Origin of the sequence: Variovorax sp. R-27 (genome assembly GCF_049913215.1) — a bacterium.
Taxonomy (GTDB): domain Bacteria; phylum Pseudomonadota; class Gammaproteobacteria; order Burkholderiales; family Burkholderiaceae_C; genus Variovorax.
The window spans coordinates 982,134-1,206,929 of record NZ_CP183984.1 but is presented as its reverse complement, the minus strand read 5'-3'; the positions used below and the strand labels follow the sequence as shown (position 1 = coordinate 1,206,929).

Below are 224,796 nucleotides of genomic sequence, written 5' to 3'. Positions count from 1 at the left end.
TCTTTGTGCACTTTGGGCTGACAGCGACTATTGGATCAGCGGCTGACTCTCGGTGTTCATGGGGCCTGTAAAGAAATGTAAAGCAGGTCAACCCAAAGCCCCGCATAACTGACTGTGGCCGGCGCGAGAGAACCACACCCCCCCTCGCTAAAATCGCCGCTCCACAGCCTCTGGATAAACCCCATGAACCGCTGCAAGACAATCACGAATGCTCTCACTTTCATAGCAGTTTGCACAGCAGCCATTGCTGCTGCAGGCCTTTTCCCGCTCACCGCCAGCGCCCAGGACGAAGTGCCCCGGCCGCAGACCCAGAACGAATCGCTCGTTGGAGGTCGCACTTTCCCTATCGGCACTTTGCGCGGCAAATTCATGGTCACCAACGCGCCCGAGGTCGAACTCGACGGCAAGCCCGACCGCCTGGGCGCCGGCGCGCGCATCCGCAGCGGCCAGAACATGCTGGTGATGCCCGGTGCCATCGTCGGCCAGAAGTACCTCGTCAACTACACGCGCGACGCCGCCGGACTGCTGCGCGAGGTGTGGATCCTCACGCCAGACGAAGCCATGGCCAGCCGCGAGTCGCTGGACAAGCCGCTCCTGAACATCTGGCCGTTCACCTCGAACGACACCGTCAACACGCAATAACGCAGCGGCGCGCCGCGCGCACCTGCAGCCCTCCACCCACGGAGGGCAGAGAGAGTTCCCCATGAAAAAAGTATTCATCAAGACCTTCGGCTGCCAGATGAACGAGTACGACTCGGACAAGATGGCCGACGTGCTCAACGCAGCCCAGGGCTACGAGCCCACGCAGAACGTGGACGAGGCCGACCTCATCCTGTTCAACACCTGCTCGGTGCGCGAGAAGGCGCAGGAGAAGGTGTTCTCCGACCTCGGCCGCGTGAAGCACCTGAAGGCCAAGGGCGTGAAGATCGGCGTGGGCGGCTGCGTGGCGAGCCAGGAGGGCGAGGCCATCATCGCGCGCGCTCCCTACGTCGACATCGTGTTCGGACCGCAGACGCTGCACCGCCTGCCCGAGATGCTGAACGACCGCGAGCGCCTGAACCGCCCGCAGGTGGACATCAGCTTTCCCGAGATCGAGAAGTTCGACCACCTTCCGCCCGCGCGCGTCGAGGGTGCGACGGCCTTCGTATCGATCATGGAAGGCTGCTCCAAGTACTGCAGCTACTGCGTGGTGCCCTACACCCGCGGCGAGGAAGTGAACCGCCCGCTCGACGACGTGCTGGTCGAGATCGCCGGCCTGGCCGACCAGGGCGTGCGCGAGATCACGCTGCTGGGCCAGAACGTGAATGCCTACCGCGGCAAGATGGGCGATACCGCCGAAATTGCCGACTTCGCGCTGCTGATCGAATACGTCGCGGAGATCCCCGGCATCGAGCGCATCCGCTACACCACGAGCCACCCGAACGAGTTCACGCCGCGGCTGATCGAGGCCTACGCGAAGGTGCCGCAGCTCGTGAGCCACCTGCACCTGCCGGTACAGCACGGCAGCGACCGCATCCTGATGGCAATGAAGCGCGGCTACACCGCCATGGAATACAAGAGCACGGTGCGCAAGCTGCGCACCATCCGCCCCGAGCTCGCATTGAGCAGCGACTTCATCGTCGGCTTCCCCGGCGAGAGCGACGACGACTTCAACAAGATGATGAAGCTGATCGACGACTGCCAGTTCGACGCCAGCTTCAGCTTCATCTTCAGCCCGCGTCCCGGCACGCCCGCCGCCGCGCTGCATGACGACACGCCGCACGAGGTGAAGCTCGCGCGCCTGCACACGCTGCAGGCCGTGATCGACACCAACGTGAAGCGCTTCGGCCAGGCGCTGGTCGGCACCACGCAGCGCGTGCTGGTGGAAGGCGCCTCGCGCAAGGATGCGAACGAGCTCATGGGCCGCACCGCCTGCAACCGCGTCGTCAACTTCGAGGGCGATGCAAGGCTCGTTGGCCAGATGACCGATCTGCGCATCACCCGCTCGCTGGCCTACACGCTGCGCGGCGAGGTGGTCACGAGCGAATCGTTGATGCCGGCGCTCGCCCACTGATGGCGAAGCGACCTTCCATACGGGGCTCGTTCCAGCAGCTCCTGCTGTTTGCCTTCTTGCTGATCACCGCGCTGCTGGTTGGCGTGGCGCTGCGCTCGGTGCTGCAGTACGACGTACTGATGACGCAAAGCCGCGACGCGGCCGCGCGTGCACTGCGCCTGTCGGGCGCGTCCCAGTCGCTGGCCGAACGCAGCGCGGCCATGGAGCGCGCGGGGCGCCAGTCGCTGGTGCTCAACGACGCGGTGCTGCGCCGCCGCTTCGACGATGCGGCGCGCGAGGCGCACCAGGTGCTGGAGCGGCTGGAAAAGAACGGCCTCGCACCCGCCGGCATCGAGATGTGGCGCACCCAGCTCGGCGTGATCGAGGGCCTGATGAGCGGCAACGCCGACAGCGCCCTCGCCCGCGAAAGCACGATGGCCATGCAGTTCCGCGAGCTCGACGCGCTCAACACCAACCTCGCGCAGCAGGCGCAGTTTTTGATCGAAACGCAGAACGACGCGCTGGCCAAGCGCATCGAGAACGCGCGCCGCCGGCTGATGCGCGAAGTGGTGGCCGCCAGCGTGCTGGCCGTGTCGCTGGCGCTGGCCTTCGGCATCTGGCTGGCGCGGCCGTTCAAGCGGCTGGAGCACGCCATCGTCGGCCTCGGCCAGAACCGGCTCGACGAGCCCATCGACATCCGCGGCCCGGCCGACGTGCGGCGCGTGTCGCAGCAGCTCGAATGGCTGCGGCTGCGCCTGACCGAGCTCGACGCCGACAAGGCGCGCTTCCTGCGCCACGTATCGCACGAGCTGAAGACGCCGCTGGCCGCGCTGCGCGAGGGCGTCTCGCTGCTCGAAGACGGCGTGACCGGGCCGCTGAACCCGGCGCAGCTCGAAGTCGCGCAGATCCTGCAGCAGAACACCGTGGCGCTGCAGGGCCAGATCGAGGCGCTGCTGCGCTTCAACGCCGCCGCCTTCGAGGCGCGCGAATTGCGCCGCGAACGCACCGAGCTGCTGCCGCTGATCGAGGAACAGATCGAGGCGCAGCGCCTGCAGTGGCAGTCGCACGGACTGCGCGTGCGCGCCGAGGGCGAGCCGATCGCAATGACGGTCGACCGCACCAAGCTCGGCACCGCAATCGCCAATCTGTTGAGCAACGCCATTCGCTTTTCGGTAACGGGCGGTGTCATCACCCTGGCGGTGTCGGGGACGCCCGAGGCGGTGCACATCGACGTGAACGACGCCGGGCCCGGCATTGCCGAGGGCGACCGCGACCGGATCTTCGAACCCTTCTTCCGCGGCGAACGCCAGCCCGAGCACACGGTGAAAGGCACGGGCATCGGACTTTCCATCGTGCAGGAGTACATTGCAGCCCACGGGGGCCGCATCACTCTGCAGCCCGGCGGTCCCGGTGCTCGCTTTCGCATCGAACTGCCGCGCACGGCCTGACCACCCCGGCTTCCCCTCTCCAACACTGCCTGACCGCCTCGCGTCCTTTCTTCGACCCATGTCTTTTTCGTTCGTCCGCCGTTCCTCCTTCGCCGGGGCGATGACCGTGCCTTTCGTCCTGCTGCTGGCCGCCTGCGCCACGCAGCCCAAGCCGCCCGCGGAGGCCGACGCGCTGCCGCCGCCCCCGGTCGTGCCGCGCGTGATGCCGGTCGAGGCCGAGCCCAAGGCCCCGGCCACGCAGCCGGCCTCGTCGCTCTTCACATTGATGACGCAGGGGCCGCAGGCGGCCATGCTGTCGTATGCCGACAGGGTGCGCCCGCTGAACGGCGCCGACCTGAACACGGAAATCGCGCGCATCGGCGACCCCGGCGATGCGCCCACGGCGCAGATGCAACTGGCGCTGCTGCTCTCGCAAACCCGCGTGCCAGCCGACCTGGCGCGCGCGCTGGGCCTGCTGCAACGCGTGATCGCCAACCCCGCGCCCGAGGCGCAGGCCCTGCATCCGCTGGCACGCGCCCTGGCCGCGCGCTATGTAGAGCAGCGCCGCGTGGAAGACGACCGTGACAGGCAGGTGCAGCAGCTACGCGACAGCCAGCGCCGCATAGACCAGCTGAACGACCGCATCGAAGCCCTGCGCGCCATCGAGCGCAGCTTTGCGCGGCCCAACACCACCCCGGCCGCAGCCACCCCTGCGGCGCCGCCTACCGGAAGCAAACCGAACCAATGAGCACCTCTGGCGCCCGTCTTCTCGTGGTCGACGACGACCCGGACATGCTGCGGCTGCTCTCGATGCGGCTGAGCTCGGCGGGCTACCAGGTCACGGCCGTCACCTCTGCAGAGACGGCGCTCACGCAGCTGGAAATCGAGCATCCGCAACTCGTGCTGAGCGACGTGCGCCTGCCCGGGCGCGACGGCCTCCAGCTGTTCGACGAGATCCGCAAGCGCCACCCTTCGCTGCCGGTGATTCTGCTCACCGCGCACGGCACCATTCCCGACGCGGTCGAGGCTACGGCGCGGGGCGTGTTCACCTACCTCACCAAGCCCTACGACGGCCGCGAGTTGCTCGACAAGATCGCGCAGGCGCTGGCGCTCGGCGCCCCCGCCACCACGCCGAGCAAGGCCGGCGACGACAGCTGGCGCGCCGAGATCGTGAGCCGCAGCAACCGCATGGCCGAGTTGCTGGCCGAAGCGCGCATGGTCGCCAAGTCAGATGCTTCCGTGCTGCTGCGCGGCGACTCCGGCGCCGGCAAGGAGCTGCTGGCGCGCGCCATCCACAAGGCCAGCGCGCGCGCCGACAAGCCCTTCGTGGCCGTGAACTGCGGCGCCATTCCGGAAGCGCTGCTCGAATCGGAACTGTTCGGCCACATGAAGGGCGCCTTCACCGACGCCCACGCGAATCACAAGGGCCTGTTCCAGCAGGCCGACGGCGGCACGCTGCTGCTCGACGAAATCGGGGACATGCCGCCTGCCCTGCAGGTCAAACTGCTGCGCGTGCTGCAGGAGCGCGCGGTGCGGCCGCTGGGCGCGAGCCAGTCGATCGAGGTCGACGTGCGCATCGTCTCGGCCACCCACCGCGACCTCGACGCCGCGATGGAAGCCGGCCAGTTCCGCGAAGACCTGTATTACCGCCTGAACGTGGTGACGCTCACGCTGCCGCCGCTGTCGGCACGGCGCGAAGACATCCCGCTGCTGGCCAATCACTTCCTGCAGCGCCTGTCGACCAAGTACGGCAAGCGGCTGTCCGGCTTTGCACCCGAGGCGCTGAAGGCGCTGACCACGGCCGCCTGGCCGGGCAATGTGCGCCAGCTGTTCAACGTGGTCGAGCAGGTCTGTGCGCTGTCGAGCTCGCCGCTGATTCCGCTGGCGCTGGTGCAGCGGGCGCTGCGTGTGCCGACGGTCGAAGTCCAGACCTACGCCGAAGCCAAGCAGCGTTTCGAGCGCGATTACCTCGTCGGCCTGCTGAAACTGACGGACGGCAACGTGGCCGACGCGGCCCGCCTGGCCGACCGCAACCGCACGGAGTTCTACCGGCTTTTGCAGAAGCACGAACTCACGCCGGGCCACTTCAAGGCCGACGCTGTCGCTCCGGGCGGGGACCCTGTCGCCGAGTAGCGACGCACCTAAGTCGTTGATTTATATGGCCTATCCCCACCAGCCCAGAAGGTTTGTCGGGATTCGGCGACAAAAACAGGGGTTTTGGGGCCTTCCAGCAGCCTCTCCCCGCGAAAAACACCGTCAGATCGCTCCAAGTCATTGATCTGAAAGCGTTTTTCCAGCCTGGCACAGGGTTTGCCCCTGTACAGGCATGACAGCACTCACCAGCCCATCTTTCGCACTGCGTCAGCAGCGCGACGGCCTGCGTCAAAAGCAGTTTTCCCCCTCGCGGCCCCGTGCCGCGGGTCATTCGCTGGCCGCGCTCGCAAGCGCTGGCGGCGCTGAGCCGGATTGCGTGATCAAGCGCTTTCCTGCCATTGGCGACACCCCTTCCCTCGACAAGCAACGTTGGTAAACCACATGAAGCCGAACGACTTCTCCCAACTGAATGTGCTGGCCGATACCGATTTTTCGCACCGCAGCCCGGTTCGCGAAGAACGCCATCCCAACTCGGTCACCGCCCCCCCCGTCAACCGCGGTTCCATGGCACCCCGCCCCTGGCGCGGTTTCTGGAACAGCCTCGGCACCGCCGCGCTGGTCAAGCTCGGCGCGGGCCGTGACGCCGAAGCCGGCGTCCACGACGCCCGGCAGGCCAAGCAACCCTGGCAGCGCGCCGCCGCACAGCGCCGCTTCGCTTTCATGATGCTCACGCTGCTGAGCACCGTGATCGCGTCGTCGCTGTTCGCCAGCGTGCAACCCGACTACGACAACCTCTGGCTCGAATACGGCCAGATCGGTCTCTACGGCCTGCTTTCGGGCTGGGTCGTGACCGGCTTCGTGACCGCGCTCATGGGCTTCTACGTTTCCGTGCGCGGTGACAAGCACGCCCTCTCGGCGAAACAGGTGGTCAACCACCCGATGAATCCCGAGGCACGCACCGCGATCATCATGCCGATCTGCAACGAGGACGTGGCCACGGTGTTCGCCGGCCTGCGCGCCACCTGCGAATCGGTCGCGGCCACCGGCCACGCCAAGCAGTTCGACGTGTTCGTGCTGTCCGACAGCTACAACCCCGAGACCGCCGCCGCCGAGCGCGCCGCCTGGGAAGACCTGCGCGCCGCCCTGGCCGAGAGCCCGAACCAGCCGCAGGTCGAGGTGTACTACCGCCTGCGCACCCGCCGCACGCACCGCAAGGCCGGCAATGTGGCCGACTTCTGCCGCCGCTGGGGCAAGGACTACCGCTACATGGTCGTGCTCGACGCCGACTCGGTGATGAGCGGCGACTGCCTGACCTCGATGGTCAAGCTGATGGAAGCCAACCCCACCGCCGGCATCATCCAGACCGCGACGCAGGCCATCGGCCACGTCACGCTGCACGCCCGCGCACAGCAATTCGCTTCCCGCGTGACGGGCCGCCTGTTCACGCTGGGCATGCAGTTCTGGCAACTGGGCGAATCGCACTACTGGGGCCACAACGCCATCATCCGCGTCGAACCCTTCATGAAGCATTGCGCGCTGGCCCCGATCAAGGGCACTGGCGGCATGTCGGGCGGCATCATGTCGCATGACTTCGTCGAAGCTGCGCTGATGCGCCGTGCCGGCTACAACGTGTGGCTGGTGTCCGACCTGGTCGGCAGCTACGAACAGCAACCGCCGGACCTGCTGGCCGAACTGCAGCGTGACCGCCGCTGGTGCCAGGGCAACCTGCAGAACGCCCGCCTGATGGCCGAGCCCGGCATCCACCCGGTGCACCGCGCGATGTTCGTGACCGGCACCATGGCTTATGTCTCGGCTCCGCTGTGGCTCGCGTTCCTGACGCTGGGCACCGCCCTTTGGCTGAGCGGCTCGAGCCTCGTGTCGAGCTGGAGCGTGCTGCCCGCCGAACTGGCCGGCCTGTGGGTCTGGACCCTGTGCCTGCTGTTCCTGCCGCGCGTGCTGGGCATCGCTGCCGTGCTGATGCGCGGTGAGCAACGCCAGTACGGCGGTGCGTGGGGCCTGGTGAAGAGCTCGGTGATGGAAAGCGGCCTTGCCATCGTGCAAGCCCCGGTCCGCATGCTGGCCCATTCGCTGTTCGTGCTGGTCGCCCTCACCGGCATCAAGCTCGACTGGAAGTCGCCCCCGCGTGAAGCCGCTGCCGTGCCGTGGAAGGTCGCTGCCTCGCAGCTGGCCCCCATGACGCTGGTGATCGCCATGCTGGCCGTCGGCGTCGCGATGATCGACCCGAGCGCACTGATCTGGCTCATGCCCGTTGGCCTGCCGCTGCTGCTGGCGATCCCGCTGACCGTGCTGACCAGCCAGATCGCGCTGGGCACCACGCTGCGTGACCGCGGCTACCTGCTGATTCCCGAGGAATCGCGCTCGCCGGCCGTGCTGCGCCGCGCATGGATGCATGCAGTGCGCCTGGCGCGCCCCGCACTGGCAACCGTCTGATGCGCTGAAGACACAGCACCTCGAAAAGCCGGCCTCAGGGTCGGCTTTTTTCATGCTGCGTGGCTAGAATCGCGCCTTCCTTTTTTCAACCCACGGATCCCTCGATCCCCTGGAGCGCCAAGTGCCCCGATTCGCCGTCATCACTCTCTGACGCCGACAACGCCACTTCATTGCTGGTCAAGTCGGGCGCCTGGCTGCGCTTTCCGCTGACCGCACTCTTTTCCAGCTTCGCTCCCGCACGTTGTCGGTTCTTCCTGATTTCCATCTGGAGAACAACGTGTTCCCTCTCTCTTCTTCTCTTTCATCGATTCCGCTGCTCAAGTACCCGCGTACTGCGCATCTGGAAGGCTCGCGCCTGCAGGCCGGCGACAGCGACGACGGCCAGACGCCGCTGTCGGCGCTGCATGGCCAGCACGTGGTCATCGAGGAAAAACTCGATGGCGCCAATGCGGCCGTGTCGTTCACTTCGGCGGGCGAACTGCTGCTGCAATCGCGCGGCCACTACCTCGCAGGTGGCGCCGGCGAGCGGCAGTTCAACCTGTTCAAGCACTGGGCCGCCGCCCATGAAGCAGCGCTGCTGGAGCGCCTCGAAGACCGCTACGTGATGTACGGCGAATGGTGCTTTGCCAAGCACAGCTGCTGGTACGACCGGCTGCCGGCCTTCTTCCTGGAGTTCGACATCTACGACCGGCAGGCGCAGCGCTTTCTCTCGACACCGGCGCGGCATGCGTTGCTCGCGGGCAGCCCCGTGCTGCCGGTGCCCGTGCTCTACGAAGGCGAGATGCCGCGCCATGCCAAAGCACTGCGAGCGCTCGTGCGGCCTTCGCTGGCGCGCAGCACGGACTGGAAGACGGCCTTCGAGGACGCGGTGGCGAACGAAGGCCAGCCGCTCGATCTCGTGCGCCAGCAGACCGACCTGTCCGATCTGGCCGAGGGCCTGTACCTCAAGACCGAATCGGATGGGCAGGTGACGGGCCGCTACAAGTGGGTGCGCCCGGACTTCGTCCAGACCATCCTCGACTCGGGCTCGCACCACAGCCGCCGGCCGGTGCTGCCCAACCGGCTCGCGCCCGGCGTAGATCTCTACGCACCGACGCCGCCGGTCACCTGGCAAGACCTGGGGCTGCGCACCTTGCGCGACCCCGCCGAACTCGCAACCCAAGGGAGGCCGCGATGACATACGACGATCTGCGCGCCCTGGTGCCCGCGCCCGACAAAGGCACCGACTGGGCGCAATGCTGCGACCTGCTGCCGGCCTTGCTGCGCCTCGAAGAGACGCCGCAAGACCCGTACTACCACGCCGAAGGCAACGTCGGCATCCACACGCGCATGGTGCTCGACGCGCTGATGCAGGACGCGCACTACCAGCGCGCCGATGCCGACGGCCGCTTCGTGCTGTTCATGGCCTGCCTGCTGCACGACATCGCCAAGCCCGACACCACGGTGATCGACGAAGCCAGCGGCCGCATCGGCCAGCCCGGCCACTCGCGCCGCGGCGCGGTCGACGTGCGGGTGCTGATGTGGAAGGCCCGCGTGCCTTTCGCGCTGCGCGAGGCCGTATGCCGGATCATCGCCGTGCACCAGGTGCCGTTCCACGCCTTCGCCTCGCGCAAGGGCGTGCGGCCGGAGTGGCTGGTGCACAAGCTCTCCTGGGAGCTGAGCCTGCCCGACCTGTGTTGCGTGGCGCGCTGCGACATGCTCGGCCGCCACTACGAGAAGCGCGCGGACAGCATGGCCGACATCGCGCTCTTCGAAGAGCTGGCGCAGGAAGAAGGCTGCTGGGAAGGCCCTCGCCAGATGGTCGACGCCCACACGCGCCTGGCCTACTTCCGCGGAGCCGACACCAGCCCCGACTACCCGCTGTTCCAGACGCCGGGCTCACGGGTAACGGTGATGTGCGGCCTGCCGGCCAGCGGCAAGAACCACTGGGCGGCACAGCACCGCAAGGGCTGGCCGGTTGTGTCCTTCGACGATGCGCGCGCCGAACTGGGCCTGAAGCACGGCGAGAACGACGGGCTCGCGGCACATCACGCGGTCGATCAGGCGAAGGCGTTGCTGCGCAAGCAGGAGCGCTTCGTCTGGAACGCCACGCACCTGAGTCAGCAGATGCGCACCAAGACGCTCGACCTGCTATGGGCCTACCACGCGCAGATCGAACTGGTGTACCTGGAAGCGCCGCACGCAGAGCTGATGCGCCGCAACCGCGAGCGCGACACGACGCTGTCGAACGCGGGCATCGAGCGGATGCTGCACCGCTGGGAGTTGCCTGCGCCAACCGAGGCGCACGAAACGGTCTACGAAGTGCAGACCTGAAGACAGAAGGCCCGCCAGTGCGGACCGACGGGCCTTCTTATATATATGGAGGGGCGAAGCGTTCGCCTAGAACGGCAGCTTGGGACCGCCGGGCCCACCCATTCCGCCCATGCCCTTCATGCCGCCCATCTTCTTCATCATCTTCATGAGGCCGGCGCCCTTCATCTTCTTCATCATCCCCTGCATCTGCTCGAACTCGTTGAGCAGGCGGTTCACTTCCTGAACCTGCACGCCGGCACCGGCCGCGATGCGGCGCTTGCGCGTGGCCTTCAGCAGTTCGGGCTTGCGGCGCTCCAGCGGCGTCATGCTGTTGATGATGCCTTCCTTGCGGCGGATGTCGCGCTCGGCGCGGGTCATGTCGGCTTCGGTTGCCTTGGCGGCCATCTGCGCGGGCAGCTTGTCCATCAGGCTGGAGAGACCGCCCATCTGCTTCATCTGCTGCAGCTGGCCGAGGAAGTCGTTGAGGTCGAAGCCCGCGCCGCTCTTGACCTTGGCGGCGAGCTTCTGGGCTGCCGCCACGTCGACGCCGGCCGTGACCTGCTCGACCAGCGCGACGATGTCGCCCATGCCCAGGATGCGGCCCGCATGGCGCTCGGCGTCGAACACCTCCAGGCCGTCGATCTTCTCGCTGGTGCCCGCGAACTTGATCGGCACGCCCGTGACCTGGCGCACCGACAGCGCCGCACCGCCGCGCGAATCGCCGTCAGTCTTGGTCAGGATGATGCCGGTGAGAGGCAGCGCCTCCTTGAAGGCCTTGGCGGTGTTGATCGCGTCCTGGCCCTGCATGGCATCGACCACGAACAGGGTTTCGACCGGGTCGAGCGCCGCATGCAGCTGCTTGATTTCGGTCATCAGCACTTCGTCGATGGCAAGGCGGCCGGCCGTGTCGACCAGCAGCACGTCGAAGTAATGGCGCTTGGCGTGGTCGAGCGCGGCGCGTGCGATGTCGAGCGGCTTCTGGTCGGGCGTGCTCGGGAACCACTCGGCGCCGGCCTGCTTGGTAACGGTCTTGAGCTGCTCGATGGCGGCCGGGCGATACACGTCGCCCGACACCGTGAGCACCTTCTTCTTGCGCTTCTCGATCAGGTGCTTGGCGAGCTTGGCGGTGGTGGTGGTCTTGCCGGCACCTTGCAGGCCGGCCATCAGGATCACCGCCGGCGGCTGGGCCGCGAGGTTGATGTCGGACACGCCCTCGCCCATGGTTGCGGCGAGTTCCCGATTGACGATGCCGACCAGCGCCTGGCCCGGCTTGAGCGAGCCCAGCACTTCCTGGCCGAGCGACTTCTCTTTCACGCGGGCGACGAAGTCGCGCACCACGGGCAGCGCCACGTCGGCCTCCAGCAGCGCCATGCGCACTTCGCGCAGCATGTCCTGCACGTTGCTTTCGGTGATGCGGGCCTGGCCGCTCATCGTCTTGACGAGGCGGGAGAACTTTTCTGTGAGGGCGGTGGCCATGAAGAGGAAGCCTTGCTGCCCGCTGGGGCGGGACAAATGGAAAATCGCAGGAAACGAAAAATCTGAAGCCAGTATCGCCGCCCCGCCCTGGTGGAACACCGCGGAACCGGCTTCGCCGGGCCGCTGGTGTTGCCCCCGGTGAGGGGGTTGGCGAAGCGACACGAAGTGCGCGAAGCCTGGGGGAGGTCTTAATTCAGCCGGTACACTCCGGCCGATGATTTTAGCGATCCCCTCCCCGCTCGGCGTGGCGCTGGGCATCGCCACTGCGGTTGCCTACGGTTTCGTTGCCGGTGCCGGTGCCAAACTGAGCCGTCAATCGACCCAGTGGGCCCTCGGAATTGCGTGGATTCTGCATGCCGCCGTGCTGGCCCACGGCCTCATCGGCAGCGAGCCGCGCTTCGGTTTCGCACCCGCCCTGTCGGTCACCGCGTGGCTGGTGCTCACCGTCTACGCGGTCGAAAGCCGCATGTATCCCCAATTGAAGGTGCGGCGCGCGCTCGCCTGGCTGGGCGCGGCCGCGGTGCTGCTGGCCATCCTGTTTCCCGGCACGCCGCTGCACGTCACGGCTTCGCCGTGGCTGCCGCTGCATCTGGCGCTGGGCATCGCCTCGTACGGCCTGTTCGGCGCCGCTGTCGTGCACGCCTGGCTGATCACCCGTGCCGAAAAGCAGATCCGCCTGGCCACCGCCGAGCCGCAGGGCGGCGTGCCGCTGCTCACGCTCGAACGGCTCACCTTCCGATTCGTCACCGCCGGCTTCGTGCTGCTGTCGGCCACGCTGCTGGCCGGCCTGCTGTTCAGCGAGCAGCTGTACGGTGCCGCCGGCCGCGTCTGGAAGTGGGACCACAAGACCATCTTCTCCATGCTCGCCTGGATCACCTTCGCGATCCTTTTGATCGGCCGGGCCCGCTTCGGCTGGCGCGGCCGCACTGCGCGCCGCGTGCTGTACGCCGGCTCGGCCCTGTTGCTGCTGGCCTACGTGGGTTCACGCTTCGTGCTCGAAGTGGTGCTTGCGCGTCCTCCCGTCTGAAATGAAATACCTCCTCGTCCTCGCGGTGCTCTGGGTCGCGATCTGGCTCTGGCGCAAGAACCGCCGCGAAGAAATGCGCGATGCCATGCGCGAGCGCGCGGCCAAGGCGCAGCAGCGCCCCGCCGCACCAGCCGGCCCGCCGCAGGCCATGGTGCGCTGCGCCCATTGCGGCCTGCACCTGCCGGCGACCGATGCCATCGCCGGCCCCGGCGGCGCGGTCTATTGCAGCACCGCGCACCGCGAAGCCGCAACGCCCCAATGAGCGCCCCCCTCTGGTCGCGCGGCGAGCCGGTCACCGACTGGGACGTGCTCGACCAGGGCACGGGCGAAAGCTCGGCGCTGATCCGGCTCTGGCGTGGCTTCATGGCCGCGCGCTGCTTCATCGCACTGGTGCTGATGCTGCTGCAGGGCGTGGCCTTTGTCATCGGGCAGACGATGCAGCCGGTGGCCATCACCATCTCGGCGCTCTACCTCGCCGCGACCTGGCTGGGCATGCGCTACACGCGCGTGCAGCCGCCGATCCGCGGTTTTGCCGCGCTCTGGCTGCTGACCATCGGCATCGATCTGGCCGCCTTCACCGCCTTGCAGGTGCTGCAGGGCGGCAACGTCAACTACACGCCGCTGTTCGCGCTGCCGGTGCTCATGAGCGCGGTGCTGGGCACCATGATCGTGAGCCTGGGCACCACCGCCACGGTCACGCTGCTGCTGCTGGCCGACGCGGGCTGGCACTGGCTGCAGCAGCCGGGCGATTCTTCGCCGCGCTTCGTGCAGGCGGCGCTCACCGGCACGGGTCTCTTCGTGGTGGCGCTGCTCGCGCACGAAATGGCCCGCCGGCTGGCGCGCGAGGAAGCCGTGGCGCAGCGCAGCCGCAGCAGTGCGCAGATGCAGGCGCAGGTCAACGACCTGGTGATCGAGACGCTGAGCGAAGGCGTGCTGGTGATCGACGCCGAAGGCCTGGTACATGCGGCCAACCCGGCCGCCGACGCAATCCTCGGCCAGGGCCTCGCAAAGCTGACGCTGCCGTTCCCGCTGCATGCCCAGCCTGCCTGGCATGCGCTGGCCGCGCTGGCGCGCCAGACCTTCGCGCGGCGGGCGCCGCAGACGGAAGAAATCCCGGTGGCGCAGGTGCGCGGCGCGGCGCGCGAGGTGCGCGTGCGCACGCGGCTCACGCCCACCAGCGAGAAGCGCATCGACAGCCTGTGCGTGATGTTCCTGCAGGACCTGCGCGAGCTCGAAGCCCGCATCCGCACCGAGAAGCTGGCCGCAATGGGCCGCATGTCGGCGGCCGTGGCGCATGAAATCCGCAACCCGCTGGCCGCCATCACCCAGGCCAGCGCGCTGCTCAACGAAGACCTGACCGACCCCGCGCACCGCAAGCTCACAAGCATGGTGCAGCACAACGCGCAGCGGCTCGCGCGCATCGTGGACGACGTGCTCGACGTCTCGCGTGCCCGCCAGCAACGCGTGCTGTCGCTCGGCGAGCAGGTCGTGCTCGACCCCGCGGTGCAGGTGCTGGCCGAGGAATGGGTGCGCCAGACCCAGCGCAAGGGCGTGCTGGTGTCGCTCGATGCGCCCAGCAGCGAGGTGCGCTTCGACGCCGAGCACCTGCGCCGCCTGATCGTGAACCTGCTGGACAACGCCTCGCGCTACGCCGGCAAGCGCGAAGACTCGATCCAGGTGCTGACCGCGCTGCAGCGCAGCGGCACCAACCGCCCCAGCCTGATGGTATGGAGCGACGGCGCGCCGCTGGAGCCGGCGGTGCAGCGGCACCTGTTCGAGCCCTTCTTCTCTTCCGAAAGCCGCTCCAGCGGGCTCGGCCTGTTCCTGTGCCGCGAGCTGTGCCGGCGGCATGGCGCCACCATCGGCTACGAGCGGCGCGCGCTGGTGCCGGGCGGGCCCGAGGGCAACGAATTCTTCGTCAGCTTCGCCCCCAGCGAAAACCGGCTGACACAATAGCGCCGTGAGCACTCCCCCCCCTTCCACCCAGCGACCGGCGCAGATCCTGGTCATCGACGACGAACCCGACCTGCGCACGCTCTATGAATTGACGCTGCTGCGCGAGGGCTATCGCGTCGAGGCCGCGGGCAGCGTGTCAGAAGCCTGGCAGCACCTGGAGGCCGGCCGCTTCGACGCCGTGATCACCGACATGCGACTGCCCGACGGACAGGGCATGGAGATCATCCACCGCATCCAGAAGGCCCAGCGCAGCGAGCGCTGCGTGGTGATGACGGCATACGGTTCGGCCGAGAACGCGGTGGAAGCGCTGAAGGCCGGCGCCTTCGACTACCTCACGAAGCCGGTCGACCTGAAGCAGTTCCGCGCCGTCGTGGCTTCCGCCGTGCAGGCGCGGCTGGCGCCGCAGCCGGTGGCCAAGCCCGTGCAGGCGGTACCCGCGAGCAACAACAGCGCCGACGCAACGGTGGTCACCTCCGGCACCGGCATTGCCGCGCTCGACCGTCTCGTGGGCGAATCGGAGCCCATGCGCCTCGTCAAGTCGCGCATCGCCAAGGTGGCGCGCGGCATGGCGCCGGTGCTGGTGCGCGGTGAATCGGGCACCGGCAAGGAACTGGTTGCGCGCGCCGTGCATGCCTGCAGCCAGCGCAGCGAAGGCCCATTCGTCGCGGTGAACTGCGGCGCGATTCCCGAGAACCTGCTCGAGGCCGAATTCTTCGGCGCGCGCAAGGGCTCGTACACCGGCTCCTCGCAAGACCGTGACGGCTACTTCCAGGCCGCGCGCGGCGGCACGCTGTTTCTCGACGAGATCGGCGACCTGCCGCTGGCCATGCAGTCGAAGCTGCTGCGCGCGATCCAGGAGCGCAGCGTGCGCTCGATCGGCTCGACGCAGGAAGAAGCTGTCGACGTGCGCATCGTCAGCGCCACGCATAAAGACCTGCACGCCGAAGTGCAGGCCGGCCGCTTCCGTCAGGATCTTTTCTACCGCCTCAACGTGATCGAGATCGCGGTGCCCGCGCTGCGCGACCGCCGTGAGGACCTGCCCGCGCTGTGCGCCGCGCTGCTCTCGCGCATCGCACAGGACGGCGGCCTGCCCGTGCCGCATCTGTCGAACGAACTGCTGCGCCGCCTCGCGCAGCATCCGCTGAACGGCAACGTGCGCGAGCTCGAAAACCTGTTGCACCGCGCAGTGGCGCTGAACGACGGCGACGAACTTCATCTCGACCTGATGGGCGGCTTCACCGCTGCGGCCGAAGCCGCGGCGTCCGCGCCAGCACCGCTGTCGCCCGTCACCGACGCGCCTGTCGCGCTGGCTCCGCTTCCGAGCGTGCCGGTGGCGCCCCCCAAGGTCGCGCCGCCGCCGCTGCCCTCCGACCTGCAGGCCTATCTCGATCAGCAGGAGCGCGAGATCCTCGTGCGTGCGCTGCACGAGAGCGGCTTCAACCGCACCGCGGCCGCCGCGCGGCTCGGCATGAGCCTGCGCCAGATCCGCTACCGCATCGCGCGGCTGGGCATCACCACGCCCAACGGCGACGATGGCGCGAGCAGCCATGTCGACGACTGAAGCCAACGACAGCGGGCTCTGGCAAGCCGGCTGGTACCGCTTCGCGAAGGCGCTGCGCTCGCCGAACTTCGGACCCCGCCCCGCGGGCGTGCAGACCGACCTCATCGTGCTGCATTCAATCAGCCTGCCGCCCGGCGAATATGGCGGCGACGCGGTGCAGCAGCTGTTCACCAACCAGCTCGACTGGGACGCGCACCCCTACTTCCAGTCGATCCGCGACCTCGAGGTGTCCTCGCATTTCTTCGTGCGCCGCAACGGCGAACTCTGGCAGTTCGTGAGTTGCGACGATCGTGCCTGGCATGCCGGCGTGTCGTCGTGGCGCGGTCGCGGCAACTGCAACGACGACTCCGTCGGCATCGAGCTCGAAGGCCTCGAAGGCCAGCCCTTCGAAGAGCCGCAATACGAGACGCTCGCGAGCCTGTGCGCCGCGATCGCGCAGCACTACGCGATCGCGCACATCGCCGGCCACGAGCACATCGCGCCGGGCCGCAAACAGGATCCGGGCTCGGGCTTCGACTGGCGCCTGCTGCGCGAACAGCTCGGCTGGAATCCACAGATGTTTCCGCCGCAGGTGGTGCAGCGCTAATTTTTTCAATCGTGCGGCACCTCGTGATGCGTCGCTCTTGCAGCGCAGCAATGCGAAAATAGCAACCGCGCGATTCAGCAACCATGCGGCCTGCAGGCCCAAATCGGCTTGCAAGCCAAGCCCCATGCGGGTTGAGAGACCATAGGCCAGTATTCAAGCGGCATCGCTGGCCGTGTCCTATGGCGGAAGTAATACCGGCAATCCTTGTATCCATAGGAAAACGCTACATCTAGTGGGTTGTACACCCCCCGCACCCTAGATATAGTGTCCCCTGTCCGGTCATCCACACCGGCGCAGCGCCCGGCCCAGGCGCCGCCATCCAACAAGAATTGCCAACCGAGAGGAAGCGAATGCAAACTGCCCTGAACCCCCAATCGACCCCGCGTGCCGTTCCCTCGACGCCACCACAGCAGCAGCGAGACACTGCTGGCTCCCCCACCGGCCAGAACCTGGCCCACTACCAGATCATCCGCCGCAACGGCGCTGTCGTGCCCTTCGAGCCGAACAAGATCGCCATCGCGATGATGAAAGCCTTCCTGGCCGTGCACGGCACTCAGGGCGCGGCTTCGGCCAGCGTGCGCGAAACGGTCGACGTGCTCACGCAGGGCGTGATCCGCGCGCTGGTGCGCTCGCGTCCGGGCGGCGGCACCTTCCACATCGAAGACGTGCAAGACCAGGTCGAACTCGGCCTGATGCGCGGCGGCCATCATGAAATTGCCCGCGCCTACGTGCTGTACCGCGAACGCCGCACGCAGGAGCGCTCGAAGCAGGGCGAGCAAGACGTGCCGGCCGCGCCCGCACTGCACGTGCTGGACAACGGCGAGCTCGTCACCCTTGACCTGAACGAACTCAAGGGCCTGATCGAGTCGGCCTGCGAAAACCTGGGCGACAGCATCACGTCCGCACCGATCGTCGCCGAGACGATGCGCAACCTGTACGACGGCGTGCCGCTCGACGAGGTCTACAAGGCTTCGATCCTGGCGGCCCGTACGCTGATCGAGAAAGACCCCGACTACACCTTCGCCACCGCGCGCCTGCTGCTGCACACGATCTTCAAGGAGATCATCGGCCGCGAAGTGATGCCGGTCGACCGCGCCACCGCCTACGCCGACTACTTCCCGCAGTTCATCAAGAAGGGCGTGGACAACGACCTGCTCGACGAAAAGCTGCTGCAGTACGACCTGCCCCGCCTGGGCGCGGCGCTGAAGGCCGAGCGTGACAACCAGTTCGACTACCTCGGCCTGCAGACCCTGTACGACCGCTACTTCCTGCACGTGCGCAAGACCCGCATCGAGCTGCCGCAGGCCTTCTTCATGCGCGTGGCCATGGGCCTGTCACTGAACGAAATCGACCGCGAAGCCCGCGCCATCGAGTTCTACGAAGTGCTGTCGTCGTTCGACTTCATGTCGAGCACGCCCACGCTGTTCAACGCCGGCACGCTGCGCTCGCAGCTGTCGAGCTGCTACCTGACCACGGTGCCCGACGACCTCGACGGCATCTACGAGTCGATCAAGGAAAACGCGCTGCTGTCGAAGTTCGCCGGCGGCCTGGGCAACGACTGGACCCGCGTTCGCGCGCTCGGCAGCCACATCAAGGGCACGAACGGCGAATCGCAGGGCGTGGTGCCGTTCCTGAAGGTGGTGAACGACACGGCAGTGGCCGTGAACCAGGGCGGCAAGCGCAAGGGCGCTGTCTGCACGTATCTCGAAACCTGGCACCTCGACATCGAGGAGTTCCTGGAGCTGCGCAAGAACACCGGCGACGACCGCCGCCGCACGCACGACATGAACACCGCCAACTGGATCCCCGACCTGTTCATGCGCCGCGTGATGGAAAAGGGCACCTGGACGCTGTTCTCGCCCTCCAACGTGCCCGACCTGCACGACCTGTTCGGCGCCGACTTCGAGAAGGCCTACGTGGCCTACGAAGAGAAGGCTGCCCGCGGCGACATCAAGCCCGCGCGCACCATCCAGGCGACCGACCTGTGGCGCAAGATGCTCACGATGCTGTTCGAGACCGGCCACCCCTGGATCACGTTCAAGGACGCCTGCAACGTGCGCTCGCCGCAGCAGCACGCCGGCGTGGTGCACTCGTCGAACCTCTGCACCGAGATCACGCTGAACACCAGCGACACCGAAACCGCCGTCTGCAACCTGGGTTCCGTGAACCTGCTGCAGCATCTGAAGGGCGGCAAGGTCGACCAGGAAAAGCTGAAGAAGACGATCTCCACGGCGATGCGCATGCTCGACAACGTGATCGACATCAACTACTACGCCGTGAAGAAGGCGCGCGACTCGAACCTGCGCCACCGTCCGGTCGGCCTGGGCCTGATGGGCTTCCAGGACGCGCTGTACGAACTGCGCATTCCGTACGCCTCACAAGAGGCCGTGCAGTTCGCCGACGAGTCGATGGAAGCCATCTGCTACCACGCCTACTGGGCCTCGACCGACCTGGCGCGCGAGCGCGGCAAGTACTCGAGCTACAAGGGCTCGTTGTGGGACAAGGGCATCCTGCCGATCGACTCGCTCGACCTGCTGGAAAAGGCACGCGGCGGCTACGTCGAGGTCGACCGCTCGGCCACCCTCGACTGGGACGCGCTGCGCTCGAAGATCAAGGCCGACGGCATGCGCAATTCGAACTGCGTGGCCATCGCACCGACGGCGACCATCTCGAACATCATCGGCGTGGACGCGTCGATCGAACCCTGCTTCGGCAACCTGTCGGTCAAGTCGAACCTGTCGGGCGAATTCACCGTGATCAACCACTACCTGGTGCGCGACCTGAAGCGCCTGGGCCTGTGGGACGACGTGATGGTGATGGACCTGAAGCACTTCGACGGTTCGCTGCGTCCTATCGACCGCGTGCCGCAGGATGTGAAGGCGCTCTACGCCACCGCGTTCGAAGTCGAAACCACGTGGCTGGTCGAAGCCGCTGCGCGTCGCCAGAAGTGGATCGACCAGGCGCAGTCGCTGAACATCTACATGGCCGGTGCATCGGGCAAGAAGCTCGACGACACCTACAAGCTCGCATGGCTGCGCGGCCTGAAGACCACGTACTACCTGCGTACGCAGAGCGCGACGCACGCCGAGAAGTCGACGGTGCAATCGGGCCGTCTCAACGCGGTGTCGTCGGGCAACGACGCACCCTCGGGCATGAGCGCACTCGAAGCCGCCGCTGCTGCAGCGAAGGCACAGATGAGCGCAATGCCCGCCACCGACATCGCGTTCTGCGGTGTGGACGATCCGACCTGTGAAGCGTGCCAATAACGCGTCGATGCTCGCGACAGTGAGTCAGTGAGGTGCATGCAAAAAATCGCGCGACGTTCACTCAATGAAGGCATTGACTGACATCGCGCGATGCATGCGAGCAACATAACAACCACATAAATGGCGTGCGATGTGAACGAGCACTTTGCAACTCACATCGTTACTCCGATAATTTGAGCATTGGATTTTTCTATGTTGACCTGGGACGAAGAAGTCAAGCCCTCCTTACCAAAGGATATGCAACAAGGATTGCAGCACCACAACGCATCGACCAGCGGCTTGCCCGCAGGCCGTTCGGTGGACGCTCCGACTTCGTCGATTGCGCAACCCGCGCTCCGCGCGCTCGATGACGGCGCGGTCGTGCGTCCAGTTGCCGCCGCCGCAGTAGCAACGCCTGCTGCCACCCAACGCGTCAAGGCTTCCGACAAGCGCATCATCAACGGCCAGACCGACGTCAACCAGTTGGTGCCGTTCAAGTACAAGTGGGCGTGGGAAAAGTACCTCGCCACCTGCGCCAACCACTGGATGCCGCAGGAAGTGAACATGACGCGCGACATCGCGCTCTGGAAAGACCCGAACGGCCTGACCGAAGACGAGCGCCGCATCGTCAAGCGCAACCTCGGCTTCTTCGTGACCGCCGACTCGCTGGCCGCCAACAACATCGTGCTGGGCACCTATCGCCACATCACGGCCCCCGAATGCCGCCAGTTCCTGCTGCGCCAGGCCTTCGAGGAAGCGATCCACACGCACGCGTACCAGTACATCGTCGAGTCGCTCGGCCTGGACGAGAGCGAGATCTTCAACGCCTACAACGAAGTGCCGTCGATCCGCGAGAAGGACCAGTTCCTGATCCCGTTCATCGACGCCATCAGCGACCCGAACTTCAAGACCGGCACCCACGAGACCGACCAGACGCTGCTCAAGTCGCTCATCGTGTTCGCCTGCCTGATGGAAGGCCTGTTCTTCTACGTCGGCTTCACGCAGATCCTCGCGCTGGGCCGCCAGAACAAGATGACCGGCGCTGCCGAGCAGTACCAGTACATCCTGCGTGACGAGTCGATGCACTGCAACTTCGGCATCGACCTGATCAACCAGCTCAAGCTCGAAAACCCCGGCCTCTGGACCTCCGAGTTCAAGGCCGAGATCAAGGCGCTCTTCATGCGCGCCGTCGAGCTCGAATACAAATACGCCGAAGACACCATGCCACGTGGCGTGCTCGGCATGAACGCCTCCATGTTCAAGGGCTACCTGCGCTACATCGCCAACCGGCGTGCACAGCAGATCGGCCTCGAAACGCTCTTCCCGAACGAAGAAAATCCGTTCCCCTGGATGAGCGAAATGATTGACCTGAAGAAAGAGCGCAACTTTTTCGAAACCCGCGTGATCGAGTACCAGTCGGGTGGTGCGCTCTCCTGGGATTGAATCTTTCGACAAGAATTAATGAATTCAAGAATTGCCCTTGCCACCGATCGCGCCAAAGAGCGCGGCATGGACTGGGGCTCAGGTGTTCATGGTGCTGGGGCTCAGATCTCAACGCCATGAATCGCTTCACGCTACCCAACGTGCGTGGAGTGCTTCAATAGGTTGATTTTTTCAACTTGATCAAGGAGAAATAGAAATGGCAACTGCAAAGAAAGCGCCGGCTAAGAAAGCCGCTGCAAAGAAGGCTCCGGCAAAGAAGGCTGTGGCCGCTAAGAAGGCTCCGGCAAAGAAGGTAGCCGCCAAGAAGGCACCGGCCAAGAAGGTCGCTGCCAAGAAGGCTCCTGCGAAGAAGGTAGCCGCCAAGAAGGCAGCACCGGCCAAGAAGGCCGCTGCCAAGAAGGCTCCGGCGAAGAAGGCCGTAGCGAAGAAGGCGCCTGCGAAGAAGGCTGCTGCCAAGAAGGCCCCGGCAAAGAAGGCCGCCGCCAAGAAGGCGCCTGCGAAGAAGGCTGCTGCCAAGAAGGCGCCTGCGAAAAAGGCTGCGGCCAAGAAAGCCGCGAAAAAGCCTGCTGCCAAAAAGCCTGCTGCAAAGAAGGCTCCCAAGGCCGCTGCGCCCGCCAAGGCTGCAGCCGTAGCGCCTGCCCCTGCGGCGCAAACGACGCTGAATCCCCAGGCAGCCTGGCCGTTCCCCACGGCCAGCAAGCCCTGAGTTTCTCAGCGGCCTTGAAGGCGCAAAGCCCGGCACCTCGCGGTGTCGGGCTTTTTTATTGGCGCTTCTGCGGGAAGAAGATCAGAGGCCCAGGGCCTTGCGGTCGATCTCGTAGTTCTGCGGGCCACGCTGCGCGATCTTGATCGCGCCGACCTTGTTACCCAGCGCTGCGCACTGCGCCAGCGGCCAACCCTTTTCCAGACCGAACAGCAGCGCGCCACGCCATGCGTCGCCGCAGCCCGTGGGCTCGACCACTTCGGTGGCCACCACGCCCGGCACGTGCTCGCGCTCGCCGTCGGTCCAGATCTCGCAGCCCTCGGCCGCCAGCGTGACCACCAGGCCGCGCACGCGCTTCGAGATCTCGGCCAGGCTCCAGCCGGTGCGCTGCGACAGCATCTTTCCTTCGTAGTCGTTCACCACCACCCAGCTCGCGAGATCGACGAAATGACGCAGCGCCTCGCCGTCGAACATCGGCAAGCCCTGACCCGGATCGAACACGAACGGAATGCCGGCGGCAGCGAACTGCTCCGCGTGCTGCAGCATCGCGTCGCGGCCATCGGGCGCGATGATGCCGAGCTTGATGTCGTCGCGCGCGGCCACCTTCGTGATGTGCGCCTGCTGCATCGCGCCGGGGTGGAAGGCGGTGATCTGGTTGTTGTCGACGTCGCTCATGATCATCGCCTGCGCGGTGAAGGTGTCGTCGAGCTGGCGCACGAACTCGGTGTCGATGCCCAGCGAGCGCATGCGCTCGAGGTACGAGGCGCCGTCGCTGCCGAGCGTGGCCATCGGTAGCGCAGTGCCGCCCAGTGCATTGAGGCTGTAGGCGATGTTGCCGGCACAGCCACCGAAGTCGCGCCGTAGCGTCGGCACCAGGAACGACACATTGAGGATGTGCAGCTGGTCCGGAAGAATCTGGTCGGCGAACCGGCCCTCGAAAGTCATGATGGTGTCGAACGCGAGGGACCCGCAAATCACTGCTGCCATGGTTGAGCCGTTGGTTGAATGGTGGATGAAAGAGAAAAGGACGCGTGCAGGCAGGCGCCCCGCTCAGGGATAGAAAGCTTCGACGCGGTAACCCGCGATCGGCGGTAGCGCTGCGGCTTCCGAAGCGGACAAGGTCAGTGGCAGCGAGGCCGCGCGGTCGGCTCGGGCCTGCAGCACCGTCGGCGCACCGTAGTCCGCCGGCAACAACACGCGGCGCACGACGGCGCGCTCCTGCGTGTCGAGCAGCGAGAGCTCGACGGCGGGCATCGCGAGCGGCACGGTGGCGCCATTGCGCAGGGTGAAGCTCAGACGGTAGTCGTTGCCCCCACTCTTCTCGCGCGCGAAGGCCGCGCCTTCGATCACGATGTCGCCGATCTGGCGCAGGGCCGCGAGTTCGCAGCCCGTGTATTGGCACAGTGCCGCCAAGGCGGGCCGCAGATTGGGCTGGCGCGCGGCAATGCCGTCGCGCTCGTGGCGGATGACCTGCAGGATGAGCAGCAGCACGGCAATCACCGCCAGCAGGACCAGCACGATGCGCACGCTCTTGCGCTGCCAGAAGCCGGTTGCCCTCTCGAAGGACTCGTCGTCGTCCGCGAAGGGATGCCCTATTGGCAGTTCGAAATCCGGGGAGAGCGCAAGGTCGGACTCGCTTTCGGCCTGCACCACAACAGGCGAAGCCTTCGCAGCTGCACGCTCCTCACGCGCCTTGGCGCTCGCGATCTTGGCCGACTTGATGCGGGCGCGGCGCAGCGCCTTCTGCATCTGCACCTGGTCGTGGTCTTTTTCTTCCTGCTCGCGCTCCCCTTCAGCGCCGTCGTCGCTCGCTCGCTCGATCATCAGCCCGCGCATTGCCTTGATGCGCGGGGCGACGGGCAGGGGCGGCGCCGGGGGTGGTGGCGCGGGCGGCGGCGACGCGAGGTTCAGGTCGATGTTCGGGAACGGCGGCAGCGTGCTCGGTGGCGGCTTCCACGCGGGTTCGCTGACGTCGAGGTCGGACCATGGCTCGTCGGCGACGATGCCGTGTTCGGGCAATGACAGCGAGAACTCGAGCGCTGCTGGAGGTGGTGGTGGCAACGCCGGTGTCGGTGCAGGCGCTGGAGCCTCCGGGGGCAGCGCATGCCGAGGTTGCTGCTCGGGCTCGTCGTCGAAGAAGTCCGCATCTTCGGCAGGCGACGAGGGCTCCAACTCGAGCGGCGGCGGTGGCGCAGGAAGTTCGGGCGCGACCTTGGGCTCCGAGGCGGACTCGACCAGCCCCGGCATGTAGCCACCGCCCTGCACTGGCGGCGCTGCGCCATCGGGCGCCTCGTGCAGATCAAGCGTGGCGTCGAACACATGGCTGCATCGGCCGCAGCGCACCCAGCCATCAGAGATGCGAAGCTGGTCGCGCACCACCTTGAAGGTGGTGGTGCAGGCGGGGCAGCGCGTGACGAGACTCATGACCGGGCGATTGTAGGGTCGAGCCCCCGCCACGGGAGGGGCGCAAGGCGGCTCAGCAGCGCGCGGTCATGAGGATCCAGCCGTCCTCGGTGTCGCTGACTTCGAGCGTTGCGTACGGCGCGTAGGCCTCTTTCAATTCATCGGCCTGGCGCTCGAGGATGCCGGCCATCACCAGCGATCCGCCCGCCTTCACATGGCTGCGCAGCAACGGCGCGAGCACCTTGAGCGGCGTGGCCAGGATGTTGGCGAGCACGGTGTCGTAGTGGCCCTTCGCCGCTTCGGGCAGGCCCGCGTTCAGCCGGACGCCGTTGGCCTCGGCATTGAGCCGGGTCGACGAAACCGCGGCTTCGTCGATGTCGACAGCGTCGATGTCGGTGGCGCCGAACTTCGCCGCACCGATCGCAAGAATGCCGGAGCCGCAGCCGTAGTCGAGCACGCGTTGGTTAGCCAGCACGCCGTCGCCCTGCGTCGCAATCCACCGCAGGCACATGCGCGTGGTGGGATGCGTGCCGGTGCCGAAGGCCAGGCCCGGATCGAGCCGAATCACCTGCTTTGCCTGCTCGGGTGGCTCATGCCACGTCGGCACGATCCAGAACTCGGGCGTGATCTCGACGGGAGCGAACTGCGATTGCGTCAGGCGCACCCAGTCTTGCTCAGGCACCGGCGCGATGCCGAGCACCTCGCAGCCTTCGAAGAAGTCTTGCAGCGCGAGCACCGACGCGGCCTCTTTGGCGAGCGCCTCGTCGGGGAACAGCGCGATCACGCGCGAACGCTGCCAGCCCTCCTTCGGCGGCGGCATGCCCGGCTCGCCGAAAAGCGCCTGCTCTGCGTCGGTCTGCGCGTCGGCGTCTTCCACCGACACGCTCAATGCATCGAGTGCATCGAGCGCTTCACCGAGCGTTTCGACCCGGTCTTCCGGCGCCATCAGGCGGAGTTCGAACATCGCGGCGTCCCGGGTCAGCGCTTGTGCGCAGCCAGCCACTCTTCAAGGTAGTGGATGTTGGTGCCGCCGGTCATGAACTTGGAATCGACCATCAGCTCGCGGTGCAGCGGGATGTTGGTCTGGATGCCTTCGATCACGGTTTCGTTGAGCGCCGTGCGCATGCGGGCCATGGCCTGCTCGCGCGTGTCGCCGTAGACGATGATCTTGCCGATCATGGAGTCGTAGTTCGGCGGCACGAAGTAGTTGGTGTACGCATGCGAGTCGACGCGAACGCCTGGGCCGCCCGGCGGGTGCCACATCGTGATACGGCCCGGCGACGGCGTGAACTTCCACGCGTCTTCGGCATTGATGCGGCATTCGATGGCGTGGCCGTGCATCTGGATCTGGCGCTGCGTGAACGGCAACTTTTCGCCGGCCGCCACCATGATCTGCGTCTTGACGATGTCGATGCCGGTGGTGAACTCGGTCACCGGGTGCTCCACCTGCACGCGCGTGTTCATTTCAATGAAATAGAACTCGCCGTTCTCGTAGAGAAACTCGAAGGTGCCGGCACCGCGGTAGTTGATCTTCTTGCAGGCGGCCGCACAGCGCTCGCCGATCTTCTCGATCAGCTTGCGCGGAATGCCCGGTGCGGGCGATTCCTCAATCACCTTCTGGTGGCGGCGCTGCATGGAGCAGTCGCGCTCGCCCAGGTAGACCGCGTTCTTGTGCTTGTCCGCGAGGATCTGGATTTCGATGTGGCGCGGGTTCTGGAGAAACTTCTCCATGTACACGGCCGGATTGTTGAAGGCCGCGCCGGCTTCCGCCTTGGTCATCTGGATCGCGTTGACCAGAGCCGCCTCGGTGTGCACCACGCGCATGCCGCGACCACCGCCGCCGCCCGCCGCCTTGATGATGACCGGGTAGCCGATGGCACGCGCGATGCGCTTGTTGGTGGCGGCGTCGTCCGAGAGCTCACCCTCGGAGCCGGGCACGCAAGGCACGCCGGCCTTGATCATGGCCTGCTTGGCCGACACCTTGTCGCCCATCGTGCGGATGTTGTCAGGCGTCGGGCCGATGAACTGGAAACCGCTCTGCTCCACGCGTTCGGCGAAGTTCGCGTTCTCGCTCAGGAAGCCGTAGCCGGGGTGAATCGCTTCGGCATCGGTCACTTCGGCCGCCGAAATGATCGCCGGCATGTTGAGATAGCTCTGCGCCGAGGGGGCCGGGCCGATGCACACGGCTTCTTCGGCCAGCTTGATGTACTTCGCGTCGCGGTCGGCTTCGGAATACACCATCACGGCCTTGATGCCGAGCTCGCTGCAGGCACGCTGAATCCGGAGGGCAATCTCCCCCCGGTTTGCAACCAGGATCTTCTTGAACATGGTCACTCGATGATGAACAGCGGCTGTCCGTATTCGACCGCCTGGCCGTTTTCGCCGAGGATCTGGGTGATCGTGCCGGACTTGTCGGCCTCGATTTCATTGAGGATCTTCATCGCTTCGATGATGCAGATGGTGTCGCCTTCGTTGACTTTGCTGCCAACCTCGACGAACGCAGCAGCGCCCGGGCTGGACGAACGGTAGAAGGTGCCGACCATGGGCGACTTCACGGCATGGCCGGCCGGAGCGGCTTCGGCCGCCGGTGCGCTGGCCACGGCGGGTGCAGCGGGAGCGCCAGCTGCGGCCGGTGCGGCAGCCGCCTGAGGCGCCGCCAGGGTTTGCACATACTGCACCGGAGCGGCGCCGCCGCCCTTCACGATGCGAACCTTGCCTTCGGTTTCGGTGATTTCCAACTCGGAAATATTCGATTCGGACACCAGATCGATCAGTGTCTTGAGTTTGCGCAGATCCATGGGACTCCAGTGCCGGCTGAGCCGGTCTTCAGGACATAACTTGTTCGAAAATCGGTGATTTTCGGCGTTCGGCGTCTAACGCCAGCGTAAGGAACTGATTCTAACCATGAACCAGTTCGCGTCGCCAAGTGTCCAGGTCGGTGGTCTCGAGCTTGCCCATTTTACGGGCGGCCACGGAGCCGTTCGCATTCAGGACCAGCGTGAAAGGCAAACCGCCACTCGTATTGCCCAGATTCTTGACCAGCTCCGTACCCTGAAGGCCGGCCAGGCCGGTCGGATAGGTGACGGGCGTGCGTTGCAGGAACTTGCGCACGGCGCTGGGTTGATCGATGGCCAATCCAACCACTTGCCAGCCGTTGGCGCCATTTGCACGGAAGAAAGCGTCGATCATCGGCATTTCTTCAACACAGGGCGGGCACCACGTCGCCCAGAAGTTGAGCAGCAGCGGCTTGCCGCGCAGGCTCGACAGGACGAGGTCACCACCCTCCGGGCGCTCGAAGCTTTGGGCCCAGAAGGCCGCGTCGAGCATCTCCCCGCCCGCTGCGCCACTGCTGCTGCGCTCCTTCCACCATGCGCCGCCGAGCCCGGCGGCCGCAGCCGCTGCCGCCACGCCGGCATAGAGCATGCCGCGTCGGGTGGGCGAAGAAGTCATTCACTTGTCCTTTTCTCGTTCAATCAGTCGGCGCAATGCGGGCAGATCGCCACGCGGCACGCGCCCCTGCGCGTCGGGCTTCAAGGCCCCGCGCAGGTCGTCGAGGTCGTAGACCAGCAGGTGCACGCCGATTTCCTCGCCGAGTGCACGGCTCGGGGCGTGCACGCTCAGGGCCTCGACCTGCTCGCCATGAAAGCCGGTCACCATGCGCGGCTCGTAGTCCACGTGGTGATCGATCAGGGCGATTTCGGCCGATTTGGAATCATCGCAAAACAACTGAATATAAATGTCTGACAACCGGGTGGCCGTTCCGTGCCACACGGCGCCGCCCACATGAGGGCGGAAGACGGCCATGCGCTCCATCCATTCGAGCGCAAGCAGCCGCAATGCATGCAACTCCTGCGGCTGGGTATCGGCGCAGAAAAGCTCGATGTACTCGCGCACCTCGGCCTCGACCTCGTCGTTGTTGGGCAGCGCGGTGCGCGCCGAAAGGCCCAGGTCACGCAGAGCCCGGCGCTTGGCCGGACCATATTCCAGTCCCTCCTCGACAACGAGGCGGGCTGCAGTGGCGGCAATTTCACGCTTGGACGTGTCCATCGGGGCATTTTGCCCGCAGTACGCGCCCCACACAGCAACATCAGTACGAAGCGCGGGACAAACACGTGGCCCAGGCACGGGCGCAGCACATCGCTTCCCTAGAATCGACCGATGCACATTCATATTCTGGGTATCTGCGGCACGTTCATGGGTGGCGTGGCCGCCCTGGCGCGCGAGGCAGGCCACCGGGTCACGGGCTGCGACGCCGGCGTGTACCCCCCGATGAGCGATCAGCTGCGCGCCCTCGGCATCGACCTGATCGAGGGCTTCGGCGCCGACCAGCTTTCCCTGGCGCCCGACATGTTCGTGGTCGGCAACGTGGTGTCCCGCGCGCGGCTGCCCGACGGAAGCCCCAAGTTCCCGCTGATGGAAGCCATCCTCGACGCCGGCAAGCCCTACACCAGCGGTCCGCAGTGGCTGGCCGAGCATGTGCTGCTCGGCCGCCACGTGCTGGCGGTGGCCGGTACGCACGGCAAGACGACGACCACCTCGATGCTGGCCTGGGTGCTGGAAAAGGGCGGCAAGGCGCCCGGTTTCCTGGTGGGCGGCGTGCCGCTGGACTTCGGCGTCTCGGCCCGGCTGGGCGATGGACCGGCCTTCGTGATCGAGGCCGACGAGTACGACACGGCCTTCTTCGACAAGCGCAGCAAGTTCGTGCACTACCGGCCGCGCACCGCCGTGCTGAACAACCTCGAGTTCGATCACGCGGACATCTTCGATGATCTTGCAGCCATCGAACGACAGTTTCATCACCTCGTTCGCACCGTGCCGAGCACGGGGCGGCTGGTAGTGAATGCCACCGAAGAAAGCCTGCAGCGTGTGCTGGCCCAGGGCTGCTGGAGCGAACTCGCGCGCTTCGGCACGAATGGTGAATGGCAGGCGCGCGGCACGCACGACGCCTTCGACGTGCTGCAGCGGGGCGAGTTGGTAGGCCGAGTCGAATGGGAGCTCTCGGGCCTGCACAACCAGATGAACGCGCTGGCCGCCATCGCCGCGGCCGAACATGTGGGCGTGGCGCCGGCCGAGGCAGCCCGTGCGCTGGGCAGCTTCCGCAATGTGCGCCGGCGTATGGAGCTGCGCGGCACGGTCGAGCGAGGCGGTGGCGCGATCACGGTCTACGACGACTTCGCCCACCACCCGACAGCCATTCGCACCACGCTCGACGGCCTGCGCAAGAAGCTGGATGCTGCTGGCAAGCAAAGTGAGCGCATCCTCGCGGCCTTCGAGCCGCGCAGCAACACGATGAAGCTGGGCGTCATGGCGGCGCAGCTGCCCTGGAGCCTGGAGGCAGCCGACCTGTCGTTCTGCCACACGGCCGGGCTCGACTGGGACGCCGCTGCGGCGCTCGCGCCGATGGGCGGCCGCGCACAGGTGGCCGGGGCCATCGAGCCGCTGGTGAAGCAGATCGTGGCCGCGGCCCGCCCGGGCGATCACATCGTCTGCATGAGCAACGGCGGCTTCGGCGGCGTGCACGACAAACTGCTTGCGGCGCTGCGCACGGCGACGGCATCATGACCGCCATGCCGCTCACACGCGCCCACGAACTGATCGAGACCCTGAAGCTGCAGCCCCACCCCGAGGGCGGCTGGTACGGCGAGGTGTTCCGCTCAGCATCGAGCGTCACGCCCACCGACGGTCGCGCGCCGCGCAGCGCGCTGACCAGCATCTACTTTTTGCTCGAAGCGAGCCAGCATTCGCGCTGGCACCGGGTGCTGTCCGACGAAGTCTGGGTGCATCTGGAAGGCGTACCGCTCACGCTGTGGACCTGCGACGCCGCAATGCGCACAGCGCCGGCCCATGTGCGGCTGGGCCCGGTCGATGCGCACGGCACGCGTCCCCAGCATGTGGTGCCCGCCGGCCAATGGCAAGCGGCCCGGCCGATCCAGGGCCACAGTTCAGGCGACTACACACTGGTCGCCTGCATGGTCGGGCCGGGCTTCGATTTCGCCGACTTTTCGATGGTGCCGACCGACAGCGACGAAGCTGCGTCGATGCGGCACCATTGGCCTGACCTGGCCAGGATGCTCTAGCCCGGGCTTCAGCCCCGGCGCTGCTTGACCGCCTTCGAGAGCGTGTCGAGCACCCGTACCGAATCGTCCCATCCCAGGCAGGCGTCGGTGATGCTCTTGCCGTATTCCAGGCCCGACAGCTGGTCCTTGCCCGGCGTGAACTTCTGGGCGCCCGGCTGCAGGTGGCTTTCGACCATCACGCCGAAGACCCGGTTCGAGCCGCCGGCAATCTGCGCGGCGATGTCCTTCGCCACGTCGATCTGCTTCTGGTGCTGCTTGGAGCTGTTGGCATGGCTGCAATCGACCATCAGCGTGGGCGGCAGCTTGGCGGCCTCGAGGTCCTTGCAGGCGGCTTCGACGCTGGCGGCGTCGTAGTTCGGCGCCTTGCCGCCGCGCAGGATCACGTGACAGTCGCGGTTGCCGTTGGTCTGCACGATCGCGACCTGGCCGTTCTTGTGCACCGACAGGAAGTGATGGCCGCGCGCCGCCGCCTGGATGGCGTCGGTGGCGATGCGGATGTTGCCGTCGGTGCCGTTCTTGAAGCCGATGGGCGCCGAGAGCCCCGAGGCCAGTTCGCGATGCACCTGGCTTTCGGTGGTGCGTGCACCGATGGCGCCCCAGGAGATCAGGTCGCCGATGTACTGCGGCGAGATCACGTCGAGGAACTCGCTGCCCGCCGGCAGGCCGATGCGGTTGATGTCGATCAGCAGCTGGCGCGCGATGCGCAGGCCTTCGTCGATGCGGAAGCTTTCGTCGAGGTACGGGTCGTTGATGAGCCCCTTCCAGCCGACAGTCGTGCGCGGCTTCTCGAAGTACACGCGCATCACGATTTCCAGCGTGCCGGCGTATTTCTCGCGCTCGACCTTGAGGCGGCGGGCATATTCGAGCGCGGCAGCCGGGTCGTGGATCGAGCAGGGACCCATGATCACCAGCAGCCGGTCGTCCTTGCCGGCCATGATGTTGTGGATATTGCGGCGGGTGCCTTCGATCAGGGTTTCAACGGGCGTGCCGCGGATCGGGAAAAAGCGGATCAGATGTTCGGGAGGGGGCAGCACGTTGATGTCCTTGATGCGTTCGTCGTCGGTCTTGCTGGTTTTTTCGACGCTCGCATACCAGCTGTCGCTGGCGGGGGCAGTGTTCGTGCTCATGGTTGCTTCCTTGTCTGTCGGGTTTGAGTGGATATCGCAGGGGCAAAAAAAAACCGCCGGGGCTCAGGGCACCGGCGGTTTTGGGAGGGTGTTCGTTTGCTTTACGCGCTCGCCTCTCGTCCGCCGGAAACCGGGAACCAAAAGTAGGCAAAGAAATAAGCGCGGAGGGCGGACATGTGCGCGAAATGTAGCACGGAAAGCAAAAACCCGATCAAGCGGCCGGGCGCGGCGTTGTTTACCGGTAGCCCGACTCGTTCGCGTTGTGGATGATCCAGATCAGGTTGCCGCTGGTGTATTCGCCCATGCCGCCACCCGCGAAGATGAGGCGGCCCTGGCCCTTGTAGGTCATTTCGAAACGGTGGCGATCGCTGCCGAAATAGAACGGAATGAAGGCCTTGCCCGTCACGTACGCGCCCTGATCGGTCGGCGGACCCGCGAGGTCGGTGACCTGCCTGGCGCTCATGCCGATCTGAAGGCGCGCGAACTTGCTGTTGCGTGCCGGGTTGCCGGTGATTTCGCCTTCGTAGCCGTTGAGGCCCTTGACGGTGCGGCCACTGCCGGCTTCGACCTTCGACGAGTCGACCACATTGCCCTGGGCATCCATGCCGGCCTTCGCGCCGCCGCGCGCCGGTGCCGCGGGGGCGGCTGCAGGTGCCGGCGCAGCCGCGGGCTGGCTGCCGCCGGAGCCGCCGCGCGACGCGCAACCTGCGCTTGCCAGCACCACCACGGCAGTCACGGCCCACAGAGCCGCGGACGAATTGATCCTGATCCTCATCGAACGCTCCTTGTTGTGAAAGGAGCGCAGCTTAACAAGCCCTCAGGCCGTACCGCCTACGGTCAAACCATCGATGCGCAACGTCGGCTGGCCGACGCCCACGGGCACGCTCTGGCCTTCCTTGCCGCAGGTGCCGACGCCCGAGTCGAGCGCCATGTCGTTGCCGATCATGGTCACGCGGGTGAGTGCGTCGGGGCCGTTGCCCACGATGGTCGCGCCCTTCACCGGGTACTGGATCTTGCCGTTCTCGACCCAGTAGGCCTCGCTGGCCGAAAACACGAACTTGCCGCTCGTGATGTCGACCTGCCCGCCGCCGAAGTTGGTGGCGTAGAGGCCCTTCTTGATGCTCGCGACGATTTCCTTCGGATCCTTGTCGCCGCTGAGCATGTAGGTGTTGGTCATGCGCGGCATCGGCACGTGTGCGTAGCTTTCGCGCCGGCCGTTGCCGGTGGGCTTGACCTTCATGAGGCGCGCGTTGAGCGAGTCCTGGATGTAGCCCTTGAGGATGCCGTCCTCGATCAGCACGTTGCGCTGGCTGGCGTTGCCCTCGTCGTCGACGTTGAGCGAGCCGCGACGGTCGGCGATCGTGCCGTCATCGAGCACCGTGACGCCCTTGGCCGCCACGCGCTGGCCGATGCGGCCCGAGAACGCGCTCGAGCCCTTGCGGTTGAAGTCGCCCTCGAGCCCGTGGCCGATGGCTTCGTGCAGCAGGATGCCGGGCCAGCCGGAGCCGAGCACCACGGTCATTTCGCCGGCGGGTGCCGGGCGTGCGTCGAGGTTGGTCAGGGCGGCCTTCACGGCATGGTCGACGTACTCGGCGATCTGTTCGTCGGTGAAATAGGCCAGGCCGAAACGCCCACCACCACCGCCGGAGCCGATTTCGCGACGGCCGTTCTGCTCTGCGATCACCGTGACCGACAGGCGCACCAGCGGACGCACGTCGGCGGCCAGCGTGCCGTCGGCACGGGCCACGAGCACCACGTCGTACTCGCTCGCCAGGCCCGCCATGACCTGCGCCACGCGCGGATCGCGCGAGCGGGCCAGCTTTTCGACCTTTTCGAGCAGCTTCACCTTGGTGGTGCTGTCGAGCGTGGAAATGGGGTCGATACCGTCGTAGAGCGAGCGGCTCGATGCGATCTTGCGGGCCGGCGTCTTCACACGGCCTGTGCGGCCGGCGGAGGAAATGGAGCGCACCGTGCGCGCCGCGTCGAGCAGCGAGGCCTCGGAAATGTCGTCCGAATAGGCAAAAGCAGTTTTCTCGCCACTGACCGCGCGCACGCCGACGCCCTGGTCGATGCTGAAGCTCCCGGTCTTGACGATGCCCTCTTCGAGGCTCCAGCCCTCGCTGCGCGTGTACTGGAAGTACAGGTCGGCGTCATCCACCCGGTGCGCGGTGATCTCGGCCAAGGCCTTGCTCAGATGCGATTCGTCGAGGCCGAACGGCGTGAGAAGGAGCTGTTGCGCCGTGGCGAGGCGCTCGATGGTGGGTTCGCGAGAGATCATCGCGACATTCTAGGCAGCCGCCCTCTTCCGCGCTGCCCCAAAGGGCACTCAGGCGCTACTAGTTCTGCGCCAGCTTCCTTGCCCGGGCGATCGACATCAGGATCCCCAGCCCCAGCCCCAGCGTCACCATGGCCGTGCCGCCATAGCTGATGAACGGCAGCGGCACCCCCACCACCGGCAGGATGCCGCTCACCATGCCCATGTTCACGAAGGCATAGGTGAAGAAAATCATGGTGACCGCCCCCGCCAGCAGGCGCGAGAACAAGGTCGCCGCATTGGTCGCGATCACCAGCCCCCGGAAGATCAGCAGGATGAAGGCCGAAATCAGCGCCAGGTTGCCCATCAGCCCGAATTCCTCGGAATAGGCGGCAAAGATGAAGTCGGTGGTCCGCTCGGGAATGAATTCGAGGTGCGTCTGCGTACCCTGCATGAAGCCCTTGCCGCCCACCCCGCCCGAACCGATGGCGATCATCCCCTGGATGATGTGGAAGCCCTTGCCCAGCGGGTCCTTGCTCGGGTCGAGCAGCGTGCACACGCGCTGCTTCTGGTAGTCGTGCAGCACGCGCCAGTCGACCCCGTCGGCGCACAGCCTCGACTCGAAGCCCACGATCAGCGTCACGGCCACCGCGCCGATCAGCACCGGCGGCACGATCAGCTTCCACGGCAGCCCGGCAAAGAAGATCACCGCCAGCCCGGCGGCCAGCACCAGCAGCGAGGTGCCCAGGTCGGGCTGTTTCATGATGAGCCCGACCGGCACCGCCAGCAGCACCGTCGCCACCACGAAGTCGAGCGGCCGCAACTGGCCTTCTCGTCGCTGGAACCACCAGGCCAGCATCAGCGGCATCGCGATCTTCAGGATTTCGCTGGGCTGGATCACCACGCCCACGTTGATCCAGCGCTGCGCGCCCTTCTTGGTGATGCCGAACAGCGCCACCGCCACCAGCAGCGCCACGCCCATCGTGTAGAGCGGCACGGCAGCCAGCATCAGCCGCTGCGGCGGCACCTGCGCCACCACGAACATGATGAAACCGGCCAGCAGCATGTTGCGGCCATGGTCGACGAAGCGCGAGCCATGGTCGTAGCCCGAGGAATACATGGTCAGCAGCCCGGCGAACGCGAGCAGCAGCACGGCGAAGGCCAGAAAGCCGTCGAAGCCCTGGAAGATGGGCGCAATGCGGCGCGCCAGGGAGGGCTGATTGAACACGGCAGACATGAGGGCGGATTATCCGGCTTATACGAATCCCCGGCGCGTGTCCCCCCGTGGAAATCCCCATCCCCGACTGTCACGGGTCGTTCGCCCCTTGCTCTTACATTCGGGGATTCATAAAAAAGGGAGGATCGGATGGCGTCTCAACGTCTGCGCTTGTCGCTCGTGACAGGTCTTTGCATTTCGGTCGTCGCGTGCGGCGGCGGTGGCGGCGGAGGGAGCTCAGGGCTGCCCTTCGGACTGGCCGGCTCGGGTAACTCGTCCACCCCGAATTCCTCTGCTTCGACCTCGCCCACCCTGAGCGGCACGGCCGCCACCGGCGCGGCCTTCGGTGGCGCCACCGTCACGGTCCAGGATCAAAGCGGCGCGACGGTCTGCACCACCCAGACCGACGGGCAAGGCACCTACCGCTGCGCGCTGTCCGCAGCCACCAAGGCTCCCCTCGTAATCACCGCGGTGCGCGACGACCAGTCGCTTTACAGCACGCTCGCCAACAACGGCGGCACCGCCAACATCACGCCGCTGACCACGGTCATCGTCTCTCGGCTCTCGCCGGATGGTCGCCCCGCCAATCTGGCGGCGGCCATCCAGGCCGACGCCGGCACCGTGACCGACGCGCGCCTGCAACAGCAGACAGCCGCGCTCGTTGCCGCGCTGAAGCCGGTGCTGGACGCCCTCGGGCAGGCCACCTTCGATCCGATCACCGGCCAGTTCAGCGCCGACGGCACCGGGCACGACAAGGTACTCGACGCGCTGCTGGTCAGCGTGCGCCCCGACAGCGGCGCCGCCAACATCGAGATCACGGTGAAGGGTCTGCCGGCGGGCGACAGCGCTGCGCCGGCCTCCATCATCTTCCGTAGCAGCGACGCCTCCGTTCCGGCTCTGCCGCCGGGCATCACGCCGGACCAACTGGCCGGCCTTCCCCCGCCGCCCTTGCTGGCCGACCTGGTCGACCGCCTGAACGCGTGCTATCGGCTGCCGCTGTCGCAGCGCGTCACCGCGCCGAACGACACAACGGCAGTGACCGGCGGGCCGACTGATGTGATCGCACCCGCCTGCCGCGAACTCTTCGTCGGCGACGACCCTGCCGGCTACCTCCACAGCGGCTTCGGCGTGGGCCGCGACGCCAACAACCAGGGCGGCTTCACCAGCCTCTTCCGCCCAGAAAACACGGGCCGCACCTGGGACCGCGCCAACTTCGAGTTCTTCCGCCCGAACGGCGACCTGGCACTCAGCTACCGCGCAACCGACGTGGGAGACAACGTCACCTTCGGCACCGTCACCGTGCGCAAGGTGGGCAGCACGCTCAAACTCGCCGGGGACGGCCATGTCTACGCCTCCAACGTGCGCCCGGTGTTCGCTTACCGCGACATGATCAACTCCCCCGCATTCAACTCGTACACCACGGGTTACGGCATCCCGATCCGGAATCGGCAGGAAGGCGGCGCGGCAGTCTTCAGCAAGGTCATCGTGACTTCGCCGCTGAACAAGGTCCTGACCTTCATCCCGCAACCCGGCCTGTCGTTCCTCGTGGTGACCAGGCCCGACGGCACGCCGGAGCTCAACAACGGCATCAATCTGCGCGGCATCTACGAGAACCCGTCGACGCCCGGCAGCCTGGCGAGCCGGGAGCCCGGCATCGGGTTGCTCGACCCCCAATACACCGACACGCAGATCAGCCAGTTGCAGGACCAAAGCGTGTGGAAATTCGAGTTCGTGCACGCGAAGCCGGGCGTACCCAACGTGATCCAGTACGAGCGCACTCTCTCTCGCGCAGCAACGATCGGCGAGATCCGCCAGCAGCCGCTGTTCGACCTGGCGCCGCCCATGCGCACCCAGCTGGTCGCCCGCACCAATGCCAACGCTGGCCTGGTCTACCCCGCGAACAGTGCGGGTCAGCCGAACATCCTGGACATCAGCGTCACTGGCAACCAGGATGCGTGGGTCGTGCCGAGCGGCGCGCTGGCCCCCGCCGTGCTGACGGCCTACGGCTTCGCCAAGTCAGGCACCCGTTTCAACGACAACATCGCGCTGTCCTCCACGGCGCGCAAGGCGGTGATCGACTGCTCCGCCGAGACGGCCGGCGACACGCATTGCGACAGCGCTGCTGGCAAGCAGTACGCCGAAGGCACGCGGGTGCATTACCTGGCGTTCGAGGCCTACAACGCGCGCAGCCTCGGCATCACGCGCTACGTGCTGTTCTACAAGCAGTTCTGAATGAACATCCGAGGGCCCCGTATCGGGCGCGGGGTTCTCAATCGAACTCGAGTTGAACGACCGTGCGCCCAGGTCGGCTTTCAACCGTCAGCCGGGCCCCGATGGCCCCCGAACGCTCCGCCAGCGACCGCGGCCGATGCTTCACGGCGTCGAAGCCCTTGCCGTTGTCGATCACCCGCAGTTGCACCGTCGTGCCCTGCATCCCGGCCTCGAATCGCAGCACGGTGGCCTGGGCGTGCTGCAGCACGTTGGAGATCGCCTCGAACAGCAGGAACTGCAACTGCCGCATGCCTTGCGCGCCGAGCCGCTCTACCGGCTCCACCTCGTCCACCGCCCATTCGAACTCAATGCCCGAAGACGCCAGGCGGGGTTCCAGCCGGTAGCGCGCCGCCGCCAGCAGCGCACCCACGTCGCCCGGCGGCAGGTGGATCGAATCGATCTGCAGCTTGAGCTGGTCCAGCGAATCGCGTAGCGTGCGCAGCAGGTCGCCCGAGCTGGTCTGGCCCGACTGCAGCTGCCGGATCGCCGAAGTGATGTGCGAGCCCATGCCGTCGTGCATTTCGCGCAGGATGCGTTCGCGCTCGTGGGTGCGCGCCTGGTCACGCGCCGCGGCCTCGAGTTCGGCGTACGTGGCCGCCAGCTCGCGTTCGCGCTGGGCCACCCGCTCGGCCAGGGCCGCGACCGATCCGCGCGCCAGCACGCTCGCCGCACGAAAGCGCCGCAGCACGATCAGCAGCAGCGCCACGCCGAAGAACACCGACGAATAGCGCACCCAGGTGGTCTCGCCATAGGCATCGCTGAGGCGGATCACCAGCCAGTCGCGCACGCCGAACATCACTGTCACCAGAGCGGCGCCGGCCACCAGCAAACGCTCGGCGCTCGGTTTGCGCAGGGTGTCGACGGCGAAGGCGCTGACGAAGGCCAGGACGAACACGATCTGGACGGCAAGCCAGCCGGTGAGCCACATCGGCTCCTCGCGCTGCAGCGACAGCGCGCTGAACAGCACCGTAGCGACCACGATGCCCGCAATAGGCCAGCGCACCCACTGGTAGCGGCGGTCGCGCCCCCACCCCGCGAGGTGGTAGACGAACATCATGGAAGAGGCAGCCCAGCCCGCATAGCAGGCGGCCATCAGCACGCCCCAGGGCCCCCAGGACAGGGGAGGCTCGGCGATGACGCCGTCGGCCACCCGCACCGCCCAGCAGAACTCCGCCAGCGCGGCCCAGAAGTAGATGCCGTCGCGCCGCTGGGCGCCCTTGGCATCGGCGTCGACCTGCGTCAGCCACAGCGCCAGCGCGATGCCGCCGACGATCAGGCTGAAGGCCATCAGCAGCACCGAGCCGGTGAAGCGCCATGCATAGGCGCTCTCGAAGAGTTCGGTGCGAACCGGCGCGGCCGGCCCGATGACCACTTGAGACAGCCCCGCGCGCCGGGCGGTGTCGGCGTGCAGACGGATCTGCAGGAGGTTGTCCCCCTTTCGCAGCAGGCGCCCGGGCACCGGCACGTAGATGGGCGCCTTGGCGTAGTCGGCGTCGTTGCTGCGGTCCAGGTCGCCGTAGACCTGCAGCAGCGCGTCGTTCAACTGCACCTCGAAGACGTTGCCGACGCGCGGAATGAAAATGCCCCACGGCGTCTCGGGCTCGGCCTCGAGCGTGAACGGCAGGTCGAAGCTCGCCATGCCCGGGCGGCCGTTGTGCTGGCGGTCCCAGTGGTAGGACAGCTCGACCGGCTCGGTGCGCGTGACGCCGTCGACCGTGGTCGTCACGGTGCCCTGGCGCAGTTCGATCGGCGCCTCGGACGCGGCCGTGGCCGCGCTGGAGACTCCGGCAATACCCGCGAGGAGCATCGCCAGCCATAGCATCAGCAGCGACGCCCATTTTGGTCGCATCTGTGCTCAGCCCGGATGAGACAACAGGCCGAGCCGCGTCGCTTCGAAAACGGCCTCGCTCTTGGAATGCACGGCGAGCTTTCCGTAGAGATTCTTGATGTGGGTCTGCACGGTGTGCACGCTCAGGCCCTTGAGCCGCGCGATCTCCGCGTACGAGAAGCCACGCGCGATCAGCGTCAGCACCTCGTGTTCGCGAGCCGACAGCAGGCCGCGGTCGGATTCGTCCGCGGCTGCTTCGGGCGCCGCACCCGGCGGCGCGCCGGGAACGGCCGCCGATTGCAGGCTGCGGTACTTCGCGAGCACGCGCCGCGCGATCATGGGCGAGATCGGCGAGGCACCTGCCTTCATCTCCACGATGGTCTGCGCGATGTCCTCCGGCGCGGCGTCCTTGTGGATGTAGCCCACGGCACCCGCCTCGATGCTGGCGAGCACGTTCTCTTCGTCGCCGAAAACAGACACTACCAGCGGCTCGCAGCCGGGAAAGCGCGCCACGGCGTCGCGGATCACGTCGAGCCCGGTGCCGTCGGGCATGCCGAGATCGACCAGAAGCACGTCGGGAATGGTGGTGGTGCGGGACAGCCAACCCAGCGCTTCCTGCACCGTACCCGCACTGCCGAGCCAGAAAAGGCGCGGGCTGCGCTGCACGCTGGCCTCGAAAAAGGCACGCGCGCGGCTATCGTCTTCGACGACCAGCACACCCCAGCGGCGTAGCGTCGCGTCGTCCTGAGCCTCAGTGTTCATGGGCATGAGCATAAGCCCCGGCGCGCACCGGGAATCCATACACGCCTCCCCCGTTCATGGGATGCCCACGATGAAGCATCGCCGCGAAACTTTCGCCGCTTTTTTGCAGGGCATATCCCCCTTCCCATGCAAATCAAGTAACCCGAACGTAGGCCATTCATGCCGCAGTGGTCAAGGCCTTAGTACTTTTGAATTCCCGACGCACGGCACACCCCGAACCGGGGCACGCGAAATGCCGGCGCGCCTCGGGCTCTCAGTAAGCTATGGCCTTACCGAAGAACCTCGTCCGGCGGGTTTTTTGTATGTTGGAAGCGGCCTCGCGAGAACAGACCTCATGCAGAATTACCCGTTCCCGGCAAGCGAGGTGCGACGCCCGCACCTCCCGTCTTTTCCTCGCATGGATCCGCAAACCACACACCTGCTTTACCTGCACGGTTTCCGTTCTTCGCCTCGTTCGACCAAGGCCCGGATCGTCGCGGAGCGCGTGGCGCGGCAGCATCCGAATCTGCAGTGGTGGTGCCCGCAATTGCCGCCGTCGCCGCACGATGCCATCGACATGGTGATGAAGGGCATCGCGCACTGGCCGCGCAAGTCGATGGCGGTGGTGGGCTCGTCGCTCGGCGGCTACTACGCCACCTACGTGGCCGGCATGACGCGTTGCCGCGCGGTGCTGCTCAACCCGGCCGTGCATCCCGCGCGCGACCTCACGCGCTACATCGGCGACCAGACCGTCTGGCACGACCCCGCCGAGCATTTCTACTTCCGTCCCGAATACATCCACGAGCTTCGTGCGATGGAAGTCGGCCCGCTCACGCGGCCCGAACGCGTGTTCGCGATCATCGCCAAGGGTGACGAGGCGCTCGACTGGCACGAAATGTCCGCGCGCTACCCCGACAGCAACATCAAGCTGCTCGAGGGCAGCGACCACGCCCTGTCGGATTTCGAAAAGGCCCACCTGGACGACGTGATGGCCTTCATCAACCCGGTCTGAGCACAGCCGGGCCGAGCGGGCCCATCCTGCATGGGACAATCCGCGCCATGTTTGTATTGTTTGAAGAAGCCGGCAAGTACCTCGGCGGCCGCGTGCTGTCGGAGGCCGAAGCATCGGCACAAATCGAGCTCGAAACCGGCAAGCGCGTCAAGGTCAAGGGCGCCAACATCGTGCTGCGTTTCGAGAAGCCGTCGCCCGCCGATCTGATCGCCGAGGCGCGCTCGCTCGCCGCCGCCCTCGATCTCGACCTCGCCTGGGAATTCGCGCCCGAGGGCGAATTCGCCTTTGCCGAGCTGGCCGCCGAATATTTCAGCGAAAAGCCCTCGCTCGCCCAGCAGGCGGCCGCCCTGTTCGCGCTGTTCGAGGCGCCGCACTACTTCCGCCGCGCGGGCAAGGGGCGCTTCAAGAAGGCGCCGGCCGAGATCGTGCAGCAGGCGCTGGCCGCCATCGAGAAGAAGAAGGTCATCCAGGCGCAGATCGCCGAGTGGGCCGCACAGCTGGCCGAGGGCATTTGCCCCGCACCTGTGCGCGAGCAGCTCTACAAGATCCTGTTCCGCCCCGACAAGAACGCCCCCGAATACAAGGCCGTGGTCGACGCCGCGCGCGCCACGCAGCGTCCGCCGCTCGACCTGCTGGAGCGCGCCGGCGCCATCGACTCGCCCTACCAGTTCCACTGGCGGCGCTTCCTGTTCGAGAACTTCCCCAAGGGCACCGGCTTCCCTGCGCTCGCGGCGCCCGCCATCGTGGACGATCTGCCCGTGGCCTCCGAGGTGCAGGCCTTCTCGATCGACGATTCGCAGACCACCGAGATCGACGATGCCCTCTCCGTGCAGGGCCTCGGCACCGGCACCGTCACCGTCGGCATCCACATCGCCGCACCAGCCCTCGCGCTCACGCCGGGCAGCGCCATCGACAACGTGGCGCGTGCGCGCATGTCGACGGTCTACATGCCGGGCTACAAGATCACGATGCTGCCCGACGAGGTGGTCAACACCTACACGCTGCTCGAAGGCGGCGACCGCCCGGCCGTGTCGCTGTACGCGCGCTTCGACGAAGCCACGCTGGAGCTGCAAGGCACCGAAACGAAGCTGGAGCGCGTGCCCATCGTGGCCAACCTGCGCCACGACCAGCTCGACACTGTCGTCACGCAGCCATGGCTCGAAGACGCGCCCTTCCAGAGCGACAACACTCCGGAAGCCGCCGCCAAACTGCGTGCCCCGCTCTCCTTCCTGTTCCGCCTTGCCAAGCAGCTGAAGGCACAGCGCGAAGTGGTGCGCGGCAAGCCCGAGAACTTCAACCGGCCCGACTACAACTTCCGCCTCGTCGGCAACGAGGGCGAGCCCACCGGCAGCGAGCAGGTGCAGATCAGCACGCGCCAGCGCGGCGCGCCGCTCGACCTGATCGTGTCCGAAGCGATGATCCTGGCCAACAGCAGCTGGGGCGGCTGGCTCGGCGAGCTGGGCGTGCCCGGGCTCTACCGCAGCCAGGCCAGCCTCGCGCCCGGCATCAAGGTGCGCATGGGCACGCGCGCACTGCCGCACGCGGGCCTTGGCGTGAAGAGCTACGCCTGGAGCACCTCGCCGCTGCGCCGCTACACCGACCTCGTGAACCAGTGGCAGATCATCGCGGCCGCGCGCCACGGCAAGACCGCGGCGCTGGCCGCGCCCTTCAAGCCGAAGGACGCCGACCTGTTCTCGATCCTCTCTGGCTTCGACGCGGCCTATGCCACGTACAACGCCTACCAGGGCGGCATGGAACGCTTCTGGACGCTGAAGTACCTGCAGCAGCAGGGCATCACCGAGCTCGAAGCCACCGTCATCAAAGACCTGCCGAACGGCGCGCTGGTGCGGGCCGAAACGCTGCCGCTGGTGTTCCCCGTGGCTGGCCAGCAGGAACGCGGCGCCCGCCTGCGCGTGAAGCTCGGCGAGATCGATGAGATCGCGCTCGACGTGAGCGGCACGGTGCTCGAACGCCTCGACACGCCGAAGGCCGATGCGGCCCTCGCAGACGAAAGCGATGAGGGCGACGAAGAAGAAGTGGTCGCAGGCCCGATCGCCATTGCCGTCGACCTGAGCGACAGCGAGGCTGCTGCGCCCGAAAACACACCCGCATGAATTTCGGCGGATCGTCCGAAGAAATGCGGCCCCTGGAGGAGTTTCGAGAATGAACTTCAAGGACCTCAGCACGCTGCAGATTGCACTGGGCGTGTCGGTCATTGCGCATGCCGCACTGCTCGCGGTGCGCTTCGTCGATCCCGAATCGTTCAACAAGGTCTTCAGCGACACACCGCTCGAAGTGATCCTGGTCAACAGCAAGACCAACGACAAGCCCGACCCCAGCGCCCGGCTGCGGGCCCAGACCTCGCTTGCGGGCGGCGGCGACCTCGACAAGGGCCGCGCAACCAGCCCGCTGCCGCCGTCGAGCTTCACCACCGTCGGCGATTCGTTCGAAGATGCGCAACGCAAGGTCGACGCGATGCAGACCGAGCAGATGCAGATGCTCACCCAGCTCAAGCGCGACCTCGCCGCAATGCCCGCGCCCGACCCGCGCAACCCCGGGGACCCGACCGAGGCCACGGCGCAGGAAGAAAAGCGCCGCCAGATGATCAATCTGCTGGCCGAAATCGAGCGGCGCGTAAACGAAGAAAACGCACGCCCGAAGAAGCGCTTCCTGAGCCCCTTCACGCGCGAAGCGGCCTTCGCCACCTACGTCGATTCGCTGCGCCGCCGGGTGGAAGCGCAGGGCACTGCCAACTTTCCGACGCTCGCCGGCAAGAAGCTCTACGGCGAGCTGACGATGACCATCACGGTCAACTTCGACGGTCGCCTGCTCTCGACGGTGGTCGATGAAAGCTCGGGCATTGCGCTGCTGGACAAGCGCGCCCAGGCCATCGTTGCCAGCGTCGGCAACTTCGGCACCTTCACCGACGCGATGCGCAAGGAGCACGCCGACCAGATCGTGATCCGGCCGCACTTCCGGTTCGCGCACGACGGGTCGGTCGAACTCTCCTCGCAGTAGAAGCAGACGCAACAAAAGAAGGCAGACGCCATGGACCTGTACTGCGTCATGGGCAACCCCGTCGAGCACAGCCGCTCGCCCCGCATCCACGCACGTTTTGCCGAACTCTGCGGCCAGCAGATGGACTACGGCCGGCGGCTGATTCCGCTCGGCGCGTTTGCCGAAGGCATCGCGGCCTTTCGCGGCGAAGCCGCCGAACGCGGCGACACCGCGCGCGGCTGCAACATCACCGTGCCCTTCAAGTTCGAGGCCGCTGCGCTCGCGCAGCACACCAGCGAACGCGCCCTGCTCGCGCAGGCGGTCAACACGCTGCGCTTCGACGCCGACGGCAGCATCCATGCGGACAACACCGACGGCATCGGCCTGGTCAACGACATCGTTCGCAACGCGGCCGTGCCGCTACAAGGCAAGGCGCTGCTGCTGATCGGCGCTGGCGGTGCGGCGGCCGGCGTGCTCGGCCCGCTGCTCGACGCGGGCGCTTCGCGCGTCGTGGTGGCCAATCGCACCGTGGGCAAGGCCGTCGAGCTGGTGCGCCGCCATGCGGCCATTGCGCTGCGCCACGGCGCATCGCTCGAAGCCTGGGCGCTCGACGAAGTGCCGGGCGCCTTCGACGTGGTGATCAACGCCACTGCTTCCAGTCTCGCGGGCGATGCAGTGCCTGTGAAGGCCAGCGTGCTGCGCGCCGGCGGACTCGCGGTCGACATGATGTACGGCCCTGCGGCGGCGGGTTTCATGGCCTGGGCCGAGGCGCATGGCGCGGTCGCGCGCGACGGGCTCGGCATGCTGGTCGAGCAGGCTGCCGAGTCCTTCGAGATCTGGCGCGGCGTGCGGCCGCCTTCCGCGCAAGTGCTGGCTGAAGTTCGAGCCGAGCTGAAATGAAGGCAGTGCTGCGCCTGATCGCCTGCCTCGTGGTGGCGGGCGTGGCACTCGAGTTGTTCTTCGTGGTGCGCATCGCGGCGATGACCGTGCTCGATCCGCAGAGCACCGCGTTCCAGCGCTCCGAGGCTTTTCAGATCGCCATCCACCAAGGCAGCGGAGCCGGCTGGCGGCAGGAGTGGGTGCCCTACGCGCAGATCAACGACACGCTCAAGCGCGCCGTCATCGCGAGCGAAGACGCCGGCTTCGTCGACCACAACGGCGTGGAGTGGGAAGCCATAGAGCGCGCCCGCCAGCGCAACGCCAGGGCCGAAGAACTCGCCGCCAAGCGCGCAGCGCGCGCGGTGGCGCGCGGCAAGCCGGTACAGCCTGTGCGCCTGCGCGGCGGCTCCACCATCACGCAGCAGCTTGCGAAGAACCTGCTGCTGTCCGGCGAGCGCACCTTGCTGCGCAAGGGCCAGGAGCTGTTGCTTGCCACGCTGCTCGAAGTGCTGCTCGACAAGCGGCGCATCCTAGAGATCTATCTCAACAACGTCGAGTGGGGCGAAGGCGTGTTCGGTGCCGAGGCGGCCTCGCAGTACTACTTCCGCAAGCCGGCCTCGCGCCTGAGCACCAACGAGGCCGCGCGCCTGGCAGTGATGCTGCCGAGCCCCAAGTTCTTCGAGCGCCGGATCGGCTCGCCCTACCTGAGCGGGCGTGCGTCGACGGTCATGGCGCGGATGCCTGCGGCCGAGCTGCCCTGACGACCGCATCGCGCAGGCCCTCGATGGCCAGCACGGCAGCAAAGCCGATCACGTAGGCCAGCACGTCCCACCAGTCAGCCGTGCTGCCGAGCACGATGCGCAAGGCGCGGTTCGGAATGTGCAAGTGCCACGCCGCCGCAAGGTACTGCCCGAGTTCGACCGCGAGGCCGACGCCCAGCGCAGCCAACGCCAACGGCAGCACGCGCGCGCCAATCACCGTCCTGAAGACGAAGTAGACCCACACCACGGCCAGCACGTCGCCGAAGAAGCTGCGCAGCCAGCCCCAGCGCGCGCCGACGGTGGCCAGCAGCACGAGAACGAGAAACAGGGCCACCGCCCACACGAGTGAAAGAGGATCGAAACGCCATCGCATGGCCCGTATCATCGCGCCCATATGCTGGCAAAGCTCACGGGTTGGTTGTTGTTGGGAATCGTCCGGTTGCTCACTGGCGCGCAGGCGCGCTGGTATGGCTGTCCGCCGAAAGCCGAGCAGCGCATCTATTTCGCCAATCACCAGAGCCACGCCGACCTCGTGATGATCTGGGCGGCATTGCCTGAAGAGCTGCGCAGCATCACGCGGCCCATCGCGGCGCGTGACTACTGGGCCAACACGCCGGTCAAGCGCTGGATCACGACGGAGGTGTTCAACGCGGTGTACGTTGAGCGACAGGCGTCGGCGCCTGCTGCAGCAGCGGCACCTCCCGTACCCGCACCTGTGGTGGCCGAAGCCTTGCCACCGCAACGCCCGCCGATGCCTGCCGAGCGCATCGAGCCCTCGATGGAGCCGCTGCTGCCCTTGACGCCGCCGGCACCACCCGCAGAGACCGTGCCCGAAGCGCAGGGCCGGCTCGACCTTCCCGAGCCGCCCGCTCCGCCGCCTCCTCCAGAGCCGCCACCGCCCGCGGCGCCCGAAGAAATCCCGGTCGCGGCATCGGCCCCAGCCGTCGATCCACTCGCCCCCCTCGTCGAAGCCCTGCGCAGCGGCGACTCCATCATCATCTTCCCCGAAGGCACGCGCGGCCACACGGGCGAGCCGCAGAAGTTCAAGTCGGGCCTCTACACGCTCGCCACCATGTTCCCCGAGGTGGTGCTGGTGCCGGCATGGATCGACAACGTGCAACGCGTGATGCCCAAGGGCGAGATCGTGCCGGTGCCCATCCTCTGCTCCGTCACCTTCGGCGCGCCGATCCGCGTCGAAGAAGACGAAGAACGCCGGCCCTTCCTCGACCGGGCGCGCGCCGCGGTGATCGCCTTGCGCGACGTCTGACGACATGAACCAGTTCCTGCGCAACCTGACCCCGACCCAGCAAGTCGCGGCGCTCTTCCTCATCATCTTCGGCGTGCTCGTGATCGTGAGCACCACCGCCTTCTTCCTGAGCTTCAGGGAAAAGCGCAACCCCGTGCACGACGCCACCTGGCAGGCCGAGCTCGCGCACTTTCGCGCACTGCTGGGCACCACCTGGTTCATGGTCATCATTTTCTGGATCGGCTGGGCACTGGGCGAAACCGTGGCCACCGTGCTGTTCGCGCTGATCTCCTTCTTCGCGCTGCGCGAGTTCATCACGCTCTCGCCCACGCGGCGGGGCGACCACCGCAGCCTGATCCTCGCCTTCTTCGTGGTGCTGCCGATCCAGTTCTGGCTGGTGGCCACGGCGCGCTTCGACCTGTTCACCGTGTTCATCCCGGTGTACGTGTTCCTCGCGATACCGGTGGCGAGCGCGCTGGCCAACGACCCGAGCCACTTCCTGGAGCGCAACGCCAAGCTGCAGTGGGGCATCATGGTCTGCGTCTACGGCATGAGCCACGTGCCGGCGCTGCTGCTGCTGAGCTTTCCGGGCTACGAGGGCAAGAGCGCGTTCCTCGTGTTCTTCCTGGTGTTCGTGGTGCAGACCTCGGTGCTGGTGCAGCACCTGATATCGCGCCGCACCCAGCGCGCGCCCTTCGCGCCCAACGTGAGCCGCAGCTTCAACTGGACCAGCTGGGGCATCGGCATCGTGGTGGCGAGCCTGGTGGGCGCGCTGTTCTCGTTCATCACGCCGTTCAAGTTCGGGCAGGCGCTCGCGGTGTCGGTCATTGCCTGCATCGCGGGGTCGATGGGGCACCTGGTGATGAAGGCGCTCAAGCGCGACCGGGGCATTCCGAACTGGGGGCAGAAGGGCGTTGGCGTGACGGGGGCCAACGGCCTGCTGGACCGCGTCGATGCCCTGTGCTTCGCCGCCCCAATCTTCTTTCACTCCATCCGCTGGTACTTCAACGCCTGAACCTCATCAAGCCTTGCGGCGCACCACGCGGTCGAAGGCCTGCTTCGCCGCGCGTCCGAAGGCCTTGGCCTTCAGCGCCTGCAGCTCGCGCGTCAGCCGCGTGCGCTGCTCGGCCGACAACGCCGTGCCGAAACGGCCCAGCGCAGCTTCGAGCGCCGCGCGCTGCGCCTCCACACGACCTTGCCGGCCCTCGGCCTCGGCCAGCCATTCGCAGGCATTGGCGACGCGTTCGCGCAGCGCGGCATCGCCTGTATCGCCGAAGCGCGCAATGAGCGCGCGATACGCCTTGGCCTGCCCCACGGGATCGCCGAGCTTGTCGAGCGCCTTGGCCTTGTTGATCATCGACTTGGCGGCCCACAGCTGCAGCGTGCCTTCCCTCGCGCCGGTGGTGCGCGCGACGGCTTCGTCGTAGCAGGCCACGGCCGCCTTGAGCTGGCCGGTCTGGCGCAGCGTGGCGCCCTTGCGAAACAGCGCGCCGACCACGCGCCCGCGCAGGTCCGGCAGCTCGGAGTTGCCCCAGCGCGCGACGATCTCGTCGTGCACCCGCATCTCGTCGTCGTGCAGGCCGAGGCGGTCGAGCGCGGTGCTCTTGTACTGCAGGCACAGCGCGACTGTCTCCTGCATCTCCGTCGACGGGTCGGCGCCGTAGCGCGCGTCCATCGCGTCGGCTGCGGCTATCACTTCGGCAAAACGATCCAGCGCGACCAGGCAGAAGGCCTTGTGGACGAGCGCCCGCGCGCACTGGCGGCGCAGTTCCGGGTGAGGCGATGCGGAATACGCGGCCAGCACTTCGTCGAACAGTGCGATGGCCTCGCGCGACTCGCCCGCATCGCCGTGCTTGCGGCCCTGTTTGACCTTGTCGCGCACCTCTTCGCGCAGCTCGGGTGGCAGCTCCGTATCGGCCTTGCGCAGTCGCTTCAGGCAGGCCTGGCGGCCAGCGTTGGCCTTGGACAGGGTGTCCTGCAGCTCGGGCGTGGGCGTGTCCTTCAGCTGCTTCGCGAGTTGCTCGTACACCGCGAGCGCTTCCTCGGGCCGGTTGAGCCGTTCGAGCAGCACGAAGCCCTTGTTGAGCAGTGCGCTCGCCACGGTGCGCTGCACGCCGGCGTCGGTGTCGGCGCCGAAGGTGGCGAGCAGCCGCTCGCAAGCGGCCAGCGCGACCTCTCCGTCGTCCTGCTCGCGCAACCCCACCGACCAGTCGTAGGCACGGCGCACGGCCATGCGGCGCACCTGCGACGACTCGTCGCGGCCGTAGCGGTCGAGCAGCCAGCCGACCAGCTCGGCGCGGTTCGCGTGCTCGTCGATGCCGAAGCCGTCGAAGAACAGCGTCAGCGCCCGCACGCCTTCGATGCGCAGCTCGGGCGCCGCGTCGGCAAGGCCGGCCTCGATCTGGTCGGCCACGGCCAGGCACATCACCTGGGCCTGCGCGTGCTGCGCCAGTTCGCGCAGGTTCAGCACCGAGGCCAGGCGCGCACGCGCCACGCGCAGCACCACGCCGGGGTCGGTGCTGCCGTCGAAGCGCTCGATCACCGCTTCCAGCGTGGCGAGCGCATCTTGCGGCAGGCCGCGATGGTGTTCGATCTCGGCCTTGAGCAGCCGGGCCTCCACACGCCACGCGTCGAGCGCGGCATCGGGCTGGCTGTCGAGCAGATCGCTCATGGCATCGCAGGCTTCGCAGCGCGCCTCGGGCTCGTCGATCCACCAGGTGCGCTGATACAGCGCATGGGCGATGTGCTCGCGGATCGCGGGCTCGCTGCGCTGGCCGTGCGCGGCGATCAGGCGGTCGAGGGTGGCGAGCGCGTCGGCGGGGCGATGCATCTGGCGCAGCATGTGCGCCAGCAGGCGCAGCGCCTGGCAGCAGGGCACGACCACGCCGACGTCGGGCCTGGCTGCGTACTCGTCGAGCAGACGGGTGCAGGCGGCCAGTGCCTCGTTGCGGCGGCCCAGGTCGTTGAGCAGTTCGATGCGGCGGAAGCTCGCGGCCGCGCGTTCGGCGGGGTGCTGCTGCAGGCGTTCGATCAAGGCTTGCGCCTCGTCCAGTTGCCGCTGCGCGGAGGACTCGACTACATTCACATTCGCTTCCTTGTGTGGCGCGCCCTGCGGAAAGCGGGGCAGACTGTACGAATCGGCACGGATTCTGCCCGCGATAGCGCTGCTTTCGAGCGATAGTTCGGTCCCTTCTCTCTCCTCTTTGCACTGGCGTAAGCCTTTTCGCTTCCTTTCATGCGCATTCTTGGCATCGACCCCGGCTTGCAGACCACCGGCTTCGGCGTGGTCGACGCGGACGGCCATGCGCTGCGCTACGTGGCCAGCGGCACCATCAGTACCCGGCACCTGGGCACCGGCAACCTGCCGGCGCGCCTGAAGGTGCTGTTCGACGGCATCGCGGAGATCACCGCGCGCTACCAGCCCGATGCGTCGGCGGTCGAAATCATCTTCGTCAACGTCAACCCGCAGTCGACGCTGCTGCTGGGACAGGCGCGCGGCGCCTGCGTGACCGCGCTGGTGAGCAACAACCTTTCTGTGGCCGAGTACACCGCACTGCAGATGAAGAAGGCGGTGGCCGGCCACGGCCAGGCCGCCAAGGCGCAGGTGCAGGAGATGGTGCGGCGGCTGCTCGAGTTGCCAGGCTTGCCGGGCGCCGACGCGGCGGACGCGCTGGGCATTGCCATCACGCATGCGCAGGTGGGGCGGTCGATGGCGCGGCTCGCGGAAGCGGCCGAGCTGTCGAAGACGCATGCCGGCACCTACCGGCAAGGGCGCTCGCGCTGACTCAGCGCACGATGTAGCGCAGTTCGCCGAGGCGCTTGCGGCGCTCTCGCACTTCAGCGGCGACGATGGCCGCATCGCCTGCCAGAGCCCGCGCGATCCAATCGGCCAGCTGTGGCATGTCGTCGGGCGTGAAGCCCAGTCGCACGATCTCCGGCACGCCGAGCCGCAGGCCGTTGATGTCTCCCTCCACGGGTGCGATCGGCAGGCCGATGCCGCAGGCCAGCAGGCCGCCCTGCGCGAGCTTCTTCGCCGCATGCTGCCCGCCGCCCCAGCGCGCCGCTTCGACCGCGAGCTGGTGCGACTGCGTGAAGCCGCGCGCCTTCGCGAACACGGGCAGGCCTTGCGCATCGAGCGCACGCGCCAGGGCCTGCGCGGTCTCGCGCATCGCGGCCGCATAGGCAACGCCATGCACCTTCCAGTCGAGCAGCCCGCGAGCCAGCGCGGCGGTGCGGCCTGCATCCGAGTTGGCAGTGAGGCCGGGGTAGGCGATGGCATCGATGCGCTCCATCAGCGCCGCGTCGTTCGACACAATCAGCCCGCCCGCCGGGCCGCCCAGGCTCTTGTAGGTGCTCATGGTGATCGCATGCGCCCCCTGCTCGAGCGGCTGCGGCCACGCCTTGCCGGCCACCATGCCCGAGAGATGTGCGGCATCGAACAGCAGCTTTGCGCCCACGCTGTCGGCGATCTCGCGGATCGCAGGCACCGGGTGCGGGAACAGGTTCAGGCTGCCGCCAATGGTGATGAGCTTCGGCTTCACCTCGCGCGCCAGCTTCGCCAGCGCAACCACATCGACCGTGTAGCCGTCGGCATCCACCGGCGCGGAGACAGGCTTCAGGCCATAGAGCCCGGCCGCGCCCGCCGCATGGTGCGTGACGTGGCCGCCGATGCTGGGCGGCGGCACGATGATCGTGTCGCCGGGCTGGCAGGTCGCCATGAACACGTAGAGATTCGACAGCGCGCCGGAGCTCACGCGCACTTCGGCGAACTTCGCGCCGAACACCTCGGCTGCAAGCTCGGTCGCGACGACCTCGATGCGCTCGATGGCTTCCAGCCCCATCTCGTACTTGTCGCCCGGGTAGCCGAGCGAGGGGCGCGAGCCGAGCCCGCGCGACAGCAGCGCTTCGGCGGCCGGGTTCATCACGTTGGTGGCGGGGTTGAGGTTCAGTCCCTCGACATCGTGGATGCGGTGGTTGTCGGCCACCAGCCGTTCGATCTCGGCGGCGACGCCCGCCGCATCGCGCGCAGCGGCATCGGCGGCAATGGAGAGCACGTGGTCTTCGCTGGCGGCGGGAACCCAGGGGCGGCGTTGCAGGGCGGCTGGCATGCGGTGGATCTCGCTGGAAGTGGTGAATGGCCGCATCGTCGCCTGCCGCCGCCAGTCGGGCAAACCGGATAATCTGGGCCTGGGCCCTAGAAAAACTTGGCCTGAAGGATTGCTCCGATGCCGCTCGCACCGCCCCGCCCCCGCCTGCCGCCGCACACGGCCGTGCGCGCCTTCGAGGCCGCTGCGCGCCACGGCAGCTTCGCGCGCGCAGCCGAAGAACTCTTCGTCACGCCGGCCGCCGTCGCACAGCAGATCAAGACGCTGGAGACATGGGCCGGCGGCGCGCTGTTCGAGCGGCACAGCCAGGGTATTCGCCTCAGCGCGCACGGGCGGCGCGCGCTGCCGGCGCTCAGCGCTGCCGTCGACCAGCTCGGCCTCGCAGTACAGGCGCTGCGCCACGAGACGCAGACCGCCGCGCGCCGCAGCACGCTGCAGGTGGCCGCCCTGCCGGCCGTGGCGCAGCTGTGGCTGTCGCCTCGGCTCTCGAAGCTGAAGGCCGCGCTGCCCGGCGTGCAGGTGTCCGTCACCGCGTTGGAGCAGCCGCCGAACTTCCGCCGCGAGCCTTTCGATCTCGGCTTGTTCTATGCGCGGGCCGGTGAGCACATCGAGGCTGCTGTCGGCGCGCAGGCGATTCCGCTCGTGCGCGACCGGCTGCTGCCGGTGTGCAGCCCGCGCCTGCAGCAGCCGTTGCCCAGTGGGCGTCCTCGCTCGCTCGATGACCTGGCGGATCTGCTCGCGCGCTGCGGCGGTTTGCACGACACCGTGTGGCGCGACGATTGGCCGCGTTGGCTACAGGCTGTTCGCCCCGGCTTCACGGCAGTCGAAGCCGAAGCGATGGCTGCCGGGCCGGACTTCTCGCTCTACAGCCTCGCGCTGCAGGCCGCGCTCGATGGCGAAGGAGTGTTGATGGGCCGTGAGCGGCTCGTTGCGCCATTGCTTGCGCAAGGCAAGCTGCATGCGCCTTGGGGACGGCCGAAGGCGGTGGGAGACACGGTCATGCTGCTGGTGCCTGCGCACCGCAAGGGGCCGCTGCTCGCACAGCAAGTGCAGGCCCTGCAGGCACTCGCCGCAGCCTGAGCAGCCCCTATCGCCGGAAATCCAATCGCCCGTTGGGCCAGCGGCCGTCGATCCGGCGGTTGTCGACGATCAGGCCCACCCAGGGCTGCGTGATGGCCGGATTGCTCAGGTTGATGTAGCGGCCCACGAGTGTGTCGGGATCGACATAGCGAACATCGAGCAGGGCCTGCCGGGCACCGCCATCCCAATCGAACAGCAGGTAGAACCGGCTGCCGGCCACCCGCACGGTGGCCTTGCCCTGCTTCCACGCAGCTTCGGAATCACCGGGGATCGTCGGATCGGCGCCGCCATTCCAGCGGCTGGACCATGCGCCGACGATCGAGGACGGCGCGTCGTTCACCGGTGTGCCCCACGCAGGCGCGTTCGGGTCATCGGGCCCGCCGTGCAGTTCGATGTTCTCGGCAAACGCTTCGATATCTGCGCCCTCCGGGTCGGGCGCATCTTCAACGCCGAATGGATTCCGGTTGGGGGATGTGTTGGTATTCATGGCGCCATCGTGCGCCGGAGTGTGCTGCCACGCATGCCGTTTCCGGACATGCGAACGAAGACGCGAAGGCTACGCCACGCGCTCGGCGATCAGCACCGCGAAGAAACCGAACGCTGCCAGCAGCGTCCACTTCAACACGATCCATCCGATGCGCCGGTACTTGGCCTGCCCCGTGCCCGCATAGAACGCAAAGCACACGCCCGCCACCAACAGAAGCAGCAGGATGGCCCAGCGAAAAAGAAGCATGAGGGACTGAGAGACGGGCGCGGCCTACCAGGCCCGGGCGACTTCGCCGAAACCGCGCGGTGCGCGCTTCTCGTCCTCGAAGGTCACGACTTCGTAGGCGTCGCTGTGCGAAAGCAGTTCGCGCAGCAGCTTGTTGTTGAGCGCATGGCCCGAGCGGAACGCGGTGTAGGCCGCCAGCAGCGGCTTGCCGATGATGTACAGGTCGCCCATGGCATCGAGGATCTTGTGCTTCACGAACTCGTCGTCGTAGCGCAGGCCGCCCGCATTGAGCACCTTGGTGTCGTCCATCACGATGGCGTTGTCGAGACCGCCACCAAGCGCGAGGCCCTTGCTGCGCATGTACTCGACTTCCTTGGTGAAGCCGAAGGTGCGTGCGCGTGCGATGTCGCGGCTGTACGAGTCGGTGCCCAGGTCGAACTCCACGCGCTGGCCGGTGGAATTGACCACGCGGTGGTCGAAGTCGATCTCGAAGCTCAGCTTGTAGCCGTGGTACGGCTCCAGGCTCGCCCACTTCTCGTTGGCGCCCTCGCCTTCGCGCACCTCGACCTTGCGGGTCACGCGGATGAAGCGGCGCGGCGCCTTCTGCAGCGCGATGCCCGCGCTTTGCAGCAGGAACACGAAGGACGAAGCCGACCCGTCGAGGATCGGCACTTCGTCGGCCGTGATGTCGATGTAGAGGTTGTCGATGCCCAGCCCAGCGCAGGCAGACATCAGGTGTTCGACGGTCTGCACCTTGGCGCCGCCGGTGGAAACGGTGGATGCAAGGCGCGTGTCGGTGACCGCCTCGGCGGTCATGCGGATCTCGGCCGGCTCGGGCAGGTCGACGCGGCGGAACACGATACCCGTGTCGGCGGGAGCCGGTCGCAGGGTCAGCTCCACGCGTTGGCCGCTATGGAGCCCCACGCCCACGGCGCGGCTGATCGACTTGAGGGTTCGTTGTTGCAGCACGGCCGGGATTTTAGGCGCGCGACGGGCATGGCGCCCTATGCCCCTCGCTATGGCACCGATAGACATGGGTTCTATGCAATCCCGCCAAATTGGCGCGAAATGGACGCAAAGGGCACGAGGTGAGCGCAGCGCCTAGAGCCAGCAGACGTCCCTTTCAGGTCGTCCCTGTGCTCCTTGCGAACCCTCGTGCCCTCTGCGTCTGGTCGAGTTCACCCCGCGATGGCCTCCAGCGAGACCATCGAATGGGGTGTCCTCTTAATCAGCCTGGCGGCGCAGGAAGGCCGGGATCTCGAAGTCGTCCATGCCGCCCGAAGACAGCGCGTCCACCTTCGCTGCAGCCATCGTGCGGTTGGTGCGCCACACGCTGGGAACGGCCATGCCGTCGTAGTTGGGCTGGCTGTGGCCGCCACCACTGGCGTGCCCCGTACCACCGAGCGTCGGCACGTTGAACGGGATGTTGTCGGTGCCGGTGCGGATCACTTCCAGCGTAGGTGCCTGGCGGCGGGCATCGGCACGCGACAGGCCGGTGGCCACCACGGTCACGCGCATCTCGTCGCCCAGGCTGTCGTCGTATGCAGCGCCGTAGATCACGTGCGCGTCCGGCGAAGCGTAGGCGCGGATGGTGTTCATCGCGAGCTTCGATTCGTTCAGCTTCAGCGAGCCCTTCGACGCCGTCACCAGCACCAGCACGCCCTTGGCGCCCGAGAGGTCGATGCCTTCGAGCAGCGGGCAGGCCACGGCCTGCTCGGCTGCGATGCGCGCGCGGTCCGGGCCAGCTGCGGCAGCGGTGCCCATCATGGCCTTGCCGGGTTCGCCCATCACGGTGCGCACGTCTTCGAAGTCGACGTTCACGCCGCCGTACTCGTTGATGATTTCCGAGATGCCGCCCACGGCGTTCTTCAGCACGTCGTTGGCTTGCGCAAAGGCTTCGTCCTGCGTGACGTCTTCGCCCAGCACGTCGAGCAGCTTCTCGTTGAGCACCACGATCAGCGAGTCGACGTTGGCTTCGAGCTCGGCCAGGCCGGCGTCGGCGTTGGTCATGCGGCGACCGCCTTCCCAGTCGAAGGGCTTGGTCACCACGCCCACGGTGAGGATGCCCATTTCCTTCGCGACGCGCGCGATGACCGGAGCAGCGCCGGTGCCGGTGCCGCCGCCCATGCCGGCCGTGATGAACAGCATGTGCGCGCCGTCGATGGCCGCGCGGATGTCGTCCACCGCAAGCTCGGCCGCTTCACGGCCCTTGTCGGGCTTGCTGCCCGCACCCAGGCCGCTGGTACCGAGCTGGATGATCTTGTGCGCGCTGCTGCGCTGCAGTGCCTGTGCGTCGGTGTTCGCGCAGACGAACTGAACGCCCTGCACACCGCGCTCCATCATGTGGGCGACCGCATTGCCGCCGCCACCGCCAACACCGATCACCTTGATCTGCGTGCCCTGATTGAACTCTTCGACTTCGATCATTTCGATGGTCATTTTTAACTCCTTGAATCTTGCAGTTGCCGTTGTGTGTCTATGAATAATTCTTGTGCCGTGACGAGATCAACGATGCGTCCGTCACGATGGTGGACCTGTTCGTCGCCATCGCTCGTTGAAATGCAATGGGGGGCTGCCACGCGCGAGCCAGAGTGGAGACTTGATCATGGCTAGAAATTCCCCACGATGAAGTCTTTGAAACGTCCGAATGCAGTCTTTACCGACCCATTCTTCTGTGCGACCTTGAAGCCACGCATGCGCGCGAACCGTGCTTCTTCGAGCAGGCCCATCACCGTCGCTGCGCGAGGCTGCGCAACCATGTCCGACAGCGCGCTCGAATACTTCGGGATGCCGCGGCGCACGGGCTTCAGGAAGATGTCTTCGCCGAGCTCGACCATGCCGGGCATCACCGCGCTGCCGCCCGTGAGTACCACGCCCGACGACAGCACCTCTTCGTAGCCCGACTCGCGCACCACCTGCTGCACCAGCGAGAAGATCTCTTCGATGCGCGGCTCGATCACGCCGGCCAGCGCCTGCTTGCTCAGCATGCGCGGGCCGCGGTCGCCGAGGCCCGGCACTTCGACTTGCGTGTCGGGGTCGGCCAGCAGTTGCTTGGCATAGCCGTTCTCGACCTTGATGTCTTCCGCGTCCTTCGTCGGCGTGCGCAGCGCCATGGCGATGTCGCTCGTGATGAGGTCGCCCGCAATCGGGATCACGGCCGTGTGGCGGATCGCGCCGTTGGTGAAGATCGCCACGTCGGTCGTGCCCGCGCCGATGTCGACCAGCACCACGCCGAGCTCGCGTTCGTCTTCGGTCAGCACCGCCTGGCTCGAGGCCAGCGGGTTCAGCATCAGCTGGTCGACTTCGAGGCCGCAGCGGCGCACGCACTTGATGATGTTCTCGGCCGCGCTCTGCGCGCCGGTCACGATGTGCACCTTGGCCTCGAGCCGCATGCCGCTCATGCCGATCGGCTCCTTCACGTCCTGGCCGTCGATCACGAACTCCTGCGGCTCCACCAGCAGCAGGCGCTGGTCGCTCGAGATGTTGATGGCGCGCGCCGTCTCCACCACGCGGGCCACGTCGGCTGGCGTCACTTCCTTGTCCTTCACCGCCACCATGCCGCTCGAATTGATGCCGCGGATGTGGCTGCCGGTGATGCCGGTGTAGACGCGGCTGATCTTGCAGTCGGCCATCAGCTCGGCCTCTTTCAGGGCCTGCTGGATGCTCTGCACGGTGGCGTCGATGTTCACCACCACGCCGCGCTTCAAGCCGTTGCTCGGCGCAATGCCGAGGCCGGCCAGCTTGAGCTCGCCTCCGGGCAGCACTTCGGCCACGACCACCATCACCTTGGCGGTGCCGATGTCGAGTCCTACGACCAGGTCTTTGTATTCTTTAGGCATTGAGATATGTCCTCGATTTCTCGATGAGCGCTACTTGATTTTTCTTGGGGCCTCTGGCGAGACCGTGGTGACGCCGCGCAGCCGCAATGCATACGCGTCGTTGTGTCGCAGGTCGGCGCCCTCGACGTCGGCCATCGTGCGGCGGTACTGGCCCGCGACCTGTGTCACGGTCTTCAGGAACCGCTGCAGGCGGGCCGTCACCTCCTCGCTCTGGCCGCGGCCGAGCTCTATTTCGGCACCGCTGTCGAGCACCACCTTCCAGCTTCCCCGGCTCGACAGCGTGAGTTCGTCGATGCTCATGTCGTAAGGCTGGAACTGCGGCTGCAGCACGCGGTACATCCCCAGCACCTGGCCGGCCTGTTCGATCGGGCCGTCCAGGCGCGGCAGGTTGTCGTCCACCTCCGCCACGTTGGCCTCGAACACGTCGCCGAAGCCGTTGATCAGCTTCGAGCCCGCGTCGTCGCCCCAGTTGGCAACCGGCACCTGCTCGGTCAGCGTCACGCGCAGCTTGTTCGGGAACTCGCGCCGCACCACCGCGCTGCGCACCCACGGCACCGACTCGAAGGCGGCGCGTGCGCGCCCCAGGTCGATGGTGAAGAAGTTGCCCGTGAGCTGCGGCGCCACATTGGCGCGCAGCGTGACCGCGTTGTTGTGCGTGACTTCGCCGTCCACCTTGATGCCGCCGATGGGGAAGAAAGGCTGCCGCAGCACCCACCACGCACCCGCCGCCAGCAGCATGAGCGCCACCATCGCGAAGGCAATGTTCGCGACGATGTTCATGAGCTTGACGTCGAAGGGAGCGGGGATGCTGTCGGCCATGGCTATAGCGAGCCTCCCGTTGCGTCGAGCGCGGCTGAGGCCAGCACCCGCAGGCACAGGTCTTCGTACGCGATGCCCGCGGCGCGGGCCGACATCGGCACCAGCGAATGGCTGGTCATGCCGGGCGAGGTGTTCATCTCCAACAGGAAGGGCTTGCGATCGCTGGCGCGGATCATCACGTCGGCGCGGCCCCAGCCGCGGCAGCCGAGCGTGCGATACGCAGCCAGCGTGATGCGCTGGATCTCGTGCTCTTCCGCTTCGGGCAGGCCGCTCGGGCACTGGTACTTCACGTCGTCGGTGAAGTACTTGTTCTGGTAGTCGTAGGCGCCTTCGGGTGCGGAGATGCGCACCACCGGCAGCGCGCGCGCGTCGAGCCCGTGGCCGAGCACGGCGCAGGTCACTTCCTCGCCTTCGATGAATTCCTCGCAGAGCACGTCGGCGTCGTACTTGGCCGAGAGCGTGATCGCGTCCTGCATCTGCGAGTAGCCCTCGACCTTGGTCACGCCGATGGAGGAGCCCTCGCGCGGCGGCTTCACGATCAGCGGCAGGCCGAGCACGTCGGGCACGGCCATGATCTGCTCGCGGCTTTGCTGGTCGAAGGCCAGGCGCACGTACTTGGGCGTCGGCAGGCCATCGGCCTGCCAGATGCGCTTGGTCATGACCTTGTCCATGGCCACGCTGGAAGCCATCACGCCCGAGCCGGTGTAGGGAATGCCGAGCAGTTCGAGCGCACCCTGCACGGTGCCGTCCTCGCCATGGCGGCCATGCAGCGCGACGAAGCAGCGCGCGAAGCCTTCGCGCTTCAGGTCGGCCAGCTCGCGCTGCGAGGGGTCGAAGGCGTGCGCATCGACACCGCGCGAGCGCAGGGCTTCGAGTACGCCGGTGCCCGACATCAACGAGATTTCGCGTTCGGCGGAACTACCGCCGAACAGCACGGCAACCTTGCCGAAGAGTTTGGGGTCCTGAAGGCTCATGAGGCCCTCCCTTTTCGCGAATCGCGCTGCGATGTTGAAGGTGCGACGGCGGTGACAGCCGCTGCGCCGAGTTCGACGACCTTGCCCGGCACCGCGCCGATGGAGCCGGCGCCCATGGAAAGCACCACGTCGCCCGCGCGGGCGTTGTCGAGAATGGCTTGCGGCATGGCGGCGATGTCGTCGACGAACACCGGCTCGACCTTGCCGGCCACGCGCAGCGCGCGCGCCAGCGTGCGGCCATCGGCCGCCACGATGGGCGCCTCGCCCGCGGCGTAGACCTCGCCGAGCAACACGGAGTCGGCCGTACCGATGACCTTCACGAAGTCTTCGAAGCAGTCGCGCGTACGGGTGTAGCGGTGCGGCTGGAAGGCCAGCACCAGCCGGCGGCCCGGGAATGCGCCGCGCGCGGCGGCGATGGTGGCCGCCATTTCGACAGGGTGATGGCCGTAGTCGTCGATCACGGTGAAGGTGCCGGCCCCACCTTCGTTATGGCCGCCTTGCACAGCCACGTCGCCGTAGCTCTGGAAACGTCGGCCCACGCCCTTGAAACCTGCGAGGCCGCGCTGCACGGCTTCGTCGGGAATGCCGAGTTCCACGGCCACCGCGATCACCGACAGCGCATTGCGCACGTTGTGCTCGCCCGGCAGGTTCAGCACGATGGGCAGGTCGGGCAACGTCACGCCGTTGCGGCGCTGCGCGGTGAAGTGCATCTGGCCGCCGACGGCGCGCACGTCGATGGCGCGCACCTGGGCGTCCTCGCCGAAGCCGTAGCTGGTGACCGGGCAGGTCACGTCGGCCACGATCTCGCGCACCGCCGGATCGTCGGTGCAGAGAATGGCCACGCCGTAGAACGGCATGCGGTGCAGGAAGTCGACGAAGGCTTTCTTGAGCTTCGCGAAATCGTGCCCGTAGGTCTCCATGTGGTCGGCGTCGATGTTCGTGACCACCGCCATCACGGGCAGCAGGTTCAGGAACGAGGCGTCCGACTCGTCGGCCTCGACCACGATGTAGTCGCCGCTGCCGAGCTGCGCGTTGGCGCCCGCGCTGTTGAGGCGACCGCCGATCACGAAGGTCGGGTCGAGCCCGGCGGCGTCGAGCACGCTCGCCACCAGGCTGGTGGTGGTGGTCTTGCCGTGCGTGCCGGCAATTGCAATGCCCTGCTTCAGGCGCATCAGCTCGGCCAGCATCAGCGCGCGCGGCACCACCGGAATGCGCTTCTCGCGCGCGGCCAGCACTTCGGGGTTGTCCGACTGCACGGCGGTGGAGGTGACGACCGCGTCCGCGCCGTCGATGTGCGCGGCGGCGTGGCCCACGAAGGTGCCGATGCCCAGGCCCGCGAGCCGTCGCAGCGTGACGCTGTCGGACAGGTCGGATCCGGTGATCTTGTAGCCCAGGTTCAGCAGCACTTCGGCGATGCCGCTCATGCCGGAACCACCGATGCCCACGAAATGGATGTGACGAATAGCGTGCTTCATTTGGCAAGCTCCTCGCAAGCGCGGACGACCGCCTCGACGGCTTCGGTCTTCTGCATGGTCTTGGCCTTGACGGCCTTTTCGATCAGCGCGGTGCGCTCGGTTTTCTGTAGCAAGTCAGCCAGCAATTCAGGAGTGAGGTCGGCCTGCTGCACGAGCCATCCGCCGCCCGCGTCCACGAGGAAGCGCGCGTTGGTGGTCTGGTGGTCGTCGACCGCCGAGGGGAAAGGCACGAACAGCGCTGCTGCGCCGACGGCCGCGATTTCTGTGACGGTGCTGGCGCCGGCGCGCGCGACGATGATGTCGGCGTCGGCGTACGCCTGCGCGGTGTCTTCGATGAAGGGCGTGAGTTCGCCTTCGACGCCGGCCGCCGTGTAGTTGGCGCGCAGCTCATCGATTTGCTTGGAGCCGCTCTGGTGCAGCACCTGCGGGCGCGTGGCCGGCTCGATGCGCGCCAGCGCCTGCGGCACCACGGTGTTGAGGCCGCGTGCGCCGAGGCTGCCGCCCACCACCAGCAATTTCAGCGGACCGGTACGGCCCGCGAAACGCGTGGCCGGATCGGGCTGCGAAGTGAAGGCCGCGCGCAATGGGTTGCCCACCCACTGCGCCTTCTTCAGCACATTGGGGAAGGCTGTGAACACGCGGTCGGCCACACCCGCCAGCACCTTGTTGGCGAGGCCGGCGACCGAGTTCTGCTCGTGCAGCACCAGCGGCTTGTTGAGCAACACGCCCATCATTCCGCCCGGAAAAGTGATGTAGCCGCCAAGGCCCACCAGCACGTCGGGCTTCACGCGGCGCACCACGCGCAGGCTCTGCCAGAAAGCGCGCAGCAGCTTCAGCGGCAGCAGGAACAGCGTGAGCGGGCCCTTGCCGCGCACGCCGCCGAACTGCACGGGCTCGAAGGCGAAGCCGCGCGGCGGCACGAGTTTCTCTTCCATGCTGCCGGGCGCGCCCAGCCAGTGAACCTGCCAGCCGCGCTCGCGCAGGGCCTCGGCCACCGCGAGACCCGGGAAGATATGGCCGCCTGTGCCGCCTGCCATGACGAGTGCGGTGCGCGTCATACGCGACCTCCCCGCATCAGCACACGGTTTTCGTAGTCGATACGCAGCACGATGGCCAGCGCCACGAGGTTCATCAGGATGGCCGAACCGCCGAAGCTCATCAGCGGCAAGGTCAGGCCCTTGGTCGGCAGCGCGCCCAGGTTCACGCCCATGTTGATGAAGGTCTGGAAGCCGAGCCACACGCCCACGCCCTGTGCCACGAGGCCCGAGAACACGCGGTCCAGCGCAATCGCCTGGCGGCCGATGTGCATGATGCGGCGCGTGAGCCAGAGGAACAGGCCGATGATCAGCAGCACGCCGACCAGGCCGAACTCTTCGCCGATCACGGCCAGCAAGAAGTCGGTGTGCGCCTCGGGCAGCCAGTGCAGCTTCTCGACGCTGCCGCCCAGGCCCACGCCGAAGATCTCGCCGCGACCGATGGCAATCAGCGAGTGCGACAGCTGGTAGCCCTTGCCCAGCGCGTGCTCTTCGCTCCACGGATCGAGGTACGCAAAGATGCGCTCGCGGCGCCACGGGCTGCTCGCGACGATGGTGCCGAAGGCCACCACCACCAGCGCGGCAATCACGAAGAACATGCGCGCGTTCACGCCGCCCAGGAACAGGATGCCCATGGCGATCACGGCGATCACCATGAACGCGCCCATGTCGGGCTCGGCCATCACCAGCATGCCGACCACCACCACCGCGATGCCCATCGGCAGCACGGCGCGGAAGAAGCGCTCCTTGATCTCCATCTTGCGCACCATGTAGCTGGCGGCGTAGAGCACCATCGCGAGCTTGGCCAGCTCCGAGGGCTGGAAGCGCATGAAGCCCATCGGCAGCCAGCGGCGCGCGCCGTTCACGTTGATGCCGATGTGCGGAATGAGCACGGCCACCAGCAGCAGCAGCGAAGCCACGAAGAGCCAGGGTGCGGCGCGCTCCCAGGTCTTCATCGGGATCTGGAAGGCCAGCAGCGCGGCGATGAACGCGAAGATCACCGAGGCCGCGTGCCGCGTGAGGAAGTACGAGGCGCTGTAGCCCGCGCGTGCGAAGCGCGGGTTGTCGGGCAGTGCGATGGAGGCCGAATACACCATGATCAGGCCCCAGGTCAGCAGCGCGACCGTGACCCAGACCAGCGCCTGGTCGAAACCCAGCACGCGCATCGGCGTGGCTTTTGTCTGCGCGATGCCGGCGCCGCCCAGCCGCACGGGCAGGTGCACCGGCAGCGAGTCGATCCCGCTGCGGGCGCGCCTGAACCAGCCGCCGAAGCGGCTGGTGGATGCGTTGGGCGTGGCGCCTGAGGCGGCAGAGTTCAAACCGTGTCCTCCGTCGTCGAACCGCCCATGCCGCGCGGGCTGTCCTCGTAGGCCTGCACGGCCTCGCGGAACACCTCGGCGCGGTGCGCGTAGTCCTTGAACATGTCGAAGCTCGCACAGGCTGGTGACAGCAGCACGGCGTCGCCGGGGTTGGCGCGTGCGGACGCGAGCTTCACGGCCTCGTCCATCGAGGCGGCATGCAGCAGAGAGACGCCGGTCGATGCCAGCGCGGCTTCGATGAGCGGTGCATCGCGGCCGATGAGCACCACGGCGCGCGCGTACTGGCGCACGGGCTCGGCCAGCGGCTCGAAGTCTTGTCCCTTGCCATCGCCGCCGAGGATGACGACCACGCGGCGCTCTTCGCCCAGGCCGATCAGCGCGGCCACGGTGGCGCCGACGTTGGTGCCCTTGCTGTCGTCGAAGTACTCGACCTCGTCCACGATGGCGATGGGCTCCACGCGGTGCGGCTCGCCGTGGTATTCGCGCAGGCCGTAGAGCATGGGGCCCAGCGGGCAGTCGGCGGCGCTGGCCAGCGCGAGTGCGGCCAGTGCGTTCATTGCGTTGTGGCGGCCGCGGATGCGTAGCGCGTCGGCGGGCATCAGGCGCTGCAGGAAGATTTCTTCTTCCACCACGGCGCCGCGCTTGCGCTTCTGCGTTTCGTCAGCTTCCAGCGCGCGCACCAGCCAGGCCATGCCGTTGACCCGCTCGATGCCGTAGTCACCCGGGCGCAGCGGCATGGCCGCGCCGAAGGTGACGTGCGTGCGGATCTGCGGGCGCTGCAGCTTGACCCTGACGGGCGCGGGCAGCATCGCCATCACGCCGGCATCGTCGCGGTTGAGGATCATCAGCCCATGCGCGCCGAAGATGCGCGCCTTGGCCGCCGCGTAGGCCGGCATGTCGCCATGCCAGTCGAGGTGGTCCTGCGTGAGGTTGAGCACGGTGGCGGCCGTGGGCTCGAAGCCCTGCACGCCGTCGAGCTGGAAGCTGGACAGCTCCAGCACCCACACGTCGGGCAGCGTGTCGGCATCCATGTGCGCCGAGAGCGTGTCGAGCAGCGTCGGGCCGATGTTGCCGGCCACGGCCACGGTCTTGCCCGCGCGCTCGACCAGCTGGCCGGTGAGCGAGGTGACGGTGGTCTTGCCGTTGGTGCCGGTAATGGCGAGCACCGCGGGCGCATAGCCCTTGGGGGCTTCGGGCTCGACGATGGGCGCCAGCTCGAGCTGCGGCGATTCTTCTTCGACAGCGGCCGAGGCCGGGTTGGTGGCGGAGATTTCGGCGATCTTGGCGACGAACTCCGCGGCCTCCCTGGCGGCGGTCGGGACGTAGGGCTTGCCGGTGACGGGCAGGCGGGAAGCGGTGGCGGGTGCAGGAGCCGAAGCCTCGGAGGACTCGGGGACAACGGCGGGCACTTCCGGCGCGGGCTCGGCCGCCGGCTCGACGACTTCTGCGGCCTCGGGCGGCAGCGGCACGGCGACGCTCATCGACGGATCGCGCGGCATTGCTTCAGCCTGCGCGGGCACGGTCGGCTCGGACGCGGCTTCTGCGGCGAGTTCGGGCGCTTCGGCTTCGACAGGCTCGGGCTGTTGCTCCGGCTCGGCCACGGCTTCTGCCTGCTCGGCGGGCGCGGGCTCGTCCAGCGGCAGTTGCGCCTGCGCCTCCGGCTCGGTGGTTTCCACGGGCACTTCTGCCACCGGCTCGACGGGTACTTCCGCCTCGGGTTCCGGCTCGGCCTCGACCACCGGCACTTCCACCGTCCGCAGGTCCAGCAACGCACGCGCGAACAGATCCAGCTCGCCACCGACCGGCAGCCCGACAGCACGCGCCGCTTCCACCACCGGCGCAATGGTCGCGGGCGACAGCCCCGGCGAGCGATACACCGCGCGGATCGGCGTGCCTTCGACCAGTGCAGCCGTGAACGGCCCGCCGACGAACGTCACCCCGGGCAGCTCCGCCTGCAGCGTCGCGAGCAATGCCGGCGCCTCGCGCGTGTCGGCCACGGTCACGACGGCGCCGTGGCGCGCGCACCAGCGCGTCATCGCCAGCCCGGACGCACCGAGGCCGAGGATGAGAACGGGGAGGTCTTTCAGATGCCGCATGGTTCCGTTACCGCAGCTTCAACGTCGAAAGACCCACGAGGCACAGCAGCATCGTGATGATCCAGAAGCGCACCACGACCTGCGTTTCGCGCCAGCCGCTCTTCTCGAAGTGATGGTGCAGCGGCGCCATCTTGAGCACGCGGCGGCCTTCGCCGTAGCGCTTCTTCGTGTACTTGAAGTACATGACCTGCGCCATCACCGAGATCGCCTCGACCACGAAGATGCCGCCCATGATGAAGAACACGATCTCCTGGCGCACGATGACCGCGATGGTGCCCAGCGCGCCGCCCAGCGCCAGCGCGCCCACGTCGCCCATGAAGACCTGTGCCGGGTGCGTGTTGAACCAGAGGAACGCGAGCCCCGCGCCGGCCATTGCCGAGCAGAACACCAGCAACTCGCCCGAACCCGGGATGTTGGGGAACAGCAGGTACTTGGAGTACACCGCGCTGCCCGTGACATAGGCGAACACGCCCAGCGCCGAGCCCACCATCACCACCGGCATGATCGCCAGGCCGTCGAGGCCGTCTGTCAGGTTCACCGCATTGCTCGCGCCCACGATCACGAGGTACGTGAGGATCACGAAGCCGATGCCGCCCAGCGGGTAGCTCACCTCCTTGAAGAACGGCACCAGCAGGTTGATCTTGGGCGGAAAGTCGAGGTCGAAGCCTGACTGCACCCACGCGAAGAACAGCTGCACCACGCGCCAGTTGGAACTCTCCGAGATGCTGAAGAGCAGGTAGAAGGCCGCAATCAGGCCGACCACCGACTGCCAGAAATACTTCTCGCGCGAGCGCATGCCTTCCGGGTCCTTGCGCACCACCTTGCGCCAGTCGTCGACCCAGCCGATGGCGCCGAAGCCCATCGTGACCCACAGCACGATCCACACGAACCGGTTCGAAATATCGAACCACAGCAGCGTGGCGAAGGCGATGGCGAACAGCACCAGCACACCGCCCATGGTGGGCGTGCCGCTCTTGGTCAGGTGCGTTTCCATGCCGTAGCCGCGAATCGGCTGGCCGATCTTGAGTGCGGCCAGGCGGCGGATCACGTACGGGCCGGCCACCAGGCCGACCACGAGCGCGGTCAGCGCAGCCATCAGCGCGCGGAAGGTGAGGTATTGAAAAACGCGCAAGAACCCGAACTCGGGCGAGAGCGTCTGCAGCCATTGGGCCAGGGTCATCAGCATGTGGTTTCGCGCGGTTCATGCGTCATGACCGGCCTCCTTTTGTTGTTGTGGTTGTGCTTGCGCCTCGACGACCTGCACCACGCGCTCCATCTTCATGAAGCGCGATCCCTTGACGAGCACGCTGCCGAGTTGCGGCAGGCGCGCGAGCACGGCCGCGCCGAGCGCGTCGAACTCTTCGAAATGGCGTCCGTCGGCACCGCCGAAGGCAGCGGTGGTGTGCGCCGTCGCGGCGCCCAGCGTGTAGACGGACTCGATACCGCGCTGGCGCGCCCGCTCGCCGACTTCGGCGTGGAACTCGGGCGAGCGGTCGCCCACCTCGCCCATGTCGCCGAGCACCAGCAGGCGCGGGCCCGGCAGGGCGGCAAGCACGTCGATGGCGGCAATCACGGAATCGGGGTTGGCGTTGTAGCTGTCGTCGACCAGCGTGAGCGCATGGCCACCGGCCAGCACGATCTCGTTGGCGCGCGAACGGCCCTTGACCGGCTCGAAGGCCGACAGGCCCGCTGCAATGGTCTCGACCGACACGCCGGCCGCGAGCGCGCAGGCCGTGGCGGCCAGCGCATTGACGACGTTGTGCCGGCCCGCGATGTGCAGGCGCGCATCGAAGGCGCCGATCGGCGTGCGGATGCGCACGGCCCAGGCACCCTGCTTCCATTCGGCGCTGTCGAGCGAGATGTCGGCATCTTCCGATTCGCCGAAGGTCATGCAGCGGCGCGAGCCGCCGGCGTGCGCCATGTCGGTCCACAGAGAAGTGAAGGCGTCGCCATAGGGGAACACGGCGGTGCCGCCTTCGGGCAGCACCGCGAACACGGCGGCGTTCTCGACGGCCACCGCCTCGACGGTGGCCATGAACTCCTGGTGCTCGCGCTGGGCGTTGTTGACGAGTGCGATGGTCGGGCGCGAGATGGCGGCCAGCCGCGCGATCTCGCCCGGATGGTTCATGCCCAGTTCGAGCACCGCGCGCTGGTGCTGCGCGCGCAGGCGCAGCAGCGTGAGCGGCACGCCGATCTCGTTGTTGAAGTTGCCGGCGGTGGCCAGCGCGCGTTCGGCGCGGAAGGCGAACAGCACGGCCGCGATCATCTGCGTGACCGTGGTCTTGCCGTTGCTGCCGGTCACGGCGATCAGCGGCAGTTCGAACTGCGCGCGCCAGCCCGCGCCGAGCGCGCCGAGCGCGACCAGCGAGTCGGGCACTTCGAGGCCGCTGAGGCCGGCGGCCTCGAGGCCGTGGTGCGCAATGGCGGCCACGGCGCCGCGCTTCTTGGCGTCCGCCAGGAAGTCGTTGGCATCGAAGCGCTCGCCCTTGAGCGCGACGAACAGGTCGCCCTGCGCGAGCGTGCGCGTGTCGGTGTGCACGCGGGCGATGACGGTCGAAGCGTCACCCACCAGGCGCGATCCTGGAATCCATTGCTGCACCTGGGCCAGCGTGATGTTGAGAGGCGTCGTGTCGGTCATGCCGCGGCCCCCCTCTTTGCCAGCGCCTGCAGCGCATGGGTCTTGTCTGAAAATTCGATGCGCTGGCCGGCGATTTCCTGCCAGGCCTCGTGGCCCTTGCCGGCGATCAGCACCACGTCTTGCGGGGCGGCCTGCGCGATGGCGTCGGCGATGGCGGCGGCGCGATCGGGCTGCACCTGGGCGGCGTCGAGGCGCGAGAAGCCGCGCAGCACCTGGCTGATGATCGCGTCGGGCTTTTCGCTGCGCGGGTTGTCGCTGGTGACGACCACGCGATCGGCCTGGCGCTCGGCGACGGCGGCCATCATCGGGCGCTTGATCGGGTCGCGGTCGCCGCCGCAGCCGAACAGGCACCAGAGCGCGCCGCCGCGCTGCTTTGCCAGCGGGCGCAGGCCGATCAGGGCCTTGTCGAGCGCGTCGGGGGTGTGGGCATAGTCGACCACGGCGAGCGGCGCGCCTTCGCCGGTGCCTGCGCGGTCCATGCGGCCCGGCACGCTGGTGAGGTTGGCGCAGGCGGCCACGGCCTGGGCGAGCGTGAGGCCCAGCGCGCGCAGCGTGCCGAGCACGCCCAGCAGGTTGGCCACGTTGTACTGGCCGATCAGGCCGGTCGACAGGCGCTCCACCACAGCGGTGCCGTGCTCGGCCACCGAGAACTGCAGGCCCTGCGCGTCGTAGCCGATGTCGCGCGCCACGAGGCGGGCCGGCTTGCCGCCGGCCGAGACGGTCCACACGTCGAGCGCGCCGATGCCGGCGTCGATCAGGTTCGCACACAGGCTGGCGCCGTGCGTGTCGTCGATGTTGATCACCGCCGCACGCAGGCCGGGCCAGCGGAACAGCTCGGCCTTGGCCTGCCAGTAAGCGTCCATGCTGCCGTGGTAGTCGAGGTGGTCCTGCGTGAAGTTGGTGAACACGGCCACGGCAATCTGCGCGCCGTCGAGGCGGCGCTCGGCGATGCCGATGGACGATGCCTCGATGGCGCAGGCACCGAAGCCGCGCGTGACCAGCGAGCGCAACTCGCGCTGCATCATCACCGGGTCGGGCGTGGTGAGGCCGGTGTAGGTCAGCTCGGGCGGCACGCCGATGCCAAGCGTGCCCATCACCGCGCAGGGCGACGGCGCATCGCGCTGCATGGTGCCGTCGGGCCGCATCGCGCGCACGCCGCCCGCCGCGCGCAGCGTGGAGAGCGATTCGGCCAGCCACCAGGCGGTGGAGGTCTTGCCGTTGGTGCCGGTCACGGCCAGCACGTCGAGCAGGGCCGAGGGGTTGTCGTAGAAGGCCGAGGCGATCGGGCCGGTGGCGGCCTTCAGGCCGGGGTAGCTCACGATGCGGTCGTCGCCTTCGAAGCCGAAGGCCTCGACGCCCTCGTGTTCCACCAGGCAGACCGCCGCGCCCAGCGCCAGCGCGGCCGCCACATGCTTGCGCCCGTCGGTGGCGGCGCCGGGCCAGGCGATGAAGACGTCGCCCGCGCCCACGGCACGGCTGTCGGCGTGCAGCGCGGCCTGCGGCACGCGCTCCTTGAGCCAGGCCGCGGCGAGTTGGGGGGAAGTGAAGCTCAGCATGTTCAGAAACTCTCGTCGACGCCCTGCGTCATCACAAGCGGTTTGACCGCCAGATCGGGCGGTACGTTCATCATGCGCAAGGTCTGCTGCACGACTTCGCTGAACACGGGCGCCGCGGCGACGCCGCCGAAATACTGGCCGTCGCTGGGCTCGTCGATCATCACGGCGACGATGATGCGCGGCTTGTCGATGGGCGCCATGCCGGTGAACCAGGCGCGATATTTGTTACTCGCGTAACCCTTGCCGACCTGCTTGTGGGCCGTGCCCGACTTGCCGCCGACCGAGTAGCCGACCGTCTGCGCGCGCGTGCCGGTGCCGCCGGGGCCGGCGGCCATCTGCAGCATCTTGCGCACCGCCAGCGCGTTCGACGGCGAGAACACGCGCACGCCGACCGGCGGCTCGGAATTCTTCAGGATGGTGACCGGAATGATCGAGCCGTCGTGCGCGAACGAGGTGTACGAATGCGCCATCTGGAACAGCGACGCCGACAGGCCGTAGCCGTAGGCCATGGTGGCCTGCTCGACCGGCTTCCAGGTCTTCCACGGGCGCAGCCGGCCCGTCACGGCGCCGGGGAACTGGATCTGCGGCTTCTGGCCGTAGCCGAGCGCGGTGTAGGTGTCCCACATCTCGTGTGGGGTCATCTTCTGGGCGATCTTGAGCGCGCCGACGTTGCTCGACTTCTGGATCACGCCTTCGACCGTCAGCGTGCCGTAGTTGTGCGTGTCGCTGATGGTGAAGCCGCCGATCTGGAATCGGCCGGGGCCGGTTTCGATCAGGGTCGAGGGCTTCACGCGGCCGGCTTCGAGTGCCATGCCCACCGTGATCGGCTTCATGGTCGAACCGGGCTCGAAGGTGTCGGTGAGCGCGCGGTTGCGCAATTGCTCGCCGGTGAGGTTCTGGCGCTTGTCGGGCACGTAGCTCGGGTAGTTGGCCAGCGCCAGCACTTCGCCGGTGACGGAGTCGAGCACCACCACGCTGCCGGCCTTGGCCTTGCGCGCGGTCACGGCATCGCGCAGCTTCTGGTAGGCGAAGAACTGCACCTTGCTGTCGACGCTGAGCTGGATGTCCTTGCCGTCGAGCGGCGGCACGGTTTCGCCAACGCCCTCGACCACGCGGCCCAGTCGGTCCTTGATGACCCGGCGCGAACCCGCCTTGCCGGCCAGCTCCTTGTTGAACGCGAGCTCGATGCCTTCCTGGCCGTTGTCTTCCACGTTGGTAAAGCCCACCACGTGCGCGGCAGCCTCGCCCTCTGGGTACTGGCGCTTGTATTCCTTGCGCTGGTAGATGCCCTTGAGGTTCATGGCCGCGATCTGCTTGGCGATGGGCTCGTCGACCTGGCGCTTGATCCAGACGAAGGTCTTGTCCTCGTCTTCGAGCTTCTTGTCGAAATCCTTCTGCGACATCTCGAGCAGCTTGGCGACCTGCTTGAGCTTGGCGCGCACTTCGGGGTCGTCGCGCTCGATGTCTTCCGGAATGGCCCAGATGCTGGGCGCCACCACGCTGGAGGCCAGGATGAGCCCGTTGCGGTCGAGGATGCGGCCGCGGTTGGCCGGCAGCTCGAGCGTGCGCGCAAAGCGCACTTCGCCCTGCCGCTGGAAAAAGCTGTTGTTGAGCACCTGCACGTAGGCCGCCCGGCCCGCCAGCATGACGAAGCCGAGCGCAATGCCCGCGACGATGAACTTGCTGCGCCACACCGGCGTCTTGCTCGCGAGCAAGGGGCTGGTGGTGTAGCGCACGCTGCGGTTGCCCCGGTTCATCGCGCGGCCCTCGCTGCGGTGACTGGCTTGGCCGCCGGCTTGGGCGTGGTCGGCGCAGGCGCCACCGGCGCGACCGCGGGGATCACCGTGCCGTCAGGGCGCACGTACTGCGTGATCGCCGGCGAGGTGGTGCGCATCTGCAGCTGCTCCTTGGCGAGCTTCTCGACGCGCAGCGGCGTGGCCTGTGCGCGCTTCTCGACCTGCAGGCGATCGCGGTCGGTCTCCAGGCGACGGGCTTCCTGCTGCACGCGGTCGAGCTCGGTATAGAGCTGACGCGACATGTACTGCGTGTGCACGAGGTACAAAGCCGTCGCAATGACGGCCAGCAGCAGCAGGATGTTGAGGCGGGCCATGGTCAGCTGGCCCCGGTGCGTTCTGCGACGCGAAGAATTGCGCTGCGCGAGCGCGGGTTGCCGCCCACCTCGGCGTCGGACGGCTTGATGCGCTCCAGGGCGCGCAGCTTCATGACCTTCGGGGCGGCAAACGGCGCGCGGCGGTCGTAGACCTCCTTCGAGTGCTTGGCGATGAACTGCTTCACGATGCGGTCTTCCAGCGAGTGGAAGCTGATCACCGCGAGCCGCCCCTGGGGTTTGAGCACGGACAGACTCGCTTCTAGCGCCTGTTGCAGCTCTTCAAGCTCGGCGTTGATGAAAATCCGAAAAGCCTGAAATGTGCGCGTTGCAGGGTTCTGGCCCTGCTCGCGGGTTTTGACCGTGCCAGCCACGAGCTCGGCCAGTTCGGTGGTGGTTGAAATTGGGCCCCGTTCTTGTCGGCGAGCAACAATCGCCTTTGCAATCTGAACAGCAAACCGTTCTTCGCCATAGTCACGGATCACCTCTGCAATCTGCTGAAGTTCGGCCGTTGCCAGCCATTCGGCCACGCTCTCGCCGCGCGTGGTGTCCATGCGCATGTCGAGCGGGCCGTCGAAACGAAAACTGAAACCGCGCACCGGGTTGTCGATCTGCGGCGAGCTCACGCCCAGGTCCATCAGCAGGCCGTCGACGCTCGCGTCGGGCAATTCGCCCAGCGAGCGGAATCCCTGGTGACGGATAGAAAAACGCGCATCGGAGATGCGCGCTGCTTCGGCCACTGCTTCCGCATCCTTGTCGAATGCGATCAGCCTGCCTTCCGGCGCCAGCCTGGAGAGGATTGCACGCGCATGCCCTCCCCGCCCGAAGGTAGCGTCCACGTAGGTGCCGGTTGCCGCCGTGCTGCCGGAAAGAAGGGCTTCCACCGCTTCGTTCAGCAAGACGGTCGTATGGGTCCATGGGGTGTTCACTTGGGTCCTCAGAACGCAAAGTCCTGAAACACATCCGGCATCTCGCCCTGGGTGGCCTCGGCCTCCTTGGCCTCGTACGTGGCCTTGTCCCAGAGTTCGAAGTGGTTGCCCATGCCCAGCAGCAGCGTCTCTCGCGTGATGCCGGTGGCCGCGCGCAGTTCGGGCGACACCAGGATGCGGCCGGTGCCGTCCATCTCGACGTCCATCGCGTTGCCGAGGAAGACGCGCTTCCACCACTGCGCCGACATCGGTAGCGCGGCGATGCGCTCGCGGAATTTTTCCCATTCGGGACGGGGGAACACCATCAGGCATCCGTGCGGATGCTTGGTGATCGTGAGCTGGCCGCCTGCCGTCGCGCTCAGGACGTCACGATGCCGGGTCGGCACGGAGAGCCGCCCCTTGGCATCCAGACTGAGCGATGAAGCGCCTTGAAACACGACCACGAACCCCTGTGTTGGGAGTGCTGCAGCACCCGAAAGGGGCGCTACCCGCACTTTTTCCCACTTAACTGCACTTTTTTGCACTGTAGCAGGAAACACTTCGGAAGCAACTGGCCGTTTGGGCTATTTTTTGTAATGGAATCAACGACTTAGCGCCGATTCCAAAACCATGGAATCGGCGAATTTCGTTGAAAATGAAGTACTTAGCTCACGCAATGAATGTGATGCGTGAAGGATTCCCCCGTTACAGGGGGAAGGAGAAGCGGCTTCAGAGAATGAAGCGCGAAAGGTCTTCGTCGTGACTTAGTGCCGCAAGGCGCTGGTCGACATAAGCGGCATCGATGCGGATCGATTGCCCTTCGAGGCGGGTCGCGTCGAAGCTTACCTCATCCAGCAGGCGTTCCATCACGGTCGACAAACGGCGTGCGCCGATGTTCTCGGTGCGCTCGTTCACCTCGAAGGCGATGGCGGCCAGCCGGTTCACGCCTTCGGGCGTGAATTCAAGCGTCACGCCCTCGGTGGCGAGCAGCGCCTGGTACTGCTTCACCAGCGACGCGCGGGTCTGCGTGAGGATGCTTTCGAAGTCCGCCACCGAGAGCGACTGCAACTCCACGCGGATCGGAAAGCGCCCCTGCAGCTCGGGGATCAGGTCGCTCGGCTTGCTCAGGTGGAAGGCGCCGCTCGCGATGAACAGCATGTGATCGGTGCGCACCACGCCGTATTTGGTGGTGACGGCCGTACCCTCCACCAGCGGCAGCAGGTCGCGCTGCACGCCCTGACGCGACACGTCGGAGCCCTGCGCTTCGCTGCGCGTGGCGACCTTGTCGATCTCGTCGATGAAGACGATGCCGTTCTGCTCGGCATTGGTGATCGCCTGCGTGCGGATCTCGTCCTCGTTCACCAGCTTGGCCGCTTCCTCGTCGATCAACAGGCGCAGTGCCTCGGCGATCTTGAGTTTGCGCGTCTTGCGCTTGCCGCCGCCGATCTGGCCGAACATGCCGCGCAACTGCTCGGTCATTTCCTCCATGCCGGCCGGGCCCATGATTTCCAGCGGGGTGCGCGTCTCGGCGAGGTCGAGTTCGATCTCCTTGTCGTCCAGCTGGTGCTCGCGCAGTTTCTTGCGGAAGGCCTGGCGGGTGGCGTTGCCCGTGTCGGCCACAGCGCCATCGGCACCACGTGCGGGAGGCAGCAGCACGTCGAGGATGCGGTCTTCGGCGGCGTCTTCGGCACGCGCGCGCACCTTGGTGCTTTCCGATTCGCGGGTCTGCTTGACGGCGATTTCGGCGAGGTCGCGAATGATCGAATCGACGTCCTTGCCCACGTAGCCGACCTCGGTGAACTTGGTGGCCTCGACCTTGATGAAGGGCGCATCGGCCAGGCGCGCGAGGCGACGGGCGATTTCGGTCTTGCCCACGCCCGTGGGGCCGATCATGAGGATGTTCTTCGGGGTGATCTCGTGGCGCAGCTTGTCTTCGACCTGCTGGCGGCGCCAGCGGTTGCGCAGGGCGATGGCCACGGCGCGCTTGGCGGCCGGCTGGCCGACGATGTGGTTGTCGAGCTCGGAGACGATTTCCTGGGGGGTCATGGACATGGTCAGAGCGCTTCCACCGTGTGGTTCATGTTCGTGTAAATGCAGATTTCTCCGGCGATCGCCAGCGATTTGCGCACGATCTGCTCGGCCGAGAGGTCTGTGTTGTCGATCAGCGCCTTGGCCGCTGACTGGGCATACGCCCCGCCTGATCCGATGGCGATCACGCCGTCTTCGGGCTCCAGCACGTCGCCGTTGCCGGTGATGATGAGCGAGGTGGTGGCGTCGGCCACGGCGAGCATGGCCTCGAGCTTGCGCAGCACGCGGTCGGTGCGCCAGTCCTTGGTGAGTTCGACTGCCGCGCGGGTCAGGTGCCCCTGGTGCTTTTCGAGCTTGGCCTCGAAGCGCTCGAAAAGCGTGAAGGCGTCGGCCGTGGCGCCGGCAAAGCCGGCGAGCACCTTGCCGTGATAGAGGCGGCGCACTTTGCGCGCCGTGCCCTTGATGACGATATTGCCGAGAGTGACCTGCCCGTCCCCGCCAATGGCGACCTGGTCGCCTTGGGGGGTCTTGCGGCGCACGCTCACGATGGTGGTGCCGTGAAACTGTTCCATCGCAGCCATCTGGGGGTGCGCCGCGGCAATGCAACCGCCATAGGGCGGCGCAGGTTTTAGTTTTTCCTAACCGTCACTGTCGAATGATCGGCAATGCCTACCAGGTTGAACAGCGCGGCAATCAACCGGTGCGCATCGACGAACTGCACGCGCTCGCCATTGGCATCGCGTGCGCGCACCCAGCTCAGCAGCGTGCCCACGGCGGCCAGGTCCATACGCAGCAGCGCGGCACACGAAATGACCGGGGCCGTGGTGTGGCGCAGGTCGTTGTCCAGCCGTTGCCAGCTCGACAGCGACTCGCCCCGCAGATCGCCCGCCAGCGCGGCAAAACCGCTGTCGGTGGACGGAAAGCTCTCCGAATCGCCACCGACCGACAGCAGCGACCACACCGAGCTGGGCCGGCTCGCGGGCGGCGCGGCCAGCGTGGTGCATTCGCCCTTCGGGTCTTGCCAGGAGGGCGGCGACACCTCGTAGGTGATGCAGTAGTTGAGCGCCACCAGTTCGAAGTCGTCGGGCAGGTGCATCAGGCGAAGCGCCGCAAGGTGCAGCTGCCACCAGATGTCGTCGGTGCCACGCTCGTTGTTGGGTGCGGCCTCGGACAGCACGGCAAGCAGTTGCGCCGAGCCCATGAAGCGCAGCTGCACCGGCGAATCGGCCCAGTGAGTGAACAGCACGCGCAGCGGCGCGGCAGCCTCAGGCTCGACGGCGTGCAGCCCGCGCCAGTCCAGCGTCCACACCGAGCCTGCCTTCGACAGCGCACGGGTGAGCTCCATCAGGCCTTCGCGCGCCAGGCGCGTGGGACAGGTCCAGTCGGCATGGGCGCTGCTGCCTTCAGCAGCGGCCCCGGCCGCCTCTTCGCTGGCAGTGACGGCCTTGACGCTGCGGGCCAGCTCATCGAGCGAAACCCAGTCGGGGCCCATGCGCCGCATGCGCTGCGCATAGCGCATGCGGGCGGCGGCGAACTTGGCGGCGTCACCGGTTGCGCGGTACAGATCGAACAGGGCGCGCCAGCGGTTGTCGTCGCGTTCGGCCGCGGCGTCGTGCCCGCCCTCGGTGGGCGTCGTGCCTTCGGTGGAGGCCAGGGCCTGCAGCAGGATGGCTTCGGCGCCGGTGTCGTCGCTGTGCGCGAAGCGGATCACCGCCTCTTCCAGCGCGCCGTCGTGCGCAAGGCGCGACGACAGCAACGGCACGCTGGCGGCCACCGCCGGGGCATCGTCACCAGCCTCGGCTGCAGCCACTGGCGGGATGACGGGCAACACGGCGGGCTCGGACAGCAGATCGTCGGTATGCACCGGCGGCAGCGTCTCGGCGCCGGCGTCAGGCGGCGGGTTGACCAGCGTTTCGCCGTTCGGGCCCCGCCCCTTCCACCACTGCTGCGACATCTGCTGCTCGATCTCGTCGATCTTCTTGAGCGTGAGCGCGCGGCCTTCCGATTTCTCGGAGGTGCTGTTGATGTTGAAGGAAGACGGTGTGACCGTCGCCTCGAAGGCGTGGGCGGCGGCCTCGCGCTGGCGCAGCTTGCGCAGCATGTCGAACTCGCGCCGGCGCACGAAATCGTTGCGCTGGCGCCGCTCGATCATCTCCTTCAGCATCTCGCGGCTGTAGGTCTGCTGGGCGGGCAGCGAAGAGTCCGAGGTCGAGGCGGAGGCAGGGGCATCCAGCTCCGACCAATCCTTCAGGGGATTGCGGACAAATTTGGCCACCTTGGAAAAAAGGCGGCCCGATTCTTCCTTAGGCATTCGGCGAAGGCTATCGAAGTCGCTGGGTTCTATCTACCTTGACCCTGTTTCAATCCCCGAACATCTTTTGCTTGAGTTCGCGGCGCTGTTGCGCTTCGAGCGACAGCGTGGCAGTCGGGCGGGCCAGCAGGCGACCGACACCGATGGGTTCACCGGTTTCGTCGCAGTAGCCGTAGTCGCCGGCGTCGATGCGCTGGATCGACTGCTCGATCTTCTTGAGCAGCTTGCGCTCGCGGTCGCGGGTGCGCAGTTCGAGGGCGTGTTCTTCCTCGATGGTGGCGCGGTCGGCCGGGTCGGGCACGACCACCGTGTCTTCACGCAGATGCTCGGTGGTCTCGCCGGCGTTCTCGAGAATGCCGCGCTTGAGTTCTTCGAGCTTCAGGCGGAAGAACGCCATCTGCTTTTCGTTCATGTACTCGTCGTCGGGCATGGCGATGACTTCAGCGTCGCTCAGCTCGGAAGGAGTCTTGGTCTTCCAGTTGTTGGCCAGCTTCGGGTCTTTCTTCACGGCCAGGGGCGGCGGCGGCACCAGCGCGGTGGAAGGCGCCTGCGAGAAGCTGGACTTGGCGGCGGTCGATGCGACAGATTGCGGCATCGAGGGCACGGTAAGTTGCGACAGCCGGGACACGCGGCCACCACGCGCGGCGGGTGCGGGCGTGGGGGTTTGAACGGGCATCGAGGGTGTCGCCGGGGCGGAAGTGGAGGCGGCAGCCGTTTTTTTCATGGGGATCGAGGGGGCAGAAGGAACGGCAGCAGGGCGGCCGACGGGTTTGGATGACGATGAGCCCGCGCCTGCGGTCTTGGTGGCGGCAGTTGCAGGCTTGGCGGACTTCTTGGTCGCAGCGGTCGCGGCCTTGGCCGGTGGTGCTGCGGGCTTTTTGGACGGCGCGCTTTTCTCCTTCGCTGCGGGGCCATGTGCGGTGGCGGAAACCTTTTTGGCCGCAGGTACAGCCTGCTTCGCAGCCGGCGCCTTCTTTGTGGCGGGCTTGGGTGCTGGCGTGGCCTTGGCGGCGGGTTTCTTCACGGTGACTGGCTCCTTGGTCGAACTGGAACGCGCTTTCACTGGGTGTCTCCTCCCATGGGAGCCACTTGCGGCTTTCAGACCACGCAGGCTCCCCGTTGTCGGGGTGCTCGCCAGTGGCGAACCCCGGGGTTATACCCCCGAAAGCCCACCAGGAACGTGCGGCGCCCCGTGCCGGAAGTCACATCTTGTCCACGAGAACTGGACATGGCTGCCGGAACAGGCGCGCGATTGTATAGAGAACTCGCAGGCGCGGGCGATGTCTCGGCATGCCGGCCAACTCCGTTAGCATCGCGCGGCGCTGTCTGTGGGAGCAGCGCGGCCCCGGGCCTTTGTCCATATGGCGCAGGGGGCCTATCCGTTCATTCGCAAAAAGAAAGCAAGTCTTGAACAAGAAAGTAGTTTTGGGAGTCCTGGCCGCGGCTATCGCCGTCGCCTACGGCGGCAGCACCTGGTGGGCCGGCACGCAAATCAAGTCGCGCTACGACATCGCCTTCGACGAGCTGCCGAAGCAGACCGCGCTGGTGCGCGTGACCGAGCGCAAATATGAACGCGGCTTCTTCGGTGCCGTCAGCACCGTGACGCTGGAAATCGGCTGCGCAGCCGATGCCGCCGCCCCGGCAGCAGCAGCACCCGCCGCCGCCGACAAGCCCGCCGAGGGCGAGGAAGCCGAGGCAGACGAAGAGGAAGACGCAGGCGGCATCAAACCGCCCAAGCAGCTGCGCCTGACCATCCGCGACACCATCCATCACGGCCCGCTGGCCGGCGGCACGCTGGCAGCGGCCACCATCGACAGCGAACTGGTGCTCGACGAGAAGACGCAGGCCGCGGCGAAAAAGCTGTTCGGTGACGCCAAGCCCCTGAGCGCGCGCACCAAGGTCGGCTTCAGTGGCGCCTTCACGACCGACCTCACCGTCGCCCCCGCCAAGCTGGTCGAAGAAGGCAAGGGCCGGCTCGACTGGCAAGGCATTCAGGCCCGCCTGGAAGTCAACGCCGCGCGCACCCAGGCGCGCTACGACCTGACCGTGCCCGGCCTGGACTTCAGCGAAGCGCGCAGCGGCGTGACCATGAAGATGGGCAAGCTCGCCGCCAAGGCCGACATGGACATGAGCGCCGGCTGGTTCCTGGCCACCGGCAAGACCGAAGGCCGGCTCGACACCCTCGAGTTCGCCGTCAAGAAGAAGGCTGCCGAGGACGGCGCCGCACCGGCAGAACCACCAAAGGCGCTGCCGGCAGTCGTGCTCCAGAACATCGAACTGGTCGGCGAAGCCAGCACCAAGGACGGCCTCTATGCGTCGAGCGGCACGTTCAGGGGCACCGGCAAGATCGGCGAGACGAAGATCGACAAGTTCGAACTGACCAGCGGCGCGCGCCGCATCCATGCCGCCGGCTACAAGAAGCTGGCCGACGCCTGGATGCAGTCCAGCGCCGCCAGCGGCTGCGGCAAGGGCGGCAGCAAGGCATCGCAGGCCGCCATGCAGGCGCTGGCCGAGCAGCTCGCCCCCGACCTCAAGGCGATGGCGAAGTACGGCCCCGAAGCCGGCCTCGACAAGATGCTGGTCGAAATCGACGGCAAGCGTGCCGAAATCGGCTACACGGTCAGCATGGCCGGCGTGACCGACGAAGACCTGCAGATGCCCGGCACCGCGCTGCTCATGAAGCGCGGCGTGCTCAAGGCCCACGCGCGACTGCCCATGAAGTGGATCGAGAAGCTGGCCGAAACCGGTGCAGAGAGCGGCCAGACGCCTCCGCCCGAAATGGTGGCCGGCCTGGTCGAGCAAGGCGAGCAGAGCGGGTTCGTGAAGCGTGACGGCGACGACGTCACCGCCCAGGTCGAGTACAGCGAAGGCAGCCTGAAGGTCAACGGCAAGCCGCTGGGCGGGATGGGCGCAACCGGCAAGTAAGCCGGCCCCGGCCCGAATGAAAAACGGCGCTGGCCTTTTGGGGCCAGCGCCGTTTTCTATTTCAGCAAGCCTTCAGCTCAGACCAGGCACTGCTCCAGCCCCTGCTCGAGAATTTCGCGCGGCAGCTCGATGCCGATGAACACCATGCGACTCTGGCGCGCCTCGTCCTTGCCCCACTCGGGGCCCAGGTCGCTGCCCATCAGCTGGTGCACGCCCTGGAAGATCACCTTGCGCTCGGTGCCCTTCATGTTCAGCACGCCCTTGTAGCGCAGCATGCGCGGGCCGTAGATGTTGACGATCGCGCCCAGGAAGTCTTCCAGCTTGGCCGGGTCGAAAGCGCGGTCGGCCTTGTAGACGAAGCTCTTGACGTCATCGTCCGTGTGGTGATGATGGCCGTGGCCCTCGTGCTTGTGCGAGGGGTGGTCGCACGCCTCGCCATGCGCGTGGTCATGGTCGTGATGGTCGTGGTCGTCTTCCTTCAGGAAGTCGGGGTCGATGTCGAGCTTGGCGTTCAGGTTGAAGCCGCGCAGGTCGAAGATGTCCTTCAGCGGCACGTCGCCGAAATGCGCCTTCTGCTGCGGCGCGCGCGGATTCATGTGCTTCAGGCGATGAATGAGCGCATCGGTCTCTTCGGCCGACACCAGCTCGCTCTTGCTGATGAAGATCTGGTCGGCAAAGCCCACCTGGCGGCGCGCTTCCTGGCGGTCGTTGAGCTGCTGCGGCGCGTGCTTGGCGTCGACCAGCGTGAGGATCGAGTCGAGCAGGTAGCTCTCGGCGATCTCGTCGTCCATGAAGAAGGTCTGGGCCACGGGGCCGGGGTCGGCCAGGCCCGTGGTCTCGATCACCACGCGGTCGAAATCGAGCAGGCCCTGGCGCTTCTTGGCGGCCAGCATTTGCAGCGCTTCGCGCAGGTCTTCGCGGATGGTGCAGCAGACGCAGCCGTTGCTCATCTGCACGATCTGCTCCTTCGATTCGGTCACGAGGATGTCGCTGTCGATGTTCTCTTCGCCGAACTCGTTCTCGATGACCGCGATCTTCTGGCCGTGGGCCTCGGTCAGGATGCGTTTGAGCAGCGTGGTCTTGCCCGAGCCGAGAAAGCCGGTGAGGATGGTCGCGGGAATGAGGGCCATGGGGATAGTGCTCCGGAAGCGGAAAACAGGAGATGGGGGCGGGAAATGGGACGAAAAGGCGTGGCCCGGCAGTTTAGCCAATGCCACTGAGTTGCGTTGGCGGCAGGGTCAAGACGGCGTCAGGCGGGCTTTCTGACCACCACCAGGCCCTTCAGGTACTCGCCCTCGGGAAACTCGATGGTCATCGGATGGTCGGGCGCGGCGCCCAGGCGCTCGGCGATGTAGCCGTCCACGCCCGCATCGAGCCCCGCCGAGGCCACGATCTTGTGGAACAGGTCGGCGCTGATGCCGCCCGAGCACGAGAAGGTCAACAGCACGCCGCCCGGCTCCAGCAGCTTCAGCGCCAGCCGGTTGATGTCCTTGTAGGCCCGCGCAGCGCGTTCGGCGTGCGCCACCGTGGGCGCGAACTTGGGCGGATCGAGCACGATGGCGTCGAAGGTGCGGCCCTGGTCGATGAACTCGCGCAGCACGGTGTTGACGTTGGCATCGAGAAACTCGGTCTGTATGCCCTGCCCTTCGAAACCATTGAGCGCGAGATGGCCACGCGCCCGCTCCAGCGCGGGCAGCGACGAATCGACCGACACCAGCTCCACGCCTTCGAGCGCGCCCGCGGCCTTCAGCCCCGCCAGCGCCGCAACGGTGAAGCCGCCCGTGTAGCAGAAGCAGTTCAGCACGCGCCGGAAGCGCCGGTGCTGCGCCAGCTCGGCAAAGCGCTGGCGGCTGTCGCGCTGGTCGAGATAGAAGCCGGTCTTGTGGCCGGTCGCGATGTCGAGCGAGAGCTTCCAGCCGTGCTCGCGAATGGTGATTTCGGTGGGGCCGTCGCCGCGCAGCCAGCCCGTGACGGGCTTCAGGCCTTCGCGCTCGCGGCCGCTGGCGTCGGAGCGTTCGTAGAGCTTGCCCAGGCCCGTGGCCTTGAGCAGCGCGTCGGCCAGAACATCTTTCCAGCGCTCGACACCGGCCGAGAGGAACTGCGCCACCAGCGTGTCGCCATAGCGGTCGACGATCAGCCCCGGCAGGCCGTCGGCCTCGCCGTGCACCAGCCGCACGCCGTCGCTCTGCAGGTCGAACAGGCCGCGGGCGGCCACGGCGCGGGCGCACACCGAGGCGAAGAAAGCAGCGTCGATGCGCTGCGTTTCGACGAAGCTCCAGGCCCGCGCGCGGATCTTGGAGATGGGGCTGAAGGCCGCCCATGCGAGGAAGGCGCCGTCGTGCGACTCGACGCGCACGGTCTCGCCGGAGTCGGCGCCACCGCGCGCGATGGCCGATTCGAAGACCCATGGGTGGCGGCGCTGCATCGAGCGCTCTTTGCCGGGTTTGAGGCGAAGTGTTTTCATTGTTCTTTGCTTACTTGTCGTTCTCTGGCTTGGCCTTCGCGCGCGAGGACTCGGGGCGCGCCTTCGCGCGCGGATGTGCCGCGTCATAGACCTTGGCCAGGTGCTGGAAATCCAGCCGCGTATAGACCTGCGTGGTCGCAATGTTGGCGTGCCCCAGCAGCTCCTGCACCGCGCGCAGGTCGCTGCTCGATTGCAGAACGTGGCTCGCGAAGGAATGGCGCAGCATGTGCGGATGCACCGGCGCCGCGAGGCCGGCCTTGAGGCTGCGCTCGCGCAGCAGCTTCCACACCGCCTGCGACGACATCCGCATGCCCTTGGCGCTGATGAAAAGCGCGGCCGCCGCTTGCGGGTCGCGCAGCCGGGCGGTAGTCAGCCCGGGGCAATCGCCGCGCACCGCGAGCCAGTCGCGCACCGCCTCGGCCGCCTTGCTGCCCATCGGCACGATGCGGCGCTTGCTGCCCTTGCCGAGCACGCTGGCTTCCATCGCATCCAGATCGACCCAGCCCCGCGCCGTGTTGCTCGCCTGCGCATCGAGCCCCGTGAGCTCGCTCACGCGCAGCCCGCAGCCATAGAGCACTTCGACGATGGCGCCGTCGCGCGCCTCGGTCCATGGGTCGGCCTCGGGGTCGTACAGCTCGGCGAGGCGCACCGCGTCGTCCACGCCCAGTGCCTTGGGCAGCGGCCGGCCGGCCTTGGGTGCGTGCACGTCCTGCACGGGGTTGAAGCCGATCAGCCCTTCATTGCCCAGCCAGCGGTAGAAGCTGCGCCAGCACGACAGCACCAGCGCAATGCCACGCGGCTCGCGCCCGGCGCTGTGCAATTGCGCCATCCAGCGGCGCACGTGGGCGGTCTGCACGCGGTCCAGCGGCAGCTTTGCCTCGGCGGCACGCTCGCGCAGGGCCTGCAGGTGAAAGGCATAGAGCTCGACCGTGCGCGCCGCGAGCCGGCGCTCGACGCGCACGTGCTCCAGGTATTTTTCGATCCAGTCCGGGGGAGTGGATGCGACCGGCTCAGAAGAGATAGCCATGGCCGGCATTGTTGATTACTGCCGCCGGCTCGCGCAATGCGCCTTTCGAGAACGGGCCCAAGGCCCGCCAGCACGACGTGGGCGCCGCCGCGTACTGCACGTCGAAGCTCTGGTCGAAGCCGCTCTTCTTCACCAGCCGCTCGATGCGCCACAGATGGAAGGGCTCCGACACGATGACCACGCTGCGCACGCCGGCTGCCAGCAGCAGCGGACGCGACAGCGACAGATTCAGCCGCGTGGAGGTCGATGCAGGCTCGAGCACCATCGGCCCCGCAAAGCCCGAGGCCACCGCGTGTTCCCCCATCGTGATGGCCTCGATGCGGCTGTCCTCGGAATCAACGCCACCCGAAAAAGCCAACTGCCTGACCAGGCCGGCTTTCGCCATTGCCAGGGCCACGTCGACCCGCCCCGTGAGGCACGGATGCGGCTTGCCGTCGAGGTACGCGCGGCTGCCGAGCACCAGCGCCGCATCGGCCGGGCGCTGCGGCGGATGCGCCAGCAGCTCTTCGGCATGCCACCAGAGGAAGGCTCCGATGGCCGCATACACCAGCGCCACGGCCAGCACCCCGCCGGCCAGCACGACCTGCCACGGCCGCCGCAACCAGCGCGGGCGCTTCAAGGACGAAGCCGCGAAAGTCCGCCCGAGGCCAGCTCGGCGATGCGCTCGAGAAAGTCGGTGCCCATCTCGGCGTTGAAGCGCTGCGCGTCGGGCGACGCCAGCACCAGCATGCCGAAGGCCGGCGACTCGGCGTCCGGGCGCAGCGGAATCAGCGCGATCGACATCGCGGCCTGCGGCTCGGGCAGCCAGTTGGCCGCCTCGAAGCCCGAATTGAGCCCGCAGTACGGCGAGGTCAGCGAGGTGGCCAGCGCCTTCACGTCGTCGCTCACCCACTGGGCATAGGCTTCGTTCAGGTATTCGCTCCCGCAGTCCCACACCTTGATGGCCGTCTGCGGCACCAGGAACAGCGACTGCAGGTCGACCGCGATGCGGTACGGCAGGCTGCGCGGGTCGCGCGTGGTCAAGAGGCCCTTGGTCCAGCGCTGCAGGCGGTCGGCAATGACGACGTTCTCGGTGCCGTGGCGCACCATGTCCATCAGGCGGTGCTCCAGCGCCTTGATCTTTTCGCGCAGCATCTCGGCCTGGCGCTCCTGCAGGCTCACGGCGCGGTTGCCGTGCGGGCTGGTGAGCTGCACCTGCGCCAGCAGCTGGGCATGGCGCTCGAAGAAGTCGGGCGTGTTCGCCAGGTAGTTGGCGATGTCGTCTTCGGTGATCGGGTTCATGGCGTTGGCGTCGTTGTTGTTCGTGAAGTTGGTCGTCATGGCAGCTCCGGCACCTCGATGTCGCCTTCGAAGACTGTGGTGGCCGGCCCGGTCATCAGCACCGGCTGCCCCTCTCCCTGCCACTCGATCGTGAGAATGCCGCCGTGCGTCTGCACGTCGACCCGGCGCTCCAGCAGGCCAAGGCGAATGCCCGCCACCACCGCCGCGCAGGCACCCGTGCCGCAGGCCAGCGTTTCGCCGGCGCCGCGCTCGAACACCCGCAGCCTGATGTGCGAGCGGTCGACCACCTGCATGAAGCCCGCATTCACCCGCTGCGGAAAGCGCGGATGGTGCTCGATCTGCGGGCCCTGCTCGGCCACCGGGGCGGTGTCTACGTTGTCGACCACCTGCACGGCGTGGGGGTTGCCCATCGACAGAACCGCTACCGAAACGATAGCGGTGCCCGCGCGCGTGCCAAGGGCAAGGTGCCACTTGTGCCAGGCGCCTTCGGGCTGCGGGTCGAGCCCGGCGATGTCGAAAGGCACGCGCTCGGTTTCGAAGACGGGGGCGCCCATGTCGACCGTCACGCGGCCGTCGGCGCCCATGCGCGGCTCGATCACGCCGGACAGCGTCTGCACGCGCACTTGCGTCTTGTCGGTCAGGTGGTGTTCGTTGACGAAGCGCATGAAGCAGCGTGCGCCGTTGCCGCACTGCTCCACTTCGCCGCCGTCGGAGTTGTGGATCACGTATTGAAAGTCGACGCCTGCCGCGGGCGAAGGCCGCACGGTCAGGATCTGGTCGGCGCCGACGCCGAAGTGGCGGTCGGCCAGAAAGCGGTATTGCGCGGCACTGAGGCCCAGCGTGCCGCGTGTTTCGTCCAGCACGACGAAATCGTTGCCGGCTCCCTGCATCTTGGTAAAGCGGATTCGCATCCCGGGATTATCGCCACCGGCACTACCCTTGGCGACCACGGGCCCAAGCCCGTGGCCACGAAGACGGAACGATCAGGCCTGGATGAACGCCAGCAGATCGGCGTTCACCTGGTCCTTGTGGGTGGTGCAGGTGGCGTGCGGCGCACCTGCGTAGACCTTGAGCTGGCTGCCCTTGATCATCCCGGCCGCAAGCTTGCCGGTGGCCTCGAAGGGCACGACCTGGTCGTCGTCGCCGTGGATCACGAGCGTGGGCACGTCGATCTTCGCCATGTCGGGGCGGAAGTCGGTTTCCGAGAACGCGGTCACGCAGTCTATGGTGGCCTTGATCGAGGCCTGCAGCGCGATCTGCAGCGTCTGCTTGAAGACGCCTTGCGACACCTTGGCGCCGGGGCGATTGGTGCCGTAGAAGAGCGTGCTGAAGTCGTCGAGGAACTGCGGGCGGTCGGCGGCCAGGCCGGCGCGGATGCCCGCGAACAGCGAGGCGTCGGGCCCCACGGGGTGGTCGGCCGTCTTCATGAACAACGGAGTCACGGCGCTGATGAGCGCGAGCTTGGCCACGCGAGCGCTGCCCTTGCGCGCGATGTAGCGCGTCACGTCGCCGCCGCCCATCGAGAAGCCCGCGAGGATCACGTCCTTCAGGTCGAGCTTTTCGATCAGCTCGGCGATGTCGTCGGCGAAGGTGTCGTAGTCGTAGCCGGTCCAGGGCTGGCTCGAGCGGCCGAAACCGCGGCGGTCGAACGCGATGGTGCGGTAGCCGCGCTCCGCGAAGAACAGCATCTGGGCGTCCCACATGTCGGCGCTGAGCGGCCAGCCGTGGCTGAAGAGAATGGGCTGGCCCGAGCCCCAGTCCTTGTAATAGAGCTCGGTGCCGTCGCGCAGTGTGAGTGTGGTCATGGTTTTCCAGTGGAGTGAAAAAAAGAAAGAAGGAAGGGAAGGAAAAATCAGATCGCAAGAAAGTGATGCACCTCGGGCTTGCCCGGCCCGATGTGAAAGCGCAGCGCCTCGCCCTGCAGGTCGGCATCGGCCTTCGACACGCGATGGTGCTGGCGCAGATGCTCAGCCCACGACTCGACGAGGAACCACTCCATCACCCGCTCGGGGTCGGCCGTGTGCTCGTGCACGCCCCAGGCATAGGCGCCGTCGCGGCGGCGTTCCAGAGACAGGCGCTTCATCGCATCGAGAAACGCAGGGCGGTCTTCCTTGCGGATGCGGTACTCGACCTGGATCATCACCGGCCCGCGGTCGTTCGCCACCGGTTCGGCGAGCAGCGGCTCGGGCCAGTGGTTCGATGCCTGCAGGTCAGCCTCGCCGGCCGGCAGCCGCACGCGATGGAAGACCAGCCCGGCCATCACGAGCCCCACAGCCCCCGCCACCAGCGTGGCCGGCACGCCGATCTGCTGCGCCACCAGGCCCCAGCCCAGGCTGCCCGCAGCCATCGCGCCGTTGAACACCGTGAGGTACACGGCCAGCCCTCGCCCTCGCACCCAGTTCGGCAGGATCGACTGCGCCACGCCGTTGAGCGTGGTCAGCGCAACGATCCAGCCCAGGCCCAGCAGCAACAGCAGCAACACCGCCAGCCACTTCGGCGGCGCGAAGACCAGGCTGCCCATCACGGCCGCGGTAAGCAGCGCGGCCAGCAGCAGCATGCCGTCGGCGTCGAGCCGGGCGCGCAGGCGCGGCAGCACCAGCGCGCCGCCGATGGCGCCCGCGCCCACGGCGCCGAGCAGCACGCCATAGAAGCCGGCGCTGCCGCCGAGCATCTGCCGCGCCACCAGCGGCAGCAGCGCCCATACCGAACTGGCGAACAGGAAGAACACCGCCGCGCGCAACAGCACCACGTGCAGCTCCTTGCTGGCGCGCGTGTAGCGCAGGCCGGCGCGGAAGGCGCCGAAGAAGTTTTCCGACAACCCGCTGTCCACCGGCGCGGGGCGCTTCCACCACAGCAGCGCCGCGATCACGAACACGTAGCTCAGTACGTCGACGCCATAGGTGGCGGCCGCGCCGAAGCTCGCAAGAATCAGCCCGCCCGCAGCCGGGCCAATGGAGCGCGCGATGTTGATGCCCAGCGAGTTCAGCGCCACCGCGCTCTTCAGATCGCTGCGCGGCACCAGCTCCGGCACGATCGATTGCCAGGTCGGCCCCATCAGCGCCGCGCCGATGCCGCCCACGAAAGTCAGTGCGATCAGGTATTCGACCGTCAGCGCGCCTGTGTGCGAAAGCACCAGCAGCGCACCGCTCACGGCCGCGAGCACCACCTGCACGAAGATCAGGAAGCGCCGCCGGTCGAGGATGTCGGACAGCACGCCCGCAGGAATTGCAAGCAGGAAGATCGGCAGCGTAGCCGCCGTCTGGATGAGCGCCACTGCCGTCGGGTTGGCCGACAGGTCCGTCACCAGCCACGAGCTGGCCACGTCGCGCATGAAGCTGCCGATGTTGCCGAGCACGGTGGCAGCCCAGAGCACCGCAAACACCGGCTGGCGCAGCGGCGCGAAGGCGCCGGGTTGCGGTGCCGGTGCGACCGCACTGTGCGAAGGTTCAGACATGGGCACGCTCCTTCAGGTCATGCCAGGCGACGAGCAGAAAGCCGCCGACCAGCCCGAGATGTTCGAAGAAGGAGTTTGCCGCCATGAAGCGCTCCTGCCCGATCGGCATCTGCCAGAAGCGCAGCGCCACGAAAGTCGCCATCAGCGTGAAGCCCGCAAGCGCCAGCGCACCGAGCCAGCGCAAGCGACCGGCGAGGATCAGCGCCGAGGCCCCGAGCTCCAGCACGATGACCGCCACGGCCAGCGGGCCGGCGGGCGACAGGCCGAAGTGGTTCATCTCCGCGAGGGCCGAGTTGAAGTCCATCGCCTTGTTCAGCCCACCCTGAAGATAGGCGGCGCACAGCAGCAGCAAGGCGATCCAGCGAATCGCTGGCGAAGTGGTCCAGCGCATCGTCGTCACACCGCCCAGCAGGCGCAGCCGAGCGCGCCCCAGAAGCTCTTCAGGTCGGCAATGGGCAGCTTGCTGCTCCAGGCCGTGGCGTGCTGGTGGCCGTGCACGTTGCAGTTGTTGGCGCAGGCGCAGGCCGCGGCGGCATTGCGCAGAACCTTCTGCATCGGCGCGCCCTCGGCGGTGTCGGCCCAGCCGGCATAGCCACCGAAGGTGCGCGCGGGCGACCAGTCGGGCATGGCCGGCGGCGGCGCGCCTTCGTCGTGCGCGGCGAAGGGGCCGGCGCCGTAGACCACCTTGCCGCCCACCATCGTGAGCAGCGCCGTGGTGTCGGCAATCTCCGATTCGGCGCAGGCGAAGAAGTCGCGGTCGGGCACCACGAGGTCGGCGAGCTGGCCGGCCTGGATGCGGCCCTTCTTGCCCTCCTCGTTCGAAAACCATGTGACGTTCTCGGTCCACATGCGCAGCGCCTGTTCGCGGTCGATCAGGTTGCGCTGCGGCGTGATCTGCAGGCCGCCCACCGTCTTGCCCGTGACCAGCCACGACAGCGACACCCACGGGTTGTACGAGGCCACGCGCGTCGCGTCGGTGCCGGCCGACACCTTCACGCCCTTCTCGAGCATGCGCTTCACCGGCGGCGTGGCCTCGGCCGCGCCCGGGCCGTAGCGCTCGACGAAATACTCGCCCTGGTAGGCCATGCGGTGCTGCACCGCGATGCCGCCGCCCAGCGCCGCGATGCGGTCGATCGACTGGTCGGAGATGGTCTCGGCGTGGTCGAAGAACCAGTTCAGGCCAGCCAGCGGCGTGTCCTGGTTGACGCGCTCGAACACGTCGAGCGAGCGGCTGATGGTCTCGTCGTAGGTGGCGTGCATGCGCCAGGGCCAGCGGTTCTGCACCAGCACGCGGATCACTTCCTCCAGCTCGCCTTCCATCTCGGGCGCCATGTCGGGGCGCGGCTGGCGGAAGTCCTCGAAGTCGGCGGCGGAAAACACGAGCATTTCGCCGGCGCCGTTGTGGCGGAAGTAGTCGTCGCCCTGCTTGTATCTGGATGTCGCGGTCCAGTTCAGGAAGTCCTGCTTCTCCTGCTTGGGCTTCTGCGTGAACAGGTTGTAGGCCAGGCGGATCGTCAGCTGCCCGTCGTCGGCCAGCTTCTGGATCACCGCATAGTCGTCGGGGTAGTTCTGGTTGCCGCCGCCCGCGTCGATGGCACCGGTCACGCCCAGCCGGTTGAGCTCGCGCATGAAGTGGCGCGTGGAATTGAGCTGGTAGTCGAAGGGCAGCTTCGGCCCCTTGGCCAGCGTGGCGTAGAGGATGGCCGCGTTGGGCTTGGCCAGCAGCAGGCCCGTGGGGTTGCCGGCGCTGTCGCGCACGATCTCGCCGCCGGGCGGCGCGGGCGTGTCCTTGGTGTAGCCCACCGCGCGCAGCGCAGCGCCGTTGAGCAATGCGCGGTCGTACAGGTGCAGGATGAAGACCGGCGTGTCGGGCGCAACGGCGTTCAGCTCCTCGATGGTCGGCAAGCGCTTTTCCACGAACTGGTGTTCGGTGAAGCCGCCCACCACGCGCACCCATTGCGGTGCCGGCGTGTTCGCAACCTGCCGCTTGAGCATGCCCATGGCATCGGCCAGGCTGCGCACGCCGTCCCAGCGCAGCTCCATGTTGAAGTTCAGGCCGCCGCGAATGATGTGCAGGTGGTTGTCGATCAGCCCCGGCAGCACGCGCTTGCCGTGCAGGTCGATCACGCGGGTGGCGCTGCCGGCCAGCGGCAGCACGTCTTCGGCGCGGCCGACGCGGGTGAAGCGGCCGTCCCTGATGGCCACGGCGTCGGCCACGGGGTTGGCGCGGTCCAGCGTGGTGAAACGGCCGTTGTGCAGGATCAGGTCTGGGGTTTCGGTGTTGGTGGTCATGTTGTCGGAGAAGGAGGCGACGGCAAGGCCGGGGGCTGCGAGGGTGGCGCCGAGCGCTCCGAGGAGGCGCCGGCGGCTGGGGTCTGCGGACGGCTTCATGCGTCGCGCCTGCCGGAAGACCGGGCTTCGGCGGTGTTCACCGCCGTCGGCTGCGCACACTTCGGCAGTTCGCCGAACACGTGCGGCTTGACCTGGTGGTGCAGCCACGAGGTGGCCACCGCATCGGGCTTGATCACGCTCTTGATGAGCGGCGGGATCTGCTCGCCGAGCAGGATCCCGAGAAGCCCCACCAGGGCGATGACCGGCGGCGCCGGCGAGCGCACCTGGAAGAGTGCGTAGATCACGCCGACCAGCAGGCCGAGCGCGAGCGACAGGACATAGGGCTTCATGATTTCGTTCGCCTCGGCGTTGTCGATCAACCTTCGTGTGCGCCGAACATGGTCTTGGCGTAAGTCACGCCAAGGCCGTAGGCGCCGCCAACCTTTTTCGCGATGCCGGTGGTCAGCTCGTAGGTGTCGCCACGGGCCCAGTCGCGCTGCAGCTCGAGCAGGTATTGCAGCGAGGTCATCGGCTGCGCGCCGGCCTGCACCATGCGTTCCATCGCGCGGTTGTGCGCCTCGGCCGACACGTCGCCGCAGGCGTCGGCAATCACATACACCTCGAAGCCCTGGTCGAGCGCCGACAGTGCCGGCCCCACGATGCACACGCTGGTCCACAGGCCCGCCAGCACGATGCGCGGCTTGCCGATCTGGTTCACGCGCTCGATCACGGCGGCGTCTTCCCAGGTGTTCATCGAGGTGCGGTCGAGCATCTTCTGGCCCGGGAAGGCGTCGGTGATCTCGCTGAACATCGGGCCCGAGAAACTCTTCTCGGCCACCGTCGTGAGAATGGTCGACACGCCGAAGCCGGCGGCCGCCTGCGCCACCAGCGCGGCGTTGTTGCGCAGGTTCACGGCGTCGATCGAGTGCGTGGCAAAAGCCATCTGCGACTGGAAGTCGATCATGACCAGCGTGTGGTCGGTGGGGGTGAGCAGCTTGGCGCCGGCGGTGGGGGTGGCCTTGATGGACATGTGAAGCTCCTTGCGGTTGAGTGGATATTCGATTGAATTCACAATTGCTTTCGGAGGGAATCTCCTTGGCATGGACTGAATCATCGGGTCCGCATCAACTGTCATCGACGAAACTTTTCACAGGCAATGATCGAAGTTTTCGATCATTCCTTTTTCACCCCTTTCTCACTCCTTTTTCTCTTCAAGGAACCGCAGCGTGCTCAAACTCAGCCTGGAAGCCATCGAGGTCGTCGACGCCATCGCCCGCCACGGCTCCTTCGCCGCCGCCGCCACTCGCCTGAACAAGGTGCCCTCCACCATCTCGTACGCCGTGGGCAAGCTGGAGGAGCAACTGGGCATGCTGCTGTTCGAGCGCAACGGCCCGCGCGTGACCCTCACCGCCGCCGGCGAAGAAATGCTCAAGGAGGGCCGCTGGCTGCTCAGCGCCGCGAGCGATCTCGAATCGCGCATGCGGCTGATAGCCACCGGCTACGAGTCGGAGCTGCGCCTCGTGCACGACTCGCTGATTCCCACGCAGGCGCTCATCGACGACATCCGTGCCTTCGAAGACCTGCGCTGCGGCACGCGGCTGCGCATCGGCTGCGAGGCGCTCACCGGCAGCTGGGAGGCGCTGCGCGAGGGCCGCGCCGACATCGTCATCGCCGCGGGCGAAGGCCCGGCCGGTGGCGGCTACCAGGCGGTGACCGTGGGCAGCCTCGACTTCGCCTTCTGCGTCGCGCCTTCGCACCCGCTCACGCGGCTCGGCCGGCCGCTGCAGCGCGGCGACCTGCTGGAGTGCAACGCCATCGTGGTGGGCGACAGCGCGCGCACGCTGTCGGAGCGCACCGTCGGCCTGCTGGCCGGCCAGCCGCGCATCACCGTGCCATCGATGCCCGCGAAGATCGCCTGCCAGGTGGCCGGCCTGGGCCACGGCTTTTTGCCGCGCGCCTGCATCGTGGGCGAGCTGAAGCGCGGCACGCTGGTCGAGTTGCCCACCGAGGAACCGCGCCCACCCGAGGCCTTCTGGCTGGCCTGGAAGACCGGCGCGCAAGGACAGGCGCTGCGCTGGTGGCGCGAGCGGATGAACCGCACGCTGGTGCCGGCGCTGCTGCCGCGCTCGGCCTTCTGAGCCGCCGCGGCAGCGCCTTGCGGACCTACCCGGCCGTGCCCGGATAGTCGGACACGAAACCGCCGCCTGTCGGATATCTCGTGAAGAACCACATGGAAGCCTCGTCATCCAGACGGATGCAGAACAGCTTCTCGTCGCGCTCAGTCAACCTCAGCCCGTAGGCGTAGATCCGTTCCTCGACCTCATCGAGCAGCGAAAGCGCGCCTTCATCGACGAGGCTGTTGTACTCATCGATGAGCGCGACCAACTCCTGCGGGAACCGGTTCTCAAGAATCCGGGCGGAGAAACAGTACGGGATGTCTTCGTCAGCCCTGTAGTCGATGACGGCGATGACCTCTCCGTGCTTCGACAGGATGCGGTCGATCATCGAGCCGGCCTTTGCAGGAGCGCTCAGCCGGCCGCGCGCAACTTGTCCAGCGCCCGGTCCAGAAACGCCAGCCGGTCCTGCCCCCAGAAGCGCTCGCCGTTCAGAATGAAAGTCGGCGCCCCGAACACGCCCGCCTCCACCGCCTCCGCGCTGTAGACGCGGTAAGCCGCCAGCGTCTCGGCCGCCTGCTCCAGTGCCTGCAGCGAGGCGCCGTCGTAGCCGGTCTCGTCGGCCACCGCGATGCGCACCTCGGCCTGCGATGTGTCGCGCTCCTCGGCCCACAGCGCGCGCAGCAGCGCATGCGACAGCGGCTGCGCGTCGAGCCCCTGCAGCTGCGCGGCGATCACCATCCAGCCCGGGTACTTGTTCCAGTTGGGGTCGGTCGGCGCGCCCTTGGGGTAGTGCGCGGGCGCCAGGTTCATGGGCATGCCGAGGTAGTCGCTCCAGCGGGCGAGCTCCAGCGCGTGGTAGGTGCGGCGCGGCTCGGGCCGGGTCTTCAGCGGAATGCCGCCGGTCTGCGGCACCACGGCCTGGAAGTCGTACGGTTTGAGCGTGAGCCGCACGTGGTGGCGGCGCACGATGTCCTGCAGTTGCGGGCCGCCGAGGTAGGCCCAGGGGGAGGAGAGGCTGTAGTAGCAGTCGAGCGCGATCATGTTTCGATTATCTTCAGCGCATGCCCGACGCCACCGCGCTCCCCACCCTTCTCCCCTTGGGGTTTGCGCAGGCCATGCCGGCGCGATGAAGCTCCCCGCTTTTCTCTTCTCGCTGTTTCTCTCCAGGCTGGCCGACCAGATCCTGCTGTTCCTGGTGCCGCTCGTGGTGTTCCAGGTGACGCAGGACGTGGCTTGGTCGGGCTACGCCTTCGCGGCCGAGACGCTGCCGCGCTTTCTCTCGTTTCCCGTTTGCGGCGCGCTGTGCGACCGGGTGTCGCCGCTGAAGCTGCTGCGCGGCAGCCAGATCTTTCGCGCACTGGCCTGCGTGCTCGGCGTGCTGGCCAACGAAGCCATGGGCGGCATCTGGTGGCTCGTGGGGCTGTCGGCCGTGTGCGGCGTGCTCACCACGCAGGGAATGATGGCCCGCGAGGTGATGCTCCCGCAGATCGCCAGTGGAACCCGCGGCCTGGGCTTCGACAAGGTGCTGGCCTATGCGCAGACCGCCGACCAGACCGGCATGGTGCTCGGCCCCCTGCTGGCGGCTGCGCTGATTGCCGTGTGGCCGTGGCAGGCGGCAGTGTGCGCTGCGGCGGCGCTGTTCCTGCTGGCCGACGTAGCCACTGCCTGGTGGCGGCGCGGCAACCCCGTCGAGCTGCACGAGCCGCAGGGCGAGCCGGGGCAGCATCTGCTGAAACCCATCGCCACCGCACTCGGCCATGTGCTGCGCCTGCCGGGCCTGCTGCGGCTGACCATGCTGACAGCAGGCGTGAACCTGATGCTCGGCACCACACTGGCCTCTTCCGCCGCGATGGTCACCGGGCTGCACCAGCGCTCCGCCACCTACTACGCCGGGCTGCAGACACTGGGGGCCGTGGCCACCATCGTGATCCTGCTGGCGATCATCCGGGGATCGATCGCGCTGAAGCACATGGGCATCACCGCCTACCTGCTGATACTGGCCGGCGGCCTGCTCACGGCCGCAAGCACCAGCCACTGGGGCTATGCGGCCGGCTTCCTGCTGGTGATCGGGTTCGACAAGATGTTCAGCATCTACATCCGCATCCACCGGCAGCGGATCATTCCGGCGCAGGACTACGGCAAGACCACCGGCGTGATCGTGCTGCTGAACAACCTGACGCAGCCGCTTGCGGGGTTGATCGTCGGTGCGTTTGCCGATGCGACGCAGACGCGTGGGGTGATCTTTTCGGTGTGCCTGCTGGTGGGGGCCATCGGCATCGTTGCCGCCGTTGTGGCCAGCAGGAGCGCCGCTGCTGCTGCAGAGCCTTGATGGCAGCGGTGGTCAAATCCAACCGCCATGCTCAACCTGAACCGTTTCGATCTCATCTCCCTGCGCCTTTTCGTCGCAGTCGTCGATGCAGGGAGCCTGACGGCGGGCGCGGATCGATTCGGCGTTTCGCTCCCGGCGGTGAGCAAGCGCATCACCGACCTCGAACGGCATTGCGGCGTCGCCCTGCTCCAGCGGGGGCAGCGCGGCGTGACCGCCACGCCGGAGGGACAGACCCTGCACCGGCACGCCATCGAGGTAATCGCGCGGCTGGAGCAACTCGTGCAGGCGGTCGACGATCTTCAATCGGGTGCCACCGGCCACCTGCGGTTGTGCGCCAATCCTTCAGCCTTCGGAGGCTTCCTGCCGAGCGTGCTGGCGGCGTATGCCCGCCGCTATCCCCATGTCGTGATCGACATGGAAGACGCATTGAGCGAGGACGGTATCCGCGCCGTGCTTAAAGGCACGGCGGAGCTTGCCGTCATCGGCGACAACGTTCCGCGTGAAGGCCTGGAGACCATCGTCTGCAATATCGACCAGCTGGTCCTGCTCGTGCCGGCAGGCCATGCGCTGGAGGGCCGGCAGAACGCCTCCATCGAGGACGTGTTCGACCACGACCTCGTCACGCTGGCACGAAGCGCGTCGCTCACGCGCAAGGTAATGGCGGCGGCAGACGCGGTACAGCGCACGCCCCGCATCCGGGTGCAGGTACGCAGCTTCGATTCGATGTGCCGCATGGTCGCATCGGGGCTGGGTCTGGCGATCCTGCCGCGCGCGGCCGCCGCGCTCTATGCCCAGGCCCTCGGCCTCGTGCAGGTTGGCCTCGCAGGCATCGAGATGGAGCGCGTGCTGCTGCTGGCCATGCGCAGCCGCTCGGAACTGTCCGTACCGGCAGCCGCCCTCGTGGAGATGATCGAAGGCACGGCCGCGTTCAGCGAAGCACAGCGCTCTCGGACGCCTGCCGGATGAGCCGGTCACGATCGGCAGGCAGAAGAAAGCCCTCGGCAAACGCCTTGCCGGCTGCGGCGCGAACCGCAGCCTCGTAGCCCTCGTGGCTGCCGTAGCGCTCCTCGAGCGACAGGCGCGGATCGCCGCGGGCGATGCGCTCGGCACGCGTTCGCGCGAACGGCACATAACCGCCCACGTAGTTGCACACCTGCCCCTGATGGAAACCCCCGGCGGTGATGTTGAAGCCCAGGTAGGTGCCCAGCGGCGCCATCACGAGCACGGTGGGCACGCCCCCGATCTCGTTGCCGTCGGCATCGACCTTCGGCACCTTCATCGGGATGACCTTCCTGATGACCGGCGGCACGCTGGTAGGCACGCCAGAAGCTTCCGCGTGATCGAATTGCGGGCCCCAGTCGTAGTCGAACACCGGAAACGCAAAGTTCTCCCGCTGGAAGATCGAGTCCGGAACGCCGGGCACGGCGCCCGGAAAGCCCATTGCGGCCCTGTTCGCGTCAACCAGTGTCTTGCCCGCCAGCGTGGGCCATCGGCTCGGCGGCGGCGGTGTGCCCTTCAACACCCAGTCGCGCATGGCCATGCGCAGCACGTTGGTGATCTCCGTGTGCGGCACCGGGTTCGCCGCCAGCGTGCCGCGGCCAAAGCTGTTGCCGGGGCAGATGGGGCTGGTGGGGCTGGTGGCAGTCTCCGGCGGCATGTGCGCGAAGCCACCAGATCCGCCGCCGTGGCTGCTGCTCGGCACGTAGTAGCGGCGAACGTTGCGGGGCAACGGAATGTCCGCGTCGCCGGCCGTGCCGATCCATTCCGGCGTCAGCTTCAGCGCGTACACCTCGGCCGACCCGAAATGCTCGATCACCTTCGGGCAGGTGCTGTTCTTGTCGCAACGCGAGAAGATGCTGCCGGTGGGCTGCTTGCGCACCGGGTCTGGCCAGTCCGCCCACCACTGCGGGCCTTCGCTGCCCTGCTGGTAAAGCTCCAGCACCCCGTCCGGCTGGGCCCAGCGCGAGTTCGCGGCCACCCGGCGGCCCGCGATGATCGGCCAGGCTCCGTCATAGACCATGCGGTTGCGTTCGTCCTGGTTCAGGCCCATGAAGATGAACTGCCGCACCATGTTTCCGGACTGCGACACACCCCGCACGGCCGTGCCCTTGACGAAGCCTGCAACCGGATTGCGCGTGCCGGAGTCGTCGGCGGCTTCGTAGCGGAAGAAGGTGCCGACGTCGCGGAATGCCGCCATCCCCACGCCCAGGACGTAGGCGTTCTGTGCCGGATACACCACCTGGTACAGCAGCTTGGGATCGAAGCCGTTGCGCAGACAGATATGCACCGGCAGGTTGCCAGGTGCGTTGGCGGGGTTGTTGTCGATCGGCGTACCGGGAAACGGGTTGCCGGCGTCGCATTTCGCGAATGCCCAGTCGCCCGGGGCGATGTCAGGCCCCTCGGTGACAACGCCGTCGACAGTCTCCTTCGTGTGCGTCTTCAGCGTCGCCTTGGTCGTGTCCAGCGTGGCCGGGAGATATGGCACAGGGTTCGTCTGCACCATCAGCGGCTTGGAGTCCGGGCCGCTCTGATTGACGATTCGCGCGAGCACATTGCCTGAGACGGCCACGCCACCCACCTTCGCGATGGGCGCCGCCACCCAATGATTGGTGCCCGAGGCGCGGTTGACAGGAACGCCTGTGTTGCCGGCGTTGTCCGCCTGCCAGCCGCTGCGCAGGCCAATGTCGCCCAGTTCGCGCTCTTCGACGACGATGGTTCCGGCGCCGCCGCGATTGGGTACGTCATGCCAGAGAAAGCCGCTGGCGCGGTTCATGTCGACCGGCTTCACCAGATTGAACGAGGTTTCGTAGCGCACCTTGCCATCGGCGTCCGCCCCCAGCTTGATGTCGGTAACGATGCTGTTGTGCGGATCGTTCGGGTCGAGCTCGCCGAAGGCGCGACCGCGGATCTGCTCGTACGGAATCGACTGCCCCGTGAGCGCCGAGACATCGTCGATCACGATGCGGGTGACACGGGCCTCGGCCGGTGCGGCAGCCACGATCGCCGCCACGGCCGCCACGGCCGCCGTGAGCCAATGCAGGCGTGACTGGCGCCCGCTCAGGTTTCTGGGGTGCATGCTGTCTCCTGTTTTTATGCTGCTCCGAACGTGTCGGCGCCTTGCATCCTCACGATTCGGAGGCACGCCGACAATTCGCGTCTTGTTTAGCCGGTCTTAACCGATGGTTAAGGACAGGCGCAGCGAGCGCTGCTACATCACCTTGACCGCACGCCCGATGAACTGGATCGGCCCCGTCGGCCGGTCGATAGGCGAGCCGCTCTCTGGCTCCAGCGTGAGCTCGAACAGCTGGTTCGGCTCCAGCGGCGGCAGCTTGTCGATGGGAATGCGCAGCGTCTGCCCCTGCTTGACCAGCCCCAGCGACACCGGTCCGCGCCACTGGTCGGCCTTGGTCCAGAACTGAAGCGCTTTCTGCGGCGGCACCTCGAACGTGCCCAGCGGCACCAGGCTCAGCTGGCGCGACGAGGTGGTCTGGATCACCCAGCCCGGCGACTTGTCCTGCGGGGCGACCAGCACCACCATGTACTGCGGCTGAGGCAACGGGCGCATGACGAGCACCGCAACCATCAGTGCGGCGGCAGCGAACCCGCCAGCGGCCAGGCCACGCCAGAGCTGAAGGTTGTTCCACCAGTTCGAGAAGGCCGACGGACGCGCAGGCTTCGGCTCTGCAACGTTGCCAAGGCTCTGCTCGATGCGCGCCCATAGCGCGGGCGACGGGTCCGTCGGCGGCGCAAGCGCGGTCAGTGGCAACAGCCGCGCCTCCCAACCCTGCACGGCTTCGCGCAAGGCCGGCTCGTTATGAATGCGCGCTTCGACCGCCGCACGCGCGCCAGCCGACAGCGTGCCCAGCACGTACTCGCCCGCCAGCGCGTCGATGTCGTCGTCGGCCGGGTTGTTGCTGCCGCTCATGCCATGCACTCCCGCAGCGCGCGCATGCCGCGCTGGATCCAGGCCTTCACCGTGCCCAACGGCGTTTGCAGCCGCTCGGCGATCTCGCCATGCGAGCAGCCTTCGACATACGCATAGAGGATGCAATCGCGCCGCGCCGGCTCCAGCCCTTTCAGGCAGTTGTCGAGCCTGCCCAGATCGGCGCGCAACTCGAACGGATCGCCAGCCGAGGCGTATGCCGCCAGCGCGGCCTGGTCGTCGATGGCTTCGGCAGCGTCTTCGCTCAGGTCCACCTGGCGCGCACCGCTGCGCACCATGTTCAGCGCCGCATTGCGCACCACGCTGTAGACCCACCCACGACCTTCGCCGCGCGCCGGATTGAAACTCTCCGCGCGCTGCCAGATGCTGATGAAGGCATCGTGCAGCACGTCTTCAGCCTGCTGGCGCTGGCGCACGATGCGCAGCGCCACGCCCATCAGGTAGCGGCTCTCGCGCTCGTACAGCTGCTGCAAAGCCTGGCGATCGCCGCGTGCGCAAGCCATGAGGGCGGCGTCGTAGTCGAAAGGCGCGACGGGAGGCGGCGGGTTTTGCACCGGCCGATGGTAGTGGAGCCAATGGCCCCACTGCTGAATCACCCGCCGATCAGGACGCCTTCCAGAAGATGTAGTCGGCCTGGTACTGCACGACCTGCTTCTGGCCCTTGGTGGCCGGCGTGCACGGCACGGCAGCCGGAGCCACGCCGCCCTGCAGCGCCACGCGCTGGATGTAGGTCACGCCAGTCATCGCGCCCGAGCCCACGGCCGGATTGGCCTTCACGAGCTGGAACGGCAGGCTGGTCGGCCCCGAGGGTGCGACAGCCAGCTGAGTGGCCGTGAGCTTGGAGCCGTCGTTCGACTCCCAGGTGGCCGGCGGGCCGTAGTACTTGCCGACCTGCTTGCCGCCGCGGTCCCACAGCTTGGCGTCAGGGCCGACGAACACCCATTCGGTCTGGCCGGGGGTGTTGGCCTTGTCGCGGCATTCATACGTGATGTCGCCCTTGCCGATGGTTTCCATGGCGACCTTGTTGCCGGCCGGCACCTGGATGGTTGGCGGCAGGCTGGACTGGTTGAAGGCGGGGCCTGAAGACATCGAGCCGCAGGCGGAGAGTACGGCGGCTGCGGCGGAGACGGTGCCGAGAATGGCGAGTGAACGGGCGGAACGGGAGGTGTGCATGGAAATACTCCTGGGTTGTAGATGGGCAGCAGCAGCTCCTCGCTGCTGAAGGGTCTACACGCCAGGAGTGGGTTTGGATGCAGGGGGTGTGAAAGATTTTTCTTGCAGACAACGAGCCCTGAATCGAATGTGCGTCGCACCGTGAAATACGAACGGCCGGTTGACGATAGACAACAGTGCTTACTCGCTCGGCCACGTACACCTCCTGGGTCATCAACTCTGGGTGTATTGAATGGATCGAGAAATTCGCGGCCCGCATCGCAGGCGCCACGTGAGAAGGAGCCAACCAACTGTCTGGCGGACTGCCTGGAATTTGGCTGCAGTCCTCGCAATGTTGGTCGCCCCATCCGCTTATGCATGTCGCCCGATCAAGGTCGCGTACGTTTACTTCGAGCGAAACTCCGCTGCGGTGTCCGCAGTGCAGGTCTCGAGCTTGGCGAACTGGATGGCCGATCTTCGGGTGAGGTATCCGAACCACGGGTCCATCACTCTCCATGCGTCTACCGAGCCCGGAGAGCATTCGCCTGATAGCCTGGGGATGGAGCGAGCACACAACGTTGCTCGCGTTCTCCGGGACAACCTTGGACTCGAAGAGACAAAGGTCCGTCTTCCCGAGCGGGCTCACGTGATTGCTCCCTTTTCGGTAACTAATCTGATGGGAGAGAAGAAGCGGGGCGTGAACGGCGTGGACCTCGAATTTCTGCCTGCTTGCCCGCATGAATGCCCTTGTCAAAGGGACGATCCGCTTTACAAGCCACCGGCACCGCAGTGACGAAGACCTTTGCGCTTTCAGCGCTTGAAACCCGGGATCGGGACTGGATTGCAATCAGGGAGGTCGGTCTGAAAGGGAACGAGATCGATCGCTGCATAGTTCCCATCTTTGAATGTCGATGAAGGCGAGCTGAGATGAGAGGTGATGTGAATCGGCACTTCATCCAGAAGCATCCGGAGCGCACGTTCCGTTTCCATGGCCCTGCGATCCGCAAGCGCCTTGGCTCCCTTGGCATTCGCAGGAGCGATCCCATCGACCCTGACGCTCTCCAGTCGCGGGAACTCCTTCCGCCACCTATCAAGCCAGCTAACCAGCCTCACTACTTCCGACTTCTCGAGGATGGCAGATGCAGGCGAAAAGTCGAGGTCGATGGCAAATGCGCGAGAACATGCCTGGGCGGTACTCGCTGCCAACATGCCGGTGAGCAAGAAGAAGATTGACGGCCTAACTCGCATAGCTGACTCCCAAAGCGACGTAGCTTGCAACGCTGTCGGCTTTCTTTGGCGCACACCGTGTCTCTTCAAAAATCGAAAACTACGGTCGGCGTGAAAAATTTCTAGCCGATTGACACTAGGCCACAGTGTCAACACGCGCTTCCTCCTACAACTCCCGGACACAACAGGGAGCTTTCAGGATGATGCGTAAATTTCTCGTGGTCGGCGATCCGCCAGCTCCTGGTGGGAGGGTGCTGCCCTACGATGGACCGATGCTCGATTTGTTTGGCCACCGCGCCGCGTTGATAGGCGGCAGGGCCTACTGCGAAGGATGCAACAGCGTTGGCATCATCGCGAAGGCAGGAGGGCCAAGACGTCCGCAGTTCATATCGGAGGTAGCGTTGGAGGGCGACGTGGTGGTGTGTCACTGTCCGGTGCCACAGCCCCTGCTCTCCAGGCTGCAGCAATCGACGGAGTATGACGATGGGCACTGGTATGCGAACGGTGTCACACCGAACGTGTCCGCGTTGGCCCTGATGGCGACTACGGCCTCGGCCCCGGAGATCGCAGCCTTCAAGAAGACCGTGGACGGCAACGTCACGCATCCACCAGAGGCCGAACAGACCGAGAACATCTGCCCGAACATGACGAACAAGGAGTTCGCTACGCTGGCAATGAGGCTGCGCGATATGGCGATCGACTACATCACAAAGAAGCGGCTGCCCGAACTGGAACGCTGGGACAAAGAAGCTCAGACTCGTGTGAAAGCGTGGTTTGCCGTCGCCGACCAGGACACCCGCGAACACCTGCAGAAAGGCTTGGCTGCATGCGTACGCGTACTGAAAGATTTAAAGCCCGAAAATTTTGTCCGCTTCATTGCGGGTGGAAAGCTGGCAACCTGCGTTATGGGCAGCACGTTCGGGACCGATGCTGCAGCGTGCAAGTCAGACACAGCCACACACACCATTGCGATCGCCCTCCCCTTCTGTTACTACGACGACAACGTGGTCAACTTCGACTCCGGCGTAGTCATGGATGCCAACTCGCAGCTCGTGGTCTTGATCCACGAAGTGACCCACTTCAACGACACCTTCGGATCGAATGACACCTGGAACGGAACAGCAAATTCAAGGCGACACGTGAGAAGCGAAAACCACGCGGCCCTTCTATCCAATGCAGACAGCATCGTGGCCTACATACTTGGTGTCCCATGAAAAGATACCTCCTGCCCATTTGGCACGTGACTGCAATCCTCTTGGTGTTGGTTGCCGCGCCTTCCGCCCACGCCTGCAGTCCGATGAAGGTCATTGGTGTGTACTTCGATCGCGACTCCGCCACGGTATCCGCGGCACAAGTGTCGAGGCTGGCCAATTGGATGGCCGACCTGCGCGCGAGATATCCGAGCCATGAATCCATCGACATCAGCGCCTCCGCCGAACCCGGCGAACAGTCCCCAAGCAACCTGGCGATGGAACGAGCGCGCAATGTTGCACGCGTTCTCCGGGAAAACCTGCAGTTCGATGGAGTGAAGATCTATCTACCGGACCAGGGCTATGTCAAAAAGTCCGTGTCCGCATATCTCAAACAGTTGGAGAAGAGTCAAGGCGTCAGGGCCGTGCAACTCGACTTTCTTCCTGCCTGTCCGCATGAATGCTCGTGCCAAGCGGGTGCCCCCCTCTACGAACCGAAGGCTCCCGCACAATGAAAGGCCAATTCCTTGCCCTCGCCTGTACTCTGACTCCCGCATGGGCAGTCGCGTGCTCGTTCGCCGGCCTCCAGCACGATCTGCAGTTCACCCCCGCAAGCACGCATCTGGAACCGCAGCAGGTCCTCTCGCTGACGAACTGGTTTGTCGAGCAGCAGAACCCGAAAAGGGCGACCGGCGGCATCTACCGCGCCGACATCTATGCCGGCGCCATCAAGGACGATGCCGCTTCGCTGAAGAAAGCGAACCTCCGGCTTGCCGAGATCGCCGATCTGTTGAGAACCTTGAGCACCACGGCCTCCGTCGAAGTGCAGGGGCATATCGATGAATTCGAAAGCCAGGCGATAAGGCACCCGGAGCGTCTGGATGTTCTGAACGCAACCGTTCAACCCGCGTGTGCCAAAACAGTCTCATGCTGCAAATGGTCTGAAGGACCTGCCGCGCCGCCCAGGCAGCAGTAAGCCGATGCACCGACGAATCATCTGGGCTTTGGCCACGACCCTCGCTGCGGGGCAAGCAACGGCATGCAGCTACATCGTGGCGACTCAGATCAGCTTTGAAAGCGGCGCGGCGGAACTGGATCGATCGCAGATCGTCAAGCTTTCGGAGTGGCTAACCCGTTCCTATGCAGCCTTTCCCAAGTACACGGGCGCGGGGGTAGAAACCGGCGCTTCTGGCGCCGTTCCCAGCGAGGCAAAGGCGTTGGCTGAACTGCGTGCGGCCAACACGGTAAGAGCGCTGCGTGTGTTGCTGCGCACCGACCTTCCCGTGGAGACGTACTCCCGGGCATACCGCTCTCCAAAGAGCCCATTCGGAGAGAGCAACGATTTCGCTGCGCTCCATCTCTATCCTGATGTTGAGGGACTGAAGCTACCGAGGTGCCATTCGCACATGGGCGCGGTCGTTGTGTGGGAGGTTCAACGGCTGAGCTGAACGATCACGTCGATGGTGTGCTCTGCGCAGCGAAATAAAGGAGGAGTCCGAAGGACGGGGGACATTCGCGGAGCAGAGCACGCCGTCGGCGTGAGCGCGCCCCGACAAAGCCCCATGAGCTGTTTGAAACGCGCTCTCACCCCTTCCCCCGTATCAACTGCGCCACCAACAATGGCTGCTGAGGGAGGCAGGCGCACCGACTGCCTGATCGATCGCTCCCGCCCCAGCGTGCCGCATCAGAGCTCGTTGCAATAGCTACTGACAGGCGCCCCAGCCAGCTCAGCCGCCATCGTGTCCCAAGCGCCGGACGACACCACGCCCGCGATATGCGCCTCATGCTTGCTCCGTGACTCCCACGACTCGACCAGCGTGAACACGCAGTCGTTGTCGCCGTGCCCGAACAACTGCACACCACGGCATCCATCCGCCGATGGCAGCGACTGCTTGACCTGCTGCATGAGTTGGGCAAACGCGGATGCGCGCTCGGGCTTGGCTTCGAAAGTGATGATGACGTTAATCGGGTTCATGAGAATTTCTTTGTCGTTTGCTTGAAGAAAAAGGCAGACGGCAGGTTAGCCAGCGCCCTCCCCCGCGCCAAGGCACGAAGCTGCGAAGAAATTGACCATGGCTGCGAAAGACGCAGCCGCCCCACGTCAGTCAATCAGTCGGTCAGTCAATCAGCCCGACTGAACGCGCCGCACGTACTCGGCAGGCGTTGCCTCGAAGCGCCTGCGAAACGCGCGATTGAAATGCGCCGCGCTCTCGAAGCCCACCTTCGCAGCCGCATCGCCGGGCCGCAGCCCCGCGCCCAGCATCAGCATGCGCGCCTCTTCCAGGCGCAGGTCGCGAATGCAGCGCATCGGCGTGACACCGGCCACCTCGCGAAAGCTGTGCGCGAAGTGCGAAGGGCTCATGTGCACGTGGCTGGCGATCTCGGCCACCGACAGTGGCCGGCCCAGATGGCGGCGCATGAAGGCGATGGCCGTCTGTATGCGTGCACCGGCCTTGGTAACGGCGCCCGCGCTGCGGATGGCGGCCGCGGCCTCGGAGCGCAGCAGCCGCAACACGATTTCTTCAACCGCCAGCGGCGCGAGCGTGCGGCGATCCACCGGGTCGTCGGCCGCCAGCAGCAGGCGGGCGAAGGCCTCGACCACCTCTGGCCCCACCGCAGCCGTGAAGTTCTCGGTCACACGGGCGGGCTCGGCCAGCGTGCCGCTTTCTGCCAGCGCGACGAAAGACTTCACCAGCATGTCGAGCGGCAGGTCGAGATGAATAGCGAGGTACGGATGCTCGGTGCTCGCCCCCACGACCGTGCCGAGGCACGCCACCTCGGCCCCGAGCACCAGGCACTGCGTGGCGCCGTAGTCGAGCGAACGACGGTCGCCGAGGTGCGCGGTCTTGCGGCCCTGCAAGACCACCACCACGCCCGGCGTGAGGCGCTGGGTTTTCTCGTAACGCACCGGGCGCGAGAACCGGTAGCAGCGCAGCCCCGGATACAGCGCATCGGTGCGGCCGTCCGCAGGGGTTCGCGCCGCGACCATGTCGCGCAGACGGGCCCAGGCGGCGGTGGGAAGGGCCTCGGGCTTGTTGTCGGCGACGGACGAAGCTGGCATCGGTTTTGTTGTGGGGAGCAGAAGAAAAGCGAGATGCGCAGCGTAGTCGGCCGGTGCTATTGGGTGCTGCCGATGTTCTGTCGCAGCGCTTCGCGCACTGCGCTGGTGGCGCCATTGACGGTATCGATGCGAGCCAGCAGTGCGTCGTTGAGTAGCCCCAGCAAAGCGCTCAGTTCGGTGCGACTGGGGGTGAGCACCTCGCTGTCGTTCAGGGCGCTGGTGTCGACGAGCTTCTTGAGTGCGCTGTAGGCGCGCATCACGTCGTTGAGGGTGTCGGCGTCGTCGCAGGCTTGGAGAGCGAGGTCGTCGAGATCAATTGGCGCGGGGTTGAGAGAAGCGGAAGGAACGCGAGATTGCACGCGGGTGCGAGCAGATTCAGCCATGAAATGGTCTCCAAGATTCGCAGGGGCTTCATCAGGCTTCCAAACCCGGCCGCGCTACCTAGCGCAACGAAGGCAGTATATCTGCGTGTTCATCCATAAAACTTAAGCCAGAAGCCCATCAACAGCCGCTTATAGACCAAGTTGGTTTTCTATATATTTTTGTATCAGCCCCACCGCAACATCACCGGTTTTCTTACCGACTGCGATAAGAAAAGCGGTGAGTCGCTGCTTTGCTTTAAGTCGATCAACCTTATCAACTCCTTTGTCCGCAACTTCATACACCGCTGTTTCTAGCTCTCTCTGCTGAGAACCGCCGTGCTGAGAAACAAGCTCAAGTAGTTGGCGCTGCTCTTCAACAAAGTGCTGGTTGCCATGAATCTCATCCGCTATAACACCATTCACAGTACCTATGAATTGAGGCTTGAAGTTATAGATTATGTTCGCGGAACCTTGTGCAGATGCCGGAGGAATCCCTCCAAGTGATTGAGCGGGCATAGGCAGTACTCCCTTGACAACAGGTATTGCCAAATTAACCAACGCCTCAATCGCTCGCCAATCCTCGGGGGAAGGATCGAGATCAATGAACTCAGATTCAAGCCGCTGCCGGATTGCAATGATCTTCGACTCGGCTTCATGCTTGATGTCCAGCTGCAAGCGCTTGGCTTCTTTGGAGTAACGTGTAAGTAGCCTTGTCGTTTCTCGAGGGTCTAATTTTTTTGAGGCCAAAAGACCCGCCGCGGCATCCGTATCTGAGGCACAAAGATTCATTAATTGGGAGAATTCGTTGAATTCTTGAACGAGATTATTTTGCCCTTCAGGCGGCTGACCATGGAACTCGTAAATAGTTCCGTGATCCGTCCTCTTTTGGTCCAATCTGACCCTCAACTGATCTACTTTCGCCAAATAATCTTGAAAAAGCTGAAGAAATGTGTCAGCTTCCCCTGACCACAGGCGCCCGCTCGGCACATAGAGACGAAAAATTAAATTGCGATCGACGTCATTTAAAAATGCTTCCGCCAAAACCGTAACATCAGCCCTTCGCTTATAAGGCACGAGCTCCACGCCACATGAACGAAGAAATTCGATAGCCTGCTCCATGACCTGTCGCTCCGGATATGGAGAATATTCTTCGCGAAATCTATCAGTTTGCTCGCCGACAAAAACATCTTCGAAGATATATATCTGATTCGGCACTGAGCCGACTGCCCTGAAAAGGCAATCTCGAGCCGACAGGTAGTCTTCGTGAACAATCAAATTCAATATATCAGGAGTAATCTTTCCAACGACAGCCGATATTTTAAAATAATCAAAAAGCTTAGCAGCAGCTTCCCAATTCTCAGAATGCGAGGCTAAGATTTTTTTCTTGTATTGCCTGCCGCTGGATTTTAAGGCACTTACGATACCTTCATGATCGACCCAGCCCAATAGCAAGACCAATGGCTTCGCAAAATCTAGGACATACTCAAACTCCGCCTCCGGTTCGAGTTCTTCAAAGTTGTTAGTCATAAAAACCCCAAGCGCCCAAAATCTTAAAGGCACCAAGCGCTCACTTCACCTTCAAGCATCAATAAAACAATCAAGGAAAACTCAATCAGATCAAAGAAATATGTTGCCGAGAAAAATCAAAAACCCGATCGCGCATCCATCAAATTATTCAAGCGAGCCTTTCCTCAAGCCAAACAAGTTCGCGGCGATACAGTGCGACATCAGCTGCATCGATTGGTTTTGCATGCGCGTCCGGTCTATCATTCAACAAGGCAATAGCAGATTCAAATCTTTTCTTATCGCCAAATATTTTTTCAAATGAATCCCAATGCTTAGCAATAATGGCGCCCAAATCTTTCCAAAATACTTTATTCAATAACGCATCACCGCTGAGAGAAGCGAGCTCAGTGCGCTCGCGCTGGGGCAGCGCCTTAAGCACCTTGTCGACCCAGTTCTCACCGGTCAAAGCAGTAAATTTCAACGAAACATGAATGAACTCTCGCAACTTTCTCTCAACCGTGTTGCGCCGTCGATTGATCACAGCCAATTCCTCCGCCCATTCCTCCTGCCCTAATTGAAGCTGCCCGATTGATGTTTCTGGTAAATCTATAGATTCTTGTACTGAAAGCTCCAAGCTGCTGATTGCGGTCAAGCCAGCGCGAATCATATGGCTCGTCACGGTAACACCATCAGGCACTTGACTGGCCAGCCCATAGCGCAATAGCAATTTTCCTTCCACAAGAGGAAGATGAGGAACAGCTGCAGCTCTTTGCAACAATTCAATTGGCTCCGCTGTTTTACGTCGGAGATCTTCAAGTGCAACTTTCGCGGCATCTACACCTTCGGCATCAACAAATTCTTTGAGAAGGCGTGCAACCAATTCCGATTCAAGCACGCGCGGTCGGCCATGTATATCAATAGCTCTGTGAATATAGGAGCCGGCAAGTCTGATCCAATAAGGGAAATCTCCGCAAACTTCAGCGAGCTTTGATTGATCTTCCTCTGCGAGAACCAATCCGCACCTGCGGCAGAGATCCTTGATCATTTGCTGCGAGGCGTGCCTTGCAAAAGGCGCCAGGTAACCTTCGGGGACAAAATGAAGTACCGAATTCTCGATGCCTTCAAAGCTTTCAACTCGAAATGCGTGAGATGAAACCCCGGACACCAGCACTGACAGAGGAAATCCCATCCTTTGAGCTTCCTGATATACAACTCTAAACTCCCTCCAAAAGATATTGAAATCCTTCCTCCAATGTGAGCGCGTTGGAGAGGCTGGAGTTACATAGTCGACTTCATCAAAAATAATTGCCAGTGGTTTCGGATCCTTCATCGACCAGAGATCATCAAATACTGGCACCAAATCCTTGTCGCTTCTCTTTAGCGCTTCCGTAATGTGCGCATATCCACGAGTTGCGGCCATCCGTGTGACCTTCGCCACGGCCTTCAAGGCATCCGCGGCACGCAATCCATTAAAACCATCCACCGAGCAATCGATCATTGCGACTCTTGGATCACCGCTTTCTCTAGCAAGAGTGACCACTCTGTTTATTAGCGAGGTTTTTCCTAACTTACGAATTCCAAAGATTGAAATAATTCGCCCATTTTGCAATTGTCGCAAAGTTTCCAGCGCACTATTACGGCGACCAAAGAATTCCGAATCGGCAAGTACAGGGCCTGTAAGGGAAAAAGGATCGTGGGTAAAAAGGTCGCCCGCGAGCCTCCTACGAAGAGCATCCGCCGTTGGTATAGCCCCAGCTTTGGAGCGGTGGATTGGAACAACCCTATAGCCAAGCTCTCGCCCCCAGTTTCGAAGTTTTTCATCGCCCGCCCGGTCGGCATGAACAACAAATAAAAATGCCGGATCTAAACGGCCATTACTGGCAGAAATAATCGACTCGGCTACATGCAGAGTCCGCACCTGAACGTCTGTCACGTTAACAATTAGCGCTAAAACCTCGCGATCCAAAAGAAGAGCATCTGCAATATTTCGCGTTGGTTTGCAATGCAAAACCACATATTTCCAGCCGCTCACCTCGTGCCGCCGATATGCCTCAATTGTGAATAACCCATCTAGTGCATTGGCAAATTCGCACGCTAGTGTGTTGCGCGCTAAGTTGGCACGAATATCTTCATGAACGTTTAGCAAATGGGCCATCTGTGTTCCTCCAGTTTTTCTGCCTAATTTCTTCAACAGCGTTCGCCTACTAGGCGGCCGGTAACGTTGCCCGCTCTGGCGTAGTGCACCAGTAACCATTGCAGCGGAAATGCGAGGCGTCGGCCATCCCGTAACCACCTAGGGTTTCGAAGCAAAAAAAGCTGTAGGTCTGAGCGATTTTCCGTAACCAATGGTCGGTGACGCTGTTGGACGGTGCCTGCGCCGCCGCATTGCTTTCACGGGGATATCTAAGGACCTGGGGACGATTCACAGCAAACCGATCCAAGACGCATGGCTCAAGACTTCTCATCACGCCTTCTCGCCGCCGCAGACAGCTGCCCACTCTATCCAGCAACGAAAGAAACATACTAATTTTTGATTTCCATGCAACTATCTTCTGCCCCAACCCCCGTTTATCCGCAAAGGTAACCGCAAGACACTCCTCTACATCCAAGAAGGAGTGCTCTCATGCCAATCGCCTTGCTCGCGCTGACCCTCAGCGCCTTCGCCATCGGAACGACCGAGTTCGTCATCGTTGGCCTCATCCCCACTGTGGCCGCCGACCTCGGCATCGGCCTTCCATCGGCCGGCCTGCTGGTCAGCCTCTATGCGCTGGGCGTTGCCATTGGCGCGCCGGTGCTCACCGCCCTCACGGGCAAGCTGCCGCGCAAGGCGCTGCTGCTCGGGCTGATGGCGCTGTTCACGGTCGGCAATCTGCTGGCGTGGAAGGCGCCGAGCTATGAATCGCTGATTGCCGCCCGCGTGCTCACGGGGCTGGCGCACGGGGTGTTCTTCTCCATTGGCTCGACCATTGCCACCGGCCTGGTGCCGAAGGAAAAGGCAGCGAGCGCCATCGCGATCATGTTCACGGGCCTCACAGTGGCGCTGGTCACGGGCGTGCCGCTGGGCACGTTCATCGGGCAGCACTTCGGCTGGCGCGAGACTTTCCTGGCCGTGTCGGCGCTGGGCGTTGTCGCCTTCATCGGCAGCTGGATCTTCGTGCCCAGCAACATCCGCCACACGCCGCCGGCCTCGTTGGCGCAGCAAGCCAAGGTGCTGGCCGAGCCGCGCCTGTTGCTGGTGTATGCGAAGACGGCCATCGGCTATGGCGGCTCGTTCATTCCGTTCACGTTTCTCGCGCCGATCCTTACCGACGTGTCTGGCTTCAGTGCCGGCGCTGTGGGCTGGGTGATGCTGGTGTACGGCGTTTCGGTGGCGGTGGGCAACATCTGGGGCGGCAAGCTGGCCGACCGCATGGGCCCGATTCCGGCGCTGAAGATCATCTTCGCGCTGCTGGCCGCGGTGCTGCTGGTGTTCAACTTCGCGGCGCCGCACAAGTGGCTGGCCCTGCTGGCGGTGCTGATGTGGGGCGCGGTGGCTTTCGGCAACGTGCCGGGGCTGCAGGTGTATGTGGTGAAGCAAGCCGAACGCTTCACGCCGCAGGCGGTAGACGTGGCCTCGGGCCTGAACATCGCGGCTTTCAACCTGGGCATTGCCGGCGCGGCCTGGGCCGGTGGGCTGATCGTGACGCACCTTGGGCTGATGCATACGCCGTGGATTGGCGCGCTGGTGGTGCTGGTTTCGCTGGCCCTCACGCAGTGGAGCGGCACGCTTGATCGGCGTGCCGGCATTCCGGTTCGCGCCTCGGGGCCGGTGCCGGTCGGTCACTGAACCCGCTCTTTTTTTCAACACACAAGGACAACACACATCATGAACACGAACAACAACCCCATTCCCGCCTTCGGCCTCGGCACCTTCCGCCTGAAGGGCCAGGTGGTCATCGACTCGGTGAAGAACGGCCTCGACGTGGGCTACCGCACCATCGACACGGCCCAGATCTACGGCAACGAAGCCGAGGTAGGCCAAGCCATTGCCGAAAGCGGCGTGGCCCGCAGCAGCCTCTTCATCACCACCAAGATCTGGACCGACAACTACGCCAAAGACAAGCTGGTGCCCAGCCTGAAAGACAGCCTCGCCAAGCTGCGCACAGACCATGTCGACCTCACGCTCATCCACTGGCCCTCGCCCGGCAACGCAGTGCCGGTAGCCGAGTTCATGGGTGCGCTGGCCGAGGCCAAGGCGCAGGGGCTCACGAAGCACATTGGCGTGTCTAACTTCAACATCGCGCTGATGAAGGAAGCCATTGCGGCCGTGGGCGCGGAGCAGATCGCCACCAACCAGATCGAGCTGCACCCCTATCTGCAGAACCGCAAGGTGGCTGAATTCGCGAAGAGCCAGGGCATTCACATCACTTCTTACATGACGCTGGCTTACGGCAAGGTGCTGGGCGACCCGGTTGTCGAAGCGATTGCCAAGGCGCACGGCGCGACCACAGCGCAGGTGGTGCTGGCGTGGGCGATGCAGCTGGGCTACGCGGTGATTCCGTCGTCCACCAAGCGTGCGAACCTTGAAGGCAATCTGAAGGCTCTGCAGTTGAGGCTGACGGACGAGGAAATGGCGCAGATTGCGGCACTCGACCGCAATGAGCGCCTGACAGACCCGGCCGGTCTGTCGCCGGCCTGGGACTGAGCTCCCGACGCTCTTCCTCTCAACCCGCGCTGCCCACGGGCTTGAACCCCCAGGCCTGCGCCCGGAACCCGGTGAAGCTGATAGGGCCGGCCACGGCGCTGGCTTCCACCTTGTTGTCGGCGAGCCCGATGACCAGCGGCGCATTCGAATTGCTCGCCCCGGACTTGCACTGGATGTACCAGTAGCCGGGCTCCTCGGTGGACAGCAGGCTCCAGAGTTGCCTGTCGGCATCGGACAGGCCGACGGGCATCATCACGACGGGCGTGGGCACGACCGGGGAGTCGGGCTGCAACGTCAAGACGAACCCGGTGCCCATCTTTGTCTGCAGGTACCACCAGCCCGGTGCCTGGGGTGCGGGAACGAACAACCATTGCTGGTTGCCGACCTGCGGCAGCTTGAGCGTGTACCCGATGACCCCTGCGCCCTTGGCGGGGTTGTTGCCGCTCACGTCCAGCACGTAGTGGTCGCCTGGCAGGTACTGGATGTTGTAGGGCCCGAGGTCCAAGTTCTCCACGGGGATAGCGGGTGCTGGCGCTGCAGCACCTGTTGCGGTGATCGACATTGTCGTTTCTCCTTTCCTGGAATGCGTTTGCTTGCAGGTGATGCTCAGGTCCGCACCGAGCCGAGCGCGTGTTCGACCCAGTACAGCTGCAGCAGGGCTTCGGCGTCCGCGGTGTCCGCGTTCGCGCCCTTGTCCTGCAGCAGCTGCAGGGCCTGCGGGTAGACCGTGTTCTCCGGAATGAAGAAGGGCAGCGTCGGGTTGATGTTGATGTAGCGATCGCCCAGCAGCATCTTGGCGAGCATCGGCATGAGTTCGGTCGAAGTGCCGTTCAGGCTCATGTCGAGCACCGGCGACGACTTCAACTGGTTCATGAGGAACGGCGGCGAATTGTTGAAGGGATTCGCATCGCCGTTCATCCACTGGTCCGCACCCCAGCCGTGGGTATCGCTGGCAACCCAGTCGGGCATGTAGCCAGTGCCGAAGGTGATGGCGGTAATGTCCTCGAGTGCATGGCCCGCCTTCACCGCCAGGGCGATTGCCGCGACCGTGGGGTCGTGGTTGAAGAAGCAGCCGTCGACGTTGCCGTCGAGCGAGCCCAGTTGCCCGGGCATCGCGCCGCTCGACGTGGCCGCCTTGGCGATGGTCACGTCGCCATGGTCGGGGATCATGTTCGTGTACATGACCGGCTGCCACGGTATGGCCGTCTGCACGGAGTTCTGCACTTCGAGTCCGCCGACATTGAAGGTCACGAAGAGCGCTTTCTTCAGGTAGATATCCTGGACCTTCGCGTCGCCATGCAGCGCAAGCTGCGAAGCGTAGACCTCGTCGATCGAATACGCGGGCGCCTTCGGATCGGTGTTCATCTTTTGGTAGAACCCGATCTCCCCGTTCTGGGAGGTGAAGAGATTGATGATGTCTTGCGGCGTCTTTCCCGCCAATAGCTCACTCGTGATGATCGAGCCCGTCGAGCATCCCGCGATGAGGTCGGTGTTGTCGATGATCTGAGGGAACTTCGCGTACAGCTTGTTCAGGACCGATACCGGCATCAACCCTCGTATGCCGCCGCCGACAAACGAGAGGATGGTGAATTTCTGCTTTTCCGCCATTGCCAACTCCTTTCAAGAGAAATGACTTCCATGAAATAAATTCCCGGCCGGGGAAGCGGAGTCTGGGCGCTGGTTGCGTTTGTCGCTACGAGTGAAATCCCGTTCAATCCATCAGCGTAATTCCGAAGGCCGCGCAACGATTCGGAACGCACCACAGTGGGACAGAAGTTGCGCGAAGGTACTCGTCTTCATGCAGCTGAGTTGCGAAATTCGTCGAGCGCGTACCTAAGTTCGCGCTCTTCATCAGAGGTCAACGCGAGCACCAGGTTGCGAAACTCGGCCTGATAGCAGGGCAGCATCAGCGCAGCGGTGAGCGCGTGGGTATTGCTCCTGCTTCTGCTGTTGTTGTTTGCGATGTGCGCGTGGCACGCGGCGATGCTTCGATAGATGGCGAGCGCCTGTGCAACCAGTGCGCAGGGTTGCGTTGTCGCGGTGTTCCTGATGCTGCTCATGCCGACTCCTCATCGCGCGCTTCGTATCGCGCCGTGAGGCAACTCTATTCACGCTGGCTTGCAGCGGGGAGTAACAACATCGTCGTGAATCGGGGCGGCTGCCGCGCCGCCCGCCTCGATCGCGTGGGCTCAGGAACCCCGTCGCGTCGCAGCCCAGTCCGAAAGAATCTGCACAGCCTCGCTGTCGAGCTTCTGCTCCGCAGGAAGGCTGCGCTGTGCAAGCGTGGCACCAGCTTCGGCGCGAAGCGCATCGACATCGATGGGGTGCCGCGCCGCCACAGTCACACCCTTGAATGCCTCGCCCGACTGCGCGAGCGACGCGGCGTAGTACAGCTTGGCGATGCCCGCGATGTGCATCGCCGCCACGCACATGGCACAAGGCTCGCACGAGGTGTAGAGCTCGCAGCCCGACAGGTTGACGGTGCCGAGCTTGCGGCAGGCGTCGCGGATGGCTTCGACTTCGCCGTGCGAGGTGGGGTCTGAATGCGCGACGGAATGGTTGAAGCCTTCGCCGACGATCACGCCGTCTTTGACGACGACTGCGCCGAAGGGCTCGGTGCCTGGCTCCTGGAGCGCTTGTGCCGAGAGGGCCAGTGCGCGTTGCATGAATTGCTGTTGGTACATGGTGTTCAGGCCTTTCTGGTGCTGCTGTCTAGCGCCGTGAGCGTGTTGGTGGCGTGGTGCGCTTTCGGCGAGAAGAGCCCAGCCGTTGCCGCGGCATAGCGCCGCGGATCGAAGCACAGCATGAGCGGCAGCAGCAGCACCACGACTACGGCAAGGTAAGCCCATGCAAGCGCGAAGCCGCCAGTGTGCTCGCGCACCCAGCCGGTTACGAAGGGCGCGAGCGCGGCGATCATGAAGCCTACGCCCTGCATGAAGCCCGCGAGCGCGCCGGCCTGTGCGGGGTCTGGCAGGTGATCGAGCGCCAGCACCATGCACAGCGAGAATGCACCGCCGAGGCCGAAGCCCAGCACGACGGCGATGGCGACGGCCGGCACGGGCGCATCGAAGGTCAGCGCGCAGAAGCCCGCCAGTTGCGCAACCAGCGTGAGCACCAGCCAGGGCCGCAGGTCGCGCCCCCGGCTGCGCGCGATGGCGGGCATGGCGAGCGCGGCGACCACCTGCGCAGCCGTCATCAGTGCAAGCACCGAGCCGCCCTGCTGTGCGGTCCAGCCCTGCTGGGCATAGAAGTGCGGCAGCCACGCGACGAGGCTGGTATAGCCGCCGTTGATGAGGCCGAAGCACGCAGCCAGCAGCCATGCGCGGCGGCTTGCGAAGCAGCGCAGCCACGAGAGGTTCTGGCGCGGCGCATCGGCGACAGTAAATTCCATGCGCCGCATGTTGAGCCAATACAGCAGCGCGAAGGTTGCGAGCAGGGCCCAGATCGAGAGGCCCGCGTGCCAGTCGGGCTGCGCGCCGCCGATTGCGTGCGCCACCCACGGGCTGGCCATGGCGCCGAGCCCGCCGCCGCCCATGATTGCAGCGGAGTAGAGCCCCGTCATCACGCCGATGCGCGTCGGATAGGCCTGCTTCACCACGCCGGGCATCAGCGCCTGCACCAGCCCGACACCCGCGCCCGCGAGCGCCGCGCTCCACAGCAGTGCAGCCGCGCCGCCCGCCACATAGCGGCTCGCACAAGCGAAGGCAATGGCCCCGAGCCCGAGCGCGACACCGCCGCGCGCGCCGATGCGCTGGCCCACTGCCGCGCCGCACAGCGACGTGGCTCCCATCGCGAACATCGGCAGCACCGTGAGCAGCGCCACCGCATGAAAGCCGATGCCGGTCGCAAGGCGTATGGGTTCGAGCAGCGGGCTGCTCGACGTGAGAAAGGCACGCAGGTTCAGCGCCACCAGCACGATCACTACCGCGAAGGCGACGCCTCCGTCACGACTGCGCACTGCCCTCACAAGGCAGCCACGTCGGCCTGCAGCACGCCGTTGCGCGCCACGATGCGGCCGCCCGCCACCACCAGCTTGCGCACGGGCCGCGACACCACGGCCTGCGCGACCGTCTGCGCATCGACCAGCACCAGGTCGGCGCGGTTGCCGGGCACGAGGCCGTAGGCCTCGAAGCCGCAGCCGCGCGCGCCGGAGTGCGTGACGGTGTCGAGTGCGACTTCGATCTCGTCGTCGCGGCGCAGGTTGTAGCGCAGGCCGATGATCATGGCGCGCTCGAGCATGTCGGGGTTGCCGTAGGGCGACCAGGTGTCGCGGATGCCGTCATTGCCGCCGAGCACAGTCACACCGGCCTGCCGGCAGGCCATGAGCGGTGGCACGGTGCGCGAAGGCGGCGCGCTGGTGACGAGCACCACGCCGAGTCTGGCCATGCGCGCGAGCAGCGCGTCGCGCTCTCGTTCGCTCACGTCGCCCAGACAGAAGCCGTGGCTGATGGCCACCCTGCCCTGCATGCCCAGCGCCTCTGTGCGCTGCAGGATGAGGTCGAGCGAGAACGCGCCCATGGCGCCGGGCTCGTGCAGGTGGATGTCGATGGGGCGCTGGTGCTTTTCGGCAATGCCGAACAGCACGTCGAGCGACTTCACCGGGTCGCCGTCGATGGCGCAGGGGTCGAGGCCGCCGAGCACGTCTGCGCCCAGCGCCAGCGACTGGTCGAGCAGCTCGGCCGTGCCGGGGCGGCCCAGCAGGCCCGATTGCGGGAAGGCGACGATCTGGATCTGCTGCACGTCGCGCAGCGCCTCGCGCGTGCGCAGGGTGCCTTCAAGGTGGCGCAGGCCGGCCTGCGTGTCGACGTCGACGTGCGTGCGCAGCCGCGTGGTGCCGAGTGCGAGAAAGGCCTTGGCGAGCACCAGCGACTGCGTGGCCGCGTCGTGCCCGCTGGAGTGGCGAAAGGCGCGCTCGTTCTCGATCTTGTCGGTGAGGTTGGTGCCGACTTCGTTGCGGTACCAGTCCATGCCCCACATCGTCTTGTCGAGGTGGGTGTGGCCTTCGACGAGGCCGGGCAGCAGCAAGGCGCCCTGCCCGTCTTCGATGGTGGCGCCGGCCGGTGCGGCAAGCGCGGTGCCGATCTCGGCAATGCGCCCGTCCTGCACCCGCACGTCGACCGGGGAGGCGCCCATGGGGCGCACGTTGCGGATCAGGAGCGATGGCATGTTGAAAGTCCGTTCGTTGAAAGCATCAGGCAGGTTGCGCTGCAACGGTACGCGGCACGATGCGCGCCGTGAAGAGCGCCACGATCACGAACACCAGCGCATTCGTCGCCAGCGCCACGAGCCCGATGTTGAGCGACTTGAAGACGACCGGTGCAGCCGGGAACAGCGTACCCAGGTTCGAGCTGGTGGTCATCATGAAGGCCAGCACCGCGCCGCCCGCCAGGATGCCCGCGAAGGCTGCGTGCTTGTTGCCGAAGGGCTTCTTCATGAGGCTGAACAGCAGCGAGGGCAACAGCTGCGTGAGCAGGCTCGACGCGAAGATGGCCACCGACACGATGGTGGTGCCGCCGCGCAGCACGAAGTACACCGCCACCAGTGCAAACACAGGCAGCACGCCGCGCGCCACGCGCGACACCTGCTTGTCGGTGGCATTGTGGGCGAAGCCTTCCTTGTAGACGTTCTTGCCGATCACGGTGGAGGCCGTGAGCAGAATCATCGAGCCCGGCACCAGTGCGGTGAGCACGCCCGTGCCGCCGATCACGCCGACGAACCATGGGTCGAAGGTGTGCTTTGCCAGCCCGAACAGCGCAAGGTCGACCTCCGAGCCCTTGAGCCCAGGCACCTGCAGGATGGCCGCGAAGCCGACGAGGAACAGGAAGGCGATGACCACCTGGTACAGCGGCATCAGGATGGTGTTGCGGCGCACCGCGCTCGCGCTCCTGGCGGCATACACCGAGGTGAGGTTGAACGGGTACAGGTAGTAGCCCAGCGCCGTCAGCAGGATGGTCGAGTTGTACCAGGTGAGGTTCAGGCCTTCTTTCGGGAACTCGAAGAAGCTGGAGTTGGCCGCGTGGATGGCGGTGAACATGGGCGTGACGCCGCCGTAGTAGTGCCACGGCAGGTAGATGCCGAGGAACACGGCGAGCGCGAGGATGAGCACGTCTTTCACGATGGCGATGCTGGCCGAGCCATGGATGCCCGAGAAGAGGATGTAGCTCACCATGACCACGGTGCCGATCCAGATGGCCACCTGCGGCGCGATGGAGCCGTATGAAGCTTCCGACACGATGATGCCGAGCCCGCGCAGCTGGATGGTCAGCAGCGCGACCATGCCCATGAGCGCGACGATGGACACCAGCACGCCGAGCGGGCGGCTGTCGTACTTGTGCGCGAAGAAGTCGGAGAACGACACCAGCTTGTGCGCGGTGGCGTAGCGCCAGATGGCCGGCAGCATCCAGAAGGCCATGAGGTAGGCCAGCCCGCCGTAGGCCAGGATGTAGAAGGCCGGCGAGCCCTTGCTGTAAGACCAGCCGCTGGCGCCCAAAAAGGTGAAGGTGGAAAACGATTCGCCCGCCATCAGCAGGAACACCATGATCGCGCCCAGCCCGCGCCCGCCGAGCGCCCATTGCTCCAGGCTCATGGTGCGGCCGCGCCGCGCGAGCACCGCGAGGCCCAGCGCACCGACGACGAACAGGGCAATCACGCCGAGTGCGGCGTTCATCGGGCTTCTCCGTTGGCCGCTGTGGGCGCATCGAGGTCGCCTTCGGCGCGGTCGATGACCACCATGATCAGCGAGGTCAGCACCAGCCAGCTGACGTTCCACACCATCAGGAAGGGCATGCCGAACGCAAAGGTGGGCGCGACGGAGGACAGCCATCCCCCGCTGAAGAAAGCGGCTACCGGCAGCGCGGCCAGCCATTTGACGGATTTCATGGGTTGCCTCGATTCCTGTTCTGGTTGAGATTCGAATTCAGTTTTGGTTGACCATATACAATTATTTTGGTTAACCAAACGAGTCGAATGGTACGGAGCGAGAGGGGCCGAGTCAATCCGGGGGATTTCCCGGAGGCGACACGGCGCGGGCAATAATCCCCACGCCTATGCCTTCCACCGCACGCAAATCCCCCACTTCCGCCGCCCCTGCAGAGCCCACCGACGCCGACGAAGCCAACGTGGACGAACGCGTCTACGCCGCCGTGTCGAAGGCACTGCTCAGCGGCAAGCTGCGCCCCGGCACTCCCCTGCGCGAACGCGCGCTGGCCGAGGCGCTGGGCTGCACGCGCGGTGCGGTGCGCAAGGTGCTGGCGCGGCTGGGTTCCGAAAAACGGCTGGTGCTGGAGCACAACCGCGGCGCCTTCGTGCCCAACCCGTCCATCGACGACATGCGCGGCATCTACCGCGCGCGCCGCATCGTCGAAGCCGGGCTGGTGACTACGCTGTTCGGCAACCTGGAACGCGAGCAGGTGGCCGCGCTGCGCAAGCACGTGCAGGCAGAGCAGAAGGCGTTCAAGGAAGGCCGGCGTGAAGACTCGATCCGCCTGGCAGGCGACTTTCACCTGCTGCTGGCGGAGATGGCGGGCAGTGACGAGCTGCTCTCGTATATTCGCCGGCTGATTTCGAACACCGAGCTCTACAAGGCGCTGTACGACTCCGCCGAGGCCGCAAGCTGCGCGCCGCGCGAGCATGAGCAGATCATCGAGGTGCTGACGACGGGCCAGTCGCTCGACAAGGCGCTGGCCGTGGCGCTGGAGCACCTCGACGAGCTGGAGCAGCGCGTCATCGCAGGCGCGGCAGCCGAGCAGGAGGTGGACCTGGCAACGCTGCTGAACGGCGGCGACACCACCGCGCACGGGCACAGCCACTGAGGCATCCACGCTTCGCTCGCGGGCGAAGTGTCGGTTGGCAGGGCTCGCGATGATCGGCGCCATGCACACACTCTCCTCCGCCAGCAAGCCCCACACCAACGTCGCCTTCGAATGGGCACTGCTCGCGCTGCTGGCCACCTGCTGGGGCGCTTCGTACACCTTCATCAAGATCGGCGTGGCGACGATCCCGCCGGTCACGCTGATTGCGGCGCGCACGTTGATTGCCGGCTTGCTGCTGCTTGCGGTGCTGCGCATGCGCGGCGTGAAGCTGCCGACGGAGCCGGCGATGTGGTGGCGCTTCGCACTGCAGGCCTGCCTGAACAGCGTGCTGCCCTTCACTCTCATTGCGTGGGCTGAACGCAGCGTGGATGCGGGCCTGGCGACCATCCTCAACTCGACCTCGCCGATCTTCATCTTCCTGCTGGGGCTGGGCCTTGGCGGCTCCGAGAGGCTCACGCTGCGGTGCCTGTTCGGCGTGGGCGCGGGGCTGGCGGGCATCTGCCTCATCGTCGGCTTCGAGGCGCTGAACGGGCTCGGGCATTCGCTGCTCGCGCAACTCGGGCTGGTGGCCGCCGCCGTCTGCTACGGCTGCGCCGCGATGTTCGGCCGCGTGTTCAAGGGGCTGGACCCGATGGTGCCGGCCGCCGGCTCGCTGCTGAGCGGCACGGCGATGTTGCTGCCCGCGAGCCTTGTCATCGACCGGCCGTGGACGCTCGCGCCGTCTGCCGCTTCGACGATGGCGGTGCTGGCACTCGCTGTGCTGTCCACCGCGCTGGCCTTCACGATCTACTTCCGGCTCATCAAGACGCTGGGGCCGATGTCGACGGCTGCGCAGGCTTATCTGCGCGTGCCTATCGGCGTGATGATCGGCGTGGTATTTCTTGGCGAGGCACCGGCGCCCACGGCGTGGGCCGGCCTTGCATGCATCATGGCCGGCGTGATCGCGATGACGATGCCGGCGCGCCGGGCGTGAACTGAACCACGGCCCGTAGCTGGCAACTCAGTCGATGCTGATGTTCGCGGCCTTCGCGACCTCGGCCCACTTCACGCGGTTGTCGTGCACGGTCTTCTTGAACTGTGCCGGCGACTCGATGCGCACGGTGTTGCCCTGGCTCTCGAAGCGCTCGCGGATCTCGGGCTGCTCCAGCACCGCCTTCACGGCGGCATTGAGTTTGTCGACGATCTGCGGGTCGGTGCCCTTGGGCGCGAAGATGCCGAACCAGATCGAGCTGTCGAAGCCCTTGGTGCCCGGCAGGCCGCTTGATGCGATGGTGGGCACTTCTTTCACTGCCGGCACGGCCGCGGCGGTGGTCACGCCCAGCAGGCGCACCTTGCCGGCCTTGTAGTGCGGAAGAATGGTCTGCACCTGGTTCATGATGCAGCAGGTTTCGCCGCGCACCACCGAGGTAATGGCCTCGGGGCCGCCCTTGTAGGGCACGTGCACCATGTTCAGGCCCAGGCGCGAATTGAATTCGGCAAAGGCCATGTGCGTGCCTGCGCCGTTGCCTGTAGACGCATAGTTGTACTTGCCGGGGTTGGCCTTGACCAGCTCGACGAATTCCTTCAAGGTCTTGGCGTTGATCACGTCGGGATTGATGGTGAGCACGTTCGACACGTCGAGCACCGGCGCCACCGGAATGAAGTCGGCTTCCACATCGAAGGGCAGCTTCTTGTAGAGCGCGGCGTTGCTGCCGTGCGTGGCGGCTGTGCCGAAGGCAAGCGTGTAGCCGTCGGGTTTCGAGTGGGCCACGTAGTCGCTGGCGATGTTGCCTGCGGCGCCGGACTTGTAGTCGATGACGACGGGCCGCCCGAGCTGCTTTGCCAGCGGCTCCTGGATGACGCGGGCCACCACGTCGACGCCCGAGCCGGCCGGAAAGCCCATGATCAGCGTGACGGGTTGTTGCGGCCAGTCCTGTTGAGCGAGGGCGGCGGGCACGACGAGCGAGGCCGCTGCCAGCAGCAATACACGGCGGGCAAGACGAGTGAGTGGAGAATGGGCCATGACAGTCTTTCGGTCGTTCAGTCTTTTGTCTTCAATGCAGACGGTGCAGGCGCGAATTGTGGCGCGCCGCTGATGCCCGATTCCATATGAGCTTATGCGCGTCGACATGCATGTATCGCGCCTGCTCCCCATAATTGCCCCATGGTCCGTTCCTCCCAACAACTACACACCCCACGCGAGCCCGCGCCCCTGCGCGCGGCCGCCACGGTGCTGCTGCTGCGCGACAGCGCCGCCGGCATCGAAGTGCTGATGACCCGCCGCTCGGCCACCGCCAGTTTCGCGCCCGGCGCATACGTGTTTCCCGGCGGCCACATCGACGACGCCGACGAAGCGGCCAAGCGCATCGCCACGCGCCGCCCCACGCAAAGCCGCGTGCAGCGCACGCAGGCCATCGCAGCCATTCGCGAGGCTTTCGAGGAGCTGGGCATCCTGCTCGCGCACCATGCCGACGGAAGCCCTGTCAGAGCCGAAGAAGTCGCCGCAATGGACCGCGGCGACACCGCCGGCACCGCCTTTGCCGACCAGTGTGCGGCACGCGGACTGGTGCTCGACTCGGACCGCGTGTTCACCTTCGCGCACTGGATGACCGACCGCGACCTGCCCAAGCGCTTCGACGTGCCCTTTCTGGTGGCGCGCATGCCCGAAGGCCAGACGCCCACTGCCGACGAGAGCGAGCAGTTCGAGCCCAGCTGGGTGCATCCGGCCGATGCGCTCGCGCGCCATGAGGCCGGCACCTTCTTCATGATCTTCCCGACCGTGCGCACGCTGCAGCGCATGGCCGCGTACCCCACCGTCGATGCCCTGCTCGCGGCCTGTGCCAGCGAGGCCCCGCTGTGGACCAGCTGCCCGCGCGCCGGTCTGCTCAAGGGCGAGGACGCGCGCTATATGGAACACGAGTCACCCTATGGCGAACTCGCTCTGGTGTGCCCCGACGGCCAGCTCCTGCACGCGCTCGACTGGCAGAGCGAGCACCCGGTGCCGCTGCTGAAGAACGTGATGCGCCTCACCGCGCCCAACCCGAGCGCGATGACGGGCCCGGGCACCAACAGCTACATCGTGGGCGACGCGGCGACTGGCTACATCGTGATAGACCCGGGCCCGAACGACTTCGACCACATCGGCCGGCTGTGGCGCGCCACGAAAGGCGACATCCGCATGATCGTCTGCACGCATTCGCACGCCGACCACTCGCCGGGTGCGGCGCCGCTGCAGGCGCTGTGCAAGAACGGCAAGCCGCCGATCCTGGGCCTGGCCTCGAAGCCGACCGCGCGCGCCACCGCGCGCTTCACGCCCGAGCGCGAACTGAACGACGGCGAACGCCTCGTGCTGTCGGGCGCCAACGCTGCCGGCGAAACCGTCACCCACACGCTGCGCGTGATACACACACCCGGCCATGCAGCCAACCACCTGTGCCTGGTGCTGGAAGAAGACGGCCTGCTGTTCTCCGGCGACCACATCCTCAACGGCAGCACCACGGTGGTCGATCCGCCCGATGGCGACATGACGGCGTACCTCGATTCGCTCGACACGCTCGACGCGGCCTGCGAGGCCGGCGGCATCGGCTTCATCCTGCCGGCGCATGGCTACGTGATCGGCTTTGCCCGCACCGCCATCGGCATGCTGAAGGCGCACCGCCTGAAGCGCGAAGCCAAGATCGCCGCCGCGATGCAGAAGCTGCCCGAAGGCACGCCCGAAGAATGGCTGCCGCTGGCCTACGACGACGTGCCCGAACGCATGTGGCCGGTGGCGGCCCGCTCGCTGGCCGCGCACGTGGCACGCATCCGCCAACTGGCGGCGCCCCGATGAACATGAAAACTGCTCCCGTCGAAGACGAAGGCATCCGCCTCGCCAAGCGCGTGGCCGCAATGGCTGGCGTGTCGCGGCGCGAAGCCGAGCTGCTGATAGAGAACGGCGCAGTGCGCGTCGATGGCGTGCCGCAGATGCTGCCGCAGTCGCGCGTGCTGCCGCACCAGCAGGTCGAGATCGAGGCGGGTGCCAAGCCCGAGCCGGTAGTGCCTGTCACATTGCTTCTGTACAAGCCTGCCGGCATGGCAACCGACACCGCGCACCGCCTGCTGGTGGCTGCGAATCATCACGAGCCCGAGCGCGCCGGACAGCGCTTTCTGCCGGCGCATGCAAAGGCGCAACGCTGCATGACGCCGCTCGAAACCGGCGCCAGCGGGCTGGTCGCGTACACGCAGGAATTCCGCATCGAACGCAAGCTGCAGGAAGACGCCGGCATCCTCGAACACGAGGTGATGGTGGACGTGGCCGGCCCGGTGAGCGCCGAAGTGCTGGCGCGGCTGGAACGCTCGCCCGCGCGCGTGAGCATCGGCCGCCAGAGCGACGAGCAGACGGGCCTGCGCTTCGCGCTCAAGGGCGCGCGGCCTGGGCAGATCGCCAACATCTGCGACGGCGTGGACCTGCGCATTCTGGCGATGCGGCGCATCCGCATCGGCCGCGTGCCGCTGGCGGGGCTGCAGCCCGGCCAGTGGCGCTACCTTGCACCCCACGAACGCTTCTGAACAACAACAACGAAGAAATAGAGAAGAGAAGAGAAAGAGGACGACAACGACGATGCACCGCATGTTCGCGGCCTGCAATTTTCAGCCAGCGGCCCCGATGGGCCGCCGTCAGGGAGACTGAGCCATGAAGTTCGGACCACCGAGCACCGCCCTGGCCTGCACCGTGCCTTTGGCACTGGTAGCGGGCTGCACGCTTTTCGCGCCACCACCGCCGCCCGCGCCACCGGCACCACCGCCTGCCGTGGTCTCGAAGGACGGTCTGGCGCCCATCACAGAAGAACAGGTCGAGCGCATCCGCGAAGCCATCGGCGGCAAGCCGCCCAGCCCGGCAGTCGGCAAGGTGGTGCGCAGCGCCTCGCCGACCATCGAGTCCTTCGTGCGGACCGAGGGTTGCATCACCGCGCGCAACGGTGCGGTGCTCAACCCCTTTGCCGCGCCCGGCCGCCTGTTCGACGGCACGGGCTTCCAGGGCGGCCCGATGACGGAAATGCAGTACCACGACAAGACCGCCTGCGTGACCGTCAAACGCATCCAGAACTGGAAGATGGTCACGCCGAAGCTGCTGCGCTTCGAGGTGGTCTACGTGGGCGACGACGGCGAGGAGCGCGCCGTGAAACGCCACGAGCTGATGCGCCAGCCCAAGGGGGGCTGGCTCTTCACGCGCTGATTCCGCCCCCTCGCGCAGACTGGGACAAACCCGAGGGACAGTGCTTTTCCGCACAGTCCGGGCACCCGGGCGCGCAACAAATGTTGCACAAAGCGTAACGGCATGTACGATCCCTGCCGGCCGAAAGGTGGCAGACCTTGGCCGAGGCTTCATCGCTGCAGACACCCGACATAAACAGGGGGCGCAGCGATGCATTCGAATCACATGTCCGAGGGAGAAACTCATGTTCGCTATCCGCAGCGCCGTTATTCCGGTGTTGGCATCGTTCGTCTTCGCCGGTTGCACGCACCTGCCGGCCACGCAGCCGGTCAAGCCTGAAGTGCTCGGCGCCCTCCAGCCCGTCGAGGTGAAGGTCGGCATCAAGCAGGCCGAGCTGTATGCGGCCTTTGTCCGTTCGAATGCGGCTGCCACCGGTGCCGCGGCATGCGGGGCCGTTCCGGGGTTGGGCATTCTGCTGGCCGCGGCCTGTGGCGGTGCGATGGGCGCGGTGGATGCAAGCGTCAACGCCACGCGGGCCAAGGCGGCCGAAGAGAGCGTTCGCCCGCTCAAGGACGAACTGGTCGACGTGAACTTTGACCAGCTCATGCGCGAGTCGCTCACGCAGTCGCTGCAGTCGGTGCCCAACATGCAACTCGCGGACGTGGCCGTTACCAAGACCGTCACCACGGAGGCGTACGAGAAGACGTTCAAGGGCTCGACGTCGAACGCGGTGATGTTCATCAACCTCGACTACCACCTGTCGCCCGACTTCTCCACGCTGGAAGTCTCGGCGCGAGGCCTGATCTATCCGCGCGGGGCCACGGCGCGCAAGGCGGCCAAGCTGCCGACCGCGCTGTCGGCAACGCCTTCGGAGCCGGCACTTGCGCTGCAGAACGCGACCTACCGCAGCAACATCATCTACCGCGCGAAGCACCCGGCGTCGGGTGACGACGCCACGAAGAACATCGCGGCCTGGAAGGCCGACAACGCTCGCCTGCTGAAGGTGGCGCTGCTGGACGGCATCGCGCAGTCGACGGCGCTGCTGGCCTCCGATCTGCAGAGCAAGCACCCCATCTATGCAGCCGCGACGGCCAATGTCGACACCCCGCTCGGCCTGAAGGCCAACCTGGTGTCGCAACGCAATACCGGCAAGCTGCTTCGCTACCCCGACGGTTCGCTGTACTTCGATGCGGCACTGGCCAACGTGGCAGCCGCAGCGCCGGCGGTTGTGGCTACGTCCCCAGCTACTCCTTCGGCCGATGCTGCCGCCCCGGCGGCGGCAGTGTCCGCCGTGCAGGCTGTCGCGGACACGGCTGCGAAGTGACCCGCATGGGTTGGCGCCGCGCAGCCTGCTGCGCACTGGCGGCGCCGCTGCTCCTGGCGGGCTGCGCGTCGGACAAGGTTGCAGGCCTGCATCGCCGGACTGCAGCTGCACAGCTGCCCCCCACAGCGCTGGCCTGCGCGTTCTCCCTCGGCGGCATCGACGACCAGCGCGACGCGCAGAGCCTGGGCCAGATGGGCCGCACGCACATCGACGGCGCGGGCTTCGACGGATGGTTCAGGAGCGGCATCGCATCGATTCCCGGCTACACGCGCGATGCCGGCGCACCGGCGATCCGGGTCACGGTGCTGAAGGCCTATGTGCACGGCCTCGTCACGCTGAAGTCGGCCAACCTCGTCGTGCGCGTGCAGTTTCCGCCGGAGGGTTCGGGCGCGACAACGACGACGAAAACCTATCGCGGCTTCGACGACTCGATGAACTGGTCCACGTCCGAGAGCGAAATCCAGGAGGCCTTCAACACGGCACTGGACAGCCTCACCGCGCAGATCGGCACGGACCTGAAGAAGCGCTGCAAGGGCTGACTCACGCCGTGAGCGTGCGGGCCTTCTGCGCGCGCAGCGCCACCGCAAACGACAGCTGCGCCACGATGCCCGCCCCCGCCAGCACGATGGCCGATGCCAGCGCGGGGTTACGGTGGCCCATGCCGGCGAGTGCCGTGCACAGCGCGCCCACGGCCATCTGCGTGAAGCCGTAAAGGCCCGAGGCCGAGCCGATGACCTGCGGGTTCACGCTGATCGCCTGCGTGAGCGCGGCCGGCGAGGCCATGCCGGCGCCAACGGTGAACAGGAACATGCAGGCGACGATGAGCGGCACCGAAAGATGATCGGTCAGCGCCGCGCCCAGCAACACGAAGGCCGCGGCCACGCTCAAGGCGTTCGAGCGGACCATGAGGCGGTCGACCCGCACACGCGAGATCAGATGGCTGGTGAGGAAGCTGCCGAGCCACACGCCCGACACCAGGATGGCGAGGTAGATGCCCGCCTCGTGCGCCGGCCGGTGCAGCTGGTCCACGAAGATGAAGGGCGCCGAGGCAATGAAGGCATACATCGACGTGGTGGCGCAACCGCCGCCGACCGAGAAGCCGAGAAAGGCCGGCGAGGCCAGCAGCTTCCTGTAGTTGCGGGCGAGCTCACGCGCATTGACGGCCGCGCCGGGCGCGCCGGTTTCGGGCAGCAGGCGCCAGGTGAACAGGAAGCCGATGACGCCGAGGGCAAAGAGCGCGTAGAAGATCGAGCGCCAGCCCAGCGCGGTGGCGAGCGCACCGCCGAGCAGCGGCGCGAGGCTCGGGCCGATGGTGACCATCAGGTTCATCAGCGCGAGGCGGCGCGTGGCTTCTTGCGGCTCGGCCGTGTCGCGCACGATGCTGCGGCCGAGCACGAGGCCGGCGCAGCCGCCGACTGCCTGGAACAGGCGCGCCGCGATGAGCGAATGCACTTCAGGCGCGACCGCAGCCGCAAGCCCCGCCACGCAATACAGCCCCAGCCCGAACAGCAGCACCGGCCGTCGCCCGTAGCGATCGGCCAGCGGGCCGTACACCAGCTGGCCCACTGCCAGGCCGAAGATGTAGAGGCTCACCGTCATCTGCATGGCGCCGATGCCGGCGCCGAGGCTCTTCGCGGCAATGGGCAGCGCGGGCACGAAGATGTGCATGGCGAGCGTGCCGCTGAAGGTGACCAAGGCCAGCAGCCACAGCGGCGCGTGGGGGCGGCGCTGTGGCTCGGAGGTGATGGCTGCGGTCATTGCTTGGTGATGGTTGCGCCGCCGGTCGGGTTGCCTTGCGCAAGGTTCGTATCTTCAGGCTCCCAGCCGCCGCCCAGCGCCATGAAAAGCATGACCTGATCGTCGGACAGCTGCGCTTCGCTGGCGGCCAGCGCGGACTCGCTCGCGGCCAGCGCGCGCTCGGCGTCGAGCGAATCGAGGTAGCCGGTGCGGCCGTTCTGGTAGAGCTGGCGCGCCTGCCGCGCGACGATGGCGCTTTGGTCTCGCGAGGCTTCCAGCGCAGCGCGGCGGTCGAGTTCGCGGGCGTAGTTGCCGAGCGCGGTCTCGGTCTCGCGCAGCGCGGTGAGCACGGTGCCGTCGAACTTGGCGAGCGCGCCGCGCGTGCCGGCCTCGGCCTGCGCGATGCGCGACTGGACCACGCCGGTGTTCGGGATCGTCCACGAGATCAGCGGGCCGAGGCTGTAGCTCATGCTGTCCTTGCGCCCGAAATCGGCGGCGGTGCTGGCCGACATTGCCGACAGGCCGATCGACACGTGCGGGTACAGGTCGGCCGTGGCGACGCCGATGCGCGCGGTGGACGCGGCCAGCGTGCGCTCGGCCTGGCGGATGTCGGGCCGGCGGCGCAGCAGCTGCGCGCCGTCGCCCACGGGCAGCACGCCGGCCACGCGCGGCGGCGTGGTGCAGCCGGCCACCTCGCGCGGAAAGTCTTGCGGCAGCGCGCCGGTGAGCGTGGCCAGGCGGTACAGCGCGGCCTGGCGGCTGGCCTGCAGCGGCGGCAGCGCGGCGTTGAGCGATTGCAGCTGCGCACGCGCGCGGCCCGCATCGATGGCGCCGGCGCGCCCGGCCTTCTGCAGGCGCTCGGTGACGTTCACCGCGTCTTTCTGCAGGTCGACGGACTTCTGCGCGATCTCCAGGCGCAAGCCGGTGGAACAGGCTTCGGCGTAGGCGCGCGCGGTGCCCGCTGCGACGTTGACGCGCACCAGGTCGAGCGCGGCTTCGGCCGCTTCGGTGTTGGCGGCCGAGGCTTCGATGGCGCGGCGCAGCTGGCCGAACAGGTCGACCTGGTACGACAGCGAGGCGCCCAGGCTGTAGTTGAAGGTGCTCGGCGGCTCGTAGCCGCGCTGCAGCAACTGGATGCCCGACTGGTGGCCGAACGACGGGCCGCCGTTCACGCCGATGGTGGGGTACTTGCCGCCGGCCACTTCGTCGTCGATGGCGCGCTCGCGCTCGAGGTTGGCGACGGCCTGGCGCAGATCGGTGTTGTGCGCGAGAGCCTGCTCGACGAGGCGATCAAGCAGCGGGTCGTGGTACAGGCGCCACCAGTGCGCAGGCAGCGGCGCGGCGTTGGCGGGCGCCTCGGCGAAGGGCTTGCCGGCAGCGCTCTGGCTGGCGAGCGCCTCGGGCGGTTGCTTGTAATCGGGGCCGACCGCTGCGCAGGCCGCGAGCCCGGCGGCGACGGCCAGCGATGCAAGGCGAAATGCGAAGCGGGTCATGCTGTTCATCCCTTCTGCGGCGCTGGGGTCGTTGCCGCCGTCTTCTGCGCCGCCTTGTTCTCCAGCACCTGCACCGTCACCGTCTGGCCCGCAACAAGGCGCGCGCCCTGCGGCAGCGGATCGAGCTTGATGCGCACCGGAATACGCTGCGCGAGCCGCACCCAGTTGAAGGTCGGGTTCACGCTGGGCAGCAGGTTGGCGCTGGTGGAGCGGTCGTGGTCGGCGATGCCGGCAGCCACGCTGTCGACCGCGCCTTCGAACACCGCGCCGCCGCCCATGGGCGTGACGCGCACGCGGTCGCCGAGGTGGATGCGGGGCAGCTTGGTTTCTTCGAAATAGCCTTCGACGTAGAACGACTGCGCGTCGACCAGCGCGAGCACCGGACGGCCCGCAGCGGCGTAGCTGCCCTGGCGCAGGTCGAGGTTGGTGACGAGGCCGTCGGTGGGCGCGCGCACTTCGGCGCGCTGCAGGTTGAGGCGGGCCGAATCGAGCGCCACCTCGGCTTGCGCAACCGCGGCCTGCATCTGCTCGACGCGCGAGCGGGTCTGTTCGCGCGACTCCTTCGAGATCAGGTCGTCGAGCCCCGTGTTGCGCGTGTTCTCGCGCTGCGCCTGGGCGCTCTGGGCGCGCTGCGCGGCGAGCACGGCCTGGGCCTGGCGCACGGCGAGGTCGTAGCGCGCACGGTCCACCTCGAACAGCAGCGTGCCGGCGGCGACCGGCTGGTTGTCGCGGATCGGCACGGCGGTGACGAGGCCCGACACGTCGGGCGCTATCTGCACGACGTTGGCGCGCACGCGGCCATCGCGCGTCCACGGTGCGAGTTCGTAGTGGTCCCACAGTCGCAGGCCGGCCCACACTGCGGCGGCCACCACGGCCACGGTGAAAAGAACGCGCCCGAGGCGCTGGGCCCACGGGTTTTCTGCGGAAGGACTGGTGGTGGCTTTCATGGAGATCTCGTTGTCTGTCTGTTTATTGGAGGTAGGAGGTGACGCGGCTCAGCGCATAGAGCAGCAGCAGGTAGAGCGCCATGTCGAACAGCGCCGGATGCCACACCCAGCGATACACGCCGGTGGCCGCGAGCAGGCGGCGCACGCCCCACAGCGCGAGCAGCGCGCCGAGGGCCAGCACCATGATCCAGGGCAGGTAGAGGCCGTAGAAACTGGCTTCGCCGATCATGCGGAAGCTCCTTGCCTGGACGCGCCCAGCATCGGTGGCGCGTCGGGAAAAAGATTGCGGCGCAGGCCGACCAGTGCGGTAACGGCGGCGCGCGAAGTCGATGAAGCAGCGTTGTCGCGCGCTTCGAGCATTGCGTTCAGCGCCTCGTCGATCTGCGGCAGCAGGCCCGGCGGACGCGGGTTCATGCGGCCTTCCGAACGCTGGCGGAAGAAGCGCGAGATGCCGCCCAGCAGCGCGGCCGATGTGGCCAGCGGCAGCTGGGCGCGCACGCGCTGCAGCACGGCGATGTCGGCTCCCATGCGCAGGTCGCGCAGCGCATCGTTGGCCGCCACGCCTTCGACGGTGCCGCCGGCCTGCGCGATGCGCGGCGCGAGCAGGCCGATGCGGTCGAGCATGCGCACGGCATAAGCATCGCTCTGCGCGTACTGCGGTTGAGAAGACGCGGCCATGTCGCCGAGTTCGCGCCATGTGGCGCGCTGGATGCGGCGCGCGCTCCAGTCGGCGCCCACCGAACGCACCAGGCGGGTGACTCGCGCAGCAACGACCACGCCGACGATCTGGCCGATCATGCTGTTGAGGAAGCTAACGAGATCGGAGCTGGCCGTGTCGTGCAGCGCGAGCGTGCCGGCCACGCCGAAGATCAGCGCCATCGCGGGCATGAAATGCGTCGGGCGCGGCAGGTAGAGGCCCAGCAGCAGGAAGAGCGGCGCGCAGATGACCACGAGCATGCCGAAGTCCTGCACCGTGGGCATCAGCACCAGCACATAGAGCGCCGAGATCGGAATGGACAACAGCGTCCACTTCAGGAAGCCGTGGATCGCCGGCACGGGGTCGTCCATGGTGGCGAAGAAGCAGCAGAAGACGGCAGCCATCATGGTCGCGGCCGAGCCCATGGGCCAACCGGTGACGATCCAGAACGCGCCGCACAGGCAGATGGCGATGACGGCCGCAAGCGCGGACAGCAGCGCCATGCCGTAGTCGCGGTGCAGCACTCGACTGCCGAGCGCTGCCGTGCGGCGCAGCGGCGCGGCGCCCTTCAGGCCTTCGTCGATGTCCAGGCGCAGCTGGGCGCAGGCGGTCCAGCCGTCGACGAGTTCTGCGAGACGGCCTGCGAGGCCGATGCGCAGGGCGCGGCCCCATGGAGTCTGTTGCTCCGCGCTCGCGGGTGTGGCGCTCAGTACGTCGATGGCGCGGCGCAGGGCTTGCAGGCGTTCGGCGCGGGTTGCTGCGTCGCCGGTGGGTTCGGCTTCTTCACGCAGCCACTGTGCGGCCTGTGAGAGCACGGCAGCCACATCGGGTGCGAGCCGGCCTTCGGCCTGCTCCAGCGCCTGCAGGCGGTCTTCGACGGCCGACAGGGCCGGAGTGAGCGCGGCGACGCGGTCCTGCATGGCGCGGATGGCGCCCGCGGTCCAGCGCAGGTGCGTGGTGTCGAAGGGCACGTGGGTGGAGAGCAGGCGCAGCTGCGTGATGTCGCCGGCGAGGCGGCGGCGGTCGTCGTCGAGGCGTTTCGGATCGGCGTTGCTGCTGCGGCCGGCGGGCTGCAGCAGGTCGCCGAGCCACTTGCGCGCGTCTTGCAGCGTGCGGTCGAGCAGGCCCAGCACGGTCGGTGCAAGCCCCGCGGGCAGCACGAGGCTGTGGACCAGCGTGGCGCAGAAGATGCCGAGGCCGATTTCTTCCACGCGCGCCACAGCGGTGTCGAACAGCGCGAGCGGCGTCTGCACCGACGGAAAGCCGATCAGTGCCGCCGTGTAGCCCGCGAGCATGAACACATACGAGCGCGGCGTGCGGTCGAGCAGCGAGATGCACAGGCACAGCCCGACCCACAGCGCGAGCACCAGCGTCAGCAGCTCGGGCGCGTTGGACAGCGCGGGCACCAGCAGCACAGTGGCGGTGCTGCCGATGAGCGTGCCGCAGAAGCGGTACACCGCCTTGGAACGCACGGCACCGGCCAGCGGATGGGCAACGATGTAGGTGGTCATGAGCGCCCAGAACGGACGCGGCAGGCCGGCGCGGCTGGCAAGGTACATCGCCAGCATGGCCGCGGCGAAGCTCTTGCCGGAAAAGAGAAGCTCCGCGCGGCTGAAGCGCGGCAGGCTGAGCGCGGCCATTTACTTGCGCCCTTCTTGCGGCGGCTGCGCGGCGCGGCCCAGGCGCTCTTCGAGCACGGCGAACACGCGCAGGCAGGCGGCGATGTCTTCGTCCGGCACGCCTTCGAACATTGCGGTGCGCATCAGGCTCAGCGCGGCCTCGATGGGCGCGCAGGCGGCCTTGCCGGCTTCGGTGAGATGCAGGGTCTTGGCGCGGCGGTCGGACGGATCTTCGTGCCGCTCGACGAAACCGGCCTCGACCAGCTGATCGAGCGAGCGCACCAGCGAAGGGCCTTCGATGCCCAGCGCCTCGGCCAGCACGCCCTGGCGCACTTCGCCGTTCATGCGGCCGAGCATCACGATCGGCCAAGCCAGCGATTGCGACACCCCGACGTGCGCCACCGCCTTGTCTGCATGGGCGCGGTAGCCGCGCTGCAGCACCGAAAGCGACATGCCGAGCCGCATCAGCGCGTTTTCGCGTGTCGGTTGGGAGTTGTCGGAGTCGGTCACGGTAGCCGCCTATTAATTAGCATGCTATCGATTGTACGGGTAACTACCAATCCCTGCTGGCGGCAAGGCTGTCGCCCGCCTTCAGGCCGAAGGCGCGAAAAAAGAAAAACGGGAAGAAGAAAAGTGTGAAGCCCGCCGATAAGCCGGATTCTGTGCATCGAGGGCCTCTTGCGAAGCCCTCGACGTGACCGCCATTACTCTGGGCCGCCTGTCACCAGACGGCTCGATGCCACCTACCCGCCAGCTCAGCGGAACCACCTCAATACTGGCCTACTTGGTGTTGCTGCGCGCAGAGATTGCCCGTTTCACCCGAACTTAATCGGCTCGTCTCTGTTGCTCTGATCCTCACCTCACGGTGGAGAGTCGTTAACTCCTGCGCTGTCCTATGCAGTCCGGACGTTCCTCCAGTGCGCTCTTTCGAGACTTGCACCAGCGGCGGTCTGGCGTGCTTCACGGGGCGGATTATCGCCTCACGGGCGAAAGCGCCTTTTCAGGCGATGCTGCGCCGCTATTTGTAACCCGCCGCCTCGCCGACCCGAACTAAGGGCATGACGCAAAACACCAGACGCCGCTTCGCCATTGCCGCTGGCACTTCGACCCTGGGGCTGGCCATTGCCCAGTTCTTCGGCTGGGGCACACGCCCTGCGCACGCAGCGGACAACGAGAAATTCGAAGTCACGCACACCGAGGCCGAATGGCGCAAGCTGCTCACCGCGAGCCAGTTCTCGGTGCTGCGCCAGGAAGGCACCGAGCGGCCCTACACGAGCCCGCTCAACGACGAGCACCGGGCCGGGCGCTTCAGCTGCGCGGGCTGCGCGCTCGACCTGTTCTCCTCGAAGACCAAGTTCGACAGCCGCACCGGCTGGCCGAGCTTCTGGCAGCCGCTCGACAAGGCCGTGGGCGAGCACCAGGACCGGTCTTTCGGCATGGCGCGCACGGAAGTGCACTGCCGCCGCTGCGGCGGCCACCTGGGTCACGTGTTCGACGACGGGCCCAAGCCCACCGGGCTGCGCTACTGCATGAACGGCGTGGCGATGACCTTCACGCCTGGAGCGGCATAGGGGCCGCAGGGGTCATGGGCTGGTCTCACAATGCGCGCTGTCCGTCCGACAAACGCATTGACCCAAGGAGACTCCGTCCATGAAGGCCCAGAACATCCTCGAGACCATCGGCAACACACCGCACATCCGCATCAACCGCCTGTTCGGCAATGCGAAGCAGCAGGTGTGGATCAAGTCGGAGCGCGCCAATCCCGGCGGCTCCATCAAGGACCGCATCGCGCTGTCGATGGTGGAAGACGCCGAGAAAAGCGGCGCGCTCAAGCCCGGTGGCACCATCGTCGAGCCCACCTCGGGCAACACCGGCATCGGCCTTGCCATGGTGGCGGCCGTCAAGGGCTACAAGCTGATCCTGGTGATGCCCGACAGCATGTCCATCGAGCGCCGCCGCCTGATGCTGGCCTACGGCGCCTCATTCGACCTGACACCGCGCGCCAACGGCATGAAGGGCTCCATCGCCCGCGCCGAGGAAATCGTGGCCGGCACGCCCGGTGCGTGGATGCCGCAGCAGTTCAACAACCCCGCGAATGTCGAAGTGCACGTGCGCACCACGGCAGAGGAAATCGCGGCCGACTTTCCTGATGGCATCGACGTGCTGATCACCGGCGTGGGCACGGGCGGCCACATCACGGGCGTGGCGCAGGTGCTGAAGAAGAAGTGGCCGAAGCTGCAGGTGTTCGCGGTCGAGCCGGTGGCTTCGCCGGTCATTTCCGGCGGCGCGCCGGCGCCGCACCCCATTCAGGGCATCGGCGCGGGCTTCATTCCGAAGAACCTCGACACCTCGCTGCTCGACGGCGTGCTGCAGGTCGATGCCGAACCGGCGCGAGAAATGGCCCGCCGCTGCGCGCGCGAGGAAGGCATGCTGGTCGGCATTTCGTCGGGTGCCACGCTCGCTGCCATCGCGCAGAAGCTGCCCTCGCTGGCACCCGATGCGGTGGTGCTGGGCTTCAACTACGACACCGGCGAGCGCTATCTGTCGGTAGAGGGCTTCCTGCCCGCCTGATCTGGCTCGCCCCCAGGCTACGCGCACTTCGTGTCGCTTCGCCAACCCCCTACCGGGGGCAACACCAGCGGCCCGGCAAAGCCGGTTCCGCGGTGTTCCACGAACGACGAAGCTAAAATGGCCGGCTGCTTGATAGTCACAAGCCCCATGCCATGCTGAGAATCTCCGAACTCAAACTCCCGCTCGACCACGCGCCCGACGCGCTGGTCACCCTGATCGCCAGGACGCTCGACGTTCCGCTCGACGCGATCGCCTCCCACACCGTCTACAAGCGCAGCTTCGACGCGCGCAAGGTCGAACTGCTCACGGTCTACATCTGCGACGTGCAGCTGGCCGATGCGAAGCTGGAAGCCGCGCTGCTCGCCAAACACGCGGGCCATCCGCACATCCAGGCCGCTCCGGACATGCGCTACACGCCGCCGGCCAATGCGGCAGAAGGCACTGCCCGGCCGGTGGTGATCGGCTTCGGCCCCTGCGGCATCTTCGCGGCGCTGATGCTCGCGAAGATGGGCTTCAAGCCCATCGTGCTCGAACGCGGCAAGACCGTGCGCCAGCGCACCCGCGACACCTGGGGCCTGTGGCGCAAGAGCGTGCTCAACCCCGAGTCGAACGTGCAGTTCGGCGAAGGCGGCGCCGGCACCTTCTCGGACGGCAAGCTCTACAGCCAGATCAAGGACCCGCGCTTCCTCGGCCGCAAGGTGATGGAAGAGTTCGTGAACGCCGGCGCGCCGCCCGAAATCCTTTACGTCGCGCATCCGCACATCGGCACCTTCAAGCTGGTGAAGGTGGTCGAGAACATCCGCGAGCAGATCGTGGCGCTGGGCGGCGAGATCCGCTTCGAGCAGCGCGTGACGGACGTGCACATCGAAGACGGCCACCTGCGCGGCCTCACCGTGCTCGACCAGACGACCGGCCAAAGCAGCGAGCTGCGCGCCGATCACGTGGTGATGGCGCTGGGCCACAGCTCGCGCGACACCTTCGAGATGCTGCACAAGCGCGGCGTGCACATCGAGGCCAAGCCCTTCTCCATCGGCTTCCGCGTGGAGCATCCGCAGGGCCTGATCGACCGCGCACGCTGGGGCCGCCATGCGGGCCACCCGCTGCTCGGCGCGGCCGACTACAAGCTGGTGCACCACGCGAGCAACGGCCGCTCGGTCTACAGCTTCTGCATGTGCCCCGGCGGCACCGTGGTCGCAGCCACCAGCGAGCCGGGCCGCGTGGTCACCAACGGCATGAGCCAGTACTCGCGCAACGAGCGCAACGCCAATGCGGGCATCGTGGTGGGCATCGACCCGCGCGATTTCCCAGGATGGGAATCCAATTCCTCCGGCGATGCGCTCGCGGGCATCGCACTGCAGCGCGAACTCGAAAGCAATGCCTTCGTGCTCGGCGGCGGCGACTACCGCGCGCCGGGCCAGCTGGTGGGCGACTTCATCGCCGGCAAGCCCTCTACGGCGCTCGGCAGCGTGACGCCGTCGTACAAGCCGGGCGTGACACCGACCGACCTGCACAAGGCCCTGCCCGCCTACGCCATCGAGGCCATGCGCGAGGCCTTCCCCGCCTTCGGCCGCAAGATCAAGGGCTTCGACACGCACGACGCGGTGCTCACCGGCGTCGAGACGCGCACCTCGTCGCCCATCCGCATCACGCGTGGCGACGACTTCCAGAGCCTCAACGTGCGCGGCCTCTACCCTGCCGGCGAAGGCGCGAGCTACGCGGGCGGCATCCTGTCGGCTGGTGTCGATGGCATCAAGGTGGCCGAGGCCGTGGCGCACGGCGTGCTGGCCGAGGCCGAACGCGAACGCACCGCGAGCGTCTGATGCAAGCCATGCACTTCGAGCGCCCCACCCTCGGCCAACTGACCGCCGCCACGCTCGCGATGGCAGCCGTGGTGCTGGCTTCCAACATCCTCGTGCAGTTCGCCATCAACGACTGGCTGACCTGGGGCGCCTTCACCTACCCGGTGGCGTACCTCGTGAGCGACCTCGTCAACCGGCGCTTCGGCCCTGGCATGGCGCGGCGCGTGGCATGGGTCGGCTTTGCCGTCGCCGTGGGCATCTCGCTGCTGCTCGCGCCGGTGCGCATCGCGGCGGCATCGGGGCTGGCCTTCATCGCCTCCCAGTTGCTCGACATCGGCGTGTTCGACCGGCTGCGGCGCGGCCTCTGGTGGCGTGCGCCGCTGGTGGCCACGGTGATCGCGGCGGTGCTCGACAGCATCGTGTTCTGGGGCATCGCCTTCGCGGGCACCGAAGGCCCATGGTTCACGTGGGCGCTGGGCGACCTCGCCGTGAAGCTCGCCGTTGGCGTGCTGATGCTGCTGCCGTTCCGGCTGCTGATCGGCCGGCAGGCGGCGCGGGCTTCGGCCCTGGGCCACTGAGGACATCGATGGCGAACGACGACTTCCACTTCTACGAGCCCGCCAAGGGCCACGGCCTGCCGCACGACCCGTTCAACGCGATGGTCGGGCCGCGCCCCATCGGCTGGATCTCGTCGCAGGACGCGAACGGCGTGCTCAACCTCGCGCCCTACAGCTTCTTCAACGCCTTCAACTACACGCCGCCCATCGTCGGCTTCGCCAGCATCGGCGCCAAGGACAGCCTGCACAACATCCGCCAGACGCGCGAGTTCGGCTGGAACCTGGCGACCCGGCCGCTGGCCGAGCAGATGAACCGCTCGTGCGCCGCCGTGCCGCCCGATGTGAATGAGTTCGAGCTCGCCGGGCTCACGACCGCCGCCTCCAAAACCATCGCGGTGCCGCGCGTAGCCGAAAGCCCCGTGTCCTTCGAATGCAGGCTCACGCAGATCCTGCAGCTAGAAGGCGTGGACGGCACGCCCGTGCAAACCTGGCTGATCCTCGGCGAAGTGGTGGGCGTGCACATTGCGCGCCACCTGCTGAAGGACGGCATCTACGACACCGCCGCGGCGCAGCCCATCCTGCGCGGCGGCGGACCGGCGGACTATTTCGAAGTCAGCCCCGACAATCTCTTCAGGATGTTCCGGCCGCGCTGAAGGCGCCAAACCGGACTTCATTTCTTTCCCTTTCATTCCACCGCGACCCTCGCCGCGCCCCCCGCATGACCGACGCTTCCACCGCCACCCCGAAGACGAACGCGCGCCCGCCCCGGCGTCAGCAACTGGACATGGCCGATCAGCTGAAGCAGCTGCAGGCCGGCCCCGATGCGGATTCGGGCACGAGCACCAGCGCGGAAACTCCCGCGCAGCAGCCTCGCCAGTCCCGCCCACCCCGCCAGAACAACCAGGGCGCAGGCAACCAGCGCCCGCAGCGGCAGCAACAGCAGCCGCGCAAGCAAGGTGCGCAAGGCCAGGCACAGGGCCAGGCAGCGGCTCAACCGCAGCGCGCGCCGCGCAAGGTCAACCCGGTGCTCGAGCGCCTGTTCGAGCTGTACCCGCAGCTCTTCGGCGCGCGCTTCGTGCCGCTGAAGCTCGGCGTGTACGAGGAACTGCTCGCGCGCCACCCCGAAGACTTCAAGGCCGAAGACCTGAAGATCGCCATGGGCCAGCACGCGCGCTCCACGCGCTACCTGGAGGCCGTGGCCGCCGGCCTGGCGCGCCACGACCTCGACGGCAACGCGCTCGACCCGGTCGCGCCGGAGCACGTGCACCACGCCATCCTCGAGCTGCACCGCCGCCGCCTGCAGCGTGCCAACGGCGAAGACCTGCGCCCGCAGCTGGTCGCGCGCATCGCCAAGGCCGTCGAGGCCTCGGGCCTGGATCGCGAGGCCTATGCAGTGCTGGTGCGCTCGCGTGACGAGAACAACAACGCCGTGGTGGACGAGGCCCTGGCCGAACTCGCCCAGCAGGCCGCCAAGCGCGAGGCGCTGCTGCGCGCCTTCGAGGCCAGCGGCCGCAGCGAGCAGGAGTTCGCCGACATGTACGGCATGAAGCACGGCGATGTGACGCGCACGCTGCAACGCGCGCGCGCCGATCGCGAGGCACCTGCGGCGCCGGCCGTCGAAGCACCTGAAGCACCCGAAGCACCCGCAGCAGACTGAACACGCCACACAAACAAAAAAGCCGCCACAGCAATGTGGCGGCTTTTTTTTCATGGCGCCGCGGACTTGCCGCGACCGACTGATCAGCGCTGCGCGTTCTGCAGCGCAGCAATGCGCTCTTCGATCGGCGGGTGCGTGGCAAACAGCTTGCCGATGCTGCCGGTGATGCCCATGGCTTCCACGGCCTTCGGCAGTTCGCCGGCCGGCAGGCCGCCCAGGCGCGCGAGCGCGTTGATCATTGGCTGCTTCTGGCCCATCAACGCGGCCGCACCGGCGTCGGCGCGGAACTCGCGATGGCGCGAGAACCAGGCCACCACCATCGCGGCGGCAAAGCCGAGCACGATGTCCAGCACGATGGTGCTCACGTAGTAGCCGATGCCGGGGCCCGACGAACGGTCGTCGCCGCGGCGCAGGAAGCTGTCGACCGCATAGCCGATCACGCGCGACAGGAACACGACGAAGGTGTTCATCACGCCCTGGATCAGCGTCATCGTGACCATGTCGCCGTTGGCGATGTGGGCCACCTCGTGGCCGATGACGGCCTCGACCTCTTCGCGCGTCATGCCCTGCAACAGGCCGGTGGACACCGCCACCAGCGACGAGTTCTTGAACGCGCCAGTCGCGAAGGCATTGGGCTCGCCTTCGAAGATGCCGACCTCGGGCATGCCGATGCCGGCCTTGTCGGCGAACTTGCGCACCGTGCCGACGATCCAGGCCTCGTCGGGCGACTGGGGGTTGTCGATCATGTGCAGGCCGGTGGTCCACTTGGCCATGGGCTTGCTGATGAGCAGCGAGATGATCGCGCCGCCGAAACCCATCACCAGCGCGAAGCCGAGCAGCGCGCCCAGGTTGAGCCCGTTGGCCGTGAGGAAGCGATTGACGCCGAGCAGGCTGGCGACCACGCCGAGCACCGCGACGACCATCACATTGGTCAAAACGAACAGAAGGATACGTTTCAAGTTGAATTCTCCGTGGGGAAACCTGCCACCTAGATGAGGACCCCGGGGCCCTCTTCAAGCCGTGCGCGGCATGGAGGCCCTGGGTGTTGTAGTGCGTTCTGGGCGCTCCGCTCGGCGGCAGCCGGTAGAGCCATGATAGGAGCAAAAGTTCTATGCCCCTGGTATTCCCCGGCCCGGCAAGGGCCTGAAAACCTGCGAGTCGGCATAGAACGCCGCCGCCTCGTTGCCGCCCCACCAGCCGGGCACCCCGAGCACCGGCAGCGGCACGAAGGGCTTGCGTTCGAGCTGCCGCGCGTCGAGCGCCTGCGCCATGCGCTCGTCATCGAACGCCGCCGGGCCGCTCGCGTCGTGCGTCAGCAGCACGTGCGCGGTGATCGGCTTGCGCGGCGTGACCAGTTTTTCGAGCAGCGCATGGCCGAAGAGCAGCAGGCGCGCCTCGCTCCACAGCCCGCGTTGCGTGATGAACAGCGTGTGCCAGTCGCGCGCGATCAGCGCCTGCCAGAGCGCGGGTGGCGCATCGAGCACCGCGCCGTTCTCGTCGAACAGCGTGAGCGCATCGCGCAGCGGGCCTCGCACGGCGGCGACGCCGCTGCGCGCGATCTCGGCCGCTTGCAGTTCGTTGAGCCGGCGCTTGGTCTGCGGAAAGGCGAGCCACACGAGTCCATTGAAAAGATCGTGCAGGTTGTCGCGCGTGGGGATGGTGCGGGTCTGGAAGATGTGGGCTTCGTAGGCTTGGCCTGCGGGCAGCGCGTCCTGATGTACGAAATCGGGCGCCTGGGCGGGCTTGACTGCCTGCAGGGCGGCAGCCACCCCGGCGTGCCGCGCGGCCTGCTCTACCGCGCCGCCGCTCGAACGATAGGGCGCGAGCCAGGGCTGCGCCCAATCAACCGCCGGCAGGGTCAAGGCGCGGGCGCGCCCGTCCAGCGGATGCGGTCAGGGTGCTGCATCACGGCGAACTCCGACGTGAGCTTGTCGAAAAGCTTGAGCGAGCTGCCGTGCTTGCCAAGCAGGCCGGCCGTGCGCAGGGCCTTTGCCACGTCGTTGAGCGGCACGTCGTTGCCGCTGCGCAAGGCCGGTGCAGCCTGCAGGATGAATTCGGCCGCTTCGGAGATTTGCGGTTGCTGTTGCTGCTGCGGTGGCGGCGCAGCCTTGGCAGCCTTCGCCGTCTTGCGGGCCGGCGTCTTGGCCGCGGCCTTCTTGGCAGCAGGCGTCGCCTTGGCCCGCGCGGTCTTCGCGGGTGCAGACTTGGCCGCAGCCGCCTTCTTCGCCGGCGCGGTGCGCACCGCGGGCTTCGTGCCGGCGTGGTGCGCGAGGTCCATGAAGGCGTCGTACACGCCGACCGTCTCTTCGCCCGTCTTGCCCTGCTGGCCGATGCCGCAGACGCGGCAGCCCTTTTCGCGCAGGCGGATCACGAGCGGCGCGAAGTCGGAGTCGGAAGACACCAGCACCACCACGTCGGGCCGCTCGTTGATGGCGAGGTCGATGGCGTCGACCGACAGCGCGATGTCGGTGCTGTTCTTGCCGGCCGACAGGTTCACCATCGGCCGCACCGACAGCCGCTTGAACATCGCCTGCCGGTTCACCGCCATCTCGGCGTTGCAATACGCGCGGCGCACATGAATGGCGCCGTATTCATCCATCGTGCGCTGCACGGCCTGTTCGATCACATCGGCCGAGACGTTGTCGGCGTCGATCAGCAACATCACGCGCAGCGTCGGTGTCATGAGAGCTTCCAGTTGATCGTTTCGCCGCCGCGCAAGGGCTTGAGCGTGGCATCGCCGTAGGGCACGGTCTCCGGCACGGTCCAGCTTTCGCGCTTGAGCGTGATGGTGTCGGTGTGGCGCGGCAGTTCGTAGAAGTCAGGGCCGTGGAAGCTCGCGAAGCCTTCGAGCTTGTCGAGCGCATTCACGCTGTCGAAGGCCTCGGCGTACAGCTCGATGGCCGTGAGCGCGGTGTAGCAGCCGGCGCAACCCAGCGCATGCTCCTTCAGGTGCGCCGGGTGCGGTGCGCTGTCGGTGCCCAGGAAGAAGCGGTCGCTGCCGCTGGTGGCTGCCTCGACCAGCGCCACGCGATGCGTCTCGCGCTTGAGCACCGGCAGGCAGTAGTAGTGCGGGCGAATGCCGCCGGTGAAGATGGCGTTGCGGTTGTACAGCAGGTGGTGCGCCGTGATGGTGGCTGCCGTGAAACGGCCGGCGTCGCGCACGTAGTGGGCGCCTTCCTTCGTGGTCAGGTGCTCGAACACCACCTTCAGTTCGGGAAAGTCGCGGCGCAGCGGAATCATCACATGGTCGACGAACACGGCTTCGCGGTCGAACAGGTCGATGGCGGGGTCGGTCACCTCACCGTGCACCAGCAGCAGCAGGCCGTGCTTCTGCATGGCTTCGAGCGTCTTGTAGGTCTTGCGGATGTCGGTCACGCCGGCATCGCTGTTGGTGGTGGCGCCGGCCGGGTAGAGCTTGAGCGCGCGCACGCCGGCTTCGGCTGCCAGCGCGATCTCTTCGGGCGGCAGCTTGTCGGTGAGGTAGAGCGACATCACGGGCTCGAAGGCCGCGCCCTCGGGCACGGCGGCGCGGATGCGGTCGCGGTAGGCCACGGCCTGTGCGGCGGTGGTCACGGGCGGGCGAAGGTTGGGCATGATCAGCGCGCGGCCGAACTGGCGAGCGCTGTGGGGAACGACGGCTTCGAGGGCGGCGCCATCGCGCACGTGCAAGTGCCAGTCGTCGGGGCGGGTGATCGTGAGGGTGTCTGTCATGGCGCTGGGATTGTCGCATCGCCCCCCTGGCGCCCTCCCACCGGGCTACGGATGCGAGAACACGCGACAGGCGTTCCGGGGCACCTGCTGGCTCCACTTGACGTGGTTGACCGAACTGCGCGCCCCCTTGCCCGGCGGCCAGGGGTCGAAGATTCGCAGCGTGGTGCCGCGCCCGCCGGGATCGTCGTCGCCGCGAATACCCACGACAAGCACCATGTGGCCCGGACGGCCGACACCGGCGGCATACCCCCTCGCACCCCACGGCAGATCGAACATCAGCGGCCCGTGCTGCAGTGCGGCACGCAGCTGGCCGACCGACCAGGGCACCGGCGGGCGCACCGTCAGGCCGTGCGCGGACGCAAAGAGCGCATCGGCCGTCGTGGCGTCGTCGGCATTCGCGAAGGTGCGCAGGCCGCCGTCGTCGCCGATCAGCTCGGCTGGCGTACGCGCCACCACCGCCTGCACGTTGGAGCGCGTGATCATGGCCGTGCAGGCGGCCCAGCATTGGCCGGGCGTGGGCTGCGGAATCAGCGCGACGGGGTGCAGGATCGGCGCGTGGCACTCGTTGCCGAACACCAGGTTCTGCGTGCAGGGGCCGGCCTCGCCGTCTTCGGCGAGCCAGTTCGCGGCCTGCAGGCGGCGCACCGCAATCCGGGTGATCGGGCCGTAGTCGCCGTCGAGCACGAGCCCGGGGTTCGGCTGGAGCTTCCGGTTCAATGCCTCCTGCAATCTGCGAACGTCGGCGCCACGTGCACCCTGCGTCAGTGTTGTCATCGGTTCTGTTCCCTTCGCCCCACAGACTGTCGGTGCAAACGGTTGCATTGTCAAAAACGGGCTCCGCGGCGTCCATCGGTCGGACGGCATATCCGGGATGGCGACCCCGCTTGGCCCGGGGCACGCCCGTTGCTTGACGTGCTGCGCCATTCGGCCGAAGGTTTGGCCGGCCCAGGCCTTGCGAGAACAAGAAAACAGGAAACCGCCATGCTGTCCACGGCAATGCTTTACTTTCGCGAGACCGCCAAGGCCGGCTCGCTGCGCCGCGCCGCGGAGCAACTGGGCGTGGCGCCGAGCGCCATCAGCCGCCAGATCGCCAAGCTCGAAGGCGAACTGCAGACCGCCCTGCTCGACCGCCGCGCCAACCGCACCACCCTCACGCCGGCCGGCGAGCTGGTGCTCGCACACGCCGACCAGGTGCTGCAGAACAGCGAGGCGCTGCGCGGCGCGTTGCAGGAGCTGATCGGCCAGCCCGTCGGCACAGTGCGCATCGGCAGCATCGAGGGCATGGTCAGCCACTTCCTTGCGAACAACCTGGCGCGCTTCCAGAAGCGGCATCCGCAGGTGAAGCTGCAGGCCTCGGTGGTGGGCTCGCGTGCGGTGCTCGAAGCGCTGCAGGAAGGGCGCATCGACATCGCGCTGGCCTTCAACCTGCCCGAGCGCCACGCCTTCCGCGAACATGCGCGGCTGGAGCAGCCGCTGTGCGCCATCGTCGCGCCCACGCATGCGCTGGCGCGGCGGCGAAGCGTGTCGTTCCGCGAACTCGAAGGCCACCGCGTGGCGCTGCCCGACCGCTCGTTCCAGATCCGCCACCTGGTCGACCGCATCGCATCGAAGACGCAGGTGTCGCTCGACCTGGTGATCGAGACGAGCACGCTCGACATGGCCAAGGGCGTGGTGCGCAACAGCGATCTCATCACCTTCCTGCCGCGCTATGCGGCGCTGCACGAGGTGTCGAACGGCGACCTGTGCGCCGTGCCGCTGCAGGAGCGCGACTTTGCCGCCACCGCGACCAGCCTGCTCACGATGCCGGGGCAGCGCCAGTCGCCGGCATCGCGCGCACTGCTCGAAATGCTGGCCACCAGCATGGGGCGCTACGGCTCCAACGCGGTGCCGCGTTCTGATTCCGGCAACACGCGCGTGCAGAAATGAGCCTTCCCGTCGGCCTCGTCGCTCCCTACATTGGGCGCTGACGAGGAAAGACGGCATGACAACCACAAGCACCGAAACCATTGCGTTCCCCGAAGGCGGCTACCGCTACGCGAAGGGCGTGTTCCAGTATTCCGCCGGCGTGGCGGCGCTGCCCGGCTTTGCCATCGAGCGGGTGCGCTTCCAGCAGGCCGTGCCGCTGGCCGACGGCTTCGACGCCATCGCGGCGCACCTGCGCGCCATCGGCCGGCCGCTCACCGCGCTGTGCGCCTGCGAACTGCGCTCGCCCGCGCCGTTCTCCGAGCGCGGCTTTCACGACTTCAACCGCATCTATGCCGGCACGCTCGAGCGCTGGCAGCTGCTGCGCGGCGACCACAACCCGGTTGCGCGCACCAACGTGTGCCCGCGCGTCGGCGCACCGGCCACGCCGGCCTTCCAGGCCTTCTCGTACACCGTGCCGGCCGACGACGATGCCGGGCCGCCGAGCTTCGTGGTCTCGGGCGGCGGCGAAGCGCCCGACGGCCACGCCAGCTACCGCGAGGTGATGGTCCGCCTGGGCGACACCAGCCCCGACGGCCTGCGCGCCAAACTCGGCTACGTGATGACTGAAATGGAACGCCGCCTGGCCGTGCTGGGCTTCGGCTGGCGCGATGCCGCGGCCGTGCAGGCCTACACGGTGCATGACATCGGCGCGCTGGTGTTCGACGAAATCGTGCAGCGCGGCGCGCTCACCACCGGCCTGACATGGCACCTCGCGCGCCCGCCGATCGTGGACATGGAAGTCGAGATGGACCTGCGCTGCGCAAGGCGCGAGATCGCGCTGTCATGGCCCTAGGCCAGGCAGGGACTGACCGCCTGCTGGCACATGTCGTGCTTGAGAGTTTCCTTTCGTCCTTTCCGCCATTCCACCCAACGGAGTTCCATGTGAAGCGTGCTGCCCCTGCCCTGTTCCTGAAGCCCCTGGCCGCCTGCGCGGCACTCGCCATCCTGGCCCTGGCCGCGCCCCATGCGATGGCCCAGGAAAAGACGCTGCGCATCGCCATGACGGCAGCCGACATTCCGCGCACGCTGGGCCAGCCCGACCAGGGCTTCGAGGGCAATCGCTTCACCGGCATTCCGATCTACGACTCGCTCACGCAGTGGGACCTGTCGAAGGCCGACGCACCGAGCGTGCTGATTCCCGGCCTCGCCACCTCGTGGGCAGTGGACGCCAAGGACAAGACCAAGTGGGTCTTCAAGCTGCGCCCCGGCGTCAAGTTCCACGACGGCTCGGCCTTCACCGCCGACGCCGTGGTGTGGAACGTGCAGAAGGTTCTCGACAAAGAAGCCGTGCAGTTCGACCCCAGCCAGGTCGGCGTGACGGCCTCGCGCATGCCCACGCTCAAGTCGGCGCGCAAGATCGACGACACGACGGTCGAACTCACCACCAGCGAGCCCGACGCCTTCCTGCCGATCAACCTCACGAACCTGTTCATGGCTTCGCCCGCGCACTGGCAGAAGAAGTTCGATGCCGCCGCCGGCGCCACGCCCGCCGACAAGGCCAAGGCCGCCTGGACCGCCTTCGCCGCCGACCCCGCCGGCTCGGGCCCGTTCAAGGTCACGCGCTTCGTGGCGCGCGAGCGGCTGGAGCTGGCCGCCAACAAGACCTACTGGGACGCCAGGCGCGTACCGAAGATCGACAAGGTCGTGATGCTGCCGATGCCCGAGGCCAATGCGCGCACCGCTGCGCTGCTGGGCGGCCAGGTCGACTGGATCGAGGCGCCCGCGCCCGACGCCATGGCGCAGATCACGCAGCGCGGCTTCAAGATCTATTCGAACGCCCAGCCCCACGTGTGGCCGTGGCAGCTCTCGTTCGCCGAAGGCTCGCCCTGGCTCGACAAGCGCGTGCGCCAGGCCGCCAACCTGTGCATCGACCGCGGCGGCATGAAACAGCTGCTGGGCGGGATGATGGCCGAGCCCAAGGGCACGGTGCCGCCGGGCCACCCGTGGTTCGGCAAGCCCACCTTCGACATCAAATACGACGTGAAGGCCGCGCAGGCGCTGATGACGCAGGCCGGCTACTCGGCCGCCAAGCCGATCAAGGTGAAGGTGCAGATCTCGGCATCGGGCTCGGGCCAGATGCAGCCGCTGCCGATGAACGAGTTCGCGCAGCAGTCACTCAAGCAGTGCTACTTCGACGTGCAGTTCGACGTGATCGAATGGAACACGCTGTTCACCAACTGGCGCAAGGGCGCGAAAGACCCGTCGGCCAACGGCGCCAATGCGGTCAACATCAGCTTCGCGGCCATGGACCCGTTCTTCGCGATGGTGCGCTTCGTGAGCACCAAGGCCTTCCCGCCGGTGTCGAACAACTGGGGCTACTACGGCAGCCCCGAGGTCGACAAGCTGGTGGCCGATGCGCGCACCAGCTTCGACGACAAGGCACGCGACGCCGCGCTCGCCAAGCTGCACACGCACATCGTGGACGACGCGCCCTTCGTGTGGATCGCGCACGACGTCGGTCCGCGCGCCATGTCGGCCAAGGTCAAGAACGTGGTGCAGCCCAAGAGCTGGTTCATCGACATCGCCACGATGACGATGGACTGAGCGTTTCTTCCAGCCAGCCACGAGCCAGCCAATGTTCGCCTACCTCCTGCGCCGCGTGATCTACGCCGTGCCGATCATGATCGGCGTGGCCCTCGTGTGCTTCCTGCTCGTGCACATCGCGCCGGGCGATCCGCTGGTGTCGATATTGCCGCCCGATGCGTCCGCCGACCTGCAGGCACAGCTGCGCGAGCTCTACGGCTTCAACCGTTCGCTGCCCGAGCAGTTCGCGATGTGGCTGTGGCGCGCGATGCATGGCGACCTGGGCGTGTCCATCGCCAGCAACCGCGCGGTGGCCGGCGAGGTGTTCACCGCCGTGGGCAACACGCTGCGGCTCGCGGTGGTGGCAACCTTCATCGGCTTCGTGCTGGGCTGCCTGTTCGGCTTCGTGGCGGGCTACTTCCGCAACTCGTGGGTCGACCGCCTGGCCTCGATGTTCTCGGTGCTGGGCGTGAGCGTGCCGCACTACTGGCTGGGCATGGTGATGGTGATCGTGTTCTCGTCGCAGCTCATGTGGCTGCCGGCCACCGGCGCGGGCCCCAGCGGCTCCGACGACTGGGCCTGGGACTGGGAGCACCTGCAGTTCCTGCTGCTGCCGGCGCTCACGATGTCGGTGATTCCGATGGGCATCATCGCGCGCACGGTGCGCGCACTGGTGGCCGACATCCTCGACCAGGAGTTCATCGTCGGGCTGCGCGCCAAGGGCCTCACGCACCTCGGCGTGTTCCGCCACATGGTGAAGAACGCGGCGCCCACCGCGCTGGCCGTGATGGGCCTGCAACTGGGCTACCTGCTCGGCGGCTCGATCCTCATCGAGACCGTGTTCTCGTGGCCGGGCACCGGCTTCCTGCTGAACTCGGCCATCTTCCAGCGCGACCTGCCGCTGCTGCAGGGAACGATCCTGGTGCTGGCACTGTTCTTCGTGCTGCTGAACCTGCTGGTCGACGTGCTGCAGACCTTGCTCGATCCGCGCATCGCGCGCGCCTGAAGAAGAAAGCCGCCAAGCCATGTCCACCGTGCTTCCCGCCTCTTCATCTTCCGCAATCGCAGTCGAACCCTTGCCGGCCCAGCGCTCGCGCGGCTACTGGGCCTCGGTGTGGCTGCGCTTCCGGCGCGACCCGGTCGCCGTGGGCGCGGCCATCGTCGTGCTGCTGCTGATCGCGCTCGCAGTCTTCGGCCCCTGGCTCGCGCCGTCGGATCCCTACCAGTCGTCGATGCTCAAGCGCCTGAAGCCCATCGGCACCGAGGGCCTGCCCTTCGGCAGCGACGAGCTGGGCCGCGACATGCTCTCGCGCCTCATCGTCGGCGCGCGGCTGTCGCTGTTCATCGGCATCACACCGGTGCTGTGCGCCTTCGTGCTGGGCACGATCATCGGCATCGTCGCAGGCTACGCGGGCGGGCTGACCAACACGCTGATCATGCGCACCATCGACGTGTTCTACGCCTTCCCATCGGTGCTGCTGGCCATCGCGCTGTCGGGCACGCTGGGTGCGGGGGTGGTCAATTCGCTGATCTCGCTGACCATCGTGTTCATTCCACAGATAGCGCGCGTGGCCGAGAGCGTGACCACGCAGGTGCGCACCCGCGACTATGTGGAAGCGGCGCGAGCCTCGGGCGCCAGCCCCTTCACCATCGTGCGCGTGCATGTGCTGGGCAATGTGCTCGGTCCGATCTTCGTGTACGCCACCAGCCTGATCGCGGTGTCGATGATCCTGGCTTCGGGCCTGTCGTTCCTCGGTCTCGGCGTGAAGCCGCCGGAGCCCGAGTGGGGGCTGATGCTCAACACGTTGCGCACCGCCATCTATGTGCAGCCATGGGTCGCTGCGCTGCCGGGCGCGATGATCTTCATCACTTCGATCTCTTTCAACATCTTGTCCGACGGGCTTCGGTCTGCCATGGACAACAAGGGGTGAGCATGGAAGTCTGTTCTTCGATGCAGTGCGTTTCAGGGCGCGCTCACGCCGACGGGGTACCTTGCTCCGCGAATGTCCCCCGGCCTTCGGCCTCCTCCTTTATTTCGCTGCGCAAGGCACCCCATCGGCGTGATCGTTGTTCGCAGCGGTGGTTGATCGGCCAGCACCACAGCCGCGCCCATGTGCGAATGGCACCGGGTGCTCCCCGCAGCGAAATAAAGGAGGAGCCGAAGGCGGGGGACATTCGCGGAGGGGAGTACCCGGTGTCATTCGCACGCACCCCGAACGCAGTGGACAGGAGCTAACAAAAATGGACGCACCCAAAGACATCGGCGGCCCAGCCCAACCGCTCCTGACAATCAAGGGCCTGGTCAAGCACTTCCCCTTGAAAAAAGACCCACTGGGCCGCGGCGGCGGCGTAGTGCGCGCAGTCGACGGCGTGGACTTCGAAGTGCTCAAGGGCGAAACGCTTGGCGTGGTCGGCGAGTCCGGCTGTGGCAAGTCGACCACCGCACGCCTGCTGATGCAGCTCATCGAACCCACACGCGGCGAAGTCGTTTTCGACGGCCGCGAAGTCGGCAGCCGCGACCTGCCGCTGAAAGAATTCCGCCGCCAGGTGCAGATGGTGTTCCAGGACAGCTACGCCTCGCTCAACCCGCGCCTCACCATCGAAGACTCGATCGCCTTCGGCCCGCAGGTGCACGGCGTATCGCGACGCGAATCGGTGGAACGGGCGCGCGACCTGCTGGCTCGCGTGGGCCTCTCGCCGCAGCGCTTTGCCGAACGCTACCCGCACGAACTCTCGGGCGGCCAGCGGCAGCGCGTGAACATCGCGCGGGCACTGGCACTGCAGCCGCGCATGGTGATCCTCGACGAAGCCGTCTCCGCGCTCGACAAGTCTGTGGAAGCACAGGTCATCAACCTGCTGCTCGACCTGAAGACCGAGTTCGGGCTGACCTACGTATTCATCAGCCACGACCTCAACGTGGTGCGCTACGTGAGCGACCGCGTCATGGTGATGTACCTCGGCCAGGTGGCAGAGATCGGCCCGGCCGATGCGCTGTACGACGCGCCCGCGCACCCCTACACGCGTGCGCTGCTGTCCTCCATGCCGTCGATGGACCCTGACCACCGCACAGAAGAAGCCGCGCTCGCGGGCGATCCGCCGAACCCCATCAACCCGCCCTCGGGCTGCCGCTTTCATCCGCGCTGCGCGCTGGCCGCGCCGGTGTGCGCCAAGGTCGTGCCCGAGCGCATCGTCACCGGCTCGCAGCATGCGGTGAGCTGCCTGATCCACGAAGCCGGCAGCGGGCATCCGATGGCCATCGAAACCCCGAGGCAAGCAGCATGAGCAACAACGACGAACCGATGGTCCGCCTGCGCGACCTCAGCGTTACCTTCAGCGGCGGCCGCAAGCCGGTGCACGCCGTCAGCGGCGTGAGCCTCGAAGTGCAGCGCGGCGAGGTCGTCGCGCTGATCGGCGAATCGGGCTCGGGCAAGAGCGTGACCATGCGCACCCTGCTGCGCCTGCACCCCGAGCGCCGCACCCGCATGGGCGGCACGGTGCAGGTGGCAGGCCGCGACGTGCTCGCGATGTCGCAGCGCGAGCTGGCCGACTTCCGCGGCAAGGTCGCGTCGATGATCTTCCAGGAGCCGCTGCTGGCGCTCGACCCGGTGTATTCGGTGGGCGCGCAGATCGTCGAGTCGATCCGCCGGCACGAATCCGTCACGCAGGCCGAGGCGCAACAACGCGCGCTGGCGCTGTTCGAGCGCGTGCGCATTCCAAGCCCCGAACGGCGCCTGCAGGCCTACCCGCACGAGATGTCGGGCGGCATGCGCCAGCGCGCCATGATTGCGCTGGCACTCGCCTGCAAGCCCCAGCTGCTGCTGGCCGACGAGCCCACCACAGCGCTCGACGCCACGGTGCAAATTCAGATCTTGCTGCTGCTGCGCGAGCTGCAGCGCGACCTGGGGCTGTCGGTGATCTTCGTCACGCACGACATCGGCGCCGCCGTCGAGGTGGCCGACCGCATCGCGGTGATGTATGCCGGCCGCATTGTCGAGGAAGGCACTGCGCGCGAGCTGATCCGCTCGCCGCGCCATCCATACACGATCGCGCTGCTCAAGAGCCGCGCGCACGGTGCGCTGGCGCGCGGCACGCGGCTCGAAACCATCGGCGGCGCGCCGCCCGACCTGTCCGCGCTGCCGCCCGGCTGCGCCTTTGCCGAACGCTGCGCGCTCGCAAGCGATGCCTGCCGCACCGCGCAACCACCGGTGGTCGAGCTCGCGCCGAACCACCGCGTGCGCTGCATCCACACCGATGCCGCGGCGGCCATTGCGCCGGTGCTCGTCGCCTGACAGACAACCTCTTCAACATCTTTCACCGCCATGCCTCTGCAAGACCCCGCCCACGCCTTCGTTCCGTACCCCGATGCGCCGGTGCCGCGCGCTGCGACCGGTCCGCTGGCCGACCTGAGCTTTGCGGCGAAAGACCTGTTCGACGTGACCGGCTACCCCACGGGCGGCGGCAATCCCATCGTGCTGGCGATGTCGGGCATCAAGACCCGCACCGCGCCGACCGTGCAGAAGCTGCTCGATGCCGGCGCCCGCTTTGCCGGCAAGACCGTGACCGACGAACTTGCGTTCTCGATGAACGGCAACAACGCGCATTTCGGCGCGCCGATCAACGGTGGCGCACCCACGCGCATCACCGGCGGTTCGTCGTCGGGCTCGGCCTCGGCCGTGTCGTCGAACCTGTGCGACTTCGCGCTGGGCACCGACACCGGCGGCTCGGTGCGCGCGCCGGCCAACCACTGCGGCCTGTACGGCCTGCGCCCTACCCACGGCCGCGTGAGCCTTGAAGGCGCGCTCGACCTCGCACCCAGCTTCGACACCTGCGGCTGGTTCGCGCGCGACATCGGCACCTTCGCGCGCGTGGCCGATGTGCTGCTCGGCGCCGATGCGGCGGCCTTGCCCGAACGCGTGCGGCTGCTGCGGCCCGACGATGTCTGGGCGCTGGCCGTGCCCGCCGCAATCGAAGCGCTGAAGGGCGCGGCCGACCGCGTGCAGGGCCTGCTCGGTGCCGCCAAGGGCACCACGGTGGCGCTGGAATCCTTCGACACGATGTACTGGAACTTCCGCTACCTGCAGTCGCGCGAGGCCTGGCTCACCGATGGCCCATTGATCGAACGCTACGCGCCGCCGCTCGGTCCGGGCGTGGCCGAACGCTTTGCGTGGTCGCGCGAAGTGACCGATGCGCAGGTTGCAGCGGGCCGCACCTTCCGCACCGCGTTTCGCGAGCACCTGGCCGCGCTGCTCGGCACCGACGGCGTGCTGCTGATGCCGACCATGCCCGACATCGCGCCGCTGCGCAGCGACAGCGAAGCCGCGCTGGAGGACTACCGCAACCGCGCGATCCGCATGCTGTGCATCGCGGGCCTTGCGGGCTTTCCGCAGCTCTCGATGCCGCTGGCCTCGCGCGACGGTGCGCCGCTGGGCATCTCGCTGCTCGGGCCGGCGGGGTCGGACCGGTCGCTGGTTGCGCTGGCGCAGCGCATCGTGGGCTGAGGCCGGGCAAGCCTCAGAACTGCACGCTGCCGCTCTGCCGAAGAAGGCAGACGTCGCAATCGACGCCGCCTCCCGCGCGCTCGATCACCACGAAGTCGCCCGCATCTACCGCCAGCAGCGCGTGATGCCAGGTGCCGGGCGCGAGCACCACGCCCTGGCGCCCGTCGGTGACGAAAGCCGCGAGTTGCTGCGCCGAGGTGGGCGCCTCGCCCGCGCGCGCGACCACGATCACGAAGCGCCTGTCGCCCAGCGGCACGAAGGTCTGGCTGCCGAGCGCGTGGCGCTCCATCTCCGACACCTCGTGCGGAAAGCGCCGCGCCTGCGCGCGAAACAGCGCGAGCATCGGCCGGCCGCCTTCGGCGTCGAGTTGCAGGTCGTCGAGCAGGTCGAAGCGCTGTGCATTGCCTCCGTTGATGGGCCGGCCCTCACCGGTGGGTGCCTCGATCACGGTGCCATACGGGGCAAAGGCATGGGAAGTCAGCGGCTGCGCGACGAGCAACGCTGCGCTGGCGGGAGAAAAATCGTTCATGCCGCAATTGCAGCAGAAAGCATGCCTTCCGCCACGCGAGGGATACTGTTCACCATGAGCACGACAGAGCCCCAGTTGATCGCCCCGGCGCTTGCCGACGGCGGCCTCGCCGCCATGTTCGCGGCACCGGGCGGCGCCCAGGCCTTTGCCGTACGCTGGCAAGGCGGCGTGCACGGCTATCTCAACCAGTGCCCCCATGCAGGCGGCCCGCTTGATTTCGAAGGCCAGGTGCTGGAAAGTTCAGGCCGCTTCCTGATGTGCGCGCGGCACGGCGCCATCTTCGAGCCCGACACCGGAAAATGCGTCGGCGGCCCCTGCCGCGGCGCACGACTCACGCCGCTGGCGGTGCATGAAAAAGCGGACGGCAGCGTGTGGCTCGGCCAGGCCGAATGAAGACGAAGACAACCCTCCAGGAGAAAAAAGATATGCGCAGCAACAACAGGCTTCACCCCCTCACCCTGTCGGTCACGGCCCTCGCCTTCGCCGGCCTCATGGCGGGCTGCACCGGCATGTCGCCCGGCAGCGGCAAGGCCTTCACGGGCATGAAGGTCACGTCGAGCGCCTTCGGCGACAACGGCGTCATTCCGGCGGACTACGCCGGCGCGGGCGACTGCGGCGGCAAGAACGTCTCGCTGCCCGTGGCGTGGAGCAACCTGCCGGCCAAGACCAAGTCGGTCGCCGTGCTGGTGTTCGACCCCGACGGCGCGGCCGGCCTCGGCGTGTCGCACTGGGTGGCCTACAACATCGCGGCCGAGCGTGGCGAGCTCAAGGCGGGCGAAGGCCAGGCGGGCTCGAACTTCAACTTCACCATGGGCCCGAACGTGGCCGGCGCACCCGCTTATCGCGGCATGTGCCCGCCGGTGGGCGACCGGCCGCACCACTACGTGATGACCGTGGTTGCCACCGACTTCGCACCGGGCAGCCTGCCGGCAGGCCTTGCGCGCGACGCCCTGCTGGCCGCGCTCAAGGGCCATGCACTGGGCGGGCAGAGCGTGGTGGGCCTCTACAGCCGCTGAATGCAGCGGGTGCGCGAGTAATAATTAAGGTTTCAGTTCGCCGGCATTCGTCAGCCATGGCTGCAGCCGCTTCTTCGAAAGCTTCATCGATGGCCCAGCCCGCTGCCGCGTCCTCCCCCTCTTCGGCCCCACCGTCCATCGGCGACCTCGACGCCATGTTCGACCTGGCGCCCGTCTCGCTCTGGATCGAAGACTACGGCGACCTCAAGCGCAAGCTCGACGGCTGGCGCGCCGAGGGCGTGACCAACCTGGTGGCGCACCTGCATGCAGACCCGCAGCGCGTGAGCGACTGCATGGCGCTGCTGAAGGTGCTGCGGGTCAACCAGCACACGCTGAAACTCTTTGCCGCCGACAGCCAGGAAACCCTGCTGGGCGCGCTGGACCGCGTGTTCCGCGGCGACATGTCGGCCACCGTGGTGCACGAGCTCGACCAGCTGTGGCACGGCCAGCTCACCTTCGAGAGCGAAACCGTCAACTACGCGCTCGACGGCCGGCGGCTCGACGTGCGCGTGCGCGCCCGCGTGCTGCCGGGGTACGAAGACAGCTGGAGCCGCGTGCTGGTGTCGCTCGACGACGTTACCGAGCGCGTGGCTGCGCAGCGCCTGCGCGACGAGAGCGCCATGTACGCACGCAGCCTGTTCGACCGCTCGCCCGTGTCGCTGTGGGTGGAAGACTTCAGCGCGGTGCGCTCGCTGCTCGAGAGCATCCGTGCGCGCGGCATTACCGACTTCGCCACCTTCATCAAGGTGCACCCCGACTTCGTTGCGCGCTGCATGCAGGAGATTCGCGTCATCGACGTGAACCACGAAACGCTGCGCATGTTCGGCGCGCCCGACCTGCCCACGCTGCTGGGCAGCATCTCGCGCATCTTCCGCGACGAGATGCGCGAATCGTTCGCCGAGCAACTGCAAGACCTGTGGAACGGCAAGACCGTGCAGCATCGCGAGGTGCTCAACTATTCGCTGTCGGGCGAGGTGCTGAACATCCACATGCAGTTCGCGGTGCAGGAAGACCGGCAGGGCACCTGGGACCTGGTGCTGGTGTCGCTGGTAGACATCACCGCGCGCAAGAAGGCCGAGGCCTATCTGGAGTATCTCGGCAAGCACGACGTGCTCACGCAGCTGTGCAACCGCACCTACTACACCGAGGAGCTGAACCGCCTGTCGCGCAAGGGCCCCTGGCCGGTGTCGATCGTGGCCATCGACCTCAATGGCCTGAAGCAGATCAACGACCATGAAGGCCACGCCGCTGGCGACTCGCTGCTGCGCCGAATGGGCGAGGTGCTCGACAAGGCCGTCGACCCGCCGGCTTGGCCCGCGCGCATCGGCGGCGACGAATTCGCGGTGCTGCTGCCGATGACCGACGAGCGCGGCGCCGAGGCAATGCGCGAGCGCATCCTCACGCTGCTCGAAATGAACAACCAGTTCCACGCGGGGCAAAGCGGCCACGCCTTGAGCCTGGCCATCGGGCTCGCGACCTGCCACGGAGACGAGTCGCTGGAGGTTGCGCTGCAGCGGGCGGACCGGGCGATGTATGTCGACAAGTCACGGCACTACGAGACCGTGGAGAGACACCAGCGGCACGCGTGACCGGCACGATGCGAGTGCCGGCGCCTCCAGCTCACTCCGGCACCGGCACCCGAACCCGCTCCAGAATGAAATCGATGAACGTCCGGATCGCCCGCGTGTGCTGGCGGTTCGGCATGTAGAGCATGAACATCTGCGTGCCGAAGATGCTCAGGCGCCAGTCGTCGAGCGTGGTCACGACGTCGCCTTTGCGCACGTCTTCCTGCACCACGTAGTCGGGCACGAGCCCGATGCCCAGCCCCGCGAGGATGGCCTGGCGCAGGAACAGGAAGTTTTCCGAGATCAGCGTCGGCTCCAGGATCACTTCACGCCTCGTCTCGCCTTGGTAGGCCGACACGCGCAGCTGTCGCCCGATGACGGCGGCGGTGACCACCGGCGCGCCCTGCAGGGCGTCCAGCTGCACCGGCAGCGGGTTCTTCGCCGCGTAGTCGGTTGAAGCGCAGGCCACATAACGCACCGGCCCCATCTCGCGCGCCACCAGGTTCTGCGGCGGCTCGGGAATCACGCGGATCGCGATGTCGACTTCGTCGCGCAGCAGGTCTTCGATGCGGTTCTCGAACACCACGTCGAGCACGATGCCGGGGTACTGGCGCTTGAAGTCGATCAGCCAGTCGGCCATCACGAGCTGGCCGTAGCCGCTGGGCACGCTCAGGCGCACGCGGCCCTGCAGGCCCTGCCCCAGCGTCGTTACCGATTCGCGCGCCGCCAGCAGCTCGCCCTGGATGGCCACGCCGTGCTGGTAAAGCCGCAGGCCGATTTCGGTCGGCTCGGCGCGCCGGGTGGTGCGCCGCACCAGCTGCGCGCCCACCGAGCGCTCCAGCTGGTTCAGGTGGTAGCTGACGTTGGCGCGGCTCATCTTGAGCCGGCGGGCCGCGGCACTCAGGTTGCCTGCGTCAAGAATTTCCACCAACAAAGTGAGCGACTGGAGGTCCATGGGCCGATTGTGTCAAAAATTCTTTGACAGTCTGTCAACCGCCTATGCAATTGTCAAAGCGGCGCAGCGGGCAAAGAATGCTGGGTTCACCCCCAGAGCCTCGAACCGCACGGTTCGCAACGCAAAGAGACAAGCAAGCACATGGCCACCACAACTCCCAGCCCCTCCACGTCCAATGGTCCCGTCACCTTCCAGCGTCGAGGCGACGTGTTCGTGGTGACCATCGACAACCCGCCCGTCAACGCCTTGGGCGTGGATGTGCGCCGCGGCCTCGTGGGCGCCATCGACGCGGCCGAGGCCGACAGCGCCGCCGCGGCGGTGCTGATCGTCGGCGCGGGCCGCAACTTCATCGCGGGTGCGGACATCCGCGAGTTCGGCAAGACGCCGCAACCGCCGTCGCTGCCTGAGGTCTGCCTGAAAATCGAGAACTGCACGAAGCCGGTGGTCGCCGCAATCCACGGCGCCGCACTGGGCGGCGGACTCGAAGTGGCGCTGTCGGCGCACTACCGCCTCGCCTCGCCCACGGCCAAGCTCGGCCTGCCTGAAGTGGCACTGGGCCTCTTGCCCGGCTCGGGCGGCACGCAGCGTGCGCCGCGCCTCATCGGCGTGAAGCCCGCGCTCGAGCTGATGCTCAGCGGCCGCCATGCGGGCGCGAAGGAAGCGCTGTCGCTCGGCCTCGTCGACCGCCTCGGCACCGATGCCGACGCGCTGGCCGAAGGCCTCGCCTACGCGCAGGAGCTGGTCGCCGCCAAGGCCCCGGTGCGCCGCACGCGCGAAGCCGGCGCGCTGGCCGACAAGGAAGCCAGCCGCGCAGCCCTCGAAGCCGCGCGCGCCGACACCGCGAAGAAGAGCCGCGGCCTGTTCTCGCCGATGAAGATCATCGAAGCCGTCGAAGGCGCGCTCACGCTGCCCTTCGACGAAGGCATGGCGCTGGAGCGCAAGCTGTTCCTGCAGTGCATCGACAGCCCGCAGCGCGCCGGACTGATCCACGCCTTCTTCGCCGAGCGCGAAGTGCTGAAGGCGCCCGAGACCAAGAGCGCGAAGCCGCGCGCGCTGGAGTCGGCCGGCATCATCGGCGGCGGCACCATGGGCGCGGGCATCGCGGTGGCGATGCTCGACGCAGGCATGCCAGTGACCATGATCGAGCGCGACGACGCCCAGCTCGCGCGCGGCCGCGCCAACGTGGAGAAGGTGTATGACGGCCTCATCAAGAAGGGCCGCATGACGCCCGAGGCCAAGGCCACCGTCATGGCGCGCTTCTCGGGCTCCACGTCTTACGACGCACTCGCGCAGGTCGACATCGTGGTCGAGGCAGTGTTCGAGGAAATGGGCGTCAAGAAGGCCGTGTTCGCCGAGCTCGACCGCGTGTGCAAGCGCGGCGCCGTCATCGCCACCAACACCTCGTACCTCGACATCGACCAGATCGCTGACAGCATCTCGCGCCCGCAGGACGTGGTGGGCCTGCACTTCTTCTCGCCGGCCAACATCATGAAGCTGCTGGAAATCGTGGTGCCCGCCAAGGTGAGCGCCGACGTGGTCGCCACCGGCTTCGAGCTTGCGAAGAAGCTCAAGAAGGTGCCGGTGCGCGCCGGCGTGTGCGACGGTTTCATCGGCAACCGCATCCTCGCGGTGTACCGCCAGGCGGCCGACCACATGATGGAAGACGGCGCCTCGCCCTACCAGATCGACGAAGCGGTGCGCAACTTCGGCTATCCGATGGGCCCGTTCCAGGTGTCCGACCTGGCCGGCGGCGACATCGGCTGGGCCACGCGCAAGCGCAAGGCCGCCACGCGCGACCCGCAGGCGCGCTACGTGCAGGTGGCCGACCGCATCTGCGAGCGCGGCTGGTTCGGCCAGAAGACGCAGCGCGGCTACTACCTGTACCCCGAAGGCGCGCGCACCGGCGTGCCCGACCCCGAGGTGCTGGCCATCATCGATGCCGAGCGCGAACGCGCGGGCATCAAGCCGCGCGCCTTCACCGAAGAAGAAATCATGCGCCGCTACATGGCCGCAATGATCAACGAGGGCGCCAACGTCGTGCTCCAGCGCATCGCGCTGCGCCCGCTCGACGTGGACGTGACCTTCCTCTACGGCTACGGCTTCCCGCGCCACCGCGGCGGCCCGATGAAATACGCCGACACCGTGGGCCTGCCCAAGGTGCTGGCCGACATCCGCGAGTTCGCCAAGGAAGACCCGATCTTCTGGAAGCCCTCGCCGCTGCTGGTCGAGCTGGTCGCGCAAGGCGCCGATTTCGCCAGCCTCAATCAATCCGAGTAATCAGAGTCCACCTCAGTCAGCCGTCCAGGAGACATTCCCATGCGTGAAGCCGTCATCGTTTCCACCGCCCGCACCCCGCTCACCAAGGCGCACCGCGGCGAATTCAACATCACCCCCGGCCCCACGCTGGCGGCCTTCGCGGTGAAGGCAGCGGTAGAGCGCTCGGGCCTCGACGCGGCGCTGATCGAGGACGCGATCCTCGGCTGCGGCTACCCCGAAGGCACCACCGGCCGCAACATCGCGCGCCAGGCCGTCATCCGCGCGGGCCTGCCTATCAGCATCGCCGGCACCACGGTCAACCGCTTCTGCGCCTCGGGCCTGCAGGCGATTGCCATGGCCGCGGGCCGCATCGTGGTGGACGGCGCACCGGCCATGATCGCGGGCGGCGTCGAAAGCATCTCGCAGATCCGCTCGCGCAGCGCCACCGATGCTGGCGACAGCGGCATGGACCCGTGGATCGTCGAGCACAAGCCCGAGCTGTACATGGCGATGATCGAAACCGCCGACATCGTGGCCAAGCGCTACGGCATTACCCGCGAGGCGCAGGACCGCTTCTCCGCCGAAAGCCAGCGCCGCACCGAAGAAGCGCAGATCGCCGGCCGCTACAAGGACGAGATCGTCGCCTGCACCACCACGATGGCCGTGACCGACAAGGAGACGAAGGAGGTCACCTACCGCGAAGTCACCGCCACCGAAGACAACTGCAACCGCCGCGGCACCACCTACGAGGCGCTCGCCAAGCTGAAGCCCGTGATGGGCGAGGACAAGTTCGTCACCGCAGGCAACGCCTCGCAGCTGTCGGACGGCGCATCGGCCTGCGTGCTGATGGAAGCCAAGGACGCCGAGCGCGCCAACATCAAGCCGCTGGGCGCCTTCCGCGGCCTCGCAGTTGCCGGTTGCGAACCCGACGAAATGGGCATCGGCCCGGTGTTCGCAGTGCCCAAGCTGCTCGCGCGCCACGGCCTCAAGGTGCAGGACATCGGCCTGTGGGAACTCAACGAAGCCTTCGCCTCGCAGTCGATCTACTGCCAGGACAAGCTGGGCATTCCGTCGGAGCTTCTGAACGTGAACGGCGGCGCAATCTCCATCGGCCACCCCTTCGGCATGACCGGCGCGCGCCTCACGGGCCACGTGCTCATCGAAGGCAAGCGCCGCGGCGCGAAGTACGCCGTGGTCACGATGTGCATCGCCGGCGGCATGGGCGCGGCCGGCCTGTTCGAAATCTATTGAGGAGCCTGCGATGGACCTGAACTTCACCCCCGAAGAAGAAGCCTTCCGCAGCGATGTGCGCGCCTTCCTGGCCGACAAGCTGCCCGTGCGGCTGTCGGAGAAAGTGCGCAGCGGCAAGATCCTCGAGAAGGCCGACATGCAGGAGTGGCACGCCATCCTCAACGAGCGCGGCTGGCTGGCCAACCACTGGCCCGAGCAGTACGGCGGCCCGGGCTGGACGGCGGTAGAGAAGTTCATCTTCGAGAACGAATGCGCTCTGGCCTTCGCGCCGCGCATCGTGCCCTTCGGCGTGAACATGCTCGGCCCGGTGCTCATCAAGTACGGCAACGAGGCGCAGAAAAGCTACTGGCTGCCGCGCATCCTGAACGGTGCCGACTGGTGGTGCCAGGGCTATTCGGAACCCGGCGCAGGCTCCGACCTGGCAGCGGTGAAGACCTCGGCCGTGCGCGGCATCGACGCACAGGGCGACCACTACATCGTGAACGGCCAGAAGACCTGGACCACGCTGGGCCAGCACGCCAACATGATCTTCTGCCTGGTGCGCACGAATCGCGAGGCGAAGAAGCAGGAAGGCATCAGCTTCCTGCTGATCGACATGAACTCGCCCGGCGTGGAAGTGCGCCCGATCATCACGCTCGACGGCGAGCATGAAGTCAACGAGGTGTTCTTCTCCGACGTGCGCGTGCCCGCCGAGAACCTCGTGGGCGAAGAGAACAAGGGCTGGACCTGCGCCAAGTACCTGCTGACCTACGAGCGCACCAACATCGCGGGCGTGGGCTTCTCGGTGGCCGCGCTCGAACAGCTCAAGGGCATTGCCGCCACGCAGACGAAAAACGGCAAGCCCCTGGCCGAAGACCCGGCCTTTGCAGCGCGCATGGCGCGCGTCGAGATCGACCTGGAGAACATGAAGACCACCAACCTGCGCGTGATCGCGGCGGTGGCCGGCGGCGGTGTGCCCGGCGCGGAAAGCTCGATGCTGAAGATCCGCGGCACCGAGATCCGCCAGGAAATCTCTTCGCTGGCCCGCCGCGCGATGGGCGTGTACGGCCGCCCCTTCATCGCAGAAGCGCTGAAGGACGGCTTCACGGGCGAGACCTTCGGACCAGCTTACGCATCGGCCGCCGCCTCGCGCTACTTCAACAACCGCAAGCTGTCGATCTTCGGCGGCTCGAACGAAATCCAGAAGAACATCATCAGCAAGATGATCCTGGGCCTGTAAGGAGACATGCAATGAACTTCGAACACACCGAAGACCGGCGCATGCTCGCCGACAGCCTGAATCGCTTCATCAGCGAGCAGTACGCGTTCGACGCGCGCGACCGCATCGCGAAATCGGAGCACGGGTTCAGCAAGGAAATCTTCCAGCAGTTCGCCGAACTGGGCGTGATCGGCGCGCTGTTCAGCGAGGCCGACGGCGGCTTCGGCGGCGGCGGTTTCGACATCGCCGTGGTCTTCGAGGCACTGGGCCGCGGCCTGGTGATCGAGCCGCTGCTGGGCGCCGTGATGGTCGGCGAGGCACTCAGCGCCGCAGGCACCAACGCGCAGAAAGAGAAGCTCGCAGACATCATCAACGGCGTGACCGTGGCAGCCTTTGCGCACGACGAGGCCGACACGCACTACGAGCGCACGCGCGTGGCCACCAAGGCCGAGCGCAGTGGCGATGGCTGGGTGCTGAACGGTGCCAAGGCCGTGGTGCCTCAGGGCGAGCAGGCCGACCTGTTCCTCGTCTCCGCCCGAACCTCGGGCAAGGTGGACGACGAAGCCGGCATCTCGCTGTTCCTCGTGCCCGCGAAGACGGCAGGCCTCACGGTGCGCGGCTGCCCCGCCATCGACGGTGGCCGTGTCGCCGAACTCTCGTTCGACGGCGTGAAGCTGGGCGCCGATGCACTGCTGGGCACCGAAGGCCAGGGCCACGCTACGCTGGAACGCGCCATCGGCCGCGGCGTGCTCGCACTGTGCGCCGAAGCGCTGGGCGCGATGGAGGCGGCCAAGACCGCGACGCTGGAGTACCTGCGCACGCGCAAGCAGTTCGGCACGCTGATCGGCAGCTTCCAGGCCCTGCAGCACCGCATGGCCGACCTGCTGCTGGAGATCGAACAGGCCCGCTCGGCCGTCATCAATGCCGCGGCCGCCATCGACACCGGCGACCGCGTGACGCGCGAGCGTGCGCTGTCGGCCGCCAAGTTCAGCATCGGCCGCATCGGCGCGCTGGTGGCGGAAGAAAGCATCCAGATGCACGGCGGCATCGGCATGACGTGGGAGCTGCCGATGCCCCACTACGCCAAGCGCCTCGTGATGATCGACCACCAGCTGGGCGACGAAGACCATCATCTGCAGCGCTACATCGCGCTCGGCAAGGAGCTCGCGGCATGACGGACAAGACGGTTCTGATCTCGCAGGAAGGCGCCGTACGCATCCTGACCAACAGCAACCCCGGCGCACGCAACGCGATCACGCCGACGCTGTACGCCGAGCTCTCGGCTGCGCTCGCCGACGCACAGAACGACCCCGAGGTCGGCGCCATCGTCTTCACCGGCGCGGGCGACTTCTTCTGCTCCGGCGGTGACCTCAACCTGCTGGCCAAGCGCCGCGAGCTGCCCGCGTCGGAACGCCGCGAAAAGCTCGAAGGCCTGCATGACCTGATCCGCGCGATCCGCGATTCCGGCAAGCCCGTGATCGCGGCGGTCGAAGGCGGCGCTGCCGGCGCTGGACTGTCTATGGCGCTGGCCTGCGACATGCTGGTGTCGGCGCGCGATGCTTTCTTTACCGTGGCCTACGTCAAGGTCGGCCTCACGCCGGACGGCGGCGCCACGGCATTCCTGTCGGAGTTCGTCTCGCGCCAGGTGCTGACGGAGATGTGCCTCACCGGCGACCGCATGCCGGCCGAGCGCCTGCACGCACTGGGCGCGGTCAACCGCCTGACCGACAAGGGCGCGGCGCTGGCCGAAGCCATCGCGCTCGCAGCCAAGGTGGCAAGCGGCCCGCAACGCGCGAGCGCCCGTATCAAGACGCTGTGCCGCCAGGCACACCGCGCCACGCTGGAAGAGCAGCTCGACGCCGAGGCCGTGTTCATGGTCGAGTCGCAGGCGGACGCCGAAGCGGCCGAAGGCATCGGCGCGTTCCTCGGCAAGCGCAAGGCCGACTTCGTCGCGCTGCGCCGACAGAAGCAGGACGCGTCCTGACACGCGCCGTGCTCACCCTTCCAACCTCTTGCACGCAGGTGCGGAGGTTTTTCGTCTTTCTGGAGCTGCCATGTCTTCGCTGAATTCCTCGCTGCCGCTTGCCGGTGTGCGCGTCCTCGATCTGTCCCGCATCCTCGCGGGCCCCTGGTGCGGCATGGTGCTGGCCGACATGGGTGCCGAAGTCATCAAGGTGGAGCACCCCGGCCGCGGCGACGACACGCGCGACTGGGGCCTGCGTGTCGGCAAGACCGAGACCGCCTACTTCAACAGCGTGAACCGCAACAAGCGCTCCATCACGCTCGACCTGCAGACGCCCGAAGGCCAGCAGCTCGCGCGCGACCTCGCGAAGCAATGCGACGTGGTGATCCAGAACTTCAAGTTCGGCGGCATCGACAAGCTGGGCCTGGGCTACGAACAGCTGAGCAAGGAGCAGCCCGGCCTCATCTACTGCTCGATCTCGGGCTACGACCGCACCGGCCCCGAAGCCGCACGCCCGGGCTACGACCTCGTCGTTCAAGGCGAGGCCGGCCTGATGGCGCTGAACGGCGAAGCCAACCAGCCGCCGCTGAAGTTCGGCGTGGCTGCCGTCGACCTGTTCACCGGCATGTATTCGGCGCAGGCCATCCTGGCTGCGCTGTACCAGCGCGAGAAGACCGGCAAGGGCCGGCATGTCGAGATGGCGCTGTTCGACTGCGGCCTGATGATCACCGCCTACTACGGCCTCGAAGCGCTGCTGATGGGCGAAGACCCGCCGCGCTACGGCAACTCGCACCCGTCGATCGTGCCCTACGGCGTGTTCGATGCGGCCGACGGCCCGCTAGTCATCACGGTGGGCAACAACGCGCAGTTCGCACGCTTCTGCACCGACGTGATCGAGCGTCCCGACCTCGCTGCCGACGAGCGCTTCAAGACCAACATCCTGCGTTCGGCCAACCGCGCGGTACTGCTGCCCGAGCTGCACGCCGAGCTGGCCAAACGCCAGCGCGCCGACCTGCTCGCGAAGCTCACGGCGTCGGGCATTCCGTGCGGCGAGGTGCTGGGCCTGCTCGAAGCGCTGCAATCGAAGCGGGCGACCGATGCCGGCCTCGTGACCACGCAGCCGCACCCGGTGGCCGGCACGGTCAACGTGCTGGCGCCGCCCTACCGTTTCGACGGCGAGCGCCTGCCGGTGCGCAGCGCGCCGCCCACACTGGGCGAAGGCACGCACGACGTGCTGCAGTCCCTGCTCGGCCTGTCGGATGAAAAGCTGGCCGCGCTTAAAACAAGTGGCGTCGTCTGAAGAAGACAGGCGCCCGCATTTCCAAAGTAGACAAGACCCAATGGCATCCTTTTCTTCCCTTCGCAGTTCCCTTCGCAGTCCCGTTCGCCGCGCCCTTCTCGCACTCGCCCTGCCCCTGGTGGCCGGCACCGCCTTCGCGCAGGCCTGGCCCGCCAAGCCGATCACGCTGATCGTGCCCTTCCCGCCCGGCGGCCCGACCGACGTGGCCTCGCGCATCGTGGCGCAGAAGATGTCGGTCGCGCTCAAGCAGAACATCGTGATCGACAACCGCAGCGGCGCATCGGGCACCGTGGGCGCAGCCGCCGCGGCCCGCGCCGCGCCCGATGGCTACACCTTCGTGATGCTGGCCACGCCCACGCTGCTGGCCTCGCACCTGTACGGCCCCACCGGCTACGACATCTTCAAGAACTTCACGCCCGTGGGCTCGGTGTACGACCTGCCGATCGTGCTGGTGGTCAACCCCAAGTCGCTGCCCGACGTGACCGGCGTGCAGGGCCTGATCGCCAAGGCCAAAGCCGAAGGCGGCAAGCTCAACTACACGAGCGCGGGCGCCGGCAGCTTCGGGCACCTGACGACCGAGCAGCTGAAGACCATCGGCAAGTTCGACATGCAGCACGTGCCCTACCGCGGCAGCGCGCCGGCCGTCACCGACCTGATCGGCGGCCAGGTGCCCGCGATGTTCTCTGACCTCGTGGGCGTGCTGCCGCACATCAAGGCTGGCAAGCTGCGCGCCATCGCGGTCGGCTCCGGCCAGCGCGTGAGCCTGCTGCCCGATGTGAAGACGGTGGCTGAGCAAGGATTCCCCGGCTTCGACGCAACCTCGTGGGGCGGCCTGCTGGCGCCGGCCGGCACGCCCAAGGACGTGATCGACCGCATGAGCGCTGAACTGAAGACCGCGCTGGCCGACAAGGAAGTGCAGGACAAGCTCCAGAGCGTCGGCACCTTCTCGGCCTACCGCACGCCCGAGCAGACGGGCGTGCGCATGCGCGAGGACTTCGAGCGCTGGGGCAAGGTCATTCGCGACAACCACATCACGAACCAGTAAAACTGGCCGGGCCGGCAGGGCGACAACACCAAGGAGACAAGACATGACAACCAGGCACGACAACAACTACAGCACCCCGGTCGGCGCGCCGTTCCGCCCCGCCCTTCCCGTTCGCAGCCTCGCCGACATCCGCAAGCTCGAAGAGACGCCGCTGGAGCAGGCGCTCACGGTGCGCAGCACCTACGAGATCTTCCGCAACGCGGGCCATGCCTTCGGCGGCAAGACGGCGCTGACCTTCCTGCGCACAGGCAACCCGGCCGACGAACCCATTCGCTGGTCGTACGCCGAGTTGCTCGCGCGCATCCACCAGACCGCGAACATGCTGCACACGCTGGGTGTGGGGCCTGACGACGCGGTGGCGGTGCTGCTGCCTGGTTGCCTGGAGTACCACCTCGCGCTGTGGGGCGGCGAGGCGGCCGGCATCGTGCAGCCGCTGAGCCCGCTGCTCACCGACGAGAAGCTGGTCGCGCTGATGACCGCGGGCCGCGCCAAGGTGCTGATCGCCTACGGCTCGGACAGCGAATCGGGCATGTGGTCGAAGGCGATGCGCCTGCGCGGCCAGGTGCCGACGCTGACCACGGTGCTGCGCGTGGCGCCGCACGATGAAGCGCCTGGCACTGCCGGAACGCTCCCCGAAGGAGTCGCCGAGTTCGACGTGCTGCGCGCCGCGCAACCCGACGACCGCCTCGTGAGCGGCCGCGATATCGCACCCGCCGACATCGCAGCCTACTTCCACACCGGCGGCACCACCGGTGCGCCGAAGCTCGCGCGCCACAGCCACGGCGCGCAGGTGTTCACGGCCTGGGCCAGCGTGCAGGTCGCGGGCATGAACGAGAACGGCATCTCCATCAACGGCTATCCGCTGTTCCACGTGGCGGGCGTGCTGCCGGCCTCGCTGTCGTCGCTGTCGGCGGGCGTGGAAGTGATCATTCCCACGCCCTCGCTGCTGCGCAACAAGGAGGTGCTGGCCAACTACTGGAAGCTGGTGGCGAAGTACCGCCCGACCTCGTTGTCGGCCGTGCCCACCGTGCTGGCGGCGCTGGCCAATGTGCCGCTGGCCGGCGCGGACATTTCATCGATCACCTACTGCCGCACCGGCGCCGCCGTGCTCGCGCCCGAGCTGGCCGCGCGCTTCGAGCGGCTGTTCGGCCTGCACGTGCACGAGAGCCTGGGCATGACGGAGATGGCCGGCATCTCGACCATCACACCACCGGGCGTGGACGGACCCGCGGGCTGCGTGGGCTTTCGCCTGCCCTACATGCAGATGCGCGTGGTGGCGCTCGACGAGAACGGCAACGCCAGCGACCGCGAAGTAGCGCTCGGCGAGCAGGGCATGGTGCTGTTCAAGTCGCCCAATGTGTTCTCCGGCTTCGTGGACCCGGCCGACAACGCCAAGGCCTTCACGGCCGATGGCTGGCTCGCGACCGGCGACCTCGGCTGGATCGACAGCGAGGAGCGGCTCAACCTCACCGGCCGCTCGAAGGACCTGATCATCCGCAGCGGCCACAACATCGACCCGAAGACCATCGAGGACGCGCTGGGCGCGCACCCGGCCGTGCAGCTGTGCGCCGCGGTCGGTGCGCCCGATGCCTATGCGGGCGAACTGCCGGTGATCTTCGCGACGCTGGTGCCCGGCGCCTCGGCGACCGAAGAAGAGCTGCTGGCCTTCACCGCCGAGCGCGTGGACGAAGCGCCCGCCAAACCCAAGTGGGTGTCGGTGATCGAGACCATGCCGATGACCAACGTCGGAAAGATCTACAAGCCCGAGCTGCGCGCGATGGCCGCACGCCAGGTGGTGAGCGCGACGGTCGTCGAGGTGTGCGTATCGCTCGGCCTGCCCGAGGCCGCGCGCCCCGTCGTGAAGACCGAAGGCGAGACCCTCGTGCGCGTGCTGATCGACAACGCGGCAGCGGGCGCACTGGCCGCATCGCTTCAGGAGCGGCTGCAGAAGGCGCTGGAGCCGCTGCCCTTCAAGACGCGCATCGGGGCGCAGTGATTTTTGAAACCAAGACAGAGAGACAGAGACAAGCCATGACCATCCGCCTTCCGAACCGCCGCGCCCTGCTGTGCGCCGCCGCTTCCGTCGCCACGCTGTGCGCGCTGCCTGCGGCAAATGCCCAGACCGCCTACCCCAACAAGCCGATCCGCATGGTCGTGCCCTTTGCTGCCGGCGGCGCCACCGACGTGCTCGCGCGCGTGATCGGCCAGAAGATGGCGGCCGGCCTGGGCCAGCCCGTCATCATCGACAACAAGCCCGGCGCGGCCGGCATCATCGGCACCGACGCGGTCGCCAAGGCTGCGCCCGATGGCTACACCATCGTGCTGGGGCTGAGCAATTCGCTGATGACCAACGAATTTCTCTACGAGAAGCTGCCCTATGACACGCAGCGCGACCTCACGCTGGTCTACCAGATCGCGATGGCGCCGCTGGTGCTGGTGGTGCACCCGAGCGTTCCCGTGAAGACCGGCCCCGAACTACTGAAGTACGTCACCGCCAACAAGGGCAAGTTGGCCTACGGCTCGTACGGCGTGGGCGCATACCCGCACCTGGCCGGCGCGCACATGAGCCTGGCGACGCAGTCCGACATGAACCACGTCGCCTACAAGGGCGAGGCGCCGATGATGCAGGACCTGATCGGCGGCCAGATCCAGATGGCTTATGCCAGCGCGCTGGTGGCCAAGCCGCACATCGATTCCGGGAAGATCCGCGCCATCGGCGTGAGCGGCGAGCGCCGTATGAGCACGCTGCCCAGCGTGCCCACGCTCGCCGAGCAAGGCCTGAAGGACGAGGCGTATCGCGTGACCGGCTGGCTCGCCATCGCAGCTCCTGCAAAGACACCGAAACCCATCGTGGACCGCATCGCCGAAGAAGTGCGCAAGGCCACGCAGCAGCCCGACGTGCGCGAACGTGTGGCAGCCATGGGCTTCGAGATCAAGGACAGCTCGCCCGAACTCTTCGCCACCGCCTGGAAGGCCGAGCGCCCGGTGTGGGAGCGCCTCATCAAGCAGTCGGGCGCCAAGCTCGAGTAATCCATTTCTTCGTCATTCAAAGGAACAGCCATGAAAGTTCTTGTGCCCGTGAAACGGGTCGTCGACTACAACGTGAAAGTGCGCGTCAAGAGCGACGGCACCGGAGTGGACATTGCCAACGTCAAGATGAGCATGAACCCCTTCGACGAGATCGCCGTTGAAGAAGCAGTTCGCCTGAAGGAAAAGGGCGTAGTCACTGAAGTGATCGCAGTCTCCTGCGGTGATGCCAAGTGCCAGGAAACCCTGCGCACCGCCATGGCCATCGGCGCCGATCGCGGCATCCTCGTGGAAACCACCGAAGAACTGCAGCCGCTGGCTGTGGCCAAGCTGCTCAAGGCGCTGGTCGACAAGGAACAGCCCCAGCTGATCATCCTCGGCAAGCAAGCCATCGACGACGACGCCAACCAGACCGGCCAGATGCTGGCGGCTCTTGCTGACCTGCCTCAAGCCACCTTCGCCTCCAAGGTCGAAGTCGCTGGCGACAAAGCCACCGTCACCCGCGAAGTCGACGGCGGCCTGGAAACCATCTCCCTGAGCCTGCCGGCCGTCATCACCACCGACCTGCGCCTGAACGAGCCGCGCTACGTCACCTTGCCCAACATCATGAAGGCCAAGAAGAAGCAGCTCGACGTCTTCAAGCCCGAAGACCTGGGCGTGGACGTCAAGCCGCGCCTGAAGACCCTGAAGGTGGCTGAGCCCCCGAAGCGCGGTGCCGGCATCAAGGTGCCTGACGTTGCAACGCTGGTGGACAAACTGAAGAACGAAGCGAAGGTGATCTGAACATGACCGCACTTGTTATTGCCGAACACGACCACGCGACCGTCAAGCCCGCGACCCTGAACACCGTGACCGCTGCGCTGGCTTGCGGCGGCGATGTCCACGTGCTGGTGGCCGGTGCCAATGCAGCCGAAGCCGGCAAGGCCGCCGCACAGATCGCCGGAGTCTCCAAAGTCATCGTGGCCGACAGCCCCAGCCTGGCTGAGAACCTGGCAGAGAACGTTGCAGCCCAGGTGCTGGCGATTGCTGCCAACTACAGCCACATCCTGTTCCCCTCGACCGCCAACGGCAAGAACGTCGCGCCTCGCGTGGCTGCCAAGCTCGATGTGGCCCAGATCTCTGACATCACCAAGGTCGACAGCCCCGACACCTTCGAGCGCCCGATCTATGCCGGCAACGCCATTGCCACCGTGCAGAGCAGTGACGCGACCAAGGTGATCACCGTGCGTACGACCGGCTTCGACGCCGCAGCAGCCACGGGTGGCAGTGCAACCGTCGAAACCGCCGAAGGCGTCGCAGACAGCGGCAAGAGCAGCTTCGTGGGCCGAGAAGTCACCAAGAGCGAACGCCCCGAGCTGACCGCAGCCAAGATCATCGTCTCCGGCGGCCGAGCCCTCGGCAGCGCCGAGAAGTTCACCGAAGTGATGGCCCCTCTGGCCGACAAGCTCAACGCAGGCCTTGGCGCCAGCCGCGCAGCCGTCGACGCGGGCTACGCCCCGAACGACTGGCAAGTGGGCCAGACCGGCAAGATCGTCGCGCCTCAGCTGTACATCGCAGCAGGCATCTCGGGCGCCATCCAGCATCTGGCCGGCATGAAGGATTCCAAGGTGATCGTGGCGATCAACAAGGACGAAGAAGCCCCGATCTTCTCGGTGGCCGACTACGGCCTCGTGGCCGACCTGTTCACGGCTGTGCCGGAACTGGTGAAGGCGCTTTAAGCAAGAGGCAGCGACGATGAAGACCCGCATCACCGAACTGCTCGGCATCCGCTACCCAATCATCCAGGGCGGCATGCAATGGGTGGGCCGCGCCGAGCTGGCCGCGGCCGTGTCGAACGCCGGGGGCCTCGGCATCGTTACCGCGCTGACGCAGCCCACGCCCGACGACCTGCGCAACGAAATCGCGCGCACCCGCACGCTGACCGACAAGCCCTTCGGCGTGAACCTCACGATCCTGCCGGCGGTGAAGCCGCCGCCGTATGCGGAGTACGTGCAGGCCATCATCGACAGCGGCATCAAGATCGTGGAGACCGCGGGCAACAGCCCGAAGGACTTCATCGAGGCGTTGAAGCGCCATGACGTGAAGATCGTGCACAAGTGCACCTCCGTGCGCCATGCGCTGTCGGCAGAGCGCAATGGTGTCGATGCCGTGTCGGTCGACGGCTTCGAATGTGCAGGCCACCCTGGCGAAGACGACGTGCCCGGCCTCGTGCTGCTGCCCGTGGCGGCGCGCAAGCTGCGCATTCCGATCATCGCGTCGGGTGGCATTGCCGACGGGCGCGGCATGGCCGCCGCACTGGCACTGGGTGCCGAGGGCGTGAACATGGGCACGCGCTTCTGCGTGACGAAGGAAGCGCCGATCCACGACAACATCAAGCAAGCTCTGGTCGCGGCGACCGAGCGCGACACGAAGCTGATGTTCCGCACTCTGCACAACACGGCGCGCGTGTTCCGCAACGCCATCTCCGAAGAGGTGGTGGCCACGGAGAACCGCCCGGGTGGCTGCGAGTTCGAGGACGTGCGACCGCTGGTGGCCGGCGCGCGTGGCCGTGCGGCGTTGGAGTCTGGTGAGGTTCACAACGGCGTGGTCTCGGCCGGGCAGTGCATCGGGCTGATCGACGACATTCCGACTTGTGCCGAGCTGCTCGAACGCATGGTGCGTGAGTGCCGGGAGCATCTGGACCGGGCGCGGTCCTGGATGGACTGAGTCTTTCTGCTCGCATCCGGGGCGACGATCACGCCGACGGGGTGATCGTTCAGAGCCGCTGCGGAAGCTGCATTTGTTGGCAGTCGCCGAGACTTCGTGCCGCATGGAACGGCTACTTAGCCGGGTTCTTCTCTAGAGTAGATGCCCCTGTCACTCGATGCCCCAACAAGGGAAGAAGAAAGGCGCAACACACCAAAGCCACCGAGATGTTTGAAGGCTGCTTGCCTCGCGGCAGGTTGTCGGTGCGAAAGCAGCGATGCAAATGCGAGGTATCAAAAGGCGACGGCCAGGGTGTTACTAGCACCCCAGCCGTCTAACCAAGTTCGTGCAACACCTTGGAAGGACCGCACAAAAATGGCTACCAAGACTATAGCCCGGCCTCTCACGCCGGTAGCTTCCGAAGACAACGCCCAAGACCCGGCGGATCTTCTCGAAAACACCCTCTCTCAGCTTGAAGCTCTCCTGTGGGTCTGCCACGGGGAAGACATCGACTGGTGCAGCGGGGATGGGCCTCGACGACTGGACAACCTGCTTTGGCTTGCGGCTGAGCTGGCGCGCAAGGCTGGGGAGTTGTTTCAGATGAGTGAGAAGGCGCGACGTGGGGCGCCTGAGACTGGCGGTTAGTGGCTGGTCTGCGGGCTGCGGGGTTCGTGGCCCGCCTGGGGAATAGGTCCTTTGAGGTGCGATGGCTGAAATCTTCGTGATGGGGAAGTTCAGCGGCGTATTCGCTCTGCGCCTGCGACCTCTACCTAGCATGAGTTCGCGGTCCCGACGCACCGCCCCGATCGCCTTATGACGGTCGCTGGATCATTTAGCGCACGGACCGCCAGCTCCTAGCGCCGCGCTCATGCGGCCCACCTCTTGCCCTTGATTGCGTAGTCCGTGATTAACTCATACACGTTGTCGCACTTCTGCTTGAAGGTAGTCCGGTCATAGCTCTCCGGCAAGTCGGCGTCGAGCACGCGTTCGATCTCAGCCCGTACCTGCTTCTGCGTCTGTGCGCTCTGGTGCCAGTTCTGCACCAGCACCTTGGGCTGCTCTTGCACCAAGCGCCGCAGCAGATGCTTGGCCGCAAGCTTCACACGCTGCGTTTCCTCCTGAGTGAGGGTGTCCTTCTTCAACAGATCGAAGAGTTCCAGCTCGTCTTCAGTCAGCCCCTCGCGAATGTGCCGCTCGGCCTCTTCCTTGAGTTCCTGGGCATAGGCCGTCAGCTCATCGTAGTAATTTTCGGTGGAAGTGGCGCCCGAGTTGTAGGCGTCGATCACGTTCTGCAACCGTTGCAGGAAGTCCCCGCGCGTGCTGTTCTGCGCCAGCATCTCGGCCAGCTTGCGCTGCAAGAAGGCCTGGAGGTCCGCGATCTCGATGTTCCTGAAAGGCGCCTTCTTGAACTCTTCGCGCAGCTTCTCGACGTTGACCTTACTGAGATCCCAGGCCCTGCCGCGCTGCACGATCTTGTACTGCGCCTCGAACTCCTTGGCCGAGAAGACCTCGGTGTTGTCCACCACCACGCTGGCGTCCAGCAGCGCCTCGATGCGCCTCACGGCGCTGTCGATATCGGCCTGCTCCACGATGCTATCCATCACGCCACGCAGATATTGGAAGGCCGACACCACGCGGCCCTTCTTCTGGTCCAGCACCTCCGGCTTGCAAGCCTCGTATAGCGACGAGATCGTGTTCTCATAGACATTGAAAGACTTGCGCTGTTCCTCGCTGGCCAGCAGCGTGTTGGCGAAGCCGTTGAACTGGCCCAGCTTAGTGAACACGTCCCCCCGGTCCAGCGCCTCGTGCAGCGGCACTTCCTGGCTATGGCAATAGGCCAGACCTTGCTCGATGGCCTCGTCCAGCAATGCAAAGAGCTTGCTCTTGTCCTGCACCGGTAGCTCTTCCTCCTCGGGGCCGGCGGCGTAGTCCTTCAACGCCTTCTTCATACGGCGAAAGACGTTGTAGTAGTCCACGATCTCACCGTGACGCTTTGCCACGCCCAGGATTTCATGGCTGCTCACCCGGTTGGCTCGCGCGATGGTCTGCATCAGCGTGTGACCCTGCATGGGCTTGTCCAGGTAGAGCGTGCTCACCGTAGGGGCGTCAAAACCCGTCAGCCACATCGCGCAGACGAACACCAATTCCAGCGGGTGCTCGGGGTCCTTAAAGTTGAACTCGATGTCGTGCCCATGCGCGTCCAGTGTGTTCATGCGCTGGCGGTGTGGTTTGATGTCGAGCTTCTTCTTGGTGAACTTCTCTTCCTCACCCGCCTCTTCGCTGACGATCACCGCCATCTGCGCCGCGCCCATCCAGGCCTTGAGTTGCTTCAACCGCTGGCGTTCCACGTCGTTCTTCGTGGTCGCGATGCGCCCATTCAACGCTTTCAACTCGGCCTTCCACAGCGTCTGCACCTTGTCGAACATGGTCACGGCGGTGAACTTGTCTACCGAGATGACAATGCCCTTGCCAAGGTAACCGCGGCGGGGAAAGTGGTAGACGATGTCGCGCGCAATCGTGTCCAGCCGGTCCTCGCGTTTGACGACCTCCATCTCCTGCGCAAAGCGCCTCTCCAGTTTTTCCTGTGCCTGAGCGTCGAGGTTCTCGTCCTCCAGGATCTCTGCGAACTCCTCGCTCAGATCGTCATTCTGGATCAGCACCTCTGGCACGCGCTTTTCGTAGAACAGCGGCACCGTGGCACCATCTTCCACGCTCTGCTGGAAGTTGTATTCCGACACGTAGTCGCCAAACCAAGCACTGGTCTTGCGCTCCTTGCCCAGCAATGGCGTGCCGGTGAACGCCAGGAAGTTGGCGCGCGGCAAGCCTGCGCGCATATTCTCAGCCAAGCCAGCGTACTGGGTGCGATGCGCCTCGTCCACGATGACGACGATGTCGTCCCGGTCGGACAGCAGCGGATAGTCCTTGCCCTTGTCGTAGCGAAACTTCTGGATCAGCGTGAACACCACGCGCTTGTTCTTACCCAGCATTTCGCGCAGCTTGGCGCTGTCGCGCGGGCGTACGTCGTCCTTGGGCGCCACCACGCCGGTGTGCAGAAAATTGCGGTAGATCTGCCCGTCTAGGTCGTCCCGATCGGTCACAACCACAAAGGTGAAATTGCCAGTGAGCTTCCGGAAGATCTTGCGTGTGTAGAACACCATCGAGAAGCTCTTACCCGAACCCTGGGTGTGCCAGAAAACGCCCAGTCTGCCGTTCAGCTCACGGCGACGCTGGAACTGCGCAAAGGCGTTGTTCACGCCGAGAAACTGGTGGTTCTGCGCGATGACCTTCTGTGTCTCCCGGTAGAACACGCAGAAGTTCTCCACGTAATCTAGTAGCCGATCCGGCTTCAGCAAGCCCAGCACCGCCCGCTCCACGCTCAGGCCCTGGGCCGCAATGGCGTTGCGGTCCAGCGCTTCTTTCTCGTCGTCCACCCGCAGCCAATTGAAGAAGTGCTCCCACTGTGAGGTGATGCTGCCCAGTTTGGTCTCGATGCCATTACTCAGTAAACAGAGGGCATTGGCGGTGAAGAGCTGCGGGATCTCGGCCTTGTAGGTCGTGAGGTTGTCTTCAAAGGCCGCGCGCAGCTTGACGTTGCTGTTCTTCAGCTCAATGAACACCAGAGGCAGGCCGTTCACATACAGCAGCATGTCGGGCCGCCGGTAGCCATGCTCGCCGCGCACCCACAACTGTGTGACTGCCAAGTAGTGGTTGTGGCCGTCGCGCGGGTCGGGTGCATCGAAATCGATCACGCGCAACCGCTCGGTAACACTCTGGCCAGCCTGCGGCCCGGTCTCGGGCTTGTAGGTCACGGGCACACCGTCGCGCAGCAGAGCGTCCATCTCTCGGTTGGCCGCCACTAGGCTCATCGCTGTGCGTGGCCGGAGCAACAGGGCCAGGGCTTGGTCCACCGCATGGGCCGGGGCCTGCCGGTTCAACCGCTCCAGCGCGGCGCGCAGTCGGTCGGCCAGGATCACTTCGCGCTTATCGCCGCGGCCGGAGCCATCGTTCAGGTCGTCCGGTTGGGCCGTGTAGCAGTTCAGTGCATCGAAGCCGCACAGGTGCTGCAGCCGCTGCAATAGGGCCCGCTCGATGTCGTCTTCACTGATGAAGTTCTTCGCGGCGGCCATGGCACCTCCTTGGTGTTACCGGTTCTGTGAACGAGGACCTGCTAACTGTTTCTTGCCGCCTGCTGCGCCGCTGCTTCGAGCGGCGGCTGCATGCTTGGTGGAAACTGGATGTCTAACGCATCGACGCGGAGTTTGCCGGAGATCAGTCGGGGAAGCAGGGCGTCACGCTGTTTCGTCAACGACTCGCTTACCGCTATCAATGTGGCAATCTCATCCAGCATAGGTTTAGTCAACGCGCCGAAGCGCGTTAACAGAGCATCGCTTGGCACGGAGATCCGTAGCTGCTTCAGAAAATGCCAGTCAGCTCGGGGCATCTTCGTTCCCTTGGACGCTGTGTTCGCAATCTCGATGAACGTCTCACTGAACACAGTGAACAGCGCGAACTCTCGGTAGTCAGCGCGCTTCGGTTTGAGCACCAATGTGTCCGTCGAACAGATGCCGTCAAAGTGCGCCAGTGCCACCTTGTGCAGGTACGGGCGGATCTTCGAGAACAAGATATCACCGGCCGTGAAGGCCAGCTTGTCGCTGTCCACGGACTCCGGGGAGCTGTGCATGGTCAAAGCGATCGATTTCCGCGATATGTGCTCCAGCCCCACGTAGCGCGCGTGACTGGAGAGGTCACCTTTCTTCACGGGACGTTTGACTTCACCAATCAGTTGACCCAAAAGGGCGCTACTCCAACCTGCCGCCAGGCCTTTTTCGAAGTGGCTGCTCCCATGGCCGGGAAATCGCATCCGCACAAACCACTCGCGGTAGATTTCTTCGGCCATGGACTCCAGCAAGGCGATGCGGCGCTGGCTGTTGGCGATCAGCTCGTTAAGTCCGACCAAGACAGCGGCGATCTTGTCTTGTTCGGCCCGAAGCGGCAGTCGCAGCTTCAATTCCTTCGCAACCGTCACGTTGAAGTGCTGCTGTGCAGCACCAACCAGATTGCCGCCTACCAGGCTCTGACCAAATGAGGAATTGAACACGGCCGCGATGTAGTGCGGATTCAGCTCCGGGCCGGGGCGAAGGATGACCAAATCACTGCAATTGGCATCCGACAGGTTCGCTGGAATCACACAGGCAGTGCCCGGGTAACCCGTGCGGACAATGGCCACATCGCCCGGGCGCAGCTTCGACTTCTTGATGGAATCGTGGAATGACTCAGGGATGTATTTCAGGTCGTTGTAGTTGAGCCTGAACGGCTGGATGTTCAATGACCGCAGAAACGGAACGCCAGCTTCGACATATTGATCGGCCATAGAGCCAACGAAGCCGACCGTCACGTACTCGCTCACCTCTTTGATCTTGATGTCGCGCCACCCGTTCATTCAGCTGGCCTCGCAGATCTTCTTGAGGTTGGAATCAATGATCTCCTTCAGGCGGAGTGCTGCGCCGTCAAGCTCGTCCAACTCATCCATGGACAACTGTAGTTCCGCCAGGAACTCCTCCTCCGTCTTCCCATCCTCCTCGATTACCACCCCGACATACCGCCCAGGGTTCAGCGACCAATCCTGCTCAGCAATCTCTTCGCGGCTGGCCAGCTTGCAAAGGCCCGTGACGTCTTCGTAGGTGGCCTTCGGGAAGCGCTCCTGCAGCCAACTCACATGCTGGTAGTACAGCTCGGCGGCCTTGAGCTCGTCGTGCAGGGCCTGCACCGCCGCCTTCACGCCCTTGGTCTGGCGGTTGGCAGTGGCGCGCTTGCCGTCCGCCTTGGCGGCCTCGGCCTTGCGCTTGTCCATTTCGCGGATGGCCTTGTCCAGCGCTTTCACGGCCACGTGCAGGCCGCTGAAGAAGGGCGTGAACTGGGCGCGGAGGGTGTGCTGGGCGGCGTTGCGGTCGTCCACACCGTGCTTCTGGCCGCGCGTGCGCTCGTGCTGGGCCTGGGCCTGCTGCAGCGCGGCGAGCTGGCCCCACTGGGCCTGCAGCGCGGTGATGGCTTCGCTCGCGGCCTGGTTGGTGACGGCGTCGGCCGCCTCTTCGGCCAGCACGGCTAGCAGGCGCTTGCTCAGGTCAGGCAGATGCTCGACGGCTTCCCTCAGTTGGGCTATCCCCTGGTGCAGGTAGCGGTCCACTTGGTCCACGAACTCCTGGCGGCGGCCTTTGTGCAGGCGCGGGATGAGCGCGATGTTCTGGATCTGTTCGTCGCTCAGCTCGCGGTGGGCGCGATCCACCTGGGTGAAGATGTTGCGGGCGTCGATGAACAGCACCCTCTCATCTGTCTTGCCCTTGTCGAAAAACCACAGCGTGGCCGGCAGGGTGACTGTGTAAAACAGATTGGACGGCAGCGTGAGCATGCCGTAGATGAGGTTCTGCTCGATCAGCGTCTTGCGGATGTCGGACTCGGAGTGGCGGGCATCGCTGGCCGAGTTGGCCATTACCAGCGCGGCACGGCCGCCGGGCTTGAGCGATGTGGCGAAGAGGTTGATCCAGAGATAGTTGCCGTTGGGCACGGTCTCGACGGCTTTTTCCTTGCCGTCTTTGCCGGCACCCGACGCCTTGGCCTTGGTCTTATTGCGAGGCACGCCGTAGGTATTGAAACGGCGGTCCTTCTCCACCGCGTCCAGCGTCACATCGTCCACGTTGAAGGGCGGGTTGGCCATCACGTAGTCGAAGGACCCGAAGGCATTGAAGGGGTCTTCGTAGTAGGTGTTGGCCTGCTTGATGTCGCCGCGCAGGTTGTTCACTGCCAGGTTCATCTTGGCGAGCTTGACCGTCTCCAGCGTCTTCTCTGTGCCGCAGACAAACACATCGAGGTCGGCCGCCTTGTCGGTCTGGTGCTGGTGGATGAATTCGGCGGACTGCACGAACATGCCGCCCGAGCCACACGCGGGGTCGAACACCTTGCCACCGTGGGGCTCAATGATCTCGGTCATGAGTTTGACAACGGAGCGCGGCGTGAAGAACTCGCCGCCGCCCTGGCCCTCGCTGAGCGCGAAGTTGGCTAGGAAGTACTCGTAGATCTGGCCGAACACATCGCCCGAGGCGTCCACCGGGATGTCGGAGAAGAGTTTGAGCAGGACCTTGGGGATGTGCTGGTTCTTAAGGCTACGGGTGAAGCGGTCGTATTCCTCCTGCGGCAGCACGCCTTGCAGCTCGGGCTTGGTGTTCTCGATGCTAGCCATCGCGCGGCGGATGGCCTTGGCGATGTTTTCCTTCTCAGGCAGGTTTAGCAAGTAGTCGTAACGGGCGTGGGGCTTGAGGTAGAAGCCGCACTTCTCGATGGCGATCTCTTCTTCGCTGCGCTCACGGCGTGTGCCTTGGAGCTTCTTGAACTCCTGCTCGATCGCCGCTTCGTGCTGGCGGTATTTGTTTTCGGCGAACTTCAGGAAGATTAGACCCAGCACGGGGGTGCTGTACTCGCTAGCCTTGAGGTCGGAGTTGGCTCGGAGCTTATCGGCTGCTGACCAGAGGTCGTTTTCGAGTTGTTTGAGCTGGTCACGATTCATTCAGGTGATCGTAACTGAGGGTACGCCCCCGCCCGCCCATCCACAATCCGCCACAGCGCTCGACCCGCCAACCTCACAGCCGCACTCATCGTGCACAGGGCGCCGGGTGCTCCCCGCAGCGAAATAAAGGAGGAGCCCGAAGGGCGGGGGACATTCGCGGAGGGGAGTACCCGGCGGCCTGTGCACACCCCCCGGAAGTGCCTTTCCCAAGCCCCGCAGCTAAGGAAACCCCCGATACATGAGTGGTCATCGACCACCTAGCATCGAAGGCTGTTCCCTGTCGAGGTGTACCGGACGCGTCCCGCCGTTCGTGCCTCACTGACCATCCCGCGATGACAACTCCACCCGAGTCCGGCCCCACGCTGGACGCCGCCAGCCCCCTCCCCCTCGACATCGAAGCAGCAGACGAACCGACCAAGGTTCCCCTTGCCATCGAAGACTGGCTCACGGTCATCATCATGGGCGCGCTGGCGCTCATCACCTTTGCCAACGTCATCGTTCGCTACTTCACCGACTCGTCCTTCGCGTGGACCGAAGAGTTCTCGGTGTTCCTCATGATCATGCTGGCGCTGGTGGCCGGCTCGGCCGCTGTGGCGCGCGACCGGCACATCCGCATCGAATACTTCTCCGAAAGCGGCTCGATGGCACGGCGCAAGCGGCTCGCGCAGTTCGGCGCGCTGATGATCGCCATTCTGTTCACGCTCATCGGCGCACTCAGCATCCGCATGGTGTGGGACGACTTCCGCTTCGAAGAGACGACGCCCGGCATCGGGCTGCCCGCGTGGTGGTATTCGATCTGGCTGCCCATCGTGTCGTTCGCCATCGCATTGCGCGCGGTGGGCCTCATGATCCGCCGCGGACGCAAAACGAACTACGGCTCGGACACCAAAGAGAGCAAGGACGACGCCAAGTGATCGCCACCCTGCTCTTCGTTGCCTTCGTCGTGATGATGCTGGTGGGCGTGCCCATCGGCGCCGCGCTGGGACTGGCGGGCGCCGCCTGCATCGCACTGGCCAACAGCGACGCCCAATGGTTCGGCCTGCTCGCCGTGCCGCAGAACTTCTATGCCGGTCTCGGCAAGTACCCCTTGCTGGCCATTCCGATGTTCGTGCTGGTCGGCTCCATCTTCGACCGCTCGGGCGTGGCGCTGCGGCTCGTCAACTTTGCCGTCGCCATCGTGGGCCGCGGCCCCGGCATGCTGCCGCTGGTGGCGATTGCGGTCGCGATGTTTCTCGGCGGCATCTCGGGCTCGGGCCCAGCCAATGCGGCCGCAGTGGGCGCGGTGATGATCGCGGCCATGTCGCGCGCCGGCTACCCCGCCGCCTTCTCGGCCAGCGTGGTGGGCGCTGCGGCGGCCACCGACATCCTGATTCCGCCTTCAGTCGCGTTCATCGTGTATTCGGTGCTGGTGCCCGGTGCTTCGGTGCCGGCGCTGTTCGCGGCCGGCATGATCCCCGGCGTGATGGCAGGCCTGGCGCTGATGATTCCGGCTGTGCTGCTGGCGCGCAAACACAAGATGGGCGCGCTCGAAGCCACGCTGCCGCGCCCGCCGTTCTGGAAGAGCTTTCGCGAAGCAACCTGGGGGCTGGCCGCGCCGGTGCTCATTCTCGGCGGCATGCGCGCGGGCTGGTTCACGCCGACCGAAGCTGCGGTGGTGGCGGTGTTCTACGGCCTGTTCGTGGGCATGTGCATCCACCGGACCATCAAGGTGCGCGACCTGTTCGTGATCTTGCGCGAGTCGGGCGAGCTCTCTGCGGTGATCCTGCTGGTGGTGTCACTGGCGGGCATCTTCGCGTATTCGCTGTCGACGCTGGGCGTGATCGACCCGGTGACGCGCGCGATCGTGAATTCGGGCCTGGGCGAGTACGGCATCCTGGCGCTGCTGATACTGCTGCTCATCACGGTCGGCATGTTCCTCGACGGTGTGTCGATCTTCCTGATCTTCGTGCCGCTGCTGCTGCCCATCGTGCAGTACTACAAGTGGGACCCGGTGTGGTTCGGCGTGATCCTCACGCTGAAGGTGGCGCTGGGGCAGTTCACGCCGCCGCTCGCGGTCAACCTGATGGTGTCGTGCCGCATCGCCAAGGTGCGCATGGAAGAGACCGTGCGCTGGGTGGGCTGGATGCTGTTCTCGATGTTCGTGGTGATGGTGCTGGTCATCATCTTTCCCGAACTCGCACTCTGGCTGCCGCGCAAGCTCGGCTACTGATTTTTGTCCCGTCTCAGAACCATAAGGAGAGCCCTCATCATGAAATTCCGCCGCACCCTTCTCGGCCTCGCCGCCGCAGCAACCGCCCTGGGCATATTCTCGACCGGCGCCATGGCGCAAGCCGCCTACAAGCCCGAATACAAGATGTCGCTGGTGCTCGGCCCGCCCACGCCCTGGGGCCAGGCCGGAAAGATCTGGGCCGACATGGTGAAGGAGCGCACCCAGGGCCGCATCAACATCAAGCTGTACCCCGGCGTGTCGCTCATCCAGGGCGACCAGACGCGCGAGTTCAGCGCGCTGCGCCAGGGCGTGATCGACATGGCCGTCGGCTCGACCATCAACTGGTCGCCGCAGGTCAAGCAGCTCAACCTCTTCTCCATGCCCTTCCTGATGCCCGACTACGCGGCCATTGACGCGCTCACGCAAGGCGAAGTCGGCAAGGAAATGTTCAAGACACTCGACAAGGCCGGCGTAGTGCCGCTCGCCTGGGGCGAGAACGGCTACCGCGAGATCACCAATTCGAAGAGGGCGATCAAGTCGCCGGCCGACGTCAAGGGCATGAAGATCCGCGTGGTCGGCTCGCCCATCTACTCCGACATGTTCACCGCGCTCGGCGCCAACCCCACGCAGATGAGCTGGGCCGACGCACAACCCGCACTCGCGAGCGGCGCGGTCGACGGCCAGGAGAACCCGCTGTTCCTGTTCACCGTGCTCAAGATGCAGAACGTGGGCCAGAAATTCTTGACCGCCTGGGGCTACGTGGCCGACCCGCTGGTGTTCGTGGTGAACAAGGAAATCTGGGCCTCGTGGACGCCGGCCGACCAGGCCATCGTGCGCCAGGCGGCCATCGATGCGGGCAAGGAAGAAATCGTCATCGCGCGCAAAGGCCTGATCGAAGCCGACAAGCCCCTGCTGAAGGAGATCGCGGGCATGGGCGTGACGGTGACCAGCCTCACGCCGGCCGAACGCGATGCCTTCGTGAAGGCGACGCGGCCGGTGTACGACAAGTGGAAGCCGACCGTGGGCGCCGACCTGGTGGCAAAGGCCGAGCAGGCGATTGCCGCGCGCAAGAAGTAAGAGCAGGCACGGCGCATTGCGGGCGCATCAGCCTCGGTAGCGGCTCGGGTTCGCGCCCGCCATCTTCTTCATCAGGCGCCGCAACGCCGTGGCGTCCTGGTAGCCCACGGCGCCGGCCACCTGCTCGACAGTCATCCGGCTCGACTCGAGCAGCGCGCGGGCGCGCCGCAAACGCACGCTCTGCACCAGCGCCTGCGTGCTCCTGCCGGTGGCCTTCTGGATGTGGCGCGACAGCGTGCGCTCCGACATGCAGAACTCGCGCGCCAACGCACTGACCGCGGGCGGATCGGGCAATGCCGATTCGACCCGCGCCGCGAGCCGCGCTACAAGGTCGTTGCCGTTGGCCAGCACCTCCGGCACGATGAATGGTGCCTGCGCCTGACGCCCGTCGATCAGCAGCATGCGCGAGACAAGATCGGTGAGCGCGCTGCCGCAACGCTCGCGCAGCAGATGCAGCATCAAGTCGGTCTGCGCGAACGCGGCGCCGGCCGTGACCACGGGGCCGTCGGAACACACCATGCGGTCGACGTCGACGATGCAGCCAGGCGCCATCTGCTTGAGCAGCGCTGCGTACCACCATGAAGTTGTTGCGCGCCGCCCCTGAAGCAGGCCCGCGGCATTCAGCAGGAACACCGCCGAGCACGAGGCCGCGACCTGCCCTCCGGCCTTCGCATGACGCACGAGGCCCGCAATGGCCTTGGCCGCGTCGTCGCTGTCGAGGCACCGCCGGATCTCGCCCGGCGTGTTGAGCCCGAGCCCCGGCACCACCCACGTCGAGCGGTCGTCACGCGCTCGCACGGGCAGGCGCGCGGTCTCCAGGCTCATGCCGGCCTGCAACCGCACCGGGCCACCCTGCACCGAGCACAGCCTCCAGCGCGGCGGCGCCACGCCGGCACGAGCGGCCACGGCCTGCGCGGCGCCCAGGATGTCGAGCGTGACCGCCACGCTGGAATTGAAGGCGCCGGGCAGCACCAGAACGGTGAAATCGTGCATGTCTGATTCAGCCCTGAAACGGTCAAATTTGACACTGCCATTCTGGCGACGCGAGCGGCCCAATACAAGCTCATCCGCTTTCCCCGTGCCGTCCACGGCCGCACTCACATGACACCGACCCGCTCCCTGAACGAAGACGATCCGCTCGACGACTTCATTCCGCGCCAGATCACGCTCGACGGCATCGAGAAGAAGGTCTACCTGATGGGCCAAGGCCCTGCCGTGATCGTGATGACCGAGATGCCGGGCATCAGCCCGCACGTGGCACGCTTTGCACGCTGGGTGCGCGACGCGGGCTTCACTGTCTACATGCCCTCGCTGTTCGGGCGCGACGGCGCGGTGCCGCAGGCCGAGGAAGGCGCCGCCGTGTTCAAGCGGGCCTGCGTGAGCGCGGAGTTTCGCGCCTTTGCATCGAACGCATCGAGCCCCGTGACGCAATGGCTGCGCGCGCTCGCGCGGCTGGCGCATGAGGAATGCGGCGGCCCTGGCGTGGGCGCGATCGGCATGTGCTTCACCGGCAACTTCGCGCTCTCGATGATGATGGAGCCGGCCATGCTCGCGCCGGTGGTGTGCCAGCCTTCGCTGCCGCTCGACGATCCGGCAGGCATGAACGTGGCGGCCGACGAACTCGCAGCCGTGCGCCAACGCCTGGAGCGCGAGGACCTGAGCGTGATGGCCTATCGCTTCGACGGCGACAGGTTCTGCAAGGCCGAGCGCTTTGCTGCGTTCTCTCAAGCACTGGGCGAGCGTTTTGTCGCACGCGTGCTGCCCGACAGCGCAGCCAACCCGAACACGCCGCCCTTCTTCGCGCAGGTGGTGGCCAGCCCGCACAGCGTGGTGACGGCGCACCTGATCGATGGGGCGGGGCAACCGACGCTTGCGGCAAGGGACGAGATCCTGGCGTTCTTTGCGCTGCGGCTGCTGGATCGTCGGCGCTGAGCAAGCGGCGTTTTCACAACAGGCGGCCGACCTCTTCCTGGGCGTGTTTGCGCACTTTCCACTTCGGCCGCCCGCACGCGCTAACCCCTTGGTATGCGCACCGTTGCGAGCCCGTGCATCGCCACCGACAATGCACCCGCGATCCGATGCCCGCGCTCGAGATGCTCTGGCAGACTGACTTGCACAGCGCACTTCTTCGCGCAGCAAGGAGCCTCCTTCACCATGCATCTCAGGTCCACCGCATCGACCGTCGCAACAACACGGCCATCGCGCTTCGCGATCTTTTCGGTTCTTCTCGCAGCACTCGTTTTCTTGACCACCAGCTTCATCACCCCGAAGGCACATGCAGCCGATGCCACCGTGCACACGCTGATCATCGACACCGACCCCGGCGCCGACGACGTGATCGCGCTGCTGTTCGCCATGGCCTCGCCCGAGCAGTTGAAGATCCAGGCACTGACCACCGTGGCCGGCAACGTGCAGCTCGCCAAGACCTCGCGCAATGCACGCCTTGCGCGCGAGTGGGCGAAGCGGCCCGACATTCCGGTCTACGCCGGTGCGCCGCGGCCCCTGCTGCGCACGCCCATCTATGCAGCCGACATCCACGGCAGCGAAGGCATCACCGGCATCAAGGTGCACGAGCCGAGCCAGCCGCTGGCCGATGGCAATGCGGTCGACTACCTGATCCGCACGCTGCGCGCGGCGCCCGAAAAAAGCGTGACGCTCGCCATGCTCGGGCCCGAGACCAACCTCGCGCTGGCACTGACGCAGGCCCCCGACATCACGCGCGGCCTGCGCGAGCTGGTGCTCATGGGCGGCGCGCATTTCAATGGCGGCAACATCACGCCGACGGCGGAGTTCAACGTGTTCGCCGATCCGCATGCGGCAGAGATCGTGCTCAAGAGCGGCGTGCCGATCACCATGCTGCCCCTAGACCTGACGCACAAGGTGCTGACCAGCCCCGAGCGCATTGCCAGGCTGCGCGGCATCGGCAACCAAGCCGGCAAGACGGTGGCCGACATCCTCGATGCCTATGTGCAGCACGACATGCAGTACTACGGCCTGCCCGGCGGCCCGGTGCACGACGCCACCGTGATCGCCTACCTGCTGCAGCCCTCGCTGTTCAGGGGCCGGAAGGTGAACGTGGAAGTCGACAGCCGCGAAGGGCTGGGCTTCGGCCAGACGGTGGTCGACTGGTACGGCGGCTTGAAGAAGCCCGCCAACGTGAACTGGATTGCCGAGGGGGATGCGCAGGGGTTCTTCGATCTGCTGACGCAGCGCATTTCCCGCCTGCCTTGAGCTGCATCGCCCCAGAACGACGTTGACGGCGGTGGCATGCGGGGCCACCATGGTGCACCGTCGCCAATGCCCGGCTAGGCGGCGGACTCGTCGGGGAGGCCTGCCCGCTCTGGAATAGGTGAGCAAACGCGCCATTTCAGGGCTTTCGAGGAGGTCTCATGGCTGAAAGCGACAAGGTGTTCGCAGGCTCGATCCCGAAGTTCTACGACACGCTGATGGTCCCCCTCATCTTCGAGGCCTACGCCACCGACATGGCAGAGCTTGTTGCGGCCTCCTCGCCCGGCTCGGTGCTTGAAACGGCGGCCGGCAGCGGTGTGGTTACGCGGGCGCTTGCGCCAAAACTCGGCGCCGGCGCGCGCTATGTGGTAACCGACCTCAACCAGCCCATGCTCGACTATGCAGCCACCCGGCAGGGGCCCGATAGCCGTATCGAGTGGCGGCAGGCGGACGCGCTCGCCCTGCCGTTCGAAGATGCATCGTTCGACGTTGTTTGCTGCCAGTTCGGCGCGATGTTTTTCCCCAACCGGGTTGCCGGCTACGCCGAGGCGCGTCGCGTGCTGAGGCCGGGCGGGCGCTTTGTCTTCAGCGTGTGGGACCGCATCGAAGAGAACGCCTTTGCCGACGACGTCACGAACGCCGTCGCCACGGTGTTTCCGCATGACCCTCCGCGATTTCTCGCCCGCACTCCGCACGGCTATCACGACACCGCACTGATCCGCGAGGATCTGGGCCGCGCAGGGTTCACCAGCATCGGGATCGAGACGCGCGAGAAGCTGAGCCGCGCCCCCTCGGCCCGCGACGTTGCGACCGCCTATTGCCAGGGAACGCCGCTGCGCAACGAAATCGAGGCGCGCGACGCCACCCTGCTTCAGCTCGCTACGGAGCGCGCAACGGAGGCGATCGCCAGCCGCCACGGCAAAGAGGGCCCGGTGGCCGGCAAGATTCAGGCACATGTGATCGTGGCAGCGGGATAGCGGGGTTCCGGCACGCGCTTCATCCGGTCATCTCGCGCCGCCTTTGGCGCACTTCATCGCATTCGCATGGAAGTTGCGCCGCGGCGCGGCAACCATGCGCACTCCATAACCATGTGATGGAGATCCGCGATGCGCACTGCCTTCTTCTTTCGCCAGACCCTGCTGCTTGCCTCGGGCCTGCTGCTGTCCTTCCAGCTCCTGGCAGCCCAGGCCGGCTGGCGGCAGCTGCGCATTCCGGGCGACACGCCCGACGCCGTACCCACGGTGGTCGCGCTCTACTACCCGACGAAGGCGACGGAGCGCACGACGGCCATGGGCCCGTTCACGGTACAGGCGGCCATCCAGGCACCGCCCGAGGACAAGTTCAAGGGATTGATCGTGCTGAGCCACGGCATCGGCGGCACCGAACTGGGCCACAGCAGCCTCGCCGAGGCCCTCGCGCGGGATGGCTACATGGTCGCGGCCCTTCGCCATCCCGGCGACAACTGGCAGGACGGGTCGCTGCTGCAGAAAGGCGGCAGCGTCTACTTCACCGAACGGCCGCGACAGGCATCGCGCGTGATCGACGCCTTGCTGCAAGACCCGCAGTGGAAGGATCGCATCGCCAGCGACGCCCAGGGCCTTCGCATTGGCGCGGTGGGGCATTCGGCCGGCGGCTATACCGTGCTGGCACTGGCGGGTGGGCAGGTCGACCTGTCGCGCATTCGCAGGCACTGCGAGAGCGAGCGCGAGGCCGATCCGGTTTTTTGCGGCGTGGGCCGGAACGTCCCAACGACGGCTGGCTCGCCTGCTGCATCAGCATCGGTGCTGCCTTCGCTGCGCGACCCGCGGGTGCGTGCGGTCGTGCTGCTGGCGCCGGCGGGTGTTGTCTTCACGTCGTCTTCGCTGGCGGAGATCAGGATCCCGACGCAGATCTATGAGGCGGAGCTGGACCGGTTCCTCGTCCCGCGTTTTCACGCCGAATGGATTGCGCAGAACATGCCCCGCGCCGAACTCCACCGGGTTCCCAACGCCTGGCATTTCGCATTCATGGACACCCCGGCCAGCGCCATTCCAAGCGACGACGGAGACATCAGGAACGACCCGCCGGGCTTCGATAGGAAGGCCTTCCTGGCGCGGCTGGGCCTCGAGATTCCAGCCTTCTTCGACAAGGCATTGCCCGAGCGCGAATGAAAAAAGCCACGCTGCAGAACAGCGTGGCTTTTGACTTTCTTGCGCGGCAGCAGCGGATCAGTGCTGCAGGATCTTGTTCAGGAAGTCCTTGGTGCGCGGCTGGCGGTTTTCCGGGTGGCTGAAGAACTCGTCCTTCGGGCAGTCTTCCAGGATCTTGCCGCCCACGTCGATGAAGATCACGCGGCTCGCGACCTTGCGGGCGAAAGCCATTTCGTGCGTGACCACCATCATGGTCATGCCTTCCTTGGCCAGGCTCACCATCACGTCGAGCACTTCGCCGACCATCTCGGGGTCGAGCGCCGAGGTGGGTTCGTCGAACAGCATCACGATCGGGTCCATCGACAGCGCACGGGCAATGGCCACGCGTTGCTGCTGGCCGCCCGAGAGCTGGCCCGGGAACTTGTCCTTGTGCGCCATCAGGCCCACGCGGTCGAGCATCTTCAGGCCACGGGTCTTGGCTTCATCGGGCGTGCGGCCCAGCACCTTGATCTGCGCGATCGTGAGGTTCTCGGTCACCGACAGGTGCGGGAACAGCTCGAAATGCTGGAACACCATGCCGACCTTGGAGCGCAGCTTGGGCAGGTTGGTCTTGGGGTCGTGCAGCGGAATGCCGTTGACGGTGATCTCGCCCTTCTGGAAGGGCTCCAGCGCATTCACGGTCTTGATGAGGGTGGACTTGCCCGAGCCCGAAGGCCCGCACACCACCACCACGTCACCCTTGGAAATGCTCACCGAACAATCGTTGAGCACCTGCACCGGGCCATACCACTTGGATACGTTCTTGATTTCAATCATTTTTTCGGACATTTCTTTCTCTCCGGTTCAGCCACTCAAACAATCAGCGAATGATGGCGATCTTCTTGTGCAGGCGCTTGACCAGCCAAGAAAGGGCGTAGCACATGACGAAGTACACGACGGCCGCGAGCAGGTAAGCCTCGATCGGGCGGCCGAAGTTCTTGCCCGCGGTCTCGAAGCCCTTGAGCATGTCGTAGGCACCGATGGCGTAGACCAGCGACGTATCCTGGAACAGGATGATGGTCTGCGTGAGCAGCACCGGCAGCATGTTGCGAAAGGCCTGCGGCAGCACGATCAGGCGCATGTTCTGGCCGTAGGTCATGCCGACCGCCTGGCCGGCATTCACCTGGCCGCGCGGGATCGACTGGATACCGGCACGCATGATCTCGCTGAAGTACGCGGCCTCGAACGCCACGAAGGTGATCACGGCCGAGATTTCGGAGCGGTAGTTGGAGCCGACCGAACCGAACAGCGAATAGAACGACGCCGGCACGAGCAGGAAGAACCACAGGATCACCATCACCAGCGGGATGCTTCGCATGCCGTTGACATAGATGGCCGCTGGCGCATCGAGCCACTTTTTGCCCGACAGGCGCATGAGCGCCAGGATCGTGCCGAAGATCACGCCGCCGATCGTGGCGACTATCGTCAGCATGATGCTGAAGTAGAAGCCCTTGACGACGAAGTTGCTGATGACGTCCCAGTTGTAGAAGGACAGGTCGAGATTCATCATGTCAGTGTCCTCCGCCGCCCGCGCTTGCAGACACGATGAAGCCCGGCACGCGGGTCTTCTTCTCGATGAATGCCATGAGGCGGTTGATGATGAGGGCCGAGATCACGTAGCAGCCCGTCACCGCAAGGTAGACCTCGATGCCGCGCGAGGTTTCTTCCTGCGCCTGCATAGCGAACATGGTGAGTTCGGTGACCGACACGGCGAACGCGACGGACGAGTTCTTGAAGATGTTCATCGTCTCGCTCGTGAGCGGCGGGATGATGATGCGGTAGGCCATCGGCAGGATCACGTAGCGGTAGTACTGCACGGTGGTGAAGCCCACCGCCATGCCCGCATAGCGCTGGCCCTTGGGCAGCGCCTGGATGCCCGAGCGCACCTGCTCGGCGATACGCGCGGAAGTGAAGAAGCCCAGCGCCAGCACCACGAGAATGAAGCTCGGCACGCCCTTCATGACGGGGATGAGCGCCGGGATCACGTGGTACCAGAGGAAGATCTGCACCAGCAGCGGAATGTTGCGGAACAGCTCGACCCAGGCATTGCCCAGCCGCACCAGCCACGGGCTGTCGGGCAGCGTGCGGATGATGCCGATGAGCGAGCCCAGCACCAGCGCCACGATCAACGCCAGCAGCGCGACCGACACGGTCCAGCCCCAGGCCGACAGCATCCATTGCAGGTAGGTCGGATAGTCCCCCCCGGGGTCTTGCAGGAATACCTGCCAATCCCAGTTGCCCATTTGTGTTTACTCCTTCTTCACCGTCTCTTCGAAAACCAGTCCCTTGAAAAGAAACGCCCACCGCGAAAGGTGGGCGTCATCACGCAGCGACGCGGCGCTTATTCCTTGGTGACGTAGTCTTCAGCAGGCTTGTCGTTCGGGTTGGCCCAAGCGTTCTTGGTGGCTTCGCCCAGCGGCAGGCCGATGGTCACGCCTGCGGGCGGAATCGGCTTGAGGAACCACTTGTCGTACAGCTTGGCGAGTTCGCCAGACTTGGCCTGTGCCTTGATGCTGTCGTCCACGGCCTTCTTGAAAGCGGCGTCGTCCTTGCGGATCATGATGGCGATGGGCTCGACGGCCAGCACGTCGGACAGGATCTTGTAGTCCTTGGGCGACTTCGACTTGGCGGCCAGGGCAGCCAGGATCGAGCCGTCCATCACGAAGGCGTCGGCACGGCCGGTTTCGAGCAGCAGGAAGCTGTCGGAGTGGTCCTTGCCGTAGACCTCCTTGAAGGTCAGGTTCTCGGCGCGCTTTTGCTTGCGCACGGTCTGCAGCGGCGTGGTGCCGGTGGTGGTTGCAACCGTCTTGTCCTTCAGGTCGGCCAGCGAGTTGATGCCCGAGTTGGCCTTGACGACGATCTTGGTTTCTTCGACGTAGGTGGTCACGCCGAAAGCCACGTCCTTCTGGCGGGTGGCGTTGTTGGTGGTCGAGCCGCACTCGATGTCCACGGTGCCGTTCTGCACGAGCGGAATGCGGTTCTGCGAAGTCACGGGCTGGTACTTGACTTCGAGCTTCTTGCCGGCGGCCTTCTCGAGGTCCTTGATGATGTTGGCGCAGACGTCGTAGTGGAAGCCCGTGTATTGGCCATTGCCCAGTGTGTACGACAGGCCCGACGATTCACGCACGCCTTCGGTGATGACACCGGAAGCCTTGATCTTGGCCAGCGTGTCATTGGCTTGCGCCATCGCGCCGCCAGCGGCCAGTGCCGCGACTGCCAATGCCAATACTTGTTTTTTCATACGGAAAACTCCTGAGGGTGACTGAAACAGATACAACTAAATTCTAGACATTTACATTTTGCGTGATACCCGGACCAACCCGGTGCATACACACGCACGCTGCACCGGGCATGCGCATGGCAGCGCCAGCCTGGTGCGATCCTGCCTCCTGGCATTGTCCGACTTTCACTAAGCAGCCTTTATGCCCGAAGCCTGGCCCGAAGGCTCGGCAGCCGGCGGAACCGGTGCGGCCGACAGGCGCACCGGCTGCGTCAGGTTCTCGGGCACGAGCAGCGCCTCCATCTCGGCGCGCGTCATGATGCCCAGCGATTCGGCCACCAGGTCGATCGGCCCGCCGGTGGCGAGCGCGGTCTTGGCGATGAGCGCGGCCTTTTCGTAGCCGATGAGCGGGTTGAGCGCAGTGACCAGCGTGACCGACTCTCGCACCCTCTTCGCAAGGAACTCGCGGTTGGCCTCGATGCCGTCGACGCAGTTCACCTGCAGCGTGATGCAGGCCCGGCTCAGGTGCTGGATGCTCTTGAACAGGCTCCAGCCCATGATCGGCTCGAAGGCGTTGAGCTGCAGCTGGCCGGCTTCCGAAGCCATCGTCACGGTGACGTCGTTGCCGATGACCTCGAAGGCCACCTGGTTCATGACTTCCGGGATCACCGGATTGACCTTGCCCGGCATGATCGACGAACCCGCCTGCCGCGCCGGCAGCCGGATTTCGCCGAAGCCGGCCTGCGGGCCGCTGGACAGCAGGCGCAGGTCGTTGCAGGTCTTGCTGAGCTTGGTCGCCACGCGCTTGAGCACGCCCGACAGCTGCACGAAGGCGCCCGTGTCCTGCGTGGCCTCGATGAGGTTGGCGGCCTGCTTGAGCGGCACGCCGGTCTGCTCGGCGAGGTACTGGCAGGCCAGGTTCGCGTAGCCGTGCGGCGCGTTGATGCCGGTGCCGATGGCGGTGGCGCCGAGGTTGATTTCTTCGATGAGCGCGCGGGCCTCGCCAAGGCGGGCCTCGTCTTCCCCGATCATGATCGCGTAGGTCAGGAACTCCTGGCCCAGCGTCATCGGCACCGCGTCTTGCAGCTGGGTGCGGCCGATCTTGAGAATGTCCTTGAACTCGAGCGCCTTGGCCTCGAAGCTGCGACGCAGGGTGGCCATCGATTCGAGCAGCCGGCCGATGGCGAACCACAGCGCCAGCCGCACTGCCGTGGGGTACACGTCGTTGGTGCTCTGCGAGGCGTTGACGTGGTCGTTGGGGTGCAGCACGTCGTAGCGCGCCTTCTCGTGGCCCAGCTTTTCGAGCGCGAGGTTGCAGATGACCTCGTTGGCGTTCATGTTGGTCGAGGTGCCCGCGCCGCCCTGGATGACGTCGACCACGAACTCGTCGAGCAGCTTGCCGTCGATGATGTCCTCGCAGGCCAGGATGATGGCCGCCGCGCGGTCGCGGTCGATGGCGCCGAGGTCGGCATTGGCGCGCGTGGCGGCCTTCTTCACGTAGGCCAGCGCTCGCACCAGGTCGGGCATGGCCGAGATGCGCGTGCCAGAGATGGGGAAGTTCTCGACCGCACGCGCCGTGTGCACGCCCCAGTAGGCGACGGCAGGGATCTGCTTGTCGCCGAGGAAGTCGTGTTCAGTCCTGAAATTGGAGCTCATACAGGTTCCTCGGCTTAAAAAAAAGCACGCGCAGGGCGCGTGCCGGAGATGTTGCTGTGACAGCGACTAAAAGCAGCCGCGACTGTAGTGGCGCCGGGTTCGGGGCGCCAATGCCGTTTGCGGGGAGTCCTATGCGCGGCATTTATAGATTGTGCGGTGCACAAATCTCCGTTGTCAGCGGTGCGGCTGGGTGCCGACCAAGTAAGACCATAGCGCATCGGCGGTGCGTTTGGGTTGCAGGCTGTCAGCGGCCGCGGCCTTGCTGGCGGCACGGCTGGCGCCGGCCTTGACCGGCACCGGCGCGCCGGGCCGTTCGCGGTAGGCGCGGATTTCCATGGTCGCCTCGAGGCTGTCGATTTCGGGCGGCAGCGCGCTCACGAGCTTGCGCGCCTTGATCTCCTTGCGCACCGCGCTCTGCGGCAGGAAGGCGATGCCGTGGCCTTCGAGCGCCATGACCTTCAGGCCCTCGGCCATGTCGGTTTCGTAAACGCGGTCGAGGTGGATGGCAGTGCCCGACTCCTTCAGCAGCTGGTCGACCACACGGCCCAGGTAGGCGCCGGGCGCATAGCCCAGGTAGGGCAGCGGCTGGCCGGGACGCCCCGGCAGCCGGTAGCGCGGCGCGCCTTCGGCATCGGCCTTGACCCAGGGGGCCACGGTTTCCTCGCCGAGGCTGACCATCTCGTACTTGTTGGCATCGAGCTGCAGCGGCTGCGAGGGGTGGTGGTAGGCGATCAGCAGGTCGCAGCTGCCTTCGACCAGCCGCAGCACCGCGTCGTGCACGTTGAGCGCGATGAGGCGGCTCTTGATCGGCCCGAAGTGCTCGCGCAGGCTGGTCACCCACGAGGGGAAGAAGGTGAAGGCCAGCGTGTGCGGCACGGCGATCTCGATCACGTCCTGCCCGGCGGCCGAGTGCCCGCGCAGCATGGCCCGGGTGCTCTGCAGCGACTGCAGCATCTCGATGGCCTGGCTGTAGAGCGTCTGGCCCGCTGGCGTGAGCCGTGTGGGGTAGGAGCTGCGGTCGACCAGGTCAGTGCCGGCCCAGCCTTCGAGCGCCTGGATGCGGCGGGAAAACGCCGGCTGGGTCACATGCCTCAATTGAGCCGAGCGGCTGAAGCTGCGGGTTTCCGCCAAACTGATGAAGTCTTCGAGCCACTTGGTTTCCATACGCGGCGATTATGCGAGCGCCGCGCCATACTGGGCGCCCCCTCCTTTTCCCGCACTCGCCATGCCTTCAGCCGACCTGCTCGAACTCAGCGCCACCGAACTCTCCCGCCGCATCGCCGCGCGCGACGTGTCTTGCCGCGAGGTGATGCAGGCCTCGCTGGCCCGCATCGAGGCGCTGAACCCGCGCTTCAACGCCATCGTGTCGCTGCGCGATCCGGCGCAGTTGCTGGCCGAGGCCGATGAGCGCGACGCCGAACTGGCGCGCGGCGAACGGCGCGGCTGGATGCACGGTTTTCCGCTGGCAGTGAAGGACCTGAGCCATGCCGCCGGCCTGCCGACCTCGATGGGCTCGCCGCTGTCGCCGCGCTCGCCGGCTCGGGCCGACAGCCTGCACGTGGCCCGCGCCAGGGCGGCCGGCGCAGTCGTCATCGGCAAGACCAACACGCCCGAGTTCGGGCTCGGCTCGCACACCTACAACACGGTGTTCGGCATCACGCGCAACGCCTATGCGCCCGAGCGCAGCGCGGGCGGCAGCAGCGGCGGTGCGGCCGTGGCGCTGGCCCTGGGCATGCTGCCCGTGGCGGACGGCAGCGACATGATGGGATCGTTGCGCAACCCGGCCGCCTTCAACAACGTGATCGGCATGCGGCCATCGCGCGGGCGTGTGCCGGGCAACCCCGACGAGGAACTGTTCTTCCAGCAGCTGGGCTGCGAAGGCCCGATGGCGCGCACGGTGGAAGACGCGGCGCGGCTGCTGGCCGTGCAGGCGGGCTTCGACACGCGCGTGCCGCTGTCGTCGCCGCACGCCCTGCCCTCGCCCGATACGCTGCAGCTAAACGGCGACGGCAAGGGTCTTCGCATCGGCTGGCTCGGCAGCATCTGGCCCGACCTGCCGCTGGCACCCGGCATCCGCGAACTCGGTGAGAAGGCGCTCGGCACCTTCCGCACCATCGGCTGCGAGGTCGAGCCCTGCACGCTCGACGTGCCGCGCGAGCACAACTGGAGCGCGTGGCTGCGGTTGAGACAACTGCTGGTGGGCGGCAAGCTCGGCGCCTACCTCAGCGACCCGAAGCTGTTCGGGCAGCTCAAGCCCGAGGCGCAATGGGAAATCGAGCAGAGCCGGCACCTCGATGCGGCATCGCTGTACCAGGCATCGGTGTACCGCTCGAACGTGTACCGAGCATTCCTGAAGCTGTTCGAGCGTTTCGACTTCGTGCTGGCACCGACGGCGCAGGTGTTTCCGTTCGATGCCGAGTTGCACTGGCCTGCCGAGGTGAACGGTGTGAAGAGCGACACGTACCACCGCTGGATGGAGATCGTCACGCCGTTCACGCTGGCCGGGCTGCCGACGCTGAATGTGCGCGCCGGCTTCGGCGAAGGCGGGCTGCCGATGGGGCTGCAGCTGGCGGGACCGATCCATGCGGACCTCGACGTGCTGCGGCTCGGGCATGCCTATGACCAGGCCTGCGGCTGGGCGGCGCACCGCCCCTCCGCGTTGGGCTGAGGCCTCAGATCGGCGTCAACACGCCGCGCCCCGCGAAGTGCCCTTCGGCATTCGCGAGGAAATGGTCCACCGACTTCTGCGTCGCCTCGGGCGACCAGCCTGCCATGTGCGGCGTCAGCAGCACGTTGTCGAGGCCGACCAGCGGCTCGGGCCGCTTCGGCTCGCTCTCGTACACGTCGACGCCGGCCCCGGCGATGCGGTTCTCGCGCAATGCGGCCGCCAACGCCTCGGTGTCGACCACGCTGCCGCGCCCGATGCTCACCAGGTAGCCCTGCGGCCCCAGCGCGTCGAGCACTTCGGCGTTGACCAGATGCTTCGTCGCGGGCCCGCCCGGTGCGGCCAGCACCAGGAAGTCGGCCCACGCGGCCAGCGACTTCAGGTCGTCGAAGTAGCGCTGCGTTGCGCCTTCGCGCGGCTTGCGGTTGTGATAGCCGACCTCCATGTCGAAGGCCGCCGCCCGCTTCGCGATCTTCTGGCCGATGGTGCCCAGCCCCAGGATGCCCAGCTTCTTGCCCGACACGTTCGGCGGCTGCGGAATGGCTTCGCGCCACACGCCCTCGCGGCACAGCCGGTCGAGCTTGCGGAACTCGCGCACGATGCTGATCAGCAGGCCGAAGGCGTGGTCGGCCACGCAGTCGTCGTTGGTGCCCGCGCCGTTGGCCGTCGCGATGCCGCGAGCGCGCGTCACTTCGAGCGGCACGCCTTCGTAGCCCGCGCCCATGCAGCAGATCAGCTCCAGCGCCGGCATCGCCGCGATTTCCTCGGGCGTGATGCCGATGACGCCGATGGTCAGCACCGCACGAAACTTCTTGCCGTGCTCGGCGATGGCGGCCGCGCGCAGGGCGGGGTCGAAGGCGTAGGTCATGTCATAGACCTCGGCAATCTGGGCCTGGTGGGCACTCGAGAGGCCGCTGAGCACCAGCAGGGGAATCTTGGTCGACACGTCTGAACTCCTGAAATCGATAAAAAGGAATGGATGATCGCGCTACATCAATGGAGTTGCTTCGCTCTTCTGCAAAGCCCACATCTGGGCGTAGCGGCCCTGCTTCGCGAGCAGCTCGGCATGCGTGCCGCGCTCGACGATCACGCCCGACTCCAGCACCAGGATCTCGTGCGCGTCGACCACCGTCGACAGGCGGTGCGCGATGACCAGCGTGGTCTTGTCCTGCGCGGCGCTCTTCAGCTCGGACTGGATGGCGCGCTCGTTGGCCGAGTCGAGCGCCGAGGTGGCCTCGTCGAAGATCACGATCGGAGGGTTCTTCAGCAGCGTGCGCGCGATGGCCACGCGCTGCTTCTCGCCGCCAGATAGCTTGAGGCCGCGCTCGCCCACGGTCGTTTCATAGCCCTTGGGCGTGGCCACGATGAAGTCGTGGATGCGCGCGGCGCGTGCGGCGGCCTCCACTTCTTCGCGGCTCGCCCCCGGGCGGCCGTAGGCGATGTTGTATTCGACCGTGTCGTTGAACAGCACCGTGTCCTGCGGGACGATGCCGATGGCGCGGCGCACGCTGGACTGAGTGACCTCGCGAATGTCTTCCCCGCCGATGGTGATGCGGCCGTGCTGCACGTCGTAGAAGCGGTACAACAGCCGCGCGAGCGTGGACTTGCCCGAGCCCGAGGGCCCGACCACCGCCACCGTCTTGCCGGCCGGAATCTCGAAGCTCACGTGCTTGAGGATGGGCCGCGCGGCCTCGTAGGCAAAGCTCACGTCCTCGAAGCGCACGGTGGCGTCGGCACCGGCCAGCGGCTGCGCGCCGGGCGCATCGCGCACCTCGCGCTCTTTTTCCATCAGCACGAACATCTTGTCGAGATCGGTCAGGCTCTGCTTGATCTCGCGGTAGATCACGCCCAGGAAGTTCAGCGGAATGTAGAGCTGGATCATGAAGGCGTTGACCATCACCAGGTCGCCCAGCGTCATGCGCCCTTCGACCACGCCCGAGGTGGCGCGCCACAGCATCAGCACCAGGCTCACGGCAATCAGCAGTTGCTGCCCGGTGTTGAGCATGCTCAGCGTGCGCTGGCTCTTGATGGCGGCCTTGCGGTAGCGGTCGAGGCTGGCGTCGTAGCGGCCGGCCTCGAAGTCTTCGTTGTTGAAGTACTTGACGGTTTCGTAGTTCAGCAGCGAATCGACCGCGCGGCTCTGCGCCACCGAGTCGAGCTCGTTCATGGTCTTGCGGAACTGCGTGCGCCACTCGGTCACCGTCACGGTGAAGGTGATGTACAGCACCAGCGCCGCCGCCGTGATCCAGACGAACAGCGAATCGAACTTCACGCCCAGGATGGTGAGCACCAGCACCAGCTCGATGATGGTCGGCACGATGCTGTAGAGCGACATCGAGATGAGCGAGTGCACGCCGCGCGTGCCGCGCTCGATGTCGCGCGTCATGCCGCCGGTCTGGCGCTCCAGGTGGAAACGCAGGCTCAGCGCGTGCAGGTGACGGAACACCTCCAGCGCGATCTGCCGGGCCGTGCCCTCGGTGGCCTTGGCGAAGATCAGCTCGCGCAGTTCGCCGAACAGCGAGGTCGAGAAGCGCAGCAGGCCGTAAGCCAGCAGCAGGCCGATGGGCACGATGAGCAGCGCCTGCGCCATGTCCGGCTTGGGCGTCATCGTGTCGACCAGGTTCTTCAGCAGCACCGGCACGCCGACGTTGGCCACCTTGGCGCCCACCATGAAGGCCAGCGCCGCGGCCACCCGCCACTTGTACTGCCAGAGGTAGGGAAACAGGCGGCGCAGCGTCGCCCAGTCGGAACGGTCGCTGCGCTCCGGCGGGTGGCTGGAGACGGAGTGGGAGGGGGGAAGGGCTTCGCCGCTGCGGCGCATGGGAGACAATCGTGGTTGCTTGTTTGTTCCAGATTGTGCCCATGTCAGATACTTCCAGCGCTGCCGCTGCCGCCATCCTCAAGAGCCTGCCCACCGACATGGAGCTGGTGCTCAAGGTCATTCCGATGCCGGCGGACTGCAACGCCAACGGCGACATCTTCGGCGGCTGGGTCATGGCGCAGTGCGACCTGGCCGGCTCGGTGATCCCCGCGCGCTACGCCAAGGGCCGCCAGGCCACGGTGGCTGTCAACGAGTTCATCTTCAAGCAGCCGGTGCGGCTGGGCGACATCCTGTCGTTCTATTCGAAGCTGGTGCGCATCGGGCGCACCTCGGTCACGGTGACGGTCGAGGTGTTTGCCGAGCGCTTCCGGGCGCAGGGCGAATACATCAAGGTGACGCAGGCCACGTTCACCTACGTGGCCATCGACGACAACGGCCGCCCACGGCCCATCGAACAGCAGCCCTGAGCAACGCCCCCGGGCTCAGACGCCCGGGTCGCGCACGCGCTCGAAGCGTTCGAATTCGCGGTTGACCCAGCGCCCGTCGCGCCGCTCGACGCGGCGGATGTACACGGTCTGCACGATGTCCCGGGTGTGGGCGTCGATCTCTACCGGGCCGCGCGGGCTGTCGAGCTTCACGCCCCGGAACGCATCCACCAGCCGCTCCCCGACCACGCCGCCGCGCGCCACGGGCGAGCTCATCGCTGCATCGATGGCGGCAAGCGCATCGTGGGCCGCGACCGCGAAATACCCCGGGCGCAGATGGCTGCCGTACTCCGTCTCGAAGATGCCCGTGAAGCGGCGGTTGGCCGGCGATTCGTGGGCGAACGAATAGTGGTGGCTGGTTACGAGGCCATCGGCCAGCTCCCCGATGCCTTCCAGGTAGTGGTCGTCGGTGGCGTCGCCGGTGGCCAGCAGGCGGATGCCCGTGTCGGCCATGCCACGGTCGCGCCAGAACTTGAGGAAGGTGGCCGGCATCTGCCCCGAGGGCAGGAAGAAGAACACCGCCTGCGGCTTGAGTTCGCGCAGCCGCAGCATGTAGGCCGAGTAGTCGAGCGTGTTCAGCGGCACCCGCAGCATCGCGCCGACCCGGCCGCCGCCCGCGGTGATGCCCGAGACGAAGGCGCTTTCGGCATCGACGCCCGAGGCGTAGTCGGCCACCACGGTGCAGACGTCGCGCAGCCCCTGCTGGAGCGCCCATCGCGCCAGCGGCAGCGTGACCTGGCCGATGGTGAAGGACACCCGCACCGCGAACGGACAACGCGCCGTGATGCCCGAAGAGGCAGCATTCATCACCACCAGGGGCAGCCTGGCCTGCGTGGCGACGGTGCCGACGGCGTAGGCGTTGGAGCTGAAGTCCAGGCCCGCCAGCATGTCGACGCGCTCGCTTTCGACGAGGTCTTGCGCGTGGCGGCGTGCCTGCTCGGGCGCGCTGCCGGGTACATCGCGCCGCAGCAGCTCGACCGGCCGGCCAGCGATGTTCTGGTTGTGCGCCGCCAGCCAGACGGCCATGCCGGCATCGAACTGCCGCCCGCCGCCCGCGTAAGGGCCGGACCATGAGCCGATGACGCCGATGCGTAGCGGTCGCACACGCGCCAGGGCCAGCGAAGGCGCTGTCAAGGCACCCGCCAGCAAGCCGAAAGTACGCCGGCGCGTGAGGTCGATTGCTACTTTTTCAGTAGCATCATTCGCCCACTGGCCGGGCGTTGTGAGCGTTCTTGTCTCTGAAACTTGCACGGCGGCCAGTGTACGCGTGCAAGCCCCGAAAACGCATCAGACCTTGGAGAAGTCCGGCTTGCGTTTCTCCATGAAAGCACCGAAAGCCTCGCGTGCCGCCGGCTCGCGCAGCATGCGACCGAAGCTCGCGCCCTCCTCGCCCATGCGTTCGAGCACGGCGGGCATCTGCGCCTTCTTCAGCAGGCGCTTGGTTTCCACCAGCGCACTCAGCGGCTTGGCGGCCAGCTTGCGAGCCTGCGTCTGCGCGATGGCGTTCGCTTCGGTCGGAGGCACCACGCGGTTGACCAGGCCCACTTCGAGCGCGGCCTCGGCCATGAAGGGTTCGCCGAGCAGCAGCGCCTCGGCCGCGCGGTGGTAGCCCAGCATCTGCGGCACCAGCAGGCTCGATGCCGCCTCGGGGCACAGGCCCAGGTTCACGAAGGGCATCGAGAAGGCGGCGTTGTCACCCGCGTAGACGAGGTCGCAATGGAACAGCATCGTGGTGCCGATGCCCACAGCCGGGCCGCACACGGCCGCGACGATGGGCTTGGGGAAGGTCGCGATGCCGCGCAGGAAGCGGAACACCGGCGACTCTTCCGTCGACGGCGGGCCGTTGAGGAAGTCGCCGATGTCGTTGCCTGCGCTGAAGATCGTCGGGTCGCCCTGGATCAGCACGCAGCGCACGGCTGCTTCGCTTTCGGCTGTAGCCAGCGCGTCGGCCAGCTCGGCATACATGGCGCTGGTGATGGAGTTCTTCTTGTCGACGCGGTTGAAGGTGATGGTCATCACACCGGCTTCGGTGTGGACGAGGATGTCGCTCATGGGTGGTAGTCCTTGGATGAAAAAGATTGGCGCCGCGGTCAGGCGCAAAGGGCTTCGCGGACGAAATCGAGGCGGTCTTGCCCCCAGAACATCTCGCTGCCGACGAACATGGTGGGAGCGCCGAACACGCCGCGCTCCACGGCTTCCTGCGTGACGGCCTTGAGGCGGTCCTTGGTTTCCTGCGCGCCAGCCAGCGCAAGCAGGCCCGCGGCGTCGAAGCCCGCATTTTGCAAGACGGCACCGACGGTTGCCGGGTCGTTGAGATTCTTCGGATCGACCCACATCGCGTGGAAAACCGCATCGACGTACGCACCGAAACGCGCCGGCTCCTTCATCTGGACGCCCGTGGCGCCGCGCATCAGCAGCAGCGTGTTGATCGGGAAGTGGGGGTTGTGCACGAAGGGCACGCCGTAGCGCTTGGCAAAGCGCTTCAGGTCGGTCGTCATGTACGGGCCCTTGGGCTTGATCTCGGCGGGCGAATGATTGCCGGTGGCCTGGAACACGCCGCCCAGCAGCATGGGCTTCCACACCAGCTCGGCGCCTGTGTCGGCGCAGATGTGCGGCAGCTGTGTTGCGGCCAGGTAGGCGGCTGGGCTGCCGAAGTCGAAATAGAAGTCGACGGATTTCGCCATGGGGTTGTCTCCTTCTCTCAGAATTTCTCGGACCAGGGCCGCAGGTCGAGTTCGTGCGTCCACGCGTCACGAGGCTGCGAATGCAGCATCCAGTAGCTGTCGGCAATGTGCTCCGGGTTCAGGATGCCGTCGCTTTCCTTCAACGCATAGCGCTCGGGGAAATTGCTGCGGATGAATTCAGTGTCGATGGCGCCATCGACCACAACGTGCGCAACGTGAATGCCCTGTGGCCCAAGCTCGCGCGCCATCGACTGTGCGAGCGCACGCAAAGCCATCTTCGCGCCCGAAAAAGCGCCGAAGTTCGCCGCGCCACGCAACGAGGCCGTCGCGCCGGTGAAGATGATCGTGCCGCGATGGCCGCCCTTCGGCAGTTCGCGCGCCACCATCCGCTTCGCCACTTCGCGTCCATTGAGAAAGCCCGAGAAGCAGGCCATCTCCCACACCTTGAAGTACTTGCGCGCGGTCTCGTTCAGGATGCTCTCGGGCACGTTGGCGCCGATGTTGAACACCATCACCTCGATCGGCCCGATGGTCGATTCGATCTGCTCGACGAGCGCGACCACCTCCTCTTCCTTGCGCGCATCACAGGCGAAGGCGTGCGCACGGCCGCCGTCGGCCTCGATCTGCGCTACCAGCGGCTGCAGCTTGTCGAGGCTGCGGCGCGTGACGCAGGTGGCGAAGCCTTCGCGCGCGAAGCGGCGGGCAATGGCACCGCCGGTGGCATCGCCGGCGCCGACGATGAGTGCGGCTTTCTGCAGGGTGGTCATGTCTCTTTATTCCTTGTAGTAGACGATCTGGTTCGAGGTGGCCAGCAGCACGCCCTTCTCGCTCCACAGATGCGCCGCCTGGTCGAAAAAGCCGTTGAAGAACTGCTGCCCCGCCGCGCGGCCCAGGAGATAGCCCGTGCCGACCTCGGCCAACTGCGCCGGCCCGACGTGGAAGTAGGTGGTGATCGACACCGTGCCCGCGGGCACGTGCTTCGCGCGGCGCAGCCACACGCGCGGATAGAACATGTCGCTCATCGCGGCGAGCGAGGCGAAGTCGAGCGGCCGTGGCTGTGCGTCGCGCAGCCAGATGCGGGTTTCGCTGTGGTGCAGGCTCTCGTCCCACTTCGCGGGAATGCCGCCGCTGAAGGGACGCATCTCGTACTGGTTGATCCACGCCACGCCGGACGGGCCGATGCTCATGCGGTCGACCGTCTCGGGCCTTGGCGCCTCGGGCATCGGCATGTCGCTCTCGCCCCAGGTGTCGCGGCGCGCGGCCGTCACCACGGTGGCGGTGGTCGTCATGTTGGGCGCACCGCTGGGCCCGGCCTGAGTGATCTGCACCGTCCAGTGCTGCGTCGAGCGGTTGGTGCGCACGGCAGTGGCCTGAATGTCGAACGCGCCGGCTTCGATCGCCGCCGCGTAGTTGACGGTGAGCGCGATGGGCGTGCCCAGCACGTCGGGGTGCTGCATCACCGACTGCAGCGCAAGGGCCGCAGTGGTGCCACCGAAGGGCCCGACCATGTTCCAGTAGTCGGGGCTGGTCATGCCGGTGAAGTGCCCCACGCGGATGTCGCTGTGGTGGATCGTCAGGGCTTTGTCGAAGGGGTGCTGCGTGCTCGTCATGATCGGCAGTGTGCCTCCGGAGGATGGCGTCACGCAGTCGTGTGCGGGACGTTGACGTGCTGCACCGCAGTACGTTCGGTCAACGCAGCCAGCCGGTGCAGCTTGTCGACCGTGCTCGGCCACAGGCTCTGGCTGAACTGCTCGCGGAAGAAGCCGAAGTGGCCGATGCGCCGGGCCTGCACGTCCGCCGGTGCGATGCGCTCGACCGCGCTCGGTGCGCCGGCATAGAAGCTCACCAGGCTTTCGGTGCCGGCGAGCGTCATGAGTTCGTCGTCGGTGATCGACAGCGCGAGCACCGGGAAGCGCACGCGTCCGTAGCTCTGCGATGCAAGCTCGCCCTCGGCACCCACGCTGTAGCGCGGGTTGAGACACCAGCGCCGCCATTGCAGGATCACGCCGCGCGGCAGGTCGCCGACCTTCTTCAGCTTGCGTCCCGGAAAGTAGCCGAACAGTCGCGTGACCAGCGGCACGAGCACGAACCAGAAGTAGAGGATGCTGCGCCTGAGCTTCGGCGCGTTCTCGCGCCAGTAGCCGCTGCCAGCCGCGATGCTGACGAGGCCGTCGACTTGTTCCGGGCGCTGCAGGAAGCCCGGCAACTGCGCACCAATGCTGTGACCCAGCAGGTAGAGCGGCTGGTCGGGCAGTGCGGCCTTGGCGGCATCGATCACCGCTTCATAGTCGCGCGCCCAGTCGAACAGGTCGGCCTTGAAGCCGCGCAGCGACGCATCGCCGCGCGAATCGCCCGAGCCCCGGTAGTCGAAGGTCCAGACGCGCAGGCCCTGTTGTTCTGCAAGCCACTGCGCGAAGGGTTCGTAGAACGACTGGCGCACGCCCATTGCGCCGCCGATCACGATGCTGGCGCGCGGTGCGCCGGCGGGCTCGTAGCGGCGCACCGCCAGTTGCTGTGCGCCGCCATCGACCTTCAGAACTTCCTGTTGCATGCTCGTTTCTCCAGAACGGTCACGGTCCATTCGCGGAACACCGCGGAACCGGCTTTGCCGGGCCGCAGGTGTTGCCCCCTGCAAGGGGGTTGGCGCAGCGACACGAAGTGCGCGAAGCCTGGGGGTTTGCTCAAACCCTTTCGAAGATCCCGGCAGCGCCCTGGCCCATGCCCACGCACATCGTGACCATGCCGTACTTCAGGTTCTCGCGGCGCAGCGCATGCACCACGGTCGCCGAGCGGATGGCGCCTGTAGCGCCGAGCGGATGGCCCAGCGCAATCGCGCCGCCCATCGGATTGACCTTCGACGGATCGAGCCCCAGCGTGTTGATGACCGCCAGCGACTGCGCGGCAAAGGCTTCGTTCAGCTCGAACCAGTCGATGTCCTCGTGCTTCAGGCCGGCATAGCGCAGCGCGGCCGGAATCGCCTCGATCGGGCCGATGCCCATGATGTGCGGCGGCACGCCCTTGCTGGCGAAGCTCACGAAGCGTGCGAGCGGCGTGAGGCCGTACTGCTTCACGGCCTTTTCGCTCGCCAGGATCAGCGCGCCCGCGCCGTCCGAGGTCTGCGAGCTGTTGCCGGCCGTGACCGTGCCGCGCGCGGCGAACACAGTGCGCAGCTTGGCGAGGCCTTCGATGCTGGTGTCGGGGCGCGCGCCTTCGTCGAGGTTCACGGTACGAGTCTTGGCAATCGACTCGCCGGTCTCCAGGTTCGGCGTGCGGTCGGTCACTTCGATGGGCGTGATCTCGTCGGCAAACTTGCCGGCCTTCTGCGCGGCCAGTGCCTTCTGGTGCGAGGCGAGCGCGAACTCGTCCTGCGCCTCGCGGCTCACCTTCCACTGCTGCGCGACCTTCTCGGCCGTGAGGCCCATGCCGTAGGCAATGCCCACGTCGCCTTCGCGCTCGAAGATCGAGGGCGACAGCGAGGGCGAGTTGCCCATCATCGGCACCATGCTCATGCTTTCGACACCGGCTGCGATCATCACGTCGGCCTCGCCAACGCGGATGCGATCGGCCGCCATCTGCACGGCCGACAGGCCAGATGCGCAGAAGCGGTTGACGGTGATGCCGCCGACGCTGGTCGGCAGGCCTGCCAGCACCGCGCCGATGCGCGCGACGTTCAGGCCCTGCTGCGATTCGGGAATCGCGCAGCCGCAGATGATGTCTTCGATGGCCTTCGGGTCGAGGCTGGGCACGGCGGCCAGCGCGGCGCGCAGCGTGGTGGCCAGCAGGTCGTCAGGGCGGTAGTTGCGGAAGTAGCCGCGGTGCGACTTGCCGATGGGGGTGCGGGTGGCGGAGACGATGTAGGCGTCTTGTACTTGCTTGCTCATGAAATCTGTCCTTAGTTGCGCACTGGCTTGCCGGTGCTGAGCATCCCCATGATCCGCTCCTGCGTCTTGGGATGCACGATGAGCGAGCAGAACGCCTTGCGTTCCAGCGTCATCAGGTATTCCTCGGTCACGAGCGAGCCGGCGTCCACATCGCCGCCGGTGACCACGTTCGCGATCAGGCTGGCAATGTGGAAGTCGTGCGCGCTGATGAAGCCGCCGTCGCGCATGTTCACCAACTGGCCTTTGATGGTCGCGGCGCCGCTGCGGCCCGCCACGCGGAAGGTGCGGCGCAGCGGTGCGCGGTAGCCGGCGTCGGCCATGGCCTTGGCCTGCTGCAGCGCCACGTACAGCAGCTCGTCCTTGTTCGGCACGATAACGTCGCTGTCGAGCAGGTAGCCCAGCTTCTTCGAATCGAGCGCGCCAGTGCCGACCTTCGCCATCGCCGCAGCGGTGAAGCCTTCGGTGAGGAACGGCAGCAGGTCGCTACCCGTGGAGGCCGCTGCGTTCTCCGCGGCACGACGCGCGATGTAGGTCAGGCCGCCGGCGCCGGGGATCAGGCCCACGCCGACTTCGACCAGGCCGATGTAGCTTTCCATCGCCGCCACGCGCTTGGCCGAATGCACGGCCAGCTCGCAGCCGCCGCCCAGCGCCATGCCACGCACGGCCGAGATCACCGGCACGCTGGCGTAGCGGATCTTGAGCATCACGTTCTGCAGCTCTTCCTCGGCGCCTTCGACCGCGCCGATGCCTGCGACCACGAAGGCCGGCAGCATCGCCTGCAGGTCGGCGCCGACCGAGAACACTTCGTCGGGCGACCAGATCACCAGGCCCTTGTATTCGGCTTCGGCCAGCTCGACCGCGGCGCCAAGCGCCTCGGCCACGTCGGGACTGATGGCGTGCATCTTCGAATGGATGCTGGCGATGAGCACTTCGCCATCGAGCGTCCACACGCGCACGTCGCCTTCGTCGCTGACGGTGGTGCCGGCCGTGTTGGCATCGGCTGCGTTCGCGCCGAGCACGCTCTCGGGGAACAGCTGGCGGTCATGCACCGGCAGCCTGCGCTGCGGCACGAACTTGTTCTGCGATGCGCTCCACGAGCCTTCGGGCGTGTGCACGCCGCCGGCCTCGGCCACCGGACCTTCGAACACCCACTTGGGCAGCGGTGCGCTGCTCAGCGCCTTGCCTGCGTCGATGTCTTCCTGCACCCACTTGGCGACCTGCGCCCAGCCGGCCTCTTGCCACAGCTCGAACGGGCCCTGCTTCATACCGAAGCCCCAGCGCATGGCGAAGTCGATGTCGCGTGCGCTCTCGGCGATGTCGCCCAGGTGCACGGCGGCGTAGTGGAAGCCGTCGCGCAAGATGGCCCAGAGGAACTGGCCCTGGGGTCCTTCGCTCTCGCGCAGCAGCTTCAGGCGTTCGCCCGCGGGCTTCTTCAGCATGCGGCCATACACCTCGTCGGCCTTGGCGCCGGCGGGCACGTATTCACCGCTCTTCAAATCAAAGCGCAGGATGTCGCGGCCGACCTTCTTGAAGAAACCGGCCTTGGCCTTCTGGCCCAGGTTGCCCAGCTCCAGCAGCTTGGCGAGCACCGGCGGTGTCGCGAAGTTGGCGTAGAACGGATCGGTCTCGGCGTTGAGGTTGTCCTGCAGCGTCTTCACGACGTGGGCCATCGTGTCGAGACCCACCACGTCGGCGGTGCGAAAGGTGCCCGAACTCGCGCGGCCCAGCTTCTTGCCGGTGAGGTCGTCCACCACGTCGGGCGTCAAGCCGAACTTCTCGACTTCCTTCAGCGTAGCCAGCATGCCGGCGATGCCGACACGGTTGGCGATGAAGTTGGGCGTGTCGTGCGCGCGCACCACGCCCTTGCCGAGCGTGCTGGTGACGAAGGCTTCGAGGTCGTCGAGCACCTGCGGCTGCGTGGTGGGCGTGTTGATCAGCTCCACCAGGAACATGTAGCGCGGCGGGTTGAAGAAGTGAATGCCGCAGAAGCACGGCTTCAGCGCTTCGGGCAGTGCCTCGCTGAGCTTGGTGATCGACAGGCCCGAGGTGTTCGAGGCCAGGATCGAATGCTTGGCAACGTGGGGCGCGATCTTCTTGTACAAATCGAGCTTCCAGTCCATGCGCTCGGCAATGGCTTCGATGATGAGGTCGCACTCGCCGAGCTTGCCAAGGTCGTCTTCGTAGTTGGCCTGTTCGATCAGGCCCGCATCGGCCACGTCGCCGAGCGGCGCGGGCTTGAGCTTCTTGAGGTTGTCGATGGCGCGCGTGACGATGCCGTTCTTCGGGCCTTCTTTTGCGGCCAGGTCGAACAGCACGACAGGCACGCGCACGTTGACGAGGTGGGCCGCAATCTGCGCGCCCATCACGCCGGCGCCGAGCACGGCGACCTTCTTCACTTGAAATCGGGACATGTTGCTTGGTATTTCTTGGATTGGTTGCGCGCAGGCTTGTTACTGCACGCGGTTCCAGGTTTGGGTACGCCAGAAGGGGCCCAGGTAGCCGCGCACTTCGAGCTTCTTGCCGCCGTCGACGGGCGTGTAGCTCGCGCGGTATTCCTTGCCGTTCTCGGGGTCGAGGATCTTGCCGCCTTCCCAGACTTCCTTGCCTTCGGCCTTCTTGCCGCCGCGGATGATGTCCAGGCCCACCATGGGCTTGCCCTTGCGGTCGTCGCTGCATTCGTCGCAGGTGGCGCCGGGCTTGGCGTCCTTGCCCAGTGCCTTTTCGATGCGGCCGAGCAGTGCACCGTTGGTTTCATCGATGCGGATCTCGGCCTTGACCTCACCGGTCTTGTCGTCAACGTTGCGCCACAGGCCGACCGGCGTGACCTGGGCCATGGCCGAGGCTGCGGTGACGGCGAACAGAACGGCGGCGAATGTTTTCTTCATGCGTGTCTCCCGGCGAAGTGAAGGAAAAGGCAAAGGGCTTGCTTCAGGCCAGTGCCGCGTCGGTGTCCATCAGCACCTTGCTGCCGGCGCGCGCGGTGCGCATCAGCGTCGCGGTCTCGGGGAACAGCTTGGCGAAGTAGAAGCGCGCGGTCTGCAGCTTGGCGACGTAGAACGGGTCGGTGTTGCCGGCGGCGATTTCGCGCAATGCGACCTGCGCCATGCGGGCGAACAGGTAGCCGAACACGAAGTGGCCGGCCACGCGCAGGTAGTCGACAGCAGCGGCGCCCACTTCGTCGGGATTCTGGAAGCCCTTGAAGCCGATCTCGGTCGTGAACTTGGTGAGCTGGTCGCCCAGGCCCGCGATGGGGTTGATGAACTCGGCCATCTTCTCGTTGACGCCCTCTTCTTCCACCAGCTTCGCAACCAGCTTGCCGAACTTCTTCAGCGACGCGCCGTTGTTTCCCAGCACCTTGCGGCCCAGCAGGTCCAGCGACTGGATGGTGTTGGTGCCTTCATAGATCATGTTGATGCGGTTGTCGCGCACGAACTGCTCCATGCCCCATTCCTTGATGAAGCCGTGGCCGCCGAACACCTGCATGCAGGCGTTGGTTGCAACGTGGCCGTTGTCGGTGATGAAGGCCTTGACGATGGGGGTCAGCAGCGCGACCAGTTCGCCGGAGTCCTTGCGCACCTTCTCGTCGGGGTGGTTGTGCTCCTTGTCGAGCAGCAGCGTGCAGAAAATTTGCAGCGCGCGGCCGCCTTCGGCATAGGCCTTGGCAGTGAGCAGCATCTTGCGCACGTCGGGGTGCACGATGATGGGGTCGGCTTCCTTGTCCTTGGCCTTCACGCCGGAGAGCGAACGCATCTGGATGCGGTCCTTGGCGTAGGCCAGCGCGTTCTGGTAGGCCACTTCGGTCAGGCCCAGCGACTGGTTGCCCACGCCCAGGCGCGCGGCATTCATCATCACGAACATCGCGGCCAGGCCCTTGTTGGGCTCGCCCACCAGCGTGCCGGTGGCGCCTTCGATCACGATCTGCGCGGTGGCGTTGCCGTGAATGCCCATCTTGTGCTCCAGGCCGGCGCAGAAGATCGGGTTGCGCTCGCCGAGCGAACCGTCGGCCTTGACCTTGAACTTCGGCACCACGAACAGGCTGATGCCCTTGCTGCCCTTGGGCGCGTCAGGCAGGCGGGCCAGCACCAGGTGAATGATGTTGCTCGTCATGTCGTGCTCGCCGGCCGAGATGAAGATCTTGCTGCCGCTGATGCGGTAGGTGCCGTCCGCCTGCGGCTCGGCCTTGGTGCGCAGCAGGCCGAGGTCGGTGCCGCAATGGGGTTCGGTCAGGCACATGGTGCCGGTCCATTCGCCGCTGGTGAGCTTGGGCAGGTAGGTCTTCTTCTGCTCGTCGGTGCCGTGGGCCGCCAGCGCCTCGTACGCGCCGTGCGAGAGGCCGGGGTACATGGTCCAGGCCTGGTTGGCGCTGTTGAGCATCTCGAACAGGCACTGGTTCACCACGAACGGCAGGCCCTGGCCGCCGAAGGCCGGGTCGCACGACAGCGCGGGCCAGCCGCCTTCGATGTACTTGGCGTAGGCGTCCTTGAAGCCCTTGGGCGTCTTGACTTCGTGCGTGGTCTTGTCGAGCGTGCAGCCCTCTTCATCGCCGCTGATGTTGAGCGGGAAGGTCACTTCGGCGGCGAACTTGCCGGCCTCTTCGATCACCGCGTTGATGGTGTCGGCATCGGTCTCGGCATGTGCCGGAAGCGCCTTGAGTTCCTCGGCGACGTTGAGCACTTCGTGCAGCACGAACTGCATGTCGCGCACGGGTGGGTTGTAGGTAGGCATCCGGAACTCTCCTGGTCGAAGCTAGATAGAAAAAAGAAAAAGGGGAAAACGAAAACGGGGCAGGCCGCGCGCTTCTTCAGCGCACGGTCTTGAGGCGGCGGCCGGCCGGCGCGGCCGTGTCGGCCTTGGGCGCATCGGGCGTGGCGCTGCGCGCGAGGATGTTGTCGAAGCCGACGTTGGCGCGGCCAATGGAGCCGGGCACCTGCAGGAAGCGCGCTTCGTAGTGCAGCGCGAGGATCAGGCCGTGAATCTCGAACGCCACCTGGCGCTCGTCGGCATCGGCGCGCAGATGGCCTTCGCTCTGCGACTGCACGATGGCGCGCAGCACTGCCGCCTGCCAGATGCTGACCGACTCGACCAGCGCATCGCGCACCGGGCCTGGGCGGTCGTCGAATTCGGAAGCGCCGCTGATGTAGATGCAGCCCGAGTCGATTTCGGTCGAGGTGCGCTTCATCCAGTTGGCGAACATGGCGCGCAGGCGCGGCAGGCCGCGCGGCGCCTTCAGGGCGGGGAAGAACACTTCCTGCTCGAAGCGTGCGTGGTATTCACGCACCACCGAGATCTGCAGTTCTTCGCGCGAGCCGAAGTGGGCGAACACGCCCGACTTGCTCATCTTGGTGATTTCAGCCACCGCACCGATCGACAGGCCCTCGAGCCCGATCTGCGCGGCCAGCGCCAGCGCGGCGTCGACGATGACGGCCTTGGTCTGCTGGCCCTTCTGGGCGGCGCGAACGGGCTTGGCGGGAACGGCTGCTGCGGTCATCGTGGAATTTCCATGCAAAAACGAACGGTCGTTCTATTTTGCAGGGCTTTACCACTTTCGCCCGCAAGAAACCTTCAGGTATTGAAGGTTAATTAATGCGGGACGGGGCGCAATCGGCCCCATCCCTACCCCTCGGAAGCTCTCTTCAGAATTCCTGCGACACCGGCCGCAGCACGACTTCGTTGATGTCCACGTTCGCCGGCTGCTCCACCGCGTAGACGATGGCGCGCGCCACCGAATCCGACGGGATCTGGTTGGCGTCGTAGAACGCCTTCACGCCCGCAGCGGACTCGGCATCGCTGCTGCCGAACTTCAGCTCCGACTCGACCGCGCCGGGCGACACGATGGTCACGCGCAGGCCGCTGTTGCCCACTTCCACGCGCAGGCCTTCGGAGATGGCGCGCACCGCGTGCTTGGTTGCGCTGTAGACGGTGCCGATGGGCGTGAACACCTTCAGCCCGGCAATGGATGCGACGTTGACGATGTGCCCGCTGCCCTGCGCCTGCATGCGCGGCAGCACGGCGGCAATACCGTAGAGCACGCCCTTGATGTTGACGTCGATGGTGCGGTCCCACTCGTCGACCTTGAGCTTGTCGAGAGGCGACAGCGGCATGACGCCCGCGTTGTTGACCAGCACGTCGATGCGGCCGAAGGCCTCGACGGTGGCGGCTGCGAGCTTGTCGAGGTCGGCGCGCTTGGCCACGTCGGTGGCCACGGCGATGGCCTCGCCGCCGGCTTCGCGGATCTCGGCGACGACCTTGTCGAGCCGGTCGGTGCGACGGGCCGCGAGCACCACTTTTGCGCCGCGCGCAGCCAGGTGACGCGCCGTCGATTCGCCGAGCCCGCTGCTCGCGCCGGTAACGATGGCGACCTTGCCCTTGATGTTGTCTTGAACGGATGTCATGGGAAATTCCTTTCGGGTGTGTGGAAGAAGTGCCTCCAGTGTGGAAAATCCACATGTTCCCGTAAATGAAACTCTGGCGACTTCAGAATTCCTCAGAAAGGAACTCTCAACACCATGTCCAATCGTCTCGAAGCCCTGCGCGTGTTCTGCGCCGCCGCCGATGCCGCCAACTTCCGCGACGCGGCGGCGCGGCTTTCGGTGTCACCGCAGGTGGTGACGCGCGCGGTGCGCGAGCTCGAAGACGAGCTCGGCGAGCCCCTCTTCCACCGCAGCACGCGCGGCGTTCAGCTCACCGACTTCGGTCGGCAGCTCTCGGAGCGGGCGCGCACCGCCCTGAGCGGAGTCGACGAACTCTTCCATCGCACCGACCGCCGCGCACTGTCGCAGCACGAGGGCACGGTGCGGGTCACGGCGCCGGGCATCTTCGGGCGCCAGCTCATTCCGCAGGCGCTGGCGCCGATGCTCGCCGCGCACCAGGGCCTGGTGCTCGACCTGCGCGTCTCGGAGTCGCATGCCGACGTGGTCGGCGAGCAGATCGACATCGGCGTGCGCGTGGGCCCGCTGCGCGATGCCCGCTTCGTCGCGCGGCCGGTCGGCCGGATGGCGCTGCACGTGGTGGCCGCGCCCTCGCTGATCGCGCGTACCGGCGTGCCGAAGAAGATCGAGGCGCTGGCCTCGCTGCCGCTCACCGCATTGATCGATCGCAAGTCGGGCCGGCCCTGGCCGATGATGTTCCGCAAGGAGCGCCAGCTGGCCGTGACCTCGCCGGCCTTCGTCACCGACGACTTCGACACCGAGTGCGCCGCGGTGCTCGCGGGCCTGGGCTTCGCCCAGTTGATCGGCTCGCTGGCCGAGCCCTGGATCGAGCGCGGCGCGCTGGTGTCGGTGCTGGAGGCCGAGGCGCCCGAGCCGTGGCCGATTTATGTCTACCGCTCGCAACGGGCGCCTGTGCCGGCGCGCGTGCGGCTGGTGTACGACGAGCTGATCCGCGTGTTGCGCTGAACGCTACGCCCGCTGCCAGGCGCCGGGCGTGAAACCGAAGTGGCGCGTGAAGATGCGCGTCATGTGGCTCTGGTCCGCGAAGCCGCTTGCGGCGGCGGTGTCCGCGAGGTTCGTGCCGCGTCGGATCAAGGCGCGTGCGCGTTCGGCACGCTGCAGCAACAGCCATGCGTGAGGCGGCACGCCGTAGGCCTTCTGGAAACGACGCAGCAGCTGGAACTTGCCGAGGCCGGCCATCGCTGCAAGCTCATCGAGCATGGGTGCGGCAAGCAGGTCATCGGCGAGGCGCTCGCGCACCAGCCGCACGTCGCCATCGATCTCGGGCTGCGGCACGGCGGTGGAATGGCCATCGAGCAGCAGGCCGCAGACTTCGACCAGCGACTCTTCGCAGGCTAAGGCTTCAGCGCTCGCAGAGGCGCTCGCGGCGCGGTTACGCCAATCGTCGAGATGGGTGAACAGGCGGCGCAGTGTTTGGACCAGCCGCAAGTCCTTGAGCACGGGCCGTGTGAATTCAACGCTGCCGTCCATCGCGGCGCCGCCCAGCATGCCCGCCATCACTGCCGCGTCGAAATACACCATGCGCCAACGCCGCGACGGCCCGCCGAGCGGCCGGCCGTCGTGCACTTCCCCGGGATTGGTGGTGATCAGATCGCCCGCATAGGCATCTACCTTGCCGCGGCCGCTGGCCGAGCTTTGCGCGCCATGGTCGAGCAGGCCGACGCCGTAGGTCGAATGCCAGTGCCGGCCGTAGTGGCGGGCACTGTCCATCGCGGTGCCGTGGACGCCCTCCCAGGGCGTTCCAAAGACCTGCGAGCGATGGTCCGGCGGCGTCTTCATCCGCCGGATGATCTCAGAGAACTGCGTTCAGAGCTTGAACGGAATCACTTCCTGTCGCTGCTCGCCCAGGCCTTCGATGCCCAGCGTCATCACGTCGCCCTTCTTCAGGAAGAGCGGCGGCTTCATGCCCATGCCCACGCCGGGCGGCGTGCCGGTGGTGATGACGTCGCCGGGCATCAGCGTCATGAACTGGCTCACGTAGCTCACGATCTTGGCCACGCTGAAGATCATGGTCTTGGTGCTGCCGGTCTGCACGCGCTGGCCGTTCAGGTCGAGCCACATCGAAAGCTTCTGCGGGTTCTCGATTTCGTCGCGCGTCACCAGCCAGGGGCCGAGCGGGCCGAAGGTGTCGCAGCCCTTGCCCTTGTCCCAGGTGCCGCCGCGCTCGATCTGGTATTCGCGCTCGCTGATGTCGTTGATGGTGCAGTAGCCGGCCACGTAGTCGAGCGCGCTCTTTTGCGACACGTAGCGTGCGCGCGTGCCGATGACCACGCCGAGCTCGACTTCCCAGTCGGTCTTGACCGAGCCCTTGGGCAGCATCACCGGATCGTTCGGGCCCTGGATGCAGCTGTTGGCCTTGGTGAACACCACGGGTTCCTTGGGCACCGGCAGGCCCGATTCGGCCGCGTGGTCCGCGTAGTTCAGGCCGATGGCGATGAACTTGCCGACGTTGGCCACGGGGCTGCCGAAGCGCGGCTTGCCCTTGACCAGCGGCAGCTTGTCGATCTTCTGCTTGCGCAGCTTGGCAATGGCGGCATCGCCCAGCTGCTCGGGGCCGATGTCCTTGACGACGGCGCTCAGGTCGCGCAGCTGGCCCTTGTCGTCGATGAGGCCGGGCTTTTCCTTGCCGGGGTTGCCATAGCGGACGAGTTTCATGCTTTCCTTTCAGTGCATTGAATTGAATTGATCAGTACGTGGAGCGGCCGCCGGAGAGGTCGAAGACCGCGCCGGTGGAGAACGAACAATCTTCGGTGCAGAGCCAGCCGACCATCGCGGCCACCTCCTCCACCGTGCCGAAGCGGCCCATGGGAATCTTCGAGAGCATGAAGGCGATGTGCTCGGGCGTCATCTGGTCGAAGATGGCCGTCTTCACCGCCGCGGGCGTCACGCAGTTCACGCGGATGCCGGTGTCGGCCAGCTCCTTGCCGAGCGACTTGGTCAGGCCGATGACGGCCGCCTTGCTCGCGCTGTAGGCACTGGCGTTGGGGTTGCCCTCCTTGCCGGCCACCGAGGCGATGTTGACGATGCGGCCGTAGCCACCGCTACCGCCGGTGCCCTGCTTGCGCATCTGCGCGACCACTTCGCGGCAGCACAGGAACACGCCGTTGATGTTGACGTCCATCACCTGGCGCCAGTCGTCCACGGGGTAGTCCCACAGCCTGGTGTTGGGGCCAGTGATGCCGGCGCTGTTGACCAGCGCGTCGATACGCGGCGCGTGCGCCAGCGTGGCGGCCACGGCCTTGGCGACAGAGGGCTGCTGCGACACGTCGACCTTCAGCGCAAAGGCCTTGTCGCCGAGCGACTCGGCCGCCTTCGCGGCGGCGTCTTCATCGCGGTCCCACAGCGTGACGCTGCCGCCCGAGGCCACGAGCCGCTGCGCGATGCCGAAGCCGAGCCCCGTGGCGCCACCGGTGACGACCGCGTGGCGGCCCTTGAAGTCGAGCTGGTTCATATGGTGATGCCGCCGTCGACGGTGAAGGCCTGGCCGGTGGCGAAGACCGATTCGTCGCTGGCGAGGAACACCACCACCGGCGCGATTTCCTCGGCCTGCGCGAGCCGGCCCATGGGCTGGCGCGCGATGAAGGCCTTGCGCGCGGCTTCAGGGTCGGCATTGGCGTTGATGCGGTCGCCAAGCGAGGGCGTATCGACCGTGCCCGGGCAGACGGCGTTGCAGCGGATGCCGCGGGCCACGTAGTCGGCCGCCACGCTCTTGGTGAGGCCCAGCACCGCCGCCTTGGTGGTGCCGTAGACAAAGCGGTTGGGCAGGCCTTTCATGCTGGAGCACACGCTCGCCATGTTGATGATGCTGCCGCGCCCGGCCGCCAGCATGCCGGGCAGCACGGCCTGGATGGTCCACATCTGGGCGCGCACGTTGAGGCTGAAGGCGAAAAGCAGCTCGTCGTCGGTGGCCTGCTCGATGGTGCCGTTGTGCACCACGCCCGCGCAGTTGAAGAGGACGTCGAGCGCGGGCAGCTTCGCCACCACCGCGCCGATGGCGGCCTTGTCGAGCACGTCGAGCTTGAGCGCGGTGACGTTGGGCACGCCCGCGTAGCGTTCGAGCAGCTTCTCGTTGACGTCAGTGGCCCAGACCTGCGCGCCCTCGGCGGCCATGGCCAGCACGCTGGCGTAGCCGATGCCCTGGCCGGCGGCGGTGACCAGCGCGGTCTTTCCCTGCAATCTCATCGGTGTCTCCTCTGGTCGTGTCTTCGGGTTAGGCCCGATGATGGCGCGGGCGGTGTATCGTATTCTGAATTGGCCTTACCACTTGTCCAATTCAGGACAACCCTTAAGCCCCTCGACCTCCTTTTTTCGCTCCCGTGCCGATCCAGACCCTCGAACCCCAGCGCCTCTACCGCCAGATTGCCGAACAGTTGCGCGTGCTCATCGGCAAGGGCGAGTTCGCGGTGGGCGCGCGCATTCCGGCCGAGCGCGACCTGGCCAAGCAGCTGGGCGTGAGCCGGCCCTCGGTGCGCGAGGCGCTGATCGCGCTGGAGGTGGAAGGCTGGGTCGAGATCCGCACCGGCTCGGGCGTGTACGTGCTCGACCGCTCGCACCGCACGGCGCCGCCCGCCAACGGAGCGGCTGGCGCTGAGTGGGGGCCGCTCGAAATCATCCGCGCGCGCCGCCTGGTGGAAGGCGAGACCGCCGCCACGGCGGCCCAGTACGGCAAGCGCAAGGACGTGGACGCCATCCGCCGCGCAATCAAGATGATGCGCGAGATGGCCGCGCGCAGCGAAGTACCGCACGAGGGCGATCGCGCCTTCCACCTGGCCATCGTCAACGCTTGCGGCAACGTGGTGCTGACGGAGACAGTGCAGGGCTTCCTGGAGTCGCGCCACGGGCCGATCTTTGCGCGGATGATCGATTACTTCGAGACCATGGACTCGTGGCAGGCTGCCATCGGCGAGCACGAAGCCATCCTCGACGCCATCGCCGCGCGCGACCCGGCAGCGGCGCGCGAGGCAATGCACCAGCACATGGACAAGTTCCACCAGAGATTCAGCGCGAGCTGGCGCCGCGCGAAGGTCTCCTGACAAACAAACAAGCGCCGGCAGGCACCACGATGACCCCCTACATCCGACTCCACCCCGCCGATGACGTCGTCATCGCGCGCTCGCAACTGCTCGGCGGCACCGTCGTCGAAGGTGTGGCCGTTCGCGGCCTGATTCCGCCGGGCCACAAGATCGCGATGCGCGACATCGCCCAGGGCGAGCCGGTGCGGCGCTACAACCAGATCATCGGATTCGCGAGCAAGCCCATCGTCGCCGGCGAGCACGTGCACACGCAGAACCTGAACATGGGCCCGGACAAAGGAGACTTCGAACGCGATTACGCCTTCGGCGCCGACGTGAAGCCCGCCCCTGCGAAGCGCGAGGCCACCTTCATGGGCATCAAGCGCGCCGACGGCCGCGTGGCCACGCGCAACTACATCGGCGTGCTGACCAGCGTGAACTGCTCGGCCACGGCCGCGCGCGCCATTGCAGACCACTTCTCGCGCAAGACCAACCCGCAGGCGCTCGCGGCGTTTCCGAACGTGGACGGCATCGTCGCGCTCACGCACGGCACCGGCTGCGGCATGGACACGCAGGGCATGGGCATGCAGATCCTGGAGCGCACGCTGACGGGCTACGCCACGCACCCGAACTTCGCGGGCGTGCTGGTGGTCGGGCTCGGCTGCGAGGCCAACCAGATCAACGCCTGGCTCGCGACCGGCCACCTGGCCGAGGGCGAGAACTTCCGCACCTTCAACATCCAGGACACGGGCGGCACCCGCAAGACGGTCGAGAAGGGCGTGGCGCTCATCAACGAGATGCTGCCGCGCGCCAATGCGGTGAAGCGCGAACCGTGCAGCGCGGCGCACATCACCATCGGACTGCAGTGCGGCGGCTCGGACGGCTACTCGGGCATCAGCGCCAACCCGGCGCTGGGTGCGGCGGTCGACCTGCTGGTGGCGCATGGCGGCACCGCCATCCTCAGCGAAACGCCCGAGGTGTACGGCGCCGAGCACCTGCTGACGCGCCGCGCGGTGAAGCGCGAAGTGGGGCAGAAGCTGGTGGACCGCATCAAGTGGTGGGAGCACTACACAGAAATCAACGAAGGCGAGATGAACAACAACCCCTCGCCGGGCAACAAGGCCGGCGGGCTCACCACCATCCTGGAGAAGTCACTGGGCGCGGTGGCCAAGGGCGGCACCAGCAACCTCGAGGCGGTGTACGAATACGCGGAGCCCGTTACCGCGCACGGCTTCGTCTACATGGACACGCCGGGCTACGACCCGGTGAGCGCCACGGGCCAGGTGGCCGGCGGCGCCAACCTGATCTGCTTCACGACCGGGCGCGGCTCGGCGTATGGCTGCGCGCCTTCGCCCTCGCTCAAGCTCGCGACCAACTCGGCGCTGTGGCAGCGGCAGGAAGAAGACATGGACATCAACTGCGGCGAGATCGTGGACGGCACGGCGTCGATCCAGGAGATGGGCCAGCGCATCTTCGAGCTGGTGCTGGCGACCGCTTCGGGCGCGCAGTCGAAGAGCGAACAGCACGGCTACGGCCAGAACGAGTTCGTGCCGTGGCAGGTCGGCGCGGTGATGTGACGTGATGTGAATCCATCGACAAGGAACGACATGGCCAACCTCCCCTTCGGATTTCTCGAGGGCACCGGCTTCGAGCACAGAGACCCTCGCTTCAAGTCTTGCATTCCCGGCCCCGAGCGCGTGCAGCGCCTGTGGACCGGTGCGCGCTGGTGCGAAGGCCCCGTGTGGTTCGCCGCGCACCGCACGCTGGTGTGGTCGGACATTCCGAACAACCGCATGCTGCGTTACGACGAAGTCAATGGCACGGTCGGCGTGTTCCGTGAACCTGCGAACAACACGAACGGCAACACGGTCGACCGCCAGGGCCGACTAGTGAGCTGCGAGCATCTAACGCGGCGCGTAACGCGCACCGAGCATGACGGAACGATCACCGTGCTGGCCTCGCACTGGCAGGGCAAGCGTCTCAATTCGCCCAACGACGTGGTCGTGCATTCGGACGGCGCCGTGTGGTTCACCGACCCGAGCTACGGCATCCTCTCCGACTACGAGGGCCTGAAGGCAGACAGCGAAATCGGCGCCTGCCATGTCTACCGCATCGACCCGGCGAGCGGCGAGGTCGAACGCATGGCCGACGATTTCGTGAAGCCCAACGGCCTGGCGTTCTCGCCCGACGAATCGACGCTGTACATCGCCGACACGGGTGCGAGCCATGCGGCGGACGGGCCGCGGCACATCCGCCGCTTCAGTGTCGGCCCCTATGCCAGGAGGCTGGACGGCGGCGAGGTGTTCGCCGAATGCACCAACGGGCTGTTCGACGGCTTCCGGCTCGACACCGAAGGCCGCATCTGGACCAGCGCGCTGGACGGCGTGCACGCCTATCACCCCGACGGCACGCTGCTCGGCAAGATCCTGATCCCCGAACGCGTGGCCAACGTCTGCTTCGGCGGCCCCAAGCTCAACCGCCTTTTCATCTGCGCGACCACGTCGCTCTATGCCATCACACTGAACGCGAAGGGAGTCTGATCCATGTCCAGAACACTGGAGGCCAACGGCCTGCAAGCCACCGTCACCCGCATCCTCGAGGCCGCGGGCAGTTCACCAGCCGAAGCACAACAGGTGGCCGCCAACCTCGTACTGGCGAACCTGAGCGGCCACGACTCGCACGGCGTGGGCATGCTGCCCCGCTACGTGGATGCGGTGGCCGAGGGCGGGCTGAAGCCGAATGCTGCGGTGCGCGTCAACCTCGACATCGGCACGCTGATGGGCCTGGACGGCCAGCACGGCTACGGGCAGATCGTCGGCGTGCAGGCGATGGAACTCGGCATTGCGCGGGCGAAGCAGCACGGCAGCTGCATCTTCACGCTCTCGCATGCGCACCACCTGGGGCGCATCGGGCACTTCGCGGAAATGGCGACGGCGCAGGGGCTGGTAGCCATGCACTTCGTCAACGTGCTGTCGCGGCCGGTGGTCGCGCCGTGGGGCGGTGGCGACGGGCGCTTTGGCACCAACCCGTGCTGCATCGGCATTCCGCTCGCGGGTGCCGAGCCCTTCGTGCTCGATTACGCGACCAGCCGCGTGGCGCAGGGAAAGATGCGCGTGGCGCACAACAAGGGTGAGCGCGTGCCCGACGGCTACCTCATCGACGAGAACGGCGCACCGACCAACGACCCCGGCGTGGTGGTGGTGCCGCAGGGCAACGGGCTCTTCGGCGCGCTCATGACTTTCGGCGAGCACAAGGGCTACGGGATGGCGGTGGCGTGCGAGTTGCTCGGCGGTGCGCTCACTGGCGGCGGCACGTGGCACCGGCCGGCGGACACCGCGCGCACGGTGTTGAACGGCATGCTGACGGTGCTGATCGACCCGGCGCGGCTGGGCACGCAGAAGTCTTTCGACGAAGAGGCGCGTGAGTTTGTCGAGTGGCTGAGGCAGAGCCCGCCGGGGCAAGGCTTCGACGAAGTGCAGATTGCCGGCGAGCCGGAGCGCAAGGCGCGCGCGGCGCGCCGCAAGGACGGAATCTGGGTGGACGACGCGACGTGGGGAGAAATCGTCGCGGCGGGAGCCAAGGTAGGCGTGGCCGTCGCATAGGGCTTTGGCGCCGACGGCTATCGGCGGGCGCTTCGCGACTTCTGGCTCAGCACCAGCGCGATGCCTCCCAGAATTGCCACCGAAGCAGCCGCCAGCCGCGGCGTGATCGCCTCCGACAGGAACAGCACGCCGCCGAACGCAGCCAGGAGCGGCACCGACAACTGCACGGTGGCCGCGCGCATGGCCGAAAGACGGCTCAGCGCCGCATACCAGACCGCGTAGCCGAGGCCCGATGTCAACGCGCCGGAAGCCACGGCAAGCACAAGGCCGGTCGCGTCCACGCGAGCGCTGGCAGCAAACACCAGGCTCAACGCCAAGGCAAGCGGCACGGCCCGCGTGAAGTTGCGTGCCGTAGCGGCCAGCGGGTCAGCCACCCCACGGCCGCGCAAGGAATACACGCCCCACGCCACACCCGCGATCGCCATCAGCACGGCGCCGAGAAGCGGCGGCGCGGCGATGCCCGGGGACACCAGGTAGACGAGTCCGCCAGCCGCCAGGACGAAGCCGAACCACGCGAGAGCCCCGAAGCGCTCGCCGCCAGAGCGCAAGCCCACGCCGAACATCGTCAGCTGGACCGCGCCGAACAGGATCAGCGCGCCCGTGCCCGCCGACAGGCTGAGGTAGGCGAAGGAGAAGAACGCGACATAGCCGAACAACATGACGGCGGCCAGCCAGTCGACGCGGGCGGACGAGGCCGGCGGCTGCGCCCTGAACCGCACGATGAGCCCCAGCATGAGCGCTCCCGCCACGAGCCTGACGCTGCCGAAGCTCGCTGCATCAATGCCTTTGTGCTGCAGCGCAAGCCGGCACAGCAGCGAATTGGCCGCGAACGCGAGCATGGCCACCGCCGTGAGGAGGATCGTCTGCAGCGTGGGCTGCCGGTTGTCGCGCGCGTCATCGGGCATGCGCCCTCCGTCGAGGAACCTGCGCAAACATTGGCCTGCCGCCGAGGCCCGGCGGCAAGGGGCGAGTTGATGCTACTCCGCTCGAAGATCCAAGGCGAGCCGGCCGACGCCCCGCAAGGGACGAGCGCGAATCAAACGATCAATGCGATCGTGGCTTCGAGGTGCTCGGATGGTGCGCGGCGGAAACCCGAGCGCGCAAAGCGCTGCAGCTGGCCCACGACGAAGGCCGTGAGCGCAGCGGCGCGCACCTGGGCGTCGACGCTGGGCGTGGCCGAGCCGTCGGCCGCGGCAGCCCCGCGCAACACCTGGCGCAGGGTGGCTTCGATCTTGTCGAAGAATTGGTTCATGCGCTGCTGCAGGCGTTCGTTCTCGTAGACCAGCGCGTCGCCCACCATGACGCGGGTCATGCCGGGGTTGCGCTCGGCGAACTGGACCAGCAGCGTGAGGATCTTGGCGGCCTGCTGGGCGCCGGTGGCGCCCTCGCGCTCGAGGATCTGGTTGACCAGCGTGAAGACGCTCTGCTCGATGAAATCGATCAGGCCCTCGAACATCTGGGCCTTGCTGGCGAAATGGCGGTAGAGCGCGGCCTCGCTCACTTCGAGACGGGCGGCCAACGCGGCGGTGGTGACCCGCTCGGCACCGGGCTGCTCGAGCATGGCGGCAAGCGCCTGCAGGATCTGCACGCGCCGCTCACCCGGCTTCGGGCGCTTGCGCGCCGGGGGAGTGAGCGTGTCCGCGGGGGTCTCTACGCCGGAAGCACTGGTCGTCTCTTCGTTCTGCATGGGAGCGCGTGCAAAGATGTAATCAATTGATTCTCGCACAGCGCAGTGAGCACGCGCCCACCCGTTCAACGGGCGCGGATCATCGTCCCGTAGGCCTGGTCGGTCAGGATCTCCAGCAGCATCGCGTGCGGCACCCGGCCGTCGATGATGTGCACCGCATTCACGCCGCTCTTGGCGGCGTCGAGGGCGCCTTCGATCTTGGGCAGCATGCCGCCCGAGATGGTGCCGTCGGCGAACAGGTCGTCGATTTCGCGCGCGCTCAGATTGGTGAGCAGCTTGCCGTCCTTGTCGAGCACGCCGGGCGTGTTGGTCAGGAGCATGAGCTTCTCGGCCTTGAGCACGGTGGCCAGCTTGCCGGCTACGACGTCAGCGTTGATGTTGTAGCTTTCGTTGTCCTCGCCGAAGCCGATGGGGCTGACGACGGGGATGAAGGCGTCGTCCTGCAGCGCCTTCACCACGCTGGGGTCGATGGAGACGATGTCGCCGACCTGGCCCACGTCATGGTGCACGTTGGGATCGGCACGGTCGGCCAGCTTGAGCTTTTGCGCACGAATCAGCCCGCCATCGCGCCCCGTGAGGCCCACCGCCTTGCCGCCGGCCTGGTTGATCAGGCCCACGATATCCTGCTGCACCTCGCCGGCCAGCACCCATTCGACGACTTCCATGGTCTCGGCGTCGGTGACGCGCATGCCCTGGATGAAGCTGCCCTTCTTGCCCAGGCGGTTGAGCGCCGCCTCGATCTGCGGGCCGCCGCCGTGCACCACCACCGGGTTCATGCCGACCAGCTTGAGCAGCACCACGTCTTCGGCAAAGTCTGCCTGCAGCGCCGGATCGGTCATGGCGTTGCCGCCGTACTTGATGACGATGGTCTTGCCGTGGAACTTGCGGATGTACGGCAGCGCCTGGGCCAGAATCTCGGCCTTGTCGCGCGGGGGGATGTTGAGGACGGGGTCGGTCATGGGCGGTCAGGCTCCAAAGCGAAGGACAGGGGAAATTCTCGCAAAGAAAGATGTCGTCAGGGGCGCAACCAGCGGGGCACCTTGAAGCGCACGATCATCAGGTACGCCCCCACATAGGTGGTGACGAACAGCAGGCAGAAGAACATCAGCACGATCGTGTTGTTCCAGAACAGCACGGCCGGCACCACCGACAGCGCGGCGAACATCCAGAGGTACGGCGAGGTGCGGTTGTTGCGCGCCAGCAGTTGCCGGGCCTCGTCGTCCGCGAAAGCCACGCGCACGATGCGCCGGAAGATCAGCTGGTGGAAATGCAGCGCATCGGCCGTGCCGGGCGACTGGCCGCGCGCCAGCTTGCGGTAGATGGAGAACAGCGTCTCCCACACCGGATAGATCAGCAGCAGCATCGGGAACCAGGGCGACACCACGCGGTGCCGCTGCACCAGCGTCACGCAGGCCACGGCGATCACCATGCCCCAGACGTAGGCCCCGCCGTCTCCGGCGAAGATCTTGCCGCGCGGGTAGTTCCAGACCAGGAAGCCGAAGGTGGCGCCGACCAGGCAGATGACCATGGCCGCCAGCTGCCGGTCGCCCACCTGCAGCGCCACGTGGGAGATAGCCAGGCAGACCAGCACGGCGACCGTGCCCGCGAGCCCGTTGTAGCCGTCGATGATGTTGAAGGCATGCGGCAGGCCGCCGATGGCCAAGGCCGCGAACAACACGGTGGCGTACGGAATCATCGCCAGCCAGCCGTCGACCGTCTCGAAGCCGGTTCGCGCCACGCCCAGCCCCAGCAGCCAGCACACGAGCAGCGCCGAGCCAATGGTGAGCCCCAGCCGGTAGCGCACCTTCACGTTCTGGGTAACGTCTTCGACAATGCCGCCCAGCACCGCCGGCAAGATGCACAGCAGCGTGAGCATCGAGGTCTTGACCGGCCACGACACGTTGAACGGATCGGTGCCGGTGATGCCGGCCGCCAGCCAGGCCACCCCCATGCCCACCAGGATGCCCGCACCGCCCAGGCGCGGCACGTGGCCTTTGTGAAAGCGCTGGGGCATGTCGGCGCCGTAGAGGCGGGCATGCCTGCGCGCGCGGCGCATGAACAGCTGGACCGAGAAGGCAGCGACGAAGAAACTGATGACGATCAGAGCAATCATGTGTGGGGGTTGGGGAACCCTAGAATTCCCGAGCGAAATTAGACCATGCCCACGCCCCCCTCCCCCCGCCCCCCGATCACCATTTCAATCGTGAGCCACGGCCAGCTCGCGCTGGTGCTGCCGCTGCTCGAGCAGCTGGACCGGCACAGCCGCGAAGTCATCGACAAGGTTTTGCTCACATTGAACATTCCCGAGCCCGATGTGCTCGCTGGCCGCAACTGGGGCTTCGAGGTGGAGCGGATCGAGAACG

General features: G+C 66.4%; 207 protein-coding genes and 1 other RNA gene (1 of these 208 cut by a window edge). 90 read left to right on the top strand and 118 right to left on the bottom strand.

Going from position 1 to position 224,796, the window contains the following annotated elements; translation table 11 throughout:
• Window positions 1-369 precede the first annotated feature (369 nt).
• The 9 genes from ACN9MV_RS05375 (at window position 370) to ACN9MV_RS05335 (ending at window position 10,317) form a co-directional block, all read left to right on the top strand.
• Entirely contained in the window at window positions 370-642 is a 273-nt protein-coding gene (locus tag ACN9MV_RS05375) for a hypothetical protein (RefSeq protein WP_256329181.1), read from the top strand.
• 61 nt (window positions 643-703) lie between these two features.
• Complete coding sequence (gene miaB, locus ACN9MV_RS05370; protein WP_426391521.1) at window positions 704-2,053, top strand: tRNA (N6-isopentenyl adenosine(37)-C2)-methylthiotransferase MiaB; 1,350 nt, start codon at window positions 704-706, stop codon at window positions 2,051-2,053.
• Window positions 2,053-3,480, top strand: coding sequence for a sensor histidine kinase (locus ACN9MV_RS05365; RefSeq protein WP_093056176.1), 1,428 nt, complete (start codon window positions 2,053-2,055; stop codon window positions 3,478-3,480). Before miaB ends, ACN9MV_RS05365 begins: the two co-directional genes overlap by 1 nt.
• Window positions 3,481-3,538: 58 nt before the next feature.
• Window positions 3,539-4,207, top strand: coding sequence for a hypothetical protein (locus tag ACN9MV_RS05360; protein ID WP_093056178.1), 669 nt, complete (start codon window positions 3,539-3,541; stop codon window positions 4,205-4,207).
• Entirely contained in the window at window positions 4,204-5,592 is a 1,389-nt protein-coding gene (locus ACN9MV_RS05355; RefSeq protein WP_093056180.1) for a sigma 54-interacting transcriptional regulator, read from the top strand. The genes ACN9MV_RS05360 and ACN9MV_RS05355 overlap by 4 nt, the downstream gene beginning before the upstream one ends.
• Before the next feature lie 193 nt (window positions 5,593-5,785).
• Window positions 5,786-5,989, top strand: coding sequence for a hypothetical protein (locus ACN9MV_RS05350; protein WP_093056182.1), 204 nt, complete (start codon window positions 5,786-5,788; stop codon window positions 5,987-5,989).
• 5 nt (window positions 5,990-5,994) lie between these two features.
• Complete coding sequence (mdoH, locus tag ACN9MV_RS05345; protein ID WP_093172999.1) at window positions 5,995-8,004, top strand: glucans biosynthesis glucosyltransferase MdoH; 2,010 nt, start codon at window positions 5,995-5,997, stop codon at window positions 8,002-8,004.
• 277 nt (window positions 8,005-8,281) lie between these two features.
• Window positions 8,282-9,181 (top strand): RNA ligase family protein, encoded by a 900-nt coding sequence (locus ACN9MV_RS05340; RefSeq protein ID WP_426391520.1) that lies wholly within the window; start codon window positions 8,282-8,284, stop codon window positions 9,179-9,181.
• On the top strand, window positions 9,178-10,317 hold the full coding sequence (locus ACN9MV_RS05335; protein ID WP_426391519.1) for an AAA family ATPase: 1,140 nt from the start codon (window positions 9,178-9,180) through the stop codon (window positions 10,315-10,317). The genes ACN9MV_RS05340 and ACN9MV_RS05335 overlap by 4 nt, the downstream gene beginning before the upstream one ends.
• 66 nt (window positions 10,318-10,383) lie before the next feature.
• On the opposite strand, the gene ffh is transcribed toward ACN9MV_RS05335, so the two are convergent.
• A complete protein-coding gene (gene ffh, locus ACN9MV_RS05330; RefSeq protein ID WP_093056193.1) occupies window positions 10,384-11,772 on the bottom strand; it encodes a signal recognition particle protein in 1,389 nt (462 codons plus the stop codon).
• Window positions 11,773-11,986: 214 nt separating this feature from the next.
• Between ffh and ACN9MV_RS05325 the strand changes: the two genes are divergently transcribed.
• From ACN9MV_RS05325 to ACN9MV_RS05290, 8 genes are all read left to right on the top strand, one after another.
• Complete coding sequence (locus ACN9MV_RS05325; RefSeq protein ID WP_354338871.1) at window positions 11,987-12,799, top strand: cytochrome C assembly family protein; 813 nt, start codon at window positions 11,987-11,989, stop codon at window positions 12,797-12,799.
• A gap of 1 nt (window position 12,800) precedes the next feature.
• Complete coding sequence (locus tag ACN9MV_RS05320; RefSeq protein WP_093056197.1) at window positions 12,801-13,061, top strand: PP0621 family protein; 261 nt, start codon at window positions 12,801-12,803, stop codon at window positions 13,059-13,061.
• On the top strand, window positions 13,058-14,755 hold the full coding sequence (locus ACN9MV_RS05315) for a two-component system sensor histidine kinase NtrB (RefSeq protein ID WP_093078639.1): 1,698 nt from the start codon (window positions 13,058-13,060) through the stop codon (window positions 14,753-14,755). Before ACN9MV_RS05320 ends, ACN9MV_RS05315 begins: the two co-directional genes overlap by 4 nt.
• Before the next feature lie 4 nt (window positions 14,756-14,759).
• A complete protein-coding gene (locus tag ACN9MV_RS05310) occupies window positions 14,760-16,316 on the top strand; it encodes a sigma-54-dependent transcriptional regulator (RefSeq protein ID WP_093056201.1) in 1,557 nt (518 codons plus the stop codon).
• Window positions 16,303-16,902: a 1,6-anhydro-N-acetylmuramyl-L-alanine amidase AmpD gene (ampD, locus tag ACN9MV_RS05305; protein WP_426391518.1), complete on the top strand. Its 600-nt coding sequence runs from the start codon at window positions 16,303-16,305 to the stop codon at window positions 16,900-16,902. Before ACN9MV_RS05310 ends, ampD begins: the two co-directional genes overlap by 14 nt.
• Before the next feature lie 350 nt (window positions 16,903-17,252).
• Window positions 17,253-20,168, top strand: coding sequence for a ribonucleoside-diphosphate reductase subunit alpha (locus ACN9MV_RS05300; RefSeq protein WP_426391517.1), 2,916 nt, complete (start codon window positions 17,253-17,255; stop codon window positions 20,166-20,168).
• Between the two features lie 192 nt (window positions 20,169-20,360).
• The gene (locus ACN9MV_RS05295) at window positions 20,361-21,590 is read left to right on the top strand and encodes a ribonucleotide-diphosphate reductase subunit beta (RefSeq protein WP_093078633.1); all 1,230 of its coding nucleotides are present in this window, start codon (window positions 20,361-20,363) and stop codon (window positions 21,588-21,590) included.
• A 196-nt stretch (window positions 21,591-21,786) separates the two neighbouring features.
• Entirely contained in the window at window positions 21,787-22,296 is a 510-nt protein-coding gene (locus tag ACN9MV_RS05290) for a histone H1-like DNA-binding protein (protein ID WP_019656794.1), read from the top strand.
• A gap of 81 nt (window positions 22,297-22,377) precedes the next feature.
• On the opposite strand, the gene ACN9MV_RS05285 is transcribed toward ACN9MV_RS05290, so the two are convergent.
• The 7 genes from ACN9MV_RS05285 to ACN9MV_RS05255 form a co-directional block, all read right to left on the bottom strand.
• Window positions 22,378-23,280 (bottom strand): carbohydrate kinase family protein, encoded by a 903-nt coding sequence (locus ACN9MV_RS05285; RefSeq protein ID WP_093056209.1) that lies wholly within the window; start codon window positions 23,278-23,280, stop codon window positions 22,378-22,380.
• A 63-nt stretch (window positions 23,281-23,343) separates the two neighbouring features.
• Complete coding sequence (locus tag ACN9MV_RS05280; protein WP_426391516.1) at window positions 23,344-24,717, bottom strand: zinc-ribbon and DUF3426 domain-containing protein; 1,374 nt, start codon at window positions 24,715-24,717, stop codon at window positions 23,344-23,346.
• 52 nt (window positions 24,718-24,769) lie between these two features.
• Window positions 24,770-25,660 carry a 50S ribosomal protein L11 methyltransferase gene (gene prmA / locus ACN9MV_RS05275; protein ID WP_093078630.1) on the bottom strand — a complete coding sequence of 297 codons (891 nt, stop codon included), beginning with the start codon at window positions 25,658-25,660 and terminating at the stop codon, window positions 24,770-24,772.
• A 14-nt stretch (window positions 25,661-25,674) separates the two neighbouring features.
• On the bottom strand, window positions 25,675-27,024 hold the full coding sequence (gene accC / locus ACN9MV_RS05270; RefSeq protein WP_081270245.1) for an acetyl-CoA carboxylase biotin carboxylase subunit: 1,350 nt from the start codon (window positions 27,022-27,024) through the stop codon (window positions 25,675-25,677).
• A gap of 2 nt (window positions 27,025-27,026) precedes the next feature.
• Window positions 27,027-27,494 carry an acetyl-CoA carboxylase biotin carboxyl carrier protein gene (gene accB, locus ACN9MV_RS05265; RefSeq protein ID WP_093056213.1) on the bottom strand — a complete coding sequence of 156 codons (468 nt, stop codon included), beginning with the start codon at window positions 27,492-27,494 and terminating at the stop codon, window positions 27,027-27,029.
• A gap of 100 nt (window positions 27,495-27,594) precedes the next feature.
• The gene (locus tag ACN9MV_RS05260; RefSeq protein WP_426391515.1) at window positions 27,595-28,146 is read right to left on the bottom strand and encodes a TlpA family protein disulfide reductase; all 552 of its coding nucleotides are present in this window, start codon (window positions 28,144-28,146) and stop codon (window positions 27,595-27,597) included.
• A complete protein-coding gene (locus tag ACN9MV_RS05255; RefSeq protein WP_093173026.1) occupies window positions 28,147-28,743 on the bottom strand; it encodes a hypothetical protein in 597 nt (198 codons plus the stop codon).
• Between the two features lie 111 nt (window positions 28,744-28,854).
• On the opposite strand from ACN9MV_RS05255, the gene mpl reads away from it, so the two are divergent.
• Entirely contained in the window at window positions 28,855-30,258 is a 1,404-nt protein-coding gene (gene mpl / locus ACN9MV_RS05250) for a UDP-N-acetylmuramate:L-alanyl-gamma-D-glutamyl-meso-diaminopimelate ligase (RefSeq protein ID WP_426391514.1), read from the top strand.
• Window positions 30,255-30,773 carry a cupin domain-containing protein gene (locus ACN9MV_RS05245; RefSeq protein WP_426391513.1) on the top strand — a complete coding sequence of 173 codons (519 nt, stop codon included), beginning with the start codon at window positions 30,255-30,257 and terminating at the stop codon, window positions 30,771-30,773. The genes mpl and ACN9MV_RS05245 overlap by 4 nt, the downstream gene beginning before the upstream one ends.
• Before the next feature lie 8 nt (window positions 30,774-30,781).
• Here the strand turns inward: ACN9MV_RS05245 and ACN9MV_RS05240 are convergent, their stop codons facing one another.
• From ACN9MV_RS05240 to rodA, 4 genes are all read right to left on the bottom strand, one after another.
• Window positions 30,782-31,900: a 3-deoxy-7-phosphoheptulonate synthase gene (locus ACN9MV_RS05240; protein ID WP_426391512.1), complete on the bottom strand. Its 1,119-nt coding sequence runs from the start codon at window positions 31,898-31,900 to the stop codon at window positions 30,782-30,784.
• A gap of 235 nt (window positions 31,901-32,135) precedes the next feature.
• Window positions 32,136-32,675 (bottom strand): hypothetical protein, encoded by a 540-nt coding sequence (locus ACN9MV_RS05235; protein ID WP_093056225.1) that lies wholly within the window; start codon window positions 32,673-32,675, stop codon window positions 32,136-32,138.
• A gap of 42 nt (window positions 32,676-32,717) precedes the next feature.
• On the bottom strand, window positions 32,718-34,178 hold the full coding sequence (gene tldD, locus ACN9MV_RS05230) for a metalloprotease TldD (protein ID WP_093173034.1): 1,461 nt from the start codon (window positions 34,176-34,178) through the stop codon (window positions 32,718-32,720).
• A 58-nt stretch (window positions 34,179-34,236) separates the two neighbouring features.
• On the bottom strand, window positions 34,237-35,391 hold the full coding sequence (rodA, locus tag ACN9MV_RS05225) for a rod shape-determining protein RodA (protein ID WP_093056229.1): 1,155 nt from the start codon (window positions 35,389-35,391) through the stop codon (window positions 34,237-34,239).
• A gap of 129 nt (window positions 35,392-35,520) precedes the next feature.
• Between rodA and ACN9MV_RS05220 the strand changes: the two genes are divergently transcribed.
• On the top strand, window positions 35,521-37,602 hold the full coding sequence (locus ACN9MV_RS05220) for a carboxypeptidase regulatory-like domain-containing protein (protein ID WP_426391511.1): 2,082 nt from the start codon (window positions 35,521-35,523) through the stop codon (window positions 37,600-37,602).
• 37 nt (window positions 37,603-37,639) lie between these two features.
• On the opposite strand, the gene ACN9MV_RS05215 is transcribed toward ACN9MV_RS05220, so the two are convergent.
• Complete coding sequence (locus ACN9MV_RS05215; RefSeq protein WP_426391510.1) at window positions 37,640-39,490, bottom strand: histidine kinase; 1,851 nt, start codon at window positions 39,488-39,490, stop codon at window positions 37,640-37,642.
• Between the two features lie 6 nt (window positions 39,491-39,496).
• The gene (locus ACN9MV_RS05210; RefSeq protein WP_093056233.1) at window positions 39,497-40,243 is read right to left on the bottom strand and encodes a response regulator transcription factor; all 747 of its coding nucleotides are present in this window, start codon (window positions 40,241-40,243) and stop codon (window positions 39,497-39,499) included.
• A gap of 385 nt (window positions 40,244-40,628) precedes the next feature.
• Between ACN9MV_RS05210 and ACN9MV_RS05205 the strand changes: the two genes are divergently transcribed.
• From ACN9MV_RS05205 to mtgA, 5 genes are read left to right on the top strand one after another with little or no spacing between them, the layout of a single operon-like run.
• A complete protein-coding gene (locus ACN9MV_RS05205; protein ID WP_093056235.1) occupies window positions 40,629-41,222 on the top strand; it encodes a YqiA/YcfP family alpha/beta fold hydrolase in 594 nt (197 codons plus the stop codon).
• A 47-nt stretch (window positions 41,223-41,269) separates the two neighbouring features.
• Window positions 41,270-43,336, top strand: coding sequence for a ribonuclease catalytic domain-containing protein (locus ACN9MV_RS05200; protein WP_426391509.1), 2,067 nt, complete (start codon window positions 41,270-41,272; stop codon window positions 43,334-43,336).
• Window positions 43,337-43,385: 49 nt separating this feature from the next.
• On the top strand, window positions 43,386-44,240 hold the full coding sequence (locus ACN9MV_RS05195; protein ID WP_093056238.1) for an energy transducer TonB: 855 nt from the start codon (window positions 43,386-43,388) through the stop codon (window positions 44,238-44,240).
• 30 nt (window positions 44,241-44,270) lie between these two features.
• A complete protein-coding gene (gene aroE, locus ACN9MV_RS05190; RefSeq protein WP_426391508.1) occupies window positions 44,271-45,119 on the top strand; it encodes a shikimate dehydrogenase in 849 nt (282 codons plus the stop codon).
• The gene (gene mtgA / locus ACN9MV_RS05185; protein WP_426391507.1) at window positions 45,116-45,859 is read left to right on the top strand and encodes a monofunctional biosynthetic peptidoglycan transglycosylase; all 744 of its coding nucleotides are present in this window, start codon (window positions 45,116-45,118) and stop codon (window positions 45,857-45,859) included. Before aroE ends, mtgA begins: the two co-directional genes overlap by 4 nt.
• Here the strand turns inward: mtgA and ACN9MV_RS05180 are convergent.
• Window positions 45,825-46,244 (bottom strand): DUF2809 domain-containing protein, encoded by a 420-nt coding sequence (locus ACN9MV_RS05180; RefSeq protein WP_093056389.1) that lies wholly within the window; start codon window positions 46,242-46,244, stop codon window positions 45,825-45,827. The two genes, mtgA and ACN9MV_RS05180, sit on opposite strands and share 35 nt — an antisense overlap.
• Window positions 46,245-46,253: 9 nt before the next feature.
• Here ACN9MV_RS05180 and ACN9MV_RS05175 point away from each other — a divergent pair, with 9 nt between their 5' ends.
• Window positions 46,254-47,126, top strand: coding sequence for a lysophospholipid acyltransferase family protein (locus ACN9MV_RS05175; RefSeq protein WP_426391506.1), 873 nt, complete (start codon window positions 46,254-46,256; stop codon window positions 47,124-47,126).
• Between the two features lie 4 nt (window positions 47,127-47,130).
• Window positions 47,131-48,120, top strand: a complete 990-nt coding sequence (locus ACN9MV_RS05170; protein WP_093078616.1) for a phosphatidate cytidylyltransferase — start codon at window positions 47,131-47,133, stop codon at window positions 48,118-48,120.
• Window positions 48,121-48,126: 6 nt separating this feature from the next.
• Here the strand turns inward: ACN9MV_RS05170 and ACN9MV_RS05165 are convergent, their stop codons facing one another.
• On the bottom strand, window positions 48,127-50,190 hold the full coding sequence (locus ACN9MV_RS05165; protein ID WP_426391505.1) for a tetratricopeptide repeat protein: 2,064 nt from the start codon (window positions 50,188-50,190) through the stop codon (window positions 48,127-48,129).
• Window positions 50,191-50,340: 150 nt separating this feature from the next.
• Here ACN9MV_RS05165 and ruvC point away from each other — a divergent pair, with 150 nt between their 5' ends.
• Entirely contained in the window at window positions 50,341-50,889 is a 549-nt protein-coding gene (gene ruvC, locus ACN9MV_RS05160; RefSeq protein ID WP_093056250.1) for a crossover junction endodeoxyribonuclease RuvC, read from the top strand.
• Between the two features lies 1 nt (window position 50,890).
• On the opposite strand, the gene glyA is transcribed toward ruvC, so the two are convergent.
• Window positions 50,891-52,213, bottom strand: coding sequence for a serine hydroxymethyltransferase (glyA, locus tag ACN9MV_RS05155; protein WP_426391504.1), 1,323 nt, complete (start codon window positions 52,211-52,213; stop codon window positions 50,891-50,893).
• 117 nt (window positions 52,214-52,330) lie between these two features.
• On the opposite strand from glyA, the gene ACN9MV_RS05150 reads away from it, so the two are divergent.
• Window positions 52,331-53,290 (top strand): LysR family transcriptional regulator, encoded by a 960-nt coding sequence (locus ACN9MV_RS05150; protein WP_093056252.1) that lies wholly within the window; start codon window positions 52,331-52,333, stop codon window positions 53,288-53,290.
• 7 nt (window positions 53,291-53,297) lie between these two features.
• On the opposite strand, the gene ACN9MV_RS05145 is transcribed toward ACN9MV_RS05150, so the two are convergent.
• From ACN9MV_RS05145 to dksA, 22 genes are all read right to left on the bottom strand, one after another.
• A complete protein-coding gene (locus ACN9MV_RS05145) occupies window positions 53,298-53,777 on the bottom strand; it encodes a hypothetical protein (protein WP_426391503.1) in 480 nt (159 codons plus the stop codon).
• A 69-nt stretch (window positions 53,778-53,846) separates the two neighbouring features.
• A complete protein-coding gene (locus tag ACN9MV_RS05140; RefSeq protein WP_164713437.1) occupies window positions 53,847-54,023 on the bottom strand; it encodes a hypothetical protein in 177 nt (58 codons plus the stop codon).
• Window positions 54,024-54,047: 24 nt separating this feature from the next.
• Complete coding sequence (lpxC, locus tag ACN9MV_RS05135) at window positions 54,048-54,971, bottom strand: UDP-3-O-acyl-N-acetylglucosamine deacetylase (RefSeq protein ID WP_176928810.1); 924 nt, start codon at window positions 54,969-54,971, stop codon at window positions 54,048-54,050.
• A gap of 255 nt (window positions 54,972-55,226) precedes the next feature.
• Window positions 55,227-56,441: a cell division protein FtsZ gene (ftsZ, locus tag ACN9MV_RS05130; RefSeq protein ID WP_093056258.1), complete on the bottom strand. Its 1,215-nt coding sequence runs from the start codon at window positions 56,439-56,441 to the stop codon at window positions 55,227-55,229.
• A gap of 170 nt (window positions 56,442-56,611) precedes the next feature.
• Window positions 56,612-57,841: a cell division protein FtsA gene (ftsA, locus tag ACN9MV_RS05125; protein ID WP_007832444.1), complete on the bottom strand. Its 1,230-nt coding sequence runs from the start codon at window positions 57,839-57,841 to the stop codon at window positions 56,612-56,614.
• 30 nt (window positions 57,842-57,871) lie between these two features.
• Window positions 57,872-58,660 (bottom strand): cell division protein FtsQ/DivIB, encoded by a 789-nt coding sequence (locus ACN9MV_RS05120; protein ID WP_093078611.1) that lies wholly within the window; start codon window positions 58,658-58,660, stop codon window positions 57,872-57,874.
• 2 nt (window positions 58,661-58,662) lie between these two features.
• The gene (locus tag ACN9MV_RS05115; protein WP_426391502.1) at window positions 58,663-59,634 is read right to left on the bottom strand and encodes a D-alanine--D-alanine ligase; all 972 of its coding nucleotides are present in this window, start codon (window positions 59,632-59,634) and stop codon (window positions 58,663-58,665) included.
• Window positions 59,631-61,109 carry a UDP-N-acetylmuramate--L-alanine ligase gene (gene murC / locus ACN9MV_RS05110; RefSeq protein WP_093056264.1) on the bottom strand — a complete coding sequence of 493 codons (1,479 nt, stop codon included), beginning with the start codon at window positions 61,107-61,109 and terminating at the stop codon, window positions 59,631-59,633. Before murC ends, ACN9MV_RS05115 begins: the two co-directional genes overlap by 4 nt.
• Window positions 61,106-62,167, bottom strand: a complete 1,062-nt coding sequence (gene murG / locus ACN9MV_RS05105; protein WP_093078610.1) for an undecaprenyldiphospho-muramoylpentapeptide beta-N-acetylglucosaminyltransferase — start codon at window positions 62,165-62,167, stop codon at window positions 61,106-61,108. Before murG ends, murC begins: the two co-directional genes overlap by 4 nt.
• Window positions 62,164-63,462: a putative lipid II flippase FtsW gene (gene ftsW / locus ACN9MV_RS05100; RefSeq protein ID WP_093056268.1), complete on the bottom strand. Its 1,299-nt coding sequence runs from the start codon at window positions 63,460-63,462 to the stop codon at window positions 62,164-62,166. The genes murG and ftsW overlap by 4 nt, the downstream gene beginning before the upstream one ends.
• Window positions 63,459-65,558 carry a UDP-N-acetylmuramoyl-L-alanine--D-glutamate ligase gene (gene murD, locus ACN9MV_RS05095; RefSeq protein ID WP_426391501.1) on the bottom strand — a complete coding sequence of 700 codons (2,100 nt, stop codon included), beginning with the start codon at window positions 65,556-65,558 and terminating at the stop codon, window positions 63,459-63,461. Before murD ends, ftsW begins: the two co-directional genes overlap by 4 nt.
• A gap of 7 nt (window positions 65,559-65,565) precedes the next feature.
• Complete coding sequence (mraY, locus tag ACN9MV_RS05090; protein ID WP_093056272.1) at window positions 65,566-66,744, bottom strand: phospho-N-acetylmuramoyl-pentapeptide-transferase; 1,179 nt, start codon at window positions 66,742-66,744, stop codon at window positions 65,566-65,568.
• Between the two features lie 15 nt (window positions 66,745-66,759).
• Window positions 66,760-68,196: a UDP-N-acetylmuramoyl-tripeptide--D-alanyl-D-alanine ligase gene (locus ACN9MV_RS05085; RefSeq protein ID WP_307616375.1), complete on the bottom strand. Its 1,437-nt coding sequence runs from the start codon at window positions 68,194-68,196 to the stop codon at window positions 66,760-66,762.
• Entirely contained in the window at window positions 68,193-69,752 is a 1,560-nt protein-coding gene (locus tag ACN9MV_RS05080) for a UDP-N-acetylmuramoyl-L-alanyl-D-glutamate--2,6-diaminopimelate ligase (RefSeq protein ID WP_426391500.1), read from the bottom strand. Before ACN9MV_RS05080 ends, ACN9MV_RS05085 begins: the two co-directional genes overlap by 4 nt.
• Window positions 69,753-69,754: 2 nt before the next feature.
• A complete protein-coding gene (locus ACN9MV_RS05075; RefSeq protein WP_093056277.1) occupies window positions 69,755-71,509 on the bottom strand; it encodes a peptidoglycan D,D-transpeptidase FtsI family protein in 1,755 nt (584 codons plus the stop codon).
• Window positions 71,506-71,862, bottom strand: a complete 357-nt coding sequence (gene ftsL / locus ACN9MV_RS05070; protein ID WP_093056279.1) for a cell division protein FtsL — start codon at window positions 71,860-71,862, stop codon at window positions 71,506-71,508. Before ftsL ends, ACN9MV_RS05075 begins: the two co-directional genes overlap by 4 nt.
• 2 nt (window positions 71,863-71,864) lie before the next feature.
• The gene (rsmH, locus tag ACN9MV_RS05065; RefSeq protein WP_093078604.1) at window positions 71,865-72,788 is read right to left on the bottom strand and encodes a 16S rRNA (cytosine(1402)-N(4))-methyltransferase RsmH; all 924 of its coding nucleotides are present in this window, start codon (window positions 72,786-72,788) and stop codon (window positions 71,865-71,867) included.
• A gap of 8 nt (window positions 72,789-72,796) precedes the next feature.
• Window positions 72,797-73,225 carry a division/cell wall cluster transcriptional repressor MraZ gene (mraZ, locus tag ACN9MV_RS05060; RefSeq protein WP_081270207.1) on the bottom strand — a complete coding sequence of 143 codons (429 nt, stop codon included), beginning with the start codon at window positions 73,223-73,225 and terminating at the stop codon, window positions 72,797-72,799.
• 271 nt (window positions 73,226-73,496) lie between these two features.
• Window positions 73,497-74,819, bottom strand: a complete 1,323-nt coding sequence (hslU, locus tag ACN9MV_RS05055) for an ATP-dependent protease ATPase subunit HslU (RefSeq protein WP_426391499.1) — start codon at window positions 74,817-74,819, stop codon at window positions 73,497-73,499.
• A 2-nt stretch (window positions 74,820-74,821) separates the two neighbouring features.
• A complete protein-coding gene (gene hslV / locus ACN9MV_RS05050; RefSeq protein ID WP_042578379.1) occupies window positions 74,822-75,367 on the bottom strand; it encodes an ATP-dependent protease subunit HslV in 546 nt (181 codons plus the stop codon).
• Between the two features lie 56 nt (window positions 75,368-75,423).
• The gene (locus ACN9MV_RS05045; protein WP_426391498.1) at window positions 75,424-77,106 is read right to left on the bottom strand and encodes an STAS domain-containing protein; all 1,683 of its coding nucleotides are present in this window, start codon (window positions 77,104-77,106) and stop codon (window positions 75,424-75,426) included.
• A 49-nt stretch (window positions 77,107-77,155) separates the two neighbouring features.
• Entirely contained in the window at window positions 77,156-78,130 is a 975-nt protein-coding gene (gene dksA / locus ACN9MV_RS05040; RefSeq protein ID WP_256216869.1) for an RNA polymerase-binding protein DksA, read from the bottom strand.
• Window positions 78,131-78,513: 383 nt separating this feature from the next.
• Here dksA and ACN9MV_RS05035 point away from each other — a divergent pair, with 383 nt between their 5' ends.
• Entirely contained in the window at window positions 78,514-80,031 is a 1,518-nt protein-coding gene (locus tag ACN9MV_RS05035; RefSeq protein WP_426391497.1) for a YdgA family protein, read from the top strand.
• Window positions 80,032-80,108: 77 nt separating this feature from the next.
• Here ACN9MV_RS05035 and ACN9MV_RS05030 read toward each other — a convergent pair whose 3' ends face one another.
• The 12 genes from ACN9MV_RS05030 to ACN9MV_RS04975 all read right to left on the bottom strand — a co-directional run bounded on the left by ACN9MV_RS05030 (window position 80,109) and on the right by ACN9MV_RS04975 (window position 91,618).
• Window positions 80,109-81,161, bottom strand: coding sequence for a CobW family GTP-binding protein (locus tag ACN9MV_RS05030; protein WP_093056291.1), 1,053 nt, complete (start codon window positions 81,159-81,161; stop codon window positions 80,109-80,111).
• A 119-nt stretch (window positions 81,162-81,280) separates the two neighbouring features.
• The gene (locus tag ACN9MV_RS05025; protein WP_426391496.1) at window positions 81,281-82,495 is read right to left on the bottom strand and encodes a class I SAM-dependent rRNA methyltransferase; all 1,215 of its coding nucleotides are present in this window, start codon (window positions 82,493-82,495) and stop codon (window positions 81,281-81,283) included.
• A 10-nt stretch (window positions 82,496-82,505) separates the two neighbouring features.
• Window positions 82,506-83,522 carry a tyrosine recombinase XerC gene (locus tag ACN9MV_RS05020; RefSeq protein ID WP_426391495.1) on the bottom strand — a complete coding sequence of 339 codons (1,017 nt, stop codon included), beginning with the start codon at window positions 83,520-83,522 and terminating at the stop codon, window positions 82,506-82,508.
• The gene (locus ACN9MV_RS05015; protein ID WP_426391494.1) at window positions 83,506-84,141 is read right to left on the bottom strand and encodes a YdcF family protein; all 636 of its coding nucleotides are present in this window, start codon (window positions 84,139-84,141) and stop codon (window positions 83,506-83,508) included. The genes ACN9MV_RS05020 and ACN9MV_RS05015 overlap by 17 nt, the downstream gene beginning before the upstream one ends.
• On the bottom strand, window positions 84,138-84,842 hold the full coding sequence (locus ACN9MV_RS05010) for a DUF484 family protein (RefSeq protein ID WP_093056297.1): 705 nt from the start codon (window positions 84,840-84,842) through the stop codon (window positions 84,138-84,140). The genes ACN9MV_RS05015 and ACN9MV_RS05010 overlap by 4 nt, the downstream gene beginning before the upstream one ends.
• Window positions 84,839-85,714, bottom strand: coding sequence for a diaminopimelate epimerase (gene dapF, locus ACN9MV_RS05005; RefSeq protein ID WP_093078595.1), 876 nt, complete (start codon window positions 85,712-85,714; stop codon window positions 84,839-84,841). Before dapF ends, ACN9MV_RS05010 begins: the two co-directional genes overlap by 4 nt.
• A 72-nt stretch (window positions 85,715-85,786) precedes the next feature.
• Entirely contained in the window at window positions 85,787-86,608 is an 822-nt protein-coding gene (locus ACN9MV_RS05000) for an alpha/beta fold hydrolase (protein WP_093056301.1), read from the bottom strand.
• Between the two features lie 47 nt (window positions 86,609-86,655).
• Window positions 86,656-88,257, bottom strand: coding sequence for an MFS transporter (locus tag ACN9MV_RS04995; RefSeq protein ID WP_426391493.1), 1,602 nt, complete (start codon window positions 88,255-88,257; stop codon window positions 86,656-86,658).
• Window positions 88,250-88,648, bottom strand: a complete 399-nt coding sequence (locus ACN9MV_RS04990; protein ID WP_093056393.1) for a DoxX family protein — start codon at window positions 88,646-88,648, stop codon at window positions 88,250-88,252. The genes ACN9MV_RS04995 and ACN9MV_RS04990 overlap by 8 nt, the downstream gene beginning before the upstream one ends.
• A 5-nt stretch (window positions 88,649-88,653) precedes the next feature.
• Complete coding sequence (locus ACN9MV_RS04985) at window positions 88,654-90,549, bottom strand: amidohydrolase (protein WP_426393146.1); 1,896 nt, start codon at window positions 90,547-90,549, stop codon at window positions 88,654-88,656.
• Between the two features lie 95 nt (window positions 90,550-90,644).
• Window positions 90,645-90,938, bottom strand: coding sequence for a DUF1427 family protein (locus tag ACN9MV_RS04980; RefSeq protein WP_093056394.1), 294 nt, complete (start codon window positions 90,936-90,938; stop codon window positions 90,645-90,647).
• A gap of 26 nt (window positions 90,939-90,964) precedes the next feature.
• The gene (locus ACN9MV_RS04975) at window positions 90,965-91,618 is read right to left on the bottom strand and encodes a hydrolase (RefSeq protein ID WP_093056307.1); all 654 of its coding nucleotides are present in this window, start codon (window positions 91,616-91,618) and stop codon (window positions 90,965-90,967) included.
• Between the two features lie 196 nt (window positions 91,619-91,814).
• Between ACN9MV_RS04975 and ACN9MV_RS04970 the strand changes: the two genes are divergently transcribed.
• Window positions 91,815-92,726: a LysR family transcriptional regulator gene (locus tag ACN9MV_RS04970; protein ID WP_093078589.1), complete on the top strand. Its 912-nt coding sequence runs from the start codon at window positions 91,815-91,817 to the stop codon at window positions 92,724-92,726.
• A 25-nt stretch (window positions 92,727-92,751) separates the two neighbouring features.
• On the opposite strand, the gene ACN9MV_RS04965 is transcribed toward ACN9MV_RS04970, so the two are convergent.
• The gene (locus ACN9MV_RS04965) at window positions 92,752-93,093 is read right to left on the bottom strand and encodes a hypothetical protein (protein ID WP_426391492.1); all 342 of its coding nucleotides are present in this window, start codon (window positions 93,091-93,093) and stop codon (window positions 92,752-92,754) included.
• 23 nt (window positions 93,094-93,116) lie between these two features.
• Complete coding sequence (locus tag ACN9MV_RS04960; protein WP_354338833.1) at window positions 93,117-93,746, bottom strand: 2-hydroxychromene-2-carboxylate isomerase; 630 nt, start codon at window positions 93,744-93,746, stop codon at window positions 93,117-93,119.
• An 85-nt stretch (window positions 93,747-93,831) separates the two neighbouring features.
• On the opposite strand from ACN9MV_RS04960, the gene ACN9MV_RS04955 reads away from it, so the two are divergent.
• The gene (locus ACN9MV_RS04955; RefSeq protein ID WP_426391491.1) at window positions 93,832-95,034 is read left to right on the top strand and encodes an MFS transporter; all 1,203 of its coding nucleotides are present in this window, start codon (window positions 93,832-93,834) and stop codon (window positions 95,032-95,034) included.
• Window positions 95,035-95,061: 27 nt separating this feature from the next.
• Window positions 95,062-96,000 carry a LysR family transcriptional regulator gene (locus ACN9MV_RS04950; protein WP_426391490.1) on the top strand — a complete coding sequence of 313 codons (939 nt, stop codon included), beginning with the start codon at window positions 95,062-95,064 and terminating at the stop codon, window positions 95,998-96,000.
• Here ACN9MV_RS04950 and ACN9MV_RS04945 read toward each other — a convergent pair.
• The 5 genes from ACN9MV_RS04945 to ACN9MV_RS04925 form a co-directional block, all read right to left on the bottom strand.
• Window positions 95,963-98,110, bottom strand: coding sequence for an alpha/beta hydrolase domain-containing protein (locus ACN9MV_RS04945; protein WP_426391488.1), 2,148 nt, complete (start codon window positions 98,108-98,110; stop codon window positions 95,963-95,965). The two genes, ACN9MV_RS04950 and ACN9MV_RS04945, sit on opposite strands and share 38 nt — an antisense overlap.
• A gap of 132 nt (window positions 98,111-98,242) precedes the next feature.
• On the bottom strand, window positions 98,243-98,959 hold the full coding sequence (locus ACN9MV_RS04940) for an anti-sigma factor (protein WP_426391487.1): 717 nt from the start codon (window positions 98,957-98,959) through the stop codon (window positions 98,243-98,245).
• Window positions 98,956-99,480, bottom strand: coding sequence for a sigma-70 family RNA polymerase sigma factor (locus ACN9MV_RS04935; protein WP_426393145.1), 525 nt, complete (start codon window positions 99,478-99,480; stop codon window positions 98,956-98,958). The genes ACN9MV_RS04940 and ACN9MV_RS04935 overlap by 4 nt, the downstream gene beginning before the upstream one ends.
• Window positions 99,481-99,580: 100 nt before the next feature.
• Entirely contained in the window at window positions 99,581-100,150 is a 570-nt protein-coding gene (locus ACN9MV_RS04930; protein WP_426391486.1) for a DUF3455 domain-containing protein, read from the bottom strand.
• A 789-nt stretch (window positions 100,151-100,939) separates the two neighbouring features.
• Window positions 100,940-101,350, bottom strand: a complete 411-nt coding sequence (locus ACN9MV_RS04925) for a hypothetical protein (protein ID WP_426391485.1) — start codon at window positions 101,348-101,350, stop codon at window positions 100,940-100,942.
• 206 nt (window positions 101,351-101,556) lie between these two features.
• Here ACN9MV_RS04925 and ACN9MV_RS04920 point away from each other — a divergent pair, with 206 nt between their 5' ends.
• The 4 genes from ACN9MV_RS04920 (at window position 101,557) to ACN9MV_RS04905 (ending at window position 103,994) form a co-directional block, all read left to right on the top strand.
• Window positions 101,557-102,570, top strand: coding sequence for a M35 family metallo-endopeptidase (locus ACN9MV_RS04920; RefSeq protein ID WP_426391484.1), 1,014 nt, complete (start codon window positions 101,557-101,559; stop codon window positions 102,568-102,570).
• Window positions 102,567-103,061 carry a hypothetical protein gene (locus tag ACN9MV_RS04915; RefSeq protein ID WP_426391483.1) on the top strand — a complete coding sequence of 165 codons (495 nt, stop codon included), beginning with the start codon at window positions 102,567-102,569 and terminating at the stop codon, window positions 103,059-103,061. Before ACN9MV_RS04920 ends, ACN9MV_RS04915 begins: the two co-directional genes overlap by 4 nt.
• A complete protein-coding gene (locus ACN9MV_RS04910; protein WP_426391482.1) occupies window positions 103,058-103,522 on the top strand; it encodes a hypothetical protein in 465 nt (154 codons plus the stop codon). Before ACN9MV_RS04915 ends, ACN9MV_RS04910 begins: the two co-directional genes overlap by 4 nt.
• A gap of 76 nt (window positions 103,523-103,598) precedes the next feature.
• Window positions 103,599-103,994, top strand: a complete 396-nt coding sequence (locus ACN9MV_RS04905; RefSeq protein ID WP_426391481.1) for a hypothetical protein — start codon at window positions 103,599-103,601, stop codon at window positions 103,992-103,994.
• A 236-nt stretch (window positions 103,995-104,230) separates the two neighbouring features.
• Here ACN9MV_RS04905 and ACN9MV_RS04900 read toward each other — a convergent pair whose 3' ends face one another.
• The 5 genes from ACN9MV_RS04900 to ACN9MV_RS04880 form a co-directional block, all read right to left on the bottom strand.
• Entirely contained in the window at window positions 104,231-104,521 is a 291-nt protein-coding gene (locus ACN9MV_RS04900) for a putative quinol monooxygenase (protein ID WP_093173098.1), read from the bottom strand.
• Window positions 104,522-104,671: 150 nt separating this feature from the next.
• Window positions 104,672-105,607 carry an AraC family transcriptional regulator gene (locus ACN9MV_RS04895; RefSeq protein ID WP_426391480.1) on the bottom strand — a complete coding sequence of 312 codons (936 nt, stop codon included), beginning with the start codon at window positions 105,605-105,607 and terminating at the stop codon, window positions 104,672-104,674.
• 56 nt (window positions 105,608-105,663) lie between these two features.
• Window positions 105,664-105,990: a hypothetical protein gene (locus ACN9MV_RS04890; RefSeq protein WP_426391479.1), complete on the bottom strand. Its 327-nt coding sequence runs from the start codon at window positions 105,988-105,990 to the stop codon at window positions 105,664-105,666.
• Between the two features lie 129 nt (window positions 105,991-106,119).
• Complete coding sequence (locus ACN9MV_RS04885; protein WP_426391478.1) at window positions 106,120-107,496, bottom strand: hypothetical protein; 1,377 nt, start codon at window positions 107,494-107,496, stop codon at window positions 106,120-106,122.
• Window positions 107,497-107,644: 148 nt separating this feature from the next.
• Window positions 107,645-109,630, bottom strand: coding sequence for a hypothetical protein (locus ACN9MV_RS04880; protein WP_426391477.1), 1,986 nt, complete (start codon window positions 109,628-109,630; stop codon window positions 107,645-107,647).
• A gap of 468 nt (window positions 109,631-110,098) precedes the next feature.
• Here ACN9MV_RS04880 and ACN9MV_RS04875 point away from each other — a divergent pair, with 468 nt between their 5' ends.
• Complete coding sequence (locus ACN9MV_RS04875; protein WP_426391476.1) at window positions 110,099-111,301, top strand: MFS transporter; 1,203 nt, start codon at window positions 110,099-110,101, stop codon at window positions 111,299-111,301.
• A 39-nt stretch (window positions 111,302-111,340) separates the two neighbouring features.
• Window positions 111,341-112,159, top strand: coding sequence for a 2,5-didehydrogluconate reductase DkgB (gene dkgB / locus ACN9MV_RS04870; RefSeq protein WP_426391475.1), 819 nt, complete (start codon window positions 111,341-111,343; stop codon window positions 112,157-112,159).
• Between the two features lie 19 nt (window positions 112,160-112,178).
• On the opposite strand, the gene ACN9MV_RS04865 is transcribed toward dkgB, so the two are convergent.
• The 8 genes from ACN9MV_RS04865 to ACN9MV_RS04830 all read right to left on the bottom strand — a co-directional run bounded on the left by ACN9MV_RS04865 (window position 112,179) and on the right by ACN9MV_RS04830 (window position 119,038).
• Complete coding sequence (locus ACN9MV_RS04865; protein WP_426391474.1) at window positions 112,179-112,673, bottom strand: hypothetical protein; 495 nt, start codon at window positions 112,671-112,673, stop codon at window positions 112,179-112,181.
• A 92-nt stretch (window positions 112,674-112,765) separates the two neighbouring features.
• Window positions 112,766-113,767: a patatin-like phospholipase family protein gene (locus ACN9MV_RS04860; protein ID WP_426391473.1), complete on the bottom strand. Its 1,002-nt coding sequence runs from the start codon at window positions 113,765-113,767 to the stop codon at window positions 112,766-112,768.
• Between the two features lie 188 nt (window positions 113,768-113,955).
• Window positions 113,956-114,219, bottom strand: a complete 264-nt coding sequence (locus ACN9MV_RS04855; RefSeq protein WP_426391472.1) for a hypothetical protein — start codon at window positions 114,217-114,219, stop codon at window positions 113,956-113,958.
• Between the two features lie 129 nt (window positions 114,220-114,348).
• Complete coding sequence (locus tag ACN9MV_RS04850; protein ID WP_426391471.1) at window positions 114,349-114,843, bottom strand: nucleoside deaminase; 495 nt, start codon at window positions 114,841-114,843, stop codon at window positions 114,349-114,351.
• A 5-nt stretch (window positions 114,844-114,848) separates the two neighbouring features.
• Window positions 114,849-116,117 (bottom strand): cyanate transporter, encoded by a 1,269-nt coding sequence (locus tag ACN9MV_RS04845; RefSeq protein ID WP_426391470.1) that lies wholly within the window; start codon window positions 116,115-116,117, stop codon window positions 114,849-114,851.
• 5 nt (window positions 116,118-116,122) lie between these two features.
• On the bottom strand, window positions 116,123-117,325 hold the full coding sequence (locus tag ACN9MV_RS04840; protein ID WP_426391469.1) for an amidohydrolase family protein: 1,203 nt from the start codon (window positions 117,323-117,325) through the stop codon (window positions 116,123-116,125).
• Between the two features lie 25 nt (window positions 117,326-117,350).
• The gene (locus tag ACN9MV_RS04835) at window positions 117,351-118,826 is read right to left on the bottom strand and encodes a sodium:solute symporter family protein (protein ID WP_426391468.1); all 1,476 of its coding nucleotides are present in this window, start codon (window positions 118,824-118,826) and stop codon (window positions 117,351-117,353) included.
• Window positions 118,823-119,038, bottom strand: a complete 216-nt coding sequence (locus ACN9MV_RS04830) for a DUF3311 domain-containing protein (RefSeq protein WP_426391467.1) — start codon at window positions 119,036-119,038, stop codon at window positions 118,823-118,825. Before ACN9MV_RS04830 ends, ACN9MV_RS04835 begins: the two co-directional genes overlap by 4 nt.
• 167 nt (window positions 119,039-119,205) lie before the next feature.
• On the opposite strand from ACN9MV_RS04830, the gene ACN9MV_RS04825 reads away from it, so the two are divergent.
• Together ACN9MV_RS04825 and ACN9MV_RS04820 are read left to right on the top strand one after the other, a co-directional pair.
• Window positions 119,206-119,970, top strand: a complete 765-nt coding sequence (locus ACN9MV_RS04825) for a GntR family transcriptional regulator (protein WP_426391466.1) — start codon at window positions 119,206-119,208, stop codon at window positions 119,968-119,970.
• Between the two features lie 61 nt (window positions 119,971-120,031).
• Window positions 120,032-120,943 carry a DMT family transporter gene (locus ACN9MV_RS04820; RefSeq protein WP_426391465.1) on the top strand — a complete coding sequence of 304 codons (912 nt, stop codon included), beginning with the start codon at window positions 120,032-120,034 and terminating at the stop codon, window positions 120,941-120,943.
• 27 nt (window positions 120,944-120,970) lie between these two features.
• Here the strand turns inward: ACN9MV_RS04820 and ACN9MV_RS04815 are convergent, their stop codons facing one another.
• Window positions 120,971-121,972: a Bug family tripartite tricarboxylate transporter substrate binding protein gene (locus tag ACN9MV_RS04815; protein ID WP_426391463.1), complete on the bottom strand. Its 1,002-nt coding sequence runs from the start codon at window positions 121,970-121,972 to the stop codon at window positions 120,971-120,973.
• Between the two features lie 141 nt (window positions 121,973-122,113).
• Between ACN9MV_RS04815 and ACN9MV_RS04810 the strand changes: the two genes are divergently transcribed.
• The 5 genes from ACN9MV_RS04810 (at window position 122,114) to ACN9MV_RS04790 (ending at window position 127,006) form a co-directional block, all read left to right on the top strand.
• Window positions 122,114-123,778 carry an MBL fold metallo-hydrolase gene (locus ACN9MV_RS04810; protein ID WP_426391462.1) on the top strand — a complete coding sequence of 555 codons (1,665 nt, stop codon included), beginning with the start codon at window positions 122,114-122,116 and terminating at the stop codon, window positions 123,776-123,778.
• Window positions 123,779-123,780: 2 nt separating this feature from the next.
• Window positions 123,781-124,497: an RNA pseudouridine synthase gene (locus ACN9MV_RS04805; RefSeq protein WP_307616407.1), complete on the top strand. Its 717-nt coding sequence runs from the start codon at window positions 123,781-123,783 to the stop codon at window positions 124,495-124,497.
• Between the two features lie 124 nt (window positions 124,498-124,621).
• Window positions 124,622-125,164, top strand: coding sequence for a hypothetical protein (locus ACN9MV_RS04800; protein WP_093173132.1), 543 nt, complete (start codon window positions 124,622-124,624; stop codon window positions 125,162-125,164).
• Window positions 125,165-125,387: 223 nt separating this feature from the next.
• Window positions 125,388-126,467, top strand: a complete 1,080-nt coding sequence (locus ACN9MV_RS04795) for a hypothetical protein (protein ID WP_093173134.1) — start codon at window positions 125,388-125,390, stop codon at window positions 126,465-126,467.
• Between the two features lie 5 nt (window positions 126,468-126,472).
• Complete coding sequence (locus tag ACN9MV_RS04790) at window positions 126,473-127,006, top strand: hypothetical protein (RefSeq protein ID WP_426391461.1); 534 nt, start codon at window positions 126,473-126,475, stop codon at window positions 127,004-127,006.
• A 1-nt stretch (window position 127,007) separates the two neighbouring features.
• Here the strand turns inward: ACN9MV_RS04790 and ACN9MV_RS04785 are convergent, their stop codons facing one another.
• The 7 genes from ACN9MV_RS04785 to rnpB form a co-directional block, all read right to left on the bottom strand.
• Window positions 127,008-128,225 carry a multidrug effflux MFS transporter gene (locus ACN9MV_RS04785; protein WP_093056338.1) on the bottom strand — a complete coding sequence of 406 codons (1,218 nt, stop codon included), beginning with the start codon at window positions 128,223-128,225 and terminating at the stop codon, window positions 127,008-127,010.
• Window positions 128,222-129,706 carry an efflux transporter outer membrane subunit gene (locus ACN9MV_RS04780; protein WP_426391460.1) on the bottom strand — a complete coding sequence of 495 codons (1,485 nt, stop codon included), beginning with the start codon at window positions 129,704-129,706 and terminating at the stop codon, window positions 128,222-128,224. The genes ACN9MV_RS04785 and ACN9MV_RS04780 overlap by 4 nt, the downstream gene beginning before the upstream one ends.
• A complete protein-coding gene (locus tag ACN9MV_RS04775; RefSeq protein WP_426391459.1) occupies window positions 129,703-130,644 on the bottom strand; it encodes an efflux RND transporter periplasmic adaptor subunit in 942 nt (313 codons plus the stop codon). The genes ACN9MV_RS04780 and ACN9MV_RS04775 overlap by 4 nt, the downstream gene beginning before the upstream one ends.
• A 22-nt stretch (window positions 130,645-130,666) precedes the next feature.
• A complete protein-coding gene (locus tag ACN9MV_RS04770) occupies window positions 130,667-130,873 on the bottom strand; it encodes a DUF1656 domain-containing protein (protein WP_093056341.1) in 207 nt (68 codons plus the stop codon).
• Window positions 130,870-132,981 carry an FUSC family protein gene (locus tag ACN9MV_RS04765; protein ID WP_426391458.1) on the bottom strand — a complete coding sequence of 704 codons (2,112 nt, stop codon included), beginning with the start codon at window positions 132,979-132,981 and terminating at the stop codon, window positions 130,870-130,872. Before ACN9MV_RS04765 ends, ACN9MV_RS04770 begins: the two co-directional genes overlap by 4 nt.
• The gene (locus tag ACN9MV_RS04760; protein WP_093056399.1) at window positions 132,982-133,425 is read right to left on the bottom strand and encodes a MarR family winged helix-turn-helix transcriptional regulator; all 444 of its coding nucleotides are present in this window, start codon (window positions 133,423-133,425) and stop codon (window positions 132,982-132,984) included. It lies immediately after the preceding gene.
• 168 nt (window positions 133,426-133,593) lie between these two features.
• An RNA gene (gene rnpB / locus ACN9MV_RS04755) (RNase P RNA component class A) lies at window positions 133,594-133,922 on the bottom strand.
• A gap of 96 nt (window positions 133,923-134,018) precedes the next feature.
• Between rnpB and msrB the strand changes: the two genes are divergently transcribed.
• From msrB to ACN9MV_RS04725, 6 genes are all read left to right on the top strand, one after another.
• Entirely contained in the window at window positions 134,019-134,531 is a 513-nt protein-coding gene (msrB, locus tag ACN9MV_RS04750) for a peptide-methionine (R)-S-oxide reductase MsrB (protein WP_426391457.1), read from the top strand.
• Between the two features lie 79 nt (window positions 134,532-134,610).
• A complete protein-coding gene (gene cysK, locus ACN9MV_RS04745; protein ID WP_093056344.1) occupies window positions 134,611-135,531 on the top strand; it encodes a cysteine synthase A in 921 nt (306 codons plus the stop codon).
• A gap of 152 nt (window positions 135,532-135,683) precedes the next feature.
• Window positions 135,684-137,351, top strand: a complete 1,668-nt coding sequence (locus ACN9MV_RS04740; protein ID WP_426391455.1) for an NAD(P)/FAD-dependent oxidoreductase — start codon at window positions 135,684-135,686, stop codon at window positions 137,349-137,351.
• Window positions 137,351-137,908 (top strand): VUT family protein, encoded by a 558-nt coding sequence (locus tag ACN9MV_RS04735; RefSeq protein WP_426391454.1) that lies wholly within the window; start codon window positions 137,351-137,353, stop codon window positions 137,906-137,908. The genes ACN9MV_RS04740 and ACN9MV_RS04735 overlap by 1 nt, the downstream gene beginning before the upstream one ends.
• 8 nt (window positions 137,909-137,916) lie before the next feature.
• Window positions 137,917-138,540, top strand: coding sequence for a flavin reductase family protein (locus tag ACN9MV_RS04730; RefSeq protein ID WP_093078542.1), 624 nt, complete (start codon window positions 137,917-137,919; stop codon window positions 138,538-138,540).
• 65 nt (window positions 138,541-138,605) lie between these two features.
• Window positions 138,606-139,544, top strand: coding sequence for a ProQ/FinO family protein (locus ACN9MV_RS04725; protein ID WP_426391453.1), 939 nt, complete (start codon window positions 138,606-138,608; stop codon window positions 139,542-139,544).
• An 83-nt stretch (window positions 139,545-139,627) separates the two neighbouring features.
• Here ACN9MV_RS04725 and htpX read toward each other — a convergent pair whose 3' ends face one another.
• The 5 genes from htpX to ACN9MV_RS04700 all read right to left on the bottom strand — a co-directional run bounded on the left by htpX (window position 139,628) and on the right by ACN9MV_RS04700 (window position 144,029).
• Entirely contained in the window at window positions 139,628-140,503 is an 876-nt protein-coding gene (gene htpX / locus ACN9MV_RS04720; RefSeq protein ID WP_093056349.1) for a protease HtpX, read from the bottom strand.
• A 150-nt stretch (window positions 140,504-140,653) separates the two neighbouring features.
• Window positions 140,654-141,406: a DUF3025 domain-containing protein gene (locus ACN9MV_RS04715; RefSeq protein WP_426391452.1), complete on the bottom strand. Its 753-nt coding sequence runs from the start codon at window positions 141,404-141,406 to the stop codon at window positions 140,654-140,656.
• Entirely contained in the window at window positions 141,403-142,227 is an 825-nt protein-coding gene (locus ACN9MV_RS04710) for an NYN domain-containing protein (RefSeq protein ID WP_426391451.1), read from the bottom strand. The genes ACN9MV_RS04715 and ACN9MV_RS04710 overlap by 4 nt, the downstream gene beginning before the upstream one ends.
• A complete protein-coding gene (pyrC, locus tag ACN9MV_RS04705) occupies window positions 142,224-143,255 on the bottom strand; it encodes a dihydroorotase (RefSeq protein ID WP_426391450.1) in 1,032 nt (343 codons plus the stop codon). Before pyrC ends, ACN9MV_RS04710 begins: the two co-directional genes overlap by 4 nt.
• A 45-nt stretch (window positions 143,256-143,300) precedes the next feature.
• Entirely contained in the window at window positions 143,301-144,029 is a 729-nt protein-coding gene (locus tag ACN9MV_RS04700) for a peptidoglycan-binding protein (RefSeq protein WP_179830485.1), read from the bottom strand.
• Window positions 144,030-144,236: 207 nt separating this feature from the next.
• Here ACN9MV_RS04700 and ACN9MV_RS04695 point away from each other — a divergent pair, with 207 nt between their 5' ends.
• From ACN9MV_RS04695 to ACN9MV_RS04660, 8 genes are all read left to right on the top strand, one after another.
• A complete protein-coding gene (locus ACN9MV_RS04695) occupies window positions 144,237-145,181 on the top strand; it encodes a LysR family transcriptional regulator (protein ID WP_097200179.1) in 945 nt (314 codons plus the stop codon).
• Between the two features lie 55 nt (window positions 145,182-145,236).
• Window positions 145,237-146,013, top strand: coding sequence for a 2-amino-5-chloromuconate deaminase CnbZ (cnbZ, locus tag ACN9MV_RS04690; protein ID WP_093078533.1), 777 nt, complete (start codon window positions 145,237-145,239; stop codon window positions 146,011-146,013).
• A gap of 89 nt (window positions 146,014-146,102) precedes the next feature.
• The gene (locus tag ACN9MV_RS04685; RefSeq protein ID WP_426391449.1) at window positions 146,103-147,764 is read left to right on the top strand and encodes an ABC transporter substrate-binding protein; all 1,662 of its coding nucleotides are present in this window, start codon (window positions 146,103-146,105) and stop codon (window positions 147,762-147,764) included.
• Window positions 147,765-147,795: 31 nt separating this feature from the next.
• Window positions 147,796-148,749: an ABC transporter permease gene (locus tag ACN9MV_RS04680; protein WP_093078530.1), complete on the top strand. Its 954-nt coding sequence runs from the start codon at window positions 147,796-147,798 to the stop codon at window positions 148,747-148,749.
• Between the two features lie 19 nt (window positions 148,750-148,768).
• Complete coding sequence (locus tag ACN9MV_RS04675; RefSeq protein WP_093056358.1) at window positions 148,769-149,674, top strand: ABC transporter permease; 906 nt, start codon at window positions 148,769-148,771, stop codon at window positions 149,672-149,674.
• A gap of 310 nt (window positions 149,675-149,984) precedes the next feature.
• Complete coding sequence (locus ACN9MV_RS04670; protein ID WP_426391448.1) at window positions 149,985-151,025, top strand: ABC transporter ATP-binding protein; 1,041 nt, start codon at window positions 149,985-149,987, stop codon at window positions 151,023-151,025.
• Window positions 151,022-152,032, top strand: coding sequence for an ABC transporter ATP-binding protein (locus ACN9MV_RS04665; RefSeq protein ID WP_426391447.1), 1,011 nt, complete (start codon window positions 151,022-151,024; stop codon window positions 152,030-152,032). Before ACN9MV_RS04670 ends, ACN9MV_RS04665 begins: the two co-directional genes overlap by 4 nt.
• Window positions 152,033-152,062: 30 nt before the next feature.
• Window positions 152,063-153,241: an amidase gene (locus ACN9MV_RS04660; RefSeq protein WP_426391446.1), complete on the top strand. Its 1,179-nt coding sequence runs from the start codon at window positions 152,063-152,065 to the stop codon at window positions 153,239-153,241.
• Between the two features lie 13 nt (window positions 153,242-153,254).
• Here the strand turns inward: ACN9MV_RS04660 and ACN9MV_RS04655 are convergent, their stop codons facing one another.
• A complete protein-coding gene (locus tag ACN9MV_RS04655; protein ID WP_426391445.1) occupies window positions 153,255-153,770 on the bottom strand; it encodes an ureidoglycolate lyase in 516 nt (171 codons plus the stop codon).
• Between the two features lie 54 nt (window positions 153,771-153,824).
• On the opposite strand from ACN9MV_RS04655, the gene ACN9MV_RS04650 reads away from it, so the two are divergent.
• The 3 genes from ACN9MV_RS04650 to ACN9MV_RS04640 all read left to right on the top strand — a co-directional run bounded on the left by ACN9MV_RS04650 (window position 153,825) and on the right by ACN9MV_RS04640 (window position 156,375).
• Window positions 153,825-154,163, top strand: coding sequence for a Rieske (2Fe-2S) protein (locus tag ACN9MV_RS04650; protein ID WP_093173168.1), 339 nt, complete (start codon window positions 153,825-153,827; stop codon window positions 154,161-154,163).
• Between the two features lie 32 nt (window positions 154,164-154,195).
• Entirely contained in the window at window positions 154,196-154,786 is a 591-nt protein-coding gene (locus ACN9MV_RS04645) for a YbhB/YbcL family Raf kinase inhibitor-like protein (RefSeq protein WP_093056363.1), read from the top strand.
• An 89-nt stretch (window positions 154,787-154,875) separates the two neighbouring features.
• The gene (locus ACN9MV_RS04640; protein WP_177142273.1) at window positions 154,876-156,375 is read left to right on the top strand and encodes a sensor domain-containing diguanylate cyclase; all 1,500 of its coding nucleotides are present in this window, start codon (window positions 154,876-154,878) and stop codon (window positions 156,373-156,375) included.
• A 31-nt stretch (window positions 156,376-156,406) separates the two neighbouring features.
• Here the strand turns inward: ACN9MV_RS04640 and ACN9MV_RS04635 are convergent, their stop codons facing one another.
• Window positions 156,407-157,306: a LysR family transcriptional regulator gene (locus ACN9MV_RS04635; protein WP_093173172.1), complete on the bottom strand. Its 900-nt coding sequence runs from the start codon at window positions 157,304-157,306 to the stop codon at window positions 156,407-156,409.
• A 141-nt stretch (window positions 157,307-157,447) separates the two neighbouring features.
• On the opposite strand from ACN9MV_RS04635, the gene ACN9MV_RS04630 reads away from it, so the two are divergent.
• From ACN9MV_RS04630 to ACN9MV_RS04575, 12 genes are all read left to right on the top strand, one after another.
• Entirely contained in the window at window positions 157,448-159,583 is a 2,136-nt protein-coding gene (locus ACN9MV_RS04630) for a 3-hydroxyacyl-CoA dehydrogenase NAD-binding domain-containing protein (protein ID WP_426391444.1), read from the top strand.
• 39 nt (window positions 159,584-159,622) lie between these two features.
• Window positions 159,623-160,813, top strand: a complete 1,191-nt coding sequence (locus ACN9MV_RS04625) for an acetyl-CoA C-acyltransferase (RefSeq protein ID WP_426391443.1) — start codon at window positions 159,623-159,625, stop codon at window positions 160,811-160,813.
• Window positions 160,814-160,823: 10 nt separating this feature from the next.
• Entirely contained in the window at window positions 160,824-162,032 is a 1,209-nt protein-coding gene (locus ACN9MV_RS04620) for an acyl-CoA dehydrogenase family protein (protein WP_426391442.1), read from the top strand.
• 11 nt (window positions 162,033-162,043) lie between these two features.
• Window positions 162,044-163,186, top strand: coding sequence for an acyl-CoA dehydrogenase family protein (locus ACN9MV_RS04615; protein ID WP_426391441.1), 1,143 nt, complete (start codon window positions 162,044-162,046; stop codon window positions 163,184-163,186).
• The gene (locus tag ACN9MV_RS04610) at window positions 163,183-163,995 is read left to right on the top strand and encodes an oxepin-CoA hydrolase, alternative type (RefSeq protein WP_426391440.1); all 813 of its coding nucleotides are present in this window, start codon (window positions 163,183-163,185) and stop codon (window positions 163,993-163,995) included. Before ACN9MV_RS04615 ends, ACN9MV_RS04610 begins: the two co-directional genes overlap by 4 nt.
• Window positions 163,996-164,065: 70 nt before the next feature.
• Window positions 164,066-165,274, top strand: a complete 1,209-nt coding sequence (locus ACN9MV_RS04605; protein WP_426391439.1) for a CaiB/BaiF CoA transferase family protein — start codon at window positions 164,066-164,068, stop codon at window positions 165,272-165,274.
• A 40-nt stretch (window positions 165,275-165,314) separates the two neighbouring features.
• The gene (locus tag ACN9MV_RS04600) at window positions 165,315-166,319 is read left to right on the top strand and encodes a Bug family tripartite tricarboxylate transporter substrate binding protein (protein WP_097200193.1); all 1,005 of its coding nucleotides are present in this window, start codon (window positions 165,315-165,317) and stop codon (window positions 166,317-166,319) included.
• Between the two features lie 43 nt (window positions 166,320-166,362).
• Window positions 166,363-168,315, top strand: a complete 1,953-nt coding sequence (locus tag ACN9MV_RS04595) for an acyl-CoA synthetase (RefSeq protein WP_426391438.1) — start codon at window positions 166,363-166,365, stop codon at window positions 168,313-168,315.
• A gap of 35 nt (window positions 168,316-168,350) precedes the next feature.
• On the top strand, window positions 168,351-169,349 hold the full coding sequence (locus ACN9MV_RS04590; RefSeq protein ID WP_426391437.1) for a Bug family tripartite tricarboxylate transporter substrate binding protein: 999 nt from the start codon (window positions 168,351-168,353) through the stop codon (window positions 169,347-169,349).
• A 30-nt stretch (window positions 169,350-169,379) separates the two neighbouring features.
• Window positions 169,380-170,129 (top strand): electron transfer flavoprotein subunit beta/FixA family protein, encoded by a 750-nt coding sequence (locus ACN9MV_RS04585; RefSeq protein WP_426391436.1) that lies wholly within the window; start codon window positions 169,380-169,382, stop codon window positions 170,127-170,129.
• A gap of 2 nt (window positions 170,130-170,131) precedes the next feature.
• Window positions 170,132-171,064 (top strand): electron transfer flavoprotein subunit alpha/FixB family protein, encoded by a 933-nt coding sequence (locus tag ACN9MV_RS04580; RefSeq protein ID WP_426391435.1) that lies wholly within the window; start codon window positions 170,132-170,134, stop codon window positions 171,062-171,064.
• Window positions 171,065-171,080: 16 nt separating this feature from the next.
• A complete protein-coding gene (locus ACN9MV_RS04575) occupies window positions 171,081-172,052 on the top strand; it encodes an NAD(P)H-dependent flavin oxidoreductase (protein WP_426391434.1) in 972 nt (323 codons plus the stop codon).
• An 845-nt stretch (window positions 172,053-172,897) separates the two neighbouring features.
• On the opposite strand, the gene ACN9MV_RS04570 is transcribed toward ACN9MV_RS04575, so the two are convergent.
• The 3 genes from ACN9MV_RS04570 to ACN9MV_RS04560 are packed head-to-tail and all read right to left on the bottom strand — an operon-like array spanning window position 172,898 to window position 179,589.
• Window positions 172,898-176,158 carry a type I restriction endonuclease subunit R gene (locus tag ACN9MV_RS04570; RefSeq protein ID WP_426391433.1) on the bottom strand — a complete coding sequence of 1,087 codons (3,261 nt, stop codon included), beginning with the start codon at window positions 176,156-176,158 and terminating at the stop codon, window positions 172,898-172,900.
• Window positions 176,159-176,199: 41 nt separating this feature from the next.
• On the bottom strand, window positions 176,200-177,471 hold the full coding sequence (locus ACN9MV_RS04565) for a hypothetical protein (protein WP_426391432.1): 1,272 nt from the start codon (window positions 177,469-177,471) through the stop codon (window positions 176,200-176,202).
• Window positions 177,472-179,589: a type I restriction-modification system subunit M gene (locus ACN9MV_RS04560; protein WP_426391431.1), complete on the bottom strand. Its 2,118-nt coding sequence runs from the start codon at window positions 179,587-179,589 to the stop codon at window positions 177,472-177,474. It abuts the gene before it with no gap.
• Window positions 179,590-179,921: 332 nt separating this feature from the next.
• On the opposite strand from ACN9MV_RS04560, the gene ACN9MV_RS04555 reads away from it, so the two are divergent.
• Genes ACN9MV_RS04555 through ACN9MV_RS04545 form a run of 3 tightly spaced genes read left to right on the top strand, consistent with a single transcriptional unit; the run spans window position 179,922 to window position 182,875 of the window.
• Window positions 179,922-180,503, top strand: a complete 582-nt coding sequence (locus ACN9MV_RS04555) for a TRAP transporter small permease (RefSeq protein WP_426391430.1) — start codon at window positions 179,922-179,924, stop codon at window positions 180,501-180,503.
• Window positions 180,500-181,798, top strand: coding sequence for a TRAP transporter large permease (locus ACN9MV_RS04550; protein ID WP_093057315.1), 1,299 nt, complete (start codon window positions 180,500-180,502; stop codon window positions 181,796-181,798). The genes ACN9MV_RS04555 and ACN9MV_RS04550 overlap by 4 nt, the downstream gene beginning before the upstream one ends.
• Window positions 181,799-181,837: 39 nt before the next feature.
• Window positions 181,838-182,875, top strand: coding sequence for a DctP family TRAP transporter solute-binding subunit (locus ACN9MV_RS04545; RefSeq protein WP_426391429.1), 1,038 nt, complete (start codon window positions 181,838-181,840; stop codon window positions 182,873-182,875).
• 27 nt (window positions 182,876-182,902) lie between these two features.
• Here ACN9MV_RS04545 and ACN9MV_RS04540 read toward each other — a convergent pair whose 3' ends face one another.
• Window positions 182,903-183,868 carry a GlxA family transcriptional regulator gene (locus ACN9MV_RS04540; RefSeq protein WP_426391428.1) on the bottom strand — a complete coding sequence of 322 codons (966 nt, stop codon included), beginning with the start codon at window positions 183,866-183,868 and terminating at the stop codon, window positions 182,903-182,905.
• A 108-nt stretch (window positions 183,869-183,976) separates the two neighbouring features.
• Between ACN9MV_RS04540 and ACN9MV_RS04535 the strand changes: the two genes are divergently transcribed.
• From ACN9MV_RS04535 to ACN9MV_RS04520, 4 genes are all read left to right on the top strand, one after another.
• Complete coding sequence (locus ACN9MV_RS04535; RefSeq protein ID WP_426391427.1) at window positions 183,977-184,807, top strand: dienelactone hydrolase family protein; 831 nt, start codon at window positions 183,977-183,979, stop codon at window positions 184,805-184,807.
• Between the two features lie 312 nt (window positions 184,808-185,119).
• The gene (locus ACN9MV_RS04530) at window positions 185,120-186,106 is read left to right on the top strand and encodes a nucleoside hydrolase (protein ID WP_426391425.1); all 987 of its coding nucleotides are present in this window, start codon (window positions 185,120-185,122) and stop codon (window positions 186,104-186,106) included.
• Between the two features lie 158 nt (window positions 186,107-186,264).
• A complete protein-coding gene (locus ACN9MV_RS04525; protein ID WP_426391424.1) occupies window positions 186,265-187,080 on the top strand; it encodes a class I SAM-dependent methyltransferase in 816 nt (271 codons plus the stop codon).
• A gap of 129 nt (window positions 187,081-187,209) precedes the next feature.
• Complete coding sequence (locus ACN9MV_RS04520; RefSeq protein ID WP_426391423.1) at window positions 187,210-188,253, top strand: alpha/beta hydrolase family protein; 1,044 nt, start codon at window positions 187,210-187,212, stop codon at window positions 188,251-188,253.
• Between the two features lie 57 nt (window positions 188,254-188,310).
• Here the strand turns inward: ACN9MV_RS04520 and ACN9MV_RS04515 are convergent, their stop codons facing one another.
• From ACN9MV_RS04515 to ACN9MV_RS04490, 6 genes are all read right to left on the bottom strand, one after another.
• Window positions 188,311-189,048 (bottom strand): amino acid ABC transporter ATP-binding protein, encoded by a 738-nt coding sequence (locus ACN9MV_RS04515; protein WP_093057334.1) that lies wholly within the window; start codon window positions 189,046-189,048, stop codon window positions 188,311-188,313.
• Window positions 189,049-189,091: 43 nt separating this feature from the next.
• Complete coding sequence (locus tag ACN9MV_RS04510) at window positions 189,092-189,781, bottom strand: amino acid ABC transporter permease (protein ID WP_093057309.1); 690 nt, start codon at window positions 189,779-189,781, stop codon at window positions 189,092-189,094.
• A 1-nt stretch (window position 189,782) separates the two neighbouring features.
• Window positions 189,783-190,514, bottom strand: a complete 732-nt coding sequence (locus ACN9MV_RS04505) for an amino acid ABC transporter permease (protein WP_258351320.1) — start codon at window positions 190,512-190,514, stop codon at window positions 189,783-189,785.
• A gap of 98 nt (window positions 190,515-190,612) precedes the next feature.
• The gene (locus tag ACN9MV_RS04500) at window positions 190,613-191,512 is read right to left on the bottom strand and encodes an amino acid ABC transporter substrate-binding protein (RefSeq protein WP_093057307.1); all 900 of its coding nucleotides are present in this window, start codon (window positions 191,510-191,512) and stop codon (window positions 190,613-190,615) included.
• Window positions 191,513-191,680: 168 nt separating this feature from the next.
• Window positions 191,681-193,147, bottom strand: a complete 1,467-nt coding sequence (locus ACN9MV_RS04495; RefSeq protein ID WP_093079130.1) for an aspartate ammonia-lyase — start codon at window positions 193,145-193,147, stop codon at window positions 191,681-191,683.
• A gap of 174 nt (window positions 193,148-193,321) precedes the next feature.
• Window positions 193,322-194,311, bottom strand: a complete 990-nt coding sequence (locus tag ACN9MV_RS04490) for a LysR substrate-binding domain-containing protein (RefSeq protein WP_093057305.1) — start codon at window positions 194,309-194,311, stop codon at window positions 193,322-193,324.
• A gap of 61 nt (window positions 194,312-194,372) precedes the next feature.
• On the opposite strand from ACN9MV_RS04490, the gene ACN9MV_RS04485 reads away from it, so the two are divergent.
• Window positions 194,373-195,815, top strand: a complete 1,443-nt coding sequence (locus tag ACN9MV_RS04485) for an amidase (RefSeq protein WP_426391422.1) — start codon at window positions 194,373-194,375, stop codon at window positions 195,813-195,815.
• A 4-nt stretch (window positions 195,816-195,819) separates the two neighbouring features.
• Here ACN9MV_RS04485 and ACN9MV_RS04480 read toward each other — a convergent pair whose 3' ends face one another.
• Both ACN9MV_RS04480 and ACN9MV_RS04475 read right to left on the bottom strand, forming a co-directional pair.
• Entirely contained in the window at window positions 195,820-196,758 is a 939-nt protein-coding gene (locus tag ACN9MV_RS04480) for a 2-hydroxyacid dehydrogenase (RefSeq protein ID WP_093057303.1), read from the bottom strand.
• A 42-nt stretch (window positions 196,759-196,800) separates the two neighbouring features.
• Window positions 196,801-198,633, bottom strand: coding sequence for an ABCB family ABC transporter ATP-binding protein/permease (locus ACN9MV_RS04475; RefSeq protein WP_426391421.1), 1,833 nt, complete (start codon window positions 198,631-198,633; stop codon window positions 196,801-196,803).
• Window positions 198,634-198,674: 41 nt separating this feature from the next.
• Here ACN9MV_RS04475 and ACN9MV_RS04470 point away from each other — a divergent pair, with 41 nt between their 5' ends.
• Entirely contained in the window at window positions 198,675-199,100 is a 426-nt protein-coding gene (locus ACN9MV_RS04470) for an acyl-CoA thioesterase (protein WP_093057333.1), read from the top strand.
• 15 nt (window positions 199,101-199,115) lie between these two features.
• On the opposite strand, the gene ACN9MV_RS04465 is transcribed toward ACN9MV_RS04470, so the two are convergent.
• The 12 genes from ACN9MV_RS04465 to ACN9MV_RS04410 all read right to left on the bottom strand — a co-directional run bounded on the left by ACN9MV_RS04465 (window position 199,116) and on the right by ACN9MV_RS04410 (window position 212,075).
• Entirely contained in the window at window positions 199,116-200,222 is a 1,107-nt protein-coding gene (locus tag ACN9MV_RS04465; RefSeq protein ID WP_093079425.1) for an ABC transporter substrate-binding protein, read from the bottom strand.
• 183 nt (window positions 200,223-200,405) lie between these two features.
• Window positions 200,406-201,170, bottom strand: coding sequence for an enoyl-CoA hydratase (locus ACN9MV_RS04460; protein WP_093057301.1), 765 nt, complete (start codon window positions 201,168-201,170; stop codon window positions 200,406-200,408).
• Between the two features lie 38 nt (window positions 201,171-201,208).
• Window positions 201,209-201,802, bottom strand: coding sequence for a 2-hydroxychromene-2-carboxylate isomerase (locus ACN9MV_RS04455; protein WP_093057300.1), 594 nt, complete (start codon window positions 201,800-201,802; stop codon window positions 201,209-201,211).
• A gap of 17 nt (window positions 201,803-201,819) precedes the next feature.
• Window positions 201,820-202,569 (bottom strand): SDR family oxidoreductase, encoded by a 750-nt coding sequence (locus tag ACN9MV_RS04450; protein ID WP_093079137.1) that lies wholly within the window; start codon window positions 202,567-202,569, stop codon window positions 201,820-201,822.
• A 6-nt stretch (window positions 202,570-202,575) separates the two neighbouring features.
• Window positions 202,576-203,412: an acyl-CoA thioesterase gene (locus ACN9MV_RS04445; RefSeq protein ID WP_093178354.1), complete on the bottom strand. Its 837-nt coding sequence runs from the start codon at window positions 203,410-203,412 to the stop codon at window positions 202,576-202,578.
• Between the two features lie 29 nt (window positions 203,413-203,441).
• Window positions 203,442-204,353: an alpha/beta fold hydrolase gene (locus ACN9MV_RS04440; RefSeq protein ID WP_426391420.1), complete on the bottom strand. Its 912-nt coding sequence runs from the start codon at window positions 204,351-204,353 to the stop codon at window positions 203,442-203,444.
• Window positions 204,354-204,483: 130 nt separating this feature from the next.
• On the bottom strand, window positions 204,484-205,683 hold the full coding sequence (locus ACN9MV_RS04435; protein ID WP_093057296.1) for an acetyl-CoA C-acyltransferase: 1,200 nt from the start codon (window positions 205,681-205,683) through the stop codon (window positions 204,484-204,486).
• Window positions 205,684-205,694: 11 nt separating this feature from the next.
• Window positions 205,695-208,094 (bottom strand): 3-hydroxyacyl-CoA dehydrogenase/enoyl-CoA hydratase family protein, encoded by a 2,400-nt coding sequence (locus ACN9MV_RS04430; RefSeq protein WP_426391419.1) that lies wholly within the window; start codon window positions 208,092-208,094, stop codon window positions 205,695-205,697.
• A 39-nt stretch (window positions 208,095-208,133) separates the two neighbouring features.
• Window positions 208,134-208,568 carry a DUF2147 domain-containing protein gene (locus tag ACN9MV_RS04425; RefSeq protein ID WP_093057294.1) on the bottom strand — a complete coding sequence of 145 codons (435 nt, stop codon included), beginning with the start codon at window positions 208,566-208,568 and terminating at the stop codon, window positions 208,134-208,136.
• Between the two features lie 43 nt (window positions 208,569-208,611).
• Window positions 208,612-210,408: an acyl-CoA dehydrogenase C-terminal domain-containing protein gene (locus ACN9MV_RS04420; RefSeq protein ID WP_093057293.1), complete on the bottom strand. Its 1,797-nt coding sequence runs from the start codon at window positions 210,406-210,408 to the stop codon at window positions 208,612-208,614.
• Between the two features lie 76 nt (window positions 210,409-210,484).
• Window positions 210,485-211,171 (bottom strand): TetR/AcrR family transcriptional regulator, encoded by a 687-nt coding sequence (locus tag ACN9MV_RS04415; RefSeq protein WP_093057292.1) that lies wholly within the window; start codon window positions 211,169-211,171, stop codon window positions 210,485-210,487.
• Between the two features lie 145 nt (window positions 211,172-211,316).
• Entirely contained in the window at window positions 211,317-212,075 is a 759-nt protein-coding gene (locus tag ACN9MV_RS04410) for an SDR family oxidoreductase (RefSeq protein ID WP_307616805.1), read from the bottom strand.
• A 114-nt stretch (window positions 212,076-212,189) separates the two neighbouring features.
• Between ACN9MV_RS04410 and ACN9MV_RS04405 the strand changes: the two genes are divergently transcribed.
• Complete coding sequence (locus ACN9MV_RS04405; RefSeq protein ID WP_426391418.1) at window positions 212,190-213,077, top strand: LysR family transcriptional regulator; 888 nt, start codon at window positions 212,190-212,192, stop codon at window positions 213,075-213,077.
• Window positions 213,078-213,080: 3 nt separating this feature from the next.
• Here the strand turns inward: ACN9MV_RS04405 and ACN9MV_RS04400 are convergent, their stop codons facing one another.
• The 4 genes from ACN9MV_RS04400 to ACN9MV_RS04385 are packed head-to-tail and all read right to left on the bottom strand — an operon-like array spanning window position 213,081 to window position 216,314.
• Complete coding sequence (locus ACN9MV_RS04400; RefSeq protein WP_426391417.1) at window positions 213,081-213,911, bottom strand: AraC family transcriptional regulator; 831 nt, start codon at window positions 213,909-213,911, stop codon at window positions 213,081-213,083.
• Between the two features lie 27 nt (window positions 213,912-213,938).
• Window positions 213,939-214,787, bottom strand: coding sequence for a fumarylacetoacetate hydrolase family protein (locus ACN9MV_RS04395; RefSeq protein WP_093057288.1), 849 nt, complete (start codon window positions 214,785-214,787; stop codon window positions 213,939-213,941).
• Between the two features lie 31 nt (window positions 214,788-214,818).
• Entirely contained in the window at window positions 214,819-215,583 is a 765-nt protein-coding gene (locus ACN9MV_RS04390; protein WP_426391416.1) for an SDR family NAD(P)-dependent oxidoreductase, read from the bottom strand.
• Window positions 215,580-216,314 (bottom strand): SDR family oxidoreductase, encoded by a 735-nt coding sequence (locus tag ACN9MV_RS04385; RefSeq protein ID WP_093057286.1) that lies wholly within the window; start codon window positions 216,312-216,314, stop codon window positions 215,580-215,582. The genes ACN9MV_RS04390 and ACN9MV_RS04385 overlap by 4 nt, the downstream gene beginning before the upstream one ends.
• A 134-nt stretch (window positions 216,315-216,448) precedes the next feature.
• Here ACN9MV_RS04385 and ACN9MV_RS04380 point away from each other — a divergent pair, with 134 nt between their 5' ends.
• The 4 genes from ACN9MV_RS04380 to ACN9MV_RS04365 are packed head-to-tail and all read left to right on the top strand — an operon-like array spanning window position 216,449 to window position 220,746.
• Window positions 216,449-217,165 (top strand): FadR/GntR family transcriptional regulator, encoded by a 717-nt coding sequence (locus ACN9MV_RS04380; protein WP_354336895.1) that lies wholly within the window; start codon window positions 216,449-216,451, stop codon window positions 217,163-217,165.
• Window positions 217,166-217,194: 29 nt separating this feature from the next.
• On the top strand, window positions 217,195-218,721 hold the full coding sequence (locus tag ACN9MV_RS04375) for a UxaA family hydrolase (protein WP_093178346.1): 1,527 nt from the start codon (window positions 217,195-217,197) through the stop codon (window positions 218,719-218,721).
• Between the two features lie 30 nt (window positions 218,722-218,751).
• Complete coding sequence (locus ACN9MV_RS04370; protein WP_307616810.1) at window positions 218,752-219,684, top strand: SMP-30/gluconolactonase/LRE family protein; 933 nt, start codon at window positions 218,752-218,754, stop codon at window positions 219,682-219,684.
• Window positions 219,685-219,687: 3 nt separating this feature from the next.
• Window positions 219,688-220,746, top strand: coding sequence for a malate/lactate/ureidoglycolate dehydrogenase (locus ACN9MV_RS04365; protein WP_093057282.1), 1,059 nt, complete (start codon window positions 219,688-219,690; stop codon window positions 220,744-220,746).
• Window positions 220,747-220,763: 17 nt separating this feature from the next.
• Here ACN9MV_RS04365 and ACN9MV_RS04360 read toward each other — a convergent pair whose 3' ends face one another.
• The 4 genes from ACN9MV_RS04360 to ACN9MV_RS04345 form a co-directional block, all read right to left on the bottom strand.
• Window positions 220,764-221,651, bottom strand: coding sequence for a DMT family transporter (locus ACN9MV_RS04360; RefSeq protein WP_093079164.1), 888 nt, complete (start codon window positions 221,649-221,651; stop codon window positions 220,764-220,766).
• A 131-nt stretch (window positions 221,652-221,782) separates the two neighbouring features.
• On the bottom strand, window positions 221,783-222,433 hold the full coding sequence (gene slmA, locus ACN9MV_RS04355) for a nucleoid occlusion factor SlmA (protein ID WP_093057280.1): 651 nt from the start codon (window positions 222,431-222,433) through the stop codon (window positions 221,783-221,785).
• 65 nt (window positions 222,434-222,498) lie between these two features.
• On the bottom strand, window positions 222,499-223,392 hold the full coding sequence (argB, locus tag ACN9MV_RS04350; protein WP_093057279.1) for an acetylglutamate kinase: 894 nt from the start codon (window positions 223,390-223,392) through the stop codon (window positions 222,499-222,501).
• 56 nt (window positions 223,393-223,448) lie between these two features.
• A complete protein-coding gene (locus ACN9MV_RS04345) occupies window positions 223,449-224,546 on the bottom strand; it encodes a glycosyltransferase family 4 protein (protein ID WP_093057278.1) in 1,098 nt (365 codons plus the stop codon).
• Window positions 224,547-224,591: 45 nt separating this feature from the next.
• Between ACN9MV_RS04345 and ACN9MV_RS04340 the strand changes: the two genes are divergently transcribed.
• On the top strand, window positions 224,592-224,796 hold the 5' portion of the coding sequence (locus ACN9MV_RS04340; RefSeq protein ID WP_093057277.1) for a glycosyltransferase. 542 nt of this gene lie beyond the right edge of the window; 205 of the gene's 747 nt are visible here — the first part of the coding sequence; it begins with the start codon at window positions 224,592-224,594; the stop codon falls past the right edge of the window.

Excerpts from the sequence above, each read along its gene's own strand:
- ACN9MV_RS05375 (WP_256329181.1), top strand. The coding sequence starts at position 370 with ATGGTCACCAACGCGCCCGAGGTCGAACTCGACGGCAAGCCCGACCGC.
- miaB (WP_426391521.1), top strand. The coding sequence starts at position 704 with ATGAAAAAAGTATTCATCAAGACCTTCGGCTGCCAGATGAACGAGTAC.
- ACN9MV_RS05365 (WP_093056176.1), top strand. The coding sequence starts at position 2,053 with ATGGCGAAGCGACCTTCCATACGGGGCTCGTTCCAGCAGCTCCTGCTG.
- ACN9MV_RS05360 (WP_093056178.1), top strand. The coding sequence starts at position 3,539 with ATGTCTTTTTCGTTCGTCCGCCGTTCCTCCTTCGCCGGGGCGATGACC.
- ACN9MV_RS05355 (WP_093056180.1), top strand. The coding sequence starts at position 4,204 with ATGAGCACCTCTGGCGCCCGTCTTCTCGTGGTCGACGACGACCCGGAC.
- ACN9MV_RS05350 (WP_093056182.1), top strand. The coding sequence starts at position 5,786 with ATGACAGCACTCACCAGCCCATCTTTCGCACTGCGTCAGCAGCGCGAC.
- mdoH (WP_093172999.1), top strand. The coding sequence starts at position 5,995 with ATGAAGCCGAACGACTTCTCCCAACTGAATGTGCTGGCCGATACCGAT.
- ACN9MV_RS05335 (WP_426391519.1), top strand. The coding sequence starts at position 9,178 with ATGACATACGACGATCTGCGCGCCCTGGTGCCCGCGCCCGACAAAGGC.
- ffh (WP_093056193.1), bottom strand. The coding sequence starts at position 11,772 with ATGGCCACCGCCCTCACAGAAAAGTTCTCCCGCCTCGTCAAGACGATG.
- ACN9MV_RS05325 (WP_354338871.1), top strand. The coding sequence starts at position 11,987 with ATGATTTTAGCGATCCCCTCCCCGCTCGGCGTGGCGCTGGGCATCGCC.
- ACN9MV_RS05320 (WP_093056197.1), top strand. The coding sequence starts at position 12,801 with ATGAAATACCTCCTCGTCCTCGCGGTGCTCTGGGTCGCGATCTGGCTC.
- ACN9MV_RS05315 (WP_093078639.1), top strand. The coding sequence starts at position 13,058 with ATGAGCGCCCCCCTCTGGTCGCGCGGCGAGCCGGTCACCGACTGGGAC.
- ampD (WP_426391518.1), top strand. The coding sequence starts at position 16,303 with ATGTCGACGACTGAAGCCAACGACAGCGGGCTCTGGCAAGCCGGCTGG.
- ACN9MV_RS05300 (WP_426391517.1), top strand. The coding sequence starts at position 17,253 with ATGCAAACTGCCCTGAACCCCCAATCGACCCCGCGTGCCGTTCCCTCG.
- ACN9MV_RS05295 (WP_093078633.1), top strand. The coding sequence starts at position 20,361 with ATGTTGACCTGGGACGAAGAAGTCAAGCCCTCCTTACCAAAGGATATG.
- ACN9MV_RS05290 (WP_019656794.1), top strand. The coding sequence starts at position 21,787 with ATGGCAACTGCAAAGAAAGCGCCGGCTAAGAAAGCCGCTGCAAAGAAG.
- ACN9MV_RS05285 (WP_093056209.1), bottom strand. The coding sequence starts at position 23,280 with ATGGCAGCAGTGATTTGCGGGTCCCTCGCGTTCGACACCATCATGACT.
- ACN9MV_RS05280 (WP_426391516.1), bottom strand. The coding sequence starts at position 24,717 with ATGAGTCTCGTCACGCGCTGCCCCGCCTGCACCACCACCTTCAAGGTG.
- prmA (WP_093078630.1), bottom strand. The coding sequence starts at position 25,660 with ATGTTCGAACTCCGCCTGATGGCGCCGGAAGACCGGGTCGAAACGCTC.
- accC (WP_081270245.1), bottom strand. The coding sequence starts at position 27,024 with ATGTTCAAGAAGATCCTGGTTGCAAACCGGGGGGAGATTGCCCTCCGG.
- accB (WP_093056213.1), bottom strand. The coding sequence starts at position 27,494 with ATGGATCTGCGCAAACTCAAGACACTGATCGATCTGGTGTCCGAATCG.
- ACN9MV_RS05260 (WP_426391515.1), bottom strand. The coding sequence starts at position 28,146 with ATGACTTCTTCGCCCACCCGACGCGGCATGCTCTATGCCGGCGTGGCG.
- ACN9MV_RS05255 (WP_093173026.1), bottom strand. The coding sequence starts at position 28,743 with ATGGACACGTCCAAGCGTGAAATTGCCGCCACTGCAGCCCGCCTCGTT.
- mpl (WP_426391514.1), top strand. The coding sequence starts at position 28,855 with ATGCACATTCATATTCTGGGTATCTGCGGCACGTTCATGGGTGGCGTG.
- ACN9MV_RS05245 (WP_426391513.1), top strand. The coding sequence starts at position 30,255 with ATGACCGCCATGCCGCTCACACGCGCCCACGAACTGATCGAGACCCTG.
- ACN9MV_RS05240 (WP_426391512.1), bottom strand. The coding sequence starts at position 31,900 with ATGAGCACGAACACTGCCCCCGCCAGCGACAGCTGGTATGCGAGCGTC.
- ACN9MV_RS05235 (WP_093056225.1), bottom strand. The coding sequence starts at position 32,675 with ATGAGGATCAGGATCAATTCGTCCGCGGCTCTGTGGGCCGTGACTGCC.
- tldD (WP_093173034.1), bottom strand. The coding sequence starts at position 34,178 with ATGATCTCTCGCGAACCCACCATCGAGCGCCTCGCCACGGCGCAACAG.
- rodA (WP_093056229.1), bottom strand. The coding sequence starts at position 35,391 with ATGTCTGCCGTGTTCAATCAGCCCTCCCTGGCGCGCCGCATTGCGCCC.
- ACN9MV_RS05220 (WP_426391511.1), top strand. The coding sequence starts at position 35,521 with ATGGCGTCTCAACGTCTGCGCTTGTCGCTCGTGACAGGTCTTTGCATT.
- ACN9MV_RS05215 (WP_426391510.1), bottom strand. The coding sequence starts at position 39,490 with ATGCGACCAAAATGGGCGTCGCTGCTGATGCTATGGCTGGCGATGCTC.
- ACN9MV_RS05210 (WP_093056233.1), bottom strand. The coding sequence starts at position 40,243 with ATGCTCATGCCCATGAACACTGAGGCTCAGGACGACGCGACGCTACGC.
- ACN9MV_RS05205 (WP_093056235.1), top strand. The coding sequence starts at position 40,629 with ATGGATCCGCAAACCACACACCTGCTTTACCTGCACGGTTTCCGTTCT.
- ACN9MV_RS05200 (WP_426391509.1), top strand. The coding sequence starts at position 41,270 with ATGTTTGTATTGTTTGAAGAAGCCGGCAAGTACCTCGGCGGCCGCGTG.
- ACN9MV_RS05195 (WP_093056238.1), top strand. The coding sequence starts at position 43,386 with ATGAACTTCAAGGACCTCAGCACGCTGCAGATTGCACTGGGCGTGTCG.
- aroE (WP_426391508.1), top strand. The coding sequence starts at position 44,271 with ATGGACCTGTACTGCGTCATGGGCAACCCCGTCGAGCACAGCCGCTCG.
- mtgA (WP_426391507.1), top strand. The coding sequence starts at position 45,116 with ATGAAGGCAGTGCTGCGCCTGATCGCCTGCCTCGTGGTGGCGGGCGTG.
- ACN9MV_RS05180 (WP_093056389.1), bottom strand. The coding sequence starts at position 46,244 with ATGATACGGGCCATGCGATGGCGTTTCGATCCTCTTTCACTCGTGTGG.
- ACN9MV_RS05175 (WP_426391506.1), top strand. The coding sequence starts at position 46,254 with ATGCTGGCAAAGCTCACGGGTTGGTTGTTGTTGGGAATCGTCCGGTTG.
- ACN9MV_RS05170 (WP_093078616.1), top strand. The coding sequence starts at position 47,131 with ATGAACCAGTTCCTGCGCAACCTGACCCCGACCCAGCAAGTCGCGGCG.
- ruvC (WP_093056250.1), top strand. The coding sequence starts at position 50,341 with ATGCGCATTCTTGGCATCGACCCCGGCTTGCAGACCACCGGCTTCGGC.
- glyA (WP_426391504.1), bottom strand. The coding sequence starts at position 52,213 with ATGCCAGCCGCCCTGCAACGCCGCCCCTGGGTTCCCGCCGCCAGCGAA.
- ACN9MV_RS05150 (WP_093056252.1), top strand. The coding sequence starts at position 52,331 with ATGCCGCTCGCACCGCCCCGCCCCCGCCTGCCGCCGCACACGGCCGTG.
- ACN9MV_RS05145 (WP_426391503.1), bottom strand. The coding sequence starts at position 53,777 with ATGAATACCAACACATCCCCCAACCGGAATCCATTCGGCGTTGAAGAT.
- ACN9MV_RS05140 (WP_164713437.1), bottom strand. The coding sequence starts at position 54,023 with ATGCTTCTTTTTCGCTGGGCCATCCTGCTGCTTCTGTTGGTGGCGGGC.
- ftsZ (WP_093056258.1), bottom strand. The coding sequence starts at position 56,441 with ATGACCATCGAAATGATCGAAGTCGAAGAGTTCAATCAGGGCACGCAG.
- ftsA (WP_007832444.1), bottom strand. The coding sequence starts at position 57,841 with ATGCCTAAAGAATACAAAGACCTGGTCGTAGGACTCGACATCGGCACC.
- ACN9MV_RS05120 (WP_093078611.1), bottom strand. The coding sequence starts at position 58,660 with ATGGCCGACAGCATCCCCGCTCCCTTCGACGTCAAGCTCATGAACATC.
- ACN9MV_RS05115 (WP_426391502.1), bottom strand. The coding sequence starts at position 59,634 with ATGAGCCTTCAGGACCCCAAACTCTTCGGCAAGGTTGCCGTGCTGTTC.
- murC (WP_093056264.1), bottom strand. The coding sequence starts at position 61,109 with ATGAAGCACGCTATTCGTCACATCCATTTCGTGGGCATCGGTGGTTCC.
- murG (WP_093078610.1), bottom strand. The coding sequence starts at position 62,167 with ATGACGCGCACCGCACTCGTCATGGCAGGCGGCACAGGCGGCCATATC.
- murD (WP_426391501.1), bottom strand. The coding sequence starts at position 65,558 with ATGCGGCATCTGAAAGACCTCCCCGTTCTCATCCTCGGCCTCGGTGCG.
- mraY (WP_093056272.1), bottom strand. The coding sequence starts at position 66,744 with ATGCTGATGACCCTGGCCCAATGGCTGCAGACGCTCTCGCCCGAGTTC.
- ACN9MV_RS05085 (WP_307616375.1), bottom strand. The coding sequence starts at position 68,196 with ATGACCGACACGACGCCTCTCAACATCACGCTGGCCCAGGTGCAGCAA.
- ACN9MV_RS05080 (WP_426391500.1), bottom strand. The coding sequence starts at position 69,752 with ATGCTGAGCTTCACTTCCCCCCAACTCGCCGCGGCCTGGCTCAAGGAG.
- ACN9MV_RS05075 (WP_093056277.1), bottom strand. The coding sequence starts at position 71,509 with ATGAACCGGGGCAACCGCAGCGTGCGCTACACCACCAGCCCCTTGCTC.
- ftsL (WP_093056279.1), bottom strand. The coding sequence starts at position 71,862 with ATGGCCCGCCTCAACATCCTGCTGCTGCTGGCCGTCATTGCGACGGCT.
- hslU (WP_426391499.1), bottom strand. The coding sequence starts at position 74,819 with ATGTCCATGACCCCCCAGGAAATCGTCTCCGAGCTCGACAACCACATC.
- hslV (WP_042578379.1), bottom strand. The coding sequence starts at position 75,367 with ATGGAACAGTTTCACGGCACCACCATCGTGAGCGTGCGCCGCAAGACC.
- ACN9MV_RS05045 (WP_426391498.1), bottom strand. The coding sequence starts at position 77,106 with ATGCCTAAGGAAGAATCGGGCCGCCTTTTTTCCAAGGTGGCCAAATTT.
- ACN9MV_RS05030 (WP_093056291.1), bottom strand. The coding sequence starts at position 81,161 with ATGGCCCTCATTCCCGCGACCATCCTCACCGGCTTTCTCGGCTCGGGC.
- ACN9MV_RS05025 (WP_426391496.1), bottom strand. The coding sequence starts at position 82,495 with ATGAAAACACTTCGCCTCAAACCCGGCAAAGAGCGCTCGATGCAGCGC.
- ACN9MV_RS05020 (WP_426391495.1), bottom strand. The coding sequence starts at position 83,522 with ATGGCTATCTCTTCTGAGCCGGTCGCATCCACTCCCCCGGACTGGATC.
- ACN9MV_RS05010 (WP_093056297.1), bottom strand. The coding sequence starts at position 84,842 with ATGACGACCAACTTCACGAACAACAACGACGCCAACGCCATGAACCCG.
- dapF (WP_093078595.1), bottom strand. The coding sequence starts at position 85,714 with ATGCGAATCCGCTTTACCAAGATGCAGGGAGCCGGCAACGATTTCGTC.
- ACN9MV_RS05000 (WP_093056301.1), bottom strand. The coding sequence starts at position 86,608 with ATGACCACACTCACACTGCGCGACGGCACCGAGCTCTATTACAAGGAC.
- ACN9MV_RS04995 (WP_426391493.1), bottom strand. The coding sequence starts at position 88,257 with ATGTCTGAACCTTCGCACAGTGCGGTCGCACCGGCACCGCAACCCGGC.
- ACN9MV_RS04990 (WP_093056393.1), bottom strand. The coding sequence starts at position 88,648 with ATGCGCTGGACCACTTCGCCAGCGATTCGCTGGATCGCCTTGCTGCTG.
- ACN9MV_RS04985 (WP_426393146.1), bottom strand. The coding sequence starts at position 90,549 with ATGACCACCAACACCGAAACCCCAGACCTGATCCTGCACAACGGCCGT.
- ACN9MV_RS04980 (WP_093056394.1), bottom strand. The coding sequence starts at position 90,938 with ATGAAGCCCTATGTCCTGTCGCTCGCGCTCGGCCTGCTGGTCGGCGTG.
- ACN9MV_RS04975 (WP_093056307.1), bottom strand. The coding sequence starts at position 91,618 with ATGTCCATCAAGGCCACCCCCACCGCCGGCGCCAAGCTGCTCACCCCC.
- ACN9MV_RS04965 (WP_426391492.1), bottom strand. The coding sequence starts at position 93,093 with ATGATCGACCGCATCCTGTCGAAGCACGGAGAGGTCATCGCCGTCATC.
- ACN9MV_RS04960 (WP_354338833.1), bottom strand. The coding sequence starts at position 93,746 with ATGATCGCGCTCGACTGCTACTACAGCCTCTCCTCCCCCTGGGCCTAC.
- ACN9MV_RS04955 (WP_426391491.1), top strand. The coding sequence starts at position 93,832 with ATGAAGCTCCCCGCTTTTCTCTTCTCGCTGTTTCTCTCCAGGCTGGCC.
- ACN9MV_RS04950 (WP_426391490.1), top strand. The coding sequence starts at position 95,062 with ATGCTCAACCTGAACCGTTTCGATCTCATCTCCCTGCGCCTTTTCGTC.
- ACN9MV_RS04945 (WP_426391488.1), bottom strand. The coding sequence starts at position 98,110 with ATGCACCCCAGAAACCTGAGCGGGCGCCAGTCACGCCTGCATTGGCTC.
- ACN9MV_RS04940 (WP_426391487.1), bottom strand. The coding sequence starts at position 98,959 with ATGAGCGGCAGCAACAACCCGGCCGACGACGACATCGACGCGCTGGCG.
- ACN9MV_RS04935 (WP_426393145.1), bottom strand. The coding sequence starts at position 99,480 with ATGGCTTGCGCACGCGGCGATCGCCAGGCTTTGCAGCAGCTGTACGAG.
- ACN9MV_RS04930 (WP_426391486.1), bottom strand. The coding sequence starts at position 100,150 with ATGCACACCTCCCGTTCCGCCCGTTCACTCGCCATTCTCGGCACCGTC.
- ACN9MV_RS04920 (WP_426391484.1), top strand. The coding sequence starts at position 101,557 with ATGATGCGTAAATTTCTCGTGGTCGGCGATCCGCCAGCTCCTGGTGGG.
- ACN9MV_RS04915 (WP_426391483.1), top strand. The coding sequence starts at position 102,567 with ATGAAAAGATACCTCCTGCCCATTTGGCACGTGACTGCAATCCTCTTG.
- ACN9MV_RS04910 (WP_426391482.1), top strand. The coding sequence starts at position 103,058 with ATGAAAGGCCAATTCCTTGCCCTCGCCTGTACTCTGACTCCCGCATGG.
- ACN9MV_RS04900 (WP_093173098.1), bottom strand. The coding sequence starts at position 104,521 with ATGAACCCGATTAACGTCATCATCACTTTCGAAGCCAAGCCCGAGCGC.
- ACN9MV_RS04895 (WP_426391480.1), bottom strand. The coding sequence starts at position 105,607 with ATGCCAGCTTCGTCCGTCGCCGACAACAAGCCCGAGGCCCTTCCCACC.
- ACN9MV_RS04890 (WP_426391479.1), bottom strand. The coding sequence starts at position 105,990 with ATGGCTGAATCTGCTCGCACCCGCGTGCAATCTCGCGTTCCTTCCGCT.
- ACN9MV_RS04885 (WP_426391478.1), bottom strand. The coding sequence starts at position 107,496 with ATGACTAACAACTTTGAAGAACTCGAACCGGAGGCGGAGTTTGAGTAT.
- ACN9MV_RS04880 (WP_426391477.1), bottom strand. The coding sequence starts at position 109,630 with ATGGCCCATTTGCTAAACGTTCATGAAGATATTCGTGCCAACTTAGCG.
- ACN9MV_RS04875 (WP_426391476.1), top strand. The coding sequence starts at position 110,099 with ATGCCAATCGCCTTGCTCGCGCTGACCCTCAGCGCCTTCGCCATCGGA.
- dkgB (WP_426391475.1), top strand. The coding sequence starts at position 111,341 with ATGAACACGAACAACAACCCCATTCCCGCCTTCGGCCTCGGCACCTTC.
- ACN9MV_RS04860 (WP_426391473.1), bottom strand. The coding sequence starts at position 113,767 with ATGGCGGAAAAGCAGAAATTCACCATCCTCTCGTTTGTCGGCGGCGGC.
- ACN9MV_RS04855 (WP_426391472.1), bottom strand. The coding sequence starts at position 114,219 with ATGAGCAGCATCAGGAACACCGCGACAACGCAACCCTGCGCACTGGTT.
- ACN9MV_RS04850 (WP_426391471.1), bottom strand. The coding sequence starts at position 114,843 with ATGTACCAACAGCAATTCATGCAACGCGCACTGGCCCTCTCGGCACAA.
- ACN9MV_RS04840 (WP_426391469.1), bottom strand. The coding sequence starts at position 117,325 with ATGCCATCGCTCCTGATCCGCAACGTGCGCCCCATGGGCGCCTCCCCG.
- ACN9MV_RS04835 (WP_426391468.1), bottom strand. The coding sequence starts at position 118,826 with ATGAACGCCGCACTCGGCGTGATTGCCCTGTTCGTCGTCGGTGCGCTG.
- ACN9MV_RS04830 (WP_426391467.1), bottom strand. The coding sequence starts at position 119,038 with ATGAAATCCGTCAAATGGCTGGCCGCGCTGCCGGTAGCCGCTTTCTTC.
- ACN9MV_RS04825 (WP_426391466.1), top strand. The coding sequence starts at position 119,206 with ATGCCTTCCACCGCACGCAAATCCCCCACTTCCGCCGCCCCTGCAGAG.
- ACN9MV_RS04820 (WP_426391465.1), top strand. The coding sequence starts at position 120,032 with ATGCACACACTCTCCTCCGCCAGCAAGCCCCACACCAACGTCGCCTTC.
- ACN9MV_RS04815 (WP_426391463.1), bottom strand. The coding sequence starts at position 121,972 with ATGGCCCATTCTCCACTCACTCGTCTTGCCCGCCGTGTATTGCTGCTG.
- ACN9MV_RS04810 (WP_426391462.1), top strand. The coding sequence starts at position 122,114 with ATGGTCCGTTCCTCCCAACAACTACACACCCCACGCGAGCCCGCGCCC.
- ACN9MV_RS04805 (WP_307616407.1), top strand. The coding sequence starts at position 123,781 with ATGAAAACTGCTCCCGTCGAAGACGAAGGCATCCGCCTCGCCAAGCGC.
- ACN9MV_RS04800 (WP_093173132.1), top strand. The coding sequence starts at position 124,622 with ATGAAGTTCGGACCACCGAGCACCGCCCTGGCCTGCACCGTGCCTTTG.
- ACN9MV_RS04795 (WP_093173134.1), top strand. The coding sequence starts at position 125,388 with ATGTTCGCTATCCGCAGCGCCGTTATTCCGGTGTTGGCATCGTTCGTC.
- ACN9MV_RS04790 (WP_426391461.1), top strand. The coding sequence starts at position 126,473 with ATGGGTTGGCGCCGCGCAGCCTGCTGCGCACTGGCGGCGCCGCTGCTC.
- ACN9MV_RS04785 (WP_093056338.1), bottom strand. The coding sequence starts at position 128,225 with ATGACCGCAGCCATCACCTCCGAGCCACAGCGCCGCCCCCACGCGCCG.
- ACN9MV_RS04780 (WP_426391460.1), bottom strand. The coding sequence starts at position 129,706 with ATGAACAGCATGACCCGCTTCGCATTTCGCCTTGCATCGCTGGCCGTC.
- ACN9MV_RS04775 (WP_426391459.1), bottom strand. The coding sequence starts at position 130,644 with ATGAAAGCCACCACCAGTCCTTCCGCAGAAAACCCGTGGGCCCAGCGC.
- ACN9MV_RS04770 (WP_093056341.1), bottom strand. The coding sequence starts at position 130,873 with ATGATCGGCGAAGCCAGTTTCTACGGCCTCTACCTGCCCTGGATCATG.
- ACN9MV_RS04765 (WP_426391458.1), bottom strand. The coding sequence starts at position 132,981 with ATGGCCGCGCTCAGCCTGCCGCGCTTCAGCCGCGCGGAGCTTCTCTTT.
- ACN9MV_RS04760 (WP_093056399.1), bottom strand. The coding sequence starts at position 133,425 with ATGCGGCTCGGCATGTCGCTTTCGGTGCTGCAGCGCGGCTACCGCGCC.
- msrB (WP_426391457.1), top strand. The coding sequence starts at position 134,019 with ATGACGCAAAACACCAGACGCCGCTTCGCCATTGCCGCTGGCACTTCG.
- cysK (WP_093056344.1), top strand. The coding sequence starts at position 134,611 with ATGAAGGCCCAGAACATCCTCGAGACCATCGGCAACACACCGCACATC.
- ACN9MV_RS04740 (WP_426391455.1), top strand. The coding sequence starts at position 135,684 with ATGCTGAGAATCTCCGAACTCAAACTCCCGCTCGACCACGCGCCCGAC.
- ACN9MV_RS04735 (WP_426391454.1), top strand. The coding sequence starts at position 137,351 with ATGCAAGCCATGCACTTCGAGCGCCCCACCCTCGGCCAACTGACCGCC.
- ACN9MV_RS04730 (WP_093078542.1), top strand. The coding sequence starts at position 137,917 with ATGGCGAACGACGACTTCCACTTCTACGAGCCCGCCAAGGGCCACGGC.
- ACN9MV_RS04725 (WP_426391453.1), top strand. The coding sequence starts at position 138,606 with ATGACCGACGCTTCCACCGCCACCCCGAAGACGAACGCGCGCCCGCCC.
- ACN9MV_RS04710 (WP_426391451.1), bottom strand. The coding sequence starts at position 142,227 with ATGACACCGACGCTGCGCGTGATGTTGCTGATCGACGCCGACAACGTC.
- pyrC (WP_426391450.1), bottom strand. The coding sequence starts at position 143,255 with ATGACAGACACCCTCACGATCACCCGCCCCGACGACTGGCACTTGCAC.
- ACN9MV_RS04700 (WP_179830485.1), bottom strand. The coding sequence starts at position 144,029 with ATGACAACACTGACGCAGGGTGCACGTGGCGCCGACGTTCGCAGATTG.
- ACN9MV_RS04695 (WP_097200179.1), top strand. The coding sequence starts at position 144,237 with ATGCTGTCCACGGCAATGCTTTACTTTCGCGAGACCGCCAAGGCCGGC.
- cnbZ (WP_093078533.1), top strand. The coding sequence starts at position 145,237 with ATGACAACCACAAGCACCGAAACCATTGCGTTCCCCGAAGGCGGCTAC.
- ACN9MV_RS04680 (WP_093078530.1), top strand. The coding sequence starts at position 147,796 with ATGTTCGCCTACCTCCTGCGCCGCGTGATCTACGCCGTGCCGATCATG.
- ACN9MV_RS04675 (WP_093056358.1), top strand. The coding sequence starts at position 148,769 with ATGTCCACCGTGCTTCCCGCCTCTTCATCTTCCGCAATCGCAGTCGAA.
- ACN9MV_RS04670 (WP_426391448.1), top strand. The coding sequence starts at position 149,985 with ATGGACGCACCCAAAGACATCGGCGGCCCAGCCCAACCGCTCCTGACA.
- ACN9MV_RS04665 (WP_426391447.1), top strand. The coding sequence starts at position 151,022 with ATGAGCAACAACGACGAACCGATGGTCCGCCTGCGCGACCTCAGCGTT.
- ACN9MV_RS04660 (WP_426391446.1), top strand. The coding sequence starts at position 152,063 with ATGCCTCTGCAAGACCCCGCCCACGCCTTCGTTCCGTACCCCGATGCG.
- ACN9MV_RS04655 (WP_426391445.1), bottom strand. The coding sequence starts at position 153,770 with ATGAACGATTTTTCTCCCGCCAGCGCAGCGTTGCTCGTCGCGCAGCCG.
- ACN9MV_RS04650 (WP_093173168.1), top strand. The coding sequence starts at position 153,825 with ATGAGCACGACAGAGCCCCAGTTGATCGCCCCGGCGCTTGCCGACGGC.
- ACN9MV_RS04645 (WP_093056363.1), top strand. The coding sequence starts at position 154,196 with ATGCGCAGCAACAACAGGCTTCACCCCCTCACCCTGTCGGTCACGGCC.
- ACN9MV_RS04640 (WP_177142273.1), top strand. The coding sequence starts at position 154,876 with ATGGCCCAGCCCGCTGCCGCGTCCTCCCCCTCTTCGGCCCCACCGTCC.
- ACN9MV_RS04635 (WP_093173172.1), bottom strand. The coding sequence starts at position 157,306 with ATGGACCTCCAGTCGCTCACTTTGTTGGTGGAAATTCTTGACGCAGGC.
- ACN9MV_RS04630 (WP_426391444.1), top strand. The coding sequence starts at position 157,448 with ATGGCCACCACAACTCCCAGCCCCTCCACGTCCAATGGTCCCGTCACC.
- ACN9MV_RS04625 (WP_426391443.1), top strand. The coding sequence starts at position 159,623 with ATGCGTGAAGCCGTCATCGTTTCCACCGCCCGCACCCCGCTCACCAAG.
- ACN9MV_RS04620 (WP_426391442.1), top strand. The coding sequence starts at position 160,824 with ATGGACCTGAACTTCACCCCCGAAGAAGAAGCCTTCCGCAGCGATGTG.
- ACN9MV_RS04615 (WP_426391441.1), top strand. The coding sequence starts at position 162,044 with ATGAACTTCGAACACACCGAAGACCGGCGCATGCTCGCCGACAGCCTG.
- ACN9MV_RS04610 (WP_426391440.1), top strand. The coding sequence starts at position 163,183 with ATGACGGACAAGACGGTTCTGATCTCGCAGGAAGGCGCCGTACGCATC.
- ACN9MV_RS04605 (WP_426391439.1), top strand. The coding sequence starts at position 164,066 with ATGTCTTCGCTGAATTCCTCGCTGCCGCTTGCCGGTGTGCGCGTCCTC.
- ACN9MV_RS04600 (WP_097200193.1), top strand. The coding sequence starts at position 165,315 with ATGGCATCCTTTTCTTCCCTTCGCAGTTCCCTTCGCAGTCCCGTTCGC.
- ACN9MV_RS04595 (WP_426391438.1), top strand. The coding sequence starts at position 166,363 with ATGACAACCAGGCACGACAACAACTACAGCACCCCGGTCGGCGCGCCG.
- ACN9MV_RS04590 (WP_426391437.1), top strand. The coding sequence starts at position 168,351 with ATGACCATCCGCCTTCCGAACCGCCGCGCCCTGCTGTGCGCCGCCGCT.
- ACN9MV_RS04585 (WP_426391436.1), top strand. The coding sequence starts at position 169,380 with ATGAAAGTTCTTGTGCCCGTGAAACGGGTCGTCGACTACAACGTGAAA.
- ACN9MV_RS04580 (WP_426391435.1), top strand. The coding sequence starts at position 170,132 with ATGACCGCACTTGTTATTGCCGAACACGACCACGCGACCGTCAAGCCC.
- ACN9MV_RS04575 (WP_426391434.1), top strand. The coding sequence starts at position 171,081 with ATGAAGACCCGCATCACCGAACTGCTCGGCATCCGCTACCCAATCATC.
- ACN9MV_RS04570 (WP_426391433.1), bottom strand. The coding sequence starts at position 176,158 with ATGGCCGCCGCGAAGAACTTCATCAGTGAAGACGACATCGAGCGGGCC.
- ACN9MV_RS04565 (WP_426391432.1), bottom strand. The coding sequence starts at position 177,471 with ATGAACGGGTGGCGCGACATCAAGATCAAAGAGGTGAGCGAGTACGTG.
- ACN9MV_RS04560 (WP_426391431.1), bottom strand. The coding sequence starts at position 179,589 with ATGAATCGTGACCAGCTCAAACAACTCGAAAACGACCTCTGGTCAGCA.
- ACN9MV_RS04555 (WP_426391430.1), top strand. The coding sequence starts at position 179,922 with ATGACAACTCCACCCGAGTCCGGCCCCACGCTGGACGCCGCCAGCCCC.
- ACN9MV_RS04545 (WP_426391429.1), top strand. The coding sequence starts at position 181,838 with ATGAAATTCCGCCGCACCCTTCTCGGCCTCGCCGCCGCAGCAACCGCC.
- ACN9MV_RS04540 (WP_426391428.1), bottom strand. The coding sequence starts at position 183,868 with ATGCACGATTTCACCGTTCTGGTGCTGCCCGGCGCCTTCAATTCCAGC.
- ACN9MV_RS04535 (WP_426391427.1), top strand. The coding sequence starts at position 183,977 with ATGACACCGACCCGCTCCCTGAACGAAGACGATCCGCTCGACGACTTC.
- ACN9MV_RS04525 (WP_426391424.1), top strand. The coding sequence starts at position 186,265 with ATGGCTGAAAGCGACAAGGTGTTCGCAGGCTCGATCCCGAAGTTCTAC.
- ACN9MV_RS04520 (WP_426391423.1), top strand. The coding sequence starts at position 187,210 with ATGCGCACTGCCTTCTTCTTTCGCCAGACCCTGCTGCTTGCCTCGGGC.
- ACN9MV_RS04515 (WP_093057334.1), bottom strand. The coding sequence starts at position 189,048 with ATGATTGAAATCAAGAACGTATCCAAGTGGTATGGCCCGGTGCAGGTG.
- ACN9MV_RS04510 (WP_093057309.1), bottom strand. The coding sequence starts at position 189,781 with ATGATGAATCTCGACCTGTCCTTCTACAACTGGGACGTCATCAGCAAC.
- ACN9MV_RS04505 (WP_258351320.1), bottom strand. The coding sequence starts at position 190,514 with ATGGGCAACTGGGATTGGCAGGTATTCCTGCAAGACCCCGGGGGGGAC.
- ACN9MV_RS04500 (WP_093057307.1), bottom strand. The coding sequence starts at position 191,512 with ATGAAAAAACAAGTATTGGCATTGGCAGTCGCGGCACTGGCCGCTGGC.
- ACN9MV_RS04495 (WP_093079130.1), bottom strand. The coding sequence starts at position 193,147 with ATGAGCTCCAATTTCAGGACTGAACACGACTTCCTCGGCGACAAGCAG.
- ACN9MV_RS04490 (WP_093057305.1), bottom strand. The coding sequence starts at position 194,311 with ATGGAAACCAAGTGGCTCGAAGACTTCATCAGTTTGGCGGAAACCCGC.
- ACN9MV_RS04485 (WP_426391422.1), top strand. The coding sequence starts at position 194,373 with ATGCCTTCAGCCGACCTGCTCGAACTCAGCGCCACCGAACTCTCCCGC.
- ACN9MV_RS04475 (WP_426391421.1), bottom strand. The coding sequence starts at position 198,633 with ATGCGCCGCAGCGGCGAAGCCCTTCCCCCCTCCCACTCCGTCTCCAGC.
- ACN9MV_RS04470 (WP_093057333.1), top strand. The coding sequence starts at position 198,675 with ATGTCAGATACTTCCAGCGCTGCCGCTGCCGCCATCCTCAAGAGCCTG.
- ACN9MV_RS04460 (WP_093057301.1), bottom strand. The coding sequence starts at position 201,170 with ATGAGCGACATCCTCGTCCACACCGAAGCCGGTGTGATGACCATCACC.
- ACN9MV_RS04455 (WP_093057300.1), bottom strand. The coding sequence starts at position 201,802 with ATGGCGAAATCCGTCGACTTCTATTTCGACTTCGGCAGCCCAGCCGCC.
- ACN9MV_RS04450 (WP_093079137.1), bottom strand. The coding sequence starts at position 202,569 with ATGACCACCCTGCAGAAAGCCGCACTCATCGTCGGCGCCGGCGATGCC.
- ACN9MV_RS04445 (WP_093178354.1), bottom strand. The coding sequence starts at position 203,412 with ATGACGAGCACGCAGCACCCCTTCGACAAAGCCCTGACGATCCACCAC.
- ACN9MV_RS04440 (WP_426391420.1), bottom strand. The coding sequence starts at position 204,353 with ATGCAACAGGAAGTTCTGAAGGTCGATGGCGGCGCACAGCAACTGGCG.
- ACN9MV_RS04435 (WP_093057296.1), bottom strand. The coding sequence starts at position 205,683 with ATGAGCAAGCAAGTACAAGACGCCTACATCGTCTCCGCCACCCGCACC.
- ACN9MV_RS04430 (WP_426391419.1), bottom strand. The coding sequence starts at position 208,094 with ATGTCCCGATTTCAAGTGAAGAAGGTCGCCGTGCTCGGCGCCGGCGTG.
- ACN9MV_RS04425 (WP_093057294.1), bottom strand. The coding sequence starts at position 208,568 with ATGAAGAAAACATTCGCCGCCGTTCTGTTCGCCGTCACCGCAGCCTCG.
- ACN9MV_RS04420 (WP_093057293.1), bottom strand. The coding sequence starts at position 210,408 with ATGCCTACCTACAACCCACCCGTGCGCGACATGCAGTTCGTGCTGCAC.
- ACN9MV_RS04415 (WP_093057292.1), bottom strand. The coding sequence starts at position 211,171 with ATGACCGCAGCAGCCGTTCCCGCCAAGCCCGTTCGCGCCGCCCAGAAG.
- ACN9MV_RS04410 (WP_307616805.1), bottom strand. The coding sequence starts at position 212,075 with ATGACATCCGTTCAAGACAACATCAAGGGCAAGGTCGCCATCGTTACC.
- ACN9MV_RS04405 (WP_426391418.1), top strand. The coding sequence starts at position 212,190 with ATGTCCAATCGTCTCGAAGCCCTGCGCGTGTTCTGCGCCGCCGCCGAT.
- ACN9MV_RS04400 (WP_426391417.1), bottom strand. The coding sequence starts at position 213,911 with ATGAAGACGCCGCCGGACCATCGCTCGCAGGTCTTTGGAACGCCCTGG.
- ACN9MV_RS04395 (WP_093057288.1), bottom strand. The coding sequence starts at position 214,787 with ATGAAACTCGTCCGCTATGGCAACCCCGGCAAGGAAAAGCCCGGCCTC.
- ACN9MV_RS04390 (WP_426391416.1), bottom strand. The coding sequence starts at position 215,583 with ATGAACCAGCTCGACTTCAAGGGCCGCCACGCGGTCGTCACCGGTGGC.
- ACN9MV_RS04385 (WP_093057286.1), bottom strand. The coding sequence starts at position 216,314 with ATGAGATTGCAGGGAAAGACCGCGCTGGTCACCGCCGCCGGCCAGGGC.
- ACN9MV_RS04375 (WP_093178346.1), top strand. The coding sequence starts at position 217,195 with ATGACCCCCTACATCCGACTCCACCCCGCCGATGACGTCGTCATCGCG.
- ACN9MV_RS04370 (WP_307616810.1), top strand. The coding sequence starts at position 218,752 with ATGGCCAACCTCCCCTTCGGATTTCTCGAGGGCACCGGCTTCGAGCAC.
- ACN9MV_RS04365 (WP_093057282.1), top strand. The coding sequence starts at position 219,688 with ATGTCCAGAACACTGGAGGCCAACGGCCTGCAAGCCACCGTCACCCGC.
- ACN9MV_RS04360 (WP_093079164.1), bottom strand. The coding sequence starts at position 221,651 with ATGCCCGATGACGCGCGCGACAACCGGCAGCCCACGCTGCAGACGATC.
- slmA (WP_093057280.1), bottom strand. The coding sequence starts at position 222,433 with ATGCAGAACGAAGAGACGACCAGTGCTTCCGGCGTAGAGACCCCCGCG.
- argB (WP_093057279.1), bottom strand. The coding sequence starts at position 223,392 with ATGACCGACCCCGTCCTCAACATCCCCCCGCGCGACAAGGCCGAGATT.
- ACN9MV_RS04345 (WP_093057278.1), bottom strand. The coding sequence starts at position 224,546 with ATGATTGCTCTGATCGTCATCAGTTTCTTCGTCGCTGCCTTCTCGGTC.